The following is a 226,470-nucleotide window of genomic DNA, read 5'->3' as shown; positions in this document are numbered from 1 at the left end:
AGCAGGGGCGCCACATGGGCCCGCGTCGCCCAATCGACGAAACGATGGTTGCTCGCACGAGGGATGATGACGTCGACGCGGATGCCGCGGGTCGCCGCGAGGGCGAGGGTGGTGGACAGGATCTCGCTCGGCAGAAAATAGGGTGTCACCAGCCGGATGCTGTGCTGAGCGCAGCTGATCGCCGACATCACCGCGAACTCGATCTTCTCGATATCGGCATCCGGGCCGGAGGTGACGACGCGCGCCTCGATCTCGCCCGCCGCACCCAGCGGGGGAAACCAGTGCGAACCGTCGAGCTCCTCCCCCATCACGAAGGCCCAGTCGCTGGCGAAGGCCTGGGAGAGCTGTTCGACCACCGGACCTTCGATGCGAAAGTGACTGTCGCGCACGGGGTCGGGCGGCGACGTCGCCACGAGGTTCTCGTCGGCGATGTTGATGCCGCCCGTGAAGGCGATGCGCCCATCGACGATGAGGATCTTCTTGTGGGTGCGCAGGTTCAGGAACGGCATGCGCCAGGGCAGGGCGGAATGCATGAACAGGCCGACCGGCACCCCCGCCCGGCGCAGGCGCCGCGCCATGGCAGGAAAGAAGTAGCCGCTGCCGATCCCGTCGATGAGCACCCGCACTTCGACGCCCCGTTGCCGGGCGGCCAGCATGGCCTCGAAAAAGCGGCCACCGGTGATGTCGTTGCGGAAGATGTAGCTCGACAGGGCGACGCTCCGTTGCGCGCCCTCGATCGCCGCCAGCATCGCCGGATAAGCCTCGTCGCCGTTGCGCAGGGCCTCGAACGCGTTGCCGCCGAGGAGGGGTAGCTGGGTGATCTGCCGGACGGCGCGGTCGAGGGGCCGGAGTTCGTCCGGCACGGTGGCGTCGGGAAGGGCCGGGGCGTTCGCCCGCTGCGACGGCCTTACCCGCAACTGGCGCGCCCGGCGCGAGACCCGGTTCACGCCGAAGATCGCGTAGAGGGCCGTCCCGAAGATCGGCGACAGCCATGCGAGCCCGATCCAGCCGATGGCGGTTCCGATCTCGCGCTTGCGCAACAGGGCATGGACCGTGACGAGAAGCGCCAGAACGATGCCGAGGAGGGCCAGCACCTCGGCCCGGATCGACCCGGTCGCCTGCAGCCATCGGTGGAGGAGGTCTTCCAAGGATCACCCCAGCCTGAAAACGGGATCGCGCAACGCGGACCTCTTTAGCCCCGCGCCCGCGGAAAAACCTAGCCTCTGCCCGGCGCGGCGGCAGGCTCCGGAGGAAGCGCCTCCGCACGCGAACGCGGTGGCCGCAGGGTCTCGGCGAGCAACTCCACCTGCGTCACGAGACGGACGAGAGAATCGGGGCGGGGCAGATCCGGATGGGAGGGCAGGGCGCTGCCCTCCTGGGCGAGACGGGCGAGGGTCTCGGTGATCCAGGCGATCCAGGCGCAGCCGACAGGCCCATCGGTGCTGGGGTCGGCGGCATAGCGCAGGGCGGACAGGCGCGCGCCGATCCGGCGCAGGGTCGCATCGGCGACCATCGCGGTCTGGACCTGCGGGTGGCGCCCGGCGCGGGGCTGCTGGAGGGCGCGAGAGAGGGCGGCTTCCAGGGTGTTGAGGGCGAGGCCGCTGGCCCGCGCCGCGGCTTCGGCGGCTCCGCTCCGTTCGGCTTCCGCCCGGTTCGAGAGCACGGTGCGCGCAAAATCGGCATGCGCCTTCACCGCCTTTCGTAGTTCCAGGCGGACCTGATCCGGCTCCCAGACCGGCCATAGAAGCAGGCTGCTCACCACGGCGATGAGGCCGCCGAGTAGGGTGAAGAGCGCGCGCATGCCCGCCACTTCCCAGGAGGCATGGCCTGGCTCCATCACCTCCACGAGCAGCACCACCAGGGGCGTCAGGCAGGCGATGAAGAAGGCATAGCTCACCTGCCGGGCGGCGAAACCGATGATGCTCAAGGGGAAGATCAGGGCCGAGAGCGCCAGGGTCGTCGTGGCGAGGCTGGCGAGGAGGGCGCCGAACAGCCCGCCGAGCACCGTGCCGCCGATCCGCTCCAGCGCCCGCTGCCAGGTAGCGGCGTAGAAGGGCTGCATCGTCAGCACCACCGTGATGGTGAGCCAATGCGTGAACGGCCCCGGCCAGAGCAGGGTGAGGCCGAGGACAGGCGCGGTGACGACGCTGGCGCGGATCGCGTGCCGCAGGTTCGGCGAGGCGAGGGTGAAGTTCGCCTTCAACGGGCCGAGCAGCCGTTGGCGCAAGGGCAAGCTGGCGCTCCCCAATAATGTGCCGCCGGGGCGATACCCTTCCGGCGTCGAGAGCTTGGCCCCGATGCGGACGCGGTCGAGGATGCGCTCGGCCAGCGCCTTGAGAGCCGGGTCGGATGCGAATCCGCGCCCCGCCCGCGCGATCGAGCGCTCGATGCGCGGCAGGTCGAGGACGGTGTCGTCGCGGATCGCCCGCGCGACCACGAGGAGGAGCGGTCTCAGGCGACGCAACAGACGCCGCGTCCGGACCTGCCGATTGGGATTGCGGTCGGCTTCGATCCGGTCGGACAGGGCGATGAGGGCGGCGAAGATCTGCTCCGCGGTCTCCAGCCGGATCAGGGCCTGGGCGGTGCGGTCGGAAACCCTCTCGCGGCTGCGGGCGATGTCGACGATGAGGCTGCGGGCGAGTTCGATCGCTTCCCGCGCGCCGCGGCGATGGGCGCGCGCATGGTCGTCGAACCCGGTCGCATCGGCTTCCTCGGCGGCAGCGAGGTCTTCGAGATCGCCGCTGAGCAGAGCGAGCCTGCGCCAGACCTCGGCCACGGCCCGCTGGGTCGGGCGATAGGGGTTGAGCCGCCATAGGGCGAGGGCCAGCACCGTCGCCCACAGGCCGCCGGCCAGCACCATCGCACCGGCGATGACGGCCTCGCTGCCATTGAGCGGACGGTCGAGAGCGAAGGCCAGGACGAGGACGAGGACATTGCCGGCGGTCTGCTCCTGCACGCCCCAGACACGGGCATAGGTGCAGCAGAAGATGACGAGGGTGGCGAGCGGCACGACCACGGCCGGGCCATGGGGCTGGAGCAGACCGAACAGGCTCCAGATCAGGCTGCCGAGCACCGAGAACACGGCCAGCACCATCAGGCGGGAGCGCACCGGACCGCCGATATCGGCAAAGCAGGTGAGGTTGGCCGCCAGCGCCATGATGAGGAGCGGCGACCACGCCACGAATTCGTGGAGAAGGATGACGGTGCCGAAGGCGCAGGCCGCCCGTATTCCCTCGATGATGCTGAGCCCGCGCGGGTCGAGGGCGACGGGCAGGCGGGCCAGGTTCGATCCCGGCGCGGACAGGGAGCCCCGGCCCATCAGGAAGTCCGCCACGCGCCCGCGCCTGAGGCCGCCGGACCTTGGGGCACCCGTCTTGGCCATGGGTTTCGGGGAGAGAGGCAACTGGGGCGCTCCGCCGGGCGGCCTGCCCGAAGACGGGCGGTTTAGAGCCGATCGCGGCGGCGCAAAACCCTCGATGGCCGCCTCGCCACCCGGGCCGGCATCCAGCGCATGCCGACCCGGCGGGCTTTCACATGAATCGTATACATTTTTCTCCCGGTGAGCTGGAAGGAGTCCAGTCTGGCCGGTGCTTTGCATGGGGGGACCGGAGACCGGCAAACTTGCCGGACGTGGATCCTCGAGGAAAAGCACAACACGATGAGAGCCTTGGCAAAACGTCTTCGCGTTGGACTCGTGGCCGCGGCGCTGGCCAGCGGCGGCATGATGCCGGCGGCTTGGGCTCAGGGAACGCTGCGGATCGGCATGACCGCATCGGACATTCCGCTCACCACGGGTCAGGCCGACAATGGCGGCGAAGGCATGCGCTTCACCGGCTACACGGTCTACGACGCCCTCATCAATTGGGACCTGTCGAGCGCCACCAAGCCCTCGGAACTCGTCCCGGGCCTCGCCTCGTCCTGGGCGGTGGACGCCACCGACAAGACCAAGTGGATCTTCACATTGCGGCCCGGCGTGACCTTTCACGACGGCTCGCCCTTCACCGCGGAATCGGTGGTGTGGAATCTCGACAAGCTCTTGAAGAACGACGCACCGCAATTCGACCCGCGCCAATCGGCGCAAGGGCGCTCGCGCATCCCCGGCGTCGCCAGCTACCGCGTCGTCGATCCGATGACGGTGGAGATCACCACCAAGGCGCCGGACGCGACGCTGCCCTACCAGATCGCCTGGATCATGATGTCCTCGCCGGCGCAGTGGGAGAAGCTGGGCAAGAGCTGGGACGCCTTCGCCAAGACCCCGTCGGGGACCGGCCCGTGGAAGCTGACCCTGTTCGCCCCGCGCGAACGCGCTGAGATGGCACCCAACGCCGAGTATTGGGACAAGGCGCGGGTTCCCAAGCTCGACAAGCTGGTCCTGGTGCCCCTACCGGAGGCGAATGCCCGCGTGGCGGCCCTGCGCTCGGGTCAGGTCGACTGGATCGAGGCCCCGCCGCCGGACGCTGTCGCCTCGCTCAAGGGGGCAGGGTTCAGCATCGTCACCAATGCCTATCCGCATAACTGGACCTGGCACCTGTCGCGGGCCGAGGGCTCGCCGTGGAACGACATCCGCGTGCGCAAGGCCGCCAACCTCGCCGTGGACCGCGAGGGCATGAAGGAGATGCTCAACGGGCTGATGATCCCGGCCGAGGGATTCATGCCGCCGGGCTCCGCCTGGTTCGGCTCCCCGACCTTCAAGCCGACCTACGATCCCGACGCGGCCAAGAAGCTCCTGGCCGAGGCCGGCTACGGCCCGAACAAGCCCATCGTCACCAAGATCCTGATCGCGCCCTCGGGCTCGGGCCAGATGCAACCCCTGCCGATGAACGAGCTGATCCAGCAGAACCTCGCCGATATCGGAATTAAAGTGAATTTCGAAGTCGTCGAGTGGAACGCGCTCATCAACCTGTGGCGGGCCGGCTCGAAGGCCGACGTGTCGCGCGGCGCCACGGGAATGAACTTCTCCTACTTCATCCAGGACCCTTTCACCGGCTTCATCCGCCATCTCCAATGTAATCTCGCCGCCCCCAACGGCACGAACTGGGGCCATTACTGCGACCCCGAGATGGACAAGCTGTTCGACCAGATCCGGACGACCTTCGATCCCGTCGAGCAGATCAAGGTGCTGCAGAAGGTCCACGAGAAATACGTCAACGAGGCGCTGTTCCTCATGGTCGCCCACGACACCAACCCGCGCGCCATGAGCTCGAAGGTGAAGGGCTTCGTCCAGGCCCAGAATTGGTACCAGGACTTCTCGCCCATCACCGTGGGGAAGTGATGACGAGGGCCGCCATGCACACCAACCCTCCCCCCAAGAATCTCAGGCTTGCCCGAGATTCGTCCTTGGCTGGCCAAGTCGGGCAGGCCCGACGTGGTGCGGGGGAGGGTGCCTGCGGAGCAGGCGGGAGAGGGGGCGACCTCTCCGGATACGGCGCTCCCCTCTCCCGACCCTCGCTGACGCGAGGGGCACCCTCCCCCGCAGAGAGGGGAGGGAGACGAGGGACCGCGCCATGCTGAGCTTCATCCTCCGCCGCCTCCTCACCGTCACCCCGGTGGCGCTCGGGGTCAGCATCGTCTGCTTCTCGCTGGTACATCTGGCGGACGGCGATCCCCTCAGCTCCATCCTGCCGGTGGACGCCACCCAGGAGACGATCGACGCCATGCGGATCGCCTACGGCTACGACAAGCCGCTGCCGGTCCAGTACGCCCTGTGGCTGTGGAAGGTGCTCCACGGCGATCTCGGCACGTCCATCGCCACCGGCAGGCCGGTCTTGAGCGAGGTCGGTCGCGCGGTCGTCAACAGCCTGATCCTCGCCTCCGTGGCGACCCTGATCGGCTTCACCTTCGGCTGCCTGTTCGGTTTCGTCGCCGGCTATTTCCGCGATTCCGTCCTCGACCGGGCGGCCTCCGCCATCTCGGTCTTCGGTGTGAGCGTGCCGCATTACTGGCTCGGCATGGTCCTGGTGATCGTGTTCTCGGCTCAGCTCGGCTGGCTGCCCTCCACCGGCGCCGGCCCCGACGGATCGGGCAACTGGAAGCCGGATCTCGAGCACCTGCGCTACATCATCCTGCCCGCCATCACGATGTCGGTGATCCCGATGGGCGTCATCGCCCGCACCGTCCGGGCGCTGGTGGGCGACATCCTCTCCCAGGATTTCGTCGGGGCGCTTAGGGCAAAGGGCCTCTCCGAGTTCGGCGTGTTCAAGCATGTGGTGAAGAACGCCGCTCCCACCGCTCTCGCGATCATGGGGCTGCAGCTCGGCTACCTGCTCGGCGGCTCGATCCTGATCGAGACGGTGTTCGCCTGGCCCGGCACCGGCTTCCTCCTCAACGCCGCGATCTTCCAGCGCGACCTGCCGCTGCTGCAGGGCGCCATCCTCGTCCTGGCGATGTTCTTCGTCGCCCTCAACCTCATCGTCGACGTCGTGCAGACGGCGCTCGACCCGCGCATCGAGAGGGGCTGATGGCACTCGGAACCAGTCCGGCCGTATCGGCCATCGACATCGCCGGCGGGGCGCCCCCGCTCACCTCGACGCCGGAAGCCTTCGTCGCCTCGCGCGGCTTCTGGGGCAACGTGCTGGCCAAGCTCCTGCGCGATCCCGTGGCGATGACAGCGGCCTTCGTCATCGTCGCCATCGTCGCCATCGCGTTGCTGTCACCCTGGATCACGCCCATGGATCCGTATCGCGGCTCGATGGTGCGGCGGCTGAAACCCGTCGGCGACGCCACATACATTCTCGGCTCGGACGAGCTCGGGCGCGACATGCTGAGCCGCCTGATGCTGGGTGGGCGCCTCTCTCTGTTCATCGGCGTCACGCCGGTGATCCTCGCCTTCCTCCTCGGTTCCAGCATCGGCATCCTCGCCGGCTATGTCGGCGGCTGGCTCAATACCGTGCTCATGCGCACCGTCGACGTGTTCTTCGCCTTCCCCTCGGTGCTTCTGGCCATCGCGCTCTCGGGTGCGTTGGGAGCGGGCGTGTTCAATTCCATCGTCTCGCTGACCTGCGTGTTCACACCCCAGATCGCCCGCGTGGCCGAGAGCGTGACGACGCAGATCCGCTCACGCGATTACGTCGATGCCGCCCGCCTATCCGGCGCCTCGACTCTGACGATCCTGCGCGCGCAGGTGCTCGGCAACGTACTCGGACCGATCTTCGTCTACTCCACCAGCCTCATCAGCGTATCGATGATCCTGGCCTCGGGCCTCTCCTTCCTCGGCCTCGGCGTGAAGCCGCCGGAGCCCGAATGGGGCCTGATGCTCAACACCCTGCGCACGGCGATCTACGTGAACCCAATGGTCGCGGCGCTGCCCGGCCTCGCGATCTTCATCGTCTCGATCTCGTTCAACCTGTTCTCGGACGGCCTGCGTTCGGCAATGGAAGTGAAGTCATGAGCACGCCCATCGCATCGAGCCGGCTCTCCTCCCGCGACCGGGGCGGCCCGGGCCAGCCGCTCCTCACCGTCGAGGGACTGGTGAAGCATTTCCCGGTCAAGAAGGGGATCGGCGGCAAGAAGGCCGTCGTGCGCGCCGTGGACGGCGTCGATTTCGATATCAAGAAGGGCGAGACCCTGGGGGTCGTCGGCGAATCCGGCTGCGGCAAGTCCAGCACCGCCCGCCTCATCATGGGCCTGACCCAGCACGACAAGGGCGAGATGCTGTTCGATGGCGAGCGTATCGGCAGCCGGGCCCTGCCCCTGCGCGAGTTCCGCGCCCAGGCCCAGATGGTGTTCCAGGACAGCTACTCCTCGCTCAACCCGCGCATGACCATCGAGGGGTCCATCGCCTTCGGGCCACGGGTCCACGGCGTGCCCAAGCGCCAGGCCATCGAGCGGGCGCGCAGCCTGCTCGCCCGCGTCGGCCTGGAGCCGGCGCGTTTCGCCGCCCGCTATCCGCACGAGCTCTCCGGCGGCCAGCGCCAGCGCGTGAACATCGCCCGCGCCCTGGCACTGGAGCCGCGATTGGTGGTCCTCGACGAGGCGGTCTCGGCCCTCGACAAGTCGGTGGAGGCGCAGGTTCTGAACCTGCTGATGGACCTCAAGCAGGAATTCGACCTCACCTACCTGTTCATCAGCCACGACCTCAACGTCGTCCGCTTCATCTGCGACCGGGTGGCGGTGATGTATCTCGGACAGGTGGTGGAGATCGGCCCGGCCGATACCGTGCTGGCCGACCCCGCCCATCCCTATACCAAGGCGCTCCTGTCCTCGATGCCCTCGATGGACCCCGACAACCGCACCACCGTGGCGCCGCTGGCCGGAGACCCGCCCAATCCCATCGACCCGCCGCCGGGATGCCGCTTCAACCCGCGCTGCAGTCTCGTGGAGAATGTCTGCCGGAGCCATGTTCCGCCCCTCGCCCCGGTCGACCCCGTCCACCGCGTCGCCTGCCTCGCCCGCCAGCCGGGATCCGGCCATTCGGCGGCGCCCGCCCTGTCGGTGGCCGCATGAGCACGGTCCTTCGCCACCAAGGCACGCCCCGATTCGCGCCGAACCCGAGATGCGACCGATGACCCGAGCGGTTGGCAAGGAACCCGCCGTCGAAATCCAGGGCCTGAAGGTCACCTTCGGCGGCAAGGTCCGCGCGGTCGATGGGGTCGATCTCACCCTCGGCCGAGGCCAGGCCATCGCCCTCATCGGCGAGTCGGGATCGGGCAAGAGCGTGACCCTGCGCGCGATCATGCGCCTCAACCCCGAGCGCAAGACGGCGATCGAAGGCCGCATCCTCGTCGCCGGCCGCGACGTGATGGCCATGGGCAAGCGCGACCTGACGGCATTGCGCGGCCGCGAAGTCGCGATGATCTTCCAAGAGCCGCTGCTGGCCCTCGATCCGGTCTATACGGTGGGCCGCCAGATCATGGAGGCGATCCGCCAGCACGAGGGAATCGGCGCGTCCGAAGCACGGGCTCGCGCGCTTCAACAGTTCGAACGGGTGCGCATCCCGAGCCCGGAGCGGCGACTCGACGCCTATCCGCACGAGATGTCGGGGGGCATGCGCCAGCGCGCGATGATCGCTCTTGCCCTCGCCTGCAACCCGAAGGTCCTCCTCGCCGACGAACCGACCACGGCCCTCGACGCCACGGTGCAGATCCAGATCCTGCTTCTCCTGCGCGACCTGCAGGCGGAACTCGGGCTCGCTACTCTCTTCGTCACCCATGATCTCGGTGCCGCCGTCGAGGTCGCCGACCGGATCGCGGTCATGTATGCCGGCCGCATCGTGGAGGAGGGCTCGGCCCGGCAGGTGGTGCTGAACCCGCATCATCCCTACACGATCGGCCTGCTACGCAGTCGCGCCGACGGGGCGCTCGCCAAGGGCTCGCGGCTCCAGACCATCCCGGGAAGCCCGCCCGACCTCGCCAACCGCCAGCCGGGCTGCCCCTTCGCACCGCGCTGCTTCCTTGCAGAGGAACGCTGCCGCGTGGGCGACCCACCGGTGGTCGAGGCCGGACCGGGGCATCGCGCCGCCTGCTGGAAGAGCGACGAGGCGGCGCACGGCTTCCAGGCTCAACAGGCGGAGTTGGCGGACGCGTAGCCCCCTCCCACGACCTCGCCCTGAAGTGCCGAAGCGAAGCACGGACGTTTTTCGAGGCCCCTTCGCGCGGCACCTTGGACTGAGGTTGAAGGTTGAAGAACCGCCCCCATTCCGCAGCGACTGAACCGAGACAACGGATAGGCATATGAGCACGACCCACAATCTCCGCGTCGACGGCGCGCGCCTGTGGTCCACGATCATGGAGACCGCCCGGTTCGGCGCCACCCCCGCCGGCGGAATCAACCGGCTGACCCTATCGCAGGAGGATGGCCAGGTCCGGGACTGGTTCCGGGATGCCTGCGAGGCGGCGGGCCTCGAAGTGGGTGTCGACGCGCTGGGTACGCAATTCGCCCTGCGGCGCGGACGCGACATGACGCGCCTGCCCGTCGCCTGCGGCTCGCATCTCGACACACAGCCCACGGGGGGCAAGTTCGACGGCATCCTCGGCACCCTGGCAGGCTTGGAGGTCATGCGCGCCCTCAACGATGCCGGCATCGAGACCGAGGCGCCCCTGCTCCTGGTCAACTGGACCAACGAGGAGGGCTCGCGCTACGCGCCCGCCATGATGGCGTCCGCCGCCTATGCGGGCGAGTTCACGGTGGAGGACATCCATTCCCGTCGCGATGCCGCCGGCATCGAGGTGAGGCAGGCGCTGGAGGCCATCGGCTATCGCGGAGACGAGCCGGTGGGCGAGCGCAGGATTGGCGCTTTCGTAGAACTGCATATCGAGCAGGGTCCGATCCTGGAGGCCGAGGAGACCACCATCGGCGTGGTCGAGGGCGGGCAGGGGATCGCCTGGTTCGACGGCGTGGTGACGGGTTTCGAGAGCCATGCCGGCACGACGCCGATGCTGCGCCGGCGCGACGCCCTCAACGGCTTCGCCGAGATCGCACTGGCCGTCGAGCGGATCGCCCATGCCCACGGTCCCACGGCGGTGGCGACGATCGGCGAGGCGGCGATCGGCGCGCCATCGCGCAACGTCATCCCCGGCCGCATCCGCTTCACCCTCGATGTGCGCGACCCGAAAGCCGAAACCCTCGACGCGGTCGAAAGCGAATTGCGAACGGAACTCGACGCCATCGCCGGTCGGCGCAAGCTCACCATCGAGCTGACCCGGATCTGGCGCAAGGAGCCGGTGCCGTTCGATGCCAGAGTGGTGGGCGCCGTCGAGGCGGCGACCAAGGGATTGGGCTTCAGCCATCGCCGCATGGTCTCGGGCGCCGGCCACGATGCCTGCAACATCGCCGCACTTGCTCCAACCGCCATGATCTTCGTGCCCTGCCGCGACGGGATCAGCCACAACGAAGCGGAATCGGCGACCCAGGGCGATTGCACCGCTGGCGCCGATGTTCTGCTCCAGACTCTTCTCACCCTGGCCAATTCACCGGTTCGGGCTGGCTGAATCGGATTCGTCCGGGCTGGTCGGCGAGGTTCGGCCGCGACGCCACACATGTCCGCTGGAACGCACGCTCCGGCCTATCCGGCGTCGAGCTCAGTGAATCGACCATCTCCCTCTCTCGCAGCGACAGGCATGCAATATGATGCTTTGCGCTGCCGAGGTGCGGGGCGGGGCCGGTTGTGGCCTCGCATACAGCCCCTTCATGGCGCAGCCGGAAGACCGCGGCGAAGTGAGGGAGATGCATGACAGAGACAATCTATGTGAATGCGACGAGTCCCCACAAAAGCAACTACAGGAAAATCCCTTTATCCCCTCTTCATTGGGTTGTGTTGCGCGCAAAAAACACGCAACGACATATTCTCCAAGCATATCCTGGAACAAATTCATTCCTGTAAGGCGGCATATTGGCCGAGGAGAAAGTAGCATGTCGCCACGGTCGCCGATGGATCCATCCGGACGGTCGGATGGCGCATCGCGCCGTGTCCCGTCTCGCCGCCTGCTGAAGCTCATGGACAACGCCACGGATATTGCTTTCTGGTCGGCCGATCTCGAAGAACTCGGCATTCATGGTTCGATCGGGCTTCACCGCGTTCTCGGCCTGCCCCCCTCCGTCGCCCTGAGCTTCGGCGTCGTCGAGGCCATGATGCATCCCGATGACCGGGCCGCGCATACGGACATGCTGACCGTTCTCCGCAATGGCCGGCCTCTCAAGCGTGAGTTCCGCATCATCCGGCCGGACCAGACACTGCGTTGGATTGCCAGCCATGCGGAGGTTGTGCATGGCCCCGGCAATCGCCCGAGCCAAGCCATCGGCGTCGTCGAGGATGTGACCGACCAGTACGACGCGAAACATTCCGCCGAACAAGGATACGATCGCTTCAAGGCCCTGCTCTCGGCTACCGCCGCCGTGGTCTGGATCGTCAGCCCCGACGGCAAGTCGATCGACATGCCGCTATGGGAAGAGCTCACCGGACAGCGACACGAGCAGTTCCAGGGGCTTGGCTGGCTCGACGTGCTTCATTCCAACGACAGGGAGCGTACGAACTTCGCCTGGCGCACGGCCCTCAGCCACGACACGGCCTATAACACCGACTATCGGATCCTTTGCGTCGACGGGATCTATCGCTGGTTCAACGCCCGTGGCGTGCCGATCATGAACCGAGACGGCTCAGTGAAGGAATGGGTCGGCGTGTGCCTGAGCGTCCCAGGACAGAGCCGATTCCAGGCAGCTTCGTCGACAACGGAAGTACGCGGCCCCGCAAGCGATATCGGTCGCAGCGGCGGGGAGATCACGTCCGCACAGGTTCGGGCCGCCCGCGGGATGACCGGCCTGTCGAAGGACGAATTGGCGCGACGCGCGAGCGTTTCGGTTTCGACCATTGTGCGGATCGAAGACCCCGACGCCACGATCCGGCCGCGACGCGACACGATCCAGGCGGTGCGTCAGGTTCTCGAACAGGCCGGCGTCGTCTTCACCTTCGATCCAGGGCACAAACCCGGCGTGCGTGAGGCGTAAGGCTGGGCCTCGTCGAGTCTGATCTGTGTGTCAGTTCCACCGACATGGCGTCGAGACTGCATTGCTCAGGCACTCGCGTCGCTGGGGGCGGGCTGGCTGAATCGTTGCTTCAGCCGCTTGCCGAGTTCCCCCCTGCGCGCATTCGAGGCGAGACGGATCGCGCGATCGAGCTCGGCAGGGGAGGCCTCGTTGATCTGATCCGCCAATGCCATCATGCGCTCGTCATCGGCAAAGGCGAGTTCGCAGCGATAGAGCAGCATCAGCACGCGTCCGTTCCGTGGGTCGATATGAAGCGCCCGTGACAGGACCTGAGATGCCTCGCTGGCGGCACCGTAGCGGAACAGCCGATCACCGGCTTCCATCATCAGGCCGAGATCCCCACCCGACACATGAGCGACGGCACGCCACGCGGCCAGGATGGATTCCTCGTCCCCCGTCGATTCGAGCGCCTTGGCAGCCAGCCGTCGAACCCTGCCCTGATTGTTCGTCATCAGCACGGAGATGTAAGAGCTGAGCCGATCCTCGTTCTTCTCTTCCTCGGCGAGACGGCCGAGAGTCTTCCAAGGCTCCTCCAACTCCGCATCCGTCTGGCACGCGCGTAGGATCAGGTCGCCACCGCGCTCGCGGTCCCCCTTGATGAGGGCGATTTCGCCGAAGAGCCATATGCCTGTGGCGCTGTCCGCGTCCCGCCGGAACTCAGCCTCGGCGATCTCGGCCATGGCAGCGACATCCTGCAGTTTCATGGCGCGCCGGATCCGCACCGGAAGCGCTTCCTCGACCTGCGCTTCCAGTAGGGTAGGCGCGCCATTCTCGTCGATCAGCTTCGCCTCCAAACGGCGCGCCCGCTGGGCGAGGCGGATCGCCCGTTCGATCTCTTCCGGGCAGACCGTCATCATGAGAACCACCAGATCGGCCAAACGCTCGTTGTCGGAGAACAGCAGTTCGCTGCGGTAGAGCATCACCAAGATGCGTCCATTGGTCGGATCGGCCGCAAAGGCTGCCTCGAAGATCCGTGCCGCATCCTCCCCCGCTCCCGCGCGGAGTAGGCGGTCTCCGGCCTCGATCTGGATGTTCACATCACCCTGAGCCGCCACCGCGACCTGACGCCATGCTTCGACGGCCGCTTCGTCGGTGCCGGTCTGCTCGATAATCTTGGCGGCTATCCGCTTGATCCGGCCTTTACCGTTGGTCATCATCACGCTGGCCAGGAGCTTGAGCCGCTCCTCGTCCTGTTCGTCTTCGGCGATTCGCGCCAACGCCTTCCACGGCTCCTCGAAAGAGGGGTTGGCCTGACAGGCACGTAGGATCAAGTCGATGCCACGTCGACGCTCTCCGCGCGACAGGGCGAGTTCCCCATACAGCCAGATCGCCGTTGTACTGTCCGGATCACCCTCCATCTCGGACGCGGCGATGGAGGCCACCATCGGCCAATCCTCAAGCTTCAGAGCGCGACGGATCCGTGCCAGCAAAGTCTCTGCGGCATCGACGTCGGGCTTATTGAGGTCGACTAGCCTCATGTATTCGTGGATGGCCCGCTGAGCGTTAGAGTAGAGGACGATCTTGTCGCTCTGCACCACGCCGACGATGTCGCAGAATTCTCGCACCAGCTTGACGTTCGACGAGATGACGATGAAGCCGCTCGCGGCCGAGCGCTGCTTAACAACGCTGGCGAAACGGTCGGTGAACTCGGCCGTCTGCGGAATAATGTCCCCGTCGACGAAATACGTCTCGTAGGGCAGCCCATAAGACAGGGCATACCGGAAGGAGAGGGCGATGTCGGGAGGCACCTGCTTGTAGGGCACGTCCATGAAAGCGTCGATATTGGCCACGAACGCGACGAACTTGATAAGGCTCGTCGGCTCGATCCGGTGCATCTTGGCGGCGAATACGCAGTTCCGCCTCAACGTGTGTTGCACCACGATTCCCGCCATACGGCCGACGGGGCTCGAAATCTCCGCCTCGCGTCGGACTTTGCCGATGGCGGGCGCCCGCACCCCCATGATGAGGTCGCTGAAAGCACGGCGCTCGATCTTTGAAGCGCAGAGAATCCCGACACGACGGTTCGTTGGGATGACCCCGGTGAGGCCGCACAGAACCGCGTGCGACCGCGACTGAAGCGACCTGAGCCAGACGTTCTCCAAGATCAGCATGAAACATCTCGTACGGAGAGCGATAGGCACCGTTTCACCGCACGTGTCGCCGGTCGCGCGCTCAATCCCGATCTCCCAACCCGAAATCTAAAACCGCGTCACGCGAGGAAGCAACATCCTGCCTTCATCCAGCATGCGTCGACAGAGACCGAGCCGAATTTCCCCGCCTGACCTTCCTTGGCGAACCAAACCCCAATCCCGGCCCTGACGTCGATCCGGCGTGTTTGTCACGATCGACGGTCCTGCTGCAACGACATGGCCGGAATGAGGTCCATCGATTGTCGGCTCATGTCCAACAATCACGTGATCCGCTCGTTTTCCCGTCGCTATCGGCCCTGTCATATTCCCCGGGAACGGTCGCCGACGGGATGCGCCAGGGCCGAGAGGCCCGTACCGCTCATCCCTCCATCGAGAAAATCGAGAAAGGCCGGCGTATCCACGGTCCAGCTGTCCATGGCGCCGAGATGCGGCTCCAACCAGCCTCGATAGTGGTGTCCCATCACGAGGCTGAGCCGGGCGAAGTTCAGACGCAGGAAGTAGGTGCCGTCCTGCACCGGCACCATCTCTGTAATCTGCGCTCCCGGTTGCGCGAAGAGGATATGCGCCAAGCCCGCACCATGGGGAGCGACGATCCGCGTCGCCGACGATACGGTGAAAACCTGCTGCCACAGCGGCATGGTTCCGAGGGTGATGCCCGCGTATCCTCGCTTCGCGATCTGCGCCTCGAGTTCGGCCTCGTTCCTCATGACGCGCCGGCCCGAGTCGCGGCGAGAAATGTAGATCGCGTCGCAAGCACTCACCATCTCCCGAGCGGCGATGGCCCTGGCGGCCTGCTTCACCCGTTCGATGACCGGCGCCACCTGGTCCCAATAGGTGAAGCCCTGCATGCCGCTGCGGGCGATCAGCAATCGCTTCACGAAGACCGCTTCCCCCACACCGACCACCGCGTGGGAGAGGCCGGCCAATTGCAGCGTCTCCCTCTCGAAGGAAGGGGCCTGGTCGCTGAGGAGGATTGCCGCCACCGGCGCCCCGTCCTCGAGCATCCAGGAGAAGAGCGGAAGGCGGTCCACCAGCCAATGATAGATGCCGCGTGTGGCCTTGATGGCGAAGAAACCCGTCGTGATACGGGGGGCGTCCTCGCGTGACAGGCGAGGGATGGGAGCCCCCTTCGAGACGACGACGCTGCCGTCTTCCTTCCAGATCTGGCCGTTCCGGTCCACGAACACATCCCGGTGTTCGATGATTTCGGGCGGCTTCGCCCGGGCGGCCTTTTGTCGGAAACTCTCGATATCGGCCGCGATCCGCACCGCGTGTCGCGGCGGGGTGCGCTCGCTCGACACGATCTCGACGGTGCCCTGAACCTGTCGCCCGGACCCGGAGAACGGAAAACGAATCGCGGTCGACATCGCCATTGCGGCGCTGGCCGTGGCACCGGGAGCAGGGGGGCTGGCCTTCGCCATGGCCGCCTTGATCTCGGACCGCAGGGCCGGATCCTTTGTATGGGGGAGAAACGATTTCGCCTGCTGCGCAAATCGCGGCTCGGCCATCACCGATGCGTCGGCCATGAAGACCGCCCAGGCGGACGACGCCTCGCCGATCAGCAGGAACCTCTGGCTCACCGCATAACGGTCTCGCTTCGGCCATTCCGCACGAAGGGACTCCTTCTCGGCCCAACGAAGCGCCTCCACGTCCCGCATCTCACCGGCGGCGCGAATGAACATGCCCATCATCGCGGGGCTGTTCTTGAGCCGGTTCGCCTTACGCGCCCAGGTCAGGATCGTCGTCCAATCGCCGCGTTCGAAAGCCGCCTCGAAATCCCGGTACTTGAACCCACGTCCTCCGAGGACGGTCCAACGCCAGACGCGTCTCAGCAGATGACGACCGCTTTCCATGACGGGCCGAAACATAGCGATCGATCACATCCTTTGTCGTTGAACTACGGCACCGCCTCTTCAGGTTGAAGAAGGAAAAGACCGGGGTCTCGCGGGAGGGGATCGCCGGACAGACGCTCCCATGTCAATCCAGTTCGTCCAAAGCGACGGATCGGCCATCCACAGCTGGCCTACAAACGAGCTGCTGCCCTGCACCAGGACACCTTCGCATCTGCAAAGGCGTGTGATAGTGCCACTATGCTGATTAACTTAGGAGCTTTACGCATGATTGCACGTTCCAAACTTCCTATTTTCCTTGCCATCGCCGCCCTGGCCGTCCCCGTCGCTCTCGCCACTCCGGCCTCCGCCAAGGGCAACAAGATCATCTCGATGATCGACACCGACAATGACGACACGATCGACCTGAAGGAAGTCCAGGCTGTTGCAAGTGCCAAGTTCGACGCCCTCGAAGGCGATAAGGACGGCACCCTGGACGCCAAGGAACTGAAGGGCCGCGGCGGCAAGAAGGTGATCGCCGAAGCCGATCCGGACAATGACGGCACCCTCGACAAGAAAGAATATCTCGCTCTCGTCGAGTCCCGCTTCAAGGCGGCCGATCCGGACAACGACGGCACCCTCGATGCCGCTGAACTGAAGACCCCGGCCGGCAAGGCCTTGGTGAAGCTGCTCAAGTAAGCAGGCGGCTCACCCTCGCGACGAGCCGCTAGCCAAGTCTTACGGCTTCGATAGAACGACCAGACCCTATGCACCGGCTCGAACCGGCGCATGGGGTTTTTGTCTTGCCGTTCCGGAACCACAGACAGCTTGAAACATCTGCCGCCGGAACGATCGCGTCAGGCCTTCGACCCGGTGCCACGAACCGACCCGAACGGGTCGAGCACCTATGCTACCGGCGAATCACTCGGCGTCTTCGAGCCTATCGCGGCCGACTCACGTTGCCGGAATTCCCCGAATCGAAAGAGACAGAGTGCTAAAAAGCCCAACCCTCGTCCGCTGAACGCGCAGAAATGCACGAATTCCTGTGCGCTGCAGCACCTTGGTGCACAGAGACTTGTTTAAGGGCGAAAGATCCCTAGATACAACGACATCATGACAACGTCGTATCGTGACTTTCCAGAAGTCACGGGGCGGATCGGAAGGAACTGGAGCACGAATCGTGTTCCGGAACCGAAGAAACGTTCGCGCGGCGGATTTCAATCCGGTCCCATCGGGCGTGCGCCCGCCAGAGACGCAGAACCCTGCGAGTACGTTTTACATGAATCAGCTCGTTCGCCTGTCACAGATCGGCGATGCAGACGCCATTGCCGAGCCATCGGCTGAACTGCGTGTCCCCTTCGCGCAGTCGGGTGCCTTCGTGTGTAAGTTCATCATCGGCGAGCCTAACGATCGCGCAGTGTGCTGTGGAGCGCCTGCGCCGGATGGCAAAAGCTGGTGTGCCTTCCACCGTCGCATCGTGTTCGAGCCAGCCCGCCCCGGGCGGCTTCGCTAACGCGCCACTCATTCCGCGTAGATCTCAGGCCTCGCTGGCATTCCCGGCGGGGCTTTTTGCGTGAGCGTCACCGGACGCGCCCATACGCAGCGAAAGTCTCAGCGACCTAGTTTGGTCAGGGATCAATCCTCGGGATCGTCCTGATCCTCTGGCTCGCGGAGGGTCTCCAGGGGCCGTCCGCGAAGAGTACGAAGATCGCTGCCACGGACGACGAGATATCCCGCTTCCCGTGCCTGGCGCAGACGGGCCGCCCGGTAATCCGTCACTTCGTCCTCCCTGCGGTGATAGGCAGGAGCCTCGTCCGGGACATAGCCGTAGCGATAGGCTGGCGCCTCCTCCCGTGACGGCTGAAAGGCCCGGACGGTCCAGGCGCGGTCTCCTGTGGATCGGTGGGTGGGAGCCCGGACGGCCGTGCGTCGGATCGGCGGGCGGTCGGCGGGAGCGATGCGGCGCGCGACCTTGGGTGCGGATGCCTTCCTGCTCACCTGCCGATGAGCCACCGCGTCGCGACGGCTGCCGGCAACCTGTCTCGCGCGAGTCGGCGCGTTCCCCTTACGAACCTCCTGTGGCTTACCCTCCTCGCGGGCGGCGACAGGCGAGGGAGTGGCCTTACGATCGGGCGGGTCGGTCCATGCTCGCCCGGCGGGAGGGGGCGAAGCATCCTGAGCGAGAGCGGGATCGACCGGGGACATGGCCCAGATCGCCAACAGGCCGAGCGCCGCAACGATCGTCGAAACCCGATGGATCCGCACTGGCATCGACGTTCTCCAGGCTGGTGCCGAGAGATCGGACGCATATCGGCGATCCACCTCTGCACGCGCCGCCCGGCAATCGGAGGCGGACAGCGGCGAGAGCTTAACGAAAGCTTACGATGGCGTCCACGATGCTATGTTAACCGACCGCCGATGGGGACATCGACCTATGCAGGGCAGGGCAGCGGCGTCACTGCTCGCTACCTGTCGCGTGGCCATGGTCGGCCCTACGCTGTGCAAACGGAGCATGGCCGCCCGCACCATGCCCACCGCGACCGGTTGCCGTCCGGGGTCTGCCGACACACATGGCTAACGACTCGAAAGCGAAGGCGTCGCCGCTCCAGCGATCGTCCTCGGCTACGGTCGGCCGGGATTTTCCCTGTATCGCTCCACAATCACCCCGGCGTGGAGAGGAGAAACGCCATGAGACGATTCCTGTCGGTCCTCGCCCTGCTGGGCAGCGTCGCGCCAGTCCTCGCACAGGCCCCGGCCCCCGCCACGCAGAATGCCGCGCCGCAGACCTATGAGAGCAAGGTCGTCAACGGGAAGGGTGAACCGATCGGCACGGCCACGATCCGCGACGGAGCGAGCGCGCTGGTGCTACGCTTGGCGATTCAGCCCGGCGGGCTGCCTCCCGGCTGGCACGGCATCCACTTCCACGCCGTGGCGGATTGCTCGGACATGGAGAAATTCGAGAAGTCGAAGGCCCATGTGAACCACGACCAGAGCAAGCACGGCCTGCTCAATCCGGAAGGACCGGATGAGGGTGACCTGCCGAACGTCTATGCCAATGCCGATGGCTCGGTGAATGCCGAGGTCTCGAGCGAGACGCCACTTACGGGCGAAGGCGGCCTCAAGGATGCCGACGGCTCGGCATTGATCATCCACGCCAATGAGGACGACCATACGAGCCAGCCCATCGGTGGCGCCGGCGCCCGCATCGCCTGTTCGGTGATCAAGTAACCCGCCATCGCATCCCCGGCCCGATGCCGGGAGGGGATGCGAGCGCAGAGGGCGACATCACGATCGCCGCGACCGCGGGGCCGTGATGTCTGCCCCGGTTCAGTAACGGTCGGTCAGCGTTGGGCCTTGCCGATGCTGACGAGCTTGGCGCCGGCCCGTGCCTTCTGCTCGGGCAGGGTGGCCTGAACGGTGCGGACGATGCTGTCGGCGTCGAGGCCGGCCTCGGCATACATGGTGTCGGGGCTGTTGTGGTCCTGGTAGGTGTCCGGCAGCGTCAGCGTCCGTACCCGTACCCGGCCCGCATCGAGCGCGCCCTTCTCCGACAGGAGATGCAGCACCATAGCCCCGAAACCGCCGACCGAGCCCTCTTCCAGGGTGATCAGAACCTCGTGGCTCGCCGCCAGATCCAGGATCATCGCCTCGTCGAGCGGCTTGGCGAAGCGTGCATCCGCCACCGTCACGGCGATCCCCGCCGTCTCTAGCTGGTCGGCCGCCTTCAGCGCCTCCGACAGGCGCGTGCCGAGGCTCAGCAGCGCCACCCGCGCGCCCTCGGGACGCCGCACGATCCGGCCCTTGCCGATCGGCAGCGGCACGCCGCGCTCGGGCAGGTCGACACCGACCCCCTCGCCGCGCGGGTAGCGCAGCGCGATGGGGCCGCTGTCATGGGCATGCTGGGTCGCCACCATGTGGACCAGCTCGGCCTCGTCGGAGGCCGCCATCACCGTCATGTTCGGCAGGCAGCAGAGATAGGCGAGATCGAACGCGCCCGCATGGGTCGCCCCGTCCGCACCCACCAGACCCGCCCGGTCGAGGCAGAACCGCACGGGCAGGTTCTGCAAAGCCACATCGTGCACGACCTGATCGTAGGCCCGCTGCAGGAAGGTCGAGTAGATCGCCACGAACGGCTTGTAGCCCTCCGTCGCCAGACCGCCCGCGAACGTCACCGCATGCTGCTCGGCGATGCCCACATCGAAGGTCCGGTCCGGATGCGCCTTGCCGAACAGGTCGATCCCGGTGCCGCCCGGCATCGCCGCGGTGATCGCCACCACCTTGTCGTCGGCATCCGCCGCCTTGATCAGGCTCTCGCCGAAGACCCGCGTATAGGCCGGCGCGTTCGGCTTGGCCTTGGCCTGGACACCCGACAGGACGTCGAACTTCACCACCCCGTGGTAGCGGTCGGCGCTGGCCTCGGCCGGGGCGTAGCCCTTGCCCTTCTGGGTCACGACATGGAGCAGGATCGGGCCCTGGTCCGAATCGCGCACGTTCTTCAGGATCGGCAGGAGATGGTCGAGGTTGTGCCCATCGACCGGGCCGACATAGTGGAAGCCCATCTCCTCGAACATCGTGCCGCCGCCCACCACCAGCGAGCGGGCGTATTCCTCCGCCGCCGCGGCGCGCTGGTAGATCGCCTTCGGCAGCAGCTTGCCGAGTTGCTTGGCCGTCTCGCGCAGGCCGCGATAGGTCCCGCCCGAGGCCAGCCTGGCGAAATAGGCCGACATCGCCCCCACCGGCGGGGCGATCGACATGTCGTTGTCGTTCAGGATCACGATCAGCCGCGAGTGCAGCGCGCCGGCATTGTTCATCGCCTCGTAGGCCATGCCCGCCGACATCGAACCGTCGCCGATCACCGCCACCATGTTGCGGCGCTTCGGAGCGGGCTGCCCCTTGGCCTTGGCGGTCGACTCGTCGAGATCGCGGCCCACCGCCATGCCGAGCGCCGCCGAGATCGAGGTCGAGGAATGCGCCGCCCCGAACGGGTCGTAGACACTCTCCGACCGCTTGGTGAAGCCCGACAGCCCGCCCGGCTGGCGCAGCGTCCGAATCCGGTCCCGCCGCCCCGTCAGGATCTTGTGCGGATAGGCCTGGTGCCCGACATCCCACACGATCCGGTCGTCGGGCGTGTCGAACACATGATGCAACGCCACCGTCAGCTCGACCACGCCGAGCCCCGACCCGAGGTGACCGCCCGTCACCGACACCGCGTCGATCATCTCCAGACGCACAGCGTCCGCCACCGCCTGAAGCTGGCTCTCGGGAAGCGCGCGAAGAGCAGACGTCTCGTCAAGCCCGTCGAGGATCGAGGTTTCTATCCGTGACACCGAAGCAACCTCACGCCCGGAGGGAAGATATGCGCGCAAACTCTTGCGGCAGATGAATATTTTCGAAACAGCCACAGATCATCACGATCTCCAGGGCTCAGCCGACATCGAGGGGAGCGACCCCCACCGCGCGCCCATCGGGCCCCAGCGTGATCGTCTGGATCCGCGCCTCGGCCTTCCGCAGCAGGCCTTCGCAATGCCGCTTCAGGGCCTCGCCGCGCTCGTAGATTGTAACCGACTCGTCCAGGGGCACATCGCCCTTCTCGAGCCGACGTACGATCTCCTCGAGCTGTTCGAGCGCCTTCTCGAACGGCAGATCGAGCCCCTCACCGGACGCATTCGAATCGGTTGTCGCCGCCACGGCGGATCGCGCTGCGGTCATCCCAAGCTACCCCTCATTGTGCCGGTCTAAGCCTGCGCCCGCCCGCCCGACAAGCCCAAGGGGGCGTCAGCTGCTCTATCGGCGTGCAGTTCGTCAAGGGTGGCGTCGTTTCGGCCACACTCGATTCGGCACAATTCTAAGCTGGGCCGAGGCCTGTTCTTCACCCCAACGTGAGAACGAACGGGGTTCCCTCGAACGCATCCGCGCCCCGCCCGATCCCGGCGATGGCGGCCGACATCCGTCCCTCGCGCGCCAGTAGCCGGTCGGCGATGTCCACGAACAGGGCGTTGGGCGTCGCCGACGGTGATGCGGCGCGCAGAGCAAGGGCAATCTCGGCCTCGTCCCGTTCCGGGGACAGAGCGCAGGCGGCGATATAGGCCGCTGCCGTGGAGCGGCTGATCCCGGCATAGCAATGGATCAGCAGCGGACGCTCCCGATCCCATGAAGCGGCGAAATCGAGGATTCGACGCACATGAACCTCGCCCGGAAGAACATGCCCGTCGAGGGGAGCGACGATGTCACTGACTTCGACCACGCAGTGGCGCCCGTCGGCGATGCTGTCGGGCCGGTCGATCGCGGTGCCGACCTTCATCAGGGTCATCAGATGGTTCGCCCCGATGCGCTCGAGGGTCTGGGGCAGTTGCGACAGAGGGCAGACGTGAATGTCCGGCATCAGAAACCGTGGCTAAGAGACTGAAAACGAGCGAGGAACCGGGATTGCGCCTCGGCGATGGGCCACGGCTCGATCAAGGCCAGCGCCTCCGGCCCCGTCTCGTCGGGGCGGCCGAAGATGGTACCGGCTTCCTCCTCGGAAAAGCCGGCAAGGCGTGTGGCCTCGAGATAGGCCGCGACCGCATCGGCACGCTTGACGAGGCGAACCTCTTCCTCCGTGGGTTCCGCCAAGCCGAAGCGCCGGCGGATCGCCGCCATCAGGCGCAACTCCACGCTCTTGTAGGACGGGCCGATCGCCGCCTTGAACGGCGAGATGATGTCACCGATCACGTATTCCGGGGCGTCGTGCAGCAGGAGTTCGAGACGCTGCATCCGGCTCCGGCCGGGCGCCAGATCCGCCCCGAGAGCCTCGACCAGCAAGGCGTGCTGGGCCACGGAAAACGCGTGCGGTCCGGCGGTCTGGCCGTTCCAGCGGGCAACGCGGGCGAGACCGTGGGCGATGTCGGCGATCTCGATATCCTGCGGCGAGGGGTCGAGGAGATCGAGGCGCCGGCCCGATAACATCCGCTGCCAGGCGCGGGGGGCGGTGCTCACCGATCCACCCCCATGGCGGCGCAGGGAGCCTGTCGATGGCAGCCCACCAGATGGTCGTTCACCATGCCCACCGCCTGCATGAAGGCATGAACGATGGTGGGGCCGCAGAAGCTGAACCCTTCTTTCTTGAGGGCGCGGGAGATGGCACGCGAGACCTCCGTCTCGGTGGCGATGCCGGCCCTGTCCGTCGCCCGGCCCTGGATCGGCCTGCCCTCGACGAAGTCCCACAGGAAGCGCGAGAAGCCGGGGCCGCGCTCCTCGATGGCGAGAAAGGCGCGGGCGCCCGCGATGGTCCCGACGATCTTAGCGCGGTTCCGGATGATCCCGGTATCCTGCATCAGCCGCTCGACATCGGCCTGCGTGAACCGCGCGATGGCCTCCGGCTCGAACCCGGCGAAGGCCCGGCGGAATCCCTCGCGCCGCCGCAGGATGGTGATCCAGGACAGTCCGGCCTGGAACCCGTCGAGGATCAGTTTTTCGTACAGCGCCCGGCCGTCACGCTCGGGCACGCCCCATTCGGTGTCGTGATAAGCGACGTAGACCGGGTCGAGCCCGGCCCACCAGCAGCGCGGGCAGCCGTCGGGATGATGGATCAGGCCTGTGGAATCGTCTGACATGGGATAGAGCGTAATCGGAACGGATCAAGAACACCAGGAGGCCCGGTCCTCGTCAGAAGCGATCAGGTGCGCATCCCCCCCGCACGCGGGGAGAGGGCCGCGACGACCCCGTCGTCGGCGCGGCGAGGCGGCAGCCGACGGTGAGGGGGCTCGGCCCAAGGAGCCTCTTCCGAAATCGCCCCCTCACCGTCGCTCCGGCTTCGCCTCCACTCACCGAAGGCACGACGGGATGCGTTCGGTCCTCTCTCCGCAAGCGGGGAGAGGTGCGATCACCGAGTGTCATTGTCGCCCCCGATCACCCGGCCGGCGTCACCTCCGGGAAGGCGAAGGTGGCGAAGGAGGGTTTCTCGACACCGAGGATCGTCGCGCCGGCGCGCACCGGCTCGCCGGCGGCGACCGCATCGGCGAGGCGGTCGAGGCGGAGCATGGCGAGGCCGCGCGCGCCCGACACGCTCCCGATCGTGCCGAGCCCCCGCGCTCCCGCAGTCACCTCCGCGCCGGAGGTCACGGCCTCCCCGTCGCGGGAGATCACCGGAACGATGCGGGTGCGGGCCGTGCCGCGATGCTGCATGCGTGACACGACTTCCTGGCCGACATAGCAACCCTTCTTGAAATCGACACCGCCGAGTTGGTCCATCAGCGCCTCGTGCGGGAAGGCATCGCCATAGGTGAAGTCGCGTCCGCCCTCGGGGATGCCGAGGGCGATACGGTGGGCGTGGTAATCCGCCTCCGTGGCATCGGCCGAGAACGCACCCTCGGCAAAGACGAGGCGCTCGCCCAACGCAGGGAGGCGCCCGTCGCGGAGGCGCTCGGTCCCGGCGGCGGTTTCGGCCCCGTCCCAGGCGGCGGCGAGCCCCAGGGTCGGGTCGACGGCGATCGTCACCTTGGCGCGCAGGCGGTAAAGCGTGAGGCGCTTGGCCAGGGCCGGGGCCTGCTCGGCCGGGCAATCCAGGCGGAAGCCGTCGCCGGAACGCCAGATCAGGAAATCGAACAGGATCTTGCCCTGCGGGGTCAGCAGCCCGCCGAGCCGCGCCTCACCCGGTTCGAGGGTCTCGATATTGCAGGTCACCACGCCCTGGAGGAAGCTCATAGCATCCTCGCCCGCGATGGCGATGACGGCGCGGTCCGGCAGCAGGGCAATCGGCATGACAACTCCTCGACATTCTCCCGCGAAGTCCTCGGCGCGCCAACGTGAAGCTGCGCCGCGAGCCCATCCGCGAGGTACGACGTTGCGCGCCGCACGAGGCTGACATAAGCCGCCGCCACCCGCGTCTCAACGCCGTTCAGGAGCGACCCCGATGGACCAGCCCTTCGATCTCCTCCTCACCGGCGGCACGATCGTCAATCACGACGGCGAGCACGCTGCCGATCTCGGCATCAGGAACGGGCGCGTTGCCGCCATCGGCGACCTGTCCCGGGCCGAGGGCGAGCGCCAGGATTGCACCGGCCTGCACCTGCTGCCGGGTGTCATCGACACCCAGGTCCATTTCCGCGAACCCGGCCTCGACCACAAGGAAGATCTCGAATCGGGCTCCCGCGCGGCGGTGATGGGCGGCGTGACCGCCGTGTTCGAGATGCCCAACACCAACCCGCTGACCACCAGCGCCGAGACCCTCGCCGACAAGGTGGCGCGCGGGCACCACCGCATGCATTGCGACTTCGCCTTCTGGGTCGGCGGGACCCACGAGAACGCCCATGAGGTCGCCACCCTCGAGCGCCTGCCGGGCGCGGCGGGGATCAAGGTCTTCGTCGGCTCCTCCACCGGCGCGCTCCTGGTCGAGGACGATGCCGGCGTCGCGGAGATCCTGAAGCGCACCCGGCGCCGGGCCGCGTTCCATGCCGAGGACGAACCCATGCTGCGCGAGCGCAAGGGCCTGCGGGTGCCGGGAGATCCGTCCTCCCACCCGGTCTGGCGCTCGCCCGAGGCCGCGCTGAAGGCGACGCAGCGTCTGGTGCGGATCGCGCGGGAGACGGGTGCCCGCATCCACATCCTGCACATCTCCACGGCGGAGGAGATGGTGTATCTCGCCGACCATAAGGACGTGGCCAGCGTCGAGGTGACGCCGCACCATCTCACCCTCGACGGGACCGAGGCCTATGCCCGTCTCGGCACCCTGGTGCAGATGAACCCGCCGGTGCGTGACGCTGCTCACCGCGACGGGATCTGGCGCGGGCTGGCGCAGGGCGTCGCCGACATCCTCGGCTCGGACCACGCGCCGCACCTGCTGGAGGAGAAGGCCAAGCCCTATCCGGATTCTCCTTCCGGCATGACCGGCGTCCAGACGCTGGTCCCGATCATGCTCGACCATGTCGCCAACGGACGGCTGTCCCTCGCCCGCTTCGTCGACATGACCAGCGCCGGTCCGAAGCGCCTGTTCGGCATCAGCCGCAAGGGCCGGCTCTCGGCGGGCTACGATGCCGACGTGACGGTGGTGGACCTCAAGCGCCGCGAGACCATCCGCAACCCATGGATCGCGTCCAAATGTGGCTGGACCCCTTATGACGGCGTCACCGTCACCGGCTGGCCGGTGGGCACGATCGTGCGGGGAAAGCGGGTGATGTGGCAGGGCGAGCTCGTCGGGCCTTCGAGCGGCGAAGCAGTGGTGTTCGACGAGGCCCTGCCGACGAGGTGAGGCCCACTCTTCGAGGCCGATCCGGCCCATAAACGCATCGAGCCGCCCGGACATGCCCGAGCGGCTCGTTTTTCCATCATAGGCTCGTCGTCAATGGGCCGGGTGCGGCCCGGTAGCGTGTCTCAATGCTGCGGGGCGGTGGTGAAGGCGCCGCCGCGGATGCGCTCGGGAAAGCCCTCGGCATAGCGCGCCGTGGCATCCTCGCCATAGGTCATCACCAGTTCCTGGAACGCGGCGAACAGGGCCGCCTGCGCCATGCAATCACCGTCGAGACCGTCGAGACAGCCTTCCGCGAACGCTTCCGAGACGTAGCCGAGGGCTACGCGCTTGTCGTCGAGATCGGCCTCGAAGGGCGCGGGGGCGGTGTCGATCTGCATGGCGATAACATCGGTTGCGCCGAAGAATGGCTCGGCGGATGACCGAAACATAGGCTGAGCTTCGCGCGTCGGGAAGCCAAGAATTGCGAAGCGGTTAACGCCGGCGGTCGAATACGACGAATTTCCTTCAGCCTTGCGCCCTGTATCCCAAGCGCAACATCTCCGCCTCATCCCCCGAAACGGCTGGCCAGGGCGTGCGAAAGCCGTTCCCCTTCAGCGACATAGCGGGACGCAGCCTCGGTCGCCGAAGGCGTGCAGGCCCGGTAGGTGAGGGAGTAACCGCGATACCCTCGGTTATACGCCCCGGCGAGGCGGTCCCGCCGGCCGGGCGTCACTCCCTCGGCCTCCATTAACGCCTTCATCCGTGTCGGCCATTCGGCGGCGTCCGGTGCCGCGCACAGGCTGCGCAGGAAGGAGAGGGAGCCGATGATCTCGGAGAGCCGCATCAGGTCCCGGTCGTAGGGAGCGGGCGGCGGCTCGGCGGGGGCAGGGGGCTCCTTGTCCTTCTCGGGGGCCTTCTGCGCGGGTCGCCCTGGGTTGGCGCGCTGCTGAGCCGAAGCGAGATCGGGCATGCCCACCGCGAGGGCGGCGAACAGCAGCACAGGCGACAGGCATCGCCTCACCCACGACACAGCCACGCCCCGTCCTCCGTCGCCCCGAACCTCGTCCGTCAGGCTTACACCGTTTCCCGGCCAAGACGAGGCGCGCGTCGGCCTCATCGTGATTCCGCTTGGCCGCCGAAGCCTGCGACCTGCGCAAAGGCCTCGTCCACCGTGTCCCGCAATCCCGGCGTGGTGGCGAGATCCGCGAGCTCCTCGGGAAGAGCCCAGCGCACGCCGAGAGCTTCGGGACCGGGAGCCGGCTCGCCGCTTGCCCAGAGGGCGGCATGGGGATGGACGACGTAATGATGGCGCACGCGTCCGTCCTCGCCCTTCAGGATGATTTCCGTCGGGGTCAGGGAGCGAACGACCACGGCCGAGACTCCGACCTCCTCGTTCAGTTCGCGCAGAGCGGCCTGCGCCAGGGTCTCACCGGGCTCCACTAGCCCGCCGGGAAGCGTCCAGACTCCGCGAAGGGGCTCGTTGGCCCTGGCGGCCAGCAAGACCCGTCCGTCGCGGATGACGGCGATGGACGCGCCGACAAAGGGACGTGTCGGGAAAAGTCGCCCCTCTGAGCCGTCCTCGCTCGCTGTATCGCTCATGAAGCTCGCCGATTCACGGTTGCGGAGAGATGAGCGCGACCCGGCCGTCGGCGAGGCCGACGAGCAGGCGCGTGCGGGTGCCTTGGCCGATGGCGGCGACGCCAAAGGCGGCAAGGCCGGGCAGGGGAACGCGCTTCACCTCTCGGATGCCGTCCTTCAATAACAGGATCGCCAGGGCGCTCCGATCCGCCACCGGCACAGCGAGTTCCGCGACGCCATCCCCATCGGCATCGACAAGGGCCGACAGATCGGCCCCGCCCTCGCCTGGGGATAGGGTGGTGTAGCCTGGTGCCTCTCCGATCAGGCGAAGGGCTCCACCCTCAAAGGCCCAAAGCTGGAGGATGCCGGCCCCATCCGGAGCCGCCACGGCGACGATACGGGGCTGTCCGGCTTTCGACACGTCGCCGATCGCCGCGAGGGTCAGCGCCTGCCCGCCCGCTCCCGGCTCCTGGACGGGACTTCGGGCAAGGACGGTCCAGGCCTTGTCGGCTTCCGCCGGGGGCTTGTTCGCGTCGGTTGTCGTCTTGCCCACGACGGCCAAAGCCGATCCGCCGCTTTGCGCCGTCACCGCGACGACGACCGGCCGACCATCGACGAGGGCGGCAATCGGTCGGCGCAGGGCGAAGGCCGCCCCGGCCCCGGCGGCGACGGCGGTGGTCACGATGGGCACGGGCTTCGGGTCGGCGCTCATTCCCACCGGCTGGCGCTCGCGGATGGTGAGCGTGGCCGCGCGTTCGGGCTCGCTGGCATTGGGACGGACGGAATCGGACAGGTAGGCACTGACCGCACCGAGGGTCGCGCGCCGGGTGCCGGGAATGGCGCCGCGCGGCGTCTCGGAAGCGATGAGGCCGTCGATGGCCTCGACACCGAGCAGGGTTGTGGCGATCTTGCCGTCGGCGAGGGTCAGCGCCGCACCGCCCTCGTCGCCCCACAGGACGGCCAGCGGCACATCCTCCACCACCTCGCCCTTCAATCCCTTGGGACGGGCAAGCGGAAGGAGGCCGGAGGTCGCCACCGCAAGGGACACCTCGCTGCCGGGGCCGCGCATGGCACGCGCCCTGAACGGCAGGTCGAGGATCGTCACCACCGGGTCGGCTCGGACCGGCTGCGGGCTCAGGGACGAAGCGACGAGAAGGGAAACCGCGAGGAGCGCCGAGCGCGCACCTCGTTCAGACATGCTGGCCGCCGTTGATGTGCAACTCGGCGCCGTTCACGTAGGACGAGGCCTCCGTGCAAAGGAAGTAGATCGCCTTGGCCACCTCGTCGGGCGTGCCGAGGCGCCGCTGCGGGATGCCGGCCACGATCTTGTCGGTGCCGGGCGACAGGATCGCCGTGTCAATCTCGCCGGGCGAGATCGCGTTCACCCGCACACCGAGGGGCCCGAAATCGCTGGCCATCTCACGGGTCAGGCCGGCGAGCGCCGCCTTCGACGTGCCGTAGGCCGCACCGGCGAACGGATGGACGCGCGAGCCCGCGATCGAGGTGACGTTGACGATGGAACCCTTGGCGCGGGTGAGTTCCTGGCAGAGGCCGCGCGCCAGGAGCAGAGGGGCGAAGACGTTGACCTGGAAGACCTTGCGCCAGTCGCCGAATTCCGTGGCGATGGCGCCGAGGCGCTCGCCATTGGCGCCCTTGGGCGAGATGCCGGCATTGTTGACCAGCGCATGAAGCAGGCCGCCCTCATCCGCCAAGCGTCCGGCCACTTCGGCGACGCCGCGCATCGTATCTTCCGGGTCGGAGAGATCGACCTGGAGGTGATCCTCCGGCCCCATCTCCCACGGACAATTCTCCGGGAAGGCGTGACGCGAACAGGTGATCACCCGCCATCCGGCCGCGGAAAAGCGCTTGACCGTGGCGTGGCCGATTCCGCGGCTTGCGCCCGTCAGCAGCATGACGCGGCGGCGTTCATTGCTCGATATGGCCAAGGCCGTTCCTCAGGATTCGGAGGCGGTGGACAGCCGAGATCATCCCGCCGTGCCATGCCAAGGTCTAAGCCGCGGCGGCCGGGAAATCCAGGGTCGATCCCGCGTCGCAGCAAGACTGGAATCGCTCCAGAAAACTCTTGCCGCGAGGGAGCCTGTCTGGCGGCGGAACTCCAGCCCTCAGGGATAGAGCCTTGCCCCATTCCAGCCGCTGCCGTCCCTAGTGAAGCGGACGCGGTCATGGAGGCGGTAGGGGCCGTCCTGCCAGAACTCGATCGAGACCGGGGCGATGCGGAACCCGGTCCAGTTCTCCGGGCGCGGGACCGGCTGGTCCTCGTAGCGGGCCGACAGGGCGGCAACCTCCGCTTCCAGAGTAGCACGGTCCGTGAGGGGGCGTGACTGGCGGCTGGCATGGGCGCCAAGTCGGCTCTCGCGGCGGCGGCTCGCGAAATAGGCATCCGCCTCTTCGAGCGACACATGGCTCACTGGGCCCCGCGCGCGCACTTGGCGGCGCAGACTCTTCCAATGCAGGACCAGGGCGGCCTGCGGGTTCTGCGCCAGCTCCTCGCCCTTGGCCGAGTCGACATTGGTATAGAAGACGAAGCCGCGCTCATCGACGCCCTTCAGCAGCACCATCCGTACGTCCGGCAGCCCGTCGGAGCCGGCCGTGGCGAGGGCCATGGCGTTCGGATCCTCGGGCTCCGCGCGTTCGGCCTCGCCCATCCAAGTGGCGAACAATGCCCAGGGGTCTGTGGACAGTGTGAAGTCTCCAGCGGCCCCGAGGGGGGACGAGGCGGGTGAGACAATGCCGGACGGGGCCGGCTCATCGATCCTTAACCGATCCAAGGCGTAATCCTGTGAGTGAGATCCGGGTCGGGGGCACCGACGTGGGACACGATTTGTCGTCGTTCAAGTCACGTCGTGAGAACAGGTGTAATGCGTCGGAGCGAGAGTAAAGCCCTACCCGCCGTCACCCGTGACGGCGCCGCACCCTGCTTCGCCCGCGTCAGATGCACCGCCATGCTGATGTCGGGGAGCGTGGCGGTGGCCTTGTCGCTCGCCGGCTGCGGCATTCCAATCCTCACTTTCCAAAGTGAGAGCAAGGCGGAACCGGAAGTGACTGTCCCGGAGCCCCTGGTCACGGGAAGCATCGACAAGCGCCCGAAGAGCTTCGGCAACGAGATGAGCGACGAGGATTGGCGCCGGGCCCATGCGGCTCTGGCGGTGGCCCTCGATCCACAGGGCAACGGCCGTCCGGTGAAATGGGACAACCCGGATTCGTCCCTGCGTGGATCGATCAGCCCGACGGGACTTCCCTATGTGGCCAACGAGCTGATCTGCCGCGACTTCCTCGCCTCGGTCATCGCCCCTGTCCGCAGCCGCTTCGTTCGCGGCACCGGGTGCAAGCCTTCGGGGGGAGAGTGGGAATTGACCCGCGTCCGCATGGCGAAAGCGAAAGGGTAGGGGCAAGATCGTCCGCCGCCAGGGATCGTCCGGCGGACCCATGGGTTGACGCCTGGATCGAACCGTCGAATCCTGTCGAACGACCGTTGCAAAGAAGCAACAGCCATTCCACATAGCGGAAGATTTCGACAGGGAGCGGGCATGAGCCCGGCCCCGTGCGGCACCGAGACCGATAACAGACGATGCGCAATCCCTACGACGTGCTGGGTGTGGCCAAGGGCGCCAGCGAGGCCGACATCAAGAAGGCCTATCGCAAGCTCGCCAAGGCCTACCACCCCGACACCAACAAGAACGATGCCAAGGCCAAGGACCGTTTCTCGGAGGCAAACAGCGCCTACGAAATCCTCGGCGACGCGACCAAGCGCGCCCAGTTCGATCGTGGCGAGATCGACTCCGACGGCAGGCCTCGTGCGCCATCCGGCTTCGATGGGTTCGGCGGCTTCGGTGGTGGCCCGGGCGGCGCCCGCTCCGCGGGCTTCGACTTCGAGAGCGCCGCGCGCAGCCGGGCCGGTGGCGGCGGGATCGGCGAGGATATCTTCTCGCACCTGTTCGGCGACACGTTCCGGGGCGGTGCCGGTGGCGGTCCGGGCGCGAGGGGACCGATGAAGGGCGAGGATCTCGCCGCCGAACTCTCCGTGACCCTCGAACAGGTGGCGAGCGAGGAGAAGCTGCGGATCTCGCTGGGCTCACGCGACGTGGACGTGGTGATCCCCAAAGGCGTCGTGGACGGGCAGACCATCCGCCTGCGCGGGCTCGGCAACCCGGGTGGCCCACGCTCCTCGCCGGGCGACGCCCTCCTGACCATCCGCATCCTGCCGCATCCGCGCTTCACCGTGGAAGGGGCGGATCTGCGCACCTCCGTCGACCTCGCCCTCGAGGATGCGATCCTCGGCGGCCCGATCCGCGTGCCCACCCTCACCGGCGCGGTCGAGATGCGTGTTCCGGCCATGACGAGTTCGGGCCGGACCTTCCGCCTGAAGGGCAAAGGTCTGCCGAAGAAGGATGGCACCCGCGGCGATCTGTTCGCCACCACGGCGATCTCGCTGCCCGCGAGCGAGGACGAGAACCTCATCGCCTATGCCAATGCGCGTCGAGCGGCCCGCACCGGCACTGGACAGGCGTAGGCCCGGACTTCCGTCACCGGCGCACCTCCGCTAAGGATGCCTCGGCGCGAGCGCTTCCCCCCAGGTCCGGACGGGTCCGCTTCGGCGCGCGACGGCCTCTCGCTCAGGTGACCCATGGCGGATACGAACCCGGTACACGATCACGTCGGCGGCCTGCTCGCCGGGAAATGCGGTCTGGTGCTCGGTGTCGCCAACAACCGGTCCATCGCCTGGGGCATCGCCAAGAGCGCCCATGCGCATGGCGCCAAGCTCGCCTTCAGCTACCAGGGTGATGCGCTGAAGAAGCGGGTCGAGCCGCTGGCGCGCGAGCTCGATGCCCATGTGGTGGGGCATTGCGACGTCACCGACGGCGCTTCCATCGACGCCGTCTTCGCGGAGGCCGGTCGCGTCTTCCCGCAGGGGATCGACTTCGTCGTCCATTGCATCGCCTTCTCCGACAAGGACGAGCTGACCGGCCGCTATGTCGAGACCTCGGAGGCGAACTTCACCAAGTCGCTGATGATCTCGTGCTACTCGTTCACCGCGGTGGCCCAGCGGGCCGAGAAGCTGATGCCCAATGGTGGCTCGCTCCTGACCCTGACCTATTACGGCGCCGAGAAGTGGATGCCGCATTACAACGTCATGGGCGTCGCCAAGGCGGCGCTGGAAGCCTCCGTGCGCTATCTCGCGGCCGATCTCGGCCCCTCGAAGATCCGCGTCAACGCCATTTCGGCGGGGCCGATCAAGACGCTCGCCGCCTCCGGCATCGGCGACTTCCGCTACATCCTCAAGTGGAACGAGTACAATGCGCCCCTGCGGCGCACGGTGACGATCGAGGAGGTCGGCGAGACCGCGTCCTATCTCATCTCCGACATGTCGCGCGGCATGACGGGCGAGATCCTCCATGTGGATGCCGGCTACCACGTCGTCGGCATGAAGAACCCGGACGCCCCGGATCTGAGGCTCGACAGCAAGGAGTGAGGCGGACCGCGAGCGCTTCGCGCCGTCCGCCCCGGGCGAGTAGGGCGGAACACCGACCCGGTCCGGGGCCGCTTTCCGCCGAGGCCCCGTCATCGTGAAGACTCGCCCTGACTTCGATGACGCGGCCTCCGCCGGGATCATCACCGCCCAACAGGCACGCGCGCTCGCCGCCTTCTACGCCGCGCAGCCGGGCCGCGGCGCGGCCTTCGATCTCACCCATGTGCTCTGGTATGCCGGCGCCCTGGTGGTCATCGGGGCGATGGGCCTGTTCTCGACCCTCGCCTTCGGGCTGATCGGCGGACCGGCCCTCACCGCCACCGCCCTGATCTACGCCGCCGCCTTCGTCGCCGCCGGGCGGCACCTTCGCATCGCGCACGACCCGCCAGTCCCCGGCGGTCTTCTCATCGCCTGCGCCGTCGCCATGACGCCGCTCGCCGTCTACGGCCTGCAGGAGAGCTGGGGCTGGGGCGAGCAGGGCCGGCCGGGCGCCTATCGCGACGTCTTCGCCTGGATCAAGGGCGGCTGGGTGCCCATGGAAGCGGCGACGCTCCTGACCTCGGCCATCGCCCTGCGCGCCACGCGCTTCGGTTTCATCACGGTGATCGCGGCGGTGGCCCTATGGTTCCTGTCCATGGATATCGGCCTCTGGGCCACGGGGCCGGATCTCGACTGGGAAACCCGCCGGACGATCTCGCTCTGGTTCGGCCTCGGCCTCATCGCCTTCGCCTGGGCGGTGGACCTGTGCCAGAAGCGAACGGATTACGCGTTCTGGCTCCATGTTGCAGGCATCCTCACCTTTTGGGGCGCGGTGACGTGGCAATTCTCCGACAGCGAGGTGGCGAAGGCACTCTACGCCCTGATGAACGTCGCACTCATCGGCCTCGCCATTTTCCTCTCGCGGCGGATTTACGCGGTGTTCGGCGCCATCGGCGTGGCGCTCTATCTCGGCGATCTGGCGAGCCGGGTGTTCAAGGACTCGCTGCTCTTCCCCTTCGCGTTGTCGCTCATCGGTCTAGGCCTGATCGGCCTCGGTATCCTCTACCAGCGCCATGCCGACAGGATCGGCGGGGCGATGATACGGACGCTGCCGGGATCTCTCCGGCGCTGGCGGCCCGACCACGGCGACAGGGCATGACCAGCTGCGCTTGAGAGCCCCCGTCACGCGTCGTCGGCTTCCGCGAACTCTCCCGACAGCTTGAGCCCTTCGATCCAGGTCGCCCCCTCCCGCTTGACCACCCGGCGGGGCGACACGCCGCTCTGCTCCCTGAGAGCGTCGGCCAGCCGCTCCGAATGGGTCACCAGCCAGACCTGTGTGCGACGCGACGCGGTCACGATCATCCGTGCCAGGGGCTCGAGCAGGTCCGGGTGGAGGCTCGTCTCCGGTTCGTTCAGGGCGATGAAGGGCGGGAGCCGGTAGGCGAGGAGGGCCCCGGCGAGGGCGAGGTAGCGAAGCGTCCCGTCCGACAGTTCGGCGGCCTCGAACACGCGCTTGGGGTAGTCGGGAAAGACCATCCCGAAGCTCGCCTCGCGGCCGGGCGACGGGATGACGAGGCGCGCGCCGGGGAAGGCATCGGCCACCGCCCCGTCGAGATCGACACTGTCCTCGCGGATGTGCCGGAGGGTGGCGAAGACGGCGGCGAGGTCGGATCCGTCCGACGACAGGGTCGGCGTGGTGACGGCGAGGCAGGGCCGGCGCAGGGTCGAGGCCGCGTCGGTGCGGAAATCGTGGTGGAAGCGCCAATCCAGCAGCGCATGCCGGACGAGATGCAGTTCGGGAAACGCGACTGCGTCCTGAAGTGCCGCGAGCGCGGTTTCGGTGGCGAGGAGACTCGAGCCGAGCGAGCGCTTACGGCCGTCATCGCCGCGCACGAAGCCGGAAGGTCCGTCACGCTCGAGCATGACCGCCGGCCGCCGGCCCGACAGGACGGTGAGCCGCTCCCGCTTGATCTGCGGTTCGAGCCGGAAGGCGGCTCCCCTGGAGCCGTCCTCCGACTGGGGCACCAGACCGACCTCGATCTCGTATCCGTAGGCGACGGACGCCGCCTCGTCGCCGAGCTCGACGGACCATCCCACCCGCACCGGTCCCTTGCCGCTGCGTGGTCCGGCCCAGACGACCGAGTCCATCCCGCCTTCCGCCGCGAGATCACGCACCAGCGTGCCGGCGGCGGCGGCCTGCAGGCGTTCGAGCGCCCGGTAGAGGTTGGTCTTGCCGACACCGTTGCCACCGATGAACACGGAGAGAGCATCCACCGGGAAGCCGATACGCCTGAGGGACCGATACCCGGTGGAGGAGATGTTACGGACGGTGAGCATGGGGCCGCCTTCGCCGAAGATGCGGGGCCAGTCGAAGCGCATGCGGCCATCGCGGGCAAGCGCTCGAGAGGGTCAGGCGGTGCTTGCATCTCCCTGCAGCCGGGGTTTCCAATCTTCCACCTGCCCCTTGTCGAGGCGTCGTGCGGCAAGGGTTCGCCAGGACGTCGACAGGGACGGCAGGGCGGCGATCTCAGCCAGCGCCGCCCGATCGAGCCGGTCGACATAGAAGACCCGGAGCAGCCGCGACAGCGGCCAGTCCGGGTGCGCCCGTTCCACCAGTGCGAGATCGTCTCCCGCCCCGACCGTGCCAGTCTCGATGATGCGGTAATACCAGCCGGTCCGCCCGGTCTTCTGCACGCGCACGGCCATGTCGGTCACGCCAAACCGGGCGTTCAGCTTCCAGCACGGCTGACGGGCCTGGCTCACCTGGAGCAGGGCGGTACCGGCGCGCCAAAGGTCACCGATGCAGATGTCGGCCTCGGTGAGCCCGTGGGTCGAGAGATTTTCGCCGAAAGCACCCGGCCGCTCGAGCAGGGCTGGCGCTCCGGGAAGGTCGGCTCGCCAGGCCGGAGCGTGATCGAGCGGATAGTGATGGACGGCCTTCTCCGGCCCACCATGGTTACGACGATCCGCCTGCTCATCGCCGTCCAGCCCCTCGAACCCGATCCGCACAGGGCCGGCCGAGGCCGACTTATCGATGCCACTGGGCTTCCCAGTCGAAGCCAGAGGCGCGACCCGCCCCACCAGCACGGCCTCGATCGTCACACGCATAGTCGGCCCCCACCGAAGTCACCTACGACAAACCATGAGACAACTTGTTGTCTCATGAGGCCTTCGTTGTCCCGCGGTCTTCGATTTGTCAACGGCGCATCGCGTTGCCGACCCGGTGAAAGCCGGTTATGTGGGGGCATGTCGGTCGCACAACGCATCCGGGCGCTTCGACGCCGCAGCCATCTCACCCTCGATGCCCTCGCCGCCCGCGTCGGGGTCCACAAGGGCCACCTGTCGCGCATCGAGCGCGGTCAGAAGGCTCCATCCCTGGCCACGTTGGAGGCCATCGCGATGGGGCTCGGGGCGAGCATGTCCGAACTGTTCGGGGAGAAGGCCGCCGCAGACGACGTGATCGTCGCGCGCGCCGGGGCCAGGATCACGACCCGTGACGCCGGTTATGCGGTTCACGCTCTGCTGCCGGCCGAGGCGGGACGGGCCGCCGCTCTGTACATGGTCGAACCGGGCGAGACGTTCCTCACCGAGGATCGTCCTACCCATGGCGGCCAGGAGATCGCTTATGTCCTGGCAGGGGAGGTCGAACTTGTCGTGGCGGACCGCAGCGTCGCCCTCGGTATCGGCGACTGCGCCACCTACGATGGCGGCCTGCCGCACCGTCTCCGCCGCCTCGGCAGCGCACCGGCATCGGTGCTGGTGATCATTACCGGATGAGGCGACGCAGCGGCATCGTCCCCCTCAATCCGGCACCGTCAGCTCGGCGATGCCCGGCTGAGCGTCCGGATAGCGCGGGTCCATCGCCTCCAGGGTGTTGGCGATGGTGCGGGCGACGAGGAGGTTGCGGTACCATTTGCGGTTGGCCGGCACCACGTGCCAGGGCGCGTGCGGGGTGGAGCAACGGCTCAGGGCATCGGTGAAGGCGCTCTGATAGGCATCCCAGGATTGGCGCTCGACGAGGTCGGCCGCATCGAATTTCCAATGCTTCTCGGGGTCGGCGATCCGCGCCTCCAGGCGCTCCTTCTGCTCGTCCTTCGAGATGTGCAGGAAGAACTTCAGCACGGTGACGCCCGACAGGGTCAGCATCCGCTCGAAATCGTTGATGAGGTCGTAACGCGGCCGCCATACGTCCTCCGGCTCCAGGGATTTCACCCGCACCACGAGCACGTCTTCGTAATGGCTGCGGTTGAACACGCCGATCATGCCGCGTCCCGGCACCTTGGCGTGGTAGCGCCAGAGAAAGTCGTGGTCGCGCTCCTCCGCGCTCGGGACCTTGAACGACCACACCCGGCACCCTTGCGGGTTCACCCCCTCGAAGACCGAGCGGATGGTGCCGTCCTTGCCACCGGTATCGATAGCTTGAAGCACCACGAGGAGGCTGCGCCGATGCTCGGCATAGAGCCGCTCCTGCAGTGCCTGGATGCGGCCATGCTCGACGAGGAGCGCCTGCTTGGACGCCTCCTTGTCGAGCCCGCCATCGGCATCGGCGTCGATCGCGGCCAGATCCAATGCTTCGCCCGGCTGAACCGTGACGATGCCCGCCGCGGCGCAGGAGGCGATGGAGGCCGTGTCGATCGGGCTCGCGCGGTCGGGATACCGCATCGCCGAACGAGCCCAGGCCGCGGAGGAGGGCGGCTTGTCCGATTCGGGCCGGCGGGCCGGCGGCTTGGGTTTATGTCGACCCATGTCGTCCGATTGGCCCGAATGCCGCTTGCCGCGCTTCTTCGACATGATCACAACTCACCTTATACGATATTCAATCGATGCAGCGGGCACCGCATGGGCGAGCCGCCTCTCCGGGAAGGCGACCCGCCGATGCCCGTAACGCGTGGAGCAACCTTGAGCGCGACAACGATCCGCGGCCTTGGCCGTTCCGGGGCAGCGCGGCACGCCGCCATGGCCGGCCGGCGCGCATGACGGTGTATTTCATCCGGCACGGCCAGACCGACTGGAACGCGGCCGGCCGACTCCAGGGCCAGCGCGACGTGCCCCTCAATGCCACGGGCCTGGGCCAGGCGGAAAGCGTGGCCGAGCGCCTGAAAGCCGTAGCGGGCGACAGCCTCAGCGAGGCCCGGTTCGTCGCGAGCCCGCTCCAGCGCACACGGCAGACGATGGAAGTCCTCCGGGCCCGCCTCGACCTCGCACCGCAGGACTACGCCGTCGATGCTCGGCTGAAGGAAATCAACTTCGGCACCTGGGAAGGCTCGACCTGGGCCGAGATCCGTCGGCGTGACAGCGGCAGCGCCCTGGCGCGGGACCGCGACCGTTGGGGCTACCGCCCGCCCGGCGAGCATGGCGAAAGCTACGCCATGCTGGTGGAACGGGTGAGACCGGCGATCGCCGAGTTGCAGCCGCCGGCGGTCATCGTCGCTCATGGCGGCGTCGCCCGCGCGATCCTGGTGATCCTGGGCTATGCCAGCATCCGCGAAGCACCCCGGATGGCGATCCGCCAGGGCAGTGTCCTCGTCCTGGACCGGGCCCGCTGGCACTGGGCCTGACGTGCTTTCTCCGTGAAGACCAGTTCTAGGCGGCTCGGCAAACGTGCTAGAGGGCGCGACCACATCGGGGCGCCGCGTTTTCGGCACGATCCGGGCGCCTAACCCGGTCAAAAGGACGGCCTCGCAGCGGCGGGGCCGGCAGCGGAGCATCGGATGAGCAGTCTCGCCGAGACGACCCGGCCTCGGGCGGAGTCGTTTGTGGACAAGGCCGAATGGGGCGAGACCGGGTCGCATAGCGGCGGCGGAGCGCCGGAGCGGAAGGCCGTGCTGCGCGGGAAGAGCCGCCCGGACCTCATCCGGGACGAGGTTCTGGGAGAGATCTTTTCCGACAGCGCCCGCCTGCGCCCGGACCATCCCGCCATCATCGACGGCGCGAGCCGGGACGCGGCCGGCCGTCATCCCGCCTTTTCCTATGCCGAGGTCGAGGCTCGCGCGGGCGCCATCGCCCGTGGCCTCGCGCATCGCGGAATCGGCCCCGGCGACGTCGTCGGACTCTGGATGGCGCGGGGACCCGACCTGCTGATCAGCCAGATCGGGATCACGATGTCGGGAGCGGCCTGGCTGCCCTTCGACGCCGAGGCACCGGCCGATCGCGTCGCCGTCTGCCTCGACGATGCGGAGGCGAAGCTGCTCCTGGTCTCGCCCGCCCTCGCGCCCCAGGCGCCGGCGGCCAAGCCGGCCCTGACCCCGGAGGCGCTTCTCGCCGAAGTGCCGGCGGATGCGCCCCGTCCCGACCCGCGCGGCGCCGGCCTGACCCCCGCGCATCCCGCCTACCTGATCTACACGTCCGGCTCGACCGGGGTGCCGAAAGGCATCGTCATCAGCCACGCCAACATCTGCCACTTCCTGCGCTCGGGGAACGCGCTCTATGGGATGCGGCCCGACGATGTGGTGTTCCAGGGCGCCTCGGTGGCGTTCGATCTCTCCATGGAGGAGATCTGGGTTCCCTATCTGGTCGGCGCGACGCTGTTCGTCGCCAGCCCGGCCATGATGGGCGATGTCGAGGCGCTGCCCGACATCCTGACGCAGAACCGCGTCACCGTGCTCGACACGGTGCCGACGCTGCTCGCCATGCTGTCACAGACGCTGCCGAGCGTCCGCCTCGTGCTGCTGGGCGGCGAGGCCTTGCCGGAGCCCCTGGTCGCCCGCTGGGCCACGGAATCGCGAAAGCTGTTCAACACCTACGGTCCGACCGAGGCCACGGTGGTCGCCACTGCCGCCGAGATGCGGCCGGGCGAGCCCGTCACGATCGGCGGGCCGATCCCGAACTATTCCGTCTATGTGGCCGGCGAGAGCCTGGACCTGCTCGGCCCCGGCCAGCAGGGCGAACTTCTCATCGGCGGCCCCGGCGTGGCGGCGGGCTATCTCCAGCGGCCCGAGCTGACGGCGGAGAAATTCGTCGCCAACCCGTTCCCCTCCGACGGGACCGACCCGGTGCTCTACCGGTCGGGCGACGCGGTCTCCCTCGATGCGCAGGGGCGGATCGTCTTCCACGGCCGCATCGACGACCAGGTCAAGATCCGCGGATTCCGGGTGGAGCTCGGCGAGATCGAATCCCGCATCCAGGCGCAGGCCGGCATCAACCAGGCGGCGGTGGTCCTGCGCCAGGACGATGGCGTCGACCGCCTCGTCGCCTTCCTGATCCCCGAGCGGGGAACGGAATTCGACAAGGCCGCCCTGCGCCACACCCTCGCCGAACAAATGCCGCCCTACATGGTGCCGGGGCATTTCGAGGTGGTGGAGGTGCTGCCGCGCCTGACCTCGGGCAAGGTCGATCGCAAGGCTTTGCGCATCGCGACCCTCACCGTCGCCGACCTGTCCGGCGAGCAGGAGTTGCCCGACAACGAGACCGAGGCGGCGATGCTGGCCGCCGCCAAGCAGGTTTTCGGCAACCAGCCGATCCCGTTCGAGGCCGATTTCTTCGCCGATCTCGGCGGCCACTCGCTACTCGCGGCCCGGTTCGTCGGCGCCGTGCGCGAGGCGCCCGCCCTCGCGGCCATCACCCTGCAGGACGTCTATACCCGGCGCACCCTCCGGGCCATGTCGGAGGCGCTGATCGAGCGCACCGGCGGCGTCGGCACCCAGATGGCCGTACGCGACCTCGGATTCGTGGCGCCGCCGCTCCTGCGCCGCATCCTCTGCGGGACCGCGCAGGCCATCGCCCTGCCATTCGTCATCGCGCTCGCCACGTCGCAATGGCTCGGAATCTTCGTCACCTACCTGCTGCTCACAGGCGGCTCGCTCGGCTTCTTCGGCGAGATCGCTGTGCTGCTGCTGGTTTATATCGGCATCAACGCCGTCACCGCCTGCATCGCGATCAGCGCCAAATGGCTGATCCTCGGGCGGACCAAGCCCGGCCGCTACCCGCTCTGGGGCGTCTATTATTACCGCTGGTGGCTGACGCAGCGGCTGACCCCGCTCGTCCACGTGAAATGGCTCCAGGGTTCGCCCGCCATCGCCATCTACCTGCGACTCCTCGGCGCGAAGATCGGTGCCGATGCCCTCATCTCCGATATCGAGGTCGGCGCGCCCGACCTGCTCAGCGTCGGGGAAGGGGCCTCCCTCGGCGGCCGCCTCGTCATCGCCAATGCCGAAGTGGTGGGCGACGAACTCATCATCGGCACCGTCAGCATCGGCGCCGATGTGGCCATCGGCACGTCCTGCGTCATCGGCCCGGACACGACGATCGGCGATTTTGCCGAGATCGCCGATCTCACCACGATCCCCACCGGCACGGTGGTGGAACGCGCCGAGCAATGGGACGGCTCACCCGGCCGCAAGGTCGGCATGGCCGACCCCTCCGTCCTGCCCGAAGCCGCCCGGGCCTCGCCCCGCCGACGCGCAGGCTTCCTCGCCGTCTACGCCTTCCTGCTCGCCGCCATCCCGGCCGTCGGGCTGCTGCCGATCTTCCCCGCGTTCTACATCTTCGACCAGCTCAGCGATTCACTCAGCGACATCACCGATATCGACTACCACTGGTATCTGCCGCTGCTGACCTGGCCCACCGCCATGCTGATGACGGCGGGCACGGTGCTCCTCATCGCCGGCATCCGCTGGCTGGTGCTGCCGCGGGTCTCGTCCGGCACCTACTCGGTGCATAGCGGATTCTACCTGCGCAAATGGGCCGTGGCGCTCGCCGCCGAGGTGACGCTGGAGACACTCTCCTCACTCTTCGCCACCGTCTACATGCGGGCCTGGTACCGGCTGATGGGCGCGCGGATGGGGCAGGGGGCGGAGATCTCCACCAACCTCGCCGGACGCTACGATCTGGCGGATGTCGGCGCGCGCAACTTCATCGCCGACGAGGTCGTGTTCGGTGAGGAGGAAATCCGCCGAGGCTGGATGCACATGCATCCCGTGAGCACCGGGGCCCGCGTCTTCGTCGGTAACGACGCGGTGGTGCCACCGGGCGCCGTGATCCCCGACGACATGCTGGTGGGCATCAAGTCGAAGCCGCCCGCCAACGACCTGATGGCGCCGGGGGATACCTGGTTCGGCTCGCCGCCCATCAAACTCCCCTCGCGCCAGAAGGTCGATCTCGGCTCCAACGCGCAGACCTACGAGCCCGGCATCGGGCCGAAGCTCCGGCGCGGCATCTTCGAGGCCTTCTCCACCTCGTTCTCGCCGATGCTGTTCATCACCCTCGCGATCTCGGCCATCGACTTCTACTTCTACCCCGCCATCCTGGCCCAGGACTGGACCGGCCTCGCCGTCAGCTTCGTCGTCGTCAGCGTCGCCATCGCCTTCATCCAGTCCTTCACGGTGATCGGGGTGAAATGGCTGCTCATGGGGGCCTACCAGCCCGGCATGCAGCCGATGTGGTCATGGTGGGCCATGCGCACCGAGGCGGTGGCCGTGCTGTACTGGGGCTTGGCCGGCAAGGTTCTGCTGGAGCACCTGGTCGGCACGCCGTTCCTGCCCTGGATGCTGCGCCTGTTCGGCGCGAAGATCGGCTCTGGCGTCTGCATGCTCACCACCGACATCACCGAGTTCGACTGCGTCACCATCGGCGACTATTCGGTGATCAACCGGACCTCGGCCCTGCAGACGCATCTCTACGAGGACCGGATCATGAAGGTCGGCCGCGTGGTGGTGGGCAAGGGCGTATCGGTAGGGGCCTTCTCGACGGTCCTCTACGACACCAAGGTCGGCGATTATGCCCGCCTGCGCCCGCTCACCATCGTGATGAAGGGCGAATCGATCCCGGGCCATTCGGAATGGGAAGGCGCGCCGGCAGTGCCGGTGATTCACGCAAAGACGTGAAAGCCGGCGGCTGACGTACAAACGGCGACGCTCCCGTCAGGAGCGTCGCCGTTTGTTGACCTAGCCGATGGCCGGTTCCGCTGCGTTAGGGCCATTTCTTCCCAAGGCACTGCGCGACCTTGGCGGTTCCATTTCCGACCCGGCTGACACAATCACGGAGTTGAGCTTCCATAACGCCAAACCGCTTCGTCCAGTAGCGGACTTCCCAAGCCTCGGTCAGACTGATCTTGCTCGGATCCTCGGGTCCACGGCGTTCAAGGTCATCGTTCATGGTGCTTCCTCAGGTTGTACACTGAGGAGGCATTCAAATTTTATCCAACTTCAAGTGGCAATTCGATCAGCCTACCTGCTCTTTCGGTCCGAGGCGCTTGTCGAGATAGGTGTCGACCGTCTGGGTCAGCTCGTCGACCTTGCCGTCGAAGAAGTGGTTGGCGCCCTCGACCACCTGATGCTCGATGATGACGCCCTTCTGCACCTTCACCTTCTCGATGACCGGCATCACCTCGCGGGCCGGAGCCACGCGGTCCTCGGAGCCGTGCACGAACAGGCCGGAGGACGGGCAGGGGGCCAGGAAGGTGAAGTCGTAGCGGTTGGCCATGGCCGCGATCGAGATGAAGCCCTCGATTTCGGGGCGGCGCATGAGAAGCTGCATGCCGATCCACGAGCCGAACGAGACGCCGGCGATCCAGCAGGCCCGCGCCTCGGGATTGACCGACTGCACCCAGTCGAGCGCCGAGGCCGCATCGGACAATTCACCCGTGCCATGGTCGAAGTTGCCCTGGCTGCGGCCGACGCCGCGGAAATTGAAGCGGAGCGCCGCGAAGCCGCGATTGGCGAAGGTATAGAAAAGATTGTACACGATCTGATTGTTCATCGTCCCCCCAAACTGGGGATGCGGATGCAGCACGATCGCGATCGGCGCGCCCTTCTTCTTGGGTGCCTGGTAGCGCCCCTCGAGACGGCCGGCGGGTCCGGTGAAGATGACTTCGGGCATGGTCTTTCCAAAACTCCTGGCGCCGCTCGCTGAAAGCAACCCATCCTGTCGGCCAACGCGCCTTGACTCGGAGCGCCGCACTCTTAAAAACGCTCTTAGAATAATTCTAGGTGATTAGAATAATTCTAAACTGACTCGTTTCCAGAGGCTTGGGATCGGTCGCCCCTCGAGGCTCGGCGCTTGGCGAAGACGTGTGGTGCCGGGGCCTTAGCATGATGACGGGGGGCAAAAGCAAGGAAATGTGGGTTCGGGCCTTGACCAACGCATGACTATTTCGCGCGCCTATCTCGATCACAACGCGACATCTCCGGTTCGTCCGGAGGTGGCGGTAGCGGTCGCGCGCGCGCTGGAACTGCCCGGCAACCCCTCGTCGATCCATCACGAGGGCCGTGCCGCCAAGGCTGCGTTGGAGGCCGCGCGCGACCAGGTCGCCGCCCTGATCGGCGCTGGCCAGGGCCGCGTCATCTTCACCAGCGGCGGCACCGAGGCGGCGAATGCAGTCCTGTCGGGCGCTCTGATCAGGACCGGAGCCGCGGCGCCGACACGTCTCCTAATGAGCGCCACCGAGCATGCCTGCGTCGGGGCGGGACACCGCTTCGCGCCCGGATCGGTGGAGATCGTACCGGTTCACCCCTCCGGCCTGATCGACTTGGCCGCACTGAAGCAGGCCCTGGAGCGAGCGCGCGACGAATCGGTGCTGGTCTCCGTCCATGCGGCCAACAATGAGACCGGCTTGGTCCAGCCCCTCGCCGAGATCGTCGCCCTGGCCAAAGCGCATGGCCGTGCCCTCGTCCATAGCGACGCAGTGCAGGCGGTGGGGAAGATCCCTCTCGATTTTGCGGGGCTCGGCCTCGATGCCCTCACCCTGTCCGGGCACAAATTCGCCGCGCCGAAGGGCACCGGCGCGATCGTGCTCGCCGAAGGCGTCGCGCTGGATCGGGCTTTCATCCGGGGCGGCGGCCAGGAATCGCGGCAGCGCTGCGGAACCGAGAACCTGCCGGGTCTCGTCGGCCTCGGCGAAGCGGCGCGAATCGCTCGTGTGCATCTGGCCGGCATCGATGCCGGCCTCCGGGACGGGACGGAAGCCGCCCTTCGTCGCATCGCCCCGGATGCCGTCGTCTTCGGGAGCGGTGCGCCAAGGCTCCCCAATACCCTGTGCTTCGCCGTGCCGGGACTCGATGCGGCAACGGCGCTGATGGCGCTGGATCTCGCCGGAATCGCCCTCTCGTCCGGGTCGGCTTGCTCGTCGGGCAAGGTCGCCCGCTCGACGGTCCTGGCCGCCATGGGCGTGAGCCCCGCGCTGGCTGCGGGGGCGCTCCGCGTCAGTTTCGGCTGGAACAGCGCGGAAAGCGACCGCTCACGCTTCCTCACGGCCTTCGAACGGCTGGTGGGGACCCTATATCAACGGCGAGGGCAGGCGGCCTGAAGCGCCGCCCATCCCAAGCCATCCTCTCGCGAAAACCCCCGGCCCTTGACGCCGGTGTAGGTCAGGAGACGTGCAATGCCTGCAGTGCAGGAAACCATCGACCGGGTCCGCTCGATCGACCTCGACCAGTACAAGTACGGGTTCGAGACCACGATCGAGATGGAGAAGTCCGCCAAGGGCATCTCCGAGGACGTGATCCGCTTCATCTCGGCCAAGAAGGACGAGCCCGAATGGATGCTGGCCTGGCGCCTCGACGCCTACAAGCGCTGGCAGACCATGCAGGAGCCCGACTGGGCGCGAGTCTCCTATGACAAGGTCGATTACAAGGACATCTACTACTACGCGGCGCCCAAGCGCCCGGCGGCGATGTCTCTCGACGAGATCGACCCCGAAATCCTGAAGACCTACGAGAAGCTCGGCATTCCCCTGCGCGAGGTCGAGGTGCTGGAGGGCATCGCCCCCGAGCGCCGGGTCGCCGTCGACGCGGTGTTCGACTCGGTCTCGGTGGCCACCACCTTCAAGGCCGAATTGTCGAAGGCCGGCGTGATCTTCATGCCGATCTCGGAAGCCATCCGCGAATACCCGGACCTCGTGCGGAAGTATCTCGGCTCGGTCGTGCCCGTGACCGACAACTTCTTCGCGACCCTGAACTCCGCCGTGTTCTCCGACGGCTCGTTCGTCTACATCCCGCCGGGCGTGCGCTGCCCGATGGAGCTCTCGACCTATTTCCGCATCAACGAGCGCGACACAGGCCAGTTCGAGCGCACGCTGATCATCGCCGACAAGGGCTCATACGTCTCGTATCTCGAGGGCTGCACCGCCCCGAAGCGCGACGACAATCAGCTTCACGCCGCCGTGGTCGAACTCGTCGCTCTCGATGACGCCGAGATCAAGTACTCGACGGTCCAGAACTGGTATCCGGGCGACAACGAGGGCAAGGGCGGCATCTACAACTTCGTCACCAAGCGTGGCGATTGCCGGGGTGCCAATTCGAAGATCTCGTGGACCCAGGTCGAGACCGGCTCGGCGATCACCTGGAAGTACCCGTCCTGCATCCTGCGTGGCGACAATTCCCGTGGCGAGTTCTACTCGATCGCGGTGTCGAACGGCATGCAGCAGGTCGATTCCGGCACCAAGATGATCCATCTCGGCAAGAACACGACGAGCCGGATCATCTCGAAGGGTATCTCGGCGGGCCGTTCGCAGAACACCTATCGGGGCCTCGTCTCGGCGCACCGGAAGGCGACGGGCGCACGCAACTTCACCAATTGCGACTCGCTCCTCATCGGCGACCAATGTGGCGCGCACACCGTGCCGTATATCGAGTCGAAGAACTCTTCCGCGCAGTTCGAGCACGAGGCCACCACCTCGAAGATCTCGGAAGACCAGATGTTCTACTGCCAGCAGCGCGGCCTCTCCAACGAGGAGGCGACCGCGCTCATCGTCAACGGCTTCGTCCGCGACGTGCTGCAGCAGCTGCCGATGGAGTTCGCCGTGGAGGCCCAGAAGCTGATCTCGATCAGCCTCGAAGGCTCGGTGGGGTAGGGCGGTTTTTCCCTTCTCCCCTCTGCGGGAGAAGGTGGCCCGCGAAGCGGGCCGGATGAGGGGTGCGCGCGACCCGGAGGGGTCGCCCCCTCTTGCGGGACTTCGTACCGATCAGCCCGCTCCGTAGGCACGCTCCTCTCCACGGATGGGGAAGGGTCGCTCCGCGTTTCAAGTTTTAGAACGGACTTTGCTGCAATGATCGAAATCAAGAACCTGACCGTCGCCATCGAGGACAAGCAGATCCTCAACGGTCTCAACCTCACCGTGAAGGACGGCGAAGTCGCCGCCATCATGGGCCCCAACGGCTCGGGCAAGTCGACCCTGTCCTACGTCATCGCCGGCAAGGAGGATTATGAGGTCCTCGACGGCGAGATCCTGCTCGACGGCGTGAACATCCTCGAGATGAGCCCCGACGAGCGCGCCGCCTCCGGTGTGTTCCTGGCCTTCCAGTACCCGCTGGAAATCCCGGGCGTCGGCACCATGACCTTCCTCAAGGCGACGCTGAACGCCCAGCGCCGGGCGCGCGGCGAGGGCGAACTCTCCACCCCCGACTTCATCCGCAAGGTGAATGCTGCTGCCGAGAAGCTCGAAATCAACAAGGAGATGCTCAAGCGCGCCCTCAACGTCGGCTTCTCCGGCGGCGAGAAGAAGCGCATGGAGATCCTGCAGATGGCCCTGCTAGAGCCGAAATTCTGCGTGCTCGACGAGACCGATTCCGGCCTCGACATCGACGCCCTTCGCATCGTCTCCGGCGGCGTGAACGCGCTGCGCGCACAAGGCCGCTCGTTCCTCGTCATCACCCACTACCAGCGCCTGCTCGACTACATCGTGCCGGACGTGGTCCACGTGATGTCGCAGGGCCAGATCGTGAAGTCGGGCGACAAGGACCTCGCCAAGGCGCTCGAGGCTTCCGGCTACGCCGAGTACCGCACGGGCGAGGCCGCCTGATCATGGCCGACATCACCCCGCTCCGCACGGCGGCCGAGACCGCCCTGTCGAAACTCTTCGAAGCCACGAAGATGAAATACCCAACGGGCGTGTCCATCACCCGCGAGGAGGCCTTCCGCTATTTTGAGGCGGTGGGCCTGCCGACCCGCCGGGTCGAGGCGTTCAAATACACCGATCTGCGCTCGGCGTTTCGCGATGCCGCTCACCCGGCCGAGATGCCCTCATCCGACACCGCCAAGGCGGCGGTCGAAGAGGCGAAGGGCTTTGCCGGGATCGAGGCCGTGCGCCTCACCTTCGTGAACGGCCACCTGATCGCCGACCAGTCGGATCTCGGCCGCATCCCGGCCGGCATCACCGTGACTCCGCTCAACGAGGCGCTGACCGTCGGGAACGCGCTTCTGGAGAAACTGACGCCCGTTCGTCAGGCCTCCGAGAACCCGATCTACCAACTCAACACCGCCTTTCTGGCGGATGGCGCGCTGATCAGCGTGGAGGCCGGCGCCAAGGTCGAGACGCCGCTGCACCTGCGCTTCATCGGCACCGGCACGGAAGCCTACTCGACCGCCACCCGCGTGCTCGTGACGCTGGGCGAGGGCGCGGAAGCGCTCGTGCTGGAGAGCCATGAGGGGCCGGACGGTATCTCCTACCAGCCCAACGATGCCATGGACGTGGTGGTGGCCGATAACGCCACCTTCCGGCATGCGCGCCTGAACGCGGAGGGCCGCGACGCCGTGGCCTTGTCGACGCTATCCGTGAAGCTCGGGGCCGAGGCCGCGGTGGAAACCGTGAACGTCGTGGTGGGCGCGGTGCTCTCCCGGCATCAGGTCTACCTGAACTTCGCCGGGGCCGATGCCCGCGCGGTGGTGAACGGCGCGGCCATGCTCAACGGCAAGCAACTCGCGGACACCACCTTCCTGGCCGACCATGCCGCCACCGGCGGCGTCAGCCGCGAGCTGTTCAAGACCGTGGTGGATGGCGAGGCCACGGGCGTGTTCCAAGGCAAGATCATCGTCCAGCAGGCGGCCCAGCAGACCGACGGCAAGATGATGTCGGCCTGTCTCATCCTGTCCGACGAGGGCCAGATGATGAACAAGCCCGAGCTCGAGATCTTCGCCGACGACGTCGCCTGCGGTCACGGTGCCACCTGCGGCGCGCTCGATGAAGATCTGCTGTTCTACCTGATGCAGCGCGGACTGCCGAAGGCCCAGGCCGAGAGCCTGCTGGTCCAGGCCTTCCTGGGAGCCGCCATCGAGTCGGTCAGCCACGAGGGCGCGCGAGAGGCTCTGGTCGGAACCGTCGAGGCGTGGCTCGCGGCGCGCGGCTGATCGCATTCCGACAGGCCCCTTCCCCTCGCACCGGGGGGAAGGGTTGCGCGCGCCGGACACCCAACAGGTATCGCCATGAACGCACCCGTTCTGAATACTCCCTACGACGTCGAGGCGATCCGGGCCGAATTCCCGATTCTGGCCCAAAAAGTCTATGGCCGGCCGCTGGTCTATCTCGACAACGCGGCCTCGTCGCAGAAGCCGCGCGCAGTCATCGACGCCATGGTGAATTGCATGGAGACCGGCTACGCCAACGTCCATCGCGGCCTGCATTTCATGGCGAATGCGGCGACCGAAGGGTTCGAAGGCGCGCGCGAGACCACGCGGCAATTCCTCAACGCCGACTCCACCGACGAGATCATCTTCACCCGCAACGCCACGGAAGCCTACAACCTCGTGGCCTCGTCCATGGGGCTGCTCGGCCAGATCGGGGAGGGGGACGAGATCATCCTCTCGATCATGGAGCACCATTCCAACATCGTGCCCTGGCACTTTCTGCGCGAACGGCGCGGTGCGGTGATCAAATGGGCGCCGGTGGACGACGAGGGCAACTTCCTCGTCGAGGAATACGAGAAGCTGTTCACGCCCCGCACCAGGATGGTGGCGATCACCCAGATGTCGAACGTGCTCGGCACGGTGACGCCGGCAGCCGAAATCGTCCGCATCGCCCACGCGCACGGGGTGCCGGTCCTCCTAGACGGGGCGCAGAGCGCGGTCCACCAGCCCATCGACGTGAAGGCGCTTGATTGCGACTTCTTCGTCTTCACCGGTCACAAGGTCTACGGACCCACCGGTATCGGCGTGCTCTACGGCAAGAAGGAATGGCTGGAGCGCCTGCCCCCCTATCAGGGTGGCGGCGAGATGATCCGCACGGTGAGCCAGGACGCGATCACCTATAACGATCCGCCGCATCGCTTCGAGGCCGGAACGCCGGCGATCATCGAGGCGGTGGGCCTCGGCGCGGCGCTGGAATTCATGATGGGGGTCGGGCGCGACCGGATCGCGGCGCACGAAGCGTCCCTCCTCGCCTATGCCCAGGAGCGCCTCGGCGCGATGAACTCACTGCGGATGATCGGCACTGCCAAGGGCAAGGGCGGCGTCATCGCCTTCGAGATGAAGGGGGCCCATGCCCACGACATCGCCACGGTGATCGACCGCTACGGCGTCGCCATCCGGGCCGGCACCCATTGCGCCATGCCGTTGCTGACGCGATTCGGCGCGACCTCCACCTGTCGCGCGTCGTTCGGGCTGTATAATACCCGTGACGAAGTGGATGCGCTTGCCGAGGCCTTGGCCAAGGCCGAGATGATGTTCACCTGAGACGAGATCCGGCGGCGAAGCCGCCGCGAGTGCGATTGCGCGCCGCCGCGCCTGCGGCGGTCGTCGCGAGTCGGAGACGATCCGCGGCACTCACCATGAGGACGACACCATGAGCGACGCAGCCATCACCGGAGGGGCCAATACCCCCGCCATCGCCAGCGCCTCGGCGATCCCGCCGGAGGAACTCGACCGCCTGACCGACGATATCGTCGCCGCGTTGAAGAGCGTCTACGATCCCGAGATCCCGGCTGACATCTACGAGCTCGGCCTGATCTACAAAGTCGACATCGCCGATGACCGCACGGTCGCCATCGACATGACCCTGACGGCCCCCGGCTGTCCGGTGGCCGGCGAGATGCCGGGCTGGGTCGAGACGGCGGTCGCCGCCGTGCCGGGTATTCAGTCCTGCAGCGTCACGATGATGTTCGATCCGCCGTGGGACCAGAGCCGGATGTCCGACGAGGCCCGCGTCGCCCTCGATATGTGGTAGCGCGGTTCAGAGGGGCGGTTCTTCGGCGGCGAGATCCCGGCGCCGCGGGAAGCTCAGCCCGTCATAGATGTCTGCCAGTGCCAATGCGGCACCGATCACCGGGAGGGCGATGACGGCCTCCAGACCTTCGAAGGTCTCTATCTCCCAGGCGTCCCTCTCACGCGCTAAGAGCAAAGCCTGCGGCTTCAGGGGCTCGACGAGGAGGATGTAGGCGAGGGTCGGATGCCGCTTGTATTCTTCCACCTTGCGGGTCTGATCGATGGAGGTGGTTGAGGGCGAAGCCGCCTCGACCACGAGCTTCGGCTCCCGCACCTCGTAGGTATCGGGCACCAGCGTCGCGCACTCGACCATCACATCTGGACGACGCAACCCTTGATGCCGGTGCGGACGGCAATATCGGCTGTCATCGGACGGCATGGCTTGCCGCGGAGCTGATTGCCGAAGCTGACGATGATGTTCACCGTCGCCCGGTCGTGCTGCATGCTCGCCCCCGTCATCATCCGGTGCCGCGGCACCGGGTGGCCGTCGACGAGTTCGTAGAGTTCGTCCTGACCGCTTTGCCAATCGAAGAACTCTTCCGGGGTCATGGTCCTCCGCCCCGCGTCCGCCATCGCTCCCTCCGCCTCGCAGTGCGAACGATATCATACCCATGCAGGCCTTGCTGCGTCCCACGGCAGTGGACCGCAGCCTTCGCCATCCTTATCTTAACGGCGTACTGCCATCCTCAACCGCCCGGGCCTTGAACCCGGCTGCCGGAGAGATCTCATGCTCAAGAATTTCAAGGTCCTGTCGCTGACGGATGCGGCGGCGGACCGGATCAAGGCCATCATCGCGGATGCGGACAAGCCGATCGCGGGCCTCCGCGTCGGCGTCAAGAACGGCGGCTGCGCCGGCATGTCCTACACGATGGAATATGCGGAAGGGCGCAACCCCGGCGAGGACATGGTGGAGGATCGTGGGGTGACGGTCTTCGTCGACCCGAAGGCGGTCCTGTTCCTCCTCGGCACCGAGATGGACTTCAAGACGACCAAGCTGTCGTCCCAGTTCGTGTTCAACAACCCGAACCAGACCTCGTCCTGCGGCTGCGGCGAATCCGTCGCGATCACGCCGGCCAATCCCGAAGTGCTGCGCGCCTCGGCCTGAGGCCGAGCTCGCCGGGACGCGAGGGTCCGGCCGGCATAACCGGCTCGGCCTTCATGCGACGGCGGTGAGCACGTCCAAGGCGACGCGGGAATCGTCCACGGTCCGGTTGCGGCCTTCGCGCTTGGCCATGAACATGCATTGGTCGGCGCGTTCGAGGAGCGACACGGCGGTGTCCCCCGGTCGCGAGGTCGCAACTCCGAGGGAGATCGTCACCTTGCCGAGGGACTCTCCCGTGGTCCGCTTCACCAGTTCACGCCCCATCACGCTGGCACGGACCTTCTCTCCGATGGCGACGGCCGCGTTCCGGTCGGTTTCGGGCAGGAGAATCCCGAACTCCTCGCCGCCGAAACGCGCGAGGGTGACACGAGCCTTCAGGTGCTCGCGCATGACGATGGCGACGAGGCGCAGCACTTGATCGCCCGTGAGGTGGCCATAGACGTCGTTGAAGCGCTTGAAGAAATCGACGTCGATGACGATCAGGCTACAGGGAACCGCTTGGTTCGCCGCGGCCTCGACCATCTTGCGCAGACTCTCCTCGAAATGCTTGCGGTTAGACAGCCCGGTGAGGGGATCGGTGAGGCTCTCCAGCCGCGTCGCCTCCAGCGTCTCGCGCAGGGTCTCGATCTCGCTGCGACTCTCGCGCATGCGGGCTTCGAGCGTACGGTTATTGGCGGTGATCTCCCGGGTCGTCGCCACGAGCGTCGTAACGATCTCACGGACGCGGGCGCGGTTCTGGTCCGAGACGTCGAGATCGCGCGATAACGCCTGAAGTGACGCGCCATACTGCGCGGTCGATCCGAGGGAGAGGTCCATCACCTCCATGATGCCCTCGATTTCGGCCAGCATGTTCGCGTTCATCCGCTCGGTGGCGGCGACAAGACGGCGACTGTCGACATACGTCTCGTAGAGGGAATCCACATCGGAATCGGAGAGGCTGCCATTCTCCGTGGTCAGCCTCTTGATCGCGTCGTTCATCAGCGGCTGGGTGCCGGACACGTAGGCATACCAGACGGAATAGGCCTGGGGGGTCGCCGAGGAGCCGTAATCCCGCATCAGCACGTTGGCGCGGTCGGACAGTGCGAAGGTTCGCTCCCTGTCACCGTAGCTTCCGTGGCTCATCAACCCGCCTGCTTCCCGAACCGGCATTCAGGATGCTGAATGGCGAGATGTTCCCGTTACCCCACTGATGGTGGAGATGCAGTTAAAAGGGCAGGGAACAATTTGTGGCTCGGCGCGTTAGGTCGACTTTTTGATCACGGCCGGGCGCAGGAGGAAGGCTGGCACATGCTCGCCAAGACCGAGCGGCGTATCGCCATCGTCATCGTCTCTGCGACGGGGTGACGGACGGCGTTCGTCGCGGCCGCGGTCCGACGAGCCTCGGCGGAAATCTTGACCGCGTGGATCAGGGTTGCGAGCCTCTTGCGGCGGACGAGAAGGCTCGCGCCGGCGCGGAGCCTGGACGATTGCCTCGGGCGTGGGGGACTCGGCCACAGCATCGACCTGTGCGGGCTCGGAACGCCGCGAGGGCTGGCGCTCGCGTGATGAGCGCCGGCCTTCCGACTTGCCGCCTTCCGACTTACCATTCTCGGACTTGCCGCTTTCGGACTTGCCGTTTTCTGACTTGCTTGCCTCGGATCTTCCGCCCTCACCACCGCGTGAGCGCCGAGCGGAATCCCCGCTGCGTCCGCGATGACGTGTGCGGGTCTCTTCCTCGACCACCACCGGCGAGGGCTCGGCCAGGGTGCCGAGATCGCCCTCAGCCCAGGGGATCGGCTGACCGATCAGGCTCTCGATCGCGGTCACCGACCGTTCGTCGGAGCGGGTGACCAGGGTGAAGGCATGCCCGGCGCGACCGGCACGGCCCGTACGCCCGATCCGGTGCACGTAGTCTTCCGGGTGATGCGGCACGTCGAAATTGAAGACGTGGCTCACCGCGGGAATGTCGAGGCCGCGAGCCGCGACGTCGCTCGCAACCAGCAGCGGAACTTCACCGGAGCGGAATCCATCGAGGGCGACCGTGCGCGCGCGCTGATCCATATCGCCGTGAAGGGCCGCGACGTTGAAACCGTGGCTCGCCAGCGACTTCTGCAGCAGCGCCACGTCGCGCTTGCGGTTGCAGAAGATGATGCCGTTGTTGAGTTCGGCCTCACCGCGGATGAGACGGCGCAGGAGATCGCGCTTCTCGTGCCCCTCCGACCCTGCGGCGACCAATTTCTGCACGATCGTCGTCGCGGTGGAGGCGGGGCGCGCCACTTCGATCCGCTGCGGGTTATGCAGGAACACGTCAGCCAGCCGCTCGATCTCGGGCGGCATCGTAGCGGAGAAGAACAGGGTCTGGCGCGTGAACGGCACCATCTTCACGATGCGCTCGATATCGGGAATGAAGCCCATGTCGAGCATCCGGTCCGCCTCGTCGATGACGAGGAGCTCGACCCCGGTGAGCAGCAGCTTGCCGCGCTCGAAGTGGTCGAGCAGGCGGCCCGGTGTCGCGATCAGAACGTCGGCGCCGCGCATCAGCTTGGCATCCTGCTCGGCGAAGGAGACGCCCCCGATGATCAAGGCCACGTTGAGTTTGTGGTTGACGCCGTAGCGGTCGAAATTCTCGACCACCTGGGCCGCGAGTTCGCGGGTCGGCTCAAGGATCAGCGTGCGCGGCATGCGCGCCCGTGCCCGTCCATTCTCGAGCAGGGTGAGCATCGGCAGGGTGAAGGCGGCGGTCTTGCCCGTCCCTGTCTGGGCGATACCAAGGACGTCACGGCGCGCCAGAACGTGCGGGATGGCTTGAGCCTGGATTGGTGTCGGGTCCGTGTAGCCCGCGGCCGTGACGGCCTGGAGGACCTTGTCGCTCAATCCGAGGTCGGCAAAAGACATATGCTGATGTGAACCGTTGCGCGCAGGAACTCGTAACGATCCGCGCGGAGAAGATCGTCGTGGGCTAGGCTCCACGGTCCGTTCGAAAAGGGTCGTTCGAATACAGGACCAGCCGCGCACACGCGTTGCGGGACACTTAGAGCCTTGAGGTGTCTTGTCAATCGACCACGGGCAAAGCACCGTCGTTTATCCGGTGCATACGGCGTCCTGCGAACGAGAAGCCGAAGAGTCGGGGGTACTGTCAAGCTGGCACACGCCCTGCTTGAGCGAGCGCCGGTAGGACATGGGCTTCGGCCCTCACACGAAGGGGGACGAACTCATGTCACATAGCGCCTCGATCACCGAGCCGGCCGCGTCCGGAGGTGCCGTTCCCAATTCCCATGCGGATGTGGTGATCAAACCCGGCTACGACGACCGCCTCACCAACGAGGATCTGGCCCCGCTCAGGAAACAGAGCTGGGGTACCTACAACTTTTTCGCTTTCTGGATGTCGGACGTCCACAGCGTCGGCGGCTACATCACGGCGGGCAGCCTGTTCTCCCTCGGCCTCGTGAGCTGGCAGGTGCTGGTCTCGCTGCTCGTCGGCATCCTCATCGTGCAATTCTTCTGCAACCTCGTGGCCAAGCCAAGCCAGGTCACGGGCACGCCCTATCCGGTGATCTGCCGGGCCTCCTTCGGCGTGAAGGGCGCCAACATCCCCGCCATCATCCGGGGCCTCATCGCGGTCGCCTGGTACGGCATCCAGACCTACCTCGCCTCCAGCGCCTTCATGATCGTCGCCTTGCGCTTCTATCCAGAGCTGAAACCCTATGCCGACGTGACCCAGTTCGGCTTCGCCGGCCTGTCGAGCCTCGGCTGGGCGGCCTTCATGGCCCTTTGGGTGATCCAGGCCCTCGTGTTCTGGCGCGGCATGGAGGCGATCCGCAAATTCATCGATTGGGCCGGCCCCGCCGTCTACGTCGTGATGATCGCCCTGGCGGTCTACCTCGTGGCCAAGGCCGGCGTCGCGAATGTCGGCCTCACCCTCGGCGAGGTGAAGTACCGGGGCTGGGACGCCCTGCCGGTGATGCTCAATGCGGTCGCCCTGGTCGTCTCGTACTTCTCCGGGCCGATGCTGAATTTCGGTGACTTCTCACGCTACGGGAAGTCATTTCCCGCGGTGAAGGCCGGTAATTTCTGGGGCCTGCCGGTGAACTTCATCGGTTTCTCGCTGCTCACCGTCATCACCACCTCTTCGACCTTGCCGGTCTTCGGCCACCTCATCATCGATCCGGTGGAGACGGTGAGTAAGATCGACAACACCTACGCGGTGGTGCTCGGCGCCTTCACCTTCATGACGGCGACGATCGGCATCAACATCGTGGCGAACTTCGTCTCCCCGGCCTTCGATTTCTCGAACGTGGCTCCGCAGCATATCAGCTGGCGCATGGGCGGGATGATCGCGGCCGTGGCCTCGATCTTCATCACTCCGTGGAACCTCTACAACAACCCGGCCGTGATCCATTACACGCTCGACATCCTCGGCGCGTTCATCGGTCCGCTCTTCGGCATCCTGATCGCCGACTTCTTCATCGTGCGGAAGCAGCATGTCGTGGTGGACGACCTCTACACGATGAGCCCGACCGGAACTTACTGGTACGATGGCGGATACAATCGCGCCGCGATCTACAGCGTCATTCCCTCCGCCCTGGTGCCGGTGCTCTGCGCCGTCATTCCGGCCCTGGGAAGCGTGGCGAATTTCAGCTGGTTCATCGGCGTGGCCCTGGGCTTCTCGATCTATGTCGTCCTGATGCGTAAGAGGGCCGCCGCGGCCAAGGCCTGACCGGAGACCGATTCCCTTTGCGCATCCTGCTGATCAACCCCAACACGACCGAATCCGTCACCGACCTGGTCGCCGCGCATGCGCGGCGAGTGGCGGGCGACGCCGTCGAGATCGTGGCGGTCACCGGGCGCTTCGGTGCCCGCTACATCACCAGCCGGGCCGCGTCGGCGATCGCGGCCCATGCCGCCCTCGACGCGCTGGCCGAGCACGCCGAGGGTTGCGACGCGGTCTACCTCGCCTGTTTCGGAGATCCGGGGCTCGGAGGCCTGCGCGAGATATCCCCGCTGCCGGTGGTCGGCATGGCCGAGGCCTCGTGCCTCGCCGCCACGGCGCGGGGAGGGCGCTTCGCCATCGTCACCGGGGGCGCCCTGTGGGGACCGATGCTGGAGGAGTTCGTGGCGGGCATCGGCCTCTCCGACAAGCTCGCCGCCATCCGCACCATCGCCCCCACGGGAGACCGCATCGCACGGGCCCCCGAGGCGGCCCTGGCGGATTTGGCCGCCGCCTGCACCACCTGCGCCATCCGCGACGGGGCGGATGTGGTGATCCTCGGCGGAGCGGCGCTGGCCGGCCTCGCCGAACGCATCCAGCCGCATGTGCCGGTGCCCGTCCTATGCTCGGTGGAAGTAGGGACCCGTGCGGTCCTCGCCGCCGCGATCTGCGGCTTGCCGCCGGGCCAGCCGGCGCCGTCCATCGAGAGCATCGGCCTGTCGCCGGCCCTGGCCGAGCGGCTGGCACAGGAGTGACAGAGCTCCGCACCCGCTGATTCCACGTGCCTGACGGCACTTGCGGACAGGCGCAGGATCAGCTTACTTTGCGATACAAAGTTGATCCGGGAGCATCGGATGTCCGATCTCGATAGAGCCCTCGCCGATATCGTGGCGATCCGCACGCAACTCGCCCGCGGCGACGCCTTCTGCGGGTTCGGACCCTCCGCCATCGCGGCCACGGGCGTCCTCGCCCTCGGCACCACCCTGGCGCAGCATGTCTGGCTCGGCGACCCGACCGGTCAGCCGCTACTGTTCCTAGGCGGCTGGATCGTCACCGCCCTGGCCTCCGCCGGCCTGATCGGCGCCGAGATGCGAGCCCGTTCGCGTCGCGACCATGCGGGGCTCACCGACACGGCGATCGTGAACGCGCTGGAGCAGTTCCTGCCCGCCGGCGCGGCGGGCGCCTGCCTCGCCCTGGTCCTGGTACAGGTTTCGCCGGAATCCCTGTGGATGCTGCCGGGGCTGTGGCAGATGCTGGTGAGCCTCGGGCTCTTCGCCTCGGTGCGGTCCCTTCCGAAAGGCATCGCGCTGCCCGGCGCCTGGTACATGGTGGCGGGCCTCGCCGTGCTCATGCTGGCGAGCGCCGACCGCGTCCTCTCACCCTGGACCATGGGACTGCCTTTCGCCGTCGGCCAGTTTCTGATGGCCATGATCCTCTACCGCGCCCGGGAGGACAGTGATGCGTGATGCTCCCTTCGCGTATGACGGCCTCGACCGGGTCATTCACGAGAAGGCCCGGCTCGGCCTCCTCACCTCGCTGATGGCGGCTCCGAAGGGGCTGGCCTTCGGCGACCTTAAGCAACTCTGCGGCCTCACCGACGGTAATCTCAACCGTCACCTCCAAGTGTTGCAGGAGGCTGGCTTCGTCGAGATCAGGAAAGGGCAGGGCAAGAGCCATGGTGGCACCCGACCTCTGACGACCTGCCATCTGACGCCGACCGGCCGGACTCGCTTCCTCGATTACCTCGCCGTCCTCGAACAGGTGGTGCGGGACGCCGCCAAGGCCGCCGAGATGGCGGCCGAGAGCGCGGGCCTCCCCCTCGTCGCGCGTCCGGCCTGACGCCTGGGCTCCGTCTTTTTTTGCCAAGGAACTCTGCGATGCAAAGCGAACAGACGCCCGGACTGCATGTTGGCATCATCATGGATGGCAACGGACGCTGGGCCTCGGGGCGCGGACTGCCCCGCGCGCTCGGTCACAAGGAAGGCGTCGAGGCGATCCGCCGGGTCGTGGAGGCGGCGCCGAAACAAGCCATCGGCACCCTCACCCTTTATGCCTTCTCTTGCGACAACTGGAGACGTCCGGAGGCGGAGGTCTCCGCCCTGATGGGGCTGCTCCGGCTCTACCTGCGCAACGAGATCGCCCGTTTGGTCGAAAGCGGCGTACGTCTCAGCGTGATCGGCCGGCGAGACCGCTTGCCCGAGGGACTCGCCGTCGCCATCGGCCGAGCCGAGGCCGTAACACTCGAGGGGAAAGCCCTGCATCTGCGGATCGCCGTCGATTACTCCGCCCGCGATGCCATTCTCGCCGCCGCGCTCGCCAGCGCCAGCAATCCCGGGATGACCCGCACCACCTTCTCGACCCTGGTGACGGGCGATGCCTGTGTCCCCGAGGTCGATCTCGTGATCCGCACCAGCGGCGAGCAGCGGCTTTCCGATTTCCTGCTCTGGGAGAGCGCCTACGCCGAACTTCACTTCACCCGCCGCCATTGGCCTGATTTCGATGCCGGAGACCTCGAAGAAGCTCTCGCCGCCTACCGCAATCGCGACCGCCGCTTCGGAGGGCTGGCTACCGGGTCCGTGGCGGCCTGAAAAGCTGAGCCGACGATTGGCGAGGCAGGAGGCTGAAGGGTCGGGTCAAAGACTACCCTCTCACCCTTCGGCAGGCTGTTTTCCTTGCGATATGATGGTTCGGTCGGCTTGAGCCAGGCATAGCTTCGTCGGCGAGCAGACGGCTCCCTCGACCTTTAGGGCTGCGCTGCCCTCAGACGAAAAAGAGGAAGGCTCCGAAGCTCGCGAGGAAGCCCGCAAGAGACACCGCCGAGAGAGCAAGAAATTTGGAGGATGCCGTCGATCCGTCGTCGGCTCCGTCCTCGATGGGCGAGAAGGCACGACCCGCAGCCTGCGACGCGCGGATGAGATCGTCGTGGCGCACCATTCTCAAGGCTGCAGACGGCGCCATGTCGCTCTCCGACCGATCGGTTCTATGTGCGGAAACGCACAAACCAGAGATTGGTTCCCGACCCGACCCGTCATCGCCCCGCCATGTCCGGCTCCTAGGAATCCGTCACCTAAGTCACAGGACGAGTTCCACCATGACCGAGCCGCTGCGCACCCGCTCGCAGGCCGCCGAAGACGGCGAGGATGCAGGCACGAATACGAGCGGCAACGCCACGTTCGGCGATGTGGTCGCCGCGCGGTTCGACCGGCGCGACCTCCTGCGCGGTCTCCTCGGGGTCGGCGCCATCGCGGCGGTGGTGACGCCCCGCGCGCTCGCCGCCGCCCCGGCTGCGGCGGCGCAGGGACGGGCGACGCCGTTCCCGTTCAAGGAAATCGAAGCGGGTTCGGACACCCACCATCACGTTGCCGAGGGGCACGATGCCGACATCCTGATCCGCTGGGGCGATCCGGTCCTGCCTGGCGCGCCTGCTTTCGATCCGCGGAACCAGTCGGCGGAGGCCCAGGCCCGGCAGTTCGGCTACAACAACGACTTCGTCGGTTATTTCCCGATGCCCGGCGCCGCCGATCCGGCGGCGCACGGACTTCTCGTGGTCAATCACGAATACACCAACGAGGAGTTGATGTTCCCCGGCCTCGGCCGCCAGGATATCAAGACCGTCGCGTTCAAGGGCATGAACCGCGAGCTCGTCGATATCGAGATGGCCGCCCATGGCGGATCGGTGATCGAGGTGAAGCGAACGGACGGCAAATGGGCCGTGGTGCCGAACTCGCCTCACGCCCGGCGCATCACCGCGGAGACGGTGATGACTTTGTCCGGTCCCGCCGCAGGCTCCGACCGGCTGAAGACGACGGCCGATCCTGTGGGCCGTACGGTGAAGGGGATGATCAACAACTGCGCCGGCGGAACCACCCCCTGGGGGACGTGGCTCACCTGCGAGGAGAACATCAACTACTACTTCTCAGGCACACTCGCCGAGGGCTCGGGGGAGGCGGCCAATCACAAGCGCTTGGGCCTACCCGGCAACGCCTATGCCTGGGGCCGCTTCCATGAGCGGTTCGACCTGTCCAAAGAGCCGAACGAGCCGAACCGCTTCGGCTGGGTCGTGGAGATCGACCCGTTCGATCCCGCCTCCGTCCCGACGAAGCGCACCGCCATGGGCCGGTTCAAGCACGAAGGCGCCGCCGGCATCGTCTCGAAGAGCGGCCGCTACGTGGTCTACCAGGGCGACGATGAGCGTTTCGACTACGTCTACAAGTTCGTGACGGACGCGGCCGTAAATCTCGCCGACCGGCGGGCCAACCGCGATATCCTGGATTCCGGCACGCTCCACGTCGCCCGGTTCGATGCCGACGGACGCGGCGCCTGGATGCCGCTGGTCTTCGGACAAGGCCCCCTGACGACGGAGAACGGGTTCCGCTCCCAGGCCGACGTGGTCATCGAGGCACGGCGTGCCGCCGACCTCCTCGGCGCCACCAAGATGGATCGCCCGGAAGACGTCGAGGCCAATCCGAAGACCGGCAAGGTCTATGTCATGCTCACCAACAACGTGAAACGCAAACCCGACGAGGTGAACGCCGCCAATCCGAGGCCCGACAACCGCTTCGGCCACATCGTGGAGCTGACCCCCGACGAGGGCGACCATGCGGCACCGGGCTTCGCCTGGGAGATCCTCGTCAAATGCGGCGATCCCTCCATCGCTACGGTCGGCGCCACCTTCTCCTCCGCGACGACGAAGGACGGCTGGTTCGGCATGCCGGACAATTGCTCGGTCGACGGACAGGGTCGGCTCTGGGTCGCCACCGACGGGAACTCGCCATCGAAGACGGGCCGGAACGACGGAATCTGGGCCATGGAGACGGACGGGCAGGGACGGGGCACCGGCAAGCACTTCTTCCGGGTGCCCAACGGCGCGGAGATGTGCGGCCCCTACTTCACACCGGACGACACCACGTTCTTCGTCGCCGTCCAGCATCCCGGCGAGGCCGACGAGGAGGATCCGAAGGCCGCCCCCGCCACGTTCGAGGCACCCTCGACCCGGTGGCCGGATTTCGACGATGCGATGCCGCCCCGCCCGGCCATCGTCGCCATCACGAAGCGCGGGGGCGGCCGGGTCGGAAGCTGACCGCTCGGCCTTTCCAGCTGGACACTGGATCCCCCTCCGTCGCCGCTGAATGGCGGCCCTGTCGAACCGGCGTCGTGGAACTCGCCCCCATTGCGCCGCAACTCCTTCAGAGTGCCAGCAGGGGTACGGATAGCGCCCCGGGAAAGGGCAGGGCGTAGCGACCGCGACGGTCCCTCCGAAATCCCGACGACACAGCGTTAAGGGAATCGGCGCAAGCTGTGCAGGAACACGGGGAGAGACCTCCCGCGCCCTCATGGCGGCGCTTCACGTTTCCGTTTCGTTCCTGTATGGTTGGCACATGACTCAGCGCGAGACCTCACGCCAGGCCGTTGCGGCCCCCGCCGTCGGCCGGCCGAGCGATCTGTTCGCAGGCGGCCAGGCGCCGGTTCGCGGTGCCAAGGCTTCCTCCGCCGCCCGGGCGCCCCTCGACAAGGCGCCCATCGAAACAGCCGAGGCCGGCTACGACGCCTCGTCGATCGAAGTGCTGGAGGGGCTGGAGCCCGTCCGGCGCCGGCCGGGCATGTATATCGGCGGCACCGACGAACGCGCCCTGCACCATCTCTTCGCCGAGGTGATCGACAATTCCATGGACGAGGCTGTGGCCGGCCATGCCAGCTACATCGAGGTGGAACTGGAGGCGACGGGCCACCTCGTCATCACCGATAACGGACGCGGTATCCCGGTGGACCCGCATCCGAAATTCCCCGGCAAATCCGCCCTCGAAGTCATCATGACGACGCTGCACGCCGGCGGAAAATTCGACTCGAAGGTCTACGAGACCTCGGGCGGCCTTCATGGCGTCGGCATCTCCGTGGTCAATGCCCTCTCGGACAGCCTCGAGGTCGAGGTCGCCCGCAGCCAGACCCTGTACCGCCAGACGTTCTCGCGCGGCCACGTGCAGGGGCCTCTGGTGGAGGTCGGCCGGGTGCAGAACCGTCGCGGCACCCGGGTGCGCTTCCATCCCGATGCCGAGATCTTCGGAGCTCTGAAATTCGATCCGCGCCGGCTGTTCAAGATGGCCCGGTCAAAGGCCTACCTGTTCGGCGGCGTCGAAATCCGCTGGCGTTGCGCGCCGTCCCGGATCGAGGGGATGGACGACGTCCCGGCAGAGACCGTGCACCGCTTCCCCGGCGGCCTGCGCGATTATCTCGCCCGCGATCTCGAGGGCAAGGAACTCGTCACCGATGCGGTTTTCGCCGGCAAGGTGACGAAGCCCGGTGGCCATGGCTCCCTCGAATGGGCCGTCGCCTGGATGGTGGTGGAGGACGGGGTCTCGCACTCCTATTGCAACACCATCCCCACCGCCGAGGGTGGCACGCATGAAAGCGGCCTGCGCGTCGCCCTGCTGCGGGCCCTACGCGAACATGCCGAACGCGTCGGCCAGGCTAAGCGCATGACCTCCGTCACAACGGATGACGTCATGGCGACCTGCGCCTCGATGCTCTCCGTCTTCATCCGCGAGCCGGAATTCCAGGGCCAGACCAAGGACAAGCTCGCCACCGTGGAAGCCTCGAGGATTGTCGAGACGGCGATCCGCGACGCGTTCGACCATTGGCTCGCCGCCTCCCCGGCACAGGCCAACAAACTTCTCGACTGGGTGATCGACCGGGCCGAGGAGCGCCTGCGCCGACGCCAGGAGAAAGAGGTCGCGCGCAAATCCGCGACCCGCAAGCTACGTCTGCCGGGCAAGCTCGCCGATTGCTCCAAGGCCGGTACGGCCGGCTCGGAAATCTTCATCGTCGAGGGCGATTCCGCCGGCGGCTCGGCAAAGCAGGCGCGCGACCGCGCCAGCCAGGCGATCCTGCCCCTGCGCGGCAAGATCCTCAACGTGGCCTCGGCCAGTCGCGACAAGATGGGCGCCAACCAGCTCATCTCCGACCTGACCCAGGCGCTCGGTTGCGGCACGGGCAACAGTTACAAGGGCGAGGATCTTCGCTACGAGAAGGTCATCATCATGACCGACGCCGATGTCGACGGCGCCCATATCGCATCCCTGCTGATCACCTTCTTCTATCGCCAGATGCCCAAGCTCATCGACAAGGGTCATCTCTACCTCGCGATCCCGCCGCTCTACCGCCTCCAGCACGGCGCGAAGACGGCCTATGCCCGTGACGATGCCGATAAGGAGCGGGTCATCAAGACCACGTTCAAGGGTGCCAAGGTCGAGATCAGCCGCTTCAAGGGGCTCGGCGAGATGATGCCGGCGCAGTTGAAGGAGACGACCATGGACCCGAAGAAGCGCACCCTTCTGCGCGTCGCGGTCCTCGACGAGGCGCGCGTCTCCACGGGCGACGCCGTGGAGCGGCTGATGGGCAACAAGCCCGAAGCCCGCTTCGCCTTCATCTCCGAACGCGCCGCCTTCGCCGACGAGGCCGTGCTCGACATCTGATGCCGAGTGCGGGTTGAGGCGGGCTGATCGAGGTCTGGCATGAGACAGGGGAAGCACCGCTTCCCCGTCACTGTGCGACGAACCCATACCAACGCAAAAAACCCGGCCGCGAGGCCGGGTTTTTCGTTTGGACGATCCTGAGCCGCGCAGCCCTCGAGAAGGACTGCGCGGAGATCATGGACGATCCTAGTAGGTGCCGAACTTGTAGTTCAGGCCGGCGCGGACGACGGCGAACTCGTCGTCGCGACGACCGCTGCTGATCGACTGCACGACAGCGTTGTTGGCGGCGGTGTTGATGATGAAGGCGCCCTGGTTGCGGGTGCCGCGATCGAGGTTCACGTACAGGCCTTCGACCTTCAGCGTCACAGCGGAAGCGCGGAAGAAGTTGAAGAACGAGTCGGTGGGGAGAGCGTATTCGATACCACCGCCGACGGCGTAGCCGGTGCGGAAGTCGTCGTTGCCCTGGAAGCCGCCGAAGCTACGGTCGGTGCTGCCAGCGCCGTAAGCGAAGCCGCCGGTGCCGTACACGAGGGTGCGGTCGAAAGCGTAGCCGAGGCGACCGCGGACGGTACCGAAGAAGTCGAGGCTGGAGAGGCCACGCGGGTCGTTGATGGCGAAGCCGGGAGCGGCAACGACGCCCGAGTCACGACGCTTGGCGCCGAAATCGAGGTACTGGGCGTCGGCTTCGATACCGACGACCACGCCCGAACCCGGGGTGAACTGGTAGTTGTAACCGATCTGCGCGCCGCCGGAGAAGCCGTCCTGGCTGTCCTTGCTGAAAGTGGCGACCTGCGGGGTGCCAGCGGCGGTGAAGCGGCTCGCCACCGGGAAGGAGTTGGGGCCTTCCTTGCCGGCGTCGAAAGCGTAACCGGCGTTGATACCGGCGTAGAAGCCCGTCCACGTGAAGACCGGGACCGGAACGAAGACCGGCGGAGCGGCGCGACGGGGAAGGTCGGCGGCCGAAGCGACAGCAGTCAGGCCGGCGAGAACGGTCGTAGCGAGAAGCAGTCTTTTCATTGTGTGTCTGGTCCTGATGGGCATTAAGCCTGAGCGCTTGTAGGCTTGGTCGGGCGTGAGGTCTGTCGCATTCCTGCAACAACATCCATCGAATACAGCAGCAGCCGTCAACGAAGGGTAAAGGTTAGACTCAGGTGAGGAATTGGGAATCGGCCACGTGTTCTGGCGCACCTGAGGGTATTTCTCCTTCAGAGCGACCGATGATCCAGATCCACCGGTGCGACATCCGCTCCGCACCTTCTACAACCATTTGTTAATCAGAATAATTCTGCATCATTCAGATCAGCAACAATGATCACTGTGATGTTCGCGAGAACGGTGTCCGGCTTTCAAGGGGACGACGCCGCTCCTGCATGGGAGCGGGGCCTGGCAAGTAAATGCAGGATTGGGAGTCGCGCAGGTGCGGCGGTCGCGAGGCTCGCGCCGTGGAACCCGGTTTTCGGGTCGCTGCGACGCCTAGGCGGCATGTCGCGAACGGAGCGATCGTACCGATCCGGCGTCTCGTCTCCGACGAAACGAACCTTGCGAGCCATGATCTGAGCGATCCGGGCTTCCCGGCCAGCGCCGTGGCCTATGCGTCCAGAGCCCCGGAGAATGAGGGCGGGGCGATCAACGGTCGATCAGCAGGATCGCACCGGGCTAACGGATACGTGATGACTCCGCCGACGGCGCAGAGCGCCGCCGGCAAGGGACTCGCCCGGTTTCTCAGGCGGCCGTAACCCAGAGTTCACCCTTGCCGAGGGTGGCGAGATCGCCGGAATAGCGCTTGAGCGCACCCGCCGCGAGGTCGGCATGGGCGGGGCTGAGGGCGCGCAGGGATCGGGCGAGCAGGCGCAAGAACACGAGATCGTGCGTTCCCGTCTCGACGAAACTCGGGCTCAGGGCACCGTGTCCGCCTGCGAGGATCGTCCCACGCCGCATGCCGTAGCCCGGATGGTCACCCACCGAGAGGGCCGCGATCGTGCCTGCGATCATCCGCGATCCGGCATGAGCCCCGGCGGATCCGACCAGGATCAGCCCGCGCCGCATGCGGTCGCCGAGATAATCGCCGGCCGAGCCTCGGATCACCAGCGTGGCGCCGTCGAGCCCGGCCTTGGCGGCATAGACTGCGCCGCCCGCATGATCGCCGGCATCCCCTTCGATGGTGATCGTGCCGCCCTTGGCACCCGATCCAGCATAGGGGCCGGCCGATCCCGTGACCGTCACCGATCCCGATGCCATGCCTGCGCCGAGGCGCTGGCCGACATCGCCGACGACCCGGATCGAACCGCCGCTGAGCGAGGCACCAATGCTGTCGAAGCGGGATGACCCGCCCTCGATGGTCAGGCTGTCGGAGCCGTCGAGGCTGATCGTGAAGACGTCGCCCAGCGTCAGGCCGCGTCGGCTGGTGCCGATGTGGAGTTTCCCCGCCTCGGCCTCGGAGAGGCCGCTCAGCGAGAGCGGATTCACATGGAGAAAATCGAGCCGCTCCGGCGGCTCCTGGCGCAGGGTGAGGGTGCTCATGCCGCTCCAGCCTCGCTCGCCGGCTCCTTCGAGAGCAGGTCCTTCAGGTGATAATGGTGGCGGCCGAGATTGCCGCCGTAATTGCCCGCCGTCACTGCGACGAGCCCGTGCGCGGCACCCGCCTCGGTGGAGGCGTGGAGCGCCGCGCGCATGGATTCGGCCACTGAGCGGGATGTGAGCCCGTCGATGACGATCTCCAGCACCACACCGACCTCTGCCGCGAGTTCGGAGCCGGCCCGGCCCTTGAGGGTCGGGCAATAGGCGTCGTTGGTGGAGGCCATCATGCCCTTGGTGCGCGCGCCGACCTTCGAACCGGAGCGGACGATGCCGCCTGGGAAGGGCAGGATCACATCCGCCACCGAGCGAGCGGCATCCACGGCGATCTCCGCGACCTTGAGAGTCTCGGCATGGTTGCGCCCGAGGAACAGCAGGTTGCCGCCACCCACCGCGCCGTCCACCGCGCGGACGAAATCCTCACAGAGGAATTCGCCATCCATCACCGGCACACGCCAGTAGCGCCGCGCCTTGCCGGAGACGGGGTCGGTCAGACGCTTGGCCACCGCGAACCCGTCACCGAAATACCGGATCGCGCCGCCGAGCTTGATCTTGTGAGGCCCGTCGACGCCCGCATAGCAGGCAGTGCCGGGGCATGTGAGGATGCACTGGCCGACGCGCTTGAGGAGTTGGTCCTTGAGGCCGTTCGGCTCGAAGCCGAACAGCAGCACGCGCACGCCGGGGCGGCCGTCCGGAGTCTCCTCCGGCGAGAGCTCGCAATCGATCCCGGCCTCGGCGCCGCAGCCGATCACCGACGTAGCGAACCCGGTCATGGTCACGGCGGCGATCATCGCCCATTTGGCGGTGTCGTTGGTGATGATCAGCGCCGTACCGGCGACGTCGAACGCCTCGGCGAAGGTGTCGATCACCGGAATGCCGTTGAGGGTGAGGTCAGCCATGGTCAGTCACCCATCCTCACGCGACGCATCGTCTTCGAGCCCTGCAGGATCTTCATGCGCGACATGCCACGTCCTCGAACACGTCGCCCGCGGGGAAGGCCGCGTCCGGCACGGTGAAGCTGTCGAGGCCGGTGCCGAAGCGAGCGTCGAGATAGGCGTCGGCGCGCGTCACCATCGCCTTGTCGGATTCGACGACGAGCTCCAACGTCCGGCCCGAACGCCAGTTCACGATCTCGCCATCCTCGACGATGACCTCGCCGTCCTTCAGGACGAGTCGGGCACGGGCGAACATCGCGGTCCGGTTCTTGTCGTCCCGGTAGATTGCGACATCGGCGCGGGCGCCCTCACGGAGATGGCCGCGATCGGCGAGGCCGAGGAGCTTGGCCGGGCCGGACCGCGTCAGCTGCGCGATCTCGGAGAAGGAATATTCCCGCTCGATCCCGCACAGGCCGGACCGCTCGGCGATGACCTTGTGCAGGCCGGCGATCTCACGGTCGCGCTCCTCTTTGTCCATCAGCAGATGGATGATCCGCGGATATTCGGTGAAGGGGCCGCCATTGGGATGGTCGGTGGTGAGGATGGTGCGCTCCGGATCGCCCGATAGCAGCATCAATTCGAGGCCGATCGCCCATTGCAGGGAGCTGACCGGGCCGCGCGGCTTGTACAGGAACGGCACGATGCCGCCGCCTTCCGCGTCGCCCGCCGTAATGATCCACTTCTTCGGGTTCGCGCCCTTGCGGCCGGCGAACTGGCGGATCACGTCCAGCGAGATCGTCACGGTCTGGCCGAAGGCGACCTGACCCACGTCGAACGTGGCGTTGGGGTGCCGCTCCATCGCCTCCGTGATTCGCTCGGCCGCAGAGCGGAAGCCGCCGGTGGCCGGGTTGGCAGGATCGGCCGCGCCATAGGCATAGAATTGCGCATGGGCGAAGTGGATGCGTCGGCCCTCCGCCGCGTCCATCGTCGCCACGAACGAATCGTCGGCGCCGGGAATGCCGAGATTGTTGGCATGGACGTGGAGCGGGTGCGGGACACCGATCTCCTCCACCGCGTCGAGGAGGGCGTTCATGATCTTGCGGGTGGTGAGCCCGTAGACCGGGATCTCCTCGTCGAGGCTGAGATTGAGCATCCCGTCCTTGAAGGCCGATGCGCCTCCCGCATTGATGCACTTGACGCCGAGGCCCCGCGAGGTCGCCACCGAGAGGGCGACGAGGTCCCGCACCGCCGCCTTGCCCTCGCGCTGGCGCAGCAATTCGAGGAGCTGGTCGTCGTTGCCCATCACCGTAAGGGCGCCGCGGTCGAGCAGCGGGATGTCGGCGAGTTCGAGCTGCGTCGCGAGCGCGTTGGTCGGCGGCATCGCCGGCTCGACGGCGACGGTGTAGCCCATCCGCGCGTAATTCGCGCCGATCCAGGCGGCGGAGCCGCCGGCATGAGCGAAGGGATGGCCTTCTGGCGCGGCCTCGCTGGCATAGAGATCGGGCAGCAGCAGGCGGCTCATCACCACGTTGCCGCCGGCGATATGCGAATGCACCTCGACGCCGCCCGCCATCACGACGCAGCCGGAAGCATCGATGGTCCGGTCGGGCTTGCGCTCGGATGCGGCGACGACATGGCCGTCCTCGATCCAGACATCACCGATACCGTCGCGGCCGGCGGTAGGATCGACGACCCGGCCGCCCTGGATCAGGATCAGCATGAGACGCCCTTCTTCTGCGTGAGGCGATCTTGGATGGCAGCGAGCACGCCGGCCGCCGTGAGGTCGGCCGGTTGGCCGACGGGGGGCGAATAGGTGATCGCCGCGCGACGCTCGTTCCACAGGGCGCCGCCGGCGGTCTCGCCGGGCACGCCCACCGCGATGACGATGTCGGCGACGTCGCCCGTGGCCTCGGGGCTGCCCTCGCCGACAATGGCGATGGTCGGCAGGCTGCCGAGCCAGTCCGGGCGTGGGGCAGGGATGGCGGCGAGCCACAGGGCGGCATCGACTTCACCGGCGGCCACCTGGCGCGCGCTATCAAACCGCCAGGGATCATGCTCGGGCAGGTCGCGTCCGAAACCGACCCGCGGCGGCTGGCCGGTGGTCCAGGAGGCGAGCTGGGTCACGGCACGCCCCTGGAACCCGTCGGAGATGGAGAGCGCGAAGAAACGCGTGAGGTCGTTGAGGTCGCGAACCAGACCCTGCAGCATCTCCACGCCGAGCTCACCGAGCTCGGCCGCATCGTAGAGAACGACGCCGTATTGCGCGGTCGTGAGACGACGGGCGAGGTCTGCAAAGGCCGCTTCGCCGGAGAGGTTGCCCTTCACGTAAGCGCGCAGATGCGCCACCGAGACGGCGAGCCCGCCGGTATCGGCGGGATAGGCCACGTGCCGCGTGGCTCCGTTGCCGGGACCGCCGAGGGAGAGCAGCGTCCGCTCGGAGCCGGCGGCGCGGCCGCGCACCGGCGCGGAGGAGGCGATCTCCTGCACGATCGGGCGGTCCCACGGTCGAAGGCCGACAACCAGCACGGCATCGGCCCGGCCGATCGCCTCGGCCGGCGTCGTGTTGAGGTTACCGAACTGACTGAGAGGACCGAGCTCCGCATAGAGTCCGTCGCCACCGGCGGGATCGACGGAGGCGCCGATCAGTCCGGCCAGATGATAGGCCGCCCTCACCGCGCTCGTATCCGCACTCAACCCCGTGACGATCGGAGTCTTCGCTGTGGCGAGGAGCGTCGCGGCGGCCTCCACCGCCGCGCTCACGTCCACCGCACCACCCTTTACCCAGGCAGCCATGCCTTCACCTTGGAGAACGAGGGCCCGGCACGCGCTGTGTTCAGCGTCGCGCACGGCGGGACTGCGCCAGTCCATTCCTAGTGGGCCGGCACGTTTGCATCGCGGAGACGTCGCAAGCAACCCCCCACGCTCGCCGCTTCGGGGCAATCGCATGGAGGCAATGGGGTTCGAGATGGCGGGCGGTGCTTGCGAGCGGTCGGCCCTCCGTGGGAGAAGCCGGCAACCGGGCCGTCGTCTCGAGCGCGGTTTTGCTCCCGCCACCGACCGACGGGACGAGGATGCGGCTGACACGCGCCAGGACGGGAGCGTGTCACGATAAAGGAGCTCGCCGTGGACCGGATCGCCGACGAACGGCCTCTCAGCCAGGAAGCGGCGACACGCGGCGCAGTCCGGGTGCATGCACCCGCGCGCCTGCATTTCGGGTTTCTCGATCTTCATGGCGGCCTCGGCCGGCGCTTCGGGAGCATCGGCCTCGCGGTCGACGCCCCCTCCATCGATCTCACCGCGAGGCCGGCGGCGGCGCTCCGGGTGGACGGGTTCGAGGCCGGGCGCGCCAGGGGCTATGCCGAGGCGGCGGCGCGCCATCTCGGCATCGCAGGGCACGCCGCCTTGCAGGTGGACCAGGCGATCCCCGCCCATGCCGGTTTCGGCTCGGGCACGCAGCTCGCGCTGAGTGTCGCCGCGGCGCTGGCCGCCCTCGACGGCCGTCCCTTTTCACCCGATGCCTTCGCCGATGCCCTCGACCGTGGCAACCGGTCCGGCGTGGGCCTCGCCGCCTTCACCCAAGGCGGGCTGATCGTCGACGGGGGCCGAGACGCCAGCAATGGCCCGCCGCCCCTGATCGCGCGTCTCGCCTATCCTGAAGCGTGGCGGGTGCTGCTCATCCTCGACGAGGGCATGACGGGAGTGCATGGCACCCGTGAGGTCGAGGCCTTCCGAGACCTGCCGCGCTTCCCGGAGGCGCAGGCGGCCGAGATCTGCCGCATCGTACTGATGCAGGTGCTGCCCTCCGTCGCCACGGCGGAGCCCGAAGGATTCGGGGCCGGCATCACCACCATCCAGCGGTTGATCGGCGACCACTTCGCGCCGCATCAGGGAGGGCGCTATGCGAGCCCCGCCGTGGCGGAGGCCCTTGCGGCGATCGCCGCCAGAGGGGTGGCCGGCTACGGCCAGAGTTCATGGGGGCCGACCGGCTTCGCCCTCCTGGCGTCGGAGGCCGAGGCCCAGGCGCTCAAGGCCGACCTCGAACGTCCCGGTTCCCTGCGCTTCGTGATCGCGCGCGGACGCAACAGCGGCGCCTCGGTCACGCGACTTTAAGGGAACCTGGCGCATGAGCGACGCTTGACCATGCCGGCCCAGGCCGGTTCTGGATGTAGACGTGAAAGAAACCATGCGAGAGGCGACCCCGCGAGGGAGTCGGACACTTGCGGAGGAGACAGACGATGGCCCGTTCGATTCTGCATATGCTGACGCCCCTCAAGCATATGAGCCCGTTCGACGTGAACATGGCTGTGGATGCTGGCTTCGAGACGATCGCGACCTATACGGACGTAACCCTGCCGGACGTGACCTCCCTGGTGCAGGATTCGATCTTCTCCCGCTCGCCCCAGGACGGTACGCGCACCAGCATCTTCATCGGCGGTAAGAATGCCGAGGATGCCCTCGACATGATGGACCGGGCGAAGAAAGCCCTGGTACCGCCCTTCGCCAATCACATCGTGGCCGATCCGGCCGGGTCCTTCACCACCGGTGCCGCCATGGTCGCCGAGGTGACCCGCGCCCTCAAAGCGAAGTTCGGCACCGACCTGAAGGGCAAGCGCATCGTCATCTTCGGCGGAGCCGGCGTCGTGGCTTATGTGGCGGCGGTGATCGGCGCGCTGGAAGGCGCCAAGACCGTCCTCGTCGGGCATGATGGCGAGGAGCGTGTCAGCAAGATCGCCTTCACGATGAAATGGCGCTTCGGCATCGATGTCGGCGCCGTCGACGGCTCCACCGGCGATGCGCGCCGCGCCGCCATCGCCGAGGCCGACGTGATCCTCTCGGCCGGCCCGGCCGGCGTCCCGATCCTGTCGGCGACAGATCTCGAATCGGCGCCGAAGCTCCTCGTCGCCTCCGACGTGAACGCAGTACCGCCCGCCGGCATCGCTGGAATCGACGTGAACGCCAAGGACGTGGCGCTGCCCACGGGCAAGGGTATCGGCATCGGCGCGCTCGCGGTCGGCAACGTCAAGTATCAGACCCAGTCGCGCCTGTTCCGCCAGATTCTCGCTGCCGACGAGCCCCTCTGCCTCGATTTCCGCGACGCCTACAAGGTCGCCGTCGAGGTGGCCGGCTGACGGGCACTCATCTGCTCGCTCGATCCTACCCATGACCTCATCCTGAGGTGTCCGCGAAAGCGGGCCTCGAAGGAGGTCTCCAGCTCCCACCGAGCAAACTGGAAGCCTCCTTCGAGGCCTTCGCTTCGCTCGTCGCCTCAGGATGAGGCAGGGTGGTGGGAGCGGCGTAGGAGTGATCCGAAGCGATCGCCGCAATGGCAGCATCATCCGAACGGCGTCCGTCCCAGGGTGACGCACTTCTCATCGCCGCCCAGTCCGGGCGCGCTCTGGCGCAGGCCGCGCGCAGGGCGGGCCTGCGCCCCTATGTCCTCGACCTTTTCGGCGATGCCGACACCCGCGCCCTCGCCGAAGGCTATCGCCCCGCCGAGGGCCGTTTCGGCGAAGGGCTGACGGGGGAGGGCGTTCTGGCCGAGCTCGATGCCCTGGCCGCCAAGACGGACAAGCCACCGATCGGACTGGTTCTCGGCAGCGGCTTCGAGACCGCCCCGGACCTGATGGAGGAACTGGGCCGGAGCCACAGGCTGCTGGGGGCTACGCCCCGCTCGGTCCGGGCCCTGAAGGATCCGTTCGCCTTCGCCGCCCTCTGCGCGCGGCACGCGATTCCCCATCCCGAAGTGACACGGGACCTTCTGGCTGACCGATCGGGCTGGCTGGTCAAGCGTGCCGGCGGGTCCGGCGGCAGCCATATCCGCCCCGCGGGCATGGGCCGGGCCCCACCCGGCGCCTACTTCCAGAGACGCGTCGATGGAACAGCCCATGCGGTCGCCTTCCTGGCCGACGGGCGCGAGGTGGCGATCCTGGCGGTGAGCGAGCAATGGAGCGCGCCGTCTCCCTTACGCCCCTTCCGCTATGCCGGTGCGCTGGAACGGGCGGCCCACGAGCCGCCTTTCCTGGCCGCCCCCGCCCTCGACGCGATCACGGCGGCGATTGGTAGCCTCGTCGCCGCGACGGGGCTTCGCGGCCTCGCCAGCGCCGACCTCCTCGTCTCCGAGGCGGGATGGTGGCTCACCGAGATCAACCCGCGCCCCGGAGCCACGCTGGACATCCTGGACCGACGCGACACGCCACTGCTGACCGCGCATATCGACGCGAGCCTCGGCGTTTTGCCGCGAATCGAACCAGCACCGGTGGATGCGGCGGCCACGGAAATCTGGTACGCGGCAGCCGGCTACGCGCCGATGCCGCCCCTCGACTGGCCGGATTTCGTTCGCGACCGCCCACAATCCGGCGCCCCCGTGGCACGCGATGCACCGTTATGCACCGTGTTCGCCCAAGGTCCGGACTCGGCCGCCACCCGAGACCTATTGCGTGTCCGGGCCGCCACTATGCGGACCCTGCTCGCCCCGACGGAGGAAGCCCGATGACCACCCATCCCCCCGCCACGCTCCGGACTACGCCGAGCCTGAACGCCCTGTCCGCTCCCCTCGTGGAGAAGCTGGTAGCGGACGCCGAGGCCCTGCGCCTTGCCGTCACCACCGAGAACGGCGCGCGCATGGTCGATGCCGGCGCCACCGTGCGCGGCTCCATCGAGGCCGGACGGCGCATCGCCGAGATCTGCCTCGGCGGCCTCGGCACCGTCTCGATCGTTCCCACAGGACCGATCGCGTCCTGGCCCTATTCCGTCGTGGTGCATTCCGCCGATCCAGTTCTGGCCTGCCTCGGCAGCCAGTATGCCGGCTGGTCGCTTGCCGACGAGACCGGGGATTCCGGTTTCTTCGCCCTGGGTTCCGGCCCCGGCCGTGCCGTCTCGGTGGTGGAAGACCTCTACAACGAGCTCGGCTACCGTGACACGGCCAGCCGAACCGCCCTGGTGCTCGAAGCCGCCGGCGGACCGCCCGCCTCCGTCATCGCCAAGGTTGCCGAGGCCTGCGGCCTGTCGGCCGAGGCCCTGACCTTCATCTACGCACCGACCCAGTCGCTGGCCGGCTCGACACAGGTCGTCGCCCGCGTCCTCGAAGTCGCCCTGCACAAGGCCCATACCGTGGGCTTCGACCTGCACAAGATCGTCGACGGCATCGGCTCGGCCCCGCTCTCGCCGCAGCATCCCGACTTCATCCAGGCCATGGGCCGCACCAACGACGCCATCATCTATGGCGGCCGGGTGCAGCTCTTCGTCGAGGCCGACGAGGCGGATGCCAAGCAACTCGCTGAGCAGCTTCCCTCCACCACCTCCGCCGATCATGGGGCGCCCTTCGCCGAGATCTTCGGCCGGGTGAACGGCGATTTCTACAAGATCGACGGCGCGCTCTTCAGCCCGGCCGAGGTCATCGTCACCTCGGTGACCACCGGCAAGAGCTTCCGCGGTGGCCGGCTGATGCCGGAACTGGTGGAAGCCTCCTTCAGCTGAGGCCCATCACGCAACCCTCCCCCCTCCGCGGGGGAGGGTGGTCGCGGAGCGACCGGGAGAGGGGAAGCCCTGTCCGGAACCGGCGCTCCCCTCTCCCGACCCGCTTCGCGGGCCACCCTCTCCCGCAAGGGGGAGAGGGATCGACGTCGAGGTTGCGAACAACATGCGCATCGGACTCGCGGCCGATAACGGCAACTGGCACAAGGCCCGATTGAGGGCCGCCCTGGAACATCTCGGCGCCGAGCCGGTGCTGTTTTCGCTCGCCGACGTGGCGGTGGTCACCGGCGCGGGCGAACCGCTGCGGGTGCCGGGGTTCGCGGACGGCCTGCCCGACGGCGTCCTCCTGCGCACCATCGCCGGGGGTACCTTCGAGGCCACCACCATGCGGCTCGGCGTGCTCCACGCCCTCGTCGCATCCGGGGTCACGGTCTGGAATTCCCCCGGTGCCATCGAGCGCTCGGTGGACAAGGCCATGACGAGCCTCCTCGTCGCCAGGGCGGGCCTGCCCACTCCCGACACGTTCGTCTTCTCCAGCCGTGAGGCCGCCGCCGCCTGCGTCGCCCGCGAGGCGGGACCGGGCCGGCCACTGGTGCTCAAGCCGCTCTTCGGCTCACAGGGCGAGGGTTTGCAGCTGATCGAACGGCCGGAAGACCTGCCCGCCGAGGAGGCCGTGTCGCGGGTCTATTATCTCCAGCGCTACATCGCGCGGAACGACGGCCTCTGGCGCGATTACCGCGTCTTCGTCTGCGAGGGCCGGGCCATCGCCGCCATGATCCGCGAAGGCGACGGCTGGATCACCAACGTCCATCGCGGGGGCCGGCCATTGCCCTGGGCGATGCCGGAGAAGGCTGCCGAGCTCGCCGAGCGGGCCGCCGCCGCCATCGGCGTCGACTATACCGGCATCGACCTCGTGGAAGACGGGGAGGGCGGATACCTCGTCCTCGAAGTGAATTCCATGCCGGCCTGGTCGGGCCTGCAGCAGGTCACCGAGGTCGACGTCGCGGCCGCCGTGGCCCGGGGCTTCCTCAACGCCGTACGGGCAGCGAGGCCCCCGCGGCTCCTCGCGGCATCGGGATGAGTGGGCTTTCGCCGGAGGCGATCGCCACGGCCTACCGGGCGTGCTGCTTGGCCGAGCTCGATGCCCTGAAACCCGGAAACGTCCACGTCTTCGGCGACGGCCACCGCATGGCGGTGGCCGATTTCGTCACGAGCGCCGAAATTTCCGCTCCCCATCTCGCGGAACCCGGCGCGCGGATCGGCCGGCGCGTCCACACCGCCATGGGGGCGACCCTCGGCGCGGTGGGCCAGAACACCAATCTCGGCATCCTGCTCCTCTGCGCGCCCCTGGCGCTCGCCGCCGAACGCGGCGGCCCTCTGCGCGAGGCGTTGAGCCACGTTCTCGTTACCCTCGACGCTGCCGATGCGACCGACGTCTTCGCGGCGATTCGCGCCGCCAATCCGGGCGGCCTCGGCCGAGTCGAACGGCACGACGTGACCGAATCGGTAGCGCCCGCCAGCCTCGTCGCTGCCATGGCAGAGGCGGCCCCGCGTGACCGGATCGCCCGCGCCTACGTCACCGATTTCGCCGACATCTTCGGCATCGGCCTGCCCGCATTGGCGGCGGCGCGCGCCAAGGGTCTCACGCCCCCCTGGAGCACGACCGCGGTCTTCCTCGGCTACCTCGCGGCCGTCCCCGACAGCCATGTGGCGCGCAAGCACGGGACAGGCCGCGCCGACGCCCTGCGCGCCGAGGCAGCGGAGCTTCTCTCTCTCGATCTCGCCACGCACCCCGTCACCGAGCTCCTGGCACGGGACCGCTCGTGGAAGGGCCAGAACCTCAATCCGGGCACCAGCGCGGACATGACGGTGGCCACCCTCTTCGCCGACCGATTGCTGGCGGCCGGGATGGAACAGCCGTGACACCGGCCACTCGGTGCCGGCGGGGTGCGCCATAATTCATGAAACGGCGCGTTCAACCCCCCGTTAGACAAAGATTTTGCTCGAATCCGCCCCCCCTGCAGGGTTGTTCCGGCAGAGACCCCAGAGTAGGGTCCGCGCCGCGATCCGGGCAAACCGGTCCGGTCCTCATGGGACTGGACGCCGTGAACAAGGATGGCTTTCGGCCGCGCCAAACTACGGGGCGGTCATGCTTTTTCAAGACTCCTGGGAGAAACCCCACATGGCGAAGATCAACAAAGTTCTGGTCGGCGAGGCTCTCGTCGGCGATGGCAACGAGGTCGCCCACATCGATCTCATCATCGGACCGCGCGGTTCGCCGGCCGAGACGGCTTTCTGCAACGGCCTCGTGAACAACAAGCACGGCTTCACCAGCCTGCTCGCGGTCATCGCGCCGAACCTGCCCTGCAAGCCGAACACCCTGATGTTCAACAAGGTCACCATCAACGACGCCCGTCAGGCCGTCCAGATGTTCGGCCCCGCCCAGTACGGCGTTGCCAAGGCCGTGCAGGACGCCGTTGCCGAAGGCATCATCCCCGCTGACGAAGCCGACGACCTGTTCATCCTGGTCGGCGTGTTCATTCACTGGGAAGCTGCCGACGACGCCAAGATCCAGAAGTACAACTACGACGCCGTGAAGCTGTCGATCCAGCGCGCCGTCAAGGGCGAGCCCACCGCTGCCTACGCCACCGAGCAGCGCAACTCCGCTTCGCACCCCTTCGCGTCGAACGCTTAGATCGGGGACAGTCCTGGGCAGAGCGCGCCTCCGCCCGCACCGCGGGGCCTGCTCCAGCGACTGGCTTCCATCTTCCTCGGACGATGAAACATGAAACGAGGCGGCTCCGGCCGCCTCGTTTTTTATGGGCTCGACACTCTTGGATCGCCCCTCTACCGCCGCAGCGTCCCGTCGTGGATCGCGGTGGCCACCAAGGCGCCCGTGACGCCGATCTCCTCCAGCGCGGCGACATCCCCCGGTCCGCGCACGCCGCCCGCCGCGTAGAGCCGCGTCGCGGGGCTGGTCCTGCGGATCTCGGACAAACGGTCGAGATCCGGCCCGGTCCCCGCGCCGACCCGGCTCAGGGTCATCACGATGACCTCGGAAGGCCAGTGCGCCGGCTCGTCATGGAGTTCCGCCGGCCCCATCCTCTCGGCCCCCCGGCTATCGAGGGAGAAGACCGCGCGGTCTCCCAGCGCTCGCACCAAGCCGGCATCGTGCTGGCTCTCGCTGCCGATCACCGGGCGGCCCACCCCCTCCGCCAGGAACGCATCGACGCCGGCGGCCCCTGAGAATCCCGCATCGACCCAAAGCTGTACGCCCGGACAGGCGAGAGCGACCTGCGTGAGACTGCCGAGATCCGGAGGCCTGCCATCGATGATCGCATCGAGATCGGCGACATAGAGGATGCGCGCGGCAATCGCGTCCGCGAGACTCCGCGCGACCTCCCCGGGCGACGATCCCTTTGCCAAGGGCGTCACGATCGGGGCATAGGAGTCGCGATCCCCGGCCCTGGCCCGCACCACCTCTCCGTGGCGCAGGTCGATCACCGGAACGATCCGAAACCCGTCCTTCATCGCGTTCCTCCCTGTACGGACTTGCCCGTGACATCTGCCGCATCCACGCACAACCCGGTGATCGGCTGGGATCTCGGAGGGGTCCATGTCAAGGCGGCCCTGGTTCGGGGCGGCCGGGTCGAGGCGGTGGTGCAGGCGCCCTGCCGTCTCTGGCGCGGCCTTCCCGCCCTCGACGAGACGTTTTCGCAGCTGCCGGATTGGGCGCGCGGCGAGGCCGAACACGTCGTCACCATGACGGGCGAACTCACCGACTGCTTCTCCGACCGCACCGATGGCGTGGCGCAGCTCTCCGCCTGGGCGAGCGCGAATCTCGCCGGTTCGGTGCGGATTTATGGTGGCCGGGCCGGGCTCCTCGCGCCCGGTGAGGCGACGGGCGCCGCCATCGACGTGGCCTCGGCGAACTGGCACGCCACGGCGGCCCTGGCTGGCCGCCACGCGGCGAACGCGCTCCTCGTCGATATCGGCTCCACCACGGCCGACCTGATCCCCATCGTGGACGGCCACCCCGCCGCCACCGGTTACAGCGACGCCGAGCGCCTGGAGACGGGCGAGCTGGTCTATTCCGGCGTGGTGCGCACGCCCGTCCTCGCCTTCACCGCCTCCGCGCCGTTCAAGGGCCGACGCACGGGCCTGATGGCCGAGACCTTCGCCACCACGGCCGACGTCTACCGTCTCACCGGCGATCTGCCCGAGGGGGCCGACCAGCAGCACAGCGCCGACATGAAGGGCAAATCGATCCCAGAGACCGAGATCCGCCTCGCCCGTATGATCGGCCGCGACCATGCGGAGGGAGGCTCAGCGGATTGGCGCGCTCTCGCGGCGCATTTCGCCGAATGTCAGCTCCGTCCCCTCCACGATGCGGCGGCGATCCTGCTCTCGCGCCCCGACATCGCGGCGGATGCACCTCTGATCGTCTGCGGGGCGGGGCGATTCCTGGCAGAGCGGCTGGCCCGGCGCCTGGGACGCCCGGCAGTGGCGCTCACCGACCTCATCGCGCCGTCGCTCGCGGAGGAGGGCGCCGACTGGGCCTCCACCTGCGGCCCGGCCGTGGCGGTGGCCCTGCTGGCCGCCGAAACCATCCAACACTGAACCGAACGGGAGACCCGCATGAGCGCCACGCACAAACTCGCCCGTATCCTCGCCACGCGCTCCGGCGCGGGAATCGAGCTCGCCCTCGCCACCGAGAGTGGCCAGACCCTCAAGGTGCTGGCGAGCCAGGACCAGATCGACATGCTGGTGGACGAGTTGGAGGACATCCTCAATTCGCCGGCTGAGCCCGGAGACGACGAGCCGCCGGCGGCGGCGTGAAGCGCCGCTCCCCTCAGTAGGCGTCGCGCTCCTCGCGCTCCTCGTCCCCTAGCAGCCCCCGGATCTGGTCGAGGCAGCCCTGGAGGATGTAGGCGGCCGCCAGCATATCGACGACCTCGCCGCGCTTGGCCCGAGAGGCATCCGCCGCGATCAAGGCCCGCGTCACTGCCGCCGTGGACAGGCGCTCGTCGCAGAAGAGCACCGGCAGGTCGAGCAGGGGCTTCATGTTGCGCACGAAGGAGCGCGTGGCCTGAACGCGCGGCCCTTCGCTACCGTCCATGTTGAGGGGCAGCCCCATGACGAGGCCGCCGACCTGGTGAGCCTCGCACAGGAGGCGCAGGCGCGCGACGTCGGGGGTGAACTTCACCCGGCGGATGGTCTCGAGCGGCGAGGCGATCTGCCGGCCCACATCCGAGAGGGCGAGCCCGATCGTCTTGGTTCCGAGATCGATCCCGATGAGGCGTCGGCCGCCTGCGGACGCCGCGACGAACGCCCGGACCTCGTCTTCCGTCACGAGACCTGACCCAGGAAGGTGGAGGGCAGGGGCTCCGCGCCCATGCCGAGCATGCCGCGCACGGCGGGGCCCTGAACCCGTCGCATGAGGTCGGGAAGGTCGCTCCCCCCGAACCGCACCGATTCGAGATCGGCACCCATCACCCAGATCTCGTATTCCCGGCGCCCGGCCTTGTCGGCGCCAACGGCCACGTCCCAGAACAGGAACTCGCCCGCTTCGGTCTCACCGAAGAAACAGGCGCGCTCGACCACGCTCGGATCGTCCCCCTCGATATCGAAACGATGGCCCTCCCGCATCTCGATCACGGAGGCGATGCTGTGCGCGATCAGTTCCGAGCGGGTGACGAGGTCCGCGCTCTCGGTGGAACTCGGAATCGCGATGCGGATGGAACCGCAGGCGAGCCCTGCGCCGCATTCGAGGCAGAAGCTGCGGTAGCTTTCCGGCAGCGGGAAACCGAGTTCGGCCTCGGCACGGTCGAGATCGGCCGGATCGGCTTTCGGCCCGGCAGTGAATTCGGTGAACACCGTCTGCCACATGATGTCTGTCCTCGACGCGCTAGACCCTACTCCGGAGGGAATAGCCGCGTGGGACGCAAATGCGCCAGACGTCCACGAAGGATTCCTCGACGTGACGCCGCTGGGTTCGCTCGATCCCGCTCCCCGGCTCGACGCCATGCCTTGCCCGGGCCGCGACCGGGAACCCAGCGCGTCCTCTCATGCGCCCCGAGGCGAGATCGCGATGGTCAGCCACAGATTCCATCCCGCCGGGCGGTTCTCCGCTTCGAACTCGCGGTAGAATTTGAGGTTGAGGTACCCTTGGGCGTCGCCCACCGGAAACAGGTAGCCGGCCTGGGGTCCCGCCGCGAAGACCCTGCCCTTGAACGGGCCAAATGTAGCGCCGCGTCCGCGATCGCCGGTCACCTGCTGATAGACGTAGCCGACCAGCCCGAGCTGGTATTGGTCGCCGATGAACTTCGACGCCGAGAAGTCGATATGTGCGTCGATACCGTTCTGATACTGTGTCTTGGTATTCTCGAAATTATACGTCATGCCGGCGACGGCCGAGAGTTCGTAGCCCAAGTCCTTATCGTAATAGGTGTAGCCGAAACCGGCGTCCTGGCCCCAATGCCCGATGCCGAAATTGGCCAGGCGTGATGAGTTGTAGGTGCCGGACGGGACGTTCGTGAGGGTATAGACGAGGTAGTTGTGATTTCCGGCGCTCCAGCGCATCGAAGCGGCTGGCGTCAGGTCCATGATTCCAACCCGGGAGTCGTTCCTCACATCGGTGATGGCGACGGCCATCCCGCCGAATGCGCCGAACAGGCTGAGGGACAATTGCCCGTCGAGCACCGGCGTTGGGAGGGAATAGGTGATCCCCGCATAGGCGAGGTCAGCCCTCTCGGAGACGTTCTGAACCCTTGCGGTCGAGTGGTAGTAGGTCAGGCTCGTCGACCATCCCGGCATGCCCGGCACCGCCGCCATGCTGGCGAAGGAGCCGGCCAGATACAGGTTCGCTCCCCCTTCGTCCGCCCGTGCCGGAGCGGTGAGGAAGGTCGCCGTGATGGAGGCAAGCAACGCAGCCAGCACGTGCATGGTCCTGATTCTGGTCGCTGACTTTGCCACGGCGCTCACTTTCTGGTTGTCCCGAAGCGAAAGAGTCGCCGGACGCACATCTCGGTCGGTCGGTTGTGGCGTCACGATGTGGGCAGCGAGACCGTGGGCAGAGTGGCCGTGGGCGGTTCGACCTGAAGGACCGTGCGATTGAACCTGAGAAGGTAGAGAAAATAGACGCCGCCCGTGACGAGCAGCCCCACCACGATCAAGTCGGGGACCAAAGCTGCATCGGGCGTGACCAGCACGAACAGCGCGCCCATCAGCCAGACGAGGGCGATGACGGCGACGGGTACCTCGAAAGCGCCCAGGTCGAAGGCGCCGACCCGTCGGTCGAGCTTCTTTCGCACGGCCAGATAGAGAATGACCGTGACGCCGTAGCTGAGGATCGGCAGGATCGTGGACGCCGTGATCAATTGCAGAAGCGCCTCGCCCGGAAGCGCAAGCATGAGAAGTATGCCCCCGACGAGGACCAGGATCGTCGCCGGAATCGGCGTCTGCGTCCGCGGGTGGACCTGGCTCATCAGACGCGACGCGGGAAAGCGGCCGTCCCGCGACATCGCGTAGACCAGCCGTGCCGCGGTCGCCATCACGACCATTCCGCAGGCGAAGAAGGCGAATGTCACCGCGGCCATCATGATCGTCTTCATCATGGGGCCGAACTGGTCGTGGAGAATCTCGGCCACCGGCGAGTCGCTCAGGGTGATCCGCTGGACATCCGGAATGGCGACGGTGAGCGCGATCAGGAAAAGCAGCCCCAGCACACCCGCGGCGACGACGGATCCAACGATGGCGCGAGGAACGCTGCGAAACGGGTCCTTGGCCTCCTCGGCGACATTGGCCGCGGCGTCGAAGCCCACGAGGGTGGAGAGGCCCATCAGCATGGCGAGCATCAGGCCCCCGCCGACCTTGAAATAATCGGGGTCGGCGGCGGCCGTCCCGCGGGAGGTCAAGTTGGCGAAGGAGCCCATCCCGTTCATTGCGATCGCGATCGGCAGAAGGATCACGAGCAGGATGACGATCATCACCTCGATGCCGACGGCGGTCCCGTTGATCAGGCCGACGAGGCGCGTGGACACGATGGTCAGCACGGCCTGGACCAGCAGGATCGCCAAGGTGATCCACCGGGCCGTCTGCTCGTCGGGCGCCATGCCGAGCAAGGGCATGAGCGCCTGACTGGCGAGTGCGTTGTCCACCGCCACCACGCCGATGCCGAGGTAACAGAAGCTCAAGAGACCGAACCACCAGCCGATTGCCGGATTGGCGAGGCGCGACGCCCATTGATAGGACGAGCCCGTCAGGGGAATGCGGGCCGCGAACTGTGCGATGACGAGGGCGACGAAGGTCTGCCCGATCGCCACGATCGCCCAGAGCCAGATCCCGACCGGGCCTGCACTGCGAAGGACGTCGTCGAAGGTGCCGAATATCCCGACGGCTACCGAAATGAAGGCAAAGGAAACGGCGAAGACTTGAAACGAACCCAAAGTTCGCTTCAGTTCCTGGCGGTAGCCCCCAAGCTCTGCGGAGGTTTCTTCCCCACGCAGCCCATGCGGAAACTGTTCCATGATCACCTGCCGCCCCTCGCAGCGATGATTTGCCCCCACCGCATGCTTGGGCGTTAAGCGAAAAAGCGTCCCTCAACAATTGAGAAATTGGCGCGGTCACAGTGTTGGTGAGTGCCTCGCAGCCCACAGCTTTGATAGAAACGACAAACACGGCATTCGATCTCTGAATATTCAGACACATCGAATCTCAGAACGGCAGCTTTTCCCGATTAAATCGCCACCGCACAAAGACCATCCATGACTTACAGGACGGAGTCTGAGCTCTATCTGGCAGCACAGGTCGTCTGGTTCTCACCAGAAGAGTTATATCCGACCGGATATGGTCTGGCCCGATACGACTCCCGGTTGTTGTCGTGACGCGTCTTGTTTCGACGAGCCGGTTTCCGCGTCGTGGGAATGCGCTCTTGTTGGCAGAAGCTGGGAAGCTGTGCCGACCGTCCCATGAGACGGAGCGTCAAGACAATCCGATGGGCCGCGTATCGCCCGGCCTCGGCGACGGCATTGCTGGAGCGAACATGCAGTTGCTTGCCGCCTCGCTCATCCGACGATTCGTGTCGAGCCGGCACCCTCGTTCGAACCCGTTTGGATTGAATGTGCCGGGCGGCTCAAGCGGGGACGCCGTTGGCGTGAGGAATATGTGCTGACAGCAGCAGCGCGCGACTTCCTCCCCGTCTTGATGATGGGAGCCTGGGCGCAGCGGAACCGCGGCGTCGACCTCGCTCGCTTCGTCGACGATACGACGGGCCTGGAGATCGAGCCCATTGCCGTCGATGCGCCCAGTCACGAAGCCGATCGATCTCCACGGTAAGGTTGGGCGGCACGCGGACGGCATCCGCAAGGCCATAGGTATAGCGCTCCTGCTACGGCCCCCGCCTATTGGCTCAGGGATGTCGAGCGCCGCTTGGTATTCGCAACACCAATGGGTGTTCGTTTAACGATTTCCAATGATGATCCCTACACGGCTGCCTATGGATTCTTGAGTGGCAGCGTTCGGAGATCATCGTGTCTTTCCAAAATCTTTCCATCCGCACGAAGCTGGTTGCGGCCTTCTTGATCCTGACCCTCCTTACCGTCGGGCTGGGCGTGCTTGGCCTGCTCGGGACACAACGCATGCGCGAGCAGGCGCTCAAGATCGAGACCAACTGGCTGCCGAGCGTACGTATTCTCGGTGAGATCGATACGCTCACAGCGCGGACGAGCGCGCTCGTTCTCCGGCACACGCAGGCCACCGACCCGGCACTGGTCGCCAGTATCGAGAAGGATATGGAGCGTTTCGGCAAGAAGCTCGACGAGAAGAAGGCCGCCTACGAACCGATGATCGCCTCACCGGAGGAGAAGACCCTTTACGAAACGTTCACCCGTGAAGCCGGGAACTTCGAGGCGGTGCGCCGGTCCATTCTCGATCTCTCGCGCGCCGGTCAGAAGGCACAGGCCTACGACCTCTATGAGCAGAAAGGCATCATTCCGCGCCGCGCGGCCTCGGCGGCTCTCGATAAGCTGGTCGCGATGAATAACGAAGGGGCCAGCGCCGCTGAGACGGACAGCAAGGCCGTGTTCGAGACGACGCGTGCCTGGGGGATCGGTGCCATCGCGCTCAGCCTCGTCATCTCCGCGCTCTCGGCGGCATTGATCGTTCGCGGGGTCACGCGCGGCATCGGATCGGTGGTTCAGCCGATGCAGGCCCTCGCGGCCGGCGACCTCTCGGTGACGATCCCGCATCAGGGCGCCCGGACCGAGATCGGCACCATCGCCGACGCGGTGCAGGTGTTCAAGGACGGGTTGATCAGGATGCGGGCCCTCGAGGAGGAGACGGTCCTGGCGCGGGCCGGGGCGGAGGCACAGCGCAAGGCGGCCATGAAGGCCATGGCCGACCGTTTCGAGGACGCGGTCGGAGGCATCATCTCCATGGTCACGAGTTCGGCCACCGAGCTCCAGGCAACCGCGCAGAGCATGGCCGGCACCGCGACCCAGACCGCCAACCAGACCACGAGCGTCGCGGCGGCGGCGGAAGAGGCCGCCTCCAACGTCAACACCGTCGCGGCGGCGGCCGAGGAACTCGGCTCGTCCGTTCTCGAGATCGGGCGCCAAGTGAGCACCTCCGCCACGATGGCGCAGAGTGCCGTTCAGGAAGCGGCCGAGACCGCCGAACTGGTCCAGCAGCTGAACACGGCGGTGTCCCGCATCGGCGACGTCGTGACGATGATCACCTCGATCGCCGGCCAGACCAACCTGCTGGCGCTCAACGCCACCATCGAAGCGGCGCGAGCCGGCGAGGCGGGGCGAGGGTTCGCGGTCGTGGCGGCCGAGGTCAAGGAACTCGCCAACCAGACGGCGCGGGCCACGCAGGAGATCGGGGAGCACATCAACCAGATCCAGGGCTCCACTGACCGTGCCGTGTCGGCGATCGGCAGCATCGCCTCGCGCATCCAGGACATTAGCGGCGTCGCGACGACGATTGCGGCCGCGGTCGAGGAACAGGGAGCGGCGACCCAGGAGATCGTGCGCAACGTGGCCCAGGCCGCGATGGGCACGAGCGAGGTGACGAGCAACATCTCAGGCGTGGCGGGAGCAGCCGAAGAGACAGGAGCGGCCGCAAGCCAGGTTCTCGGCGCCGCTTCGGATCTGTCGCGTCAATCCGAACACCTGAACGCCGAGGTCGACAGGTTCCTGGCCACCGTGCGCGCGGCCTGAAGCAACCGATCACGAGGGTGGGGCGACGTTCCGGAGCCCCACCCGGAGAGCGGGGTACCCAGGCGGACTTCAAGTCCACCTCTGCATCAGGTGGCCATCCGAACTGCCGGACGAAGAGGAGGCATCGCCTCGACCAGCACCACCTGCGCTGCGGTTTGTAACCGCACTGGCCCCGAACCGCATCGTCGTTCCGCCGACAGGCCACCGCAAGATGAACCGGCAACGGGTGGTAACCCGCTTTGGCAATTGCAACGCGTTCATGCCCTCCGTAGTTAAGGATTTCTTAACGATACGGAGACACCATGCGTCGGCTCGGCCGAATATCCCTATGCCTCGACATGGTGCGACCGGCGCCCACGGGTCCGCGAACCGGACCTGCCGACGGCGAGGGCCGGTTGTCGTTCCGGCACAAACTCATGCTCGCCTTGGCTCTCGAAATTCTGGTCCTTGGCTTCCGGCAGTCGGAAATCGTCCGGCAGGACAAAGGTATCGTCGTCGAGACTCCCTCTCATCCAGGCAATGCCATCGTCTGAGTTGGGGCTTCCGCCCGCCCCCGGCGTTGCGGCGCCGCGAAGCCCGGTGCTATAGCCCGGCCTCTGACGCGCGTTCCGGCGCAGGTCCCGAGGTCCGAAGGCAGCATGTCGGTCGACGCAACCACAGTGAGGCGCATCGCGCATCTGGCGCGTATCGCGGTGAGTGACGACGAGGTCGCGCCGCTGCAGGGCGAACTCAACGCCATTCTCGCCTTCGTCGAGCAACTCTCCGAAGTCGATGTGAGCGGCGTGGAGCCGATGACCTCGGTCACCCCGATGGCGATGAAGAAGCGGACCGACGTGGTCACCGATGGCGGTCACGCTCGAGACATCGTCTTCAACGCTCCCGAGACCGAGGACCATTATTTCCTCGTCCCGAAGGTGGTCGAGTAGCTCCGTCGATTTCGTGATTCTTGCCCGCTGAGAGGGACCGCGCGGCGCCGGAAACGGGCGACGGGGTCCGGCGAGCTTTGGAGGACAGGCCCCATGACCCAGATCAACGAACTCACCCTGGCCGAGGCCCGTGACGGGCTAAAGGCCAAGGACTTCTCCGCCACGGATCTCGCCAAGGCGCATCTGGCCGCCATGGAGAAAGCGCGGGGCCTCAACGCCTATCTGCTGGAGACGCCGGAACGCGCCCTGCAGATGGCGGAGGTCTCAGACGCCAAGATCGCCTCCGGCGAGGCACGGCCCCTCGAAGGCCTGCCGCTCGGCGTCAAGGACCTATTCTGCACCCACGGGGTCGCCACCACGGCCGGCTCCAAGATCCTCGAAGGGTTCCAGCCGCATTACGAATCCGCTGTGACCCATAATCTGTGGCGCGACGGCGCGGTGATGCTGGGCAAGCTCAACCTCGACGAATTCGCCATGGGCTCGTCGAACGAGACTTCGGCCTATGGCGACGTGGTCTCGCCCTGGCGCCGGAGCGGCTCCGAGGCCAAGCTGGTTCCGGGCGGCTCGTCCGGCGGTTCGGCGGCGGCGGTGGCGGCCCATCTCTGTCTCGGAGCCACCGCCACCGATACCGGCGGCTCGATCCGTCAGCCCGCCGCCTTCACCGGCACAGTGGGCATCAAGCCGACCTATGGCCGCTGCTCGCGCTGGGGCACCGTCGCCTACGCTTCGTCGCTCGACCAGGCCGGCCCCATCGCCCGCACGGTGCGCGATTGCGCGATCCTGCTCGGCTCCATGTCCGGGCCGGATGCCCGCGACACCACCTGCGCCGACCTGCCCGTTCCCGATTTCGAAGCGGCGGTGGCGCGGGGCGTGAAGGGCCTCACCATCGGCATTCCGAAGGAATACCGGGTGGACGGCATGTCCGCCGAGATCCAGGCCCTCTGGGACCAGGGCGCCGCGATACTGAAGGATGCGGGCGCCACGATCCGTGAGATTTCGCTGCCGCATACCCGCTACGCGCTCCCGGCCTATTACATCGTCGCCCCGGCCGAGGCCTCCTCGAATCTCGCCCGTTATGACGGCGTTCGCTACGGCCTGCGCGTGCCCGGCAAGGACATCGCCGGGATGTACGAGAACACCCGTGCGGCGGGCTTCGGCCGCGAGGTGAAGCGGCGCATCATGATCGGCACCTACGTGCTCTCGGCGGGCTATTACGATGCCTATTACGTCCGCGCGCAGAAGATCCGCACCCTTATCAAACGCGATTTCGAAGAGGCCTACGCCTCCGGGATCGACGCGATCCTCACCCCCGCCACCCCGTCCGCCGCCTTCGGCATCGGCGAGAAGGGCTCTGGCGACCCCGTCGAGATGTACCTCCAGGACGTCTTCACCATCACGGTGAACATGGCGGGCCTGCCCGGCATCTCGGTGCCGGCCGGCCTCGACGCGCAGGGGCTGCCGCTGGGCCTCCAGCTCATCGGCCGTCCCTTCGACGAGGAGACGCTGTTCGCCGCCGCCCAGGTGATCGAAACGGCGGCCGGACGGACCAAGCTGCCCGCCGCGTGGTGGGCATGAAAGCGCGACCATGACCGTTCCGGTCTATCCTTTCGACGTCTGGATCTGGGCCGCGTTCGATCCCGTCCTGATCGCCATTGCGCTGGTCATGGGCTGGAAGTCGGATCAGTTCGTGAAGGTCATCCTGGTCTCGCTGATGGCTTTCGCCATCTCGGTGCTGGTGTCCTGGGCCGTTACCGCCATCGGCATTCCCTGGCCGGCGCCGGTGAGCCACGACGGGCCGACCTTCTTCCCCATCCGCTGGATGGCGGGCTTCCTGTGGGGCACCCTGGGCTTCCTCGCCCACCAGCTCTACCGCCTGCGCGCTTGACCGCGCCGGCCGGTCCTTCCACCTTTCCGGCGCGGTTTCGCGCCGCGCAACACTGAATCCGGGCCATCATGACCGCTGCCGTGAACCCCAAGAAGCTCATCAAGGGCGGCCTGCACGACTGGGAGGTCGTGATCGGCATGGAGATCCATGCCCAGGTCACGAGCCGCTCCAAACTGTTCTCCGGCGCTTCCACCGAGTTCGGCGGTGAGCCGAACGACCACGTTTCCCTGGTGGACGCGGCGATGCCCGGCATGCTGCCCGTCATCAACGAGGAATGCGTGGCGCAGGCCGTGCGCACCGGCCTCGGCCTGAAGGCGCAGATCAACCATCGCTCGGTGTTCGACCGGAAGAACTACTTCTACCCGGACCTGCCACAGGGCTACCAGATCAGCCAGTTCAAGGACCCCATCGTCGGCGAGGGCGAGGTGCTGGTGGACTTGCCCGAGGGCGAGACCATCACGGTGGGCATCGAGCGCCTGCATCTCGAGCAGGATGCCGGCAAGTCCCTGCACGACCAGAACCCGACCCAGAGCTTCGTCGACCTCAACCGCTCGGGCGTCGCCCTGATGGAGATCGTCTCGCGGCCGGATCTCCGCTCGTCGGAGGAGGCGCGCGCCTACGTGACCAAGCTGCGCACCATCCTGCGCTATCTCGGCACCTGTGACGGCGACATGGAGAAGGGCTCCCTCCGGGCCGACGTGAACGTCTCGGTGCGCAAGCCCGGCGACCCGCTCGGCACCCGTTGCGAGATCAAGAACGTCAACTCGATCCGCTTCATCGGGCAGGCCATCGAAGTAGAGGCCCGTCGCCAGATCGCGATCATCGAGGATGGCGGCACGATCAGCCAGGAAACCCGCCTGTTCGATCCGGGCAAGGGCGAGACCCGCTCCATGCGCTCGAAGGAAGAGGCGCACGATTACCGCTACTTCCCCGACCCGGACCTGCTGCCGCTGGAATTCGACCAGGCCTATGTCGACGCGCTGGCCGAGGGACTGCCGGAACTGCCGGACGCCAAGAAGGCCCGCTTCATCGAATCCTACGGCCTCTCGCCCTACGATGCCGGCGTGCTCATCGCCGAGCGGTCTTCGGCCGATTATTTCGAGGCGGTGGCCAAGGGTCGGGACGGCAAGGCCGCGGCGAACTGGGTGATCAACGAGCTGTTCGGGCGCCTCAACAAGGAAGGCCACAGCATCGAGACGAGCCCGGTCTCGGCCGATCAGCTCGGTGCCATCGTCGATCTCATCGGCGAGGGCGTGATCTCGGGCAAGATCGCCAAGGACCTGTTCGAGATCGTCTGGTCCGAGGGTGGCGACCCGCGTCAGGTCGTCGAAGCGCGCGGCATGAAGCAGGTGACGGATACCGGCGCCATCGAGGCGGCGGTGGACGAGATCATCGCCAAGAACCCCGACAAGGTTCAGCAGGCCAAGGAAAAGCCGACCCTGCTCGGCTGGTTCGTGGGCCAGACCATGAAAGCCACCGGCGGCAAGGCCAACCCGGCGGCCGTGAACGCATTGCTGAAGGCGAAGCTCGGAATCGAATAAGGCTGGGCCGATCCTAGACGCGGACCGGCTTCGTCCCCAGGAGGGACATGGCGGCGGCCGCGCCCTACGCCGACCTCCGGCATGTGGGCGCCAGCGCCATTCCGGGGTGTCTCACGAAAGGCTACCTCGATCTCGTCGTGCGGGTGGATGCGGCGGAGTTTGACCGCGCCGAGGCTGCCCTCGCGGCCTCGTTCCGGATGATGAAGCCCGGCTCGATCCGAACGGACGATTCGCAGCCTTCGCGGACGAGACACGCGTGCTGCCGCTGGGCATCCAACGCACCGTCGAGAATGGCCGCTATTGGCGCAGTCCAACGCGCTCAAGATGGGGTGCGACGAGCTTTCCATGGCGGCGTATCACGCCGAAGAAGGCGGCCTTCATCGACGCGGCGCTGACCGCCTGGGCGCGACGAGGGTGATCGTATCGAAGAGAGCGATCGCCTAACGCGCTCGGTCATCGTGAGACCGTGCAGCCGAGCCGCGGCTCACGGCTTCTGTGAGCGGCTTCCGGCACGACGCTCAGATCTGCGAACGCCCTTCATGGAAGGAGAGGGACCTGCGCCAGCCGAAAGCGATGCTTTCATGGGTTATCCCGCTCGCGCGGATCGCGCAGCGGGTGGGCCCCGAAACCAGACGATCCCCATCGTGATCCGCCACGAGCCATGGCCGATCCTGCAAGGACATAGGCGGCGGAAGCGGTCGAGTTGGGGCATTCTGCGTATTCGAAGTCGTGCCGTGTCGGCCGCTTCTGCACCCCGGAGACCGCCTCCGTCCCGTAATTCGTGTTTGTGCTGCTCAACGTCCGGACCGAATTAAACCCGGATGATCGTCACAGCATCCTGCTGGGGTGGAGTCATTCCCGTCTCCTGCGGCTAAGTTGGTCGCGATCGACAAACGATCAGCGCCTCCTCGTTGCTTGAGATGTGCTTTGCTTCGAAGCACATGATCAAGGTGCGACTGGATTTGACCCGCGTCAAGTCCCTATCTCCACTTTCTCGAACCTGTATTCATTCCCATCTGGACGGTTCGGGAAAAGCTATGGACCTTCAGGCGCTTGGCGCTTCGCGGCCGCCGCGCAGGCCCGCCTCAGGCGACGTTTCGCAGGGCGCCGCTCCCGGTCGAGGGGGAAAGGCTCGGCGCCTTGCCCGTCGCCGCCTCGTAATCGGCGGCCAGATCCGCAGCGCCGCGCAGACGCCCCGGCTCGTCGCGGTAGCTGCCCGTTCCGGCCACGGGTGCCCCCTGCCATTGCCTCTCGATCGCCAGACGCTCGGGCGTGCCGGCGAAGGCGGCGATGAAAGCATCCGCCGCCATGAGCAGGCGGCAGGCGCTCGGATGGTCGGCGACGGCGGCGGTGTAGTACCAGGGTGAGGGTGCGATGTTGCCGGGCACGATCTCGATGCGGCCGCGCCACGGGCTGTCGGCGCCGGTGCAGGCCCAGTGCATGATCGGCGCGTCCACGGCGAAGGCATCCACCACGCCCTCGGCCAGAGCGTCGTGGATGCGGCCCTGGTCGGTGATCGGCACGAGGCTGCCGAGGGTCGCTACCCGCCTTCCCTTCGCCTGGAGGTTCTCGGCCCAGCGCAGTCCGGCGGCCTCCAGCGTGGCATAGGCGCTCGGATCGTTGATGACGCCGAGCGTCCGCCCTTCGAGGTCGGACAGGCTGCGGATGCGCGTGTCGCCGGTGCGGCGGGCCAGCACGTAATGGAGATGGGTATAGGCCTGCGAATAGGCGATGGCGCCGAATCCCGGGCTCGGCGGCAGGGCCGACCAGACGATGTCGGCGGGTGCCTCGGCGGCGGTCCGGCCCGCATCGAGCAGTTCCGTGCACTGGTCCCAGGGGCATTCGACGAAGACCGGCGCGACGCCGAGGGACCGCGCGAAGGCCGTGGCATAGGCGATGTCGAGGCCGAGCAGGGCGCCGCCGGCGGACCTGCGGAAGGACAACCCCTTGAAATCGGGCTCCACGGCGATCCGCAGGGTACCGCGTGCCCGGATGTCGTCGAGGAGATCGAAGTTCTTCGGACGGCGAGCGAGACCGTGCCGGGCCATGTCCGGCGCTGGCAGTCCCGAGGCGGCCGCCTGCAGCGTGGCATCGGCGAGGGCCAGGGCGCGAAACGTCTTGGCCTCGGTCCGGTCGATACTGCTCTGCATGGCGCCGAGAGCCTCGCCGATGGAGGCGTTGCTGGCGCTGATCGCGGACAGTTCGACGCCCACACCGCCGAGCAGGGTCTCGATCCGGTCGGCGGTGGACCGAACGGCGCCGGCGAGTCCGTCCAGGGCATGGTCCGTCGAAACCCGCAGGGCAGAGAGATCGGCGCGGACATCGGAGAAATCGATGATGCCGGCCGCGTTGCGTGCACTCTCCCGGGTCTGGTCGGCCAGGGCGCGGACCTCGGCGGCAACGACGGCGAAACCGCGCCCATGCTCGCCGGCCCTCGCCGCCTCGATCGTCGCGTTCAACGACAGCATCCGGATCGTCGCGCCGATCCCATCGATGGCGGCGACGATCCGGCTCGCCTCGGCGGCCTTGGTGTCGATGCGCGCGCCGATGCGGGCGATCTCGGCGTTGATCGCGCGCATGGCCTGCCCGACCGCATCCACGAGCTCGCCGCGGAGGCGCTCGGCCGTCCCCGCCGCCGTATCGCGCCCAACGCTGCCGAGCGTGGCTGCCAGGGAACGGTCGACGCCTGTCGATTGGCGACGGATCTCGCGGGTGAAGCTGGCGGCCTGTTCATTGGCGCGGGCGGCGTGGCGCATGAGTGTCGCCATGCCGGCCACCGCGTCGGTGACGCCCACGTCTTCGGGCGCCGCGGTCGGGTCGTTCTCAAAGGCGTCGATGGATTTCAGCACGTGACCCGACCCAGCCGAGAAGATGCCGGAAGAATCGCTCATGGCCCTTAAGCGCTGTTGAAACCTCTTCGCGATCCGTGCTCAACTTCGCGCCAATACTGAAGAAGTTTTCACCTCTTCATCGCCGGGGCATGCTGCCCCGAGGCATTCGGCGAAGCGCGACGTCTTCCCGGCCAGGGCTTCAGCGGGCCGCCGCCCCCGGAACACGCTCCTGCCCGGAGGAGGCGGAGGGTCCCGTAAAGCGGTCGCGCAGGGTCTTCCAGAACGTGCCGCCATGGGCACCGGGCTCGCCCACGGAGACGGTGGCGTTCATGCCGGCCACCAGGGTGACGCCCTCGGCAACCCTCTCGATGCGGATGCGCACGGGGACGCGCTGGGCGAGGCGCACCCAGGTATAGACCGGGTCGACATTGGGCAGGCCCTGCGTGCTCGGCGAGGCATTGGCGTTGCTGATGCCAAGCGTGATGCTCTCCACCCGGCCGTCGATGAGAGCCGAGTAGCCGAGGAGTTCGGCCCTCGCCACGTCACCCACACGGATATGGGCCAGCTTCGTCTCCTCGAAATAGCCGTCGATCCAGAATGAATCGGTGTCGATCACCGCGACGTTGACGGTGCCGGCGGTGGCATAGTCGCCCGCGCGCAGGAGGAGGTTGGTGACACGCCCGTTCACCGGCGAGCGTACTTCCGTGCGTCCACGATTGACCCGGGCCTGATGCAGCTGCGCCTTCGCGGAAGCCAGCGCTGCTTCCGCGATCTTGGCGGTGCCCGCATATTGCTGCTTCTCCTCCACTGAGGTGGAAAGGGTGGTCAGGGCCTCGCGCCGGGCGGCCTGGGTCCGCTTCACCTGAAGATCGGCCTCGCGGTTCTCCAGCTCGGCCTGGGCGGTGGCGATGGAAATGTCGAAATCCACCGGATCGATGACGTAGAGCACGTCGCCCTTGGCGACGTTCTGGTTGTCGGACACGCGCAACTCGACGATCTGGCCGGAGACCTGGGGCGCTACGCTGGCCACCTGCACGCGGACGCGCCCGTCGCGGGTCCAGGGCGCGGCGACGTAGAATTGCCAGACCAGGGCGGCGGCCAGGCAGGCGCAGGCCAGGATCACAACGGTCGCCAGAAGCCGCACCACGCGCCAACGCCGGCGCCGGGCGAGGGACGGCGCGCGCTCGCGGGACGGGCGAGCATCGGAGAGATCGTCGTCGGCCATTGTCAGGCAAGATCCATGTCGGCGGTACACATTACTCAGAAGAGAACGATGAGAAGCGCGAGGATGCAGACGAAGATCCCCGCCTCGGCCAGCGGCGGGTTGGCGACGTAGCGGCTGAAGCGGATGCGGCTGAAGCCGAACCGCAGGAGCACCATGATGGCCAGTGCCGCCACCACATAGGCGACGAAGGGCGAGATCAGGACGCCGCCGAGATCGATGTCATGCCGCATGGGGCGCCTCCATCAGGCCGGTCGCAGGATGCCGAGGCGGCGCAGGAGGCGATGCTGGCTCTCCATGATGCCGCCCGCCGTCACCAGGTCGCTGACGAGGCGGGCGATGTCGAGCCGCGTCGGACCGCCCACGGATCGGCCGTGCCGGAGGAACGCACGAACGGACCGGGCGAGCGTGGCCGCGTCCGCCGCCTCCAGTCCCTCCCGCGCCTGCCTCGCGGCATCGTTCAGAGAAGGCTCGTCGGGGAGGCGGCACAGCTGGGCATGGGCGCGGGCGGCGGCCGATTCGAGGCGGGCCAGGTCGAAGGCACGGTCCAGGCTCGCCGCGCGGACGGCGCCGCTGCCCGAACTCCATTGCGAGAATTGCAGCAGCCGATCGCTGTTGAGGCTGGTGCGGGTGGTGGCGTCGCCGCCATCGCCAGCCAGCGCGTCCAGCACCGAATCCCGAGCCGAATCGAGGGCGAAGGCGCGGCGCTGGGCGGGCGAGATCGGCAGTACGATCCGCACCGCGACGAAGAGGATACAAGCCGCCATGGTCACCAGGAACGCGTTCGCGAGGAAGCCCTGCACGTCGTAGGTCTGCGGGTTGGACGGCGACAGGAGGACCATGAAGAACACGAGCAGGATGAAGCCGATTCCGAATGTCGGCGGGTTCAGGCTGAGAAAACACGCCACGAAGATCACCGGCGCGATGGCGATGGCGAGCAGTGGGAAGCCCTGCTCGCCCCCCAGCACGCCGAAGAGCACGATTCCGGCGCAGAGCGCCGCGACAGGCATGCCGATGAGGACGCCGCGGGCGAAGGCCTTCGAATCCGGCGCGATGGCCGAGAGCGAACAGGTCGCCGCCACCTGTACCAGGGCGAAGGAGGTGGCGGGCCAGCCGGCGGCGATGAGGAGGAGGGCGGTGGCGCCAAAGGCGATCCCCACCCGTGCCGCCCCACGAAGGGCCACTGGCAGGTCGCGATGCGTCGGCAGGGCGACGTCGCGCTTCGGTCGGCAGCCGGTGGAGAGGGCGTTCAATCCATCCTCGGCAAAGGAGGAGGCGCGCGCGAAATCGAGGCCGCGCTGCAGCGCCAGGATCTCCAGGGGCGCGCTCGTCTCACTCTGGATCGCCTCATCCACCAGGGCACCGAGACGATGCGAAGCCGCGTCGGCATCGGGCTTCCCGTCGTCGGTCAGGCCTAGGCAGATCCGGCGGGCCTCGGCGACAGCCTCACTCTCGCGGTCCAGCAAGGCGGCGGCGGCCGTGAAGGCACGGCTCGCCGCCGCCATGGCGTAGAGCGCGGCGATGGTGCTGCGCGCCCCGGCGGCCCGGCGGGCGCCGTCGTCGAGTTCGCCGCCGATGGCGCTCGCATCGGCGCGCATCACCGCGATCTGCCGGATCAGGGCCGCCGCGCGCTCCGAGCCTGTATCCGCCCGGGACAGGGTCTCGCGGGCGAAAGCCTGGGTGGCCGACAGGGCCTCCGAGAGCGGCTTGCGCAGGGTGCGCCACGTGCTGGGCGAGGCCAGCGCGTCGTTGATGAAGGTGATGGCGACGATGCCGATGGTGATCGCCGCGACGCGGTCGATGGCGGCCTCGAAGACCGCCTGCGGCGTGTCGATATGGGCGACGGCGACGATGGCGACGGTGAAGCCCGCGAGCATGGCGCCATAGGCCCGCGTGTCCTGCAGGAAGTGGGCGACGAAGACGCAGAGGCCGAGCCAGGTCGCCACTGAGACCAGGAGGAGAACCCTGTCCTGTCCGAACGCACCGATCAGCAGAATCGATATCGCGCCCCCCGCCAGGGTGCCGAGAAAGCGGTACAGCGCCTTGGACAGGGCTTGGCCGCGTTTGGGCTGGGCCAGGATCGCCACACAGACGGCGGCCGACGAGGCGCCGGAGAGCTGAAGCCAGAACCCGGCGTAGAGGGCCAGCACCATGGCGAGCCAGATCCGCAAGGCGAAAGCCCAGGCGGAGGGCGCGGGAAAGATGCGCTCGACGAACGAGAGCACGCGGTCGGCCGGGGAGGGGCGTGTTTCGGCGGACAGCCCGCTCATCGGCAGGCTCCGCTCACAGGGAAAGCCCCGTTCACAGGGAAGGCTCGCCCGCCGCCGCATCCGCGGCCTTGCCAGCGACCCGCATCTGCCAGAGGCAGAGGAGGGGCGTCACCACCAGCTCCATGATCAGCGCCCCCAGCATGACCGCCGAAGGCAAGCCGGTAAGATAGAGACCGAGCAGCCTCGCCAGACCGCCGAGCGTGACGACGAGGGTCAGGAAGCGGAACAGGCGCGATTTCGCCTCGATGGCCGGGACGCAGCTCCAGAACAGGATGCCGATGCCCATCAGCAGACCTGACAGATAGCGGAAATGGCTGTCGGCGGAGATCTGGGCCAGGCTGTTGCCGCCAACTCCTCCAAGCCCGAACAGGATTCCGAAGAGGCCGGACGCCACCGGTATGATCGCGGCCACCGCCACAACTCGTTGCAGCGCCTCGCGCTCCCGCATGCGTCCGTTCCCCGTTCAGGCCCGGCTGATCCCGCGCCCGCGAGCCGGCTCCCAGCCGAACTAGATCAGGCCTTGATCTCCTTCAAGCGCTTGACGCATTTACTATAATATTGCGGCCATTTCGGTCCTTGCGCGGCCTTGTCGGCGACCGAAAGGGCGCGCCATTCGGCACCGCACTTCTTCTGCCGCTCCCTGGCAGCGTTCTGCCCCATGCTCAATTCCTTCGCGGCGGCATCCGGGGAAGCGGCCACAGGGGCCTGGGCGGACGCGGCCGTGGCGAAGCCCAGAACCATGGACACCGCGATCACCATGGCTGGAAAACAACAAACCCGCATGATTGCAACCCCAGATCGTTACCCTGCACTCACGAAACGGAGGCAGAGCCGACCTCATCACAGCCAGAAGTCGGGGGGAGAGCAAGTCTCTTCGTCGCGCCGCCCCATGCCGTCCACCGTTGGATGTCGGCGTGAAAGCTGCAACCATCCGCTTTCTCGTCCGGTTTGAATCGGCGATATGACGCGACCCTGACAGGAGCGGGACGTTTCCCATGGCCGCCGCCACCCAGAACCCCATCGACGTCCATACCTGGGGCACGCCCAACGGTTGGAAGATTCCCATCATGCTGGAGGAGTGCGGCCTGCCCTATCGGGTGGTGCCGGTGAATATCGGCAAGGGCGACCAGCTGGCCCCGGACTTTTTGGCGATCTCGCCCAACAACAAGATTCCGGCCATCGTCGATCCGGACGGACCCGGCGGGAAGCCGATCTCGATCTTCGAATCGGGGGCGATTCTCCAATATCTCGGTCGCAAGACCGGGTGCCTTTACCCGGCCGACGAACGCGCCAGAGCGGCGGTGGACGAATGGCTGTTCTGGCAGGTCGGCGGCTTCGGGCCGATGCTTGGCCAGACGCATCATTTCCGGATCTACGCGCAGGAGAAGATCCCCTACGCCATCGAGCGGTTCACCACAGAATCGCATCGGCTCTACGGCGTGCTGGATCGCCGACTTGCGGATCGCGACTACGTGGCCGGCGAATATTCCATCGCCGACATCGCGATCCTCACCTGGGCCAAGCATCACGAGAAGCAGGATATCGACCTGTCGAGCCTGCCGAATGTCCGGCGCTGGCTCGATCTGGTTCTGGCGAGACCCGCCGTGAAGCGAGGCTTCGCGGCGATCTGATCCGCTACTTCTTGGCTTCGGCCTGAGCGGCGGCCGGCTTGGCGGCCGCCTTCGTAGCGGGCTTCGGCGCGGCCTCGGAAGCCGGAGCGACAGCGGCCTGCTGGTTCACGTCCGGCACGCGGGTCCAGGTCTCGGAGCCGCACAGGACCTTGAGAAGGCATCCGGACACGCTCAGCTCGGAGCCGGATTCACGCTCCAGGCTGACCTGATAGATCTTGCCCTCGTCGATATTATAGATGTCGCCCGAAAATTTCTCCTCGTCGGGGGCGAGCCCCTCGATGAGCTGCAGGCCAATCACAGGACGCGAGCGCTTCTTCGGGTCGGGGTTCTTGGCGTCGGTGCGCGGCGCACCCGTCTCGGTGGTCGGCGTCTTTAGCCACACGACCTTACCGCAGATGTTCGCGCTGTTCGGGCCGCAATGATCGATGCGGATCTTGGCGCGGCCATCCTTCGTGAGCCAGGTGCCGGACGGGTCCTTCGACGGGGCCGCAACGGCGGCGACGAGTCCGGACAGCAGAAAGGCGGAGGTCAGGGCAACGCGCATGGCTTTTGGTCTCCTGGAGCCTGTGAAGGGCCGCGGCGCATCGGCGGGAGCGTCGCGAAGGGTCGTGAGCCTGGGGTCGAGAGCTTGGTCGTGGCCGTGCCGGGCGTCGAGAACGGTACGGGCCGGCGTCTTCTGGTGCGAGAAGACACCAGCAATCGGGCGAATTTCCGGCACTGTTGCGCCGAAGCCATGACCAAGGGAATTCCGCTGTGGATGCGCCGTCTTCGTCCTCCGGGTTGAGAGGATGGGGCGTGCCCGCTATAAGCCGGCCACCGAAGCCGTTTTCGGCTGAGCGAACATAACCGGACTGAACATGGCCACCGAGCGCACTTTTTCCATCCTGAAGCCCGACGCGACCAAGCGGAACCTCACCGGCGCCGTGAATGCCGTGATCGAGAAGGCGGGCCTGCGCATCGTCGGCCAGCGTCGCATCCAGATGACCCAGGCCCAGGCCGAAAAGTTCTACGAGATTCACAAGGAGCGCCCGTTCTTCGGTGAACTCGTCTCCTTCATGACCTCGGGCCCCGTGGTCGTGCAGGTGCTCGAGGGCGAGAACGCCGTCGCCGCCTACCGCACCGTGATGGGCGCCACCAACCCGGCCAATGCCGACGAGGGCACCATCCGCAAGACCTTCTCCGAGTCGGTCGGCGAGAACACCGTGCACGGCTCTGACAGCGCCGAGAACGCGAAGATCGAGATCGCGCAGTTCTTCCAGGATTCCGACATCGTCGGCTGAGCCCGACCGGCTTTCGCGCCGCCAACGGGTTCGTGATCGCATCGTCGTCCGGTGAACCGGGAGCGTGGCGCGGAACGATGCCGGGTGTGGCGCGAACGCCCTTGCGCGCGAGTCCTGCCGGGCGTGAAAGGAATTCCCTCATCGAATCCCTTTCACGGACCCCACATTCCATGCGCTCCATCGCTTCGCGCACCGGCCGGATCCTGCTCGCCGCCGGCCTCGTGTCCCTGCTCGCCGCCTGCAATGCGAACAAGGGTGCGCCCACGGCCTCCCTCGAAGGCTATACGCCCGACCCCGCGTTGAAGACGGCCTCCGCCAGCAACCTCACCGGACGCGTGCGCCACGCCTGCACGGTGACGCAGTCCCGCCTGCAGAGCGTCCCCGAAGCGTCGCTCGCCCGCCCATGCGGCTGCTACGCCAAGCAGACCCTGGCGAGCCTCAACCCGGCCGAGCTCGAATCCTACCGCACCACCGGCTATTTCAACGATTCCGCCCGCGCCAAGGCTCTCTCGGCACTCGACAGCTGCCAGCTACCGCGCCCGGCGTAAGCCGTCATCATCGCCGATCTCGATGTTTCGGGATCGGCGGCTCGGGCCTCAACCTTGCGCGGACAGGCTGAGCAAGGCCCCCTCGGCCGGCCTGATGTCGCCAGCGAACACCACGCGGCCGCTCTCCAGCCTGGCCCGTCCGCCGGCGATCAGCGCCAGGGCACGCGGGTAGAGGAGGTGTTCCTGCACGAGAATGCGCGCGGCGAGACTGTCGGCATCGTCGCCCGGCAGGACTGGGACGGCGGCCTGGGCCACGATCGGCCCGGCATCGAGTTCCGGCACCACGTAATGCACCGTGCAGCCATGCAAGCAGACGCCGGCCGCCAAGGCCTGCTCGTGGGTATGGACGCCGCGAAATAGCGGCAGCAGCGAAGGATGGATGTTGATCATCCGCCCGGCCCAAGCCTCGACGAAGCCCGCGGAGAGGATCCGCATGAAGCCGGCCAGCACGACGAGTTCGATCCTGGCCGCTTCGAGTTCCGCGTTCAGGGCGGCATCGAAGCTCGCCCGGTCGGAATAGGCACGGTGATCGAGCGCCTTCGTGGCGATCCCGACACTCGCCGCATGAGCGAGACCACCGGCGTCCGGCCGGTTGGAGGCGACGAGAACGATCTCGGCCGGATAGTCCGGCGCCCGAGCGGCCTCGATCAGCGAGACCATGTTCGAGCCGCGTCCCGAGATGAGGATCGCGACCCGCATCTTGGGCCGGGGAGCCATCACAGGGCGAGCTTACCCTGGAAAGTCACCGGCTCGGGTCCGCGCTCGGTGATGAGCCCGAGGCGGATCGGCGAGGCCCCGGCAGTGTCGAGCGCACGGGTCACCGCCGACACACTCTCCGGCGAGACCACCGCCACCATGCCGATACCGCAATTGAAGGTGCGCAGCATTTCGGATTCCGCGACCCCGCCGACCTTCGAGATCCATCCGAAGACGGGCGGCGGAATGATCGCGTCGAGGTCGATGCTGATGCCGACTCCATCGGGCAGGACGCGGGGCAGGTTGTCGGGAAAGCCGCCGCCGGTGATGTGGGCGAGGGCCTTGATCCCGTCGGTGGCCCTCAGTGCGGCCAGCAGCGGCTTCACGTAGATCCGGGTCGGCTCCAGCAGGGCGTCGCCGAGCGAGCGCGACGGCTCGAACGGGGCCGGGTCATCGTAGGAGAGGCCGCTTGCCTCGACGATCCGGCGGACCAGCGAGAAGCCGTTGGAATGTACACCGGAGGACGGCAGGCCGAGAACGACGTCGCCGGGCGCAATGCCGGGACGCGGCAGCAGCTTGCCACGCTCGGCGGCGCCGACACTGAAGCCGGCCAGATCGTAATCCGAGCCGTCGTAGAGGCCGGGCATCTCGGCGGTCTCGCCGCCGATGAGGGCGCAGCCCGCGATGCGGCAGCCCGCCGCGATCCCGCGGACGATATCGGTGCCGACACCCGGCACCAGTTTGCCGGTGGCGTAATAATCGAGGAAGAACAGCGGCTCGGCGCCCTGGACGATGATGTCGTTCACGCACATCGCCACGAGATCGACGCCGATCGTGTCGTGGCGGCCGGTCTCGATGGCGATCTTGACCTTGGTGCCGACACCGTCATTGGCCGCCACCAGGATCGGGTCGGAGAAGCCGGCGGCCTTCAGGTCGAACAACCCGCCGAACCCGCCGATCTCGGCATCCGCCCCGGGCCGGCGGGTGGAGCGCACCAGCGGCTTGATCGTCTCGACCATGGCGTTGCCTGCATCGATATCGACGCCCGCATCCGCGTAGGTCATTCCGTTCCGGCTTTCGCCGTTCTTGCTCTCGGCCGTCATCGGCGCCCCGTCTCGCAATCCACGTCCTGCATGGCCGGCATCGGGATGTCGGCCAAAGTCATTCCGCTCCTCTAGCCGCTTGCACCAATCTCGGCGAGTCGTGATCGGGAAATTAGCGATTCGCAACAGATCCGGCCCTCCAGGGAGAATGCCATGCGGGATACGACCGGCCACCGCCATGCCTTGACCGTAGGCGCTGCCGTTCCCACTCTCCGCAACGGCGGACACGACGAGGGGGGACGGCCGATGCGCGGCAGGGCGGTGATCGGACTGGCGGGCCTCGGCATCGTCGCGCTGCTGCTCTACCTGCTTTCGGGGGTGATGCTGCCCTTCGTGGCAGGGCTGGCCCTCGCGTATCTTCTCGACCCCATGGCCGACAGGCTCCAGCGCCTGGGGCTTGGGCGGCTCTCCGCCTCGCTCCTGATCCTCGCCATGTTCGTCGTCGGGCTCGTGGTGATCCTGCTGATCGTGGTGCCCCTGGCCGCCAATCAGATCTCGGCGCTTGTGACGACGTTCCCCGGCATGGTGTCACGGCTGCAGGGTATCATCGTCGAGCGGGTCGGGCCGATCCTGACGCGGGTCGGCGGGGCGGACGTTCTCAACGACCTGCAATCGTCCGTCGGAACCCTGGTGGGGCAGGGCGGCACGTGGTTCCTGGCTTTCCTGAAGTCGCTGTGGTCGGGCAGCCAGGCGCTGGTCTCCATCGCCTCGCTCCTCGTCGTCACCCCCGTCGTGGCCTTCTACCTCCTCGTCGACTGGGACCGGATGGTCGCCACCGTCGACGGCTGGACCCCTCCGCGCCACCGCACCACCGTGCGGCGTCTGGCCGGCGAGATCGACCGGGCGATCATCGGCTTCGTCCGCGGGCAGACCCTGGTCTGCCTGATCCTAGGGACGTTCTATGCCGTCGGCCTATTCTTCGTCGGGGTGAATTTCGGCGTGCTGATCGGGATGATCGCGGGTTTCCTCACCTTCATCCCCTATGTCGGCACCCTCGTCGGCTTCCTTCTCTCGGTGGGCGTCGCCCTGGTCCAGTTCTGGCCGACATCGGATTGGCTCCATATCGGGCTGACCGTCGCCGTGTTCGTGGTCGGCCAGTTCTTCGAAGGCAACGTCATCTCGCCCAAGCTCGTCGGTGACTCGGTCGGCCTGCACCCGGTCTGGCTGATGTTCGCGCTCCTGGCCTTCGGCTCCCTCTTCGGGTTCCTCGGCCTCCTTCTCGCCGTGCCGGTGGCCGCCTCCATCGGCGTCATCGTGCGGTTCGCGATCTCGCGTTATCTTCAAAGTCCACTCTATTATGCGGAAGAACCGATCCTGATTCAGAAGCGCGAGGGATGAAGACACCGATGCGCGTGGCCGCGCCTCCGAAGCAACTCGCCTTCGACCTCCCCCTCGACCCGCGCTACGGTCGCGAGGATTTCCTGGTGGGGCCGGCGAACGAGGCCGCCTATGGGCTGATCGAGGCCTGGCCGCGCTGGCCCGATACGGTCTGTCTCATCACCGGCCCGTCGGGCAGCGGCAAGAGCCATCTGGCCTCGATCTGGGCGACGCGTTCCCACGCCTGGACCGTCCCCGCCTCGGGCGTCACCGCCGATTCAGTCACCCATCTCGTCTCGAACGGTGCCCTGGTCATCGAAGATCTCGACCGGCCCGAGGGGCGCGACGAGGCGGCCCTGTTCCACCTCCTCAACCTCGCCCGGGAGAACGGCAGCCCCGTCCTCATCACGGCGGCGGCGCCTGTTGAGGCGTTAGGGCTTGTCACAGCCGATCTGCGCTCGCGCCTCAGGCTGGCGCCGGGCGCCACGATTCTGCCCCCCGACGATGCGCTGATGCGAGCGGTGCTGGTAAAGCTTTTCGTGGACCGCCAGCTCGTCGTCGATCTCAGCGTCGTCGAGGCCATCGCCTTGCGGATCGACCGTTCCCTTGCCAGGGCAAGGGCAGTAGTGGCCGAACTCGACCGCGACGCCCTGCGCCGGGGTCGACGCATCACGAGGCCGCTGGCCATGTCGGTCCTGGCCGATCTGGGAGTACCGGACGACGAGGCCGGCGACGACGAGACCGAAGAGGACGGTCCGCCGACCTGATGAAAGGTCCGGCCCGATTGTCATCGAAATGTCAGACGCGGCGACCCTATCGTATGTTACGAAGCAGATCGTTTTATCAGAGTTGAGGAGAAGACCCGTTGCCGGAAGTCGAGTCGGACGCGATCGCCAAGGGTACGGATGCCGAGGAGCAGGAAGCGGCTCTGGCCGCCGAGGACTCGCACGGCGAGAACGGCCCCGGCGAGGACGACCTGGATTCCCGGACGCCGAACGCGGCGCCAGCGAAGGGGCCTGCGCCCCGACGCCGGCCCGCGGGCGCCGGCACCGTCCGGGTTCCCACCGCGCATGCACGGGTGACGAAGCCCGCCTCGACGGCCTCGAAGTCCCGGCCCGGAGCAACGGCGCAGGATTCCGCATCGGCGGACGACGCGGAGACCGATTCCATCCTGGTCGAGACGGTCATCGCCGACACGGTGCCCGAACGGGCCGCCGCCGAGCCCCCGGCGCGGGAGAGCGTTCTGGCGGCCGGTAGGGCCCTTCGCGAGTCGCCGGAGCGTTTCGTGAACCGGGAATTGTCGTGGCTGCAATTCAACCGCCGAGTGCTGGAGGAAGCCTCCAACACCAGCCATCCGCTGCTGGAACAGCTGCGCTTCCTCTCGATCTCGGCCAACAACCTCGACGAGTTTTTCATGGTTCGCGTGGCGGGCCTGCACGATCAGGTCCGCGCCGGGCTGATCCAGCCGTCGCAGGATGGGCTGAGCCCGGCCGAACAGCTTGCCCGCATCGGTTCGGAAGTCTCGCGGCTGGCCCTCGACCAGCAACGGCGCTGGCGTGAATTGCGTGACGATCTGCATGGAGTCGGTATCGACTTGGTAGAGCCCGGTGACCTGACCCCGGAGCACAAGGCCTGGCTGGAGGAGTACTTCCTCAGTCACGTCTTCCCGGTCCTGACGCCGCTCGCCATCGATCCGGCCCATCCCTTCCCGTTCCTGTCCAACCTCGGCTCCAGCATCGCACTGATGATGGTCCGCCCGCGCGACGGGCGGACGCTGCGCGCCCTCATCCGTCTGCCCTCGGTCCTCGGCCGCTTCGTGCGCCTGCCCGACATGGCCGGGGACACCACCGCGCGCTTCATCGCCATCGAGCAGCTGATCGTGCTGTTCACGGGCCGCCTGTTCCCCGGATATTTCGTGAAGGGGCAGGGGGCGTTCCGCGTCATCCGCGATTCCGACCTCGAGATCGAGGAAGAGGCGGAGGACCTCGTCCTGCATTTCGAGACCGCATTGAAACAGCGCCGGCGCGGCGTCGTCATCCGGCTCGAGGTCGAGGCCGGGATGCCTGAGGACCTTCGGGCCTTCGTCGCCGACGAACTCGAGATCGGCTACGACGCCATCTTCGTGGTGGAGGGCATGCTTGCCCTCAATGAGCTGGCGCAGATCGTCGGAATCGACCGGCCGGACCTGAAGTTCAAATCCTACAACCCACGCTTCCCCGAGCGCATCCGCGAGAGCGGCGGCGATGTCTTCGCCGCCATCCGGCAGAAGGACTTCATCGTCCACCACCCCTACGAATCGTTCGATTCGGTGGTTCAGTTCCTGGCCCAGGCGGCCCGTGACCCGAACGTGGTGGCGATCAAGCAGACCCTCTACCGCACCTCGTCGAACTCACCGATCGTGGCTGCACTGGCCGAGGCCGCGGAACTCGGTAAATCCGTCACCGCCCTGGTGGAGTTGAAAGCGCGGTTCGACGAGGAAGCCAATATTCGCTGGGCCCGTGACCTGGAGAAGGCCGGCGCGCAGGTGGTGTTCGGCTTCATCGAACTGAAGACCCATGCCAAGCTGTCGATGGTGGTGCGCCGCGAGGGCGACAAGCTCGTCACCTACTGCCATGTCGGCACGGGCAACTACCATCCGATCACCGCGCGGGTTTACACGGACCAGTCGTTCTTCACCGCCGATCCGGCGGTGGCGCGGGACGTCTCGCGCATCTTCAACTACATCACCGGCTATGCCGAGCCCGCCGAACTCGAGCGGATGTCGGTCTCGCCGCTGACGTTGAAGCCACGCCTGATCGAGAGCATCGCGGCCGAGGTGGCGCATGCCAAGGCCGGGCGTCCGGCCGCGATCTGGATCAAGTGCAATTCCCTCGTCGACGCGCAGATCATCGACGCGCTCTACGACGCCTCACAGGCGGGTGTGCAGATCGACTGCGTGGTGCGCGGAATCTGCTGCCTGAGGCCCGGCATTCCCGGCCTCTCGGAGACGATCCGGGTCAAGTCCATCGTCGGGCGCTTCCTCGAACACGGTCGGATCTACGCCTTCGGCAACGGATTCGGCCTGCCCCATCCCAAGGCCACGGTCTCGATCTCGTCCGCCGACCTGATGAGCCGTAACCTCGACCGCCGGGTCGAGGCGCTCCTGCCCATCACCAACCAGACTGTGCACCAGCAGGTGCTGGACCAGATCATGCTCGCCAACCTTCTCGACAACCAGCAGAGCTGGCGTGTACTGGCGTCTGGTGCGAGTGAACGGGTCCAGCCTGCGGAGGGTGAGGAGCCGTTCAACGCGCACAAATACTTCATGACGAACCCGAGCCTGTCCGGTCGGGGCAAGTCCTCGAAGAAGTCGAGTCCGCGGGCGCTGAGCCGCAGGGCCCAACGTTCGTGAGCGGACGATTCCAGCAGGAGCTGGTCATGGGACTTCCTCGTGACGGCAGGTCGGGTCTAGGCTTCACGACTCAAGGAGATCCCGGCGTGCAGGACCGCGTGGAACCGGTGGCGATCATCGACATCGGCTCGAATTCCGTGCGGCTCGTGGCCTATGACGGTCTGAACCGCGCGCCGACGCCGCTCTACAACGAGAAAGTCCTGTGTGGGCTGGGCCGCAACGTGTTCAGCACGGGCCGGCTCAACGAGGAGGCGGTCCGGCGCGCGCTCAGCGCGCTCGCGCGCTTCCGCATCCTCTGCGAGACGATGAAGGTCGGCCGTGTCTTCGTGCTGGCCACGGCCGCCGCGCGCGACGCGCAGAACGGCCCGGAATTCCTCGCCGCGGCGGAGGCCGCCTGCGGCCACAGGATCGAACTCCTGTCCGGTCGGCGGGAGGCCGAGCTCTCGGCCCTCGGCGTGATTTCCGGGTTCCACACGCCGGACGGGGTCGTCGGCGATCTCGGCGGCGGCTCCCTCGAACTCGTGGACGTACGCGGCGCCACAGTAGGGCAGGGCGTGACCATGCCGCTGGGCGGCCTCGCCCTTCAGGACCTGTCCGGCGGGTCGGTGAAGAAGGCCCTCAAGATCGCCCGCGAGAACCTCGCCAAGGCGGCCCCCCAGTTGGAAACCCTGCGCGGTCGCAGCTTCTACGCGGTCGGCGGCACATGGCGGGCGCTGGCCCGCCTGCACCAGGCAGCGCGGGGCTACCCGCTCCACGTCATGCACGGCTACAGCATCGAGCCGTCGGACGAGCTGAGCTTCCTCGAAGTGGTCGAACGCACCGACGCCGCCCTGCTGCAGGACGTGGAAGCGGTCTCCGAGGCGCGCAGGCCCCTTCTCGCCTACGGTGCCGTGGTGCTGGAGGAGATCATCCGCGTCGGCCGTCCGCGTGAACTCGCCATCTCGGCGAGCGGCGTCCGCGAGGGCCTGCTCTACGAGCAGCTCGACCGCGACACGCGCCTGACCGACCCGCTTCTCGCGGCGGCGGCGGAACTCAACCGGCTCCGCGCCCGCTCGCCAGGCCATGGCGCCGATCTCATCACCTGGACCGACCGCTTCGTCGCCACCCTCGACGGACCGGAAACCGCCGACGAGCGCCGCCTGCGCCACGCCGCCTGTCTCCTGTCGGATATCGGCTGGCGCGCGCATCCCGATTACCGGGGCGAGCAGAGCATCAACATCATCACCCATGCCGCCTTCGTGGGCATCGACCATCCGGGCCGGGCCTATCTCGCGCTGGCAGTGTATTTCCGTCACGAGGGCGTCGCTGCCGAGAAGGCGAGCCCGATGCTGCGCAGCCTCGCCGGACCACGCCTGTTCGAGCGCGCCCGGCTCCTCGGCGCGCTCCTGCGCATCGCCTTCCCGGTCTCGGCGGGGATGGAGGGAGCCCTGGCGCGCCTGCCCCTCCTCTTGGACGATCGACGGGTGACCCTGACCCTGCCGGCGGACCTGGCCGCGCTTCCCGGAGACCGCCTCCTCAACCGCGTCCGCGGTCTCGGTCGGATTCTGGGGATGGAGGGGCGGATCGCCTGTCCCTGACGTTTTGAAAACAAGCGCCGCGGGGCGGACCTCTCGACACGAGGGGTTCTCAGGACAACGGCCGTGAACGGCGCGGGCTCACGTCCGAGACTTGTCACCGGACGAGGCGAGTAGTCCCCTTATAGACGTTGTTGCTGCAATTCGCGTTCGGATTCGAGGCGCGATACTTCGAGTCGTTGTCGAGTTCGAGGCGGGACACGATGATACGAATGCAATTGGCCTCCCATACGACGTCGTTCTCGAACTCGACCTGACTGCTGGGGGCATAGATCGTCCCTTCGGCCGAGGCACCGAACTTCGAGTAGATGTCGTGATCGTGGGTGTTTCTTTTATCCGACCAGAGAACGATCCCCGCGTAAGGTCCCGTCGTCGGGGCCTTCAGCTCGAAGCTCGTCTTGCTGTGGAAGAAGATATCGCTCCCCAGCCCATCCATATAGATGATTACGTCATTGCCTTTGATCGAAGCCCCGTTCTTCAGCGTGAGCGGTCCCTTGATGACATAGACTCCTGGTGATAAAGTCACGGATGCATCGTCGATCGTTAAGCCTTTGCAGAAAGCAAAGCTTGGTTCGATCGTTTTCGCTACCGTATCTTTATTGATCAACTTGGCACCCCCGCAAGTCTCGTTGACCGGAGGAGCCAGCGACGCATAAGGATCTGCGACCGGTACGGCTCCCGACATGGGAGCGGGTCGTACAGTTGCCGTGCTGTGCATGCCGACCCCGCCGACGACGCGGATGCTGCTGACGTTGACGTAAGACGAGCTTCCGATCTCCAACGCGGAATGATGCTTCGAGTTGACCTGCACGCCACAATCCGGCGCATCGATCTGTGCTCCGGGATCGATGTCGAAAGCATTGGAATGATCCGGATGGAGGATCAGGATGCACATCGGATTGGCGAGTGCGATCGCGCTCGCGGAGATTTCCCAGAAATCAGAGCCGAAGAGCTTCGCGAACGAGGTCTTGAAGCTGTTTCCCTTGGCCGTCGTTCGCGATGCCGTGACGCGTACGGCGTTGGCGTTCTCGTCGACGGTGAAGGCGCCGTTTTCCCACTTTCCGAACTCCAGATCGGCATTGGTGACGAGTTGATCGACGGTCGGCCGGTTCTGCCGCGCATAGAGCTGCGCCGTCGCCAGGGCCGCGCTCCGGTCCGCCGCCCCGATGTAGCTGGCCGTGGCGAGAGCCGCGGCCTCGGCGCTGGTCATGAGAGTATTCTTCTCGAGGACCGCCGCTCCGAAATCGATGACGAGCCCCCCGACCCCCACCATCACCGGTAGGACGAAGGCAAAGATCAGGGCGACGTTTCCGCCGCGGCCTGCCGAAAAGGCGCGGATATGGGAGGGGCGGAGTTTCATCATTCCGCCAGACTGCGCATGACGGCCCGCGACGTGACGCCGGCCGAAAAACCGCCGAACGGTGTGATCTTGGCCATTTCAGCCTTAGTGATCTCAATGGTGACGACGACATCCCGGTCGGCTTCGTCCCCTTTGGTGGCGGGATCGATATTGGCCGTTGCGACGACGCCGGGATCGTCCAGAGAATGAGATTCAGCGAACTGCTTTGCCTCCGCAGCGGTCATGTATCCCACCGCCACGCCACGTGCGGCCTCCCGCGCATAGGTCGAGATTGTGGTGTGGGTCCGTATAAAGATTGCGACGGTAAAGAACGCCCCCAGCATCAGAAGCAGAACGGGTGCGATCAAGGCGAATTCGACCGCCGATACACCTTGGCGATCCATGATGAGGGATCGAGTTTGCCGAAAAAATCCGCCAACTCCGCCGGTCCATACCATGCTAAGATACGCTCTGCTATCGAGTATCAAACTCATCCAGCATAAACACAGAATTGTTAATTGATTTATCTTGATTAAGAGATACTTTGTAGGCAAAAGCAGAATCTATGACGTAGTCAGCCGCCGTGGTGGGAGCCGAAATTCCGCTATGCCGATGCGGTCAGGCGATCGCGTCGCAAGGGAGCCGGCGCCGAACGGGCCTGTCAGGGGAGCCCTGTCGGGACACAGGCTGGCCGAACGGCCTAGTCACCCCCCCGGAGAGGTCCAATACGGGCAGCCTCCGTCATTGCCGTCGTCTTCACGAGGCGAGGACCGGAAATTCCGGCCGCTGCCTCGGTGTCTTCACGCCGGCCTGTCCGCGAAGATCGACTTCTTGACGATGGCGTGGACGCCCCAATTGCCGTCCACCACCTGGGTGATGCCAAAATCGACGGCGATGGACATGAGCGAGATCGCCTCGTCCTCGGTGAGCCCCTTCGCCTGCATCAGGAAGGATCGCATCTTACGGAAGGCGTCGCGCATGGCGAGGTCGATGGAGGATTTGGCGAAGATCTCACTCTGCGCCTCAGGGCCGAGATCGGCGAGGTAGTTCGGGTAACTGAAGCCGGACAGCACCCAATCCTCTGATGTCTCGATCATCGGGAAATCGAGGGATTCGAGCGCGGTACCGGCTAGGTCGGCCTTCTTGTGCAGGATGAACTGGAACGTGCCGGTGAGCGAGCATTCGATGGCTGTGCCGCAAAGCTCGGAATCGCCCTGGCTCGCATGCGGGTCGCCCACCGAGAACAGGGCGCCCGGCACTGCCACCGGGTAATACATCGTCGCGCCCTTGCCGATGCGCCAATTGTCGATATTGCCGCCGGTGTAGCTCGGTGGAATCGAGTTCACCATGTCGGCTTCCTTGGGCGCGAGGCCCATCGTGCCGAAATGCGGGCGGATCGGCACGCGCACGCCCTTGAGCACGTCGAAGTTGCGCTGTGTCTTGGTGTGGTCGACGGGGATGCCGGGATAATCGATGGTCGGATGCGCCACGCCGAACGGATCGGTGACGCCGGGCCAGCGAAAATTGTAGACCGCCTTCGCCCAATCGCGCGCGCCGTTAGCGTCGACCTCGTAGATGGTGACGACCTCGCGCGACCGGTCCCCGGTGATCATGTCCTTGTAATGGTAGCCCCACCAGGCGGCGGCGTTGCTGCCGAAGCTGCGCCCTTTGAAGGCGGGGTTGGCGCAGGGGCGCGGCGCCACGTCGAGGATGCGGACCTCCAGCACATCGCCGGGCTCGGCGCCTCGGATCGCCACCGGGCCAGTGCAGATATGCACGCCGAGCCCTCCGCCCGGTCCGAGCGGGCCGGTCTCCGGTCCGGCGCCCCGGCGGGCCACGCCCTTCTTCTCCTTGGTCCAGAGGAATACGCTCTCGGCACCGGGATCTCCCGTCACCATGCGCTCGGCATCGTCGTTGGCGTGGTGGGTCAGGGTCTCGATCGTGACGTAGTCGCCGGAGGCGATCTCGACCTGGGGCTTCAGCAGCTTCGAGAAATAGCCCCAATGCACCGTCTCGGCCGTCGCCGGCAGATGGTAATGCGCCGTCTGTTTGATGCCCTTGGCACTGGCTTGCGCCAGGGCGGGGCCGACGAGAGACAAACCTCCTGCGGCCAGTGCCGCGGCACCGCCAGTCGCGACGAATCCGCTCTTGAGAAAGGCACGCCGCTCGGGCGCGAGATCGCCGAGGAACCGCTGCCGATGTTCGGCAAAATGCGCGCAGTTGGGATCGTCACCGAGGCACATGGACTTCTCCGATGGGAAGGCTCGTCCTGAGTCCTGTATGCAATCCGTCGGCCAAGGAGTTTCCTCCGGATTGGGCGGCTGCTTCGGCGCCATGGGCCCGGCCATCGCCTACGGCGAGCGACACGCCTGATCCTCTCCCCAAGCGACAGGGACACGACAAAAAGGCCCCCGGACCATTCGATCCGGGAGCCTTTGCGATGACGATGCCGGGAGGTTCGAGACGACCGGCCAGGGCGTCCTATTCCGAGAGCGGGGTCACTCCCGGCTCGGCCGCGGCCGCCCTCGATTCCACGGAGGTCGCTTGCGCTTCCACCACCGCTGCAGCCGTGACGTTGACGATGCCCCTCGCCGTCACGGAGGGCGACAGGATGTGAGCGGGCTTCGCCGGTCCGATCAGGAGCGGCCCCACCGGGAGAGCGTCGGCGAGGACCTTCGAGAACTGAAAAGCGATGTTGGCTGCATCGAGATTGGGGAAGATCAGCACGTTGGCCGCCCCCTTGAGGGGTGAACCCGGCAGCACCCGATCACGGATCAGGTCGGACAGGGCACTATCGGCCTGCATCTCGCCATCCACCTGAAGTTCGGGCTTGCGAGCCTGGATCAGGCCCAGCGCGGTGCGCATCTTGATGGCCGAGCGAGAATCGGACTGGCCGAAATCCGAATGACTCAGAAGAGCGATCTTCGGCGTCATGCCGAACCGCGAGACATGCCCGGCGCAGGCCACCGCCACATCGGCGATCTCCTCGGCGGTCGGATCCGGACGGACATGGGTATCGGCCAGGAAGAACGCGCCCTTCTTCGTGATGACGAGGCTCATGGCGGCGAAGTCGAGCACGCCCGGCGCGAGACCGATCACGTCGCGGATCACCCGCAGACGTGTCTCGAACCGGCCCTCCAGGCCGCAGATCAGCGCATCCGCCTCGCCCCGGCGCACGGCGACCGCGCCGATCACCGTGGAATTCGTCCGCACCAGGGTGCGGGCGGCGTCCGGGGTGATGCCGCGCCGGCCCGCCGCCTCGAGATAGGTGGCGACATAGTCCCGGTAGCGCGGATCGTCCTCGGGATCGATCAGGTCGAAATCGGTGCCCTGCTTGATCGAGAGCCCGAAGCGCTTGATCCGTGTCTCGATGACACGCGGGCGGCCGACCAGAATGGGCCGGGCCACCTGATCCTCGACGATGGCCTGGGCGGCGCGGAGCACACGCTCGTCCTCGCCTTCGGCGTAGATGACGCGCTTGGGCGCTTCCTTGGCCTTGGAGAAGATCGGCTTCATGATGAAGCCCGAGCGGTGGACGAACCGGTCGAGGCTGTCGGCATAGGCCTGGATGTTCTCGAGCGGACGGCCGGCGACGCCGGAATCCATCGCGGCCTTGGCCACGGCCGGCGCGATCCGCAGGATCAGGCGCGGATCGAACGGGCTCGGGATCAGCGAATGCCGGCCGAAGGGCCGGGCCTCGCCGCCATAGGCGCGGGCGACCACGTCGGACGGCGTCTCGCGGGCGAGCGCCGCGATGGCCTTCACGGCGGCCTGCTTCATTTCCTCGTTGATCGAGGTGGCGCCGACATCGAGGGCGCCCCGGAAGATGTAGGGGAAGCAGAGGACGTTGTTGACCTGATTGGGGAAATCAGAACGCCCGGTGCAGATCATCGCGTCGGGGCGCTTCTCCTGCGCAAGGTCCGGCATGATCTCGGGGTAGGGGTTGGCCAGCGCCATGATCAGCGGCTTCTCGGCCATCTTCTCCAGGTATTCCGGCTTCAGCACGCCACCGGCCGAGAGACCGATGAACACGTCGGCACCCGGAATGACCTCGGCCAGGGTCCGGGCCTCGGTCTCCTGTGCGTAGACGTCCTTCCAGCGATCCATCAACTCGGTGCGGCCCTTGTAGACCACGCCCTTGATGTCGGTGACCGTGATGTTCTCGACACGGGCCCCGAGCGACACGAGCAAGTTCAGGCAGGCCAAAGCCGCCGCACCCGCGCCCGAGGTCACGATCCGGACCTCCGGAAGCTGCTTGCCGGCGAGTTCGAGGGCGTTGAGCACACCCGCCGCGACGATGATCGCCGTGCCGTGCTGGTCGTCGTGGAAGACGGGGATGTTCATCCGCGCCCGACACTGCTCCTCGACCTCGAAACACTCGGGAGCCTTGATGTCCTCGAGGTTGATGCCGCCGAAGGTCGGCTCGAGGGAGCAGACCACGTCCACGAGCTTCGACACGTCGGTCTGGTCGACCTCGATATCGAACACGTCGATATCGGCGAACTTCTTGAACAGGACGGCCTTGCCCTCCATCACCGGCTTCGAGGCCAGCGGGCCGATATTGCCGAGGCCGAGCACGGCGGTCCCGTTGGTCAGCACGGCGACCAGGTTCTGGCGGATGGTGAGGTTGGCCGCCTCCTGCGGATCCTCGTAGATCGCCATGCAGGCGGCGGCGACGCCGGGCGAGTAGGCCAGCGCCAGATCTCGCTGGTTGCCCAGCGGCTTCGTCGCCTGGATCTCGAGCTTTCCGGGCCGGGGTAGACGATGGTAGACGAGGGCTCCGGACTTGAGATCGTCAGACATATTGTCGCCCATGAGCCTCACTCCCTCACTGACGGGCCTTTTCGGCTCCGCCGGACTCTCCCGCCGGACGTCGGGATGCGTTGGTTGACGTCCCTGTTGCACCGCCTGCGGAGTGGGCGCAACCCGCACAACCAAACCCGAATCCACCTTGAGAAATTGGTGAAAACTTACGGTTTCTCCATCGGGGAATACTCCTACGGCCGTCCCAAAGTGCGGTTCCCGGAAGCTGGGCGGCACCTTACGATCGGGCGGTATTGTTCCATCGCCGACAAGGTCGAGATCCTTCTCGGGGGCGGGCATCGCCTCGACTGGGCGACCACCTATCCTTTCGCGGCCATGGCGGGGCTGTGGCCGGGGGTGGACGCGTCGGTCGATGACCAGGCATCACGCGGCGACGTGACGATCGGCAGCGACGTCTGGCTCGGCTCCGGTTGCCTGATCCTGTCGGGCGTCACCATCGGACATGGAGCGGTGATCGGGGCCCATGCCGTCGTCTCCCGCGACGTGCCGCCTTATGCGGTGGTCGTCGGCAATCCTGGCCGGGTGGTGCGCTCCCGCTTCGATCCGGGTCTGGTGGCGGGCCTGTTGGAGACGGCTTGGTGGGAGCTCGATCCCGCAGCGATCCGCCCGCTCGTACCGCTGCTCCAGAGCGATCGCGTCGCCGAGTTGATTGCGGCCGCGCGCGCGGCGCGGGCGGCCGGCGTTGCGGGCGCCGCCTGAATCCCTTACCCGGACTGTTTCATACCCACACTGACGATCGATCGACTTCAAGGCACAGACGATGTCCGACACGCCTCCCGACCGCCTCGCGGTGAACCCCAACAGCCCGTTCTACAACGAGGCCATCCTCGAACGCGGCATCGGCATCCGTTTCAAGGGCGTCGAGAAGACCAATGTCGAGGAATACTGCGTCAGCGAGGGCTGGGTCCGCCTGTCGGCCGGCAAGACCCTGGATCGGGCCGGCAACCCGATGACGGTGAAGCTGAAGGGCCCGGTGGAGCCCTATTTCCGGGACGACGCAGCGGAAGGCTGAAGGCGGTCAACCCGACGCCGTGTCCAATGGGAACGGCGCCGGCTCCCTGATCGCGGGACCTTCACAGCGATCCGGCGGGCCTTAGCCCTCCCGCTTCCGGCATTCTCCCGCGTAATTCCGCAGGGCCTCCGTCACCAGAGCGTCGACCTGATTTTCTGTCTTCGGCTGGCGGATGACGAGACTCGTCACCGAATCCGGGTGGTTCGCCCGCTGCTTCGGGGTTCGCGCATGGTTCGAGACGCGCAGGGCGAAGACGCTGCCCTCCGGCTTGAGATAGACGCTGTCGCCGCGCGTGTTGCGGGCGACAATCAGGAAGCCATGTGACGCGACGCCGGCCACGGCGCGGGCCAGGGCGTCCGTTGGATTGAGCAGGGTCATGCCAGCCCTTCCTGCGCGAGAGCCGTGCGGCCACGAATGGCGGCGAGGGCGCCCGCGGCCGAACCGGCATAGCGTTCGAGCAATTGCCGGCGGAAGCTCAAGGAGGCCAAAGCCGCCTTCGGGGCGTTCACGGCAAGCATCCGGGAGCTCGGATCGGGCAGACCATATTTGCGTGAAACGTAGGCCCGTGACCAGGCCTGGTGCCAGCGGGTGCGGAAGACCCGGCCCGGCTCAGGCGCGGACGAACGCCCACGCCCATGCAGGGCGACCGCCCCGTGAACATGGACCAGGGAGCGACCGGCATCGGCGACCCGGCGGCACAAGTCGTCATCTTCGTAGAACAGGAAGATGTTCGGGTCGAACCCACCCAGGTCGAGGAACAGGTCGCGCCGGATCATCAGGCAGGCGCCCGACAGGAAGGGCGCACAGGCATCGCCCTCGGGCAAGGCGCGGTTGCCCGGCGGATTGGTCAGATAGGGCGCGAGCAGCGAGCGCGGCTGGTAGAAGAAGCGCCCGTCCGGCTCCATCAGGCGCGGCGCCAGCAGCCCCGCATCGGGATACGCGGCGGCGGCCCGCAGCAGGGCATCGACCGCTCCTGCCTGAACCACGATGTCCGGGTTGAGAATGAGCACGCGCTCGGCGCGCTCGGCGGCCCGGATCCCGATGGTATTGGCCCGACCGTAGCCCTCGTTGCGGAGGTTGCGGACCACTTTTGCGCCGGCCGCCTCGGCGACGCTCGCCGAGGCATCACGGCTCGCATTGTCGACCACGACGGCAGGCACATGCTCCGCCGCCAGGGCCGCGAGGCACGACGGAAGCGCATGGGCGCTGTCATGGGCAACGACGATGGCGACGAGGGAAGGCATCGTGGCCGGCCGGGCGAAGGTTTCTCAGCCCTGCTTCTCCGGCAGGTTGAGACGGATGTGGAGCTCGCGCAGCTGCTTCGGAGTCGCCTCGGCAGGGGCCCCCATCATCAGATCCTCGGCGCGCTGGTTCATCGGGAACAGCACCACTTCGCGGAGGTTCTGCTCGCCGCAGAGCAGCATGACGATGCGGTCGATTCCCGGTGCGATGCCGCCGTGCGGCGGGGCGCCGAGTTTCAGGGCATTGAGCATGCCGCCGAACTTCTCCTCCAGCACCTCCTGGCCGTAACCGGCCAGACCGAAGGCCTTCTCCATCACCTCGGGGCGGTGGTTACGGATCGCGCCGGAGGACAGCTCCGTGCCGTTGCAGACGATGTCGTACTGGAACGCCTTGATGCCGAGGATCTTCTCGGACTCGCTCGGATCGAGGGCGAGGAACTCCTCGCGGTCGAAATTCGGCATCGAGAACGGGTTGTGGGAGAAGTCGATCCGCTTCTCGTCCTCGTTCCACTCGTACATCGGGAAGTCGGTGATCCAGCAGAACGCGTACTGATCCTTGTCGGAGAGGTTCAGCTCGTCCGCGATGCGGATGCGGGCCTTACCGGCCAGAGCCGCGGCCTTCGCCTCGGTGCCGGCGGAGAAGAACACGGCGTCGCCGGCCTTCGTGCCGGTCTTTTCGCGGATGAGGGCCTGGATCTCCGAAGGGATGAACTTGGCGATCGGGCCCTTGCCGGTGACCGTCCCGTTGTCGTCCTCGAAGATGATGTAGCCGAGGCCCGGCGCGCCCTCGGCGCGGGCGAAGTCGTTGAGCTTGTCGAAGAACGAGCGCGACTGCGTCGCCGCCCCCGTCGCCGGGATGGCGCGAACGACCCCGCCGGACTTGATCACGCCCTTGAAGGCTTTGAACTCGACCTCGTCGCGGGCGAACTCGTCCGTCACGTCGGCGATGATCAGCGGATTGCGAAGATCGGGCTTGTCGACGCCGTATTTCAGCATCGCCTCGGCATAGGGGATGCGCGGGAAGGTCTCGGTGACCCGCTTGCCTTCGGCGAATTCCTTGAAGACGTCGCGCAGGACCGGCTCCACCGACTGGAACACGTCCTCCTGGGTGACGAAGCTCATCTCGATGTCGAGCTGATAGAACTCGCCCGGCGAGCGGTCGGCGCGGGCATCCTCGTCGCGAAAACACGGCGCGATCTGGAAGTAGCGGTCGAAGCCGGCGATCATCGTCAGCTGCTTGAACTGCTGGGGGGCCTGCGGCAGCGCGTAGAACTTGCCAGGGTGCACGCGGGACGGCACCAGATAGTCACGCGCGCCTTCCGGGCTGGAGGCGGTGAGGATCGGCGTCTGGAACTCGAAGAAGCCGCCCTCGCGCATGCGGCGGCGGAGCGAATCGATGATCGCGCCGCGCTTCATGATGTTGGCGTGCAGCTTGTCACGGCGCAGATCGAGGAAGCGGTACTTGAGCCGCGTCTCCTCCGGGTAGTCCTGGTCGCCGAAGACCGGCACCGGCAATTCGCCGGCGGGGCCGAGAACCTCGATGTCGTCGATATAGACCTCCACCGTTCCGGTGGGCAGGTCGGCATTCTCGGTTCCCGCAGGGCGCGTGCGCACGCGGCCGTCGATGCGGATCACCCATTCCGAGCGGGCGAGGTTGGCTGTCTTGAACGCCTTCGAATCGGAGTCGACCACGCATTGGGTGCGACCGTAATGGTCGCGCAGATCGATGAAGAGCACGCCGCCATGATCGCGGATGCGATGGCACCAGCCGGAAAGGCGAACGGTCTCGCCGACGTCGGACGGGCGGAGCGCCCCGCAGGTATGGGTACGATAACGGTGCATGACGGGCTCTTCAGATTGAGCGGCGCACCATTCACGCGAGGGCGGGCAAGTCAAGGCGAAGGCGATCCTACGCCACGCGGCGGAGCCCGTAGGCGGGAGCGGGGACGAGCCCGGAACGGGCATCGTCGAGGCTCTGGAAACGAGGGCAGGACCTTTCGGAAACGAGGGTGAATCCCCATATCAGGTCCATGAATGCAAACGCATTTTTCGATATTCTGAACGAGGCTGCCGCCGCTCCTGCCGAACGCCGGAAGACTGCCGAACAGGGCGAACACAAGCCCGGCGCGTGGCAGGTTCTGCCGCTCGAAGGTCGCTACGAGATCGTCTACGAGGATTCCCGTGGCCTCTGGAGCACGCGGAGCCTGAGCGCGCGAGAGTTGAGGCTCGGACCCGGCCGGACGCTGCTGGGCGGTATCGACCGCGCACGCGGCGGCTATCGCGGCTTTCGGGTGGACCGCATCCGGCGCCTGTCCGAGGAAGGCGGCCCCCGGATGAATGCCGGCATCCTCGACTGGCTTCTCGCCCGTGCCGAGGCCCAGAGGCGCGAGCGTGCCGAACTGGTGCGCAGCCTCGCTCGCCGGAACCGGTCCCGCAAGCGCGCCGCCTGACGAGGGAAGTGCAGCACGGGATGTCGGGGATAGGCGCGCGCGGCGCGAGATACGATCTCGCCTCACGCGTCAACCTCCGATATAGCCGGCTCTCATGGACCTCATAGCTACCACGCCGGCCCTCGCCGAGGCTTGCAGCCGTTTCGCCGGACAGCCGTTCGTTACCGTCGACACGGAGTTCATGCGGGAAACGACCTACTACCCCAAGCTCTGCCTCATCCAGATGGCCGGGCCGGACGGGTCGGGCGTGCTCGTCGACCCGTTGTCTCCCGATATCGACCTCGCGCCATTCTTCGCGCTGATGGCCGACGAGAGCGTGGTCAAGGTGTTCCACTCGGCACGCCAGGATCTCGAGATCATCTGGCTGCTCGGCGGGCTGCTGCCGCAGCCGTTCTTCGATACACAGGTCGCCGCCATGGTCTGCGGCTACGGCGACTCGGTCTCCTACGAGCAGCTGGTCAACGACGTCGCCAAGGCCAAGATCGACAAGTCGTCCCGCTTCACCGACTGGTCGCGCCGTCCGCTCTCGGACGCCCAGTCGAGCTATGCCCTCTCCGACGTGACCCATCTGGTGACGATCTACGAGGTGCTGGCCGGCAAGCTTCTCTCCACCGATCGCGGCGAGTGGCTCGACGAGGAGATGAGCGTCCTGACCTCGCCAGAAACCTACAAGGCCGACCCGGCCCAGGCCTGGCGCCGGCTCTCCGGCCGCATGCGCAAACCGCGCGAAATCGCGGTTCTGGCCGAGGTGGCGGCCTGGCGCGAACGCGAGGCCCAGACCCGCAATGTGCCGCGCGGGCGAATCCTCAAGGACGAGGCGGTGATCGACATCGCCACCTCCGCGCCTCGCAGCGTCGAGGCCCTGGGACGCCTCCGCTCGATCCCGGCGGGTTTCGAACGCTCGCGCACCGGAGCCGACATCCTGGCCGCCGTGGAGCGCGGCTTTCAGCGTGATCTCTCCGAGATCGCCTTGCCCGAGCGCAGCCGGGGCCGGGGCGGCAACGGCGCGGTGGTCGAATTGCTGAAGGTGCTGCTCAAGGCGGTCTGCGAGGCCGAGGACGTGGCACCCAAGATCGTCGCCACGATGGATGACCTCGAAGCCATCGCGGAAGACGACGAAGCCGACATCGCAGTGCTGCAGGGTTGGCGCCGGACGCTGTTCGGCGAGAAGGCGCTTGCCCTCAAGGCAGGCCGCCTGGCCCTCTCGGCCCAGGGTGGGCGGATCGTGGTGCGCGCGCTGGATTGATCCAGGCCACGCGTCCCCCCCGCCTGGGGAAGGGGAGCCGCATGCGCGGCTCGCCCGTCCTCAATTCGCCTTCGCGCTGACGTCCAACCTGTCGAGCACGGCACCCGGCGTCGGGGCCGCACTGAATTCGAGCATGCCAATGCCGCCGGCATTCTTCGCCTTGGCGCTGAGCAGGAACGTGCCCGGCCGGGTCACGAACTGGCCCAGAGCCGCGCCGATGGCCTTGGCGCCGGCGGAATTGCCGAGGATCGCCGGAACGCCGAACGTGGTCGCGGTCACGTATTCCTGGGTCAGTTCCTCCGGCTTGAGGCTCAGGCTCTTCGACTGAGAGGCGATGAAGCGCTCGAACAGGCCGCTATTCTCGATCCGCAGGTCGAGGGTCTTGGCAGTCGCCCCCAGCATGGCGAAGGTCGAGACGCTCGGATCCGGGTCGAACACCGCCGGGCCGATACCGCCCAGGATGCCGTTGACCTTCACGCTGCCCATGTCCTTGCCCGACACCGACACCTCGCTGAAGGAGAGTTCCTTGGCGGCCTCGTTCCAGGCCGTGTCGGCGACGACGTTCAGGTCGAGGTCGCGATAGCCGTAAGCGCCGAGGGAGCCGAGCCCCGGAATTCCGGCCACCGCCGTAGCGGGCAGGGTGAGTCCCGAGAGGGTGGCCCGGCCGGTGGTCGGCAGGCCGTCGCGCAGCGGCCCGAAGGCGAAGGCACCGTCACGCAATCCGATCTGCGTGGGAGCCGCCGCGACGGGCGGGAGCGCGGGAGCAGCAGCGGGCTTGCCTGCAGAATTACCGGGGGGCTTCGGTGCGGCGGGTGCCCCGTCCGGCGGCAGGTCGAGGCGCAGGTCCTTCACTGCCAGGGTGCCGAGCACCGGCGTCATCTGCCGCAGATCCGCCTCGGTCGGCTCTCCGGCCTGAGCCGAGAGCTTCCGCATGGCCGCCACGGTCGGAGCGAAGGAGAAGCCCGTGAAGGACAGGCGCGAGAGCTTGCCGCTGGCTTCGCCCGCCGTGAAGCCGATATCCTCGAAGGTCAGGTTTCCGGAGGTGAAGGCCATGCGTCCCATGGTCATCGCCATGGGTTCACCGTCATGGGTCTGATTGACCGTGAGCCCGCTGGCCTGGAACGAGCCGACGGAGAACCCGTCCATCAGGTCGGCCACGGTTCCGAGGATCCGCGCCTTGTCGGCGGAGGCAGGCTGGGTCGGGTCCACACGGGACATCGCCTCCAGCGCGCCCGTCCATGTCGCGGGAATCTGTCGGCCACTGACGTCGCTACCCTCAAGACGGGCGATCTTCACCAGTGTGCCCTCGGCCTCCATCACAATGTCGGCGGCCGAGAAATTGCCGTAGATCCGGAGCATCGGGCTCTTGGCGTCGCCTGCCTCGCCGTAAAGCCGCGCCATCGCGGCGAGATCGACGTCCTTCATGTCGATGCGGCCGTAACTGGCGCTGTGTCTCGCCTCACCCCCATCCTCCGCAGCCGTCACCCCAGCGGCACTCGCCTGGGCGATACGGCCGCCACGGACATCCTTGGCCGTCACGTCGCGATAGGTCGCGGTCTGGGCCTTGGTACCGATCCGGGTCTCGGAACGAAGCTCCGGGATCACGATGCTGGCAGCATCGAACTTGGCCAGACGCGCGGCCAGAGGCTCGGGGCCGGATTTCAGGAGAGCGAGCAGATCGTCCTTCGTCAGACGCGTACCGCTGACGATGACCTGCGGTGCGGTGAGGGTCGTACCACCGAACGTCATCGTCACGTTCTGGAGCGTGACGTCCTGCACGGCGGACGCCGCCTCCTGAGCCGTGGCCGGCAATGGGCCCATCGGGCCACCTCCGCCAAGGGCAAGGAGGGCACAGACCGGAAGGCCGGCCGCCCGCATGAGGAAGGGACGGCCTTGTGGGACGTTCATGAGCAGATCCGGGGCGCTGCGGAAAAGGCGCTTCGTGCAACGGTGCCGCGCCGAACCGCATCCGTGCCGCAGTTTCCGCGGCGAGGCAATCGCGCTGCCACACGCCGCGATGTCACGGAAAGACGATGGCTCAGAGCGAGAACGACGTACCGCAGCCGCAGGAGGCCGTGACCTGAGGGTTCTCGATCTTGAAGGACTGGCCGATCAGGTCGTTGGCGAAATCGATGGTCGAACCGCTCATGTATTCGAGGGACACGGGGTCGACGAGGACGGTCGCGCCATCCCGTTCGATCACCATGTCGTCATCGGCGCGGGAGCGCTCGATGTCGAAGGCATAGGAGAAGCCCGAGCAGCCGCCACCATTGACGCTGATCCGCAGGGACGCACCGGGAGGCTCGGTCCCCATGATCTCGTTGATGCGCTTGGCCGCGCGGGGGGTCAGGGTGATGTCGGCCATCGTGATGCTCTTGGGTTCTCGTCGATTGCCAGAAGCGCTAGCCCACACAAGATATGCGCCGTAGAGACGCGCTGCAACGCGGTAGGAGCCTGGCGCGAAATGACGGGTTCGGGAGGTGACGTGCGGCACAGGGGCGAACGCTGGCGGGCGCGCTACGCCACCGATCCGGCAGCCACGCGTGGGCGGCTGATCCCGGAGGCGGTCTCGCCCACCCGCAGCGACTTCCAGCGCGACCGCGACCGGATCATCCATTCGGCCGCCTTCCGGCGCCTGAAGCACAAGACCCAGGTCTTCGTCCATCACGAGGGCGACCATTACCGGACCCGCCTGACCCATACGCTCGAAGTCAGCCAGATCGCACGGGCACTCGCCCGTGCCCTCGGCTTCGACGAGGATCTCGCGGAGGCGCTGGCGCTGTCCCACGACCTCGGCCACACCTGTTTCGGGCATACCGGCGAGGACGCCCTCGATGCACTGACGAAAGGCCATGGCGGGTTCGACCACAACGCCCAGGCGCTGCGCATCGTGACCCGGCTCGAGCGGCGCTATGCCGGATTCGACGGGCTCAATCTCGCCTGGGAGACCCTGGAGGGCCTCGTCAAGCATAACGGCCCCCTCCTCACGAAGGAGGGCGTCCCGACCCCGCGCTGGGCAGGACGGGGCATTCCCGCCGCGATCCTCGAATACGACGCCGTTCACGATCTCGAACTCGGCCGCTTCGCCGGGCCGGAAGCGCAGGCGGCGGCGCTGGCCGACGACATCGCTTATGACAGCCACGACCTCGATGACGGCCTGCGCGCCGGTCTGTTCGAGCTCTCCGACCTGGAAGAGGTGCCGTTCCTCGCCAGGCTGATGGAGGAGATCGACGCCCTGCATCCGGGGCTGGAACCCTCGCGAAAGATCCACGAACTGGCGCGTCGCGTCATTACCCGCTTCGTCGAGGACGTGATCGCGGAGAGTACGCGCCGGATCGAAGTCCTGGCGCCGATGTCGGTAGAGGACATCCGTGGAGCATCGGCACCGGTCGTCGCCTTCTCACCGGCACTGGCGGAGGCGGACACGACGATCAAGCGCTTCCTCTACGCGCGGATGTACCGCCACCCGAGCGTGCTGGCGGTGCGGGCGCAGGCCGACATCATCGTCGCGGATCTGTTCGGCGCCTTCACGGCGAACCCGGCGGCCATGCCCGAGGAATGGCGGGTCGGGCTCGATGGCGCAGGGGAGGGGCGCATCGCCCGCCGGGTCGCCGACTACATTGCCGGCATGACCGACACTTACGCCGTGCTCGCCCACAAGCGCCTGTTCGCGACGACGCCGGACCTGCACTGGAGCCCGGAGAGCCGGGGCCTGCCGCTGGCGGAAGGATAGCGGCCGAGATTTCGGGACGATTCATGCGCATCTGCTTCATCGGCGACAGTTTCGTGAACGGGGTCGGTGACGACACCTGTCTCGGATGGACGGGCCGTCTCTGTGCCGAGGCCCGCCGCGCCGGCTGGGACGTCACGCATTACAATCTGGGAATTCGCCGCGACACCAGCCTCGACATCCACCGCCACTGGAGAAGCGAGGCCGAAGCCCGGCTGCCCGAGGGGCTGGACGGCCGGCTTGTCTTTTCGTTCGGCGCAAACGACTGCACGCTCGTCGATGGCCGAATCCGCGTCCCTCATGACCGCTCCCTCGACACGGCGGAGAAGATTCTCGGAGACGCCGCCGGTTGGCGAAGAACCCTGATGATCGGTCCGCTTCCCGTCTGCGACGATCCAGCGACGGATGCGCGAATTCTGGCTCTGTCGCGGGACATCACTCCTCTTTGCGCCCGACTCGATGTCCCGTTCCTGCCGGTCTTCGGCATGGCGACAGAATCCGACGCATGGACCAGCGAGGCTGCAGCGGGGGACGGAACGCACCCCAATGCCAAAGGCTACGCGGCTCTGGCCAGCGTCGTCGCCGGCTGGGAAGCTTGGCGCGCCTGGTTCTGAGTGTCCTTCACGAAACCTCCGATGTGCCGTGTTGAGCTGAGCGAGATCCGGCCAAGACCGGAGTTTGGCGACGCCTCGTGAAGCGCCGGGTCGATGAGGAGCCAGGAAGTGCGATGGGCGGCCTCCCGTGACACCTGCCTCCCGTGACACCTGCCTCCCGTGACACCTGCCCCCCGCGTTGGTATGCCGCCGCATTGAGGCGCAAGCCGTCGTGACGATGCGGCATGGCGCGAGCGGAATAGATATCCCATGAACATCTTCGCCACCTTCGAGGCGCGCGTGCGCGAAGCGCTCGAGAGCCTGACCCGGTCCGGGACGCTGCCCGAGGGGCTCGATCTCTCCCGCGTGGTGGTCGAGCCGCCGCGCGACGCCAGTCACGGCGACCTCGCCACCAATGCCGCCCTGGTTCTCGCCAAGGAGGCCCGGACCAATCCGAAGGCGCTCGGCGAAGCGCTGGCCACGGAGCTCCGGCAGGATCCCCGCGTGGTCGAGGCGAGCGTGGCCGGACCGGGCTTCATCAACCTGCGCCTGACGCCCGAGACCTATCACGAGGTCGTGCGTGCCGCGCTCGGCGAGGGCACCGAGTATGGCCGCGCTCGGATGGGCGGCGGCAAGGTCAACATCGAATACGTCTCGGCCAACCCCACCGGACCGATGCATGTGGGCCATGGTCGCGGGGCGGTGTTCGGCGACGCGCTGGCGAACCTGCTCGTGGCGGCCGGCCGCGACGTGACGCGCGAGTACTACATCAACGATGCCGGCGCGCAGGTCGACGTGCTCGCCCGGTCCGCGTTCCTGCGCTACCGCGAGGCCCTGGGCGAAGAGGTCGGCCCCGTGCCCGAAGGCCTCTATCCCGGCGACTATCTCGTGCCGGTGGGCAAGGCGCTCGCCGAGAAGCACGGACGCGCGCTCCTCGACGCGCCGGAATCCGACTGGCTGCCGCAGGTGCGGGCGGATGCCATCGCCGCGATGATGGACCTGATCCGGGGCGATCTCGCCCGGCTCGGCATCCACCATGACGTGTTCTTCTCCGAGGCCACGCTGAAGGAGGCGGTGCCCGTCCTCCTGGCGGAACTCCGCGCAAAAGGTCTCGTCTACGAGGGCCGGCTTCCGCCGCCGAAGGGCCAGCTTCCCGAGGATTGGGAGGACCGGGAGCAGACCCTGTTCCGCACGGTGGAGTTCGGCGACGACGTCGACCGGCCGCTGCTGAAATCGGACGGCTCGTTCACTTATTTCGCCTCGGACATCGCCTATCACCGCGACAAGATCCGGCGCGGGGCCACGGACCTGATCGACGTCCTCGGGGCCGATCACGGCGGCTACGTCAAGCGCATGCAGGCGGCGGTGAAGGCGGTGAGCGACGGCCACGCCACTCTCGACGTCAAGCTGTGCCAGCTCGTGCGTCTCCTGCGGGCCGGCGAGCCGGTGAAGATGTCGAAGCGCGCGGGCGAGTTCATCACCCTCGCCGAGGTGGTCGACGAAGTCGGCCGCGACGCGATCCGTTTCATGATGCTCTACCGCAAGAACGACGCGACCCTGGATTTCGACCTCGCCAAGGTGGTGGAGCAATCCAAGGACAACCCGGTCTTCTACGTCCAGTACGCCCATGCCCGCTGCGCCTCGGTGTTCCGGCAGGCAGGCGAGGCCATGCCGGACGAGGATTTTTCCGTCGCCGGCCTAGCCGACGCGGACCTGACGCTCCTTGCCGATTCCGCGGAAATCGAGATCATGCGGTTGATCGCCCAGTACCCCCGGGTGATCGAAGCGGCGGCTACAGCGCACGAGCCACATCGTGTGGCATTCTACCTCTACGAGCTCGCAAGTTCCCTGCATGGTTTCTGGAACAAAGGCAAAGACCTGCCGCAATTACGGTTTATTAATCCAAACGACCGAAACTCGACACGGGCAAGACTGGCCCTCGTGGAGGCTTTGAGGGGCGTCGTCGCCTCCGGCCTCACGGTCTTGGGTGTCACCGCGCCGGATGAAATGCGGTGAGGTGATCTCGGCGTGAAGAGGAATGCTGCCATGACGACGAACGCTTCGCGAGCGCCTGTCGATTTCGACGCCTTCGCGCGTGACTTGCAGCCCACGACGCCGCCCCAGTCGCAGGCCCAGCCTGCGGCCAAGCCCGATCCGTTGGCCGAACTCGCCCGCATCGTCGGCCAGGACGATCCTTTCCGCGCGTTGCTGGAAGCGCGTGATTCCCGTGCCACCGCCGAGCCGCGAGCCCAGGGAGGACGCAGGGAACCGAGCTTCCACGACGAGGCGCCGGCGGCTCCCGCAGGCTACGCCGCCGCGCCTTCGGGCTACGCACAGCATGCCCAGCATCAGGTCGAGCCCGAGCCGCAGGCCGCACACTCGGCACATCCGGCCGACGCGTTCGATCAGTATCTCGCCTCCGTCGACCACAGTGCCTATGCCGCCGGTCCTCAGGATCCGCACGGGTCCGAGGCTTACGCGCCAGAGCAGGACGACCGCCTCAATCGCGCGGCCGAGCGGCCCCGCCAGCGCAGCCGCCTCGTTTCCGTGGGCGCCGGCCTCGGCGTGCTGGTGGTCTGCGTCACCGGTGCGCTCACCTGGCGCAGCATGAATTCGAGCCACAGCGACGGCACCGTGCCGACGATCCTCGCCGACAAGGCTCCGCTGAAGATCGCACCGCAGAAAGCGGACGGCGTCGAGATCCCCGACCAGAACAAGCGGATCTACGACCGCAACGCCAAGGACGACCAGATCCACATCGTCAACCGCGAGGAGCAGCCGGTCGACGTGGCGCAGGCCGCCCGCTCGGCCCAGCGCGCCGGGGAGGGCGGAGCCACGCCGTCCACCGGACAGCAGGGCGGCAATACCGGTCCCCTCACCGAAACCCTCGGCGAGCCTCGCCGGGTGCGGACCGTGTCGGTGAAGCCGGATACGCCTCCGCCGCCGCCTCAGCGCGAAGCGCCCGTCGCCCAATCGGTGATCCCCACCATGACCCTTCCGGGTGACGGCGGTGGCTCGACCAATGCCTCGATGCATTCACGCGTCGGCAAGCTGCCGGCGGCGCCCGCTCCCACCGAGGAAGCTTCGGCCCCCGAGCCGACCGCTCCCGCCTCTCGCGCGAAGGCCCCGCAGCGGGTAGCCGCCGTCGCCCCCGACGCGACCTCCGCCCTGCCGACGCCTGCGCCTGCCGCCTCGGCCTCCACCGCACCCGTGAGCGGTTACTCGGTCCAGCTCGGCGTACGCACCAGCGAAGCCGAAGCGCAGGCCGCGTTCAAGCAGATGCAGAGCAAGTTCAGCCAGCTCTCCGGCAAGCCCGCCCTGATCCGTCAGGCCGAGGTCAGCGGCAAGACGATCTACCGCGTCCGCGTCGGGCCCCTGGCCAAGGCCGAGGCGACCACCCTCTGCACCGAGTTGCAGGGCGCCGGCGGCCAGTGTTTCGTCGCCAAGAACTGAGCCTCGGGAACTGAGGGTCACGGCGGCGCTCAGGCGAGTGCCGCGAAGACGGCGAGAGACAGTGCCGGCTTGTCGCGGGTCCGTGACGCCTCGTTCGAGTACCGCCAGCGCGGGCGGAGCCGCCATCGTGAAGTGCAGGGACGGATGCCCCTCGGACAGTCCGTCCATCATCAAGCCGAGCAGCACATCCCATGACAACTCGCGCCCTGATCCTCGGCTGTGCCGGCCGGACTCTCTCGGACGAGGAGGCCGCGTTCTTTCGCGACGCGCAGCCCTGGGGCTTCATCCTGTTCAAGCGTAATATCGGCTCGCCGGACGAGGTGAGGGCGCTGACCGATGCGCTGCGCGCTACGACGGGCCGGGCCGACACGCCGATTCTGATCGACCAGGAAGGCGGACGGGTGCAGCGCATGGGACCGCCGCACTGGCCGTCTTATCCGGCCGGCGCCCGTTTCGGCCGCCTCAATGGATCGGGCACCGCCATGGCGCGCCTTGGCGCTCGGCTCATGGCGCATGATCTCGCCGCGGTGGGAATCAACGTCGATTGCGCGCCCGTCCTCGACGTGCCGGTGGCGGGAGCCCACGACATCATCGGCGATCGCGCCTACGGCACCGATCCGCACATTGTCATCGCGCTCGGACGGGCAGTGGCCGAAGGGTTGATGGAAGGCGGCGTCCTTCCGGTGATCAAGCACATTCCCGGTCACGGTCGCGCCGCCTGCGATAGCCACAAGGACCTGCCCGTGGTCGAGGCCGAGGGCGTCAGCCTGGCCTCGCACGATTTCGTGCCCTTCCGCGCCCTGGCCGACCTGCCGATGGCGATGAGCGCCCATGTGGTCTACGCAGCCCTCGATCCGCATCACCCCGCGACCCAGTCCAGCGTCGTCATCGGCCAGGTGATCCGTGGCCTCATCGGCTTCGACGGCCTGCTCATGACGGACGACCTTTCGATGAAGGCCCTCGACGGCAGCTTTCGCGAGAAGGCCGAGAAGGCCTTCGCCGCCGGTATCGATGTCGCCCTCCATTGCAACGGCGAGCGGCACGAGATGCAGGCCGTCCTGGAAGGTACGCCGATCCTGTCCGGCGAGGCTTTGCGCCGGGCCGAGGCCGCCCTGGCCCGGCTCGCGCCGCGCGTGGAGTTCGATGTCGCCGAGGCCCGTTCGCGTTTCGAGGCTGGTCTTTCCGCCCACGCGTGAGGCCCGGACTGCCCCAGCGTTTCGGGCGAGTGCCGCTATGACGCGCTGCACAATTGTCTCAGATGCCTCAAATGCCTCAGCGCGAGACCGTGCGGTTCTTGTGTTCGCTCCCCGCCATCCTTAGGTTCCCGACAATCCGTCGTGAGAGGGCGTCGCTGGGCTGGCGACAGCATGGGCGCAGGAGTTTGCCATGGGCAGCATGAGTATCTGGCACTGGATCATCGTCGCGGGCATCGTGATGCTGCTGTTCGGGCGCGGCAAGATCTCGGACCTGATGGGCGACGTCGCCAAGGGCATCAAGGCCTTCAAGAAGGGCATGGCCGAGGACGAGACCCCGACCGGACAGGCCCCGGCCGTTCCGCCGCCGAGCGCGGGCGAGCCCGTGCGTACGCTGCCTCCCCAGGGCGAGCCGGCCACGGCGAGCCATGTCACGGCCGACCGCAAGGTCGTCTGAAGCAAACCCTACGGACAGGCATCGGCCTTGCGCAAACTATGCTAGGCCGCCGGCCGTGACGAGGCAAAGGCCATCGGCCGCGGGACGAGCGACGCCATGTTCGACATGAGTTGGGGTGAGGTGATGCTGATCGGCGGTGTCGCCCTCATCGTCATCGGACCCAAGGATCTGCCCAAGGCCCTGCGCACGGTCGGTCAGGTCACGGGCAAGATGCGCCGCATGGCCGGCGAATTCCATGCCCAGTTCAACGAGGCGATCCGCGAGGCGGAATTCGACGAGGTCCGCCGCGAGGTCGACGGCATCAAGCGCTCCGCGAGCACGATGGGGCCGAGCTTCAACCCGGTCCAGACGATACGCGACGAGATTCGCGGTGCGGTTGACGGCCGGTCCCAGTCGAGCACCCAGCCCCTCGCCAACGTGGCCGCCAAGCTCGCCGAGAACGATCCGCCTCCCGAACCCGAAGCGCCGTCACCCGAGATAGCCTCGCCGGAGCCGCCACCGCCCGTGCACGCCTTGCCGGACCTTCCGCCGCGTACGACCGCGCCCGAGACATCCTCCACCAAACCTACCGAGACCGGCGCAAGCACATGATCGATTCGGTCGACGAATCCGAGGTCGAGGCTTCGCGCGCGCCGCTCCTCGATCATCTGATCGAATTGCGCTCGCGGCTGATCAAGTCGCTGGCCGCGTTCATCGTGATGTTCTTCGCGTGTTTCTTCGTCTCGCGGCACATCTACAACATCCTGCTCTACCCCTACGTCTCCGTAGTGGGGGCGGAGAAGGCGCAGCTCATCGCGACGCACTTCCTCGAGCAGGTTTTCACCAACATCAAGCTCAGCGTGTTTGGCGCGGCCTTCCTCGCCTTCCCGGTCATCGCGACGCAGATCTACGCCTTCGTCGCGCCGGGCCTCTATCGCAACGAGCGCCAGGCCTTCCTGCCCTATCTCGTTGCGACGCCGATCTTCTTCGTTCTTGGCGCGCTGGTGGTGTTCTTCCTGGCGATGCCGCTTCTCATCCAGTTCTCGGTGAGCCTGCAGCAGGTCGGCCAGCCGGGTGAAGCGACGATTTCGCTTCTGCCGAAGGTGGACGAGTATCTCTCGCTCATCATGACGCTGATCTTCGCCTTCGGATTGGCGTTCCAGCTACCCGTAATCCTCACCCTGCTCGGCCAGATCGGCGTCATCGACACGGTCTTCCTGCGCGAGAAGCGGCGCTACGCCATCGTCCTCGTCTTCGTGGCGGCGGCGATCCTGACGCCGCCCGACGTGATCTCGCAGCTCTCCCTCGCCTTGCCGATGCTCCTCCTCTACGAGGCCTCGATCTTCTCGGTCGCCCGCGTCGAGCGCCGCCGCAAGGCGAAGCGGGTCGCTGAAGGTCTCGAGCCTTAGGCGCCACAAAAGCCCCATCCACCACCTCATCCTGAGGCGGCGCGTAAGCGGCCTCAGGATGAAGTGGTATCGGGGATGCTCCGTCGACTCATGCCCGGCCTTGTCGGGGTCGCCCCGATGCTGCAAAGCGTCGGCGACTCATAGCGAACCGAGCCGCCCATGCACGACATCCGCGCCATCCGCGAGAATCCGCAAGCGTTCGACGAAGCCCTGCGCCGTCGCGGCCTCGACGCGCTCTCGGCCGAGCTGATCGGCCTCGATGACGCCCGCAAAGCCGCGACCTCGGCGGCCCAGGCCAACCAGGAGCGGCGCAATGCTCTGGCCAAGGAGATCGGCGGCGCGAAGAAGGCGAAGGACGAGGCGCGCGCCGCCGAACTCATGGCGGAGGTGGCACGGCTGAAGGAGGAGGGGCCCACCCTCGAGGCCGCGCAGGCGGAAGCCGGCAGGATTCTCGACGACCGACTCGCGGCGATCCCGAACCGTCCGAACCCGGATGTGCCCGAGGGCGCCGACGAGCACGGCAATGTCGAGCACCGCGCCTTCTCCGGAAGCGGTACCAAGCTCGCCACCGGCCGCCAGCATTTCGAACTCGGCGAAGCCTTCGGACTGATGGATTTCGAGGCGGCTTCGCGCATGTCCGGCGCCCGTTTCGTGGTGCTGAAGGGGCAGCTGGCCCGGCTCGAACGCGCGCTCGGCCAGTTCATGCTCGATCTCCACACCGGCGAGCACGGCTACACCGAGGTGGCCCCACCGATACTCGTGCGCGACGAGGCGATGTTCGGCACGGCGCAGTTGCCGAAGTTCCGCGACGACCAGTTCCGGGCCGGTGAGGAACACTGGCTCATCCCCACGGCCGAAGTGCCCCTCACCAACCTCGTGCGCGAGAGCATCCTCTCCGAGGACGAGCTGCCGCTTCGCTTCACCGCGCTCACCCCCTGCTTCCGCGCCGAGGCAGGTTCGGCCGGGCGCGACACGCGCGGCATGCTGCGCCAGCACCAGTTCAACAAGGTCGAGCTCGTCTCGATCACCACGCCCGATCAATCGGCGGCGGAGCACGAGCGCATGCTCGGCTCGGCGGAGGCCGTGCTGAAGAAGCTCGACCTGACCTACCGGGTCATGACGCTCTGCACGGGCGATATGGGCTTCGCCTCCCAGAAGACCTACGACATCGAGGTCTGGATGCCGGGGCAGGAGACCTATCGCGAGATCTCGTCCTGCTCGGTCTGCGGCGACTTCCAGGCACGGCGGATGAACGCGCGCTATCGGCCGAAGGAAGGCAAGGGCGCACAATTCGTGCATACCCTCAACGGGTCCGGCGTCGCCGTGGGCCGCGCCCTCATCGCCGTGATGGAAAATTATCAGAACCCGGACGGCAGCGTCACCATCCCGTCGGTTCTCAAGCCCTACATGGGCGGCATCGAGAAGATCGAAGGGCTGAAGAGCTGATGCGCATCCTGGTCACCAACGACGACGGCATCCACGCGCCGGGCCTCGAAACCCTGGAGGGCATCGCCCGGACCCTGTCCGACGACGTCTGGGTCGTGGCGCCCGAGAGCGACCAGTCCGGCGTCTCGCACTCGCTGTCGCTCAACGATCCCCTGCGCCTGCGCCAGGTCTCCGAGAAGCGCTTCGCCGTAAAGGGCACGCCCTCGGATTGCGTCATCATGGGCGTGCGCCACATCCTCAAGGACCACGGGCCGGATCTCGTCCTGTCCGGGGTCAATCGCGGCCAGAACGTCGCCGAGGACGTGACCTATTCGGGCACCATCGCGGCGGCCATGGAAGGCACGATCCTCAACGTGCGCTCCATCGCCCTGAGCCAGGCCTACGGCGCCGGTGGGCGTGGGGCGATCAAATGGGGTTGCGCTGCCCATCACGGGCCGGGCGTGGTCAAGAAGATCCTCGAAATCGGGATCGAGCCCGGCATCGTCGTCAACGTCAACTTCCCCGATTGCGAACCCGAGGAGGTGGTCGGCACCTCCGTCGCAGCGCAGGGTATGCGCAATCAGGCGCTGCTCGCCATCGATGCCCGGCAGGACGGTCGCGGCAACCCGTATTTCTGGCTCGCATTCGCCAAGGCGCAGTTCGAGCCGGGCCATGGCACCGACCTCAAGGCCATTGCGGAGAACCGCATCTCCGTGACCCCGCTGCGCCTGGATCTCACCGACGAACCGAGCCTGACCCGCTTCGCACAAGCCTTTGCCGAGTGAGGAATCCCGGTCTTCGCACGGCGCAAGCGCTATCGCGCTCCAGCGCCCCTGTGCGGGACCGCGGACGATCCAAGCCACGGAACGATCGAACACGGCCATGAGGCACAGCTCGTGACGATGGAAGGCTCGGTCGAGGATGCCGCCTTCGTCATGGCCCTGCGCGGTCTTGGCGTGCGCGACACCGACACGTTGCGCGCCATGGAGCGCGTGCCCCGCGCCCGATTCGCGCCTGAAGGGCACCGGGATCTGGCCCGGCGCGACATCGCCCTGCCGCTGCCCTGCGGCCAGACCATGTCGGCGCCCACCGTCGTCGCCGCCATGCTGACAGCGTTGAAGGTGAAGCCCGGCACCCGCATTCTCGAGATCGGCACCGGCTCCGGTTACGTCACCGCTCTGCTGATCCGTCTCGGCGCCGCCGCGATCCTGAGCGTCGAGCGCTATGCGACGCTGGCCGAGGACGCCGTCTCCGCCCTCGACCCGGAGGACAGGGTGATCGCCCGTATCGAGACGGGTGACGGCCTCGATCCCGCATCGGCCGGGGAGGGCGGCTTCGACCGTATCCTCGTCAACGGGACCCTGCCAGCCTTCCCCGAGCATCTCGCGGCCGCCCTGCTGCCCGGCGGCCGTCTCGTCGGCGCCCTCGGCTACGGGACCGGTAGCCGGCTGGCCTTCATCGACCGGGATCGGGACGGTCGCATCAGCGAAGGGTTCGGCAGCGGATTAAGGCTGGCGCCCCTGACAGACGGCAGGGCGTTCATTCTTTGACGAAAGACCTCGCTTCGCCAAAGCGAGGAACAGGGTCTTCGAGGGGAGACGCCAAACCTTTGATCGGACACGATCTTATCGCGCCCCAAGGCCATTCGAACCTGAACCGGCCATGGAACTCCGGCCCTCGGAAAGTTCCTTCGGTGTCGAAAACGTGGTGAACGGGAACGGTTGTTTAACCTGAATCCCGTTTGAATGACGTCATCAAGTTGCGTCAGGCAAACAGGTGCGTCGATGCGGGTTCGCGGGACTGGTCTAGGGTTGAGGACGCTGTCGCGTTTCGCGCTCATCGGTGTGATCGGCGGCAGTGCTGCCGGATGCTCCACCGATGCGTCGCGGTTGGGCGACCCCTTCGGGAACCCCTTCGCCTCCAACATTTCAAGTGAGCCCAGCGCCACGGGCAGCTTGCCCGAGGAGGGCGAGATGCCTGCCGCCCCGGCGGTGCGCACCTCCAAGATCCAGTCGCAGTCACTCGGCGCGCCGATGTCGCCGCGTCCGCTGGCGGCGACGCCTCCCATGGCCACGGGCCGTGTCGCTTCCACCGCGCCGAACTCCGGGATGGTGTCCGGCATGAACCCCTCGGGCATGAATCCCGCGGGCATGAATCCGGATGCCGGCCGCGGCATGGTCGCGACCCCGCGCACCGTGCCTGCCGCGCCCCCGGCCCGTCTTCCGCTCAATGCCGGCGCCAAGGCGGCGGAAGCGAAGGCTGCCGAGGCAAAGGCCGCCGAAGCCAAGGCTCGTGCGGAGGCTGCCCGTGCGGAGGCCGCTCGCCAGGACAGCGTCCGTCAGGAAGCGGCCCGCAAGGAAGCCGCCGCCAAGGCGGTAGCCGAAGCCAGGACCGCCACGGAAGCCAGGAAGATCGCCGAGGCGAACAAGGTGTCCGAGGCCAAGCGGGCCGTGGAGACCAAGAAACTCGCCGACGCCAAGCTCGCGGCCGATGCCAAGCATGCGGCCGAAGCCAAGAAGCTCGCCGATGCGAAGAAGCTCGCGGAGACCAAGAAGCTCGCCGAGGTGAAGAAGCCCGTCGAGGTGGCCAAGGCCGAGACACCGAAGGTCGATCCCACCAAGGCGAAGGCCGAGGCCGCCCGCAAGGCTGCGGAAGCCGAAGCCAAGCTCGCCAAGGCGGAAGCCGCCAAGGATGCGGCCAAGAAGGTCGCCGAAGCCAAGGCCGCCGAGAAGGCCAAGGCCGCGCCCGTCAAGGTCGCTTCCCTGACGCCCGTGCCCGAGAAGGCCGAGCCCGCCAGCACCGGCTCCGTCGCACCTGCGGCTCCCGCCGCCGAGCCCGACCAGTCTTTCCGCTGGCCTGCCAAAGGCCGGGTGATCTCGGGCTATGGCACGAGCGGCAACGAAGGCATCAACATCTCGGTGCCCGAGGGTACGGCCGTGAAGGCCGCCGAGGACGGCACGGTCGCCTATGCCGGCTCAGACGTGAAGGGCTACGGCAAGCTGGTGCTGGTTCGCCACACGAACGGCTACGTCTCGGCCTACGCCCATAACGGTGAACTCGACGTTCGCCCCGGCGAGAAGGTCAAGCGCGGCCAGACCATTGCCAAGTCCGGCGCCTCGGGCAACGTGACCTCGCCCCAGCTGCACTTCGAGATCCGCAAGGGCGCGACCCCGGTCGACCCGATGCCGCACCTCGCCAGCAACTGAGCGCATTCAAGACCCAAAGAGAAACGGCGGCTCGCAGGAGCCGCCGTTTTCGTTTGTAGATCCGTTTGATACCCCGTCCATCCATCCCGAGGCACACACTTCAACTCGGTCTGGGCGAGCCTCACTCCAGCCGCTGGCCCAACCGCCCCGCCAGATCCTGGATGAACTGGAACGCCGTGCGACCCGAGCGGGAGCCGCGGGTAGTGGCCCATTCCAGCGCCTCGGCCCGCACCGTATCCAGGTCGGCCTTCAGTCCGTACCGCTCGACATAGGCACGGATCATGGCGAGGTACTCGTCCTGGCTGCACTTGTGGAAGCCGAGCCAGAGGCCGAACCGGTCGGAGAGGGAAACCTTTTCCTCCACCGCCTCGCCGGGATTGATGGCCGTGGAGCGCTCGTTCTCCACCATGTCGCGGGCGAGCAGGTGCCGCCGGTTCGAGGTCGCGTAGAACAGCACATTCTCCGGCCGGCCCTCGATTCCGCCGTCGAGAGCGGTCTTCAGGGACTTGTACGAGGTGTCGTCGCCGTCGAAGGACAAGTCGTCACAGAACACGATCCAGCGGTGCCGGTCCGCCCGCAGGGTCGCCATCAGGTCGGGAAGGGTCTCGATATCCTCGCGGTGGATCTCCACCAGTTTCATCGGCAGTTCGCCCTCCGCCCGCTCGGCGTTGATGCGGGCATGGGCCGCCTTCACCAGCGACGACTTACCCATGCCGCGTGCCCCCCAGAGCAAGGCGTTGTTGGCGGGCAGCCCCTTGGCGAAGCGCGCGGTGTTGTCGACGAGGATGTCACGAGCCCGGTCGATGCCGGTGAGGAGATCGATCTCCACCCTGTTCACCCGCGGCACCGGGATGAGGCGGCACTCGGCGCCCCAGAGGAAAGCGTCGGCGGAATTCATGTCGATGACGGGTTTCGCGGCCGGGGCGGAACGCTCCAGCGCGGCGGCGATCCGCTCGAGGACGGGCAGGATCGCCTCGATCATCTCCCGGTCTGCAGGTTGGGTCGCGGTCATGGCGTCTCGAAGCTCCTGGAATACGCGCTTGAGCGCGTCATTACGGACATCGGGCACGAAAATCACGGGTGCGGCATCGGGCGCCTGCGATCCGCACCTTGCCGGCTGCAGACGCGCCGTTGCTTTCACCTAGTGCATGGCTATAGTCCGCGCGCTTTTAGACCGGTCCAGACGCGCCGAGATCGGCCCGTGCGCGACGATGTGAGGACCGGTTCAGCTAAGGAGTCACCCGCTTGATTACCCCCGCCTTCGCGCAAGGGGCCACCTCGGCCGCTGGCGGAGCGGACATCGCCTTGCAGGTGGTGCCGTTCGTCCTCATCTTCGTCATCATGTACTTCCTGATCCTCCGCCCGCAGCAGCGCCGCGTGAAGGAGCATCAGGCCCTCGTGAAGAACGTGCGCCGCGACGACACCATCGTCACCACCGGCGGCCTCGTCGGGCGCGTCACCAAGGTGGCCGACGAAGCGTCCGAGATCGAGGTCGAGATCGCCCCGAACGTGCGGGTGAAGATCGTCCGGACGATGATTTCGGAAGTGCGCGTCAAGGGCGGGCCGGTCAAAGCGGCGTGAGCCGAATGCCGTGAAACGTGGTGCGGAACCGATGATCCGCGCCCCGGCACACGGCTTGTGACTCCGCTTGAAGGGGCCGATGCAAGCATCGGCACCATAAGAAGAAACGGGACTGGCGGATGCTGCGCTTTTCGAGAACCAAGATCGTCGCGACGCTGGCCGTCATCCTGATCGGCCTGAGTCTCGCCGTGCCGAGCTTCTTCTCGGCCGAGCAGCGCAAGGGATTCATGGCCGCGCTGCCGGGCTGGTTCCCGAGCTGGATCGTACCCCAGCGGGCCATCGTGCTGGGTCTCGACCTCCAGGGCGGTTCGCAGATCCTCCTCGAGATCGACCAGACCGATCTGATCCGCTCGCAGACGACGGGCCTGCGTGACGACGTTCGTCGCACCCTGCGTGAAGCCAACGTCACCCCCGAAGGCGGCATCCAGGTGATCCCGCGCGGCGTCCAGGTCCGCATCTCCGATCCGGCTAACCGCGCCAAGGCTTTGCCCAAGCTGCGCGAACTGTCCCAGCCGATCTCCAACGCCATGGTGGCGCAGGCCGGCGGCCAGACCCTCGACGTGGCGGAGCGGCCGGACGGCACGATCCAGCTCACGCTCACCGATGCCGGCCTCACCGACCGTACCCGCCGGGCCGTGACCCAGGCCATCGAGGTCATTCGCCGCCGCATCGATTTCGGCGGCACCAAGGAACCCTCGATCCAGCAGCAGGGCGCCGACCGCGTCCTCGTCCAGGTTCCCGGCTTGCAGGACCCGCAGCAGCTCGAGGATCAGCTCGGCAAGACCGCCAAGCTCGAATTCCGCATGCTCGCCGATTCGCCCTCCGGCGACGTGGACATGCTGACCAACAAGGACGAAGGCGGCGGCAAGGTACCGGTCGAGCGTCGGGTCATGGCCGATGGCGGCGATCTCACCGACGCGCAGCCGGCCTTCGACCAGCAGAGCCACGAGCCTATGGTGAGCTTCAAGTTCAACCTGAAGGGCGCCCAGCGCTTCGGCCAGGCGACCTCGGAGAATGTCGGCCGCCGCATGGCCATCGTCCTCGACAACGAGGTGGTGTCGGCACCGCGCATCAACACGCCGATCACCGGCGGTTCGGGCCAGATCACCGGTAACTTCACCGTCAAGCAGGCCAACGACCTCTCGATCCTGCTGCGCGCCGGTGCGCTTCCCGCCAAGCTCACCGTCGTCGAGCGCCGCGTGGTCGGCCCCGGCCTCGGCAACGATTCCATTGAGGCCGGCAAGAAGGCGACCCTGGTCGCGGGCGCCCTCGTCATCATTTTCATGTTCGCCACCTACGGGGTGTTCGGCTTCTTCGCCAACATCGCGCTCCTCGTCCATGTGGGTCTCATCCTCGGCCTGATGTCGGTGCTGGAGGCGACCATGACCCTGCCGGGCATCGCCGGCATCGTGCTCACCATCGGCACGGCGGTGGATTCCAACGTGCTGATCTACGAGCGCGTGCGCGAAGAGGTGAGGGCGGGGCGCTCCATCGTCTCGGCCCTGCAGGCCGGCTTCGACAAGGCCTTCGCCACCATCATCGATTCGAACTCGACCATGGCCATCGCCGCCGTGATCCTGTTCTTCCTCGGCTCCGGTCCGGTGAAGGGCTTCGCCGTGGTGTTCATCCTCGGCATCCTCACCACCGTCATCACGGCGGTGACGCTGACCCGCATGATGATCGCCCTGTGGTACAACTACGCCCGACCCAAGGCTTTGCCGTTCTGAAGTCCGTCCGAGCATTCACAGTTTGCGAGAGGAGCCCGATCCGGTTTTCGAGTGATCCGTCCATCCGAAACACAATCCCGTCATCCCGGGGCCGCGAAGCGGAGCCCGGGATCCAGACACGCGGGATTGCCAGGCTAGTCTCCACCTGAGTGTCTGGATTCCGGGCTCGCCCTGCGGGCGCCCCGGAATGACGGACGTGCGGTGGAACCGGACGGGTTCTCTTCGACGACCAGATCGACCTCATTGCCGAAAGACCGAGACCGATCATGCGCCTGCTCCGCCTCTGGCCCGATGAGTCGCACGTCGACTTCATGCGCTTCCGGCGCTTCACCTTCCCGCTCTCGGCCTTGCTGTCGGTCGGGACGGTGATCCTATTCCTGACGGTCGGCCTGAATTTCGGCATCGACTTCAAGGGCGGCACCCTGGTGGAGCTCCAGGCCAAGTCCGGTACCGCCGATGTCGGAACCGTGCGCCATACCGCCAACGGTTTCGGCTTCGGTGAGACCGAGGTGCAGGAGCTCGGCGGCCAGGGCCAGATCCTGGTTCGCTTCCCGCTCCAGCCCGGCGAGCAGGGCCAGACGGCCGTGATGCAGAAGGCGCATGGCGCTTTCGACGCGGAGTACGAGTTCCGCCGCACCGAGACGGTGGGTCCGCGCGTGTCGGGCGAGCTCGTCCAGTCGGGCACGCTCGGCGTCGTGCTCTCGGTGCTCGCCGTGCTGTTCTACCTCTGGTTCCGCTTCGAGCGGGAACTGGCGCTCGGAGCCATCGTCGGCACCCTGCACGACATCGTGCTCACCATCGGCATCTTCGTCATCAGCCGGATCGAGTTCAACATGACCTCGATCGCCGCCATCCTCACCATCGTGGGCTACTCGCTCAACGAGACGGTGGTGGTGTTCGACCGGACCCGCGAGTTGATGCGACGCTACAAGACCATCCCCACGGTGGAACTCCTCAACCTGTCGATCAATTCCACCATGTCACGCACGGTGATGACGGCCACCTCCGCCTTTCTCTCTCTGCTGGCCCTCGTCCTGTTCGGCGGCGAGGCGATCCAGGGCTTCGCGGTGGTGATGCTGGCGGGCGTGGTCATCTGCACCTACTCGGCGATCTTCGTCTCGACGCCAGTCCTGATTTATCTCGGCCTGATGCTGTCGGGCGTGAAATCCCAGAACCGCCCCACCGGCGGTCGCGTGCCCCAGGCGGCGGAGTAACGATGGCGGACGGCAGCCTGCACGACGGTTTCGTTCCAGGGCGCCATCTCATCGACGCCTACGGCAATGGCGGCTTCCGCTTTGCCGACATGTCGCATCGTGGCTCGATCCTGGTGACGCCGAGCGGCATCAGGGCCTGGGACGTCACGCAGGCGAAAGAGATCGACCGGGACGCCCTGCGTCCCGTCGTTGCCGAGGCGGGGGCGGTGGAGCTCCTCCTCATCGGCATCGGCCTCGACATCGCCCCCTTTCCCGATACGCTGCGGCGATGGCTCAAGGATAACGGCATTGGCCTCGATGTGATGCAGACGGGAGCGGCCGCGCGGACATACAACATCCTGATGGCGGAGAACCGCAAGGTCGCCACTGCCCTGATCGCGGTCGCGTGACGAAGACCGAGACCAGCCCCGGAACGGCCGACCCTCTCGCATTCGCGTTCGAGCATTGCGAGGCACTGGTCCGGGAGGGCGATCCCGACCGCTATTTCGCGACGTTGTTCGCCCCCGTGGCGTACCGGCCGCATCTCTTCGCGCTCGCCGCCTTCAGCCTCACCATTGCTCGCGTGCGCGACGCCGTCACCAATCCGGTGGCGGGCGAGATCCGCCTGCAATGGTGGCGCGATGCACTCCAGGGAGAGGCGAGGGGGGATGTGAAGGCCAACCCCGTCGCCGCCGCCCTCGACGATGCCATCGTCAAGCGCCGGCTCGGGCGCCAGCCCTTCGTCGATCTGATCGATGCCCGCGTCTTCGATCTCTATGACGACCCGATGCCCCGGATAAACGATCTCGAAGGCTATTGCGGCGAGACCGCCTCCTCGCTCATCCGCCTTGGCGGGCTCGTCCTGTGCGATGGCGCCGAGCCGGGCGGAGCTGCCGCGGCGGGGCATGCGGGCGTTGCCTATGGCGTCGCCGGCCTCTTGCGGGCCCTCCCCTGGCACGCCCGCAACGGACAGGTCTATCTACCGGCCGACATCTTGAAGGACCATGGCGTCACCCGCGAGGACATCGTCACGGGACGGGGAGGCCCCGGCCTTCTCGGCGCGACGGCCGACCTTCGGGCTCTGGCGCGCCGACATCTCGAGGCTTTCGAGACAGCGCGCACGACCATCGCGCCCGCCGCCTTGCCGGCCTTCCTGCCCACTGCATTGGTCGAACCCAGCCTCGCGATGATGGAGCGGCCGGGCTACGACCCGCTTAACACCGTCATCGCGCTGCCGCGCTGGCGTCGCTTGTGGCGGCTGTGGCGGGGATCGCGGCGGGGTTGAACCCAGGGCTCCCGAAGAACGCTGGGTATTCTTCCTCGTAGAATCGGGACGCGGCGAACATCGTCCCGATCATTCCGGGGGTACTGCAGGCTCATCCAAAAGCAGAGAGCCGCTCCAGAACCGTGCAATCCAGAGCTCTGCCAGAGTCCGATGTCTAACAACCTGGAGTTCTGCATCCCGGGCTCCGCTGAGCGGCCCCGGGATGCAGAAGAGGCGGTTGATCGAGTTTGACCTCAGCGAGCCTTCTTGGTCAGCTTCTCGGCGATCTCGAACATCTCCTCCGGAGCATAATCCGGTGTGAAGGCCGAGGGGACGCCGGTGAGCTGGTGGATCTTGCCGCCCTCGGGCATGCCCTCGACGACGCTGAGTTCGCCCGGCGGGTCGCCCGGCAGAGCCATCTCGCCATTGCCCCAGATGCCGGCCATCTCGGTGTAGTCACCCGGGCTGAACGTGTAGAGCCGGCGGTGCGAACCCTCCTGCAGGTACTTCTGACACTCGGGGATCTTGTCGAGGTTGATATTCGGTGTCGGCAGGAACTTCTCAATCTCCACGCCGGTGATCTTCTTCAGCGCCAAGGCGTAGGCATGGGCGTGAACGGAACCGCGCACCAGCAGGTAGCCGCAGACCTCACGGCCCGTCGGGTCGGTCAGGGTCTCGTAGACGCGCAGCTTGTGCAGGCGAGCGCCGCATTCCAGATGGAAATTGTGGAGCAGGTCGACGACGACGTTGCCGGTCGTCGTAATGAAGTCGTTGTTCCAGGATGCGCCGTTGCTGTTGACCGGCGTTACGCCGCCGCCATTCGACAGGAACGCGGCCGCGAGCCGGATATCCTTCATGTCCTCGAACGGCGCCTTGGAGATGTCGCCACCATCCTTCTCGTCGCCGTCATTATCGGGGCCGTTATTGAGCATCGCAACGCCGTTGCTTACGAGCTCCACATGGCCCAATTCCTCGGCGGTGATGGCCGCCACCAAGCTATAGAATGGCTTCAGCTTAGATTTGCTGCGGAAATTGAAACTCTGGAACATGTAGTTCCCAAGAGTCGACATCTCACCATATTTGCCGCCTAGCAGTTCCTGCAGGGCAGCGGCGGCGTTCGGATCTTTCCTTTTGGGTGCGGGAAGCTCGGCTTGTAGCTTGTCGACGCGCATAAACATAGGTTGATCTCCGTATCGCCGGTATGGAGGATACCAACGGGAACGGTCTCCCCACCCTCATGTTCCGAGGCTGCGACAGGTCGCACGGCCGCTTCGCTTACGTTTTGGAACGGCTCCGCTTGCGTTTCGAAAGAGACGTCCTACCGTTTCCGAGCGTCTTCGGTCTTGGCGGACAGAAAGCGAAGCACGCGCGCAACATGATCTGAATACAAGATTCTTCGCGTTGAGCCCGCTCCACTGCTCTGCTAGCTACGATGTCAAGGGCCCGACGAGAGATCGGGCTCACCGAGGAGCGCGACGCCCGTGAATACGTGGAACCAGGTCTACGATCCCTTTGGGAGCCCATGGCTCTCGACGCTTGCCGCATCCCTACCGGTCATCGCCCTGCTCGGCATGATCGCCAGCGGCAAAGTGAAGGCCCATATCGCGGCCGTTCTGTCCCTGGTCCTGGCCTTCTGCGTCGCCGTCTTCCTCTTCGGCATGCCGGCGGATCTGGCCACCCGCGCTTCCGCCTATGGCGTGGCGCTCGGGCTGTTCCCGATCGGCTGGATCATCCTCAACGTCATCTTCCTCTACCGTCTCACGGTGGAGAAGGGCTGGTTCGCCACGCTGCAGCAATCGGTGGCCGGCATCACCACCGACCGGCGGCTTCAGCTCCTCCTCGTCGCCTTCGCCTTCGGCGCGTTCTTCGAGGGAGCCGGCGGCTTCGGCACCCCGGTGGCCGTCACCGGCGCGATCCTGATCGGCCTCGGCTTCTCGCCGCTCGCCGCCTCGGGCCTGTCGCTCATCGCCAACACCGCGCCCGTGGCTTATGGCGCCCTCGGCGCCCCGATCCAGGGCCTCGCCTCGGTGACCGGCTATGATCCCTACATCCTCGGCGCCATGATCGGCCGCCAGCTGCCGTTCTTCTCGGTGCTGGTGCCGTTCTGGCTGATCTGGGTGTTCGCGGGCTTCCGCGGCATGGTCCAGATCTGGCCCGCTATCCTCGTCTGCGGCGGCTCGTTCGCGCTGGCCCAGTTCGGCATTTCGAACTACGTCAACCCGTGGATCGTCGATATCGGTGCCGCCCTCGTCTCCATGGGCGCCCTGGTCCTGTTCCTGAAGTTCTGGCGCCCGGCCACGATCTGGACCTCGCCGGCACTGCGCGGCAACGATCCCTCCATCGGCTTCGTCACCGCCGAGGGTGGCGCCAAAGTGGCCCCCACGGGCTCCGGTGCCCGCACCGCCTCCTCCTCCGAGATCCTGATGGCCTGGGTGCCGTGGATCATCCTCTCGGTGATCGTCGCGATCTGGGGCACGGGCTGGTTCAAGGCCATCGTCAACCCGATCTTCACCTGGCGCTACGAAGTGCCGGGCCTGCACAACGTCATCATGAAGGTACCGCCGGTCGTGGCGACCGCCCATCCGGAAGCCGCCGTCTTCGCCTTCACCTACATGTCCTATACCGGCACCGGCGTGCTGTTCGCCGCCATCCTGTCGGGCCTGCTCATGCGGTTCTCGCCGTGGCGTCTGGTGACGGCCTACATCGAGACCATCTGGGTGCTGCGCTACTCGCTCATCACCATCTCGGCGATGCTGGCCCTGGGCGTCCTCACCCGCTACGCCGGCGTGGACGCGACCCTGGGCCTGGCTTTCGCCGGAACCGGCATCCTCTACCCGTTCTTCGGCACCCTGCTGGGCTGGCTCGGCGTGGCGCTGACGGGATCGGACACGGCCTCGAACGTGCTGTTCGGCGGCCTGCAGAAGATCACCTCGGAGCAGCTCGGTCTGTCGGGCATCCTCATGGCTTCGGCGAACTCGTCGGGCGGCGTCATGGGCAAGATGATCGATGCCCAGTCCATCGTCGTCGCCTCCACCGCCACCGGCTATTTCGGCCAGGAGGGCAAGATCCTGCGCTTCGTGTTCTGGCACTCGATCGTGCTGGCCTGCCTCGTCGGCGGCCTCGTGATGCTACAGGCCTACGTCTATCCGTTCACCGCGATGGTCATCCATCCGTAGGACCGGCGAGAGACCGATCTCGACAGAACCCGTCCCGGCCATGCCAGGGCGGGTTTCTTTTTTGTCGCGATCCCCTGCCGAAGGCGTTCTCCGGCATCGTCGCGTCTTGCTCTCTGCGAGTCGTGGCCCCACGTCGAATCCATGTTCTTTCGCACGCTCGCCTCGCGCTACTCCCTGTCGAACCTGCCCGCGCAGGCGACGGAGCGCCTGCGGATCGCACCGCTGGTCCAGGCGGATGCAGAGGCGGTCCGCGCGCTGACCGACGACCCGGCCATCACCGGAGTGGTGGATTTCCTCCCAACTCCCTTCACTCTCGACCACGCCCGCCGCCTCATCGGCAGCGGCAAGCCGGTGAAGGATTGCTTTCTCGGGGCCAAGGCCGATGGCGCTCTCGTGGCGGTGATCGGCGTCCATCTGCGCGGAGAACACGCGGTCGAAATCGGATATTGGGTCGGCGGCGCCGCCCGCGGCCGAGGCTACGGCAGCGAAGCAGTCGCCGGCGTCGTCGCGATTCTGCGCAAGCGCTTTCCCCACCGCTTCATCGTCGCCGAATGCCGGCCTGAGAACGCAGCCTCTCGCGGGCTGCTGCTCAAGACCGGCTTTCGCGATACCGGCGACGAGGGGCATCGGCCGGGCCGACGGATCTTCTCGCTGGATCCGGTCTGAACGGGTCGGACGGCCTACGAGCCTCAGCGGCTCCGACAATCCTTACCGTACCAGTACCCCGTCCGGGCATCGAAGCCGCCGCCGGAAGCGGCATTGCAGACCGATAAGGTTTTGTCGCCGACGCGCTGCTGGCTGAGAGCCTTGTAAAGATCCGCGCGGGCTTCGCGCTCGCGGTTCTGCGCGGCGAGATCGGCCTGAATCTGGAGATTCCGCTCGGCCCGCATGCGCTGGCGGTCCCGGTCGATGTTCATCATGCAGGTCGCGAATCCTTCGGAATCAGGGGCGAACCCGTAACCGGAGCACTGACCGAGATCGAGCTTCCGCTGCTCCTCCGCAGACACGCATCCGGCAAGGCCGATCGCACAGGCGGCGATCAGGAGCGCACTCCGACCGAACGATCCCGAACGAGACACGGTGCCGGGAATCCGGCCAAACTCCGCCTGGGCGACCAGTGCTGGATGCGTGGCAAGGTGAGGCGAGGATTCGAAAGACATGACACCGGAACGAAAGGAGGGATCGATTAGGTATCGATAGCTCCCCTCAGACTAATTTTTGGTTCTTCGTCATTATGGATGGATCCTTAAATCGATCCCGTTCCCCTACGTGTATTCTCGCAATATGCCTGGATTTGGCAGCTTGGATAAGAATGAATTTGTCGGTCGTCGAAACGAATCGCTTACCACAAAGGCCCTGCAAGTTTGCCTAAGAACCATCCCGAGCCCCGGATCATGGCCTATTCTGCTGCGATCCGCCCGGTGTCATGTCCCATCCAGGCGGCCAGATCGGCCCGCGCCCGGTCGGTATAGGCGCGCTTCTTCGCCACCGCCTTTTCCGGCCCCTTCAAGCGCTTGCCGCCCTCTCCCTTCGGAGAATGAGCGAGCGGCGGAAACAGGCCGAAATTGACGTTCATCGGCTGGAACGAGCGCGGCGCGCCGGCATCCTCGGTGGCGATGTGGCCGCCGGTGATATGGCCGATGAGGGCACCCAGCGCCGTCGTGGCAGGCAGCGGCTCCAGCGTGTCACCGCGGGCCTCGGCCACGGCGAAGCGCCCGGCCATGAGGCCGATGGCGGCGCTCTCGACATACCCCTCGCAACCGGTGATCTGGCCGGCGAAGCGCAAGCTCGGGCGTGCCTTCAGGCGGAGCGTCGCGTCGAGGAGACGGGGCGAGTCGAGATAGGTGTTGCGGTGCAGCCCACCGAGACGCGCGAATTCCGCGTTCTCAAGGCCGGGAATCGTGCGGAACACCCGGACCTGCTCGGAATAGGTCAGCTTCGTCTGGAAGCCGACCATGTTGTAGAGCGTGCCCAACGCGTTGTCCTGACGAAGCTGGACGATGGCGCAAGCCTTCACGGTGGGGTCGTGCGGGTTGGTGAGGCCGACGGGCTTCATCGGGCCGTGACGCAGCGTCTCGGGGCCGCGCTCGGCCATGACCTCGATCGGCAGGCAGCCATCGAAATAGGGGGTGGTCGCCTCCCATTCCTTGAAACCGATCTTGTCGCCCTCGATCAACGCCTGGATGAAGGCGTCGTACTGTTCGCGATTCATCGGGCAGTTGATGTAATCCGCCCCCGTGCCGCCGGGGCCGACCTTGTCGTAACGCGACTGGAACCACGCCTTGTCCATGTCGATGGAGTCGCGGTGGACGATGGGCGCGATGGCATCGAAAAAGGCGAGGGCCTCGGCGCCGGTGAGCGCGCGGATGGCCTGCGCCAGGGCTGGCGAAGTGAGGGGGCCGGTGGCGATGATGGTCCGGCCCCATTCCTCCGGCGGCAGGCCCTCGATCTCCTCGCGTTCGATCGTGACGAGGGGATGTGCCTCCAGGGCGGCGGTGACGGCAGCGGCGAACCCGTCGCGGTCCACGGCCAGCGCCCCCCCGGCCGGGACCTGGTTGGCATCGGCCGCGCGCAGGATCAGCGACCTGAGCGTCCGCATTTCCTGGTGCAACAGGCCGACGGCGTTGCCGTTGGCATCGTCCGAGCGGAACGAATTCGAGCAGACCAGCTCGGCGAGATCCCGGCTCTTATGCGCCTCCGTGCCGCGCACAGGCCGCATCTCGTGGAGAACGACAGGATGACCGCTCTCGGCGATCTGCCAGGCGGCCTCCGACCCGGCGAGGCCGCCGCCGACGATATGGATGGGGGAAGTGTCTGCTCGGTCCGTCATGGTCACGGGATAGACCCGGGACCCGCCCCGATCAATGCAGCTGCGGCGAGACGAGAAAGCGTTCGCGGTCGCTCGACGTCACGGTCAGCTTGATCGGGCGTCCCTCCCGCTCGATCGTGAGAGGAACCCGCACCCCGGCCTCGCCCAGCGCCCAGATCTGGCGGAAGAACCCGGCGAGATCCTCCACCGGCTCGCCCGCGACAGCGGCGAGCACGTCGCCCACGCGCAGGTCCGCGCTCTCGGCGGGCCCGTCATCGGCCAAGCCCATCACCACCACCGCGCCGTCATTGTCGCTGGCATAGAGGCCGAGCCAGGGCCGGGTCGGCCGGTCCGCCCGCCCGCGTGTGGTCAGGTCCTCGAGGATCGGTGGCAGGAGGTCGATGGGAACGACGAGGTTGATCGCCTTCGGACCCTCGGTCCCGCCCTGCTGGAGCTGCAGGGAGCCGATGCCGAGGAGGTCGCCCGCCGGGCCGATCAAAGCCGTACCGCCCCAATGCGGGTGAGACGGCGCGGTGAACAGGGCCTCGTCGAGGACGTATTCCCAGTAGCCGGCGAATTCCTGCCGGGCGATCAGCTTGGCGGCGACGCTGCGCGTGCGTCCCCCAGCCCCGGCCACCACGGCCTTGTCTCCGATCTTCAGGCTCTCCGAGCGCCCGATGGGAAGCGGCGGCAGCCGCAGATCGCCCAATGCCTGGACGAGGCCGAACCCGGTCACGGCATCGAAGCCGACCACGTGGCCCGGGACCGAGCGCCCGTCATGGGTGGTCATCCAGACGCTCTCCGCCTCGGTGACGAGGTAGCCGATGGTGAGGACGAGGCCGTCCTCGCGGATCACCACGCCGTTCCCGGCGCGTTCCGTCCCCAGGGTTTCCGCCGTGAACGCCTCGGGCGGGATGCGCGTGGAGAGCGACACCATGGCCGAAAGGGCCCTGTCGAGATCGTACGCGTAATCGCCGGCCTTGGGCTGCACGGCGGAGGGAATCTTCCAGTCTCCGTGCGACGTCATCAATCCCGTATCCCTGTCCTGCGCCTCGGACCCATGAGCTCTGGCGGATCCGCAGAGCGTGGGGGTCATCGGTTCCATCCGGGAGATAGGTCGCCGGCTCGCCGTCGAACACCCTGCGCAGGTCGGGAGCGTGACAGAGGTGCGCCGATCCACATCGATCGCCCGCAACACAGTAGCCTAGGCCCGTGCGCTCGATTAAGACTTGGGTTAACGTTCACGCCAGATGGAACGGCTGCGCCATGTCCTGTCGAGTCTTGTCTTGTCGAGAGGACGCCTGACCCTTGCGTGACGATGCGGCACTGGCGCGCCTGATCTCGGCGGTCGCATCCGGCAACGAGCAGGCTTTGCGCGCGCTCTACGATCTGACCGCCCCGAAACTTTTCGGCATCGTGCTCCGTATCCAGCGAGATCGCGGCATGGCGGAAGACGTGCTCCAGGATGTCTTCCTGCGGATATGGCAAAGTGCCGGCTCGTTCTCTCCGGAGGCGGGTCGCCCCTTGCCCTGGCTCTGCGCCATCGCCCGTAACCGGGCGATCGACGGGGTCCGCCGCAAGGGAGAGGTCCAGGGGCCGGTGACCGAGGACGGGGAGGATTGGGTGGAACGGCTCGCCGATCCCCACGACAGCGAGGAGGCGATTCTCGGGCGCGATGCCCTGCGCGCCTGCCTGTCCCGCCTGGAGGCGACGCAGCGCGACTGCATCGTACTCGCCTATTGCGAGGGGCATTCCCGGGAAGAACTGGCAGAACGGTTCGCGCGTCCCGTCAACACCATCAAGACGTGGCTGCATCGCGGGCTAGCGGCCCTGCGGGGCTGCCTGGAGGGGCCGGCATGACCGAAGACCCCACCGAGCGCGATCTTCGCGCCGCCGAATACGTCATCGGCACGCTCGATGCCACCGAGCGCGCCGCCATGGACCTGGAGCTCGCCGTCGACCCCGCCGCTCGCGCCGCCGTGCGGGAGTGGGAGCGTCGCCTGGCCCCTCTCGCCGCCGTCATTCCCGAGATCGAACCGGGCGAGGGCGTATGGCCGGCAATCCTGCGCGCGCTGCCCAACCGGGCCTCCCCGTCTCCGGCGGCGAACGACAACCGCGTGGCCGCCCTATCGCGCAAGCTCGGCCTGTGGCGGGCCGCAGCGGCGGGCGCAGGGGCGCTGGCTGCCGGGCTCGCCCTGTTCATCGCATTCGGCCCCCGCCCCGGCGGGGAGGGCGAGACACGCTACGTCGCCGTGGTCTCCAGCGGCGGCGAGGCTCCGGCCCTCATCGTCAGCATCGATACGGTGGCGGGAACCGCACGAGTGCGCCCGGTCGGCGCCGAGGCGCCGGCGGGAAGCAGCCTCGAATTGTGGTATGTGGGAGCCGACAAGACGCCGAAATCCCTCGGGCTGATCGGCAAGGACGCGGCACGCGTGGCCCTGCCCGCCGGGTCCGATGCTGCGCGGCGGGGCGAGGGTGTCTTCGCCGTCTCGGTGGAGCCACCGAACGGATCTGCCACCGGCCTCCCGACCGGCCCCGTCGTCTATACTGGCAAGCTCATCCGCGATTGAGGGCGGCCCGGATCGGGGCCCGCCACGATGGAGCCCTCCCATGCCGCGCTTTGCCGCGAACCTGACGCTGCTCTTCACAGAGCATGCCTTCCTCGACCGGTTCGAGGCCGCGTCCCGTGCCGGGTTCACGGCGGTGGAATTCCTGTTCCCCTACGAGCATTCGCCGGACGACATCGCCGGGCGTCTCGCCGCGAATGGCCTGGACCTCGTCCTGTTCAACATGCCGCCGGGGGATTGGGCAACCGGCGACCGAGGGCTCGCCGCCTTGCCGGAACGGTTCGACGAGATGCAGGCCGGGGTCGAGACAGCGCTCGCCTACGCGCTCGCCGCGGGCTGCCCCCGCCTGCACCTGATGGCGGGCATGGCCAACCGGCAGGATGACCACGCCATGGAAGCGTATCGCCGGTCCGTGCGATATGCAGCCGAACGCCTTGCCCGGCATGGCATCGACCTCCTGATCGAGCCGATCAACCGCCGCTCCATGCCCGGCTACTTCCTCGACGATGTCGACGCCGCCGCCGAACTCGTCGCGGCGTTGCGCGCGGAGGGGTTCGGCAACCTCAAGCTCCAGTTCGACATCTTCCATTCCCAGATCCTGCATGGCGACGTCACCACGCGTCTGGCCCGCCTCCTGCCGCTGATTGGCCATGTCCAGGTCGCGAGCGTACCGGCGCGCCACGAGCCCGGTACGGGGGAGGTGAACGACGCCTTCGTCTTCACCGAACTCGACCGGCTCGGATATTCGGGCTCGGTCGGGTGCGAGTACAATCCGCGTGGCCGAACCGAGGATGGGCTCGGCTGGCTGAGCACCCGTGCGGGCGGACGAGCCCGGATTTAGCGCCGTGAGGTCGGTTCCCCCTCGGAGCCGATAAAGCATACCGCTTCCACCTGGCATGGTTGACCACGGAGGAGTGGGACCATCAATTGTTTATGACGCGGCATCGTGGTTAGGGACTGCCCCGGCCGGCTCGAACGGCCAAGCTTCGAGAAGCTTTTCCCCAGGGGCAGATCAATCGATGGCCGACCTCTTCAAACCCGTTGCCCTGACGGGGAATGCCGTCGTGGACAGCCTCATCCTCGGCGGCGCCTGGAACGCCGCGACCCTGACCTACGGGTTCAAGGCGCAGGACATCGATGCGAACGGGATCGACGATTTCTCCGAGGGCGACTGGAAGGCGTTCTACAGGGAGATCTACGACACCGTCAGCAGCGTCGCGAATGTCGATTTCGTCGAAGGCAGCGTGGCGCGGGCTCAATTGATCCAGCGGCTCGATGTCGGCGGAGGCGGCGAATCCGGTACGCCCGCCCCGGGCGTCACCTCGCTGGAAACCGCGGTGGGCATCGACCCGACGAGCGTGAAAGGGGCCGCCGACGTGGTCCGCCTCGGCACCTATTCCGAAACCTGGATCCACGAGATCGGCCACAGCCTTGGCCTCGGCCACCCCCATGACGGTGAGAACGGCAAGCTGCCGGGCGTCGTCGAGCCCGGCGATTTCGGCACCGGCAACCTCAACTCCCAGATCTATACGGTGATGGGCTACACCTTCCCGTTCTGGGGCGAGGACAACCCGTTCACGCCCGAGCGCGACGAGAACACCGCGCTCAATGCCCAGCCGGGCTCCTTCGGGGCCATCGACATCGCAGCCCTGCAGCATCTCTACGGAGCCCGCGCCCACAACGCCGGCAACGACGTCTATCGCTTCAGCGACGATGTCGATGCCAATCGCGGCTACACCACGATCTGGGATACGGGCGGCTCCGATACGATCGTCTATGAGGGGTCGAGCGCGGCCAAGATCGACCTGCGCGCGGCGACCCTGAAAGCCGAGATCGGCGGGGGCGGCTGGCTCTCGACGTCGGAAACCCTGACCGGCGGCGTGACCATCGCCAATGGCGTCTCCATCGAGAAGGCGAAGGGCGGGGCAGGCGACGACATCCTCATCGGCAATGACGGCGCCAACCGACTCGACGGCGGACGGGGGGCCGACCGCATGAGCGGTGGGCTCGGAAACGACACCTATGTCACGGACGGCCGCGACACGATCGAGGAGGCGGCCAGGAGCGGTACGGATCAGGTGCTGAGTTCGGCCAGCCACCGCCTCGGCACGAATCTCGAAGCTCTGAGGCTCATCGGCTCGAAGGCCGTCGATGGCATCGGCAACGCCGTCGCCAATACGATCACCGGCAACGGCGCCGGCAACATGCTGACGGGCGGAGCCGGAAACGACGTTTTCACCGGCGGGGAGGGGGCGGATACCTTCCTGTTCCGCACGCGGCCCGGAACCGGCAACATCGATCACATCCGCGATTTCTCCGTCGCCGAGGATGTCGTCGCGCTCTCGAGCAAGGTCTTCGCGGCCCTTCGCGCCGGCCCCCTCGCGGAGAAAGCTTTCAAGGACCTCTCGTCGGGACCGGCCGATGCGGATGACCGCGTTCTCTACGACGCCACGACCGGCACCCTCTCCTACGATGCCGACGGGAGCGGAGCCGGCACCGCCCACACCTTCGCCGTCATCGATACGAAAGTGCATTTGACCTTCGCGGATATGCTCGTCGTCTAGAGTTCCCGCCGTCGACAAGGCGACTGGTCCGGCGTCGAGAGGGCAAGCGGTGCCGCCCCTGAGCGATAGTGTCCAGGGGCGATGCGGAAGCCTCACTTCCTGGCGGGATCGGTCCGCTTCAGGATCGCCTCCATCTGCGCGATCTCGGTCTCCTGAGTCTTGACGATGGATTCGGCCAGCGACCGGACCTCCGGATCCTTCGAGTATTGGAGGGCGACCTTGGCCATGGCCAATGCGCCCTTGTGGTGCGGGATCATGCCGGCGGCGAAGTCGCGGTCGACGTCGCCGGAATAGCGGATCTCCATGTCGCCGTGCATGCGCATGCTCGCCTCCTTGAAGGCGCGGGTCGCCGGGGTGTCGGCGGCCTTGCCCTTCGCGGCGGGCTTCGACCCGTGGTCATGGCTGTGCGAATGGGTGGTGCCGTCCTCGTGGCGGTGCTCTTCGGCCGCGAGGACCGGGGAGGCGAGGGGCAGAGCCAGGATCGCGGCCAGGATCGCGGGGAGGACTGTCTTCGTCATGGGGTTTCCCTGTCGTCAAAAGGTTGCGGGCGGGGAGGGCATGGTCCCCGCCACCGGGGAGGGGGCTTCATCGCCGGGCGCTTCGCGAAGTCGGGCGAAGGCGGGGCCGCCGAAGCGCAGCATCAGGACCGGCGTCAGCACGGCGTCGAGGAGCGTCGCGCTGATGAGGCCACCGAAGATCGTCACGGCCACGGGGTGCAGGATCTCCTTGCCCGGCGCGGTGCCGTCGAGGAGGAGAGGCACCAGGGCGATGCCTGCGGCGAGCGCCGTCATCAGCACCGGCACGAGGCGCTCGTTGCTCGCCCGCAGCACCAGAGCCGGGCCGAAGGGCAGCCCTTCGTTCAACCCGAGATTCAGCACGTGGCTGATCTTCAGGATGCCGTTGCGGGCGACGATGCCGGTGAGCGTCACGAAGCCGATCATCGAGGCCACCGAAAGCGGCAGCCCGGCGATGGTGAGGGCGACGACGCTGCCGATGAGGGCGAGCGGCACGTTGCCCATGACGATGAGAGCCAGCACGCCGGAGCGGTAACGGCTCGCCAGCAGGGCGAAGACCAGGGCGAAGGAGACGAGGCCGAGGAGGCCGATGCGGCGGGTCGCCTCCCCTTGCGCCTCGAACGCGCCTTCGAGGCGCGCGCTGATCCCCTCCGGCAGCGTCGTCCGGGCCAGGGCCTGCGCGATGTCGGCGGCGACCTTCGAGCCGTCCGAGCCCGGCACGGTGTTGGCCTGGACCACGATGCGGCGGCGGCCGTTCTCGCGCTGGATCTGGTTGGGACCGTCGCGCTCGGCGATGTCGGCCAGGGCGTGGGCGGGCACCCAGCCCGACGGCGTCTCGATGAGGAGGTCGCGCAGGGCGGCCATGGAGCGGCCGCTCTCGGGCAGGCGCAGGACCACGTCGAAGCGGCGCAGTCCCTCGACCAGGGTGGAGACCACGCGTCCGTTGGCGAGGTTCCCCACCGTCTCCACCACCGTGGCGGGGGAGACGCCGTAGAGCGCCGCCTTCGCCGGATCGACCCGCACCTCGATCTGGGGAACGCGCACCTGCCGCTCGACCTGGAGGTCTGCGACGCCCGGAATGCCGGACAGGGTTTCACGCAGGGATTCGGCAGTGCGGCGCAACGCGTCGAGATCCTCGCCGAACAGCTTGAGGGCGATCTCGGCCCGGACGCCGGAGAGCATGTGGTCGAGCCGGTGCGAGATCGGCTGGCCGACATTCACCGTGACCGGAAGGACGGAAAGCCGCCCCCGGATCTCGGCGGTGATGGCGTCGCGCTCGCGTCCGCCGGGCTTCAGGCGGATCTCCAGATCGGTGGAATGGACCCCTTCGGCATGCTCGTCGAGCTCGGCGCGGCCCGTCCGACGCCCGACCTTGTCGACCTCGGGGATCTCCATCAGCAGGCGCTCGGCGATGGCGCCGACGCGGGCGGATTCGGCGAGCGAGATGCCGGGGGTGAAGGTGGTGGTGACCGTGAACGAGCCTTCGTTGAAGGTCGGCAGGAAGGCGCGGGGCAACCGGCCCGCGCCGTAGCCGGCGGCGATCACCGCCAGGACCGCGCAGACCATGGCAAGGCGCTGATGGGCGAAGGCCGTTTCCACCAGTCGCCCATTGGCCCGCTTGAGGCCGCGGATCAGCCGGTTCTCGGGATGGTCGAGGCTCTTCAGGCCAGGGAGCAGCCAGGAGGAGAGGACGGGCGTCAGGGTCAGCGAGACCACGAGGCTCGACAGGATGGCGATGATGTAGGCTTGGCCGAGCGGCGCGAAGAGCCGGCCTTCGATCCCCGACAGGGCGAAGAGCGGCACGAAGACGAGGCAGATGATGATCGTCGCGTAGACGATGCCGGAGCGCACCTCGTTCGAGGCGTCGACGATCACCGAGAAGGTGCTGCGAGGCGAGCCCTCCGCCCGGTTGTCGCGCAGGCGCCGCAGGATGTTCTCCACATCGACGACGGCATCGTCCACCAGCTCTCCAATGGCGATGGCGAGGCCGCCGAGCGTCATCGTGTTGATGGACAGGCCCAGCAGAGAGAACACCGTGGCGGTGGCGAGGATCGAGACGGGAATGGCGGCGAGCGAGATCAGCGTGGTCCGCACGTTCATCAGGAAAGCGAACAGCACCACGGCCACAACGGCCACGGCCTCGATCAGCACCGTGATCACGTTGCGAAGCGATGTCTCGATGAAATCCGCCTGCCGGAACAAGACGTTGCCGGCCTCGATTCCGTGCGGCAGGGAGGGGCCGATCTCCTTGAGCGCCGCCTCGACCTCGCGGGTCAGGCGCACGGTGTCGATCCCCGGCTGCTTCTCGATGGAGACCACCACGGCGGGATTGCCCATGAAGCCGCCGTCGCCGCGCTTGGGCCGCGCTCCGAAGGCGATCTCGGCGACCTGCCGCAGGTAGACCGGACCGCCCGGCGTCGTGACGACGAGATTGCGAAGGTCGTCGAGATCGGTGGTGCGGCCGAGCGCGCGGATCAGGACCTCACGGCCGCCGGCCTCGGAATAGCCGCCGCCGGCATTGCCGCCGTAATTCTGGAGAGCGCGGGCGAGGGCCTCGTCGGTGACGCCGAGCGCCCGCATGGCGGCGGGATTGGGGGCGACCCGGAACTGGCGCACCTCGCCGCCGATGGGGATCACCTGCGCCACGCCCGGGATCGAGAGCAGGCGCGGGCGCAAGGTGAAGTCGGCGGTCTCGCGCACCTGCATCGGGGTCGCGGTCTTCGAGGTGACGGCGACCAGCAGGATGCCGCCCATGATCGAGGAGACCGGCCCCATCTGCGGAATCACGTTCGGCGGCAGCTCCGAACGCGCGAGCGCCAGCCTCTCGTTGACGAACTGCCGGTCCCGGAACAGGTCGGTGTCCCACTCGAACTCCACCGTGACGATGGACAGGCCGATGCCCGAGACCGAGCGCACCCGGCTGACACCGGGCAGGCCATTCATGCGGGTCTCGATCGGGTAGGTCACCCGCTGCTCGACTTCCGTGGGCGCGAGCCCCTCGGCTTCGGTCAGGATCGTGACCGTGGGCCGGTTGAGGTCGGGGAGTACGTCGACGGGCAGGCGCGCGAGGGAGAGCGCGCCGGTGAGGACCAGGGCGAAGGCGAGGGCCAGCACGAGCAGGCGGTTGCGCAGGGATTGCGCGACGATGAGGCCGAACATGGGGCTGTCTCCTCAGCGGATCTGGTCGAGGAGTTCGGCGCCCTGGACGACGACGCGCCGTCCCGGCTCCAGACCGTCGGCGATGAGGGTGCGGTCGGCATCGAGGGAATCGGTGCGGACGGTGCGCGCCACGAAGCGCTCGGCGCCGACATGCTCGTAGACGACGCTGCCGCCCTCCGCCCGCAGGATGCCGGAGCGGGGCACGGCGAGGCCGGTCCGCTCCCCCGTCAGGGGGGCGTGGACGGTCACGAACTGGCCGAGCCGAAGGCCGGTCGTGTCGTCTTCCACCGCGAACTGCACGGGAACGGCCTGATTGCGATCGGCGAGGCCGGCGCCGCGATAGGCCAGCGCCATGCTGCGCCCGTCCCCGAGCCGGGCCGTCGCCGCCCCCTCAGGGGACAGGGCCTCGAAGCTCAGCGCCTCGATCCAAAGTTTCTTCGGATCGAGGATGCGGAAGACGACGGTGCCGGGAGCCGCCATGGCACCGGCAGTGGCGCTGGCCTCGGCGATGACTCCGTCCACGGGTGCGACCAGTGCCTCGGGCGAGCCACGGACCGCATCGAGGGCGGCGCGGCGGTCCTTCAGCCCGTCGCGCTCGGAGCGGGCATCGTCGAGCTGGGTCTGCGCCACGGCGCCGGTCCCCGCCAGACGCTCGAACCGGACCACGCGCCGGTCGAGGATCGCGATCTGCTGGTCGAGTTCGCCCTGGCGCTGGCGCATGTCGGAGACGTCCACGGCCTGGACGGGAGGGGTGACGGTGGCGAGCACCTCGCCGCGCGTCACACGGGTTCCGAGGCGAGGAAATCCGCTTGCCGGAGGGGCCAGACGGCCTCCGACGGAGGATTGCACCACGCCGCTGGCATTGGGATCGGCGATGACCCGGCCGGGCAGGGCCACGGTGCGGGCCACGTTCTCCGTCGCCGTCAGGGCGGTGCGCAGGACGAGGAGCCGCTGCAGGGATTTGGGTACGAAGATCGACCCGTCGCCTAAGCGCTTGGCCCGGTCGGCGCCGCCGGAGGGCGGGCTCGCCATCATCCCCCCCTCGGCCGGCGCGGCATCGTGGCCTTCATGGGCGAGGGCGGCGCTGCCCAGCACGATCGTCGCCGTGACCGCCAGGACGACGACGATGGGAATCGTGCGCCGACGCCGGATCAGGACGACGGCCCCGAGGCCGAGGAGGAAGCCCCCGGCGGCGGTGACGGAGGGCGGCTGGTGCGTCAGGCGCTCGACCAGGGTGGCGGCGGTCGCCGTCTCGGACGCCGCAGCCGCGGCTTTGGGGGCGGGCAGGTCGAGATCGAGGGAAAGGATGTCGGTGCCGCCCTCCGCCGTCACCGCGACGAGGAGGTCGTGGTGCTCGGATTCCTCCAGCCAGGGCGCCGGGAGCCGGTAGGTGCCGTCGGCCTGGAGCTCGGCCTTCCTGCGCCCGTCCGGCGTCGAGAGGGCGAGGGTGGCGTCGATGACCGGCGCGTTGGTCTCGAACGCGTCGAGATAGAAGACGAGATCGTGCCCCTGCACGGTGGCGACGAGTTCGTAGCGCTCCGACTTCGCCTCGGCTCGCGGTGCCGCCGCTGCGACGGGCAGGGCAGGGGCCTCGTCTCCGTGGGAATGGCCCTCATGGGACAGGACCGCGCCGGTCAGGGCCGCCCAGGCGATGGCGCACACTGCGACACGGCGCAGGGCAGCCGGAAAAACGATGGACATGATGCGAGAAACCTTGGCGCCGTTGAAGCAGGAGACGGCGATCCACGCGAGGCCGGAAGGCAGCCGCGCGGGAACGCCGTCGTTACGTCAGGCGAAGGATCTCGGGGGTTCGGACGGGGAATCCGGGGCGGCATCCGTCCGTGCGGAGGCGGCACCCACGGGAACGGGTCCGGTCAGTCCGGCGGAGGATGCGACGTCGCCCTCGGTGGGAGCGAGGCCGAGGGCGCAACAGGGAGCGCCACAGCCGCCGGCGCAGCAGGGACCGGCGCAGCCAAGATGAGGCTCGGCCCGCAGGACCGAGACCACGGCACGCATGCGGCTATCGGACGTGATCCCCTGGACCGCTTTCGTCTCGCGGGCGTTCTGAACTTGGACGCGCTCGACCTGGACCCGCTCGACCTGGGCCCCGGTTCCGTGCCCATGCCCGGTATGGGCGCTCGCGGGCGACGACATGGCGAAGCCGGCGATCGCGAGGATCACCGTCATCAGCCAGAGCGCGAGGCTCCGGTCCAGATTGCGCCGGATGGGTTTCATGTCGGCGCAGAGCGTAGCATAGGGCATGCGCCCGCGACAGGGCCGATCGCAACTCGGAAGGCTAGACGCGTGAGACAGATCCTCGTGATCGGCATCGGCACCGGCAATCCGGAGCATGTCACGATCCAGGCGATCCGGGCCTTGAACACGGTGGATGTGGTCTTCGTCCTCGACAAGGGAGGAGATAAGGCCGACCTCGTCGCCCTGCGCCGGGAGATCTGCGAGCGCTACATCGAGGAGCGGCCCTACCGCATCGTTGAGGCGCAGGACCCGGAGCGGGACCGGAATCCGGCCGATTACGGCGTGGCCGTGGAGGATTGGCACAGCGCCCGCGCCGCCCTGTACGAAGCGATGATCGAGCGGGAACTGCAAGAAGACGAGACCGGGGCCTTCCTGGTCTGGGGTGACCCGTCGCTCTACGACAGCACCCTACGGATCATCGACCGGATCGTGGCGCGGGGCCGCCTCGCCTTCGAGTACCGGGTGATCCCCGGCATCACCAGCGTCCAAGCCCTGGCGGCCAGTCACCGCATCGCCCTCAACCGCATCGGCGCGCCGGTGCAGATCACCACGGGACGCCAGATCGCTGGCGGCCTCTCCGAGGAGGCCGACACCACCGTGGTAATGCTCGACGGCGACCCGACCTTCGCCCATCTCGACCCGGAGCTGACGATCTATTGGGGCGCCTATCTCGGGAGCGACGACGAGATCACCCTCTCGGGCCGCCTCGGCGACGTCGCCGCCGAGATCCGGCGCATCCGGGCGGAGGCGAGGGCACGCCACGGCTGGATCATGGACATCTACCTGCTACGGAAGCCGGCGGATTAGGCCAGGATCACGTCTCTCGACGCCAACCTCGCCCTCAATGATCGCGGCGTCGCTCGCCCCTCTCGATGTGACCGGCCAGCGTGAAGCCGATTTCTCGCATCAAGGCATCGAGGAGTGCCGTCAGCTTCGGCCGGTGGAGGCCGGTTGCAAGGTCTTGCAGGGCGATGGCGTGTTCCGCCATGCGGTTGGCCGCCGCCTGGGCCTGCATGTCGGGCTGATGAGGGAGGGCGCCATCCTCGGTGTGATCGATGACGATGCCGAGCCCCCTTGCGCACTCGCCAGACCCGTCCCGCTCAACCCGTCCGCGCAGGCCGAGCCGGCGCTCGCCTCGAACCGTCCTGAAGACGATCTCGAACAGACCGCCCCCCTCGGTGGCGGCATGTAGGGCATTCTCCACGCGAGACCGGTCCTCATCGTGGATCGCCGTCAGGAAGGCGTCGAGACTCACGACCTCCGTCTCCGGAGCGAAGCCGAGAATCTCCGCGAGCAACCCGGAGACGGCGATGCGGCCAGCCCAGACGTCGTGGGACCAGACGCCAACGATTCCCGATGCGTCGAGCGCATCCCGAAGGCTATCCGAGTCGTCGGGGAAAAAGCTGGTGCGCGCAGGCATGGATCTCCTGGGCCGCCGGGGCCGGGCCGCTGACAGCGAAACGGTGACCGCGGAGTATCCCGAAGCCAGGTCGGACCTCCATTGGGTCATTACCTGAGGTTGATAAATGCTTCGACATACGGCGACTGAGACCGCATCATACCCCTAAAACCGCATCACTGAAAGCTTTTAACACGTTATGCGTGCATTAAAGGCAACCTGAGATTGCCACCAAGTGCATGTTCGCCGGGGGACGGGGAGATCGATCGTGGCCCACGATCCTCAGCCAACGGAACCCTCCGAGCCCCGGCGTCGATCTTAACCACTGATTAACCATGACCCGCCAAAAACCGGGATCAGGGCATCCTGGTGTCACGGGACGACGGCTTCGAGCGCGTCCGGTGTCGATCCGAGGCCGGGAATTCGATCGGCCTCCGGGCCGATATTCGCCCCGGCACGGCAGGAATGCGACATCTCAAGCCGCGAGAAGGGCTCCCGTATGAAAGCCATCACCTTCGTCACCCAGAAGGGAGGCAGTGGAAAGAGCACCCTGTGCATCTCACTGGCGGTGGCGGCGCAGGAGCGCGGCCTGTCGGTCTGCATCCTGGAAATGGACCGCCAGGCGACGATCAGCGACTGGCTCGACCACCGCACGGCGGATGGCCCGGAAGTGGCACAGATCGACGCGACGCAGATCGAAGCCGTCATGACCCAGCTGCGTGAATCCTCCTACGATTACGTCTTCATCGATACGCCGGGCGTCGATTCCACCGGCACGCTCTCGGCGATCCGCGCGGCCGATCTCTGCATCATCCCCTGCCGCCCCACCCCGGCGGACCTGCGCGCGTTCAAGCCGACCCTGGCCGCCATCTACCGCCTGGAGAAGAAGTTCGCCTTCGTGCTGAACCAGACCCCGCCGCGCTCCTACCGGATCCGCGACGCAGCCGATGGCCTCGCCGTGCTGGGCATCCTGCCGGACGTGAACATCGTCGCGCGGACCGATCACCAGGACGCGATCGGCGTCGGTCAGGGCGTCACCGAATTCAACCCCAAGGGCCAGGCCGCCGGCGAAGTCCGCAAGCTCTGGACGTGGATCGAGAAGCGGATGCAGGTCGTCAAACATGCCAAAGCCGCCTAGGCCGAGCCTCGCCTCCATCGTCGCGGGAGCCGCCTCCCCAGGGAGGAGCGCCGATATCGTCCAGCTCGATACGGGCCACACGCCCGTCCGCAAGGCGCCTGGCACCCTGAAGGAGCGTGCCAGGCAGATGTCGGTCTATCTGGAGCCGCCGGTCTACGACCAGCTGCGCGACCTCGCCCATACCGAGCGCACGAAGATGCATGCGCTCATGCTGGAAGCCCTCGATCTGCTGTTCAAACAGCGCGGGACCATGCCGATCGAGCGGCTGAACGAGACGAGCCACCGCTGATACCCGGCTCCTGTCGATGCCTGGCATCGACAGGATAAAATCATTTCTTGCCAAATACTTATTTACATACCCTCAACTGACGCATCCGCATTTGGCGGCACCGACCTCCTGACCTTCCGGGCGGAATTTCGAGACGATGTCCACAACCGCGAGAACGTGATTCTCTTCACTCTGACAGGGTTTTGTAGCGCGCTCTTCACTTGATGAATGAGCGGATAAGGCCGGCCCCGCCCTCGACCCGCAGCGTTCAGCTTTCCTTTACGTCAACCCGACAATTGTCTGTGCAATCGAAGCCCGCTCTTTCCGGGCGGCCTTCGACGGCCGGACCGGATCGCTCTTCCGTTCCCCGAGCCCTGTATGGCGTTTCGAGAGCGTAGAGTGCTGGGCGGTTCGGTATGGCGCGTTCGACGAAGGCCGGATCGGCTCCAACGGCGGGCGTACCGCTGCTGCGCCTCCTCGCCGTGTCCGTGGTGGCATTGACCACCGCCAATTGCGCGCAGAACACCCAGAAGCTCGCTGGCCCGGCCGGGTCCTCCGGATCGTCCTACGATCCGAAATACGGTGTGAAGGCCAGTCCTCGCCTCTATAACGAGGGCGACACGATCCCCAAGGGCGGCGGCCGCCGCTTCTCGGGAAAGCCCTACGTGGTGGCGGGCCGCACCTACGTGCCCCGCGACGATGCCAAGGGCTATGTCCGCGAGGGCCTGGCCTCCTGGTACGGCAGCGCGTTCCACGGCCGAATGACCGCCAACGGCGAGGTATTCGACCGTCACTCCATCGCAGCCGCCCACCCGACGCTGCCGCTGCCGAGCTACGTCCGGGTCACCAACCTCGCCAACCGCCATTCGATGATCGTGCGCGTCAACGATCGCGGCCCTTATCACGCCAACCGGCTCATGGACGTGTCGGAGGAGGTGGCCCAGGCCCTGGAATTCCACCGCAGCGGCACCGCCAAGGTCCGGGTGGAGTATGTGGGGAAGGCCTCCACTGCCGGCAGCGACGACCGCAAGCTGATGGCGACCTTGCGCACCGATGGCGCGCCTGCCCGCGTCGGCGGCGCTTCACCGGTGATGATGGCCGATCTCGGCCCCGATGCCGAAACGGAGCGTCTGTCGCGCGCGCAGCGTCCCGCCATGGCCTTCAAGCCGGCCCCTGACGAGGACGATACAGCTCCCGCGCCGCGTCCTGCCCGGCCCGCGCCGGTCCTGGTGGCAGGCGGCTCCAGCGTCGCCGTACCGGCGGCCCTGCAGCCCACCGCGTCCCGGTCGCATGCGTTCCGGCCGACCATGCCGGATCGCCCGGCACCGGCCCTGCAGATGGCTCATGCCGCGCCGAAGGCGAAGGGATCGCCGCCCCACGCCGTGGCAGCGATGCGCCTCGCTTCGAGCGCTGGCCCAGCCCAGAACCTTGCCCAAGCCCCTGCCCAGGCATCGAAGCACGGCGCCACGACGACCAAGGACGCGAAGACGCTCCAGGCCAAGCTGGAATCCTCCGCTCCGAAGACGAAACTCGCCCACGTGCCGGTCCCGGCGGCACCGCAGAGGATGGCGGCCGCCCCTGCTCCCTCGCGCGGCCCGGTGGTGAAGACGGCGAGCACCGCGACCCCGGCACGCTCCGCGACAGGCCATGCCGCGGTGGCGAACCTGCGTCCGGCTGCGCCGCCCTCGAGCCCGCTGGGAACGGCCAAGGCCAGCGTCGCCAAGCTGTCCGTGCCTCCGGCCGGTTCGCAGCCCGTCGGCGCACAGGCCGGACGCGGCAAGTCGTCCGCCCCGGCGGTCGCCACCGCCGCAGCGAAGCCGGCCCAGCCACGCCGCTCGCGCATCGCCGAGGTCAACTGACCGTCGAACGACCGGGACCGGCGGCATCGTCTCGTCCACCGTGTCGCGACATCATCGGCAAAGTTGCGTTCGATTTCGCGGGCGATCCGCTATACCATCTCGCAAGGGCGAGAACGGACCGGGCTTATCAGCCAAGCCTCGGGGCCGACGGGCATGAGGCGAACGATGCGTGCGACGACGAACCGGACGAATCTGGCCGCCGGCTTTCGGGCCGGACTGGCCGGCTTGAGCCTGTCGGCGATCGGCTGGTTCGCAGCCCTTCCCGCCCTTGCCCAGAGTTTCCAGACAGCCGCTCCCCACGCCATCCTGATCGATGCGGATTCGGGCTCCGTGTTGTTCGAAAAAGCGGCCGACGAGCTGTTCTCGCCGGCCAGCATGGCCAAGCTGATGACCACGGAGATCGTTTTCAACGAGATCCGGCAGGGCCGGCTCAGCATGGAGAGCGAATTCCAGATCACCGAGGACGCCTGGCGCCGGGGCGGTGCCGGGGGAGGCGGCTCCTCGATGTTCGCCCAGCTCAACAGCCGCATCAAGCTGTCCGATCTGCTGCGCGGCCTGATCGTGCAATCGGGCAACGACGCGGCCATCGCCATCGGCGAGGGCATCGCCGGCTCGGAGGAGAATTTCGGTCGGATGATGACCGCGCGGGCCAAGGAAATCGGCCTGACGCGCTCCACCTTCCGCAACGCCACCGGCTATTCCGCGCCCGACCAGAAGGTCACCGCACGCGATCTCGCCAAGCTGGCGATCCACCTCATCGACACCTATCCCGATCTCTACAAGATCTTCGCCGAGCGCGAGTTCACCTGGAACAAGATCAAGCAGCAGAACCGCAATCCGCTGCTGACCCTCGATATCGGGGCCGACGGGCTCAAGACCGGATATCTCGAGGAATCGGGCTACGGCCTCACGGGCTCGGCGGTCCAGAACGGCCAGCGCCTCATCATGGTGGTCAGCGGCCTCAAGACGGCGCGCGACCGCGCCGCCGAGTCGCGCAAGCTGGTGGAATGGGGATTCCGCGCCTTCGAGCCGCGCCAGATCTTCGCCAGCGGTGAGACCGTGGCCGATGCCTCCGTCTTCGGCGGGGCGCAGGGTAGCGTCCCGCTGGTGGCCAAGAAGCCGGTCCGGGTGCTCCTGCCCCGTGGCAACGGCGACCGCATCAGTGCCCGCGTCGTCTATCAGGGTCCGCTGACCGCGCCGGTGGAACAGGGCAAGGAGGTGGGCCGCCTGCGCATCACCCGCGGCGACACCCAGGCCCTCGACCTGCCGGTCTATGCCGGAGAAGACGTGCCAGCCGGCACGATCCCGCAGCGCGCCCTCGACGGAGCCTGGGAGTTCGGGACCGGCCTGTTCCGGCGCGCCTTCGACAAGGCCGGTGCCAGTGACAAGGCCGGCGCGACCGATAAGGCCGGCGCCAAATCGTGACCGGCCGAAACCGCGGGCGGGGAGGGGTCTTCATCACCTTCGAGGGCGGGGAGGGGGCCGGGAAATCGACCCAGATCGCCCGGCTCGCGACGCGCCTGCGTGGTGCGTCCTCCGTCCCGGTGGTGACGACACGCGAGCCCGGCGGCTCCGCCAAGGCCGAGGCGATCCGTGAGGCGTTGCTGGCCGGAACGGTGAAGCGGCACGGCCCCTTCGCCGAGGCGCTGCTGTTCTCCGCCGCCCGGATCGACCATCTCGACACGCTGATCCGCCCGGCCCTCGCCCGCGGCGAGACCGTGCTGTGCGACCGCTTCTCGGATTCGACCCGTGCCTATCAGGGGGCGGCTGGCGGCCTCGACCCTGCCCTGCTCTCGGCCCTGGAGCGGGTCGTCGTCGGGGATATGACGCCCGACCTCACCCTGATCCTCGACCTCGATCCCGTCATCGGCCTCGCCAGGGCGAAGGCCCGCGCCGGGGAGGGGGAGGCGGCCGACCGGTTCGAGGCGGAGGCCCTCGCCTTCCACACCCGCCTGCGGCAGGCGTTCCTCGCCATCGCCGCAACGGAGCCGGAGCGCTGCGTCGTCATCGATGCCGGCATCCCCCCGGATGCGGTGGAAGAGGCGATCGCAGCCGCCCTCGCGGCCCGCCTGCCCAGCCTTTTCTCCAGCCCGGAGGCCGCCGACGATGCGGCCTGAACGCGCTCCCGAGGATGTCGAACCCGGCGACCTCGCCGACATCCCCCGCCCACGCGAGCAGGCAGGCCTCGTCGGCCATGCGGAGGCGGAAGCCGCCTTCATCGAAGGCATCGGCTCGGGACGCCTGCACCATGCCTGGCTCATCGGCGGCCCGCGCGGTATCGGCAAGGCGACCCTGGCGTATCGGGTGGCGCGCTGGCTCATCGCCAACCCGCGCCCCGGCCGCATCCCGGATACCCTCGCGGTCGATCCCTCGCATCCGGCGGCGCGGCAGGTGGCGGCCCTGTCGCATCCCAACCTCGTGGCCCTGCGCCGGACGCGGCCGCACAATGCCAAGACGCTCGCGACAAAGATCTCGGTCGATGCCGCGCGCCATGCCCTCGACCTGTTCGGCTCGACGGCGGGCAATGACGGCTACCGCATGTGCATCGTCGACAGCGCCGAGGATCTCAACGCCAACAGCGCGAACGCCCTGCTCAAGATGGTGGAGGAGCCGCCGCCCCGCTGCCTGTTCCTGATCGTCAGTCACGCGCCGGGCCGGCTGCTGCCGACGATCCGCTCACGCTGCCGTGCCCTCAACCTGCGGCCCCTGGGGGAGGGGGAGGTGGCCGAGGTTCTGGGAAGCTTCCCTCCCCCTTTCGTCCGGCCCGACCCGGAGGTCCTGGCCCGTGCCGCCGCCCTCTCCGAGGGCTCGGTGGCGCAGGGCTTCGCCATGCTCGATCCGGCGACATCCAACCTCGTCGGCGAGATGGAGACCCTGCTGTCGCGCCTCGACCATCCCGACTGGCGCCGCATCCTGGCGCTGGCCGACAAGCTTTCGGGGCGGGACGCGGACGAGCATTTCGCCGCGAGCCTCGAGGCGGTGTTCCGCTTCGTCTCCGCCGAACTCGACCGCCGCCGCCACGAGCCGCCGGCTCGCCTTGCGGCCCTGGTGGAGGTGTGTGACAAGATCGCCCGCGCCGCCCGGGAGGCCGCGACCTACAATCTCGACCGCCGGCCGCTGATCCTCTCGCTGTTCGGCGACCTCGCGGGCGCCGTACGCTGAAGGGACGTGAGCCGGTTCGGCCCGTGCTCCCGGAGCCGTCCCGTGAACCCATGAACCCTGTATCCGGGGATACCGCTACGCGATGGCCAACGATCCAGGCCCCACCCTTTCCGATGCCAAGGCCCTTTCCGGTGCGAAAACCTTCGGCATCAGCACGGCGATCTCCTATCCCAACGGCGCGCCGCATATCGGCCACGCCTACGAGGTGATCGCCACGGACGCGATCGCGCGCTTCAAGCGCCTCGACGGCTACGATGTGCTGTTCTCCACGGGCACCGACGAGCACGGGCTCAAGATCCAGCAGACCGCCTTTAAGGCCGGGATCAGCCCGAAGGCCCTGGTCGACGACATGGCCGCGCGCTTCAAGGCCATGGCCGAGGCGCTGAACTGCAGCCACGACCGCTTCATCCGCACTACTGAGCCGGACCATTATGCCGCCGCCCAGGAACTCTGGCGGCGCATGGAGGCCAATGGCGACATCTACCTGTCGAAATACGCCGGCTGGTACTCGGTGCGCGACGAGGCCTATTACAACGAGGACGAGACCGAGACCGCCCCCGACGGGACACGCCGCGCGCGGGAGACCGGCACGGCCGTGACCTGGATGGAGGAGGAGAACTTCCTCTTCCGTCTCTCCGCCTACCAGGATCGGCTGCTGGCTCTGTACGAGGCCCAGCCCGACTTCATCGGCCCCGAGACACGGCGCAACGAAGTGGCGAGCTTCGTCCGCTCCGGCCTCAAGGACCTCTCCGTCAGCCGCACCACCTTCGACTGGGGCGTGCCGGTGCCGGGGCACCCGGATCATGTGATGTACGTGTGGGTCGATGCCCTCACCAACTATCTCACGGTGACGGGCTTCCCCGACGAGGCTGACGCCCGCAAAAAGTTCTGGCCGATGGACCTGCACGTCATCGGCAAGGACATCGTGCGCTTCCACGCGGTCTACTGGCCGGCCTTCCTGATGTCGGCGGGCCTGCCGCTGCCGAAGCGCGTCTTCGGCCACGGCTTCCTGCTCTCCAAGGGCGAGAAGATGTCGAAGTCGCTCGGCAACGTGGTCGATCCGATGGACCTCATCGCGACCTACGGGGTCGATGCGTTGCGCCAGTTCGTCCTGCGCGAAGTCCCCTTCGGCGGCGATGGCAATTACAGCCACGAGGCCATCATCACCCGCTACACGGCAGACCTCTCGAACGGTCTCGGCAACCTCGCCCAGCGCTCTCTCTCCATGATCGCGAAGAATTGCGGTGGCCTCGTCCCCGAGCACGGCGACTTGACGGAGGACGACCGGGCACTCCTGGCGCTGGCGGACGCCCTGCCGGGCTCCGTGCGGGTGGCGATGGACAAGCTAGCCCTCCACATGGCGCTCGCCGACATCTGGGCCGTGGTGACGGCCTCCGACCGCTATTTCGACGCGCAGAAACCCTGGGTCCTGCGCAAGACCGACCCTTCCCGCATGGCCGCCTCCCTCTACGTGGTGGCCGAGACCTTACGGGCCATCGGCATTCTGGTGCAGCCCTTCATGCCGGATTCGGGCGCGAAGCTCCTCGACCTCCTGGCCGTGCCCGCCGACAGGCGGCAGCTCGCCGATATCGGGGAGGGGGGTCGGCTGGTGCCGGGCACGGCGCTCCCAGCGCCGAGCGGGCTGTTCCCGCGCTTCGTAGAGCCGGAGGCTCCCGCCGTCTGAGGCGGGGTCCGCAGCGTCACCGAGAATCCCGAGTTTTGTCCATGCTGGTCGACAGCCACTGCCATCTCGACTTCCCGAACTTCGTCGAGGATCTTCCCGGCGTGATCGCCCGCGCCGAGGCGGCGGGCGTGACGGGGATGCTCACCATCTCGACGCGAATCGCCAAGGCGCGGGTCTACGAGGCCCTGTCCGAGGCTCATCCGCAGATCTGGCACACCGTAGGGACCCATCCGAATGGGGCAGGGGACGAGCCCGACGTGCCCACGGAAGAGATCGTCGCCCTCACCCATCATCCGCGCTGCGTCGGGATCGGCGAGGCGGGGCTCGACTACCATTACGAGGACGCCGCACCCGAAGCAGTGCAGGAGCGGGTGTTCCGCCGGCATATCGCGGCCTCCCGCGAGACCGGCCTCCCCCTCGTCATCCATGCCCGCGATGCCGACGAGCACATGGAATCGGTGCTCGTCGACGAGATGAAGCGCGGGACCTTCAAGGCGGTGCTGCACTGCTTCTCCTCGGGCCGACGCCTGGCCGAGGTCGGGGTCGAACTCGGCTTGTTCGTCTCCTTCTCGGGCATCGTCACCTTTCGGCGCTCGCACGAGCTCCGCGACATCGCCCTCGCCGTGCCCCGCGACCGCATCCTGGTGGAGACGGACGCGCCGTTCCTGGCGCCCGAGCCGCACCGTGGGCGCAGCAACGAGCCGGCCTATACCGCCGACACCGCCCGCTCCCTGGCCAAGACCCTCGACATGGAGTTCGAGGCCTTCGCGAGCCTGACGACGGCCAATTTCCACCGCCTGTTCGACAAGGCGCCCCCATCCGGCGGCCGGGCGGCATGACAGAGGCCCGCGCGCTCCGCTACCAACGGACCGGGAGGTGCGGATGGGTTCTCTGACGTTGACGATCCTCGGCTGCGGCTCGTCCGGCGGCGTTCCCCGTGTGGGTTACGGCTGGGGCGCTTGCGATCCGTCCGATTCGAGGAACCGGCGGCGGCGCTGCTCGATCCTGGTGGAGCGGCGAGGGCAGGCGGTGTCCACGACCCTTCTGGTCGATACCTCGCCGGATTTGCGGGAGCAGCTTCTGGCGGCGCGGGTCCAGAGCCTCGACGCGGTGCTGTTCACCCATGCCCATGCGGACCATACCCACGGGATCGACGACGTCCGGCCGCTGGTGATCCACATGCACCGGCGCATCCCGGTCTATGCCGATGCCGAGACCCGCGCCCTGCTGACGATGCGCTTCGGTTATTGCTTCGAGACGCCGCCCGGCAGCGCCTATCCGCCGATCCTCGACATGAACGATCTCGTGGCGGGCGAGCCGGTGACGATTCCGGGTGAGGGCGGTGCGATCGAGGCCGTGGCCTTCGGTATGGAGCATGGCACCGAGAGCGCCCATGGCTTTCGCTTCGGCCCGGCGGCTTACGCGCCAGATGTCAGCCTGATGCCGGAAGCGGCCAAGGCGCAACTCCGCGGCCTCGATCTCCTCATCATCGATGCCCTGCGCGACACCCCTCACCCGACCCATTACTCGGTCTCGGATGCGCTCGCGCTGATCGAGGAGGTGCGCCCACGCCGCGCGATTCTCACCAACCTCCACACCGATCTCGACTACGCCACTCTCGCGGCCAAGCTGCCGCCGGGCGTGGTTCCGGCCTATGACGGATTGTCGGTGAGCGTGGACCTCTAGACGCGCAGGCAGAGTGCCGGGGAGGGCGCGCGTCAGTTACGCATGGGGTCGGCCGGGATCAGGCCGGCATTGACCAGGATCTGTGCCGTGGCCGCCTTGGCGAGGCGGTCATAGCCCGCATCGGTCATGTGCAGCCCGTCGGGGCCGATCATCTGCGCCGGGCTGAGCAGGCCGCTGGCGGCCCAGGTCCGCATCAGGGCGTGACGGCGGATCACCGGCACGTCGAGCTCGGCCGCGAGGCTGTGCAACGCGTCGCCGTAGCGCTCGGCACCGTTGGTCGTCGTCAGGCGGCGGCACCATTGCTGGTCCATGAGGATGACGTCGGAGCCGGCGGCGCGCATCGCCGTGATGCCCTGACGGGTCAATTCGGTGAAACGCTCCACCGTGACGCCGGTCATCGGGTCGTTGCTGCCGGTCTGCCAGATCACGAGGTCGGGCCGCTCGGCCAGAACGTCCCGGTCGAGGCGGCGGGCCATGGCCTCGGCGTCGTCACCACCCTTGCCGCGGTTGAGGACCGTGACGATGGGGTGCTTGGCGCCAGCGACGTCGAGACGTCCCTGCAGGTCCTCCTGCAATTGGGCGGGGTAGGCGGTGGCGGGGGAGGAGGCCCCCGACCCTTCCGTGGACGACGAGCCAAAGGCGACGATGCGGATGTCGGATCCCGCCTTCACCAGGGCGGCCACGTGGGAGAGCTTGGCCAGCGCCCGGGCGGGAATGGCCGGCTTCGATACCACGGGCTCCGCCCATGCCGGAGCGCCGAGGCCCAAAGCCACGAGGGCCAGGCCGAGGAACGGGGCGGCGCAGGGTTTGAGGAGGGTCAGCATCGGATCCGCTTCGAGAACGATCGGGGCGGGCGGTCGCGAAGACCGGTCCCACTCCGCCACGGGTTAGACACGCGGTTTGAGATAGGATTGTGACGATTGCCCCTGAAACTGGCGGATCGCTTAAGGAAGCTGGTGAGCAAGGCGTAAAGCCGCCATCTCTCAGCGACACTTCATGGAATGGTGAATCCCAGCTTCGTGTCAAGTTGGTCCTGTAAGCCCCCCTCACCCCGATCTCCCGGGCTTCATGTTCCATAATATATCTTATGCGAATGGCAGATATGGGTTCTGAAAGGGCCTGATTCGCCATCCAGGTTCGCCGTGCCGGACGGTACCGACGGACGGCTCGCACTGGATCTCCCTAGGATGCCCGCGCCGTGTCCGGCGCCCTGCCCTCGCCGGTGGTGAACAGGCCGTAGCGCAGGGCCAGGGTCGGCAGGATCAGGAGGTTCAGGACCGTCGAGGTCACGAGACCGCCGAGGATGACGATGGCCATCGGCCCCTCGATCTCGCGGCCGGGCTCGCCGGCTCCCAGCGCCAGGGGCAGCAGGCCGAGGCCGGTGACGAGGGAGGTCATCAGGATCGGCACCAGCCGGTCGGCGGCCCCCTCCACCGCCGTGTCGCGGTCCCACGCCCGGCCGTCGATGGCGACGAGATGCTCGTAATGCGAGATCATCATGATGGTGTTGCGGAGCGAGATGCCGAACAGCGTCACGAAGCCGACGATGGAGCCGAGCGACAGCACAGCCCCGGTGGCGAAGACCGCCAGTACCCCGCCGACGAAGGCGAAGGGCAGGTTGACCAGGACCAGCATGAGGTTGCGCGCGCTGCCCGTGACCATGGCCAGCAGCAGCACGATGCCGAGGCCCGCGAGCCCGGAGAACAGCAGCAGATCGCGTTTGGCCCGCGCCTGGGCCTCGGCCGAGCCTGAGAAACTCACATAGACGCCGCTCGGCAGGGCCACTTCCTTGGCGATCTTGCGCCGCGCCGCCTCGACGAAGGAGGCGACGTCGCGCCCCGTGACGTTGGCGGTGATGGCCTGGACGCGCTGGGCGCCCTGATGCTGGACCTGGTAGCGTCCCGAGGTCTCGTAGATGTCCGCCACCTGGGCGAGGCGGATGAAGCGGCCGTTCGAGGAGCGCAAGGGGAGGTCGCCCAAAGCGGTGAGACGTCCCCTCGCCCCGGAATCGAGGATGACGAGGACGTTGAAGACCGCGTTGCCCTCATAGGTCTGGCCGACCACGTCGCCCTGATAGGCGGTGCGCACCACCTCCATCACCTCGACGGCCGAGAGCCCCCAATGGCGCAGGTCGTTGGGCCGGAGCCCGACGTTGATCTGCGGCAGCCCGGCCGGGGAAGCCTGCTGGATATCGGTGGCGCCGCGCACCTCGGCGAGTTCGCGGGCGATATCGCGGGCGGCGGCCTCGATCCGGGCGAGGTCGTTGCCGAAGACGTTGATGACGACCGGCGCGGTGTAGCCTGAAACCGTCTCCTCGATGCGCTCGGTGAGGAAGGTCTTGAGCGAGAAGGCGGCGCCGGGAAACCCCGCCATCAGGGTGCGGATATCGGCCTCGGCCCTGCCCTGCCCCGCGCCGTCGAGCCCCGGTTCGAGGTCGATATGGATCTCGCTGTAATGGGTGCCGGCGGTGTCCTGCCCCGCCTCGGCGCGGCCGATCTGAGAAGCCACGGCGCGGATGCCGGGGATCTTCCGCAGTTCGGTGGTGATGCGACCGCCGAGGCGCATGGATTCCCCCAGCGACGTGCCGGGCGCCGCCGCCATGTGCAGGATCAGGTGGCCCTCCTTCAGGTCGGGCAGGAAGGTACTGCCGAAGAACGGCGTCGCGGCGGCGCCCGCCAGGGTCACCAGGATACCGCAGGCGATGACGATGCGCGGTGCGCGGTTGATCCCCTGGAGGAGGCGGGTGTAGCCGCCGCGCGACCAGCGCATCACCGGCGGGTCGCGCATGTCCGTCTCGCGCCGCCCGGTGAGGAGCATCATCGACAGGGCGGGGGTGACGGTGAGCGCCACGGCGAGCGAAGCCACCACCGCGAGGATGTAGGCGAGGGCGAGGGGGGCGAACAGCTTGCCGGCGATGCCGGACAGGACCAGCACCGGCAGGAACACCAGCAGCACCGCGAAGGTGGCGTAGGCGACCGCCGTGCGGACTTCGAGGATGGCGTCGATGACCACCCTCCCCTCCGGGACGGGCGAAGCGAGGCGCCGGTTCTCGCGCAGGCGGCGCACCACGTTCTCGACGCCGATCACCGCGTCGTCCACCACCTCGCCGATGGCGATGGCGAGGCCGCCCAACGTCATGGTGTTGAGGCTTTCGCCCATGGCCTGGAGCGCCACCACGGCGGCGATGAGGGAGAGCGGGATCGCCACCGACGAGATCACGCAGGTGCGCCAATCGTACAGGAAGGCGAACAGCACGACGACGACGAGGATGCCGCCGAGCCCGAGCGCCTGGAGCACGTTGGCATTGGCGATGGTGATGAAGTTCGCCGGCCGGAACAGATCCGGCCGCAAAGCCACGCCTTCCCGGTCGAGGGCCGGGCGCAGGTCTTCGAGAGCGGCCTCCACTCGGGCGGTGACCTCGCGGGTATTGGCGCCGTATTGCGCGCCGACCATGAGGAGCACGCCGCGCTTGCCGTCCACCAGGGCGGCGCTGATCGGCGGCTCGCCGGCGGCGACCACGGTGGCGACGTCGCCGAGGGTCACGCTGGCGCCGCCCTCGTTGATGAGCACCGTGCGGGACAGCTCCTCCGGGGTGAGCGACTGCCCCTCGGTCTGGAGGGTGACGCGCTGGTTGATCGTGTCGACGAAGCCCGCCCCGCGCACGCCGGTGGCCTTGCGGGCGGCGGCGAGCACGTCGTTCATGCCGATATTGTAGCGGATGAGGTCGGCCGGCCGGATCTGGACCTGGAGCGAGCGCACGGCGCCGCCATAGACCGAGACCTGGCTGACGCCCGGCACGGCCAGGAGCCGGAGGCGCACGGTCCAGTCGGCGATGGTGCGCAGGTCGAGATCGGAGCGCCGCTCCGAGGTCAGGCCGACGAGGAGCACGGTGCTGGTGGCCGAGGTGAGAGCGGTCATCGCCGGCGGCAGCACGCCCTGGGGCAGGCGGCCCGCGAGCGCCGTCAGGCGCTCGGTGACGAGCTGGCGGACGCGGTAGACGTCGCTGCCGGTACCGAAGGTGACGGTGATGACCGACAGGCCCTGGATCGAGCTCGACCGCAGGGATTCGATCCCCGGCAAGCCGTTCACCGCCACCTCGATCGGTTGGGTGACCAGCACCTCCACCTGTTCGGGATTGAGGCCGGGCGCCTCGGTCTGGACGACCACGGAGGGCGGGGCGAATTCCGGGAACACGTCGTATTTCGCGTCCCCCAGCACGTAGATGCCGTAGCCGGCGAGCGCGAGGCTGAGCGCCAGGACGATGCCGCGAAAGCGCACCGCGAAGGCGACGAGAGCCGCCTGGGGGCCACTCGGGGAAGCGTTCGGAACGTCGCTCACGTCAATCGTCGTCCACGCCGCCGGAGACGGAGAGCAGGCTCTTCATCTCCTCGGACAGGAGCGCCTGCGCGCCCGTCAGCACGATCTCGGTCTCACCGGGCAGATCCTCCACCACATAGGCATCGGCCGACATGGGCGGGTCGGCCTTGAGGGCGTGGCGGGCGAAGGCGTCGGGCGCCACCGCGCGGTAGATCCAGGTTCCGCCCTGCCAATGCACCACCGCATCCTCGGGCACGCTGATGCCGGTGACGCTCCGGTCGGAGGCGAGGAAGGCGAGCATGCTCATGCCGGGCAGGAAGCCGCTATCGCCCGGCACGGTGTAGAAGTAGCTGAGGCCCTGGATGCGCTGGTCGGTGCGGGTGGCCGGCGAGACGTAGCGCAGCGCGATCCGCGCGCTCTGCGGCGGCACCTCGGCGAAGGCGGCGGCGGGTTGGCCCTTGATGCTCTCGCCCGGCGGCAGGGTCACCTGAACCAGGAAGTCGACGCGCTCGATCAGCCGGGTGATGGCCGGCGAGCGCTCGACGATGGCCCGTCCGATCACCGGCCCCCATTCCTGCTGCGCCGTGGCGGCGAGGGTGCGAACCTGCGATTCCGCCGCCGCCAGGGCGGCCTGGTCGGTCTGGAACGTGCCCTCGGTGGTCTCGACCTGGACGGTGGTGGCGTAGGGGCCGAGATTCTTGGCGCGCTGGAAGGCGTTGCGCGAGACCTCGACCCGGGCCTGTGCGGTCTGGAGCTGCGCCCTGGCGCTGGCGTAGGAATTCGTCAGGTCGGTGACCCTGGCGACGTCGAGGACGCTGCCATAGGCCTGGAGTTCCTCGCGGTGGGGAGCGTACGGGCGCACCTGCGTGGCGATGCCGAGGCGTTCCCGCTCCTCCGGCTTGAGCCGGACCACGGTGCGCCCGTCCTCGATGGCGGTGCGCTGAGCCGGAAGATGACGCGGGGCAGGGGGACCGGGGGCGACCCGCTCCCGCAGTTCGGCGATGAGGGCCGTGCCGGCTTCGCTCACCGCGAAGGCGGCGATTCCGGCCACGATTCCCGCGAAGAGGAGACCACGCACCCACGACACCAGAACCGCCCTCCCCGGCCTCGCGATCGATACGCCGCGTTGTCCCTCGTGAACGGATACAGCGTCGCCCCGCAACCCGATACGGGCGATGCCGGATTTTCCCGTCCTGCCTCACCTCCTGCCTCGCACCGTTGCGTCGGCCCGCGCGCGGTTTCGCGATTCCCGCGGCCGTGAGATGGTGGAGGCGGCCGGAGAGCGTCGTGACCCACATCATCCCGCTGCCCTACAGGCCGCCCTACGACTGGCCCGCGATCCTCGCCTATCTCGGCGGCCGGGCCATTCCGGGTGTCGAGGTGGTGACGGCGGACGCCTATGCCCGGACCGTCTTCATCGGCGGGCTCCCCGGCACGATCTCCGTCATGCGGGGCGGGGACGATGCCCTCGTCGCGACGGTGGATCATCCCGATCCGGCGATTCTGCCGGACGTTCTGGCACGGCTGAGGCCGATGTTCGATCTCGATGCCGACCCGGCCCTCATCGCGGCCGCGCTCTCGCGCCACCCCGACCTCGCCCCCCTCGTGGCCGAACGGCCGGGCCTGCGGGTTCCGGGCGCCTGGGACGGGTTCGAGATCGCGGTACGCGCCATTCTCGGACAGCAGGTCTCGGTCAATGCGGCGACCCGGCTCGCCGGCAAGCTGGTTGCCGCCTTCGGTGACGCGATGGCGCCGGAATACGCCGGAACGGGGCTGACCCACCTGTTCCCGACGCCGGATCGCCTGCTCGATGCAGACGTGGCCGCGACCCTCGGCATGCCGGGGGCACGCGGCAGAGCGATCAGCGCCCTTGCGGCGGAGGCCCATGCAAATCCCGCTCTGTTCGCACGGGGACGTGGGCTCGATCCGGCGGTGGCCGCCCTGAGGGCGTTGAGCGGGATCGGCGAGTGGACGGCACAGTACATCGCCCTCAGGGCCTTGCGCGAACCGGATGCGCTGCCGGCGAGCGACCTCGCCCTGCTCCGATCCCTCGATATCGGGGCGGGGCGTCCGACACCGGCGCAATTGCTCATCCGGGCCGAAGCCTGGCGGCCCTGGCGGGCCTACGCCGCATTGCATCTCTGGACGAGCGACGCCGCGCGGATCGCCGCCGCCCTGCCTGTCCCCAAACCCGCCGCCAAGCGCCGCCCTCCCCGGCCCGTCTCCGGGTAGGATCCGTGATGTCAGCCCTGCTTCCGGCGGCCTTGCTCAGCCCGTCATGGCCGGGACAGAAGGGGATGGCGGTACCGCCAGCGAAGAAACATCTCCGAGCAAAGCCCCCGAAGGGATCATGACCTCTCCGTCCGCCTCCCCCGGCCCGGCCGTCGAGACCCGTGGCGCCGGGGCCGCCTACCCGCTCCTCCTGTTCACGACCCTGCTGTGGGGCGGCAACGTGGTCGCGGGCAAATGGGCCGTGGGGGAAGTCTCGCCTCAGGTGCTCACCTGCCTACGCTGGGCCTTCGCCTGCCTCGCGCTGGCCTGGCCGGCCTGGCGCGGGATCGTGGCCGAGCGCCACCTGGTCGCACGCCACTGGCGCTACGTCCTCCTGATGGGGGCCTGCGGCTACACCGCCTATGCGAGCCTGTTCTACGCCGCCGGCATCTACACCACCGGCGTCAACGTCGCGCTGTTCCAGGGAGCGATTCCGGTCCTCGTCATCCTGCTGAACTACGTCGTGCACCGCGTCGCCGTGACCGGAGCGCAGATCCTCGGCGTCGTCATCACCCTCGGCGGCGCGGGCGTCGCGGCGACCCACGGCGACTGGCACATCCTGTCGACGCTCTCCTTCAACATCGGCGACATGCTGATGCTCGGCGCCTGCCTTCTCTATGCCGGCTACACCGTCGCCCTCGCCGACCGCCCCAAGATGTCCGGCCTGACCTTCTTCTCGGCGATGGCGCTGGCGGCCCTCGTGACCTCCCTGCCCGCCCTCGTCCTCGAACAGGCTGCCGGAACCCTGATCTGGCCGACACCGAAGGGGTGGGCCATCGTCGCTTTCGTGGCCCTAGGCCCGTCCCTGATCGCCCAGCTCTCGTTCATGCGGGGCGTCGAACTGATCGGCCCGAACCGCGCGGGGGTGTTCGTGAACCTCGTGCCGATCTTCGGCTCGGGCCTCGCCATCCTCGTCGTCGGCGAAGCGTTCCAATGGTACCAGGCCGCGGCCTTAGCCCTCGTGCTTGGCGGCATCGTCATCGCCGAGCGCTTCGGCCGCCGCGAACGCCCGGGCGGCGGGTGAGGCGAGACGTCCGGTTCAGCCGGCGGCCGCGCGCTCGAGGGAGGCGATGTCGAGCTTGACCATGTCCTGCATGGCGGAGAAGACCCGGCGCGCCACGGCCGGATCGGGGTCGGCCAGCAGCCGAGGGAGAATCGTGGGTACGATCTGCCAGGGCACTCCCCACTTGTCCCTGAGCCAGCCGCACATGATCTCGGCCCCGCCATCCGCCGTGAGCGCCGCCCATAACCGGTCGACTTCGTCCTGGTCGGCGCAGGCCACCGAGATCGAAGCGGCAGTGCCGTAATCGGCCGTGGCGCCTCCGTTCAGGGCCTGAAAGCTCTGTCCGCCGAGGGTGAAGGCCACCAGCAGCGCATCGCCCGCTTCCCCGCCCGGCCAGGGTCCAGGCGAGCGCTGGACATGGTCGATCCGCGAATCGGGGACGAGGGAGACGTAGAGGCCGACCGCCGCCTCGATGTCCCCCCCGAACCACAGGCAGGTGCTGACCTTGGGCATCGTCGACTCCTCTCGCGAGGTTGAGCTCGCGCGAGACTATCGAATGTCCGGCCTCGAGCCCATCAGATGATGAGCCCCCGCCGCAGGGCGATGGCGACGGCCTGGGTGCGGTTGGCGGTGCCGAGCTTGGCGCGGGCGGAACGCAGGTGGAAATCGACGCCATGGGCGGAGATCCCCATGACCTCGCCGATCTCCCAATCGGTCTTGCCTTCGGCCGCCCATTGCAGGGCCTCGCGCTCGCGCGGGGCGAGGCGCGCGGAGGCCGCCGGGCTCTGCCCGTTCAGCAGTAGCAGGTGGCCGAACGCGTAGGTGGCGATCAGTTGGAGCATGCCGCGATCCGCCGGATCGATGGCGAGTCGCTCGCCCGAGACGCTGAACCCGGCGGTCTCGCCGTCGAAGGTCATCAGCGGGATCGTCAGGCCGTCGCGCAGATGGAAATCCGCAGCCTCGTCCATCACCCTGCGCGCCAGGGGATCGTCGGCATGCTCATCGGTGGCGTCGCTCCAGGCGAAGGGCGCGGTTGAGTAGCCGAGGCGCTGCACCGTGGGGTCGTGGAAGGCATAGCCGCGCGTCAGGTAGCGCCGGCCCCATTCCATTGGGAAGGTGTTGAGCAGGACGTGGCCGCGCTGCTGGCGGACGGACGTGCCCCGTACCGGCACCGTGGCCGCCATGATATGCGCGACGCCGAGATCCGCCAGTTCCGCCGCCAGAACCCGGGCGACGTCCTCGCCGCTCGCCGTCCGGTCGAGGGAACGGAGGAAGCCGAGGGTCTGATCGAGGGATTTGCGCGTCACCCGCGTTCTCGCCGGAGAATCCGACCACCATTCATGGTCGAGAAACATGTGGGCAACAGAACTCTAGATTGTCAACGACTCCGTTCGGCCGGAACCGGCCTTACGCGGGCAAGTCATGGGACGGTGTTATCCGAACAGGTCGACCGTCCTGAAACCGTTCGCTTCCAGTCGTTCGGCCAGGACGCGGCGGTGGCATCGCTCCGGGTCGCGCTCGAAGCAGAGGAGGCAGGTCGGCGCCCGCGAGGCGACCTCGCACAGGGCGGCGAGGGCGAGCCCGCCATCGGCGGTGTCGAGCACCTCTTCGCAGTAGATCCGGCGCATCAGCGCGGCATCATGGGCCCTCGCAGCCTCTCTCCCGGCCTTCGGCGTGCCGAGTTCCCGCGCATGCGCATAGGTGAGGCCCGCCTCTTCCAGGCTCGTCTTCAGCGCGTTCTTCGAGAAGCCCCGCTTGCGCGAATTGGCCACCGCGCGAACGTCGGCCAGCGTCGCGATGCCGGCATCCTTCAAAGTCGCCACGAAACGCTCGGAATCCAGCCCTTCGTAACCGATGGTGAACAAAACCTTGTCCAGACTCCCCTCCCCTCGAAATGCCTGATCGGCTCGGGACTTAGCATCCGCGACCGGCCTGCGGCGAAAGCGCCTGAATCCACCCTATGTGGTTCGCCCGCAACGAGTTCCGGAATTCCGCCGCATTGCCGTCAAAGCTCTGTTAACCGCACGGGGCCATCCCTTACCCATGATTGTAGCGCGTGAGAACGGTGGACCGGGCATCAATGTCGCTTGAGAACGGGATCGCCCCGACAGACTTGGCCGTGATGCCACGCAACGCCGCGATGCGCTGGGCCAAACGCTCGCTGACCGCCGCCCTGCTCGCGACGCTCGCGGCCTGCGCCGGCAACCAGAGCGACTTCTATCCCACAAAGGGTGACGTGAAGCCCCATCCGGGGGTCGCCCGTGCCAAGCAGCACCCGATCCAGGGCATCGACATCTCGAAATGGCAGGGGCCGATCGACTGGGCCTCGGTGCGCGGAGCCGGCACGCAGTTCGCCTTCATCAAGGCGACGGAGGGCGGCGACCACGTGGACGAACGCTTCCGCGCCAATTGGGAGGGAGCCGCCAAGGCCGGCGTGCCGCGCGGAGCCTACCATTTCGTGTTCTGGTGCCGCTCGGCCCAGGATCAGGTGGAGTGGTTCAAGAAGAACGTCCCCAACGATCCCACCGCCCTGCCCCCCGTCCTCGACGTGGAATGGAACGGCCATTCGCAGCTCTGCCCGAAGAAGCTGCCGAAGGCCCAGGCGCTGGCGATGATGCGCTACATGCTCGACGAGATGGAGCGCTACACCGGCAAGCGGCCGATCATCTATACCGACATCACCTTCCATAAGGACGTGCTCGAGGACGAGTTGCTCGACTATCCGCACTGGGTCCGCTCCACGGCGGCCGAGCCCGAGCAGCGCTTCGCCAAGCGGAAGTGGATGCTGTGGCAGTTCACCTCCACGGGCCGGGTTCCCGGCGTGCGCGGTGACGTGGACCGGAACGCTTTCTACGGCACCACCGCGGAATGGGCCTCCTTCCTGGCTACGGATTGCGATCCGCGCGAACACAACCGACTCTCCGGGCAGGGTCTCTGCAACGGGAAGTAGGCGAAGAACCGGGAAGTCGGGGGACGTGCCACTGAGCGCCGCCTAGGGAGCGGCGCTCATCACGCTGGTGAGGACGGTGCCGTAATGGCAGGCCGTGGCGGCGAGGACGAAGGCGTGCCAGATCGCGTTCTGGAACGGCAGGCTGCGCCAGACGTGGAAGATGACCCCGGCCGAGTAGAGTACGCCGCCGATCGCCAGAAGCCAGAGCGCCTCGGGGTTTAGTGCGCCGATCACCGATTCGTAGGTGGCGACGCCGCTCCATCCGAGGAGCAGGTAGAGGCCGATGGCGGCCCGGTCGAAACGGCCGGGCATGAGAAGCTTCAGGGCGATGCCGATTCCCGCCAGCACCCAGATGAAGGCGAGCAGCATCCAGGCCGTCGATCCGCGCCCGACCAGGGCGACGAGAGGCGTGTAGGTGCCCGCGATCATCAGGTAGATGAGGGCGTGGTCGGCTCGGCGCAGGATCCACTTGCGGCGCCCTACGGGCCACATGTTGTAGGTGGCCGACACACCGAGCATCGACACCAGGGCGGCGGCATAGACCGCGACGGCCGCTCGCTCGGTCCAATCCAGCGGGGCCATCGCCGCCAGGATGACGATGGCGATCGAGCCCGCCACACCGAACGCGATGCCGGCGATATGCACGGCGGCATCTGCCATCAGCTCCCGGCGGGTGTAGTTCCAGGTCAGTCCAATGGGTCTACCGTCCTCAGCCAGGAACATCGCTGACTCCGAACTTTCCTAACCTAAGCTTAAGCGCCGAAGGGCCGGACTCGTTCCCTGTTCGAACTGCGTAGGCGGCGAGCATCGTGAACCGCCGCCTACCTGATTCCTGCATATTTTCCCAGTGGGAGGATTCCTAGAAGGAGAAGGTCGTGAAGCGGCTCGCGAGGACGACGGCCCAGGCCGCTCCGAGAAGTCCCGTGAGGCCGACGACGACCTTCCGGGTCCGCGCGTGACGCGTCCCCTCCACGTCGGCACCTTCGCGTACCGTCTGGTCGCGCTCAACGAGTACCTGCTCTTCCGACACGAGGCGTTGGTCGTGCATGCTGGACGGCCTTTCGGTTGTGGCGTGACGCTGCCGGGCTCCGCTCTCACGGCGCCATCGACACATCGGCTAACGGCACAAACCCAAGCTTAGTTTCGCTGCAACGCAACAAAAAGGGCCGAGGGGGACGCTCGCCGATGGTGGCTGGCAGGGTGCAAGCATCCGGCCAATCCGCCTCTCCCTATCCTGCATCGCGGTGAAACGGTCTGTGCGATGCAGCAGCCTTCGCTCAGTAAACGTCCGGAAACAGGGTCGGGTCAGGTCCCCATCGTTCGCGGGCGAGAGGCCGGCGCACCGAGCCGTCCGGCCTCCGCTACGACGCGTTCCGCGCGGTCCTAAGCGCCTCGGCCCGTCATGCCCTCGAAGCCGAAGGCGGTGGTCGCGCCGGCGGGAGATGCCAAGGTGCGCCGGGTTGCGCCGCGGCTCAGCCGTGCATGCACCGTCGCCATCATCAGGACCGCCATGGCGAAGACCTGATGGGCGAGGCCCGCCCAGAGCGGCACCGCCAGCAGGAGAGTGACGATGCCCAGTCCCGCCTGTGCCGCGGTCAGACCCGCGATGCCGATGGCGCGGCGGGCCGTGCCACTCCCGGGAAGCCGCCTGCTTGCATCGACGGCATGGAACAGCGCTGCCGCCAGAAGGAGATAGGCCATCAGGCGGTGGTTGAACTGAACCAGGGTGACGTTGTCGACGAAGTTCTCGATCCACGGGCTGACGGCGAACAGTTCGGAGGCATTCGGCACCAGAACGCCGTCCATGTCGGGCCAGGTATTGTGCACGAGCCCGGCCTTCGACCCGGCGACGAGACCGCCGAGGCCGATCTGGACCAGGACGAGGACCGGCAGCAGGGCCGCAATGATCCTCAGGCGACCCGGTGCCGGCTCCGACGGGCCGGACCGCAACCCGGCCGCCAGCCAGACGAGGCCGGCCAGGATCAGGCTCGCGGTGGTCAGGTGCAGGGCGAGCTTCAGGGGTGCCACCGCCGTCATTCCCGGCTGGAGACCGGAGGCGACCATGATCCAGCCGATGGCGCCCTGAAGACCGCCGAGGGCGCCGAGGGCGAGGAGCCCGTATCCGAGGCGCCGGTCGACGAGGCCGCGCCACCAGAACACCAGGAGCGGGAGGAAGAAGGCGAGCCCGAGGATGCGCCCGAGCAGGCGGTGGCCCCATTCCCAGGCATAGATGACCTTGAAGTCCGACAACCCCATGCCCTGGTTGAGGATACGGTATTGTGGCGTGTCCTTGTACTTGTCGAACTCGGCCGCCCAGGCCTGTTCGGAGACCGGGGGGACCACGCCCGTCACCGGCCGCCATTCGGTGATCGACAAGCCCGATCCGGTCAGGCGGGTGGCGCCGCCGACGGCGACCATGGCCACGACGAGGATCGCCAGGGTGTAGAGCCAGACGCGGACCGGGTTCGTGGAACGGACCGGTGCGGTCGAGGTAGTTTCGCGTGTAGGCATCGCGGTAGGGGCTCGCGTGGTGTCGGGATCGGCGCGGGTGTCCCGTGCCTGCGCCCCTGCGTTACGCATGCGCGGCCACGGGGGCAACGGCGCCGAGGGCCGCAGAGGGCTTGGGCCGCAGAAGGCTTGGGCCGCAGAAGGCTTGGATGCGGCGCGAGCGGCAATTGCCTTGCCGGGGCGGTCGGCCTAACCCCGGCGGACCGATTGCACAACAGTCGATGGACGTCACCGCCGGACTTCCCTGCCGGGGAGAAGGCCCATGCCAGGAGAGCGCCCATGCGCCGCCGCACCCGCACGCTGCTCGGCACGATCGGCATGCTCGCCTTCGTGGCGCTCTATGCGCCCCTCGCCATGGCGCTGGCCGACAGCCGCATCTCGCAGACGCCTCCGGCCGTGCAGGCCATCCTCTACGCCTTCCTCGGCATCGCCTGGATCTTCCCCCTGATGCCGCTGATCCGCTGGATGGAGCGAAAGGATGTCGATGGCGGGCGCTGAACCCTAAGCAGGTTTAGCAAAAGTGGTCACCGGTTTTGCGTCCTGAAACCTGTGACATTTCAATGACTTAAGCGAGATGAAGCGTTGGCTTGCCAACGCGAGCCCGCTGAGGATTTCCCCCGACGCCGGGATTTCGCCGCACTCGGCAGCCACAGGCTTGGGCAAGCTTCGACGTTTCGTCAGATCCAGGCCAAGATCCTCCGCCCCATGAACCGATTCCTCGCGTCTTTCCTGCTCGTAGGCTTCGGCTGCGCCGCTCTTCCGGCTCTCGGCACGCCAGCCTCGGCACAGAATGCGCCCCGCTCGATGGCGGAATGCGAGCGCCTCAAGAACGACCTCGCCTACAATCAGTGCCTCGCGATGTTCGGGCCGGCCGCCAAGAATGTCGGCGGCGGGGGCGGGGGCAGCGACGGTGGATCGGCCTCCTCGTCCGTCGCGACGGCGCTCGCCGCCGTCCCGCCGGTCAGCACCGAATCGCTCCCCATGGCCGACGAGCCGGCGCAGGAGACCCGAAAGGGCCAGCGCGGCAGGCGCGGACGCTACACCCGCCAGGGCCGCCAGAGCGCCAGCTTCACCGTCGGTGGAAGCGAGAGCCGCTCGTCCTATCGCCGCCGCCGCCGGCATTGACCGGCCCCGCGCGGGACCGACCCGACCGGGCTCAGTCGATCGGTCTTAGAGCGCCTAACAGAACCGTTTGATCTGGTTGAGAGTGATGAGGCTGGTCGCGAGGCTGGTGAAGGCCTCGTAGATGTCTGCACGTCGCTCGTAGCGGACGGGCAAGCGGCGGAAGCGGTTGAACCACGCGTGGGTACGCTCGACGACCCAACGATGCCGACCGAGTTTCTCGCTGCTTTCGATACCCTTCCGCGCGATGCGCGGGACGATGCCCCGCGCCCGGCACTCATGGCGGCGGGGTCGGGCATCGTAGGCCTTGTCGGCGTGCAGCTTGTCCGGACGGCGTCGCGGTCGCCCTCGTCGACCACTCCGCAGAGGCGGAATGGCATCGAGGGTGGCCGCCATCATGACGGTGTCGTGTCTGTTGGCCCCGCTCAGGCAGAAGCCGAGCGGCGTGCCGCGCGCGTCGGTGACGAGGTGGCGCTTCGTGCCCGGCTTCCCCCGGTCCGTCGGGTTCGGGCCGGTGGCAGGCCCCCTTTTTTAGCCGGGACAGACGCGCTGTCCAGGCAAGCCCGGTTCCAGTCGATCTCACCCGCTGCGTGCAGGCGCTCCAGCAGCACGTGATGCAGGCGGCTCCATACGCCCGCCGCTTGCCAGTCCCGCAGCCGCCGCCAGCAACTCATGCCGGAGCCGCAGCCCATCTCGGCCGGTAGCATCTCCCACGGCAGACCCGAGCGCAGCACGAACAGGATGCCCGTCAGGGCGGCCCGGTTCTCGATCGGACGACGCCCGCCCTTCGGACGGGGCCGAGGTGGCGGGAGGAGCGGAGCGATCTCATCCCAGAGATCATCGGGGAGAAGCGGTCTGGCCATGCCAAACCAACGCTGAACTTCCAGCTTCGTGCCGTTCTGTTAGACGCTCTTACTCGACATTGAGCCGCCGCCCGCGATTCCAGGCGAGGAACGGGACACCCGACAGTAGCGCGGAGAGCGCCGCCCTCGACTGATGCAGCCCGTTCACCGAGACCCTCGGCAGGGCGTGGAGATGGTCGGCATGGCCGGGGAAGAGATGGCCGGGGCGGGTCGTCACGGCCGTGTCGAAACCGGTCTCGCGGGCGATTGCGAATTCCCGCATCCCGGCCGAGGTCGGATCCCCCACCGGATAGGACAGGTGCCTGACCGGCCGGCCGATCTCACGCTCGATCCGTGCCCTGCCCTCCCCGATCTCCCGGCGGACCCGCGCCTCGCCGTGCTTCGCCAGCATCGGATGGGTGATGGTATGGGCCCCGATAGTCAGAAGCGGATCGGATGCGAGGCCGCGCAGCTCCTCCCAGGGCAGGCAGAGTTCCTCCGCCATACGCCCGACCCCGATGCCGGCCTCGTCGCAGAGAACGGCAATGGTGGACAGGAGGCGCTCCTCCGATCCTGCGCGCAGGCGGCGGTAGAGCGCGGCGAAGGCCGCCATCTTCTCCTCCGCCGTGGCGGCGGGCAGATCGAGGGCCGGCGCCTCGTCGGCAGGAACCCGCACCCGGTCGAGACGGCCGATCGCCCGTTCGAGTTCGATCCACCACAGGCGCCCCCTCCCCTCGGCGAAGTCACTCGTGACGAAGAGCGTCCAGGGGACGCGATGCCGTCTCAGGAGGGGAACGGCGTACCGGGCGTTGTCGCGATAGCCGTCGTCGAAGGTCAGGACGACGAAGGGCCTGTCCCCGGCGGGCCGGACGAGCCTCTCGGCCACGGAATCGAGGCCGATCACGTCGAACCCCTGCGAGACCAGCGTGCCCAGCACCGCGTCGAGGAAATCCGGCGTGATCGAGAGCAGGCCGTTGGGGGCATAGGCCCCCGCGGAGGCCGGGTCGACATGGTGGAAGGTGAGGATCAGACCGTGCCCTTGCGCGACGCGCTTCAGCCAACGGTCGGCCCCGGAAGCCACGATGGCGCGAAACCCCGCATCGAACAGGCGGTGACGAAACTCGGCCGAGGGCATGGACGTCACCGGAGCGGAGGCGTGGCGGGGATGACTTTTCGATCCTGAACCCGCAAGGTTTCGTTACCCACATCGCACAATGATGGCTTGCCGTTTCCCATCGTCACCAGCGCTTAAGAAGCCGGAGCGCTAGGTGCCGATGATGGGGAGGCGGTGATGAGGGTCCTTGTTCACGATCTCACCGGAGTCGGCATGATGCAGGAGCGCGTCCGCGGGCGGCTTGTTCCGGAGGTGTTTCGCGATCTGGCGAGCGTCGAGGCTCTGTGGCGGAGCGTCGAGAGCGATCCCGCCGCGCTATCGACTCCCTATCAGCGATTCGACTGGGTCTCGGCCTTCGTCTCGGCGAAGCTCGGCTGCACCCCGGAGGAACAGGACGCCTCCCTACGGGTCATCGTGCTACGCGATCCCGGCGGACGGCCCCGCGTGATCCTGCCGCTCCAGGTCGCGCGCGAACGCGGGGTCCGCGTGGCGCGGGTGATCGGCTGCAAGCACGCGAACTATCACATGCCGATGTTCGCCTCCCGCGAGGCCGCGTCCATGCGCGCCGAGGATCTCGTCGAGCTCCTGCGCCGGGTCGGGCGCGAGGCCGGTATCGACGTCTATCTCCTCGGGCATCAGCCGCGCTTCTGGGACGGCGCGGCCAATCCCTTAAGCCTCCACGCCGCGCCGGCCGTCAGTGACGCCTATGGCCTGATCCTCGGCCCCGACGCCGAGACCACCGCCAAGCGCGTCTTCAGCGCCGACGCGCGCAAGAAGATGCGCTCGAAGGAGAAGAAGCTGATCGAGGCCTTCGGCCCGGTGGAGTACCGCGTTGCCTCGAACGCCGAGGAGGTGAGGACGTACCTCTCCGCCTTTTTCACCCAGAAGGCCTCGCGGTTCGCCGCCATGAACATCGCCGACCCCTATGCCGACGAGGGGATACGTCGCTTCATCGCCACCGGCGCCTGCCGGCAGGACGATCCGAACGAGGTGCGGGGCGCGGCGATCGAGGTCGCCGCCCTGGTTGCGTGCAACACCGGGCAGGTCTTCGCGACCTTCGCCGGTGCGGTGAGCGAGACGCGCTACAGCGGCATGATGACCTCCTTCGACCAGACACCCACGGTGGGGCGGTCGAGTCCCGGTGACATCCTGCTGCACCACCTCATCCGCGATCAGACCGAACGGGGCCGCCGCAGCTTCGATCTCGGAGTCGGGGAGGCCCGCTACAAGGCCAATATCTGCGACGAGACGATCCAGCTCGGTGAAGTGACCATCGCCGTCACCCTGCGCGGCCATCTCTTCGCCATTCCGGCCATGGCCGCCACCCGGCTCAAGCGCCGGATCAAGCGCAGCCAGCGCCTGGCGCGTCTGGCGAAGGCGGTTCGGAAGGCGCTCCACCGCCCGGCTCGCCACGGCAGCGCCGCCGGCGAGGCGAATCCTTAAGGGCATCGCCCAGGAACCCGCCCACGGCACCGGCGCTGGTCATCCGGGCCGAACCTGTGGCCGCGCGGCAGCAGCCCATCCGCAAGATGTCGGTCTTACGCCGCCGAAAGCCTGAGGCCGCTTCCCGGCTTCCCCCCGGCGGCACCCTCGCTCTCGGTCTGCTCACCGGCGACGAGGATCGTGCCGGCCCCCGCCCGTTCGGCCAGGCCGTGGAGCGAGACGAGTTCGGGATCTTCGGGGGACTTGTCGGACGCGATGACGATGGCGTTCATCCGGCCCGCCATAGCCTCCAGCAGGTCTTGGGCCTCCTGCGACAGGGCCTCGCCGAGGCGATAGACGACCCAGTCGTAGCTCTGGGCCAGGGCGTCCAGGGCGATGGCCAGCGCTTCCGGCTCGTCCGTGAGAATGTTGCAATCGACGAAACCGCGCGGGATGGCGTGGAGCCTGCGCACCGAGGCCACCGATCGGATCACGTCGAGGAAGGCAGCCTCACCCGCAACGAGGTCGGTGAGGCCGGCATCGTCCGACGGTGAGGCCGGGCCGTTGACGTCCACGATCAGAACGCGCCCGCCCGCCGCCAGGGCCTCCGCCAGGATCGCGGCGAGTTGCCGGTCGGCGGCCGTGTCGGTCTCCGCGACCAGGATGCTTCCGCCGTTGCGGCCGATCCGCTCGCGCAGGAGATGGATGAGGGCCTGGAGATCGTAGCTGGAAACGGGCGACCGGCCCGCCTCTCCGGCTGTTTCCTCACGCACCGGAATCGGCGCCGGTTCCGCGGCGGATGCGGTGGCGGCGGTGATGGGCACGGCAACGCGGGCGGTCAGCGGCGCTTCATAGAGGGAGGCGGCGGGACCGCTCCGCGACAGGGCCACGGAGGCTTCCGGGAAGGTGAAGGGAGTGGGCTCGGTGGCCCGATCGTCCGGTCCGGTCCGGCGGCGGGTGTCGTCGGGATCGCGGAGAAGATGGCGCGCCACCACCCCGCCCATGGAGAGCAGCATCGTCATCACGATGGCGAGCGCCACGATGGGCAGCTTCTTCGGGAAGGACGGGACCTGTGGCACCACGGCGCGGGAGACCACGCGGGCATCGGCGGGCGCCGCGCTCTCGGCGTCCCGGGCCAAGGCCTCGCGATAGCGCGAGAGATAGGATTCGAGCTGGTCGCGCTGCGCCTTCGCCTCGCGCTCGAGGGCGCGAAGCTGGACCTCGCTGGAATTGCCCTTGGAGACGACTTCGCGCTGCGCGTCGACGGCGGCGTTCAGGCTGTCGACCCGGGCTTCGGCGATGCGGGCGTCGTTCTCCATCGTCCGCACCACCCGGTCGGCGGTGGCCTTGATCTGTGCGTCGAGGTCGCCGATCTGCGCCGTCAGCTCCTTGATGCGGGGATGGGCCGGCATCAGCGTCCGCGATTCGAGGGCGAGCTGCCCGCGCAGGGTGATGCGCTGCTCCACCGTGCGCCGGATGACCTCGTTGTTGGCCACGTCCGGGATTTCGAAGGCGCGGCCGTCCTTGATCATTTCGCGGATGAGCTTGGCCCGGCTCGTGAGGTCGGCCTTGACCGTGCGGGCCTGGGACAGCTGGGTCGACAATTCGCTGAGCTGCTGGGTGCCCAGGGGTTGGCTGGTGGTGCCACCGCCGCCGCTGATCAGGCCGTTGCGGGCTCGGAAGGTCTCGACCTTCGCCTCGGCCTCGGAAACGCGGGTGCGCAGGGTGTCGATGTTGCCGCCGAGCCAGGTCGAGGCGTAGCGGGCGGTGTCCACCTTCGCCGATTCTAGGGAGGCGATGTAGAGTTCTGCGATGGTGTTGGCGGCCTTGGCCGCGAGTTCCGGATCGCGCGAGCGGAACTCGACCGTCAGGATGCGGGACTTGCCGGCCGGGTAGACCAGGAGCCGGTCGAAATAGGTCTCCAGCACCCGGTCCTCGGGCGCCCGCTCCATCGGGTTCTTGGTGAGCCCGATCATCATCAGGACGCGCTGGACCGGACCGATGCCGTCGACCTCGGGATCGAATTCGGCATTGCCCACGAGCTTCAGGCGGCGGATCGCCTCCCGGGCGATATCGCGGGACATCACCACCTGGACCTGGCTCGCCACCGCCTGTTCGTCGATGGCCAGGGGCTGTTCGCCGCGTTCCTGGGCGGTGCGGGCGAAGCTCGCGTCGCGGCTCTCCAGCAGGATCTTGGCCTCGCCGGTGTAGCGGGGCGGAACGACCTGCACGAAAACGATGGCCCCGATCCCCGCCGCCACGGTGGGAAGGACGATCCAGCGCCAGGACCGCGCCAGGACTCCGAACAGCTGGGACAGGCCGAGCCCCTCGTCCCGCTGGGGGATCGGCTCGATCGTGGAAACGGGCTGCTGCGAGCGAGGCATGAGAGGATCTTTACGCAAAGCAGGACGCCGCATCGGGCGCCTCCCGGAAGACTAGAACTCGTTAAGATTGATCGTCGGTTAAGATCGGCCACAACGCATCGCATTCCCTCCGCGATATCAGTTTTTGTTAACCATATGATCCTACAAATAGAGGCAGAAACTTGCTCTTAGCGGCTTGGATGATGAACCGGCGCTCCCTTCTCCTCGCTCTCACCTCCACTCTGGCACTGGGCGGATGCCTGCGTCCCGACTTCCGGACCGCGCAGCTCGACGCCACCGCGACCGGATCGATCGGCGGGCGCTATACGCTCGCCACCGGCGACCGGCTGCGCGTCATCGTCTTCGGCCAGGACAACCTGTCCAACATCTATGCGATCGACGGATCCGGCGGCATCGCCATGCCGCTCATCGGTCTCGTGAAGGTGGGAGGGCAATCGACGGCCCAGGCCGCACGGACCATCGAGGCCAAGCTCGCGGCGGGCTTCGTGCGCGAGCCGCATGTCACCGTGGAGGTGGATGCCTATCGTCCGTTCTACATCCTCGGCGAGGTCACGACCTCGGGGCAATATCCCTACGTCAACGGCATGGCCGTCGAGACGGCGGTGGCGATCGCGGCGGGCTTCGGACCGCGGGCGGCCCGCGACTACGCCGTCCTCACCCGCGAGGGGCCGAACGGCCTCGTCTCGGGCATCGTCCCGATGACCTATCTGGTGAGGCCCGGCGACACGATCGTCATCAAGGAGCGCTTCTTCTGAGGACGTCTCGTCTTCGATACGTCATCGATCGATATCGGCCCGGATCCATCCGATCCGGGCCTTCGTATGTCCACGCCAGGTCAGATGAGATCGAGATAACTCATGCTCGCAGCGCTGGCGGCATTGCTGATCGGTGTTCCTATCGCCCCGGCGGGCTTCTCCACACCTGGGCCAGCCCAGGGCTTCGGCGACGGTGCGTTAGGGGCTGCCTAACCGAACGAGAGGTTTCAGGGCGTTCGCCGGCCCGAATCGCTGCCCAGGCGGATGGCCCTTAACGATCGCACCATCTCTGGGGACCAGTGTCCGTCGACATCGTACCGCCATTCGGCTGGAATGGTCGTCGCGTGGAGCTTGTCCGTCGTGAGTGCGTCCGCCTCCGTTCTGTCCGTCAGCCCCGCCAGCAGCGCGGGCGAGACCGTCCATCGCATCCTGCACGTGTTCCGTGCGCCGGTGGGAGGGCTGTTCCGCCACGTCTGCGACCTGATCAGGATCCAATCCGCCGCCGGGCACGAGATCGGGCTCGTCTGCGATGCGTCCACCGGCGGCGAGCGAGCGGTCCAGGCGCTGAACGAGCTCCTGCCCCATCTCGCGCTCGGCATCGTCCGGGTTCCCATGCGGCGCAACCCGCATCTTTCGGACATCGTGGTGGTCGGGGCGGTCGCGAGGCGGGCCGCGGAGATCCGCGCCACGATCCTGCACGGACACGGCGCCAAGGGTGGCGCCTATGCGCGCATCGCCCGCCTGCCAGCGGGCGTAGCCTCGCCGATCAGGGCCTATACCCCCCATGGCGGCAGCTACAATTACAAGCCCGGCACGCTGCGCCACCGCCTGTACATGGGGGTCGAGCGCCTGCTCGCGACGCGGACCGACGTGTTCCTGTTCGAGAGCGAATATGTCGCCGGTCGGCATGGCCGCTTCGTGGGGAGCAGACCCCATACCGTGCGGATCGTCCATAACGGCATCGACGAGGTGGAGTTCGCACCGGTCCTGCACCGGGCGGACGCCTACGACCTCCTCTATATCGGCGAGTTGCGCGAGGCGAAGGGCATCCCGGTCCTGCTCGACACCCTGGTGGCGCTCCGCGCCGAGGGGCGCCCCACCCGCCTGCTGATGGTCGGTTCCGGCCCGGATGAAGACCAGCTCGTGGAGCGGGCCCGGAAGCTCGGCCTATCGGGCGCGGTGGCGTTCGAGCCGCCCCAGCCGATCCGGATCGCCCTGACAAAGGGACGGATCATGGTAGTCCCGTCGCTCGCCGAATCCCTGCCCTACGTGGTGCTGGAAGCCGCCGCCGCGCAGCAGCCCCTCGTCTCCACCAATGTCGGCGGCATCCCGGAAATCTTCGGAACGGCGGCAACGGATCTCGTCAGACCCGGAGATCCCGTTGCCCTCAAGAACGCCATTGTCCGCCTGCTCGACGAAGACACCGCCGAGGGCGCCGCCCGAGCCCGAGCTCTCAGTGACTCGGTGCGGGCCCGCTTCTCCATGCGGCGGATGGGGGCGGATGTCCTGTCGGGCTACGCCGCCGCCCTGCAGCGTCGAGATAAATCGATGCACGAAGCATCGCTGCCTGTGATGAAGGAACCGCTACAGTGACGCTGACTTGCTCTTCGCCATGCTTTGGCGGCCAGAACCTCGTTAAACGTTCCGTGATGTCGGTCTGGCATCCTCTTCCATCGCATCGGCGGAAAGCTTGAACGAGAGCAAACGATGAGCGCCTTCGACGTTCGCGACCTTCTGAAGGCGGCGGGGCAACCCAGCCAGCCCAAAGCGGGAGATGCGTCCCAGTATGGCCCTGCCCCGTCGACCATTCCCCCCGCCGAAATCGGGGCGCCGCGCGATCATGGCGGCGTGCTGTCTCCCGTCGTGCTCTCGGGCAGCGTTCGGCTGGCGGATCTGCTCCTCATCGCCCTCTTCGGCTTTGCCGTGCATCGCGTTCAGATCGGCGGCACGGTCGGCCTGGGGTGGAGCTATTCCACGGCGATCCTGGCCGTGGCCGTGCTGGCGGTCGCGTCGTTCCAGATCTTCGGCAGTTACCGGATCGCCGCCTTCCGGACCTTCTTCAAACCGGCCCTGCGCCTGACCGCCGCCTGGTCGCTGACCTTCCTCGTCGTCGCCACGGCGATGGTCTTCGCCAAGGTCGCGGACCATTATTCCCGGATCTGGCTCGCCACGTTCTACGGCCTGGGGCTCGTCCTGCTCCTCGCAGGACGCTTCGCCCTCCTCCGCTTCGTCACGGCGCGCATGCTGCGCGGGCAGTTCGACAGGCGCACGGCCATCGTCGGTGGCGGCCCGCTGGCGGAAGAGCTCATCCGCTCCCTCGAGGCGGAAACCGAATCCGGCATCCGCATCGTCGGCGTCTTCGACGATCGGGGGGACAACCGGTCCTCCTCGGTCGTCGCCGGCTACCCGAAGCTCGGCACGGTGAGCGACCTCGTGGATTACGCGCGCTCGACCCGCCTCGACCTCGTGATCTTCACGCTTCCGATCGCGGCCGAGGATCGGCTGCTCCAGATGTTGGCCAAGCTCTGGGTGCTGCCCATCGACATCCGCCTCTCCGCCAAGGCGACGAAGCTCAAGCTGCGCCCGAGGGCCTATTCCTATCTTGGCTCCGTCCCGGTCCTCGACGTGTTCGATAAGCCGATGGCCGATTGGGACATCGTCACCAAGGCCATCTTCGATCGCGTCGTCGGCGCAGCCATGCTGGTCGTGCTGGCGCCGGTCATGCTCGGTCTGGCGATCGCCGTCCGCGTCACCTCGCCGGGTCCGATCCTGTTCCGGCAGAAGCGTCTCGGCTTCAACAACGAGACGATCGAAGTCTACAAGTTCAGGTCGATGTATGCCGACCAGTCCGATTTCACCGCGTCGAAGCAGGTGACGCGCGGCGACCCTCGGGTCACGCCCCTCGGCCGCTTCATCCGCAGGACGTCGCTGGACGAGCTGCCGCAGCTGTTCAACGTCCTGAAGGGGGAACTGTCCCTGGTCGGGCCGCGCCCCCATGCGGTTCAGGCCACGACCAGCACCACCCTCTACGACCAGGTGGTCGATGGGTATTTCGCCCGCCACAAGGTCAAGCCCGGCATCACCGGCTGGGCCCAGATCAACGGCTGGCGCGGCGAGACCGACACGGACGAGAAGATCCAGCGCCGCGTCGACCACGATCTCTACTACATCGAGAATTGGTCCATCCTGTTCGACGTGCAGATCATGCTGGCGACGCCTCTGTCCCTCGTCACCACCAAGAACGCCTATTGAACCCAGCCTCACCGCCCCTGACACATAGGTCAGGGGCAGTGAGGTCCGATGTGGGACCCAACCACGAAAGAGGCCGCCCCTCGCATCGCGAAGGGCGGCCTCTTTCCGTTCTTGCGCCGAAAGCCGGCGCGATGGGGTCTTCCGCTACGGCAGCGAGCCTGCCGCCTTCTTGGCCTCGGTCATCGTGTTCTCGCAGCCCTTGGCATCGCCGGCCGCTTCCTGCTTGCGCGCCTGCTCGATCAGGTGACGGGCGTGGTCGATGCTCTTGGCATTGGGAGTGGTCGAGGCGTCGGTGGGCTTTCCGCCGGGAGGCGCGTCGAGGCCCATCGACGGGTTGGTGGCGACCTTGCCGTCGGCCGAGGCGGTGCCGGTGACCGACACGGCGCCGGAACTGTTGAGGCGACGCTCGATCGTGGCGATCTGGTCGGAACAGGCCGAGGCGAAGGCCGGACCCGCAATGGCGGTGAAGACGAGCGCGGGCGCGAGGATGCGGATCAGCGGCGAGGCCGTAGTCGGCGAATGCGCCTTGGTCGAAGACGTCCTGGTCTCGCTGGGGGCCTTGGTCATGCGATGCTTTCCGATGATGTCGAACATGGCACGCCAACGCTCGAATCACCCCGCATGTTGCTGCGACATCGTCGAGCCGGGGCCGATCATCCCCTGGCGGGACACTCCGCCGCACATGGTGACCGAACGTGGCGACCGAATGTGGCGACCGACAAAAAAGGCCACCGCTCCGTCTCCGGAGCGGTGGCCCAACGTAGGGGCTCGAGGGCGCCTACCAGAAGATGCGCATTCCGCCATAGGCCGCGATCGGCGCGCCGGGTGCCAGGCTTCGGTTGGAGCTGGCATTGGGCAGGGCCAGGATCGGAACCTCGCCGACCGGCGAGAAGGTGCCGAAGGTCGCGTAATTCGCGTTCAGCGCGTTCTCGACATAGCCGTAGACCTCCAGATTCTCGCTCACCCGGTAGCTCGTGTTGAACCCGATGACCGCGTAGTTGCCGGTGGTCTTGTTGAGGTTCGATTCGTCGCCGACGAGGAACTTGCCGGTGGCGACGCGGGCGAGCACGCCGACCTTCCATTCAGGCGTGACCATGTACTGGACACCGATCTTGACCTGATGCGGCGCGACGCCGGGAAGCTTGTCGCCGCGTCTCACGAAGATCTGGTTGGCTTCCGAATTGTCCGGCTGGGCCGGGTTCGGGGTGGCGAACGGGTTGCCGCCGGAGGCCAGAGTCAGCGGCGACTGGAAGGTCGCGTCGACGAAGGCGTAATCGACGAAGGCGTTCCAGACCGGGGTGGTGATGGCGAGACTCGCCTCGACGCCCTGGCGGCGGGTGGAACCGACATTCTGGAAATAGGCGCGGCCGATGGTGATGTCGGACGGCACGAAGGTGATGTCATCCTCGTTGCGGGCGCGGAAGACGCCGGCCTTCCAGCTCAGCACCCCGAGCTCGATCGGCGAGGGCAGCTTGCCGCGGAAACCCGCCTCGACCGTGCGCGAGATGACCTGCTTCAGGGGCGGATCGCCGACGAAGAAGTTGGTGAGCGAGCACGGGGCGAGAGGATCGGCGCAGGAGAGCTCGGCCGGGGTGGGCGCGCGGTTCGCCTCGACATACCCGCCATAGACGGTGAGGAAGTCGGGCACGATCTTGTAGCTCGCGCCGATGCCAGGGTTGAACCGCTGGAAGTAGTGGTTGCCGTTCAGCGCCGTGCCGAGCTGATCTTCCAGCACGATCTTGGCCATGTTGAAGCGGCCCTGCAGCGTCAGGGTCAGGCGGTCGGTCAGGTCGGTGTTGTTCGACAGGAAGATGCCGCCGTAATCGTTGCTCGACTTCACGCTCACCGGGGTGATCGAGTTGTCGTCGCTGCGCACGACAACGCCGGGCCCGTAGAAGCCGCGGTCGAAGGTCAGGCCGCCAACGGCATTGTCGGCGGTGAAGGCCGTGCGGCCGCCATCGTACGAACCGCCGAGGACGAAGCGGTTGGGCAGGCCGAACAGCGTCTCACGCACGGTGGTCTGGACCGAAACACCGAAATTCTCGGTGTTGGTCCGGGTCGAGTTGAGGAAGGCGTAGGGGCCGCCCTCGTCGAACCGCTCGGCGAAGGCCGGAAGCCGGGCGAAGTTCGCCGTCCGGATGCTGCTCGCCTGGACGCGGCGGTTCAACCGGTCGCGCAGGAAGAACTGCTCCTCGTTGGCGCCTTCCGAGCAGAGGAAGCGCTCGTTCTCCTCGCAGCGCTCCACCTCGGCGGCGTCGCCATTGGCGGTGTTCTGCTCGAACCGGCCGTAATAGGCGTTGCCGGAGAGGGTGACCGTGGGCGAGATATCGTAGTTGCCCGAGATCCCGATCCGCCCGAAGGCGTTCAGCGTCTTGTCGGGATAGGTGAAGACCTCGTTGCGCCGGAAATCGAGCAGGTCGACCGGCAGGGTTCCGTTGCCGGTCAGGCTGTTGACTGCTCCCATGAAGTTGAGGTGGAACTCACCCTTCTCCGCCTGCACGCCGAGATCGCCGTAGAACTGGCGCAGGCGCGAGGGCGAGTGCTTGCGCCATCCGTTCTCGGACAGCGCGGTGCCGGCGATGTAGAGGCCGACATTGTCCGAGCGCTGTCCGTGCTGGAACGAGCCGCCGAAGCGCCCGAACGAGCCGCCCGAGAGGTTCAGTTCGGTACCCTGATAGGTGAAGCCGTTCTTGAGCTGCACGCTCAGGGCGCCGCCGAGGGCGTTGAGGCCGTAGGCCGGGTTCGAGCCTTCGAGCTCGATGCGGTCGACGGCGATGTCGGGGATGAGGTCCCACTGCACGGTGTCGCCGAACGAGGTGTTGAAGCGGTTGCCGTTCACGTAGACGGCAACGCCCTGCGGGCTTCCGCCCAGCGGCGAGGCTTCGAAGCCGCGATAGGTGATGGTCGGCTGGAAGGGATTGCCCTGGGCGTTGTTGATGCTGATCGAGCCGATCCGCTCGTCGAGGGCGCGCAGCACACTCGGAGTGCCGACCCGGTTCACGTCAGCAGACGTCAGGACGCTGGTATTCTGAGGAAGCTTGTCACGCTCCTGGCCGAGCAGGACGCCCTGGGCGCTGCGCACGCTCGCCGATGGAGTGGTGGCGACGACATCGAGCTCCTGCAGCGTCACGGCCTGCTGGCCGCCGACGATCGTGCCCTGCGCGTAGGCAACGCCCGGCAGCAGCGCTACCGAAACGAGGAGGCTGCTCCGCAGCGTCCGCTTCTTCATGTCCCAAGACCCTTCGGTTTCCACAGCGTGGCCGGTTTTCCCGGCTCGTTGATCAATGTTGCGGAGCGTATCGGGCTTGGACAATCCGGTGACGAGAGGTTTCACCGATTCTCATAAGGGTCTTACGGAGATGGTGTCTTCGCGTGACCTCTGCGCAACATAATTCACCTGAGAATTCAGAGGCTTCGGGACCAATAGGAACGACAAACGGGATCATTCGGCAATCTACGGTGCCGGAATGTTTTCGATGAATTCTTGGATTGAGCAGGCCCCTCGAACGTGGCGGTCTCACGTCATGCCGGACGAATCGAACGCGGTGAGCGGGACCCGCCCGGCCGCATGGATCGAAGACCGGGCCTGCGTGAGCGTGGCCCATGGGTCGGGCTCACGGAGAACTTCGTAGGAGACATGAAAAAGGCCCGCCGGATTCGGCGGGCCTGACGAGGATGCGGGTTTGCGAGAGTCGAGACCGCCGGGTCAGAGGCGCGCCTGGATCTTGCGGGCGACCTCGCCGAGACGCTGCTCCAGCAGGGTCGGCACTTCGCAGACATAGTTGAGGGATTGGCTGCGCTCCTGGAAGATGCGCCGGTCCCAGGCGAATTTCGTCTCCAGTTCCGAGGCCTCCTTGGGCATCTCGCGGGCGTCGTTGGCGCTCGGGCCGTCCTTCACCGCGCTGATCTGGTCGGCCTCCTGGCGGATGCGCTCGGCCATGCGCCGCTGTCCCTGGGCATAGCGCGCGATGCCGCCGATGACCCGGCTGCGCTCGTTGTTGACGACCTCGAACACCCCGGCGAAGACCCGCGTCAGGCGCTTGGCCTTCTCGTCCCCGGCCTTGGCGACGAACTCGTCGAGCAGCGGATCGACCTCGCTCAGGTCGGTGCGGCGCGAGGCGATCTTCTGGGCGAGCGAGGCCGCCTCGTAATCGTCGCCCCACGGGCCGGCGGCCTCCAGATCCGGCCCCGTCCAGACGGTGCCGGGGCTCAGGGTCGAGACCTTGCGCTGGACGCAGGGCCAGTCCGGATCGGCTTTGGGCTGGGCGAGCGCCGCCGATGCGGAGAGGAGGCCGGCACCGGTGAGCGCCAACAGAAGTGTCCGCGAAAAAATCATGAATTGTCTCCGGCCGGTCCGCCGCGCCGGGCCATGATGCCGCGACCTGGATCGTAGGCGATGACGGCGAGGGTGAAGAAGGCGATGGTCGTGCCCAGGACGACGGCGCAGGCCACGGGTTCGAACTGCCCGTAGAGGGCGAAGCGCACGAGCTGGACGGCATGGGTGAAGGGATTGGCCATGCAGATCAGGTAGAGCGTCTCGCTCGACTCGCGGATGCGCCAGAGCGGGTAGAGGGCCGATGAAGCAAAGAACATCGGGAAGATCACGAAGTTCATCACGCTGGCGAAATTCTCGAGCTGCTTGACCATCGAGGACAGAAGCAGGCCGATGGCGCCGAGCATCAACCCCGAAGCGATGAAGGCCGGCAGCGCCGCCACATAGCCGATGAGGGGGATGTCGAGCTCCCAGAACCAGGCGATGGCGAGGAAGGCGTAGGCCTGGACCACCGAGACGGTGACGCCGGCGATCAGCTTGGCCAGCAGCAGCAGCCAGCGCGGATACGGGCTCGTCAGCAGCACCTTCATCGAGCCGACCTCGCGGTCGTAGACCATCGAGAGCGAGGATTGCATGCCGTTGAAGAGCTGGATCATCACGGCCAGCCCCGGCACCACGTAGACCTCGTAGAGGACGTAGGTCTGGTAGGGCGGCTCGATCGAGACGCCGAGCGTGTTGCGGAAGCCCGCCGCGAAGATGAACAGCCAGACCAGCGGCCGCACGAGCGCGGAGAAGAACCGCTCCTTCTGGTTGAAGAACCGCAGCAACTCGCGACGGACGATGCCGCCCAAGCAAATCAGGTAGCCGACCGCGTCGAGGCGGCCGAGATGGGGCACCGGTTTTTCGGTGACGTTCGCAGCCGTCGAAACGGTGGTGGCGACGGTCTTCGTCATGCGGCCTGCCTCGGCGGTTCGGCGACGAGGCGCCGGAAGGCGGCTTCCAAAGTCTCGTCGCCTTCAGCGATGGACGCGGCCGTCCCCCGCGCGACGATGCGGCCCTTGTGAAGAACGACCGCGTCGTCGGCGGCGTCGATCTCCTCGAAGATATGGGTCGCCCAGAGGACCGAAAGCCCCTCCTCCCGCACCAGGGCACGGACGATGGCGACGATGTCGGCCCGCGATTCGAGATCGAGCCCCACGGTGGGCTCGTCGAGGAGGAGGAGTTTCGGCTCATGCACTAGGGAGCGGGCGATTTCGATGCGTCGCGACTGGCCGCCGGAGAGGGTGCGCACCTTGTCGTCGCGCCGGTCGCTCAGGCCCACGCGAGCGAGCAGCGCAGCGATGCGGGCCTTCGCGGCCCGGCGCGCGATGCCATGCAGGCTGGCATGGTAGAGGAGGTTCTGTTCGACGGTGAGGTCGGTATCGAGGGTCCGGGCCTGGAACACCACGCCGAGGCGGGCGAGCGCCCGGGACGGCTCGCGGTCGAGGCCGTGGCCAAAGATCGAGACCCGCCCATCCTGGTTGGCGTAGAGCCGGGTGATCACCGAGAACAGGGTGGTCTTGCCGGCGCCGTTGGGGCCGAGCAGGGCCATGAACCGGCCCCGCTCCACCCGGATCGAGACGTCGGACAGGGCCGCGCGCGCGCCGAAGCGATGGCTCACGCCGGCCACGTCGAGGGCCGCACTCTCCCCTGCCCCGTCGCTCACGGCTTCATCGCCCGCTTGGCGTCACCGACGGCATCGAGGCATTCGTCGAACTCGCCCTCGCCCTGCTCGCGCTCGGCCACGCGGAGCGCCTTCTTGAGCTTCGGCGCGGCGGTCTCGGACGGCCCCTTGGCGAGGGCGTCCTTGATCATGGCGATGCCCTCGGCACAGGCGGCCTTGTCGTCGGCGAGCGCCGGGCCGGCGGCGAGGACGAGGGCGAAGGTTGGAATGAGGAGACGCATGCGGAGGCCCTGCCTTACTTGACGATGAATTTGCCGGTCATGCCCTTGGATTCGAGCCCATGGATCGACCAGGGATATTCGCCCGGCTTGATCGTCACGAACTCGATGGCGATCTCGCCCGGATCGTCGAATTCGAGGTGGTCCGGCGGGCCGCTGCCGTGAATCTCGAGATGCTGGATCACGATCTGGTTGAACCAGATGTTGCGGAAGAACTCGGTGGCATAGAACTTATATTCCTGCCGGCCCTTGGCGACGATGCGCAAGCGATAGGCCTTGCCGGATTCGAGTTCGATCTCCCGGTTCTCGACCACGAAATCGTTGCCCTCCTCGTTGCCGAGGACCAGATCCGGCAGGGTGGAGCGCTTCTTCGTGAGATCGAGGGCCGAGGCCGGCCCGGTGGCGAGCAGGGCCGCCAGGGCGAGGGTGATCGTCCGCATCGTCCTCGTCATGTGATCATCCTCCCATTGGCCGCCTTGAGGCGGTCCGTCCTTCGGCATATCCGCGCGTCCCTCCTCCCCCTTGTGGGGAGGGAAAGTGCACCTCAATTCGGCGATACCGTCACCCCCCAGGGCAGCAATCCCACCGGGATGCTCTTGATCACCTTGTCCGCCTCCACATCCACCACTGAGACGTCGTTGGAGGAGCCGTTGGTGGAGAACAGAAACTTCTGGTCCGGGGTGAAGGCGAGCTGCCAGACCCGCTGTCCCACGGGCAGGTACTTCTGAACCTCGTAGGTCTTGGCGTCGATCACCGCGATGCGGTTGGCGGGCCCCAGGGCCGCGAAGGCCTTGGTGCCGTCCTTGGTGATGCGGATGCCCACGGGCTGGATCGCCTCGTCGTTCACGCCCGGGATCTTGAAGGTGATCTTCTTGATGACCCGCCGCGCGGCGACGTCGATGATGCTGATCGTGCCGCCGACCTCGGCCGAGACCCAGAGGAATTTCCCGTCCGAGGTGAATTCGGCGAAGCGCGGCCGCGCATCCACCAGCACGTTGTCGATCACCTGGAACGTGGTGGTGTCGATGAAATGCGCCATGTTGGTGGTCTCGGAGGTGTTCACCAGGATCTTGCCGTCCGGCGACAGACCCATTCCCTCCGGCTCCACACCGACGGGCACCTCGGCCAGGACCTTGTTCTTCTCGATGTCGATGACCGTGACCTGGCTGTCATCCTCGTTGGCGACGTAGAGCGGGTTGCCGCCGGGGCCGAGGATGAACTGCTCCGGATCGGGTCCGGAGCGGAGCGAGCGCACCACCTTGCCGGTGGCGGTGTCGAGCACGTCGATGCGGTCGTCGTCGCTGGCGCAGACGAACAGCTCCTTGCCGTCCTTGCTCGTCGTCACCCCGCGCGGGCGCCGACCGACCTTCCAGGTTCCGGTCACGGCCATCGTCGCCGTGTCGATGACGCTGACGGTGTTGCCCTTCTCGTTGGTCACGTAGACCGTGTAGGCCTGCGCGGTGGCGGTCAGAGCCATCGTCGCACCGACGAGGGCGGCCACACACACGCCTGCCTTGAAGCCGAGGCTCATTCCGTCTTCTCCCTGGGCATCGCTTCTTTGCGCGATTGACAGTGATTATAGTGCAGTTTGTCCTGACGGGGAGCGCATGCCTGCACGCGGAACGCAAGCGCGTTGCCGCAGGACGGGCGCGAAAATTCGCAGATCCCCGAACATTCGCGGACCGTCAGAATTGACACGCCGTCTCGGGAAGGTCGACACCGAGGGTATCGAGTGGCGTGCGCTGATGGGTGAACCCCTGTTCGGGCGCCACGGTCACCATGGCCTTGGGCTGCACCACGATGATCGGCTGGCGCAGCTGATGGTCCCAGGGACGGTAGGTCAGCGAGACGCCCTTGTAGGCGGGCAGGCTGAAGGCCGGGTCGGCGAAGTAGGGTGCGAGCACGGCCGGATCGGCGGTCTTCTTCTGCGTCGCCGCCTCCCCCACCGAGCGCACGGCCGCCCAGACCTGGTAATCGAGGGGCCGCATCAGCCGGCCGGCGAGACGCCGGAAGCGGTTCTGCGCCTGCGCCGCCCCCCAGGTCTCCAGGGTCGGGTGCCAGGTGGCCGCGATGAGCCCCTGCGTTCCCGCGACCGGCCGGGGGTCCACCGTGCGGAAAGGGACGTAGTCGCCCCAATCATTGGCCTCGTCGGCGACGATGGCGAGGTCGTAATCGACGCCTCGGGTGAAGACCATCGCCTCGGAGCGGGTCGGCGTGTCGCCCCGCGCCTTGGCGAGAGGGCCGAAGGTCCAGGGCTTCTCGGCGGTGATCTTCAGGGAGAACTTCTTGGCCGAGGCCCGGAACGCGTCGGCATAGAGCTTGTCGTTGTCGTTGGGGCCGACAATTAGGAACATCTTGCGCCAGCGCATCAGCGTGAAGAATTGCGCCAGCGCGTCGGTCTGCATCGCCCGGCTGGGGATCACGTGGAAGACGTTTTTGCGGCACTCGGCGCCGCGCAGGCGGTCGTCGGGCGCGGCGGTGTTGAACACGGTCACGCCCTCCCCTTTGACCGCGTCGGCCACGGCCAGAACCTCGTCGGCCGGCAGCGCCAGGACGAGATAACGGATCCCCTTGCCCACGAGATCGCGGGCGGCGTCGACGGCACTCTTGCCTTCCGTGAGGGCGACCTCGTCGAGGGCGTAGGTCTGCTTGGTGAAGCGGCCGGTCGTATTGTTGTCCTTCACCGCCATGCGGGCGCCGGCGACGCCCTCATCCTCCGGCGCGGCCTCGGCATCGTAGGAGGACGGCGCGATCTCGGGCCGGTAGATCAGGCCGATATGGGTGTCACCCGGAGCGGCCTCCGCCGCCTGCGCGGAGGCCGCCGGTTCCTGCGCCACCGCGAGGGACGCCGTGCCGCCGAGGCCGAGCGTGAGGACGAGGGCGGCGGATCGGGAGAGGAGCGATGCGTTCATACGGTCGGCACGCTAACAACATTGCGCGGATACGCTCAATCGCAGAAGCATAAGGAAACCCTAAGGCGCGGCGGAGCGTCGCTTGCGCGCCGGTGAGCGCGAATACACGCGAGATCGCTCGGAGCGGGCGAGCCGATTTGCACGATTTGTCAAATCCGGTCACTGCTCGACTTTCAAGGCACGGGCGCGGTGTCCGCCGCAGGCCGCATCGATCGTGACACAGGTTCGCCATGTCCCCATTCGTCAGGTCTCGTCGCGCCAAGCCCATGGTTTCATTACCACTCCCCAGCCTCGGACACGCGGTGGCGCGGGCCTCCGTGCTCGCGATCCTGGCCGGATCGGTCCTGGTAGGACCGGCCCTCGCCGCCCCCGACAAGGCGGCGATCTTCGGGATCGAGCTCAACGATCCGGGTGTGGTCGGCGGCCGCAAGGCCCGGCCCGACGAGGCTAGACGCCTCGCCCTGGTCACGGAGGAGCTCCGCAAGGCGCTCACCGCCGGCAATGCGGTGGAGGTCGTGGACGTGGCGCCCCAGGCCGCCGAGATCGCCAAGCAGGCTCCCCTCTTCAAATGCGAGGGCTGCGCCGCCACCATCGCCAAGAGCCTCGGGGCCGATCTTGCCGTCAACGGTTTCGTGGAGAAGGGCTCCAACCAGATCTTCAATCTCTACGTCGTCATCTCGGACGCCGCTTCCGGCAAGGTCGTGCGGGCTGGACAGGTGGTGATCCGGGCCGATACCGACGACACATGGGCCCATGCCATGCGATGGGTGGTCAAGAACCGTCTCCTGGCCGAACCCTTGCCCAACCGATCCTGAGTCTCCCGTTGCCCCATCATTCCGTGTCGAAGCCGATGTCATCCGATCTGCGCGCGCGTCCCCGCCTCCTCGTCAGCGTCCGCGACGCCGACGAGGCCGTGATGGCGGCACGGGCGGGCGCCGACCTCGTCGATGCCAAGGACCCCGTCCGGGGCGCGCTCGGGGCGCTCCCCGTCGAGACGGTCCGGGCGATCGTCGCGTCCATCGCGGACGAGGCCGTCAGCAGCGCGGTGGCCGGCGAGCCGCAGGACGCCGCTTCCCTGCCCGGATCGGTCGCGGCGATGGCCGGGACCGGCATCGGCTACGTCAAGGTCGCCGTGCGGGCCGATTTCGACGACGACGCCCTCGCCGCCGCGGCGCGGGCCGCCCCCGGCCGCCTGATCGCGGTTCTCTTCGCCGGAGCACCGATGCCGGACGACCTCGTCGGCCGCCTCGCCGGGGCGGGCTTTGCCGGGGTGATGATCGACACCGCCGCCAAAGACGGCCGGCGCCTCGGCGACCTCCTGCCCGCCCCTCGCCTCTCGGCCTTCACCGCCGACGCCCGCCTCCATGGCCTGCTCTCCGGTCTCGCGGGATCGCTGACGATCGCCGACATCGCCGTCCTCGCCGCGCACCGGCCGGATTATCTCGGCTTTCGCGGCGGCCTCTGCTTCGGCAGCGACCGGACGCGCGGCCTCGACCCGGAGCGCGTGGCCCTGGCCGTGCAGACTCTTCGCGGGCTCGACCGGCGGAACGCGGCGTGACGGGCGCGCCTCCCACCATCGTGAAGCTCGGCGGCAGCCTCGTCTCGGACGCGGCGCGGCTCGGACTGCTTCTCGGCGTCCTGGCGGATGGCGGCGAGGGCCGCTGCATCGTCGTGCCGGGCGGCGGTCCGTTCGCCGATGCGGTGCGTCAGGCCCAGGGGCAACTGGGCTTCTCGGACGCCCTCGCCCACCGCCTCGCCCTCGATGCCATGGGCCGGATGGCGGAGGTGCTTTCGGAGGGCGAGCCGCGCCTCGCCATCGTGGGCAGCGTGATGGAAGCCCGCTCGGCCGAGGCGTCCGTCATCTGGGACCCCGTCGCGCTGAAAGACGGACACCCTTCCATCCCCGAGACCTGGGACGTCACGTCGGACAGCCTCGCCCTCTGGCTCGCCACCGAACTCGAGGCGCCCCGCTGCATCCTGGTGAAATCCATCGATCGCCCGGCAGGCGCCAGCCTGTCCGACCTCGTCCGGATGGGCGTGGTCGATGCGGCCTTTCCCGCCTTCGCCGCGTCCTACGCTGGCGAGATCGTGATCCAGGGTCCGGGCGCCGATATCGTAAGGGCCGCTGCGTGAGCGCGCCCGAACATCTCGTCTTCATCACCGGCCGGATGGCGAAGGCGCGTCTGGAGAAGGTCGCCGCGACCCTGCCGGCCGAGCGCTTCACCTGGAGCATCGCCGATGCCGGTGTGAAGGTCGCCGCGCTGATGACCGAGGAGATCATCCGCCGCCGCGTGACGATCCCCGACGGTGCCACGCGCATCGTCCTGCCGGGCCGCTGCCGCGCCAATCCGGAGACGCTGTCCGCCCATTTCGGCCTGCCGGTGGAGCGCGGGCCGGACGAGGTGGTCGACCTTCCGGCCTATCTCGGCCTCGCGGGACGCAACGTCGATCTCTCGCGCCACGATCTGCGCATCTTCTCCGAGATCGTCGATGCCTCGAAGATGAATCCCGAGCAGATCCTGGCCAAGGGCCTCGACCTGGCGCGACGCGGCGCCGACGTGATCGATCTCGGCGGCCTGCCCGACACCGAGTTCCCGCATCTCGAAGAATGCGTGCGCCTGCTGAAGGGGGCGGGGCTGAAGGTCAGCGTCGATTCGTTCTCCCTCGACGAGTTGACCCGCGGGGCGAAAGCCGGGGCCGACTTTCTCCTGAGCCTCAACGAGGAGACTCTGGACCTCGCCTTCGAGACCGATGCGGTGCCGATCCTGGTGCCGATGCGGCCCGACGACCTGCCCTCCCTCGACCGCGCCATCGAGCGCATGGAGAAGGCCGGCCGGCCCTACATGGCCGACCCGATCCTGGAGCCGATCCATTTCGGCTTCGTCGAATCGATCACGCGTTACCACGAGACGCGCAAGCGCTGGCCCGGCATCGAGATGATGATGGGCACCGGCAACCTCACCGAACTCACCGAGGCCGACAGTCTCGGCGTTACCGCCCTCCTCGTCGGCATGTGCTCGGAACTGTCGATCCGCAACGTCCTGATCGTCCAGGTCTCCAACCACACCCGGCGCACGGTGGAGGAGCACGACGCCGCCCGCCGGGTGATGTTCGCCGCAAAGGCCGATTCCGCCCTGCCCAAGGGCTACGGACGCCAATTGCTGGCCGTGCACGACAAGCGCCCCTTCGTGCAGACCCCGGAGGAGATCGCCGCCCAGGCGGCGGAGGTGCGCGACCCGAACTACCGCATCGCGGTGGCCGAGGACGGCATCCACGCCTTCAACCGCGACGTCCACACGATCGGCACCGATGCGATGGCGTTCTTTCCCGATCTCGATGTCGCCGCCGACGGGGCCCACGCCTTCTATCTCGGCGGCGAGCTGACCAAGGCCGAGACGGCCTGGCGCCTCGGCAAGCGCTACGTCCAGGACGAGCCCCTGCGCTGGGGCGTCGCCGCCGACGAGGAGGTCGAGGACACCACTGCCTTCAAGAAGGCCGGGCATACCAAGCATTCCGGCCCCGGCGGCGTGGAGCGCGGCACCCGCGATGCCGTGCCCCCGGAAGCGGGTGCGGCCAGGCCGGAGACGATCGAGCCAGCCCCGAACGAGCCCCGCCGGTCGCGGGCCGGCGATGCGCTCTCGGACGAGGGCGGCCGCATCGTCTGCGGAAAATTCGTCCCGAACGACCGGACTGACCAGAGCGGCGAGTCCTGATCCGATGCCGTTGATCCTCGAGACCATCGTCACCACCACCTCGCCCTCCGGCGACCTGCATCTCGTGCCCTTCGGCCTCATCCGCGAGGGCGAGGATTGGGTGCTGGCACCGTTCCGGCCCTCCCCCACTATCCTCAACCTCGAGGCCAACCCGGTCTTCGCCGCGTCGAGCCCGAGCGACGTGCGGGTGATCGCCGGGGCGGTCACCGGGCGGCGCGACTGGGCCACCCTGCCCTGCGACCGCATCCCGGGCCGGCGCCTCGCCGAGAGCTTCGGCCATGCCGAGTTCGAGGTGATCTCTGTGGAGGACGATGCGACGCGCCCGCGCTATCGTGCCCGCATGGTACACAGCGCCAGCCATATGCCGTTCTTCGGCTACAACCGGGCTCAAGGCGCGGTGCTGGAGGCGGCGATCCTGTCGACGCGCCTGCACATGCTGGAGCCGGACAAGATCCTGACGGAGATGCGCTACCACGCCATCGCGATATCCAAGACAGCCGGGCCCGCCGAGCGCGAGGCCTGGGACTGGATCGAGGACAAGGTCGCCGCTGCCCTCGGGCGCGACGAGCCGGTTCTCGCACGAGCCCCCCAAGCACCCTAGAAGGTGCGTTCCCGAGGAGACAGGGTTGATGAGATTCAAGACGCTGGCCGCCGTGGCGGCGCTCGCCACGGTATCCTACGCGGCGCAGGCCCATGGCCCGACCCGCCAGAAGGTCTCGCAGACCATCGAGATCAACGCCCCGGCCGACAAGGTCTGGGCCGTGCTCGGCAACTTCCAGGATGGCAGCTGGATTCCCGTGGTCGAGAAGACCGAGGGCAAGGGCGGCAACGAGGTCAAGGCCACCCGCGTCCTGACCCTCAAGGGCGGCGCCACGGTCGAGGAAGAGCTCGCCAAATACGACGCCGAGAAGAAGACCTACATGTACCGGATCACCAAGGTGGACGTGAAGACGCTGCCGGTGAACGACTATTCCTCGACCATCGAGGTCGAGGGCGACGGCGCCAAGTCCAAGGTGACGTGGCGCGGCGCGTTCTACCGTGGCTACATGAACAACGATCCGCCGCCGGACCTGAACGACGAGGCTTCCAAAGCGGCCGTCCTCGGCCTCTACAAGGCCGGCCTGGATAACGTGAAGGCCAAGGCCGAGAAGGGCTCTTGATCGAAGGACGTCCCCAGGCTCGGCGACGGTGCGCATCGCCTCTCCCCGCGCGCGGGGAGAGGATCGCGGGCACCTCGTCGTGTCCGCGATGAGCGCAGGCGAAGCCGAAGCGACGGTGAGGGGGCCATTCCGGATGAGACGCTATCGGCCCCGCCCCCTCACCCTCGGCTGCCGCCTCGCCGCGCCGACGACGGGGTCGTCGCGGCCCTCTCCCCGCATGCGGGGAGAGGGGATTGCCGGGATGGCTCGTGCAGGTGCTCTCGCCCTGGCGTTGATCGCGTCCCCCGCCCTCGCCGACGAGGCCCTGGTCACGGCGCAGGGGGCCAACATCCTCGCCGTGGTCGATCTCGACACGCAGGTCGTCACCGCCCAGATCCCGGTGGACGGGGCGCCGGCCGGCATCGCCCTGTCGCCCGATCGCAAGACCGCCTACGTCACCCGCCCCGAGGGCCACGGCCTCGCCATCGTCGATCTCGACGCCCGCGCGGTGACGGGCACGCTCGCCCTGCCCGGCGGCCCGCTCGGCGTCGCCGTCAATCCGAAATCCGGCGTGGTCTACGTGGCCGACTGGTATGGTAGCCGCATCTTCGTGGTCTCGGCCGACGGCTCCAAGATCGAGACGGAGATCCAGGTGGGCGCCTCGCCCTCGGGCATCGCGGTGACGCCGGACGGCGCCACGATCCTGGTGGCTAACCGCGAGGGCAATTCCGTCTCCGTGGTCGATGCGGCCACCGCCACCGAGACGGTGAAGATCCCGGTGGGCGAGCACCCGTTCGGCATCACCCTCGATGAGACCGGCACCCGCGCCTACACCGCCAACGTCATGTCGAACGACGTCTCCGTCATCGATGTGGCCGGACGGCGGGAATTCGGCCGGGTCACCACCGGCGAGCGGCCCTATGTGGTGGCCCTCACCGCCACGCGCGGCTTCGTCACCGACCAGTATTCGAACACCGTCACGGTGTTCAACCTGAAGACCCTCACCAACGTGGCTGCCATCGAGGTGGGCGACCACCCGGAAGGCATCGCCGCCTCCCGCGACGGCAGCCGCCTCTACGTGACCAACTGGGGCTCCAACACCCTCGGCGTCATCGACGCGACGACGCTCAAGGTGATCAAAGACATCCCGGTGCCGGACGGCCCGCGCTCGTTTGGGGACTTTTTGCGGTAGGGCGCGCATCCGCGCGGTGGCGCTAGGGCATTCCCACACCTGCTTTTTCCAGGCAGACCGCGTCCCTCTCCCCCTTGTGGGGAGAGGTTAGGAGTGGGGGTGGCTCCGCCAGCCTCCGAAGGATCAGGGTCGCCCAACCACCCCCACCTCCAACTCCTCCCCACAAGCTCGATGGATCTCGGGCAGGCCCGCGATCCGCTGGGGAGGAGGGCAGGACAGTGCATCCCGCGCGATGGGCGAACCAGTAGGCAGGCGGCAAGAGAGACGGACACTCGCCCTCCCTATGACACCAGCGACACGGCTCCGCTGCCATGCCGTTCGATCCGGCCGTCGAGTTCGAGTTCCAGCAGCGTCGTCTGGACGATGCGCACGCTGAGACCCGCCACGCGGGCGAGGTCGTCGGTGCCGATTGGGGTCGGGCTGAGATAGGCGATGAGGCGGGCCCGGTCGTCGGCGGGTTCCGCCTCCTCGGGCTCCTCCTCTGCCTCGGGGGCCGGGCTGCCGATTCCGTCGAGCTCGTCCCAGAAGATCGGCGCGTCGGCGAGGTCGGGCCGGTCGAGGGCCAGTTGCCCGGCCCCCTGTTCGAAATCCCCGCGCCCGATCAGCGGCGCGATGGCGGAAGTGACGTGCTCCACCTCCGAGACCAGGGTCGCGCCCTGGCGGATGAGGTCGTTGGTGCCCTCGGCGCGCGGGTCGAGGGGCGAGCCGGGCACGGCGAAGACCTCCCTGCCCTGTTCGAGGGCGAAGCGCGCGGTGATGAGCGAGCCCGAGCGCCGCGCGGCCTCCACCACCACGGTACCGTAGGCGAGGCCGGAGATGATGCGGTTGCGCCGGGGAAAGTCCCGGCCGCGGGGCTCCCAGCCCATGGGCATCTCGGCCAACACCGCGCCGCCGGAATCGAGAATGCTTTCCACCAGGGCCTCGTGGTTGGCTGGATAGATCCGGTCATGGCCGCCGGCGAGCACCGCCACCGTCCCGGAGGCCAGGGACGCCTTGTGGGCGCGGGCATCGATGCCGCGCGCCAGCCCCGAGACCACGACGAGGCCGGCCTCGCCGAGGCCCCGCGCCAGACGCTCGGTGAAGCCGAGGCCGGCGGCCGAGGCGTTGCGGGAGCCGACGATGGCGATGGCGGGTCGAGAGAGGATCGCCGCCTGCCCCCGGATCGCGATCAGGGGCGGCGCCGAATCGGCGGCCTGGAGCAATTTCGGGTAATCGTCCTCGCCCATGGCCACGAGGCGGGCCCCGATCCTGGCCGCCGCCTCCAATTCGGCTTCCGCCTGCGCCCGCGTCACCGGCACGACGCGCTTGGCCCCGCGCTTCGCGAGGTCCGGCAGGGCTTCCAGCGCCGCGCCGGCTCCGCCGAACCGGTTGATCAGGGTGCGGAAGGTGCGCGGGCCGACGCCCTCGGTGCGGATCAGCCGGAGCCAGTCGAGGCGCTGGGCGGGGTTGAGTTGCATGCCCATGCCCCGGACCTCCCTCGACGGAAGGTCAGCCCTTCTGCCCGATCCGCCCCTCGGAGCCGTCGAGCAGTCGGCGGATGTTGGGAGCGTGCTTCCACCATAGCAGGATCGCGAGCATGAGGAAGAGCAGCGCAACCGCAGGCTGTCCCGCCACCCACAGGACGATGGGTGTCGCGGCTGAGGCGGCAAGCGCGGCGAGCGACGAGTATTTTAACGTAAAGGCGAGGCCGAGCCAGATCGCCGCGAAGGCGGCGAGCCCGATGGGGCTGAAGGCGAGGAGCACGCCGAGGAAGGTGGCGACGCCCTTGCCGCCCTTGAACCCGAGCCAGACCGGGAAGAGGTGGCCGAGGAAGGCGCCGAGCCCGGCCGCCAAGGCCGCACCTTCGCCGAATTGTTTCGCCGCCAGCACGGCGAGGGTACCCTTCAGCGCATCGCCGAGCAGAGTCGCGGCGGCGAGCCCCTTGCGGCCGGTTCGCAGCACGTTGGTGGCACCGATATTCCCCGAGCCGATGGCGCGGACGTCGCCGAGGCCGGCAAAACGCGTGACGATCAGCCCGAACGGGATCGAGCCGGCGAGGTAACCGCCGGCGAGGCTCGCGAGCAGGAGAGGCCAGCCGGCATCGAGCAGGGGGTTCACGCCGCCGCCTCCGTACCCTGCGCGGCCCGGTAGACGATGCGCCCGCCGACCATGGTCAGGATCGCAGCACCTTGCAGCCGCGCCTCGTCGAAGGGCGAGTTCTTGGAGCGCGACTTCAGGGTCCGCTTGTCGAGCACGTAGGGCAGGTCGGGATCGATCAGCACGAGATCGGCCGGCGCACCGACGGCGAGACGCCCGGCCTCGCGCCGCAGGATCGCCGCCGGGGTGACGGTGAGGGCCTCCAGCAGGCGAGACAGCGCCACGTCGCCGGTATGGACGAGGCGGAGCGCCGCGCCGAGCAGGGTCTCGATGCCGAGCGCCCCATCGGCGGCCTCGGCGAAGGGCAGGCGCTTGGTCTCGACATCCTGCGGGTTGTGGTCTGAGACGATGACGTCGATCACGCCCTCGTTCAGGGCCTCCACCAAAGCGAGGCGGTCGGTCTCGTGCCGCAGCGGCGGCGAGAGCCGGCAGAAGGTGCGGTAATGGCCGATATCGCCCTCGTTGAGGACGAGGTTGTTCACCGAGGCGCCGCAGGTGACGGGCAGGCCGTCGTGCTTGGCCCGCCGCACGATCTCCACCGAATCGGCACAGGAGATCATGGCGGCGTGGTAGCGGCCCCCGGTAAGGCGCACGAGGCGGATGTCGCGCTCCAGCATCACCGTCTCGGCCTCCCGCGGGATGCCGACGAGGCCGAGCCGCGAGGCCATCTCGCCCTCGTTCATCACGCCCTCGCCGACGAGGTCGGGCTCCTCCACGTGCTGCATCAGCAGGGCGTCGAAATCACGGGCATAGGTGAGCGCGCGGCGCATCACCTGGGCGTTGCGAACGGCCTTGAGGCCGTCGGTGAAGGCGACGGCACCGGCCTCCTGCAGCAGGCCGAACTCGGTCATCTCCTGGCCGGCCAGCCCCTTGGTGATGGCGGCGGCTGGCAGGACGGTGACGCAGGCCGTGTCGCGGGCGCGGCGCAGGACGAAGTCGACGATAGCCGGCCCGTCGATGACCGGGTTGGTGTCCGGCATGCAGACGAGGGTGGTGACCCCGCCGGCCGCCGCCGCCGCGCTGGCGCTGGCCAGGGTCTCGCGGTGCTCGGCGCCCGGCTCGCCGACGAAGGCGCGGAGATCCATGAGGCCAGGGCTCAGGACATGGCCGCCGCAATCGACGATCTCGGCGCCCTCGGGGGCAGCGGGTGCCGCGCCCCAGGCGATATCGGCGATGCGGCCGTCCTGGACGAGGACATGGCCCGGCCCCTCGCGGCTCGTAGCCGGATCGAGGAGGCTGGCATGGGTGAGGAGGACGTGTCCGGTCATGACCATCAGGCGTTCGGCAGATGCGTCGCGAGGGCTTCGAGGACCGCCATGCGGACGGCGACCCCCATCTCCACCTGCTCGCGGATCAGGGATTGCGCCCCGTCGGCGATCTCGGACGAGATCTCGACGCCGCGGTTCATGGGTCCCGGATGCATCACCAGGGCGTCGGGCGCGGCCAGCGCCAGCTTCTCGGCATCGAGGCCGAAATAGCGGAAATACTCCTTCACCGAGGGCACGAAGGAGCCGTTCATGCGCTCGCGCTGGAGCCGCAGCATCATCACGATGTCGCAGCCCTCGAGGCCCTTGCGCATGTCGGTGAAGACCTCGACGCCGAAGCGCTCGATCCCGGTGGGGAGCAGCGTCGAGGGGCCGATGACCCGCACCCGGGCGCCCATGGCCTGGAGCAGGATGATGTTGGAGCGGGCGACGCGGCTGTGCAGGACGTCGCCGCAGATCGCCACCCTCAAGCCCTCGATCCGCCCTTTGTTGCGGCGGATGGTGAGCGCGTCGAGGAGGGCCTGGGTCGGGTGCTCGTGGGCGCCGTCGCCGGCATTGACCACCGAACAATCCACCTTGCGGGCCAGGAGATGCACGGCCCCGGCGGAGTGGTGGCGCACGACGATGATGTCGGGCCGCATGGCGTTGAGGGTGGCAGCCGTATCGATGAGGGTCTCGCCCTTCTTCACCGAGGAAGAGGCCACCGACATGTTCATCACATCGGCGCCGAGACGCTTGCCCGCGAGCTCGAACGAACTCTGGGTGCGGGTCGAGGGCTCGAAGAACAGGTTGATCTGGGTGCGGCCACGCAGGGTGGTGCGCTTCTTCTCCACCTGGCGGGAGAGGGCCACGGCATCCTCCGCCCGGTCGAGGAGGGCCTCGATATCGGGGCGCGACAGCCCCTCGATGCCGAGAAGGTGCCGATGGGGGAAGGAGGCGGGTGCGACGGTCATTCTGAGACCATGGCTATAGGGAGGCGGAAGGGGAGCGGCAAGGAGCCCGGCAAGAAGTCCGGGACGTGTAACCTTTCCCCCCCTGGCTCGTAGTCTCGCCGAGCATGCGCGCACCCGGTCATTCGGGATGGGCGCGAGACATGTTCGAGGCCGGAGTCCGCCCCTTGGCAGCCAGCACGACGAGACGGCCCGACGAGCGGATCGAGACGATCCAACGCCGCTGGGTCTTCCGCCACCCCGCGGTGATCCGGGCCGCGCACTGGATCAACCTCGTCTGCCTCGCCGTGCTGCTGATGAGCGGGCTGCAGATCTTCAACGCCCATCCGGCTTTGTACTGGGGCTCGGCCTCGACCTTCGACGCGCCGCTCCTCGCCATCACGAACGACGAGACGGCGGAGGGCGCGGCGCGGGGGATCGTCAGGATCGGCGATCACGCAATCGACACGACCGGCTGGCTCGGCCTCTCCACCGTGCAGGGACAGGCCACGGGCCGGGCCTTCCCCGCCTGGATCACCCTGCCGGCGCAGCAGGACCTCGCCACCGGGCGCCGCTGGCACTTCCTGTTCGCCTGGGCTTTCGTGATCAACGGGCTGATCTATCTCATCTACGGCCTCGAGAGCGGCCAGTTGCGCCGCCGGATCGTGCCTCAGAGAGACCAGTTGCGGAATTTCGGCGGCTCGGTCCGCGAGCACCTCACCCTGACCTTCCCGAAAGGCGACGAGGCCCGGCGCTACAACACGCTGCAGAAACTGAGCTATTTCGTCGTCATCGTCCTCCTCCTGCCGCTGATGCTGCTCACGGGCCTCGCCATGTCGCCGGGTTTCAACGCCGTGCTGCCCCTGCCCGCCCTGTTCGGCGGCCGGCAATCGGCACGGACCGTCCATTTCATCGTCACGAACCTGCTGGTGCTCTTCACCCTCGTCCATGTGGCGCTGGTGCTGGTCTCGGGGGCCTGGAACAACCTGCGCGGCATGGTCACCGGCTGGTTCGTGATCGAGACGACCAAGACCTCCGATCCGGGCAAGACTTCCTACCCGGGCAAGACCTCCGATTCGAGGAAGGGCCGATGACGCGCGCTCCCAACCGTCGCGGCTTCCTCAACGGCGCGGCCGGCCTGCTGGGTTCCGCCTTCCTCGGCGGCTGCGACCGCATCGCCGGCACCGGTTGGGGACGGCGCACGCTGAAGCTCGGGGAGGATGCCAACCTGTTCGTGCAGCGTCTCCTGCTGACGCCGACCTCCCTCGCCCACGAGTTCTACGAAGGTGACATCTCGCCCTGGTTCAAGCCGAACGGGACGATCGACCCTCCGGACGACGACTACAAGACCCTGGCCAAGGCCGGGTTCGCGACCTTCGGGCTGAAAATCGACGGCCTCGTCGAACAACCGCAGGACCTGTCCCTCGCCGACTTGCGCGCCCTGCCCTCGCGGACCCAGATCACCCGGCACGATTGCGTCGAGGGATGGAGCGCCATCGGCAAGTGGACGGGCGTCCCGCTCGGCGAAGTCCTGACCCGGGCGAGGCTGAAGCCGAATGCGCGCTACGTCGTGTTCCATTGCGCAGACACGATGGAGATGGCCGGTGGCGGTCTCGAGGGTGGGGACGTGGCGGAGATAGAGGCCGGCGATGGCGGTCCGAACGGTCGTCCGATCCGGTACTACGAGAGCATCGACCTCACCGACGCCTTTCACCCACAGACGATCCTGGCCTACGACATGAACGGCAAGGCCCTGCCCGTCTCGAACGGCGCGCCCCTGCGCCTGCGGGTCGAGCGCCAGCTCGGCTACAAACACGCCAAATACGTCATGCGGATCGAGGTCGTGGACAGCCTGTCCGGGATCGGAGACGGCCAGGGCGGTTATTGGGAGGATCGCGGCTACGAATGGTATGCGGGGATCTGACAGGTACCGGATCTTGCAAAGGCCCGGGCTCCTTCCGATTTGACAACCCCGCGCCCTTGACCCACTTGTCCCCCGCCAAGCGCCGGGCCGGCCATGGTGCCAGGCCATGTTTTACGTCTTGCACACAATTTGTGAGTCCCGACGGGTGTGAACCCCGCCGGCTGCGAGCCCCGGCGGCAGCTCGGGCGCTGACGAGAGGCTGATCCGCACATGAAAGTCGTCGTCGTCGAGTCGCCGGCCAAGGCCAAGACGATCAACAAATATCTCGGCCGCGACTACGAGGTGCTCGCCTCGTTCGGCCATATCCGCGACCTTCCGGCGAAAGACGGCTCCGTCGACCCGGAGGCGGATTTCCGCATGCTGTGGGAGCTCGACGACCGCGGTTCGAAGCGCGTTTCGGAGATCGTCAGGGCGCTGAAAGGTGCCGACGGCCTGATCCTCGCCACCGATCCGGATCGCGAGGGCGAGGCCATCTCATGGCACGTCGTCGAGGCTCTGAACGCCCGCAAGGCGATCAAGGGCATGCCGATCGAGCGCGTGACCTTCAACGCCATCACCAAGGCGGCGGTGGACACCGCCATGCGCAACCCGCGCCAGATCGACCAGGCCTTGGTCGACGCCTATCTGGCGCGCCGGGCGCTGGATTATCTCGTCGGCTTCAACCTCTCGCCGGTCCTCTGGCGCAAGCTGCCGGGTGCCCGCTCAGCCGGCCGCGTCCAGTCCGTGGCCCTGCGCCTCGTCTGCGAGCGCGAGCGTGAAATCGAGACGTTCAAGCCCCGCGAATACTGGTCTCTGGTCGCGACCCTGGTGACCCAGGAGGGTGCGGTGTTCGAGGCGCGTCTCGTCGGTGCCGACGGCAAGCGCATCCAGCGTCTCGACGTCGGCAACGGCGAGGACGCCGCCGCGTTCAAGCGCGACCTCGAACTCGCCACGTTCGAGGTCGGCAGCGTGGAGGCGAAGCCCGCCAAGCGCCACCCCGCCCCGCCCTTCACCACCTCGACACTCCAGCAGGAGGCCTCGCGCAAGCTCGGCCTCGCTCCCGCCCAGACCATGCGCGCCGCGCAGAAGCTTTACGAGGGTGTCGAGATCGGCGGCGAGACGGTGGGTCTCATCACCTACATGCGGACCGACGGCGTCGACATGGCGCCGGAGGCCATCGCCGATGCCCGTCGCGTCATCGGCAAGGAATACGGCGAGCGCTACCTCCCCACCGCGCCGCGCCGCTACAGCGCCAAGGCGAAGAACGCCCAGGAGGCCCACGAGGCCGTACGTCCCACCGACATGAGCCGGCTACCGAAGTCGGTAGCCCGCTACGTGGATGCCGAACAGGCCAAGCTCTACGAGTTGATCTGGACCCGCACGGTGGCCAGCCAGATGGAATCGGCCGAGCTCGAACGCACCACGGTGGACATCGTAGCCTCCGTCGGCCCGCGCAGGATCGAGCTGCGGGCCACCGGTCAGGTGGTGAAGTTCGACGGCTTCCTGACCCTCTACCAGGAGGGCAAGGACGACGAGGAGGACGAGGACGGCAAGCGCCTGCCGCCGATGAAGGCGGGCGACGCGCTGAAGCGCGAGCGCATCGTCTCGACTCAGCACTTCACCGAGCCGCCGCCGCGCTATTCCGAGGCCAGCCTCGTCAAGCGCATGGAGGAACTCGGCATCGGCCGGCCCTCGACCTACGCCGCCGTGCTGCAGACCCTGCGCGACCGCGAATACGTGAAGATCGAGAAGAAGCGCTTGGTCGCCGAGGACAAGGGCCGCCTCGTCACCGGCTTCCTCGAGAGCTTCTTCAAGCGCTATGTCGAGTACGATTTCACCGCCGACCTCGAGACCCAGCTCGACCGGGTCTCGAATGCCGAGATCGACTGGCGTGAAGTGCTACGAGACTTCTGGCGGGATTTCTCGGCCGCGATCTCCGGAACCAAGGAGCTCCGCGTCACCGAGGTGCTGGACGCGCTGAACGATCTCCTCGGGGCGCATATCTTCCCCGAAAAGGCGGACGGCTCGAACCCGCGCACCTGCCCGACCTGCGGCTCAGGCCAGCTGTCGCTCAAGCTCGGCAAGTTCGGCGCCTTCGTCGGCTGTTCGAACTACCCGGAGTGCAAGTACACCCGCCAGCTCGCCGCCTCCGGCGTCGAGGGCGAGGGCGATGGCTCGTCCGAGAACGGCGGTCAGCCGGGCACCCGCGTGCTTGGCAACGATCCCGTCAGCGGCCTGCCGGTAACTTTGCGCGATGGCCGCTTCGGCCCCTTCGTACAGCTCGGCGAGGCGTCGACGGAGAAGGGCGCGGAGAAGCCGAAGCGCTCCTCTCTGCCCAAGGGGCTCAGCCCCTCCGCGGTGGATCTGGAGAAGGCCCTGCGCCTGCTCTCCCTCCCCCGCGAAGTCGCCAAGCACCCCGAGACCGGTGAGCCGATCCTGGCCAATCTCGGGCGGTTCGGACCTTACGTCCAGCACGGAAAAATGTACGCCAATCTCGGCCGCGACGACGACGTGCTGGAGATCGGCGCCAACCGCGCCATCGATCTCATCGTTGCCAAAGAGCAGGGTGGCGGTCGTCGGGGTCCCGCCTCCGATCCCGGCCGCTCCCTCGGGGCGCATCCCGAGACGGGCAAGGCCATCGTGGTGAAATCGGGCAAGTACGGCCCCTACGTTACCGACGGCACCACCAACGCGACCCTGCCCAAGACCATGGCCGCCGAGGACATCGCCCTGCCCCAGGCGCTCGAACTGATCGCCGCCCGCGAAGCGGCGGGCGGCAGCAAGAAGAAGGCTCCGGCCCGCAAGACCGCGACCAAGACGGCAGCCAAGACCACGACCAAGGCGGGGACGGCGAAGGCTCCCGCCAAGAAGGCGGCGACCAAGGCGACGGCGGCCAAGGAACCGGCCGGGACGGCCGCGAAAAGCACGGCGACGGTAGCAAAGACGAGTGCTGCCAAAACCACCACGGCGAAGAAGCCGGCCACGCGCAAGAAGGCCTGATCCATCGGCTCGCCTCTCCTCTCCGGGGGCGAGACCGACGCAACGACGGTGCGCATCCCCCCTCTCTCTCTCCGCACTCGGCGAGAGGGGGGATGCTCCCGACGGTCCTGTCGTCCGCGACAACCCTACGCGTGCGAACGCCCTCATCCGCTCTTGCGTCCGCCCGCCGGTCTGGCGGACCATTGCCGGATTGTCATTCGCGGCTCGAGGCTTTCGCCCCATGCTGATCCTGCTCTCCATCTGCCTCGCGGCACAGCCCTCCCAGTGCAAGGAGGACAGGATCTCCCTGTCCTACGAGGCGACGAACCCGTTCATCTGCCTGCGCACCGCTCAGAGCGCGCTCGCCACCTGGCAGGAGAGCCACCCCGAATGGCACGTGACGCGGTGGCGCTGCGCAGCGCGGGAGAGCCTGCCAAAAGACCTGTGACCCGGTCCCATCCGTGATGGGTCTGGACGCCCTGGCGGATTGCGCTATCGCTCACCCTCCGGGGAACGGCGAGACACGGGCGGCCATAAGCGATGCGCTCTCTGAAGGTGAGGTTCGCGCTGCTGCTCGGGGGCGCAGCGCTTCTGGTCGTCCTGGCGGCATTGGGGGTGCTGGGCTCCATCGGCGCCGCCGAACGCACCATTGATCGGACGCTCGCGGCACAGGGCCGGCTCGAATTGCTGGTGGAACTGTCCGGGCGAATGACCCAGTACGGGCTCGCGGCCCTGGAGGCGGTGAGCAATCCCGATGCACAGCCGGAAGGGCTCGCCATCGCCCGGGCCAATGTCGACCGGGCATTGGTGGCCGTCGACGAGGCTCTCGGCAAGAGCATCGCCGTCAGCGACGATCCCCTCGACCGGATGCAATATGCGGCGCGCACGCGTCCCCTCGCTCAGCTCCGTTCTGCCCGGGCCATCCTCGACCGGCAGGTCTCCCAGGTCCTGCGCCAGTCGGAAGAAGAGCAGCGGCGCAACACCATTCGCGGCGCGCTGAACGGATTCGGGGCCATGACCGGCCAGCCGCTCTCGTTTCTCATCGAGGTCGAGCGCCGCTCGATGATCGCGGGTTCGGACGAGGCGCGCCACCTGTCCTCGACCCTGCGGATCGCGTCGCTTGCCGCCGTCGTCCTGGCGCTGGCCCTCGTCTTCGTCCTGTACCGGGCGGTGACCCGGCCGACCCTGGCACGGATCGAAGCGGTGCGGCGGGCGGCGGGCGCCGTCGGGCGCGGCGAGCTCGATACGCGGCTGTCGGTGGCGACGCGGGACGAGCTCGGCCTGCTGGTGGCGAACTTCAACCGCATGGCCGCACGCCTCGCCCGGCGCGAGGGGCGGCTCGCCGCCGACCGCGCTGCCCTCGAGGATACGGTGGAGGCGAGGACCACCGACCTGCGGGCGGCCAACGAGCGTCTGGAGGCGGTGGACCGTTCGCGCCGGCGCTTCTTCGCCGATGTGAGCCATGAGCTGCGCACGCCGCTCACGGTCATCCTCGGCGAATGCGACATCGCCGCCCGCTCGGCCGGCAGGCCGGGGGTCGATTACGCGCCGGTCTTCGCCACCATCCGCAAGCGGGCACTCCGCCTGCAGCGCCGCGTCGAGGATCTCCTGCGGGTCGCACGCTCCGAATCCGGCCAGATCGAGCTCGACCGGCGCGCCACCAGCGCCGTGGCCATCCTCACCGATGCGGTGGACAGCGCGGCCTCTGAGGCGGCGCGCCGACGGGTGACCCTGACCCTCGAACCGGGCCGCCGCGACGTCACGCTCCTGGCGGACAGGGAATGGCTGCGACAGGTGGTGGAGAGCCTCATCGACAACGCCCTGCGGCACGCGACGGGCCTGACGCGCGTGGTCGTGGGACTCACCGTCGACGAGGCGCGTTCCGCCACGATCACGGTGACGGATGACGGCGTGGGCTTCCCGGCGGCGGGTGCGGATCTGTTCGAGCGCTTCCGGCGGGAGGGCCATTCCGGGGAATCGGGCTTTGGCATCGGCTTGGCACTGGCGCGCTGGGTGACGGAGCGCCATGATGGGGCGATCAGCCTCGGTGCGGGCGAGGATGGGAAGGGCGCGCGCGTGACGCTCGTCCTGCCCATCCTCGACCTCGATCCCGGGGACGGACAGGAAACGAAGCGGAAGGACAGCGCCGCATGACGCGAGTGCTCATCGTCGAGGACGACAGCGACATCAGGGCCATGCTGGCGCGGGGCCTGGAGGCCGAAGGGTTCTCCGTGGGCGTAGCCGGTTGCGTGGACGACGCCCTCACCTCCGCCCGTGACGAGGCGCCCGGCGCCGTCGTCCTCGACATCACCCTGCCAGACGGGTCCGGGCACGATGTCTGCCGCTCCCTGCGCGAAGGCGGCTATCCCGGCCCGATCCTGTTCCTCTCGGCGCGCGACGAGGTCCGTGACCGGGCGGAAGGATTGGCGCTCGGGGCCGACGACTACATCGTCAAGCCCTTCGTCTTCGACGAACTCCTCGCCCGGCTGCAGACGCATCTCCTGCGCCGCAAGGAATCGGACCAGCCGCGCACCATCGTCACCGCAGGCAAGCTCGTCCTCGATCTCAACATTCGTCAGGTCTCCCTCGGGGATGCGACGGCGCGCCTTACGCCGCGCGAGGCGGAGCTCCTCGCTCTCCTCATGGACAAGGCCAACCAGCCGGTGTCGCGCGGCGACATCTTCGACAAATTATGGGCGGGCCAGGGCGGCCTGTCGCTGAATGTCGTCGATGTCTACGTGGGTTACCTACGTACCAAGCTGTCCGATTTCGTGCGGTTCGGCGGGCCGGTCATCGTTACCGTGCGGGGCCGGGGCTTCATGCTCGACCTGCGGGGCCAGGATTTCCGCCACTGAGCACGATGCGCTTTCTCGGCCTGTTCCGGGACGATCCGGCAATTTATCGCTTGAAGAGTCCGGCGGAATTGTCGATATAGCTCCCGCGACAGAAATGACTGCGCCGTCAGTGTCTTAGGATCTTCTTAAGCGAGATCTGGACGCTGCTGACGTTCAAGAAACCATCTAGGAGAAACACCATGACCTGGGCTGCCCCCGTCGTTTCCGAGATCTGTGTCGGCATGGAAGTCACCAGCTACGAGTCGGCTGAGATCGACACCTTCAACTAAGACATCATGTCGTGCTTGAGGATCGAGGCAGCGCCGGTTCAGCCATGCATGTCGTGATCCTCGGCTCGGCCGCGGGCGGCGGCCTTCCCCAGTGGAATTGCCGCTGCCCCATCTGCTCGCTCGCCCGCGAGGATTCCTCGAAGGTGCGCCCTCGAACCCAGTCGAGCATCGCCGTGTCGCCCGATGGCGAGCGCTGGCTCCTGGTGAACGCCTCGCCGGACATCCGGCAGCAACTCTTCGACAATCCGGCCATGCATCCGCGCGAAGGCCTGCGCCATTCGCCGATCCATGCCGTGCTTCTGACGAATGGCGATGTCGACCACGTGGCGGGGCTGCTCACCCTGCGCGAAGGCCAGCCCTATACGCTCTACGCCACCTCCGGCATCCTCGATTCGGTCAACGCCAACCGGGTCTTCGACGTGATGGCCGCCGACGTGGTGTCGCGCGAGAAGATTGCCCTCGACCATGCCTTCGAGCCGGTTCCCGGCCTGACCGTCACACTGTTCTCGGTGCCGGGAAAGGTGCCGCTCTGGCTCGAGGACGAGACCATGGAGATCGGCGCAGAGACCGAGACCACCGTAGGTGCGATGATCGAGTCCGGTGGGCGTCGCCTCGCCTATATTCCCGGCTGCGCCCGCGTCACGGACGGGCTGAAGCGACGCATATCGGGTGTCGACGCGCTTCTGTTCGACGGGACCGTGCTGCTCGACGACGACATGATCCGCGCCGGGGTCGGCGTGAAGACCGGATGGCGCATGGGCCACGTGCCGATGACGGGACAGGGCGGATCGATCGCCGCGCTCGCCGATGTGGAAATCGGTCGCCGGGTCTTCGTTCACATCAACAACACCAATCCGGTGCTGGTGGAAGAATCGGACGAACGCCGATCGGTGGAGGCGGAAGGCTGGACCGTCGCCCATGACGGGCTGACCCTGGCGCTCTAGATCGGCGCCCGGCTGGCATTTTAATGCCGCCACCTTATATTGTGTCCAATGGGATTGTGCGGTCCATGTCCGTGGCCTTCACGGAAATCGGCGCCATCTATAAGAAAAGTTCTCCTCGCCGCCCTTCGTCGAAACGCCGAGCTACGCCATGACCGCGCCTTTCCCCACGCCCAAGACCGACGAGTCCCAGCGCCTGCTCAGCCCCGAAGAACTCGAAGCGGCGCTTCGAGACATCGGCGCGAGGCGTTATCACAACCTGCATCCGTTCCACCGCCTGCTTCACGACGGCAAGCTGAACAAGGACCAGGTCCGGGCCTGGGCCCTCAACCGCTACTATTACCAGGCCATGATCCCGGTGAAGGACGCCGCCGTGCTCGCCCGCATGGAGGATGCGAGCCTGCGCCGCGTCTGGCGCCAGCGCATCGTCGATCATGATGGCGACGCACCCGGCGATGGCGGCATCGAGCGCTGGCTCAAGCTGGCCGAGGGCGTCGGCTTCCGTCGCGACTACGTGGAATCGACGCAAGGAATCCTGTCGGCGACGCGCTTCTCGGTGGATGCCTACGTGCATTTCGTGAAGGAGCGCTCGCTGCTGGAGGCCATCGCCTCGTCGCTCACCGAGATGTTCTCGCCGACGATCATCTCCGAGCGCGTGGCCGGGATGCTGAAGAACTACGATTTCATCACCAAGGACACGCTGGCCTATTTCGACAAGCGCCTGACCCAGGCCCCCCGCGATGCGGAATTCGCCATCGACTACGTCAAGCAGCACGCCACGACGCCCGAACTGCAGCGTCAGGCCATGGCCGCGCTGACCTTCAAGTGCAACGTGCTCTGGACGCAGCTCGACGCGCTCTACTTCTCCTATGTGGCTCCGGGCATGACCCCGCCGGATGCCTGGACGCCCGGCACCGGCCTCGTGCCCGAGGTGGCGCAGGCGGCCGGCACCGGCACGGTCCGGTCGGGCGACGTGCCTCGTCTGCCTCGCGGCGTCCGCCTGCGCCACGATGAGGTCCGCGGCCAGCACGTACTGCTGGCCCCCGAGCGCACCTTCGACCTCGACGCCAATGCCGTGGCGGTCCTGTCCCTCGTGGATGGGCAGCGCAGCGTGCGAGACATTGCGGTGAAGCTCGCCGAGACCTTCACCGCCGACCCGGACGTGATCGAGGTCGACGTCCTGGCCATGCTCAACGACCTCGCCACGAAACGGGTTCTGGAGCGATGAACGCCATCACGCCGAATACCCCTTCCCTGCCGGCTCCGGTCGGGCTCCTCGCGGAGCTGACCCATCGCTGTCCCCTGCGCTGTCCCTATTGCTCGAACCCGCTCGAACTCGACCGGCGCTCGGGCGAGCTCGACACGGCGACATGGCAGCGCGTGCTGACGGAGGCGGCGGCTCTCGGCGTGCTGCATGTCCACCTCTCCGGCGGCGAGCCCACGGCCCGCAGCGACATCGTCGAGATCACCCAGACCTGCGCCAAGCTGGGCCTGTATTCCAATCTCATCACGTCGGGCGTCGGCGGTGCCCTGGCCAAGCTCGACGCCCTCTACGACGCGGGCCTCGACCATGTGCAGCTGTCGGTGCAAGGCGTCGACGCGGCCAACGCGGAGAAAATCGGCGGCCTGAAGAACGCTCAGCCGCAGAAATTCGCCTTTGCCGAACGCGTGACGCAGCTCGGCCTTCCGCTGACGCTGAATTCCGTGATCCACCGTGGCAACATCCACGAGGTCGAGGGCTTCATCGACCTGGCCGTCAAGCTCGGCGCCAAGCGCCTGGAGGTCGCCCACACCCAGTATTACGGCTGGGCCTATGTGAACCGCGCCGCTCTGATGCCGGACAAGGCCCAGGTCGATCAGTCGATCCGTATCGTCGAGGCGGCGCGCGAGCGGCTGAAGGGCCAGCTCGTCATCGATCTGGTCGTGCCCGATTATTACGCGAAGTACCCCAAGGCCTGCGCCGGCGGCTGGGGCCGCAAGCTGATGAACGTCACGCCCGCTGGCAAGGTGCTCCCCTGCCACGCCGCCGAGACCATCAAGCATCTCGAATTCTGGTACGTGTCCGACCATTCGCTCGCCGATATCTGGGCGAATTCCCCGGCCTTCACCGCCTATCGCGGGACGGATTGGATGAAGGAGCCGTGCCGCTCCTGTGACCGGCGTGAGAAGGATTGGGGCGGCTGCCGCTGTCAGGCGCTGGCTCTGGCCGGCGATGCCGCCGCCACCGACCCAGCCTGCTCGCTCTCCCCCCTCCATTCGAAGGTGCGGGAACTCGCCAAGGAAGAGGCGGCCGAGACACCGCCCGACTATGTCTACCGGACGATCGGCAGCAACGTGGACCGTGTTGCGCCGCCGCCCCTGAAAGAGGATGCTCCCCTGTGAAGCCCGTTCTCGTCGCGTTCGCTCTTTCGTTTGCCGGCCTGCCCGCCCTGGCGCAGGGCACGCCCCCGGCCGAAGCGCCCGCTGTCACCAAGGCCAACACCGCCACCCCGCCCAACGCCTCGGACCTGCTCTTCGAAGAGCCGCAGATGAAGAACGTGCCGCCGGGCTCGACCCTCACCTACGCCTATCTCCGGCGCAGCGGCATCTCCAAGGGTCCGTTCGGCCCGACCATGGACGACCAGATCAAGCTCACCATCGAGCCCGGTGCGGCGCCGGAAAACCGGACGATCCGCGTACAGATGTTTTCGGGCGCGAACCGCTTCCCCGCCGGCCCGTTCAACGACATGCCCGGCAACCCGGTGATGACCCTTTTTCTGGAACATCACCTCATCGACCTCGCCAAGGTGCTCTCGGCCAACCCACGCTACATCAAGAACGGGATCCGCAAGGCCCTGCGCGACAGCGCGACGGTGACCGCGACGACGGCCACCGTGAAGGGACAGACAGTTGATGCCTGGCGCGTTGAGGTGCAGCCCTTCATCGACGACAAGATGAAGGACCGCATGCGCGGCCTCGAGAACCTGAAATACACCTTCGTGACGTCGTCTGCCGTACCCGGCGAGCTGCTCTCCATCGAAGCGCAGTCGAAGTCCAAGGATGGCGGCGAGCTTCTCCAGGAGAACCTGACTTATGATCCGAATGCTGGCTAAAGGCGGTCTTATCGCTCTCGCGCTCGGCGTCGCCGCCGCACCGGCCCAGGCCGTGGAGAGCGAGAACGACTACCCCACCGAGGCACGGGCCGATTACGTGTTCGGCTGCATGGCGGCCAACGGACAATCGCGGGAAGCGCTCTCTCGCTGCTCCTGCTCCATCGACGCCCTCGCGTCGATCCTGACCTATGACAAATACGT

Annotated in this window: 208 protein-coding genes and 1 pseudogene (2 of these 209 only partly in view); 119 read left to right on the top strand and 90 right to left on the bottom strand. The window is 67.4% G+C overall.

Going from position 1 to position 226,470, the window contains the following annotated elements; genetic code table 11:
* Both cls and ACYQR9_RS18195 read right to left on the bottom strand, forming a co-directional pair.
* On the bottom strand, positions 1-1,148 hold the 5' portion of the coding sequence (gene cls, locus ACYQR9_RS18200) for a cardiolipin synthase (RefSeq protein ID WP_207411958.1). Its footprint begins 289 nt before the window's first position; 1,148 of the gene's 1,437 nt are visible here — the first part of the coding sequence; it begins with the start codon at positions 1,146-1,148; the stop codon falls past the left edge of the window.
* A gap of 68 nt (positions 1,149-1,216) precedes the next feature.
* Positions 1,217-3,382 carry an FUSC family protein gene (locus tag ACYQR9_RS18195; protein WP_419952599.1) on the bottom strand — a complete coding sequence of 722 codons (2,166 nt, stop codon included), beginning with the start codon at positions 3,380-3,382 and terminating at the stop codon, positions 1,217-1,219.
* Between the two features lie 276 nt (positions 3,383-3,658).
* Here ACYQR9_RS18195 and ACYQR9_RS18190 point away from each other — a divergent pair, with 276 nt between their 5' ends.
* The 7 genes from ACYQR9_RS18190 (at position 3,659) to ACYQR9_RS18160 (ending at position 12,438) form a co-directional block, all read left to right on the top strand.
* On the top strand, positions 3,659-5,272 hold the full coding sequence (locus ACYQR9_RS18190) for an ABC transporter substrate-binding protein (protein WP_461227609.1): 1,614 nt from the start codon (positions 3,659-3,661) through the stop codon (positions 5,270-5,272).
* A 232-nt stretch (positions 5,273-5,504) separates the two neighbouring features.
* Complete coding sequence (locus ACYQR9_RS18185; RefSeq protein ID WP_018043405.1) at positions 5,505-6,458, top strand: ABC transporter permease; 954 nt, start codon at positions 5,505-5,507, stop codon at positions 6,456-6,458.
* A complete protein-coding gene (locus ACYQR9_RS18180; RefSeq protein ID WP_207411961.1) occupies positions 6,458-7,387 on the top strand; it encodes an ABC transporter permease in 930 nt (309 codons plus the stop codon). Before ACYQR9_RS18185 ends, ACYQR9_RS18180 begins: the two co-directional genes overlap by 1 nt.
* Positions 7,384-8,442, top strand: coding sequence for an ABC transporter ATP-binding protein (locus tag ACYQR9_RS18175; RefSeq protein WP_207411962.1), 1,059 nt, complete (start codon positions 7,384-7,386; stop codon positions 8,440-8,442). The genes ACYQR9_RS18180 and ACYQR9_RS18175 overlap by 4 nt, the downstream gene beginning before the upstream one ends.
* 58 nt (positions 8,443-8,500) lie before the next feature.
* Entirely contained in the window at positions 8,501-9,523 is a 1,023-nt protein-coding gene (locus tag ACYQR9_RS18170; protein ID WP_461227608.1) for an ABC transporter ATP-binding protein, read from the top strand.
* A gap of 145 nt (positions 9,524-9,668) precedes the next feature.
* Positions 9,669-10,925: a Zn-dependent hydrolase gene (locus ACYQR9_RS18165; RefSeq protein ID WP_207411964.1), complete on the top strand. Its 1,257-nt coding sequence runs from the start codon at positions 9,669-9,671 to the stop codon at positions 10,923-10,925.
* A gap of 199 nt (positions 10,926-11,124) precedes the next feature.
* The gene (locus ACYQR9_RS18160) at positions 11,125-12,438 is read left to right on the top strand and encodes a PAS domain-containing protein (RefSeq protein ID WP_246747906.1); all 1,314 of its coding nucleotides are present in this window, start codon (positions 11,125-11,127) and stop codon (positions 12,436-12,438) included.
* 65 nt (positions 12,439-12,503) lie between these two features.
* Here the strand turns inward: ACYQR9_RS18160 and ACYQR9_RS18155 are convergent, their stop codons facing one another.
* Positions 12,504-14,588 (bottom strand): hypothetical protein, encoded by a 2,085-nt coding sequence (locus ACYQR9_RS18155; protein WP_461227607.1) that lies wholly within the window; start codon positions 14,586-14,588, stop codon positions 12,504-12,506.
* A 338-nt stretch (positions 14,589-14,926) separates the two neighbouring features.
* A complete protein-coding gene (locus tag ACYQR9_RS18150; RefSeq protein ID WP_461227606.1) occupies positions 14,927-16,495 on the bottom strand; it encodes a glycosyltransferase family 61 protein in 1,569 nt (522 codons plus the stop codon).
* 249 nt (positions 16,496-16,744) lie between these two features.
* Between ACYQR9_RS18150 and ACYQR9_RS18145 the strand changes: the two genes are divergently transcribed.
* Together ACYQR9_RS18145 and ACYQR9_RS18140 are read left to right on the top strand one after the other, a co-directional pair.
* Positions 16,745-17,155, top strand: coding sequence for an EF-hand domain-containing protein (locus ACYQR9_RS18145; RefSeq protein WP_461227605.1), 411 nt, complete (start codon positions 16,745-16,747; stop codon positions 17,153-17,155).
* A 580-nt stretch (positions 17,156-17,735) separates the two neighbouring features.
* Complete coding sequence (locus ACYQR9_RS18140) at positions 17,736-17,969, top strand: GcrA family cell cycle regulator (RefSeq protein WP_018043414.1); 234 nt, start codon at positions 17,736-17,738, stop codon at positions 17,967-17,969.
* A gap of 122 nt (positions 17,970-18,091) precedes the next feature.
* Here ACYQR9_RS18140 and ACYQR9_RS18135 read toward each other — a convergent pair whose 3' ends face one another.
* The gene (locus tag ACYQR9_RS18135) at positions 18,092-18,727 is read right to left on the bottom strand and encodes a hypothetical protein (RefSeq protein WP_461227604.1); all 636 of its coding nucleotides are present in this window, start codon (positions 18,725-18,727) and stop codon (positions 18,092-18,094) included.
* Positions 18,728-19,144: 417 nt separating this feature from the next.
* Here ACYQR9_RS18135 and ACYQR9_RS18130 point away from each other — a divergent pair, with 417 nt between their 5' ends.
* Positions 19,145-19,684, top strand: coding sequence for a superoxide dismutase family protein (locus ACYQR9_RS18130; RefSeq protein ID WP_056427325.1), 540 nt, complete (start codon positions 19,145-19,147; stop codon positions 19,682-19,684).
* 113 nt (positions 19,685-19,797) lie between these two features.
* On the opposite strand, the gene dxs is transcribed toward ACYQR9_RS18130, so the two are convergent.
* From dxs to ygfZ, 6 genes are all read right to left on the bottom strand, one after another.
* A complete protein-coding gene (gene dxs, locus ACYQR9_RS18125) occupies positions 19,798-21,783 on the bottom strand; it encodes a 1-deoxy-D-xylulose-5-phosphate synthase (protein ID WP_461227603.1) in 1,986 nt (661 codons plus the stop codon).
* A 97-nt stretch (positions 21,784-21,880) separates the two neighbouring features.
* Positions 21,881-22,165: an exodeoxyribonuclease VII small subunit gene (locus ACYQR9_RS18120; protein WP_461227602.1), complete on the bottom strand. Its 285-nt coding sequence runs from the start codon at positions 22,163-22,165 to the stop codon at positions 21,881-21,883.
* A gap of 160 nt (positions 22,166-22,325) precedes the next feature.
* Positions 22,326-22,838 carry a tyrosine phosphatase family protein gene (locus tag ACYQR9_RS18115; RefSeq protein WP_419952591.1) on the bottom strand — a complete coding sequence of 171 codons (513 nt, stop codon included), beginning with the start codon at positions 22,836-22,838 and terminating at the stop codon, positions 22,326-22,328.
* A complete protein-coding gene (locus ACYQR9_RS18110; protein WP_461229837.1) occupies positions 22,838-23,401 on the bottom strand; it encodes an HD domain-containing protein in 564 nt (187 codons plus the stop codon). Before ACYQR9_RS18110 ends, ACYQR9_RS18115 begins: the two co-directional genes overlap by 1 nt.
* Positions 23,402-23,427: 26 nt before the next feature.
* Positions 23,428-24,048: a DNA-3-methyladenine glycosylase I gene (locus ACYQR9_RS18105; RefSeq protein WP_461227601.1), complete on the bottom strand. Its 621-nt coding sequence runs from the start codon at positions 24,046-24,048 to the stop codon at positions 23,428-23,430.
* Between the two features lie 295 nt (positions 24,049-24,343).
* Positions 24,344-25,195, bottom strand: a complete 852-nt coding sequence (gene ygfZ / locus ACYQR9_RS18100) for a CAF17-like 4Fe-4S cluster assembly/insertion protein YgfZ (protein ID WP_461227600.1) — start codon at positions 25,193-25,195, stop codon at positions 24,344-24,346.
* A gap of 151 nt (positions 25,196-25,346) precedes the next feature.
* On the opposite strand from ygfZ, the gene ACYQR9_RS18095 reads away from it, so the two are divergent.
* A complete protein-coding gene (locus ACYQR9_RS18095) occupies positions 25,347-26,681 on the top strand; it encodes a dihydroorotase (RefSeq protein WP_461227599.1) in 1,335 nt (444 codons plus the stop codon).
* 122 nt (positions 26,682-26,803) lie between these two features.
* On the opposite strand, the gene ACYQR9_RS18090 is transcribed toward ACYQR9_RS18095, so the two are convergent.
* The 6 genes from ACYQR9_RS18090 to pdxH form a co-directional block, all read right to left on the bottom strand.
* A complete protein-coding gene (locus ACYQR9_RS18090; RefSeq protein ID WP_056424475.1) occupies positions 26,804-27,058 on the bottom strand; it encodes a hypothetical protein in 255 nt (84 codons plus the stop codon).
* Positions 27,059-27,225: 167 nt separating this feature from the next.
* The gene (locus ACYQR9_RS18085; RefSeq protein ID WP_311275289.1) at positions 27,226-27,630 is read right to left on the bottom strand and encodes a TIGR02301 family protein; all 405 of its coding nucleotides are present in this window, start codon (positions 27,628-27,630) and stop codon (positions 27,226-27,228) included.
* Positions 27,631-27,773: 143 nt separating this feature from the next.
* Positions 27,774-28,259, bottom strand: a complete 486-nt coding sequence (locus ACYQR9_RS18080) for an NUDIX hydrolase (protein ID WP_461227598.1) — start codon at positions 28,257-28,259, stop codon at positions 27,774-27,776.
* Positions 28,260-28,272: 13 nt separating this feature from the next.
* Positions 28,273-29,436, bottom strand: coding sequence for a hypothetical protein (locus ACYQR9_RS18075; RefSeq protein ID WP_461227597.1), 1,164 nt, complete (start codon positions 29,434-29,436; stop codon positions 28,273-28,275).
* Positions 29,429-30,151, bottom strand: coding sequence for an SDR family NAD(P)-dependent oxidoreductase (locus ACYQR9_RS18070; RefSeq protein WP_056423904.1), 723 nt, complete (start codon positions 30,149-30,151; stop codon positions 29,429-29,431). The genes ACYQR9_RS18075 and ACYQR9_RS18070 overlap by 8 nt, the downstream gene beginning before the upstream one ends.
* A 210-nt stretch (positions 30,152-30,361) precedes the next feature.
* The gene (gene pdxH, locus ACYQR9_RS18065) at positions 30,362-31,027 is read right to left on the bottom strand and encodes a pyridoxamine 5'-phosphate oxidase (RefSeq protein ID WP_461227596.1); all 666 of its coding nucleotides are present in this window, start codon (positions 31,025-31,027) and stop codon (positions 30,362-30,364) included.
* Positions 31,028-31,201: 174 nt separating this feature from the next.
* Here pdxH and ACYQR9_RS18060 point away from each other — a divergent pair, with 174 nt between their 5' ends.
* From ACYQR9_RS18060 to ACYQR9_RS18045, 4 genes are all read left to right on the top strand, one after another.
* Positions 31,202-31,645, top strand: coding sequence for an RT0821/Lpp0805 family surface protein (locus ACYQR9_RS18060; protein ID WP_207412068.1), 444 nt, complete (start codon positions 31,202-31,204; stop codon positions 31,643-31,645).
* Positions 31,646-31,827: 182 nt separating this feature from the next.
* Positions 31,828-32,769, top strand: coding sequence for a DnaJ C-terminal domain-containing protein (locus ACYQR9_RS18055; protein WP_056423910.1), 942 nt, complete (start codon positions 31,828-31,830; stop codon positions 32,767-32,769).
* 114 nt (positions 32,770-32,883) lie between these two features.
* Positions 32,884-33,729 carry an enoyl-ACP reductase FabI gene (gene fabI, locus ACYQR9_RS18050; protein WP_018043432.1) on the top strand — a complete coding sequence of 282 codons (846 nt, stop codon included), beginning with the start codon at positions 32,884-32,886 and terminating at the stop codon, positions 33,727-33,729.
* Positions 33,730-33,823: 94 nt separating this feature from the next.
* A complete protein-coding gene (locus tag ACYQR9_RS18045) occupies positions 33,824-34,864 on the top strand; it encodes a hypothetical protein (protein ID WP_461227595.1) in 1,041 nt (346 codons plus the stop codon).
* Between the two features lie 23 nt (positions 34,865-34,887).
* Here ACYQR9_RS18045 and ACYQR9_RS18040 read toward each other — a convergent pair whose 3' ends face one another.
* Positions 34,888-36,042, bottom strand: coding sequence for an AAA family ATPase (locus tag ACYQR9_RS18040; RefSeq protein WP_461229836.1), 1,155 nt, complete (start codon positions 36,040-36,042; stop codon positions 34,888-34,890).
* A gap of 72 nt (positions 36,043-36,114) precedes the next feature.
* Positions 36,115-36,813 (bottom strand): MOSC domain-containing protein, encoded by a 699-nt coding sequence (locus ACYQR9_RS18035; protein WP_461227594.1) that lies wholly within the window; start codon positions 36,811-36,813, stop codon positions 36,115-36,117.
* A 138-nt stretch (positions 36,814-36,951) separates the two neighbouring features.
* Between ACYQR9_RS18035 and ACYQR9_RS18030 the strand changes: the two genes are divergently transcribed.
* A complete protein-coding gene (locus tag ACYQR9_RS18030) occupies positions 36,952-37,482 on the top strand; it encodes a helix-turn-helix domain-containing protein (protein WP_461227593.1) in 531 nt (176 codons plus the stop codon).
* A 24-nt stretch (positions 37,483-37,506) separates the two neighbouring features.
* Here ACYQR9_RS18030 and ACYQR9_RS18025 read toward each other — a convergent pair whose 3' ends face one another.
* On the bottom strand, positions 37,507-38,496 hold the full coding sequence (locus ACYQR9_RS18025) for a polyphosphate kinase 2 family protein (RefSeq protein WP_461227592.1): 990 nt from the start codon (positions 38,494-38,496) through the stop codon (positions 37,507-37,509).
* Positions 38,497-38,678: 182 nt separating this feature from the next.
* Here ACYQR9_RS18025 and ACYQR9_RS18020 point away from each other — a divergent pair, with 182 nt between their 5' ends.
* Together ACYQR9_RS18020 and ACYQR9_RS18015 are read left to right on the top strand one after the other, a co-directional pair.
* The gene (locus ACYQR9_RS18020; RefSeq protein WP_461227591.1) at positions 38,679-39,263 is read left to right on the top strand and encodes a histidine phosphatase family protein; all 585 of its coding nucleotides are present in this window, start codon (positions 38,679-38,681) and stop codon (positions 39,261-39,263) included.
* Between the two features lie 153 nt (positions 39,264-39,416).
* The gene (locus ACYQR9_RS18015; protein ID WP_461227590.1) at positions 39,417-43,526 is read left to right on the top strand and encodes a Pls/PosA family non-ribosomal peptide synthetase; all 4,110 of its coding nucleotides are present in this window, start codon (positions 39,417-39,419) and stop codon (positions 43,524-43,526) included.
* Positions 43,527-43,611: 85 nt separating this feature from the next.
* On the opposite strand, the gene ACYQR9_RS18010 is transcribed toward ACYQR9_RS18015, so the two are convergent.
* The gene (locus ACYQR9_RS18010) at positions 43,612-43,797 is read right to left on the bottom strand and encodes a DUF3606 domain-containing protein (protein WP_461227589.1); all 186 of its coding nucleotides are present in this window, start codon (positions 43,795-43,797) and stop codon (positions 43,612-43,614) included.
* A gap of 66 nt (positions 43,798-43,863) precedes the next feature.
* Positions 43,864-44,520, bottom strand: coding sequence for an alpha/beta hydrolase (locus ACYQR9_RS18005; RefSeq protein ID WP_056423924.1), 657 nt, complete (start codon positions 44,518-44,520; stop codon positions 43,864-43,866).
* A 265-nt stretch (positions 44,521-44,785) separates the two neighbouring features.
* Here ACYQR9_RS18005 and ACYQR9_RS18000 point away from each other — a divergent pair, with 265 nt between their 5' ends.
* From ACYQR9_RS18000 to ACYQR9_RS17975, 6 genes are all read left to right on the top strand, one after another.
* The gene (locus ACYQR9_RS18000; protein WP_461227588.1) at positions 44,786-45,946 is read left to right on the top strand and encodes a cysteine desulfurase family protein; all 1,161 of its coding nucleotides are present in this window, start codon (positions 44,786-44,788) and stop codon (positions 45,944-45,946) included.
* A gap of 75 nt (positions 45,947-46,021) precedes the next feature.
* A complete protein-coding gene (gene sufB, locus ACYQR9_RS17995) occupies positions 46,022-47,491 on the top strand; it encodes a Fe-S cluster assembly protein SufB (protein WP_056423928.1) in 1,470 nt (489 codons plus the stop codon).
* Between the two features lie 195 nt (positions 47,492-47,686).
* Positions 47,687-48,439: a Fe-S cluster assembly ATPase SufC gene (gene sufC / locus ACYQR9_RS17990; protein WP_207412047.1), complete on the top strand. Its 753-nt coding sequence runs from the start codon at positions 47,687-47,689 to the stop codon at positions 48,437-48,439.
* Positions 48,440-48,441: 2 nt separating this feature from the next.
* Complete coding sequence (sufD, locus tag ACYQR9_RS17985; RefSeq protein ID WP_461227587.1) at positions 48,442-49,764, top strand: Fe-S cluster assembly protein SufD; 1,323 nt, start codon at positions 48,442-48,444, stop codon at positions 49,762-49,764.
* A 75-nt stretch (positions 49,765-49,839) separates the two neighbouring features.
* Positions 49,840-51,084 (top strand): cysteine desulfurase, encoded by a 1,245-nt coding sequence (locus tag ACYQR9_RS17980; RefSeq protein ID WP_461223287.1) that lies wholly within the window; start codon positions 49,840-49,842, stop codon positions 51,082-51,084.
* 109 nt (positions 51,085-51,193) lie between these two features.
* Positions 51,194-51,574, top strand: coding sequence for an SUF system Fe-S cluster assembly protein (locus ACYQR9_RS17975; protein ID WP_461227586.1), 381 nt, complete (start codon positions 51,194-51,196; stop codon positions 51,572-51,574).
* Between the two features lie 6 nt (positions 51,575-51,580).
* Here the strand turns inward: ACYQR9_RS17975 and ACYQR9_RS17970 are convergent, their stop codons facing one another.
* Both ACYQR9_RS17970 and ACYQR9_RS17965 read right to left on the bottom strand, forming a co-directional pair.
* Complete coding sequence (locus ACYQR9_RS17970; protein ID WP_461227585.1) at positions 51,581-51,991, bottom strand: Uma2 family endonuclease; 411 nt, start codon at positions 51,989-51,991, stop codon at positions 51,581-51,583.
* Positions 51,925-52,185 carry a Uma2 family endonuclease gene (locus ACYQR9_RS17965; RefSeq protein ID WP_461227584.1) on the bottom strand — a complete coding sequence of 87 codons (261 nt, stop codon included), beginning with the start codon at positions 52,183-52,185 and terminating at the stop codon, positions 51,925-51,927. The genes ACYQR9_RS17970 and ACYQR9_RS17965 overlap by 67 nt, the downstream gene beginning before the upstream one ends.
* A 154-nt stretch (positions 52,186-52,339) precedes the next feature.
* On the opposite strand from ACYQR9_RS17965, the gene ACYQR9_RS17960 reads away from it, so the two are divergent.
* Positions 52,340-52,717, top strand: coding sequence for a HesB/IscA family protein (locus ACYQR9_RS17960; RefSeq protein WP_056423941.1), 378 nt, complete (start codon positions 52,340-52,342; stop codon positions 52,715-52,717).
* Positions 52,718-52,768: 51 nt separating this feature from the next.
* Here the strand turns inward: ACYQR9_RS17960 and ACYQR9_RS17955 are convergent, their stop codons facing one another.
* Both ACYQR9_RS17955 and ACYQR9_RS17950 read right to left on the bottom strand, forming a co-directional pair.
* Entirely contained in the window at positions 52,769-53,836 is a 1,068-nt protein-coding gene (locus tag ACYQR9_RS17955; protein ID WP_461227583.1) for a GGDEF domain-containing protein, read from the bottom strand.
* Between the two features lie 117 nt (positions 53,837-53,953).
* Entirely contained in the window at positions 53,954-55,588 is a 1,635-nt protein-coding gene (locus ACYQR9_RS17950) for a DEAD/DEAH box helicase (RefSeq protein WP_461227582.1), read from the bottom strand.
* Positions 55,589-55,907: 319 nt separating this feature from the next.
* On the opposite strand from ACYQR9_RS17950, the gene ACYQR9_RS17945 reads away from it, so the two are divergent.
* The 5 genes from ACYQR9_RS17945 to ACYQR9_RS17925 all read left to right on the top strand — a co-directional run bounded on the left by ACYQR9_RS17945 (position 55,908) and on the right by ACYQR9_RS17925 (position 59,989).
* A complete protein-coding gene (locus tag ACYQR9_RS17945) occupies positions 55,908-57,410 on the top strand; it encodes an NCS1 family nucleobase:cation symporter-1 (protein ID WP_461227581.1) in 1,503 nt (500 codons plus the stop codon).
* Positions 57,411-57,427: 17 nt separating this feature from the next.
* Positions 57,428-58,156 (top strand): aspartate/glutamate racemase family protein, encoded by a 729-nt coding sequence (locus tag ACYQR9_RS17940; RefSeq protein WP_461227580.1) that lies wholly within the window; start codon positions 57,428-57,430, stop codon positions 58,154-58,156.
* Positions 58,157-58,255: 99 nt separating this feature from the next.
* Positions 58,256-58,867 carry a hypothetical protein gene (locus tag ACYQR9_RS17935; protein WP_461227579.1) on the top strand — a complete coding sequence of 204 codons (612 nt, stop codon included), beginning with the start codon at positions 58,256-58,258 and terminating at the stop codon, positions 58,865-58,867.
* The gene (locus ACYQR9_RS17930; protein ID WP_056423950.1) at positions 58,860-59,240 is read left to right on the top strand and encodes a transcriptional regulator; all 381 of its coding nucleotides are present in this window, start codon (positions 58,860-58,862) and stop codon (positions 59,238-59,240) included. The genes ACYQR9_RS17935 and ACYQR9_RS17930 overlap by 8 nt, the downstream gene beginning before the upstream one ends.
* Positions 59,241-59,278: 38 nt before the next feature.
* On the top strand, positions 59,279-59,989 hold the full coding sequence (locus ACYQR9_RS17925; protein WP_461227578.1) for a di-trans,poly-cis-decaprenylcistransferase: 711 nt from the start codon (positions 59,279-59,281) through the stop codon (positions 59,987-59,989).
* Between the two features lie 172 nt (positions 59,990-60,161).
* Here ACYQR9_RS17925 and ACYQR9_RS17920 read toward each other — a convergent pair whose 3' ends face one another.
* Positions 60,162-60,359 carry a hypothetical protein gene (locus tag ACYQR9_RS17920; protein ID WP_056423954.1) on the bottom strand — a complete coding sequence of 66 codons (198 nt, stop codon included), beginning with the start codon at positions 60,357-60,359 and terminating at the stop codon, positions 60,162-60,164.
* 133 nt (positions 60,360-60,492) lie between these two features.
* On the opposite strand from ACYQR9_RS17920, the gene ACYQR9_RS17915 reads away from it, so the two are divergent.
* Positions 60,493-62,481: a PhoX family protein gene (locus tag ACYQR9_RS17915; protein WP_461227577.1), complete on the top strand. Its 1,989-nt coding sequence runs from the start codon at positions 60,493-60,495 to the stop codon at positions 62,479-62,481.
* Between the two features lie 298 nt (positions 62,482-62,779).
* Positions 62,780-64,870, top strand: a complete 2,091-nt coding sequence (parE, locus tag ACYQR9_RS17910) for a DNA topoisomerase IV subunit B (RefSeq protein WP_461229835.1) — start codon at positions 62,780-62,782, stop codon at positions 64,868-64,870.
* 186 nt (positions 64,871-65,056) lie between these two features.
* Here the strand turns inward: parE and ACYQR9_RS17905 are convergent, their stop codons facing one another.
* From ACYQR9_RS17905 to ACYQR9_RS17885, 5 genes are all read right to left on the bottom strand, one after another.
* On the bottom strand, positions 65,057-65,887 hold the full coding sequence (locus ACYQR9_RS17905) for an outer membrane protein (RefSeq protein ID WP_056423958.1): 831 nt from the start codon (positions 65,885-65,887) through the stop codon (positions 65,057-65,059).
* Between the two features lie 705 nt (positions 65,888-66,592).
* On the bottom strand, positions 66,593-67,390 hold the full coding sequence (locus tag ACYQR9_RS17900; RefSeq protein WP_461227576.1) for a formylmethanofuran dehydrogenase subunit C: 798 nt from the start codon (positions 67,388-67,390) through the stop codon (positions 66,593-66,595).
* Positions 67,387-68,343, bottom strand: a complete 957-nt coding sequence (fhcD, locus tag ACYQR9_RS17895) for a formylmethanofuran--tetrahydromethanopterin N-formyltransferase (protein WP_419952569.1) — start codon at positions 68,341-68,343, stop codon at positions 67,387-67,389. Before fhcD ends, ACYQR9_RS17900 begins: the two co-directional genes overlap by 4 nt.
* Before the next feature lie 52 nt (positions 68,344-68,395).
* Positions 68,396-70,039: a formylmethanofuran dehydrogenase subunit A gene (locus tag ACYQR9_RS17890; RefSeq protein ID WP_461227575.1), complete on the bottom strand. Its 1,644-nt coding sequence runs from the start codon at positions 70,037-70,039 to the stop codon at positions 68,396-68,398.
* Complete coding sequence (locus ACYQR9_RS17885) at positions 70,033-71,112, bottom strand: molybdopterin-binding domain-containing protein (RefSeq protein WP_056423967.1); 1,080 nt, start codon at positions 71,110-71,112, stop codon at positions 70,033-70,035. The genes ACYQR9_RS17890 and ACYQR9_RS17885 overlap by 7 nt, the downstream gene beginning before the upstream one ends.
* A 330-nt stretch (positions 71,113-71,442) precedes the next feature.
* Between ACYQR9_RS17885 and ACYQR9_RS17880 the strand changes: the two genes are divergently transcribed.
* From ACYQR9_RS17880 to fae, 7 genes are all read left to right on the top strand, one after another.
* Positions 71,443-72,429, top strand: coding sequence for a beta-ribofuranosylaminobenzene 5'-phosphate synthase family protein (locus tag ACYQR9_RS17880; protein ID WP_207412036.1), 987 nt, complete (start codon positions 71,443-71,445; stop codon positions 72,427-72,429).
* 125 nt (positions 72,430-72,554) lie between these two features.
* Complete coding sequence (locus ACYQR9_RS17875) at positions 72,555-73,448, top strand: NAD(P)-dependent methylenetetrahydromethanopterin dehydrogenase (protein WP_207412035.1); 894 nt, start codon at positions 72,555-72,557, stop codon at positions 73,446-73,448.
* Between the two features lie 194 nt (positions 73,449-73,642).
* Complete coding sequence (locus ACYQR9_RS17870; protein WP_461227574.1) at positions 73,643-74,812, top strand: ATP-grasp domain-containing protein; 1,170 nt, start codon at positions 73,643-73,645, stop codon at positions 74,810-74,812.
* Positions 74,809-75,795 (top strand): methenyltetrahydromethanopterin cyclohydrolase, encoded by a 987-nt coding sequence (gene mch, locus ACYQR9_RS17865; protein ID WP_056423976.1) that lies wholly within the window; start codon positions 74,809-74,811, stop codon positions 75,793-75,795. The genes ACYQR9_RS17870 and mch overlap by 4 nt, the downstream gene beginning before the upstream one ends.
* A gap of 163 nt (positions 75,796-75,958) precedes the next feature.
* Positions 75,959-76,873: an ATP-grasp domain-containing protein gene (locus tag ACYQR9_RS17860; RefSeq protein ID WP_461227573.1), complete on the top strand. Its 915-nt coding sequence runs from the start codon at positions 75,959-75,961 to the stop codon at positions 76,871-76,873.
* The gene (locus ACYQR9_RS17855) at positions 76,870-77,715 is read left to right on the top strand and encodes a triphosphoribosyl-dephospho-CoA synthase (RefSeq protein ID WP_461227572.1); all 846 of its coding nucleotides are present in this window, start codon (positions 76,870-76,872) and stop codon (positions 77,713-77,715) included. Before ACYQR9_RS17860 ends, ACYQR9_RS17855 begins: the two co-directional genes overlap by 4 nt.
* A gap of 259 nt (positions 77,716-77,974) precedes the next feature.
* Positions 77,975-78,487 carry a formaldehyde-activating enzyme gene (gene fae, locus ACYQR9_RS17850; RefSeq protein ID WP_018043473.1) on the top strand — a complete coding sequence of 171 codons (513 nt, stop codon included), beginning with the start codon at positions 77,975-77,977 and terminating at the stop codon, positions 78,485-78,487.
* A gap of 152 nt (positions 78,488-78,639) precedes the next feature.
* Here fae and ACYQR9_RS17845 read toward each other — a convergent pair whose 3' ends face one another.
* On the bottom strand, positions 78,640-79,323 hold the full coding sequence (locus ACYQR9_RS17845; RefSeq protein WP_461227571.1) for a HisA/HisF-related TIM barrel protein: 684 nt from the start codon (positions 79,321-79,323) through the stop codon (positions 78,640-78,642).
* A gap of 27 nt (positions 79,324-79,350) precedes the next feature.
* Here ACYQR9_RS17845 and ACYQR9_RS17840 point away from each other — a divergent pair, with 27 nt between their 5' ends.
* Both ACYQR9_RS17840 and ACYQR9_RS17835 read left to right on the top strand, forming a co-directional pair.
* Positions 79,351-80,412 carry a hydantoinase/oxoprolinase family protein gene (locus ACYQR9_RS17840; RefSeq protein WP_207412030.1) on the top strand — a complete coding sequence of 354 codons (1,062 nt, stop codon included), beginning with the start codon at positions 79,351-79,353 and terminating at the stop codon, positions 80,410-80,412.
* Positions 80,413-80,430: 18 nt separating this feature from the next.
* On the top strand, positions 80,431-80,631 hold the full coding sequence (locus tag ACYQR9_RS17835; protein WP_056423983.1) for a hypothetical protein: 201 nt from the start codon (positions 80,431-80,433) through the stop codon (positions 80,629-80,631).
* A 13-nt stretch (positions 80,632-80,644) separates the two neighbouring features.
* On the opposite strand, the gene ruvX is transcribed toward ACYQR9_RS17835, so the two are convergent.
* The 4 genes from ruvX to ACYQR9_RS17815 form a co-directional block, all read right to left on the bottom strand.
* Positions 80,645-81,145 (bottom strand): Holliday junction resolvase RuvX, encoded by a 501-nt coding sequence (gene ruvX, locus ACYQR9_RS17830; RefSeq protein WP_018043477.1) that lies wholly within the window; start codon positions 81,143-81,145, stop codon positions 80,645-80,647.
* A complete protein-coding gene (locus tag ACYQR9_RS17825; RefSeq protein ID WP_461227570.1) occupies positions 81,142-81,681 on the bottom strand; it encodes an SMI1/KNR4 family protein in 540 nt (179 codons plus the stop codon). Before ACYQR9_RS17825 ends, ruvX begins: the two co-directional genes overlap by 4 nt.
* Positions 81,682-81,858: 177 nt before the next feature.
* The gene (locus ACYQR9_RS17820; protein ID WP_419952561.1) at positions 81,859-82,737 is read right to left on the bottom strand and encodes a SphA family protein; all 879 of its coding nucleotides are present in this window, start codon (positions 82,735-82,737) and stop codon (positions 81,859-81,861) included.
* 101 nt (positions 82,738-82,838) lie between these two features.
* Entirely contained in the window at positions 82,839-84,239 is a 1,401-nt protein-coding gene (locus tag ACYQR9_RS17815; RefSeq protein WP_461227569.1) for an APC family permease, read from the bottom strand.
* Between the two features lie 682 nt (positions 84,240-84,921).
* Here ACYQR9_RS17815 and ACYQR9_RS17810 point away from each other — a divergent pair.
* The 6 genes and pseudogenes from ACYQR9_RS17810 to gatB form a co-directional block, all read left to right on the top strand.
* Positions 84,922-85,128, top strand: a pseudogene (locus tag ACYQR9_RS17810) (hypothetical protein); the annotation flags it as partial.
* Positions 85,129-85,322: 194 nt separating this feature from the next.
* Positions 85,323-87,011: an MCP four helix bundle domain-containing protein gene (locus ACYQR9_RS17805; RefSeq protein ID WP_207412026.1), complete on the top strand. Its 1,689-nt coding sequence runs from the start codon at positions 85,323-85,325 to the stop codon at positions 87,009-87,011.
* 638 nt (positions 87,012-87,649) lie between these two features.
* A complete protein-coding gene (gatC, locus tag ACYQR9_RS17800; RefSeq protein ID WP_056424141.1) occupies positions 87,650-87,937 on the top strand; it encodes an Asp-tRNA(Asn)/Glu-tRNA(Gln) amidotransferase subunit GatC in 288 nt (95 codons plus the stop codon).
* Between the two features lie 93 nt (positions 87,938-88,030).
* Positions 88,031-89,512, top strand: a complete 1,482-nt coding sequence (gene gatA, locus ACYQR9_RS17795) for an Asp-tRNA(Asn)/Glu-tRNA(Gln) amidotransferase subunit GatA (RefSeq protein ID WP_461227568.1) — start codon at positions 88,031-88,033, stop codon at positions 89,510-89,512.
* A 10-nt stretch (positions 89,513-89,522) separates the two neighbouring features.
* Positions 89,523-89,822: a hypothetical protein gene (locus ACYQR9_RS17790; protein WP_461223311.1), complete on the top strand. Its 300-nt coding sequence runs from the start codon at positions 89,523-89,525 to the stop codon at positions 89,820-89,822.
* Between the two features lie 68 nt (positions 89,823-89,890).
* Positions 89,891-91,363, top strand: a complete 1,473-nt coding sequence (gene gatB / locus ACYQR9_RS17785; protein ID WP_056424146.1) for an Asp-tRNA(Asn)/Glu-tRNA(Gln) amidotransferase subunit GatB — start codon at positions 89,891-89,893, stop codon at positions 91,361-91,363.
* 1,085 nt (positions 91,364-92,448) lie between these two features.
* Here the strand turns inward: gatB and ACYQR9_RS17780 are convergent.
* The 6 genes from ACYQR9_RS17780 to ACYQR9_RS17755 form a co-directional block, all read right to left on the bottom strand.
* Positions 92,449-94,254, bottom strand: coding sequence for a methyl-accepting chemotaxis protein (locus ACYQR9_RS17780; protein WP_461227567.1), 1,806 nt, complete (start codon positions 94,252-94,254; stop codon positions 92,449-92,451).
* Positions 94,255-94,393: 139 nt separating this feature from the next.
* Complete coding sequence (locus ACYQR9_RS17775; RefSeq protein ID WP_461227566.1) at positions 94,394-95,419, bottom strand: efflux RND transporter periplasmic adaptor subunit; 1,026 nt, start codon at positions 95,417-95,419, stop codon at positions 94,394-94,396.
* 35 nt (positions 95,420-95,454) lie between these two features.
* Positions 95,455-95,649, bottom strand: a complete 195-nt coding sequence (locus ACYQR9_RS17770; RefSeq protein ID WP_056424155.1) for a DUF1656 domain-containing protein — start codon at positions 95,647-95,649, stop codon at positions 95,455-95,457.
* Positions 95,650-95,661: 12 nt separating this feature from the next.
* A complete protein-coding gene (locus ACYQR9_RS17765; RefSeq protein WP_461227565.1) occupies positions 95,662-97,686 on the bottom strand; it encodes an FUSC family protein in 2,025 nt (674 codons plus the stop codon).
* A 31-nt stretch (positions 97,687-97,717) separates the two neighbouring features.
* Entirely contained in the window at positions 97,718-98,134 is a 417-nt protein-coding gene (locus tag ACYQR9_RS17760; protein WP_461227564.1) for a DUF4345 domain-containing protein, read from the bottom strand.
* Positions 98,135-98,199: 65 nt separating this feature from the next.
* Positions 98,200-98,427, bottom strand: a complete 228-nt coding sequence (locus tag ACYQR9_RS17755; RefSeq protein ID WP_461229834.1) for a hypothetical protein — start codon at positions 98,425-98,427, stop codon at positions 98,200-98,202.
* 254 nt (positions 98,428-98,681) lie between these two features.
* Here ACYQR9_RS17755 and ACYQR9_RS17750 point away from each other — a divergent pair, with 254 nt between their 5' ends.
* Positions 98,682-99,317 (top strand): glutathione S-transferase N-terminal domain-containing protein, encoded by a 636-nt coding sequence (locus tag ACYQR9_RS17750; protein WP_207412020.1) that lies wholly within the window; start codon positions 98,682-98,684, stop codon positions 99,315-99,317.
* Positions 99,318-99,321: 4 nt separating this feature from the next.
* Here the strand turns inward: ACYQR9_RS17750 and ACYQR9_RS17745 are convergent, their stop codons facing one another.
* Positions 99,322-99,861 (bottom strand): DUF2147 domain-containing protein, encoded by a 540-nt coding sequence (locus ACYQR9_RS17745; protein ID WP_056424163.1) that lies wholly within the window; start codon positions 99,859-99,861, stop codon positions 99,322-99,324.
* Between the two features lie 313 nt (positions 99,862-100,174).
* On the opposite strand from ACYQR9_RS17745, the gene ndk reads away from it, so the two are divergent.
* Together ndk and ACYQR9_RS17735 are read left to right on the top strand one after the other, a co-directional pair.
* Entirely contained in the window at positions 100,175-100,597 is a 423-nt protein-coding gene (gene ndk, locus ACYQR9_RS17740) for a nucleoside-diphosphate kinase (protein ID WP_018043493.1), read from the top strand.
* Between the two features lie 170 nt (positions 100,598-100,767).
* Entirely contained in the window at positions 100,768-101,145 is a 378-nt protein-coding gene (locus tag ACYQR9_RS17735; RefSeq protein WP_461227563.1) for a hypothetical protein, read from the top strand.
* A 48-nt stretch (positions 101,146-101,193) separates the two neighbouring features.
* On the opposite strand, the gene purN is transcribed toward ACYQR9_RS17735, so the two are convergent.
* Together purN and purM are read right to left on the bottom strand one after the other, a co-directional pair.
* Entirely contained in the window at positions 101,194-101,862 is a 669-nt protein-coding gene (gene purN, locus ACYQR9_RS17730; protein WP_461227562.1) for a phosphoribosylglycinamide formyltransferase, read from the bottom strand.
* A complete protein-coding gene (purM, locus tag ACYQR9_RS17725; RefSeq protein ID WP_207412016.1) occupies positions 101,862-102,944 on the bottom strand; it encodes a phosphoribosylformylglycinamidine cyclo-ligase in 1,083 nt (360 codons plus the stop codon). The genes purN and purM overlap by 1 nt, the downstream gene beginning before the upstream one ends.
* A gap of 246 nt (positions 102,945-103,190) precedes the next feature.
* Here purM and ACYQR9_RS17720 point away from each other — a divergent pair, with 246 nt between their 5' ends.
* From ACYQR9_RS17720 to ppx, 4 genes are all read left to right on the top strand, one after another.
* Positions 103,191-104,282 (top strand): AI-2E family transporter, encoded by a 1,092-nt coding sequence (locus ACYQR9_RS17720; RefSeq protein WP_207412065.1) that lies wholly within the window; start codon positions 103,191-103,193, stop codon positions 104,280-104,282.
* A gap of 8 nt (positions 104,283-104,290) precedes the next feature.
* Positions 104,291-105,028, top strand: coding sequence for a P-loop NTPase family protein (locus tag ACYQR9_RS17715; protein ID WP_207412064.1), 738 nt, complete (start codon positions 104,291-104,293; stop codon positions 105,026-105,028).
* 98 nt (positions 105,029-105,126) lie between these two features.
* A complete protein-coding gene (locus tag ACYQR9_RS17710) occupies positions 105,127-107,652 on the top strand; it encodes an RNA degradosome polyphosphate kinase (RefSeq protein ID WP_461227561.1) in 2,526 nt (841 codons plus the stop codon).
* Between the two features lie 26 nt (positions 107,653-107,678).
* Entirely contained in the window at positions 107,679-109,229 is a 1,551-nt protein-coding gene (gene ppx, locus ACYQR9_RS17705; RefSeq protein ID WP_210348393.1) for an exopolyphosphatase, read from the top strand.
* Between the two features lie 94 nt (positions 109,230-109,323).
* On the opposite strand, the gene ACYQR9_RS17700 is transcribed toward ppx, so the two are convergent.
* From ACYQR9_RS17700 to ACYQR9_RS17685, 4 genes are all read right to left on the bottom strand, one after another.
* Positions 109,324-110,586 (bottom strand): pilus assembly protein TadG-related protein, encoded by a 1,263-nt coding sequence (locus tag ACYQR9_RS17700; protein ID WP_461229833.1) that lies wholly within the window; start codon positions 110,584-110,586, stop codon positions 109,324-109,326.
* The gene (locus tag ACYQR9_RS17695; protein ID WP_207412012.1) at positions 110,586-110,969 is read right to left on the bottom strand and encodes a TadE/TadG family type IV pilus assembly protein; all 384 of its coding nucleotides are present in this window, start codon (positions 110,967-110,969) and stop codon (positions 110,586-110,588) included. The genes ACYQR9_RS17700 and ACYQR9_RS17695 overlap by 1 nt, the downstream gene beginning before the upstream one ends.
* A 396-nt stretch (positions 110,970-111,365) precedes the next feature.
* Positions 111,366-112,808 carry an acetamidase/formamidase family protein gene (locus ACYQR9_RS17690; protein ID WP_461227560.1) on the bottom strand — a complete coding sequence of 481 codons (1,443 nt, stop codon included), beginning with the start codon at positions 112,806-112,808 and terminating at the stop codon, positions 111,366-111,368.
* Between the two features lie 238 nt (positions 112,809-113,046).
* Positions 113,047-115,380 (bottom strand): NADP-dependent malic enzyme, encoded by a 2,334-nt coding sequence (locus tag ACYQR9_RS17685; protein WP_281435339.1) that lies wholly within the window; start codon positions 115,378-115,380, stop codon positions 113,047-113,049.
* Positions 115,381-115,464: 84 nt separating this feature from the next.
* Here ACYQR9_RS17685 and ACYQR9_RS17680 point away from each other — a divergent pair, with 84 nt between their 5' ends.
* Together ACYQR9_RS17680 and ACYQR9_RS17675 are read left to right on the top strand one after the other, a co-directional pair.
* Positions 115,465-116,088, top strand: a complete 624-nt coding sequence (locus ACYQR9_RS17680) for a CatB-related O-acetyltransferase (RefSeq protein WP_461229832.1) — start codon at positions 115,465-115,467, stop codon at positions 116,086-116,088.
* 61 nt (positions 116,089-116,149) lie between these two features.
* Positions 116,150-116,401 (top strand): DUF3297 family protein, encoded by a 252-nt coding sequence (locus ACYQR9_RS17675; RefSeq protein WP_056424187.1) that lies wholly within the window; start codon positions 116,150-116,152, stop codon positions 116,399-116,401.
* Positions 116,402-116,482: 81 nt separating this feature from the next.
* Here ACYQR9_RS17675 and ACYQR9_RS17670 read toward each other — a convergent pair whose 3' ends face one another.
* From ACYQR9_RS17670 to aspS, 3 genes are read right to left on the bottom strand one after another with little or no spacing between them, the layout of a single operon-like run.
* Positions 116,483-116,779, bottom strand: a complete 297-nt coding sequence (locus tag ACYQR9_RS17670) for a hypothetical protein (protein ID WP_461227559.1) — start codon at positions 116,777-116,779, stop codon at positions 116,483-116,485.
* Complete coding sequence (locus tag ACYQR9_RS17665; protein ID WP_461227558.1) at positions 116,776-117,645, bottom strand: glycosyltransferase family 2 protein; 870 nt, start codon at positions 117,643-117,645, stop codon at positions 116,776-116,778. The genes ACYQR9_RS17670 and ACYQR9_RS17665 overlap by 4 nt, the downstream gene beginning before the upstream one ends.
* A 24-nt stretch (positions 117,646-117,669) precedes the next feature.
* Positions 117,670-119,484, bottom strand: coding sequence for an aspartate--tRNA ligase (aspS, locus tag ACYQR9_RS17660; RefSeq protein ID WP_461227557.1), 1,815 nt, complete (start codon positions 119,482-119,484; stop codon positions 117,670-117,672).
* Between the two features lie 188 nt (positions 119,485-119,672).
* Here aspS and ACYQR9_RS17655 point away from each other — a divergent pair, with 188 nt between their 5' ends.
* Both ACYQR9_RS17655 and rnd read left to right on the top strand, forming a co-directional pair.
* Positions 119,673-120,092: a hypothetical protein gene (locus ACYQR9_RS17655; protein WP_056424195.1), complete on the top strand. Its 420-nt coding sequence runs from the start codon at positions 119,673-119,675 to the stop codon at positions 120,090-120,092.
* 94 nt (positions 120,093-120,186) lie between these two features.
* Positions 120,187-121,338 (top strand): ribonuclease D, encoded by a 1,152-nt coding sequence (gene rnd / locus ACYQR9_RS17650; protein ID WP_056424197.1) that lies wholly within the window; start codon positions 120,187-120,189, stop codon positions 121,336-121,338.
* 60 nt (positions 121,339-121,398) lie between these two features.
* Here rnd and ACYQR9_RS17645 read toward each other — a convergent pair whose 3' ends face one another.
* The gene (locus ACYQR9_RS17645) at positions 121,399-123,246 is read right to left on the bottom strand and encodes a hypothetical protein (protein ID WP_461227556.1); all 1,848 of its coding nucleotides are present in this window, start codon (positions 123,244-123,246) and stop codon (positions 121,399-121,401) included.
* A gap of 130 nt (positions 123,247-123,376) precedes the next feature.
* Positions 123,377-123,703, bottom strand: coding sequence for a HesB/IscA family protein (locus ACYQR9_RS17640; RefSeq protein ID WP_056424199.1), 327 nt, complete (start codon positions 123,701-123,703; stop codon positions 123,377-123,379).
* A 99-nt stretch (positions 123,704-123,802) separates the two neighbouring features.
* On the opposite strand from ACYQR9_RS17640, the gene ACYQR9_RS17635 reads away from it, so the two are divergent.
* The 12 genes from ACYQR9_RS17635 (at position 123,803) to ACYQR9_RS17580 (ending at position 136,783) form a co-directional block, all read left to right on the top strand.
* Positions 123,803-125,071 carry a deoxyguanosinetriphosphate triphosphohydrolase gene (locus tag ACYQR9_RS17635; protein ID WP_461227555.1) on the top strand — a complete coding sequence of 423 codons (1,269 nt, stop codon included), beginning with the start codon at positions 123,803-123,805 and terminating at the stop codon, positions 125,069-125,071.
* A 23-nt stretch (positions 125,072-125,094) separates the two neighbouring features.
* Positions 125,095-125,682, top strand: a complete 588-nt coding sequence (locus ACYQR9_RS17630; protein WP_461227554.1) for a GDSL-type esterase/lipase family protein — start codon at positions 125,095-125,097, stop codon at positions 125,680-125,682.
* Positions 125,683-125,931: 249 nt separating this feature from the next.
* Entirely contained in the window at positions 125,932-127,677 is a 1,746-nt protein-coding gene (argS, locus tag ACYQR9_RS17625; RefSeq protein WP_461227553.1) for an arginine--tRNA ligase, read from the top strand.
* Positions 127,678-127,707: 30 nt separating this feature from the next.
* Positions 127,708-129,114: an SPOR domain-containing protein gene (locus tag ACYQR9_RS17620; RefSeq protein WP_461227552.1), complete on the top strand. Its 1,407-nt coding sequence runs from the start codon at positions 127,708-127,710 to the stop codon at positions 129,112-129,114.
* Positions 129,115-129,305: 191 nt separating this feature from the next.
* Positions 129,306-130,310 (top strand): beta-N-acetylhexosaminidase, encoded by a 1,005-nt coding sequence (gene nagZ, locus ACYQR9_RS17615; protein ID WP_056424209.1) that lies wholly within the window; start codon positions 129,306-129,308, stop codon positions 130,308-130,310.
* 190 nt (positions 130,311-130,500) lie between these two features.
* Positions 130,501-130,764, top strand: coding sequence for a twin-arginine translocase TatA/TatE family subunit (locus ACYQR9_RS17610; protein ID WP_056424210.1), 264 nt, complete (start codon positions 130,501-130,503; stop codon positions 130,762-130,764).
* A gap of 96 nt (positions 130,765-130,860) precedes the next feature.
* Positions 130,861-131,355, top strand: a complete 495-nt coding sequence (tatB, locus tag ACYQR9_RS17605) for a Sec-independent protein translocase protein TatB (RefSeq protein WP_461227551.1) — start codon at positions 130,861-130,863, stop codon at positions 131,353-131,355.
* Positions 131,352-132,152: a twin-arginine translocase subunit TatC gene (tatC, locus tag ACYQR9_RS17600; RefSeq protein WP_056424215.1), complete on the top strand. Its 801-nt coding sequence runs from the start codon at positions 131,352-131,354 to the stop codon at positions 132,150-132,152. Before tatB ends, tatC begins: the two co-directional genes overlap by 4 nt.
* A 159-nt stretch (positions 132,153-132,311) precedes the next feature.
* Positions 132,312-133,598, top strand: a complete 1,287-nt coding sequence (gene serS / locus ACYQR9_RS17595) for a serine--tRNA ligase (protein ID WP_461227550.1) — start codon at positions 132,312-132,314, stop codon at positions 133,596-133,598.
* Complete coding sequence (surE, locus tag ACYQR9_RS17590; protein WP_056424219.1) at positions 133,598-134,362, top strand: 5'/3'-nucleotidase SurE; 765 nt, start codon at positions 133,598-133,600, stop codon at positions 134,360-134,362. The genes serS and surE overlap by 1 nt, the downstream gene beginning before the upstream one ends.
* 117 nt (positions 134,363-134,479) lie before the next feature.
* A complete protein-coding gene (locus tag ACYQR9_RS17585) occupies positions 134,480-135,127 on the top strand; it encodes a protein-L-isoaspartate O-methyltransferase family protein (RefSeq protein WP_461229831.1) in 648 nt (215 codons plus the stop codon).
* 234 nt (positions 135,128-135,361) lie between these two features.
* On the top strand, positions 135,362-136,783 hold the full coding sequence (locus tag ACYQR9_RS17580) for a murein hydrolase activator EnvC family protein (protein WP_461227549.1): 1,422 nt from the start codon (positions 135,362-135,364) through the stop codon (positions 136,781-136,783).
* Between the two features lie 121 nt (positions 136,784-136,904).
* Here the strand turns inward: ACYQR9_RS17580 and ACYQR9_RS17575 are convergent, their stop codons facing one another.
* Positions 136,905-137,795, bottom strand: coding sequence for an ATP-binding protein (locus tag ACYQR9_RS17575; RefSeq protein WP_461227548.1), 891 nt, complete (start codon positions 137,793-137,795; stop codon positions 136,905-136,907).
* A gap of 233 nt (positions 137,796-138,028) precedes the next feature.
* On the opposite strand from ACYQR9_RS17575, the gene yajC reads away from it, so the two are divergent.
* The 5 genes from yajC to ACYQR9_RS17550 all read left to right on the top strand — a co-directional run bounded on the left by yajC (position 138,029) and on the right by ACYQR9_RS17550 (position 142,569).
* Positions 138,029-138,364, top strand: a complete 336-nt coding sequence (yajC, locus tag ACYQR9_RS17570) for a preprotein translocase subunit YajC (protein ID WP_056424225.1) — start codon at positions 138,029-138,031, stop codon at positions 138,362-138,364.
* Between the two features lie 119 nt (positions 138,365-138,483).
* Positions 138,484-140,091 (top strand): protein translocase subunit SecD, encoded by a 1,608-nt coding sequence (secD, locus tag ACYQR9_RS17565; RefSeq protein WP_056424227.1) that lies wholly within the window; start codon positions 138,484-138,486, stop codon positions 140,089-140,091.
* Between the two features lie 266 nt (positions 140,092-140,357).
* Entirely contained in the window at positions 140,358-141,305 is a 948-nt protein-coding gene (gene secF / locus ACYQR9_RS17560) for a protein translocase subunit SecF (protein WP_056424229.1), read from the top strand.
* A gap of 2 nt (positions 141,306-141,307) precedes the next feature.
* The gene (locus ACYQR9_RS17555) at positions 141,308-141,694 is read left to right on the top strand and encodes an Mth938-like domain-containing protein (RefSeq protein ID WP_461227547.1); all 387 of its coding nucleotides are present in this window, start codon (positions 141,308-141,310) and stop codon (positions 141,692-141,694) included.
* Positions 141,691-142,569, top strand: a complete 879-nt coding sequence (locus tag ACYQR9_RS17550; RefSeq protein WP_207411995.1) for a squalene/phytoene synthase family protein — start codon at positions 141,691-141,693, stop codon at positions 142,567-142,569. The genes ACYQR9_RS17555 and ACYQR9_RS17550 overlap by 4 nt, the downstream gene beginning before the upstream one ends.
* Positions 142,570-142,802: 233 nt before the next feature.
* On the opposite strand, the gene ACYQR9_RS17545 is transcribed toward ACYQR9_RS17550, so the two are convergent.
* Complete coding sequence (locus ACYQR9_RS17545) at positions 142,803-143,726, bottom strand: manganese catalase family protein (RefSeq protein ID WP_056424235.1); 924 nt, start codon at positions 143,724-143,726, stop codon at positions 142,803-142,805.
* 303 nt (positions 143,727-144,029) lie between these two features.
* Here ACYQR9_RS17545 and ACYQR9_RS17540 point away from each other — a divergent pair, with 303 nt between their 5' ends.
* Together ACYQR9_RS17540 and ACYQR9_RS17535 are read left to right on the top strand one after the other, a co-directional pair.
* A complete protein-coding gene (locus ACYQR9_RS17540; RefSeq protein ID WP_207411994.1) occupies positions 144,030-145,724 on the top strand; it encodes a lactate permease LctP family transporter in 1,695 nt (564 codons plus the stop codon).
* Between the two features lie 141 nt (positions 145,725-145,865).
* Positions 145,866-146,390 (top strand): GNAT family N-acetyltransferase, encoded by a 525-nt coding sequence (locus ACYQR9_RS17535; protein WP_461227546.1) that lies wholly within the window; start codon positions 145,866-145,868, stop codon positions 146,388-146,390.
* 23 nt (positions 146,391-146,413) lie between these two features.
* On the opposite strand, the gene ACYQR9_RS17530 is transcribed toward ACYQR9_RS17535, so the two are convergent.
* The 3 genes from ACYQR9_RS17530 to ACYQR9_RS17520 form a co-directional block, all read right to left on the bottom strand.
* Positions 146,414-146,644 carry a hypothetical protein gene (locus ACYQR9_RS17530; protein WP_246747912.1) on the bottom strand — a complete coding sequence of 77 codons (231 nt, stop codon included), beginning with the start codon at positions 146,642-146,644 and terminating at the stop codon, positions 146,414-146,416.
* Positions 146,645-147,123: 479 nt separating this feature from the next.
* Positions 147,124-148,554, bottom strand: a complete 1,431-nt coding sequence (trmFO, locus tag ACYQR9_RS17525; protein ID WP_461227545.1) for a methylenetetrahydrofolate--tRNA-(uracil(54)-C(5))-methyltransferase (FADH(2)-oxidizing) TrmFO — start codon at positions 148,552-148,554, stop codon at positions 147,124-147,126.
* Between the two features lie 31 nt (positions 148,555-148,585).
* Positions 148,586-149,560 (bottom strand): S1C family serine protease, encoded by a 975-nt coding sequence (locus ACYQR9_RS17520; RefSeq protein ID WP_207411991.1) that lies wholly within the window; start codon positions 149,558-149,560, stop codon positions 148,586-148,588.
* 281 nt (positions 149,561-149,841) lie between these two features.
* On the opposite strand from ACYQR9_RS17520, the gene ACYQR9_RS17515 reads away from it, so the two are divergent.
* The 4 genes from ACYQR9_RS17515 (at position 149,842) to ACYQR9_RS17500 (ending at position 153,664) form a co-directional block, all read left to right on the top strand.
* Positions 149,842-150,393, top strand: a complete 552-nt coding sequence (locus ACYQR9_RS17515) for a sigma-70 family RNA polymerase sigma factor (RefSeq protein ID WP_207411990.1) — start codon at positions 149,842-149,844, stop codon at positions 150,391-150,393.
* Positions 150,390-151,103: an anti-sigma factor gene (locus ACYQR9_RS17510; RefSeq protein WP_461227544.1), complete on the top strand. Its 714-nt coding sequence runs from the start codon at positions 150,390-150,392 to the stop codon at positions 151,101-151,103. The genes ACYQR9_RS17515 and ACYQR9_RS17510 overlap by 4 nt, the downstream gene beginning before the upstream one ends.
* A gap of 40 nt (positions 151,104-151,143) precedes the next feature.
* Positions 151,144-151,941, top strand: a complete 798-nt coding sequence (gene otnI, locus ACYQR9_RS17505; RefSeq protein WP_461227543.1) for a 2-oxo-tetronate isomerase — start codon at positions 151,144-151,146, stop codon at positions 151,939-151,941.
* 178 nt (positions 151,942-152,119) lie between these two features.
* Positions 152,120-153,664, top strand: coding sequence for a M10 family metallopeptidase C-terminal domain-containing protein (locus tag ACYQR9_RS17500; RefSeq protein WP_461227542.1), 1,545 nt, complete (start codon positions 152,120-152,122; stop codon positions 153,662-153,664).
* Positions 153,665-153,756: 92 nt separating this feature from the next.
* Here ACYQR9_RS17500 and copM read toward each other — a convergent pair whose 3' ends face one another.
* The 4 genes from copM to ACYQR9_RS17480 form a co-directional block, all read right to left on the bottom strand.
* A complete protein-coding gene (gene copM / locus ACYQR9_RS17495) occupies positions 153,757-154,182 on the bottom strand; it encodes a CopM family metallochaperone (protein ID WP_461227541.1) in 426 nt (141 codons plus the stop codon).
* A 15-nt stretch (positions 154,183-154,197) separates the two neighbouring features.
* Complete coding sequence (locus ACYQR9_RS17490; protein WP_461227540.1) at positions 154,198-157,338, bottom strand: efflux RND transporter permease subunit; 3,141 nt, start codon at positions 157,336-157,338, stop codon at positions 154,198-154,200.
* Between the two features lie 12 nt (positions 157,339-157,350).
* Positions 157,351-159,039, bottom strand: coding sequence for an efflux RND transporter periplasmic adaptor subunit (locus ACYQR9_RS17485; RefSeq protein WP_461227539.1), 1,689 nt, complete (start codon positions 159,037-159,039; stop codon positions 157,351-157,353).
* A gap of 87 nt (positions 159,040-159,126) precedes the next feature.
* Positions 159,127-159,600, bottom strand: coding sequence for a hypothetical protein (locus ACYQR9_RS17480; protein WP_461227538.1), 474 nt, complete (start codon positions 159,598-159,600; stop codon positions 159,127-159,129).
* 42 nt (positions 159,601-159,642) lie between these two features.
* On the opposite strand from ACYQR9_RS17480, the gene cobF reads away from it, so the two are divergent.
* Entirely contained in the window at positions 159,643-160,401 is a 759-nt protein-coding gene (gene cobF, locus ACYQR9_RS17475) for a precorrin-6A synthase (deacetylating) (protein WP_461227537.1), read from the top strand.
* A 34-nt stretch (positions 160,402-160,435) separates the two neighbouring features.
* On the opposite strand, the gene ACYQR9_RS17470 is transcribed toward cobF, so the two are convergent.
* On the bottom strand, positions 160,436-161,014 hold the full coding sequence (locus ACYQR9_RS17470) for a PAS domain-containing protein (protein WP_461227536.1): 579 nt from the start codon (positions 161,012-161,014) through the stop codon (positions 160,436-160,438).
* Between the two features lie 478 nt (positions 161,015-161,492).
* Between ACYQR9_RS17470 and ACYQR9_RS17465 the strand changes: the two genes are divergently transcribed.
* From ACYQR9_RS17465 to ACYQR9_RS17425, 9 genes are all read left to right on the top strand, one after another.
* Positions 161,493-162,131: a ParA family protein gene (locus ACYQR9_RS17465; protein WP_056424260.1), complete on the top strand. Its 639-nt coding sequence runs from the start codon at positions 161,493-161,495 to the stop codon at positions 162,129-162,131.
* Positions 162,115-162,420, top strand: coding sequence for a ribbon-helix-helix domain-containing protein (locus tag ACYQR9_RS17460; RefSeq protein WP_056424261.1), 306 nt, complete (start codon positions 162,115-162,117; stop codon positions 162,418-162,420). Before ACYQR9_RS17465 ends, ACYQR9_RS17460 begins: the two co-directional genes overlap by 17 nt.
* A 395-nt stretch (positions 162,421-162,815) precedes the next feature.
* On the top strand, positions 162,816-164,258 hold the full coding sequence (locus tag ACYQR9_RS17455) for a septal ring lytic transglycosylase RlpA family protein (protein ID WP_461227535.1): 1,443 nt from the start codon (positions 162,816-162,818) through the stop codon (positions 164,256-164,258).
* A gap of 165 nt (positions 164,259-164,423) precedes the next feature.
* Positions 164,424-165,683 (top strand): D-alanyl-D-alanine carboxypeptidase family protein, encoded by a 1,260-nt coding sequence (locus ACYQR9_RS17450; RefSeq protein WP_461227534.1) that lies wholly within the window; start codon positions 164,424-164,426, stop codon positions 165,681-165,683.
* Positions 165,680-166,375, top strand: a complete 696-nt coding sequence (gene tmk / locus ACYQR9_RS17445) for a dTMP kinase (RefSeq protein ID WP_461227533.1) — start codon at positions 165,680-165,682, stop codon at positions 166,373-166,375. Before ACYQR9_RS17450 ends, tmk begins: the two co-directional genes overlap by 4 nt.
* Positions 166,365-167,420, top strand: a complete 1,056-nt coding sequence (locus ACYQR9_RS17440; RefSeq protein WP_461227532.1) for a DNA polymerase III subunit delta' — start codon at positions 166,365-166,367, stop codon at positions 167,418-167,420. Before tmk ends, ACYQR9_RS17440 begins: the two co-directional genes overlap by 11 nt.
* Before the next feature lie 82 nt (positions 167,421-167,502).
* Entirely contained in the window at positions 167,503-169,104 is a 1,602-nt protein-coding gene (metG, locus tag ACYQR9_RS17435) for a methionine--tRNA ligase (protein WP_461227531.1), read from the top strand.
* A 41-nt stretch (positions 169,105-169,145) separates the two neighbouring features.
* Complete coding sequence (locus tag ACYQR9_RS17430) at positions 169,146-169,943, top strand: TatD family hydrolase (RefSeq protein WP_461227530.1); 798 nt, start codon at positions 169,146-169,148, stop codon at positions 169,941-169,943.
* Positions 169,944-169,986: 43 nt separating this feature from the next.
* The gene (locus ACYQR9_RS17425; RefSeq protein WP_461227529.1) at positions 169,987-170,790 is read left to right on the top strand and encodes an MBL fold metallo-hydrolase; all 804 of its coding nucleotides are present in this window, start codon (positions 169,987-169,989) and stop codon (positions 170,788-170,790) included.
* Between the two features lie 32 nt (positions 170,791-170,822).
* Here ACYQR9_RS17425 and ACYQR9_RS17420 read toward each other — a convergent pair whose 3' ends face one another.
* From ACYQR9_RS17420 to ACYQR9_RS17410, 3 genes are all read right to left on the bottom strand, one after another.
* Entirely contained in the window at positions 170,823-171,614 is a 792-nt protein-coding gene (locus ACYQR9_RS17420; RefSeq protein ID WP_056424280.1) for an SGNH/GDSL hydrolase family protein, read from the bottom strand.
* A 358-nt stretch (positions 171,615-171,972) separates the two neighbouring features.
* A complete protein-coding gene (locus ACYQR9_RS17415) occupies positions 171,973-175,128 on the bottom strand; it encodes an efflux RND transporter permease subunit (RefSeq protein ID WP_461227528.1) in 3,156 nt (1,051 codons plus the stop codon).
* A gap of 1 nt (position 175,129) precedes the next feature.
* Positions 175,130-176,185, bottom strand: a complete 1,056-nt coding sequence (locus ACYQR9_RS17410; protein ID WP_056424287.1) for an efflux RND transporter periplasmic adaptor subunit — start codon at positions 176,183-176,185, stop codon at positions 175,130-175,132.
* Between the two features lie 209 nt (positions 176,186-176,394).
* On the opposite strand from ACYQR9_RS17410, the gene ACYQR9_RS17405 reads away from it, so the two are divergent.
* Positions 176,395-177,339, top strand: a complete 945-nt coding sequence (locus tag ACYQR9_RS17405) for a DNA-3-methyladenine glycosylase family protein (protein WP_461227527.1) — start codon at positions 176,395-176,397, stop codon at positions 177,337-177,339.
* A gap of 118 nt (positions 177,340-177,457) precedes the next feature.
* Positions 177,458-178,402 carry a DMT family transporter gene (locus ACYQR9_RS17400; protein WP_461227526.1) on the top strand — a complete coding sequence of 315 codons (945 nt, stop codon included), beginning with the start codon at positions 177,458-177,460 and terminating at the stop codon, positions 178,400-178,402.
* Between the two features lie 15 nt (positions 178,403-178,417).
* Here the strand turns inward: ACYQR9_RS17400 and ACYQR9_RS17395 are convergent, their stop codons facing one another.
* From ACYQR9_RS17395 to ACYQR9_RS17385, 3 genes are all read right to left on the bottom strand, one after another.
* Positions 178,418-178,894 (bottom strand): VOC family protein, encoded by a 477-nt coding sequence (locus tag ACYQR9_RS17395; protein ID WP_461227525.1) that lies wholly within the window; start codon positions 178,892-178,894, stop codon positions 178,418-178,420.
* 62 nt (positions 178,895-178,956) lie between these two features.
* Positions 178,957-179,688, bottom strand: coding sequence for an autoinducer binding domain-containing protein (locus ACYQR9_RS17390; protein WP_461227524.1), 732 nt, complete (start codon positions 179,686-179,688; stop codon positions 178,957-178,959).
* Between the two features lie 126 nt (positions 179,689-179,814).
* Positions 179,815-180,258, bottom strand: a complete 444-nt coding sequence (locus ACYQR9_RS17385; RefSeq protein ID WP_461229830.1) for a DUF488 domain-containing protein — start codon at positions 180,256-180,258, stop codon at positions 179,815-179,817.
* Positions 180,259-180,503: 245 nt separating this feature from the next.
* Between ACYQR9_RS17385 and ACYQR9_RS17380 the strand changes: the two genes are divergently transcribed.
* Positions 180,504-181,331, top strand: coding sequence for a glycoside hydrolase family 25 protein (locus tag ACYQR9_RS17380; RefSeq protein WP_405030603.1), 828 nt, complete (start codon positions 180,504-180,506; stop codon positions 181,329-181,331).
* Positions 181,332-181,373: 42 nt separating this feature from the next.
* Here the strand turns inward: ACYQR9_RS17380 and trhA are convergent, their stop codons facing one another.
* The 3 genes from trhA to ACYQR9_RS17365 all read right to left on the bottom strand — a co-directional run bounded on the left by trhA (position 181,374) and on the right by ACYQR9_RS17365 (position 183,842).
* Positions 181,374-182,054, bottom strand: a complete 681-nt coding sequence (gene trhA / locus ACYQR9_RS17375; protein WP_207413097.1) for a PAQR family membrane homeostasis protein TrhA — start codon at positions 182,052-182,054, stop codon at positions 181,374-181,376.
* 136 nt (positions 182,055-182,190) lie between these two features.
* Positions 182,191-182,379 (bottom strand): hypothetical protein, encoded by a 189-nt coding sequence (locus ACYQR9_RS17370; RefSeq protein ID WP_056424310.1) that lies wholly within the window; start codon positions 182,377-182,379, stop codon positions 182,191-182,193.
* A gap of 335 nt (positions 182,380-182,714) precedes the next feature.
* Positions 182,715-183,842 (bottom strand): COX15/CtaA family protein, encoded by a 1,128-nt coding sequence (locus ACYQR9_RS17365; protein ID WP_056424313.1) that lies wholly within the window; start codon positions 183,840-183,842, stop codon positions 182,715-182,717.
* A 276-nt stretch (positions 183,843-184,118) separates the two neighbouring features.
* On the opposite strand from ACYQR9_RS17365, the gene ACYQR9_RS17360 reads away from it, so the two are divergent.
* Both ACYQR9_RS17360 and ACYQR9_RS17355 read left to right on the top strand, forming a co-directional pair.
* Positions 184,119-184,337, top strand: coding sequence for a DUF2842 domain-containing protein (locus ACYQR9_RS17360; RefSeq protein WP_207413099.1), 219 nt, complete (start codon positions 184,119-184,121; stop codon positions 184,335-184,337).
* A 207-nt stretch (positions 184,338-184,544) separates the two neighbouring features.
* The gene (locus ACYQR9_RS17355) at positions 184,545-184,964 is read left to right on the top strand and encodes a hypothetical protein (RefSeq protein ID WP_207413100.1); all 420 of its coding nucleotides are present in this window, start codon (positions 184,545-184,547) and stop codon (positions 184,962-184,964) included.
* Positions 184,965-185,018: 54 nt separating this feature from the next.
* Here ACYQR9_RS17355 and ACYQR9_RS17350 read toward each other — a convergent pair.
* Positions 185,019-185,824, bottom strand: a protein-coding gene (locus tag ACYQR9_RS17350; protein ID WP_461226995.1) for an IS5 family transposase whose coding sequence is annotated in 2 segments (ribosomal slippage) — positions 185,019-185,494 and positions 185,494-185,824 — 807 coding nt in all. Because the reading frame shifts where the segments join, the coding sequence is not laid out codon by codon here.
* A gap of 49 nt (positions 185,825-185,873) precedes the next feature.
* On the bottom strand, positions 185,874-186,938 hold the full coding sequence (locus ACYQR9_RS17345; protein WP_461227523.1) for a polysaccharide deacetylase family protein: 1,065 nt from the start codon (positions 186,936-186,938) through the stop codon (positions 185,874-185,876).
* 156 nt (positions 186,939-187,094) lie between these two features.
* On the opposite strand from ACYQR9_RS17345, the gene ACYQR9_RS17340 reads away from it, so the two are divergent.
* Positions 187,095-188,360 (top strand): GNAT family N-acetyltransferase, encoded by a 1,266-nt coding sequence (locus tag ACYQR9_RS17340; protein ID WP_461227522.1) that lies wholly within the window; start codon positions 187,095-187,097, stop codon positions 188,358-188,360.
* Between the two features lie 95 nt (positions 188,361-188,455).
* Here the strand turns inward: ACYQR9_RS17340 and ACYQR9_RS17335 are convergent, their stop codons facing one another.
* Positions 188,456-190,723: a GumC family protein gene (locus tag ACYQR9_RS17335; RefSeq protein WP_461227521.1), complete on the bottom strand. Its 2,268-nt coding sequence runs from the start codon at positions 190,721-190,723 to the stop codon at positions 188,456-188,458.
* A gap of 182 nt (positions 190,724-190,905) precedes the next feature.
* Between ACYQR9_RS17335 and ACYQR9_RS17330 the strand changes: the two genes are divergently transcribed.
* From ACYQR9_RS17330 to ACYQR9_RS17320, 3 genes are all read left to right on the top strand, one after another.
* Positions 190,906-191,478 (top strand): polysaccharide biosynthesis/export family protein, encoded by a 573-nt coding sequence (locus ACYQR9_RS17330; protein WP_056424329.1) that lies wholly within the window; start codon positions 190,906-190,908, stop codon positions 191,476-191,478.
* Between the two features lie 333 nt (positions 191,479-191,811).
* A complete protein-coding gene (locus ACYQR9_RS17325) occupies positions 191,812-193,071 on the top strand; it encodes a glycosyltransferase family 4 protein (RefSeq protein ID WP_461227520.1) in 1,260 nt (419 codons plus the stop codon).
* Positions 193,072-193,185: 114 nt separating this feature from the next.
* Positions 193,186-194,730, top strand: coding sequence for an undecaprenyl-phosphate glucose phosphotransferase (locus ACYQR9_RS17320; RefSeq protein ID WP_207413104.1), 1,545 nt, complete (start codon positions 193,186-193,188; stop codon positions 194,728-194,730).
* A 144-nt stretch (positions 194,731-194,874) separates the two neighbouring features.
* On the opposite strand, the gene ACYQR9_RS17315 is transcribed toward ACYQR9_RS17320, so the two are convergent.
* The 9 genes from ACYQR9_RS17315 to ACYQR9_RS17275 form a co-directional block, all read right to left on the bottom strand.
* A complete protein-coding gene (locus tag ACYQR9_RS17315; RefSeq protein ID WP_244478121.1) occupies positions 194,875-195,297 on the bottom strand; it encodes a hypothetical protein in 423 nt (140 codons plus the stop codon).
* Positions 195,298-195,508: 211 nt separating this feature from the next.
* The gene (locus ACYQR9_RS17310; RefSeq protein ID WP_207413105.1) at positions 195,509-197,959 is read right to left on the bottom strand and encodes a TonB-dependent receptor; all 2,451 of its coding nucleotides are present in this window, start codon (positions 197,957-197,959) and stop codon (positions 195,509-195,511) included.
* Positions 197,960-198,436: 477 nt separating this feature from the next.
* Entirely contained in the window at positions 198,437-199,066 is a 630-nt protein-coding gene (locus ACYQR9_RS17305; protein WP_461227519.1) for a hypothetical protein, read from the bottom strand.
* On the bottom strand, positions 199,063-199,956 hold the full coding sequence (locus tag ACYQR9_RS17300) for an ABC transporter permease (RefSeq protein WP_461227518.1): 894 nt from the start codon (positions 199,954-199,956) through the stop codon (positions 199,063-199,065). The genes ACYQR9_RS17305 and ACYQR9_RS17300 overlap by 4 nt, the downstream gene beginning before the upstream one ends.
* Entirely contained in the window at positions 199,953-200,708 is a 756-nt protein-coding gene (locus ACYQR9_RS17295; protein WP_056424352.1) for an ABC transporter ATP-binding protein, read from the bottom strand. Before ACYQR9_RS17295 ends, ACYQR9_RS17300 begins: the two co-directional genes overlap by 4 nt.
* Entirely contained in the window at positions 200,705-200,947 is a 243-nt protein-coding gene (locus ACYQR9_RS17290; RefSeq protein ID WP_461227517.1) for a hypothetical protein, read from the bottom strand. Before ACYQR9_RS17290 ends, ACYQR9_RS17295 begins: the two co-directional genes overlap by 4 nt.
* Positions 200,948-200,961: 14 nt before the next feature.
* A complete protein-coding gene (locus ACYQR9_RS17285) occupies positions 200,962-201,396 on the bottom strand; it encodes a cupredoxin domain-containing protein (protein ID WP_207413108.1) in 435 nt (144 codons plus the stop codon).
* A 92-nt stretch (positions 201,397-201,488) separates the two neighbouring features.
* Positions 201,489-202,475: a YVTN family beta-propeller repeat protein gene (locus tag ACYQR9_RS17280; protein WP_207413109.1), complete on the bottom strand. Its 987-nt coding sequence runs from the start codon at positions 202,473-202,475 to the stop codon at positions 201,489-201,491.
* Between the two features lie 154 nt (positions 202,476-202,629).
* A complete protein-coding gene (locus ACYQR9_RS17275; RefSeq protein ID WP_461227516.1) occupies positions 202,630-203,856 on the bottom strand; it encodes an ABC transporter substrate-binding protein in 1,227 nt (408 codons plus the stop codon).
* Between the two features lie 266 nt (positions 203,857-204,122).
* On the opposite strand from ACYQR9_RS17275, the gene ACYQR9_RS17270 reads away from it, so the two are divergent.
* The 7 genes from ACYQR9_RS17270 (at position 204,123) to ACYQR9_RS17240 (ending at position 209,900) form a co-directional block, all read left to right on the top strand.
* A complete protein-coding gene (locus tag ACYQR9_RS17270; RefSeq protein ID WP_461227515.1) occupies positions 204,123-204,671 on the top strand; it encodes a DUF3280 domain-containing protein in 549 nt (182 codons plus the stop codon).
* A gap of 35 nt (positions 204,672-204,706) precedes the next feature.
* Entirely contained in the window at positions 204,707-205,414 is a 708-nt protein-coding gene (locus ACYQR9_RS17265) for a (5-formylfuran-3-yl)methyl phosphate synthase (protein ID WP_461227514.1), read from the top strand.
* Entirely contained in the window at positions 205,411-205,989 is a 579-nt protein-coding gene (locus ACYQR9_RS17260; RefSeq protein ID WP_461227513.1) for an amino acid kinase family protein, read from the top strand. The genes ACYQR9_RS17265 and ACYQR9_RS17260 overlap by 4 nt, the downstream gene beginning before the upstream one ends.
* Positions 205,986-207,569 carry a DUF6513 domain-containing protein gene (locus ACYQR9_RS17255; protein ID WP_461227512.1) on the top strand — a complete coding sequence of 528 codons (1,584 nt, stop codon included), beginning with the start codon at positions 205,986-205,988 and terminating at the stop codon, positions 207,567-207,569. The genes ACYQR9_RS17260 and ACYQR9_RS17255 overlap by 4 nt, the downstream gene beginning before the upstream one ends.
* Positions 207,570-207,573: 4 nt before the next feature.
* Positions 207,574-208,170 carry a DUF447 domain-containing protein gene (locus ACYQR9_RS17250; RefSeq protein ID WP_056454114.1) on the top strand — a complete coding sequence of 199 codons (597 nt, stop codon included), beginning with the start codon at positions 207,574-207,576 and terminating at the stop codon, positions 208,168-208,170.
* A 28-nt stretch (positions 208,171-208,198) separates the two neighbouring features.
* The gene (locus ACYQR9_RS17245; RefSeq protein ID WP_056424374.1) at positions 208,199-208,729 is read left to right on the top strand and encodes an SRPBCC family protein; all 531 of its coding nucleotides are present in this window, start codon (positions 208,199-208,201) and stop codon (positions 208,727-208,729) included.
* Between the two features lie 241 nt (positions 208,730-208,970).
* Positions 208,971-209,900 carry a beta-propeller fold lactonase family protein gene (locus tag ACYQR9_RS17240; RefSeq protein WP_461227511.1) on the top strand — a complete coding sequence of 310 codons (930 nt, stop codon included), beginning with the start codon at positions 208,971-208,973 and terminating at the stop codon, positions 209,898-209,900.
* A gap of 281 nt (positions 209,901-210,181) precedes the next feature.
* Here ACYQR9_RS17240 and dprA read toward each other — a convergent pair whose 3' ends face one another.
* The 4 genes from dprA to ACYQR9_RS17220 are packed head-to-tail and all read right to left on the bottom strand — an operon-like array spanning position 210,182 to position 214,254.
* Complete coding sequence (dprA, locus tag ACYQR9_RS17235) at positions 210,182-211,357, bottom strand: DNA-processing protein DprA (RefSeq protein WP_461229829.1); 1,176 nt, start codon at positions 211,355-211,357, stop codon at positions 210,182-210,184.
* A 31-nt stretch (positions 211,358-211,388) separates the two neighbouring features.
* Positions 211,389-211,997: a glycerol-3-phosphate 1-O-acyltransferase PlsY gene (plsY, locus tag ACYQR9_RS17230; protein WP_311275155.1), complete on the bottom strand. Its 609-nt coding sequence runs from the start codon at positions 211,995-211,997 to the stop codon at positions 211,389-211,391.
* Positions 211,994-213,310 carry a dihydroorotase gene (locus ACYQR9_RS17225; protein ID WP_461227510.1) on the bottom strand — a complete coding sequence of 439 codons (1,317 nt, stop codon included), beginning with the start codon at positions 213,308-213,310 and terminating at the stop codon, positions 211,994-211,996. The genes plsY and ACYQR9_RS17225 overlap by 4 nt, the downstream gene beginning before the upstream one ends.
* Positions 213,310-214,254 carry an aspartate carbamoyltransferase catalytic subunit gene (locus ACYQR9_RS17220; protein WP_461227509.1) on the bottom strand — a complete coding sequence of 315 codons (945 nt, stop codon included), beginning with the start codon at positions 214,252-214,254 and terminating at the stop codon, positions 213,310-213,312. Before ACYQR9_RS17220 ends, ACYQR9_RS17225 begins: the two co-directional genes overlap by 1 nt.
* Before the next feature lie 164 nt (positions 214,255-214,418).
* On the opposite strand from ACYQR9_RS17220, the gene ACYQR9_RS17215 reads away from it, so the two are divergent.
* The 12 genes from ACYQR9_RS17215 to ACYQR9_RS17160 form a co-directional block, all read left to right on the top strand.
* Entirely contained in the window at positions 214,419-215,324 is a 906-nt protein-coding gene (locus tag ACYQR9_RS17215; RefSeq protein ID WP_461227508.1) for a cytochrome b/b6 domain-containing protein, read from the top strand.
* Positions 215,321-216,154 (top strand): molybdopterin-binding protein, encoded by an 834-nt coding sequence (locus ACYQR9_RS17210; RefSeq protein ID WP_461227507.1) that lies wholly within the window; start codon positions 215,321-215,323, stop codon positions 216,152-216,154. The genes ACYQR9_RS17215 and ACYQR9_RS17210 overlap by 4 nt, the downstream gene beginning before the upstream one ends.
* A 210-nt stretch (positions 216,155-216,364) precedes the next feature.
* Positions 216,365-219,133 (top strand): type I DNA topoisomerase, encoded by a 2,769-nt coding sequence (topA, locus tag ACYQR9_RS17205; RefSeq protein WP_207413122.1) that lies wholly within the window; start codon positions 216,365-216,367, stop codon positions 219,131-219,133.
* 220 nt (positions 219,134-219,353) lie between these two features.
* Positions 219,354-219,560, top strand: a complete 207-nt coding sequence (locus tag ACYQR9_RS17200) for a hypothetical protein (RefSeq protein WP_056424393.1) — start codon at positions 219,354-219,356, stop codon at positions 219,558-219,560.
* A gap of 92 nt (positions 219,561-219,652) precedes the next feature.
* Positions 219,653-221,266 (top strand): sensor histidine kinase, encoded by a 1,614-nt coding sequence (locus tag ACYQR9_RS17195; RefSeq protein ID WP_461227506.1) that lies wholly within the window; start codon positions 219,653-219,655, stop codon positions 221,264-221,266.
* Positions 221,263-221,967, top strand: coding sequence for a response regulator transcription factor (locus tag ACYQR9_RS17190; RefSeq protein ID WP_056424399.1), 705 nt, complete (start codon positions 221,263-221,265; stop codon positions 221,965-221,967). Before ACYQR9_RS17195 ends, ACYQR9_RS17190 begins: the two co-directional genes overlap by 4 nt.
* Before the next feature lie 179 nt (positions 221,968-222,146).
* Positions 222,147-222,236, top strand: coding sequence for a pyrroloquinoline quinone precursor peptide PqqA (pqqA, locus tag ACYQR9_RS17185; RefSeq protein ID WP_018043604.1), 90 nt, complete (start codon positions 222,147-222,149; stop codon positions 222,234-222,236).
* Positions 222,237-222,280: 44 nt separating this feature from the next.
* Positions 222,281-223,180: a pyrroloquinoline quinone biosynthesis protein PqqB gene (gene pqqB, locus ACYQR9_RS17180; protein ID WP_056424402.1), complete on the top strand. Its 900-nt coding sequence runs from the start codon at positions 222,281-222,283 to the stop codon at positions 223,178-223,180.
* Positions 223,181-223,328: 148 nt separating this feature from the next.
* Positions 223,329-224,405, top strand: coding sequence for a pyrroloquinoline-quinone synthase PqqC (gene pqqC, locus ACYQR9_RS17175; protein ID WP_311275149.1), 1,077 nt, complete (start codon positions 223,329-223,331; stop codon positions 224,403-224,405).
* Positions 224,402-225,559, top strand: a complete 1,158-nt coding sequence (pqqE, locus tag ACYQR9_RS17170; RefSeq protein WP_461223414.1) for a pyrroloquinoline quinone biosynthesis protein PqqE — start codon at positions 224,402-224,404, stop codon at positions 225,557-225,559. Before pqqC ends, pqqE begins: the two co-directional genes overlap by 4 nt.
* Positions 225,556-226,269: a hypothetical protein gene (locus ACYQR9_RS17165; RefSeq protein ID WP_461227505.1), complete on the top strand. Its 714-nt coding sequence runs from the start codon at positions 225,556-225,558 to the stop codon at positions 226,267-226,269. The genes pqqE and ACYQR9_RS17165 overlap by 4 nt, the downstream gene beginning before the upstream one ends.
* Positions 226,250-226,470 carry the 5' portion of a hypothetical protein gene (locus ACYQR9_RS17160; RefSeq protein WP_056424410.1) on the top strand. The gene runs 148 nt beyond the window's last position, so 221 of the gene's 369 nt are visible here — the first part of the coding sequence; it begins with the start codon at positions 226,250-226,252; the stop codon falls past the right edge of the window. The genes ACYQR9_RS17165 and ACYQR9_RS17160 overlap by 20 nt, the downstream gene beginning before the upstream one ends.

The organism is Methylobacterium sp. CM6241 (genome assembly GCF_054817845.1).
The sequence above is the reverse complement of the archived record's forward strand: the minus strand, read 5'-3'. Positions and strand labels throughout refer to the sequence as shown.

Excerpts from the sequence above, each read along its gene's own strand:
- ACYQR9_RS18195 (WP_419952599.1), bottom strand. The coding sequence starts at position 3,382 with ATGGCCAAGACGGGTGCCCCAAGGTCCGGCGGCCTCAGGCGCGGGCGC.
- ACYQR9_RS18190 (WP_461227609.1), top strand. The coding sequence starts at position 3,659 with ATGAGAGCCTTGGCAAAACGTCTTCGCGTTGGACTCGTGGCCGCGGCG.
- ACYQR9_RS18185 (WP_018043405.1), top strand. The coding sequence starts at position 5,505 with ATGCTGAGCTTCATCCTCCGCCGCCTCCTCACCGTCACCCCGGTGGCG.
- ACYQR9_RS18180 (WP_207411961.1), top strand. The coding sequence starts at position 6,458 with ATGGCACTCGGAACCAGTCCGGCCGTATCGGCCATCGACATCGCCGGC.
- ACYQR9_RS18175 (WP_207411962.1), top strand. The coding sequence starts at position 7,384 with ATGAGCACGCCCATCGCATCGAGCCGGCTCTCCTCCCGCGACCGGGGC.
- ACYQR9_RS18170 (WP_461227608.1), top strand. The coding sequence starts at position 8,501 with ATGACCCGAGCGGTTGGCAAGGAACCCGCCGTCGAAATCCAGGGCCTG.
- ACYQR9_RS18165 (WP_207411964.1), top strand. The coding sequence starts at position 9,669 with ATGAGCACGACCCACAATCTCCGCGTCGACGGCGCGCGCCTGTGGTCC.
- ACYQR9_RS18160 (WP_246747906.1), top strand. The coding sequence starts at position 11,125 with ATGGCGCAGCCGGAAGACCGCGGCGAAGTGAGGGAGATGCATGACAGA.
- ACYQR9_RS18155 (WP_461227607.1), bottom strand. The coding sequence starts at position 14,588 with ATGCTGATCTTGGAGAACGTCTGGCTCAGGTCGCTTCAGTCGCGGTCG.
- ACYQR9_RS18150 (WP_461227606.1), bottom strand. The coding sequence starts at position 16,495 with ATGTTTCGGCCCGTCATGGAAAGCGGTCGTCATCTGCTGAGACGCGTC.
- ACYQR9_RS18145 (WP_461227605.1), top strand. The coding sequence starts at position 16,745 with ATGATTGCACGTTCCAAACTTCCTATTTTCCTTGCCATCGCCGCCCTG.
- ACYQR9_RS18140 (WP_018043414.1), top strand. The coding sequence starts at position 17,736 with ATGAATCAGCTCGTTCGCCTGTCACAGATCGGCGATGCAGACGCCATT.
- ACYQR9_RS18135 (WP_461227604.1), bottom strand. The coding sequence starts at position 18,727 with ATGCCAGTGCGGATCCATCGGGTTTCGACGATCGTTGCGGCGCTCGGC.
- ACYQR9_RS18130 (WP_056427325.1), top strand. The coding sequence starts at position 19,145 with ATGAGACGATTCCTGTCGGTCCTCGCCCTGCTGGGCAGCGTCGCGCCA.
- ACYQR9_RS18120 (WP_461227602.1), bottom strand. The coding sequence starts at position 22,165 with ATGACCGCAGCGCGATCCGCCGTGGCGGCGACAACCGATTCGAATGCG.
- ACYQR9_RS18115 (WP_419952591.1), bottom strand. The coding sequence starts at position 22,838 with ATGCCGGACATTCACGTCTGCCCTCTGTCGCAACTGCCCCAGACCCTC.
- ACYQR9_RS18110 (WP_461229837.1), bottom strand. The coding sequence starts at position 23,401 with ATGTTATCGGGCCGGCGCCTCGATCTCCTCGACCCCTCGCCGCAGGAT.
- ACYQR9_RS18105 (WP_461227601.1), bottom strand. The coding sequence starts at position 24,048 with ATGTCAGACGATTCCACAGGCCTGATCCATCATCCCGACGGCTGCCCG.
- ygfZ (WP_461227600.1), bottom strand. The coding sequence starts at position 25,195 with ATGCCGATTGCCCTGCTGCCGGACCGCGCCGTCATCGCCATCGCGGGC.
- ACYQR9_RS18095 (WP_461227599.1), top strand. The coding sequence starts at position 25,347 with ATGGACCAGCCCTTCGATCTCCTCCTCACCGGCGGCACGATCGTCAAT.
- ACYQR9_RS18090 (WP_056424475.1), bottom strand. The coding sequence starts at position 27,058 with ATGCAGATCGACACCGCCCCCGCGCCCTTCGAGGCCGATCTCGACGAC.
- ACYQR9_RS18085 (WP_311275289.1), bottom strand. The coding sequence starts at position 27,630 with ATGCCCGATCTCGCTTCGGCTCAGCAGCGCGCCAACCCAGGGCGACCC.
- ACYQR9_RS18080 (WP_461227598.1), bottom strand. The coding sequence starts at position 28,259 with ATGAGCGATACAGCGAGCGAGGACGGCTCAGAGGGGCGACTTTTCCCG.
- ACYQR9_RS18075 (WP_461227597.1), bottom strand. The coding sequence starts at position 29,436 with ATGTCTGAACGAGGTGCGCGCTCGGCGCTCCTCGCGGTTTCCCTTCTC.
- ACYQR9_RS18070 (WP_056423904.1), bottom strand. The coding sequence starts at position 30,151 with ATGCTGCTGACGGGCGCAAGCCGCGGAATCGGCCACGCCACGGTCAAG.
- ACYQR9_RS18060 (WP_207412068.1), top strand. The coding sequence starts at position 31,202 with ATGCTGATGTCGGGGAGCGTGGCGGTGGCCTTGTCGCTCGCCGGCTGC.
- ACYQR9_RS18055 (WP_056423910.1), top strand. The coding sequence starts at position 31,828 with ATGCGCAATCCCTACGACGTGCTGGGTGTGGCCAAGGGCGCCAGCGAG.
- fabI (WP_018043432.1), top strand. The coding sequence starts at position 32,884 with ATGGCGGATACGAACCCGGTACACGATCACGTCGGCGGCCTGCTCGCC.
- ACYQR9_RS18040 (WP_461229836.1), bottom strand. The coding sequence starts at position 36,042 with ATGCTCACCGTCCGTAACATCTCCTCCACCGGGTATCGGTCCCTCAGG.
- ACYQR9_RS18035 (WP_461227594.1), bottom strand. The coding sequence starts at position 36,813 with ATGCGTGTGACGATCGAGGCCGTGCTGGTGGGGCGGGTCGCGCCTCTG.
- ACYQR9_RS18030 (WP_461227593.1), top strand. The coding sequence starts at position 36,952 with ATGTCGGTCGCACAACGCATCCGGGCGCTTCGACGCCGCAGCCATCTC.
- ACYQR9_RS18025 (WP_461227592.1), bottom strand. The coding sequence starts at position 38,496 with ATGTCGAAGAAGCGCGGCAAGCGGCATTCGGGCCAATCGGACGACATG.
- ACYQR9_RS18020 (WP_461227591.1), top strand. The coding sequence starts at position 38,679 with ATGACGGTGTATTTCATCCGGCACGGCCAGACCGACTGGAACGCGGCC.
- ACYQR9_RS18015 (WP_461227590.1), top strand. The coding sequence starts at position 39,417 with ATGAGCAGTCTCGCCGAGACGACCCGGCCTCGGGCGGAGTCGTTTGTG.
- ACYQR9_RS18010 (WP_461227589.1), bottom strand. The coding sequence starts at position 43,797 with ATGAACGATGACCTTGAACGCCGTGGACCCGAGGATCCGAGCAAGATC.
- ACYQR9_RS18005 (WP_056423924.1), bottom strand. The coding sequence starts at position 44,520 with ATGCCCGAAGTCATCTTCACCGGACCCGCCGGCCGTCTCGAGGGGCGC.
- ACYQR9_RS18000 (WP_461227588.1), top strand. The coding sequence starts at position 44,786 with ATGACTATTTCGCGCGCCTATCTCGATCACAACGCGACATCTCCGGTT.
- sufB (WP_056423928.1), top strand. The coding sequence starts at position 46,022 with ATGCCTGCAGTGCAGGAAACCATCGACCGGGTCCGCTCGATCGACCTC.
- sufC (WP_207412047.1), top strand. The coding sequence starts at position 47,687 with ATGATCGAAATCAAGAACCTGACCGTCGCCATCGAGGACAAGCAGATC.
- sufD (WP_461227587.1), top strand. The coding sequence starts at position 48,442 with ATGGCCGACATCACCCCGCTCCGCACGGCGGCCGAGACCGCCCTGTCG.
- ACYQR9_RS17980 (WP_461223287.1), top strand. The coding sequence starts at position 49,840 with ATGAACGCACCCGTTCTGAATACTCCCTACGACGTCGAGGCGATCCGG.
- ACYQR9_RS17975 (WP_461227586.1), top strand. The coding sequence starts at position 51,194 with ATGAGCGACGCAGCCATCACCGGAGGGGCCAATACCCCCGCCATCGCC.
- ACYQR9_RS17970 (WP_461227585.1), bottom strand. The coding sequence starts at position 51,991 with ATGCCGTCCGATGACAGCCGATATTGCCGTCCGCACCGGCATCAAGGG.
- ACYQR9_RS17965 (WP_461227584.1), bottom strand. The coding sequence starts at position 52,185 with ATGGCGGACGCGGGGCGGAGGACCATGACCCCGGAAGAGTTCTTCGAT.
- ACYQR9_RS17960 (WP_056423941.1), top strand. The coding sequence starts at position 52,340 with ATGCTCAAGAATTTCAAGGTCCTGTCGCTGACGGATGCGGCGGCGGAC.
- ACYQR9_RS17955 (WP_461227583.1), bottom strand. The coding sequence starts at position 53,836 with ATGAGCCACGGAAGCTACGGTGACAGGGAGCGAACCTTCGCACTGTCC.
- ACYQR9_RS17950 (WP_461227582.1), bottom strand. The coding sequence starts at position 55,588 with ATGTCTTTTGCCGACCTCGGATTGAGCGACAAGGTCCTCCAGGCCGTC.
- ACYQR9_RS17945 (WP_461227581.1), top strand. The coding sequence starts at position 55,908 with ATGTCACATAGCGCCTCGATCACCGAGCCGGCCGCGTCCGGAGGTGCC.
- ACYQR9_RS17935 (WP_461227579.1), top strand. The coding sequence starts at position 58,256 with ATGTCCGATCTCGATAGAGCCCTCGCCGATATCGTGGCGATCCGCACG.
- ACYQR9_RS17930 (WP_056423950.1), top strand. The coding sequence starts at position 58,860 with ATGCGTGATGCTCCCTTCGCGTATGACGGCCTCGACCGGGTCATTCAC.
- ACYQR9_RS17925 (WP_461227578.1), top strand. The coding sequence starts at position 59,279 with ATGCAAAGCGAACAGACGCCCGGACTGCATGTTGGCATCATCATGGAT.
- ACYQR9_RS17920 (WP_056423954.1), bottom strand. The coding sequence starts at position 60,359 with ATGGCGCCGTCTGCAGCCTTGAGAATGGTGCGCCACGACGATCTCATC.
- ACYQR9_RS17915 (WP_461227577.1), top strand. The coding sequence starts at position 60,493 with ATGACCGAGCCGCTGCGCACCCGCTCGCAGGCCGCCGAAGACGGCGAG.
- parE (WP_461229835.1), top strand. The coding sequence starts at position 62,780 with ATGACTCAGCGCGAGACCTCACGCCAGGCCGTTGCGGCCCCCGCCGTC.
- ACYQR9_RS17905 (WP_056423958.1), bottom strand. The coding sequence starts at position 65,887 with ATGAAAAGACTGCTTCTCGCTACGACCGTTCTCGCCGGCCTGACTGCT.
- ACYQR9_RS17900 (WP_461227576.1), bottom strand. The coding sequence starts at position 67,390 with ATGAGCACCCTCACCCTGCGCCAGGAGCCGCCGGAGCGGCTCGATTTT.
- fhcD (WP_419952569.1), bottom strand. The coding sequence starts at position 68,343 with ATGGCTGACCTCACCCTCAACGGCATTCCGGTGATCGACACCTTCGCC.
- ACYQR9_RS17890 (WP_461227575.1), bottom strand. The coding sequence starts at position 70,039 with ATGCTGATCCTGATCCAGGGCGGCCGGGTCGTCGATCCTACCGCCGGC.
- ACYQR9_RS17885 (WP_056423967.1), bottom strand. The coding sequence starts at position 71,112 with ATGGCTGCCTGGGTAAAGGGTGGTGCGGTGGACGTGAGCGCGGCGGTG.
- ACYQR9_RS17875 (WP_207412035.1), top strand. The coding sequence starts at position 72,555 with ATGGCCCGTTCGATTCTGCATATGCTGACGCCCCTCAAGCATATGAGC.
- ACYQR9_RS17870 (WP_461227574.1), top strand. The coding sequence starts at position 73,643 with ATGGCAGCATCATCCGAACGGCGTCCGTCCCAGGGTGACGCACTTCTC.
- mch (WP_056423976.1), top strand. The coding sequence starts at position 74,809 with ATGACCACCCATCCCCCCGCCACGCTCCGGACTACGCCGAGCCTGAAC.
- ACYQR9_RS17860 (WP_461227573.1), top strand. The coding sequence starts at position 75,959 with ATGCGCATCGGACTCGCGGCCGATAACGGCAACTGGCACAAGGCCCGA.
- ACYQR9_RS17855 (WP_461227572.1), top strand. The coding sequence starts at position 76,870 with ATGAGTGGGCTTTCGCCGGAGGCGATCGCCACGGCCTACCGGGCGTGC.
- fae (WP_018043473.1), top strand. The coding sequence starts at position 77,975 with ATGGCGAAGATCAACAAAGTTCTGGTCGGCGAGGCTCTCGTCGGCGAT.
- ACYQR9_RS17845 (WP_461227571.1), bottom strand. The coding sequence starts at position 79,323 with ATGAAGGACGGGTTTCGGATCGTTCCGGTGATCGACCTGCGCCACGGA.
- ACYQR9_RS17835 (WP_056423983.1), top strand. The coding sequence starts at position 80,431 with ATGAGCGCCACGCACAAACTCGCCCGTATCCTCGCCACGCGCTCCGGC.
- ACYQR9_RS17825 (WP_461227570.1), bottom strand. The coding sequence starts at position 81,681 with ATGTGGCAGACGGTGTTCACCGAATTCACTGCCGGGCCGAAAGCCGAT.
- ACYQR9_RS17820 (WP_419952561.1), bottom strand. The coding sequence starts at position 82,737 with ATGCACGTGCTGGCTGCGTTGCTTGCCTCCATCACGGCGACCTTCCTC.
- gatC (WP_056424141.1), top strand. The coding sequence starts at position 87,650 with ATGTCGGTCGACGCAACCACAGTGAGGCGCATCGCGCATCTGGCGCGT.
- gatA (WP_461227568.1), top strand. The coding sequence starts at position 88,031 with ATGACCCAGATCAACGAACTCACCCTGGCCGAGGCCCGTGACGGGCTA.
- ACYQR9_RS17790 (WP_461223311.1), top strand. The coding sequence starts at position 89,523 with ATGACCGTTCCGGTCTATCCTTTCGACGTCTGGATCTGGGCCGCGTTC.
- gatB (WP_056424146.1), top strand. The coding sequence starts at position 89,891 with ATGACCGCTGCCGTGAACCCCAAGAAGCTCATCAAGGGCGGCCTGCAC.
- ACYQR9_RS17780 (WP_461227567.1), bottom strand. The coding sequence starts at position 94,254 with ATGAGCGATTCTTCCGGCATCTTCTCGGCTGGGTCGGGTCACGTGCTG.
- ACYQR9_RS17775 (WP_461227566.1), bottom strand. The coding sequence starts at position 95,419 with ATGGCCGACGACGATCTCTCCGATGCTCGCCCGTCCCGCGAGCGCGCG.
- ACYQR9_RS17770 (WP_056424155.1), bottom strand. The coding sequence starts at position 95,649 with ATGCGGCATGACATCGATCTCGGCGGCGTCCTGATCTCGCCCTTCGTC.
- ACYQR9_RS17765 (WP_461227565.1), bottom strand. The coding sequence starts at position 97,686 with ATGAGCGGGCTGTCCGCCGAAACACGCCCCTCCCCGGCCGACCGCGTG.
- ACYQR9_RS17760 (WP_461227564.1), bottom strand. The coding sequence starts at position 98,134 with ATGCGGGAGCGCGAGGCGCTGCAACGAGTTGTGGCGGTGGCCGCGATC.
- ACYQR9_RS17755 (WP_461229834.1), bottom strand. The coding sequence starts at position 98,427 with ATGGTTCTGGGCTTCGCCACGGCCGCGTCCGCCCAGGCCCCTGTGGCC.
- ACYQR9_RS17750 (WP_207412020.1), top strand. The coding sequence starts at position 98,682 with ATGGCCGCCGCCACCCAGAACCCCATCGACGTCCATACCTGGGGCACG.
- ACYQR9_RS17745 (WP_056424163.1), bottom strand. The coding sequence starts at position 99,861 with ATGCGCGTTGCCCTGACCTCCGCCTTTCTGCTGTCCGGACTCGTCGCC.
- ndk (WP_018043493.1), top strand. The coding sequence starts at position 100,175 with ATGGCCACCGAGCGCACTTTTTCCATCCTGAAGCCCGACGCGACCAAG.
- ACYQR9_RS17735 (WP_461227563.1), top strand. The coding sequence starts at position 100,768 with ATGCGCTCCATCGCTTCGCGCACCGGCCGGATCCTGCTCGCCGCCGGC.
- purN (WP_461227562.1), bottom strand. The coding sequence starts at position 101,862 with ATGGCTCCCCGGCCCAAGATGCGGGTCGCGATCCTCATCTCGGGACGC.
- purM (WP_207412016.1), bottom strand. The coding sequence starts at position 102,944 with ATGACGGCCGAGAGCAAGAACGGCGAAAGCCGGAACGGAATGACCTAC.
- ACYQR9_RS17720 (WP_207412065.1), top strand. The coding sequence starts at position 103,191 with ATGCGCGGCAGGGCGGTGATCGGACTGGCGGGCCTCGGCATCGTCGCG.
- ACYQR9_RS17715 (WP_207412064.1), top strand. The coding sequence starts at position 104,291 with ATGCGCGTGGCCGCGCCTCCGAAGCAACTCGCCTTCGACCTCCCCCTC.
- ppx (WP_210348393.1), top strand. The coding sequence starts at position 107,679 with ATGGGACTTCCTCGTGACGGCAGGTCGGGTCTAGGCTTCACGACTCAA.
- ACYQR9_RS17700 (WP_461229833.1), bottom strand. The coding sequence starts at position 110,586 with ATGAAACTCCGCCCCTCCCATATCCGCGCCTTTTCGGCAGGCCGCGGC.
- ACYQR9_RS17695 (WP_207412012.1), bottom strand. The coding sequence starts at position 110,969 with ATGGATCGCCAAGGTGTATCGGCGGTCGAATTCGCCTTGATCGCACCC.
- ACYQR9_RS17690 (WP_461227560.1), bottom strand. The coding sequence starts at position 112,808 with ATGTGCCTCGGTGACGATCCCAACTGCGCGCATTTTGCCGAACATCGG.
- ACYQR9_RS17685 (WP_281435339.1), bottom strand. The coding sequence starts at position 115,380 with ATGGGCGACAATATGTCTGACGATCTCAAGTCCGGAGCCCTCGTCTAC.
- ACYQR9_RS17675 (WP_056424187.1), top strand. The coding sequence starts at position 116,150 with ATGTCCGACACGCCTCCCGACCGCCTCGCGGTGAACCCCAACAGCCCG.
- ACYQR9_RS17670 (WP_461227559.1), bottom strand. The coding sequence starts at position 116,779 with ATGACCCTGCTCAATCCAACGGACGCCCTGGCCCGCGCCGTGGCCGGC.
- ACYQR9_RS17665 (WP_461227558.1), bottom strand. The coding sequence starts at position 117,645 with ATGCCTTCCCTCGTCGCCATCGTCGTTGCCCATGACAGCGCCCATGCG.
- aspS (WP_461227557.1), bottom strand. The coding sequence starts at position 119,484 with ATGCACCGTTATCGTACCCATACCTGCGGGGCGCTCCGCCCGTCCGAC.
- ACYQR9_RS17655 (WP_056424195.1), top strand. The coding sequence starts at position 119,673 with ATGAATGCAAACGCATTTTTCGATATTCTGAACGAGGCTGCCGCCGCT.
- rnd (WP_056424197.1), top strand. The coding sequence starts at position 120,187 with ATGGACCTCATAGCTACCACGCCGGCCCTCGCCGAGGCTTGCAGCCGT.
- ACYQR9_RS17645 (WP_461227556.1), bottom strand. The coding sequence starts at position 123,246 with ATGAACGTCCCACAAGGCCGTCCCTTCCTCATGCGGGCGGCCGGCCTT.
- ACYQR9_RS17640 (WP_056424199.1), bottom strand. The coding sequence starts at position 123,703 with ATGGCCGACATCACCCTGACCCCCCGCGCGGCCAAGCGCATCAACGAG.
- ACYQR9_RS17635 (WP_461227555.1), top strand. The coding sequence starts at position 123,803 with ATGACGGGTTCGGGAGGTGACGTGCGGCACAGGGGCGAACGCTGGCGG.
- ACYQR9_RS17630 (WP_461227554.1), top strand. The coding sequence starts at position 125,095 with ATGCGCATCTGCTTCATCGGCGACAGTTTCGTGAACGGGGTCGGTGAC.
- argS (WP_461227553.1), top strand. The coding sequence starts at position 125,932 with ATGAACATCTTCGCCACCTTCGAGGCGCGCGTGCGCGAAGCGCTCGAG.
- ACYQR9_RS17620 (WP_461227552.1), top strand. The coding sequence starts at position 127,708 with ATGACGACGAACGCTTCGCGAGCGCCTGTCGATTTCGACGCCTTCGCG.
- nagZ (WP_056424209.1), top strand. The coding sequence starts at position 129,306 with ATGACAACTCGCGCCCTGATCCTCGGCTGTGCCGGCCGGACTCTCTCG.
- ACYQR9_RS17610 (WP_056424210.1), top strand. The coding sequence starts at position 130,501 with ATGGGCAGCATGAGTATCTGGCACTGGATCATCGTCGCGGGCATCGTG.
- tatB (WP_461227551.1), top strand. The coding sequence starts at position 130,861 with ATGTTCGACATGAGTTGGGGTGAGGTGATGCTGATCGGCGGTGTCGCC.
- tatC (WP_056424215.1), top strand. The coding sequence starts at position 131,352 with ATGATCGATTCGGTCGACGAATCCGAGGTCGAGGCTTCGCGCGCGCCG.
- serS (WP_461227550.1), top strand. The coding sequence starts at position 132,312 with ATGCACGACATCCGCGCCATCCGCGAGAATCCGCAAGCGTTCGACGAA.
- surE (WP_056424219.1), top strand. The coding sequence starts at position 133,598 with ATGCGCATCCTGGTCACCAACGACGACGGCATCCACGCGCCGGGCCTC.
- ACYQR9_RS17585 (WP_461229831.1), top strand. The coding sequence starts at position 134,480 with ATGGAAGGCTCGGTCGAGGATGCCGCCTTCGTCATGGCCCTGCGCGGT.
- ACYQR9_RS17580 (WP_461227549.1), top strand. The coding sequence starts at position 135,362 with ATGCGGGTTCGCGGGACTGGTCTAGGGTTGAGGACGCTGTCGCGTTTC.
- ACYQR9_RS17575 (WP_461227548.1), bottom strand. The coding sequence starts at position 137,795 with ATGACCGCGACCCAACCTGCAGACCGGGAGATGATCGAGGCGATCCTG.
- secD (WP_056424227.1), top strand. The coding sequence starts at position 138,484 with ATGCTGCGCTTTTCGAGAACCAAGATCGTCGCGACGCTGGCCGTCATC.
- secF (WP_056424229.1), top strand. The coding sequence starts at position 140,358 with ATGCGCCTGCTCCGCCTCTGGCCCGATGAGTCGCACGTCGACTTCATG.
- ACYQR9_RS17555 (WP_461227547.1), top strand. The coding sequence starts at position 141,308 with ATGGCGGACGGCAGCCTGCACGACGGTTTCGTTCCAGGGCGCCATCTC.
- ACYQR9_RS17545 (WP_056424235.1), bottom strand. The coding sequence starts at position 143,726 with ATGTTTATGCGCGTCGACAAGCTACAAGCCGAGCTTCCCGCACCCAAA.
- ACYQR9_RS17535 (WP_461227546.1), top strand. The coding sequence starts at position 145,866 with ATGTTCTTTCGCACGCTCGCCTCGCGCTACTCCCTGTCGAACCTGCCC.
- ACYQR9_RS17530 (WP_246747912.1), bottom strand. The coding sequence starts at position 146,644 with ATGATGAACATCGACCGGGACCGCCAGCGCATGCGGGCCGAGCGGAAT.
- trmFO (WP_461227545.1), bottom strand. The coding sequence starts at position 148,554 with ATGACGGACCGAGCAGACACTTCCCCCATCCATATCGTCGGCGGCGGC.
- ACYQR9_RS17520 (WP_207411991.1), bottom strand. The coding sequence starts at position 149,560 with ATGACGTCGCACGGAGACTGGAAGATTCCCTCCGCCGTGCAGCCCAAG.
- ACYQR9_RS17510 (WP_461227544.1), top strand. The coding sequence starts at position 150,390 with ATGACCGAAGACCCCACCGAGCGCGATCTTCGCGCCGCCGAATACGTC.
- otnI (WP_461227543.1), top strand. The coding sequence starts at position 151,144 with ATGCCGCGCTTTGCCGCGAACCTGACGCTGCTCTTCACAGAGCATGCC.
- ACYQR9_RS17500 (WP_461227542.1), top strand. The coding sequence starts at position 152,120 with ATGGCCGACCTCTTCAAACCCGTTGCCCTGACGGGGAATGCCGTCGTG.
- copM (WP_461227541.1), bottom strand. The coding sequence starts at position 154,182 with ATGACGAAGACAGTCCTCCCCGCGATCCTGGCCGCGATCCTGGCTCTG.
- ACYQR9_RS17490 (WP_461227540.1), bottom strand. The coding sequence starts at position 157,338 with ATGTTCGGCCTCATCGTCGCGCAATCCCTGCGCAACCGCCTGCTCGTG.
- ACYQR9_RS17485 (WP_461227539.1), bottom strand. The coding sequence starts at position 159,039 with ATGTCCATCGTTTTTCCGGCTGCCCTGCGCCGTGTCGCAGTGTGCGCC.
- ACYQR9_RS17480 (WP_461227538.1), bottom strand. The coding sequence starts at position 159,600 with ATGCCCTATGCTACGCTCTGCGCCGACATGAAACCCATCCGGCGCAAT.
- ACYQR9_RS17470 (WP_461227536.1), bottom strand. The coding sequence starts at position 161,014 with ATGCCTGCGCGCACCAGCTTTTTCCCCGACGACTCGGATAGCCTTCGG.
- ACYQR9_RS17465 (WP_056424260.1), top strand. The coding sequence starts at position 161,493 with ATGAAAGCCATCACCTTCGTCACCCAGAAGGGAGGCAGTGGAAAGAGC.
- ACYQR9_RS17460 (WP_056424261.1), top strand. The coding sequence starts at position 162,115 with ATGCCAAAGCCGCCTAGGCCGAGCCTCGCCTCCATCGTCGCGGGAGCC.
- ACYQR9_RS17455 (WP_461227535.1), top strand. The coding sequence starts at position 162,816 with ATGGCGCGTTCGACGAAGGCCGGATCGGCTCCAACGGCGGGCGTACCG.
- ACYQR9_RS17450 (WP_461227534.1), top strand. The coding sequence starts at position 164,424 with ATGCGTGCGACGACGAACCGGACGAATCTGGCCGCCGGCTTTCGGGCC.
- ACYQR9_RS17440 (WP_461227532.1), top strand. The coding sequence starts at position 166,365 with ATGCGGCCTGAACGCGCTCCCGAGGATGTCGAACCCGGCGACCTCGCC.
- metG (WP_461227531.1), top strand. The coding sequence starts at position 167,503 with ATGGCCAACGATCCAGGCCCCACCCTTTCCGATGCCAAGGCCCTTTCC.
- ACYQR9_RS17430 (WP_461227530.1), top strand. The coding sequence starts at position 169,146 with ATGCTGGTCGACAGCCACTGCCATCTCGACTTCCCGAACTTCGTCGAG.
- ACYQR9_RS17425 (WP_461227529.1), top strand. The coding sequence starts at position 169,987 with ATGGGTTCTCTGACGTTGACGATCCTCGGCTGCGGCTCGTCCGGCGGC.
- ACYQR9_RS17420 (WP_056424280.1), bottom strand. The coding sequence starts at position 171,614 with ATGCTGACCCTCCTCAAACCCTGCGCCGCCCCGTTCCTCGGCCTGGCC.
- ACYQR9_RS17400 (WP_461227526.1), top strand. The coding sequence starts at position 177,458 with ATGACCTCTCCGTCCGCCTCCCCCGGCCCGGCCGTCGAGACCCGTGGC.
- ACYQR9_RS17395 (WP_461227525.1), bottom strand. The coding sequence starts at position 178,894 with ATGCCCAAGGTCAGCACCTGCCTGTGGTTCGGGGGGGACATCGAGGCG.
- ACYQR9_RS17380 (WP_405030603.1), top strand. The coding sequence starts at position 180,504 with ATGCCACGCAACGCCGCGATGCGCTGGGCCAAACGCTCGCTGACCGCC.
- trhA (WP_207413097.1), bottom strand. The coding sequence starts at position 182,054 with ATGTTCCTGGCTGAGGACGGTAGACCCATTGGACTGACCTGGAACTAC.
- ACYQR9_RS17370 (WP_056424310.1), bottom strand. The coding sequence starts at position 182,379 with ATGCACGACCAACGCCTCGTGTCGGAAGAGCAGGTACTCGTTGAGCGC.
- ACYQR9_RS17365 (WP_056424313.1), bottom strand. The coding sequence starts at position 183,842 with ATGCCTACACGCGAAACTACCTCGACCGCACCGGTCCGTTCCACGAAC.
- ACYQR9_RS17360 (WP_207413099.1), top strand. The coding sequence starts at position 184,119 with ATGCGCCGCCGCACCCGCACGCTGCTCGGCACGATCGGCATGCTCGCC.
- ACYQR9_RS17355 (WP_207413100.1), top strand. The coding sequence starts at position 184,545 with ATGAACCGATTCCTCGCGTCTTTCCTGCTCGTAGGCTTCGGCTGCGCC.
- ACYQR9_RS17345 (WP_461227523.1), bottom strand. The coding sequence starts at position 186,938 with ATGCCCTCGGCCGAGTTTCGTCACCGCCTGTTCGATGCGGGGTTTCGC.
- ACYQR9_RS17340 (WP_461227522.1), top strand. The coding sequence starts at position 187,095 with ATGAGGGTCCTTGTTCACGATCTCACCGGAGTCGGCATGATGCAGGAG.
- ACYQR9_RS17335 (WP_461227521.1), bottom strand. The coding sequence starts at position 190,723 with ATGCCTCGCTCGCAGCAGCCCGTTTCCACGATCGAGCCGATCCCCCAG.
- ACYQR9_RS17330 (WP_056424329.1), top strand. The coding sequence starts at position 190,906 with ATGAACCGGCGCTCCCTTCTCCTCGCTCTCACCTCCACTCTGGCACTG.
- ACYQR9_RS17325 (WP_461227520.1), top strand. The coding sequence starts at position 191,812 with ATGGTCGTCGCGTGGAGCTTGTCCGTCGTGAGTGCGTCCGCCTCCGTT.
- ACYQR9_RS17320 (WP_207413104.1), top strand. The coding sequence starts at position 193,186 with ATGAGCGCCTTCGACGTTCGCGACCTTCTGAAGGCGGCGGGGCAACCC.
- ACYQR9_RS17315 (WP_244478121.1), bottom strand. The coding sequence starts at position 195,297 with ATGACCAAGGCCCCCAGCGAGACCAGGACGTCTTCGACCAAGGCGCAT.
- ACYQR9_RS17310 (WP_207413105.1), bottom strand. The coding sequence starts at position 197,959 with ATGAAGAAGCGGACGCTGCGGAGCAGCCTCCTCGTTTCGGTAGCGCTG.
- ACYQR9_RS17305 (WP_461227519.1), bottom strand. The coding sequence starts at position 199,066 with ATGATTTTTTCGCGGACACTTCTGTTGGCGCTCACCGGTGCCGGCCTC.
- ACYQR9_RS17300 (WP_461227518.1), bottom strand. The coding sequence starts at position 199,956 with ATGACGAAGACCGTCGCCACCACCGTTTCGACGGCTGCGAACGTCACC.
- ACYQR9_RS17290 (WP_461227517.1), bottom strand. The coding sequence starts at position 200,947 with ATGCGTCTCCTCATTCCAACCTTCGCCCTCGTCCTCGCCGCCGGCCCG.
- ACYQR9_RS17285 (WP_207413108.1), bottom strand. The coding sequence starts at position 201,396 with ATGACGAGGACGATGCGGACGATCACCCTCGCCCTGGCGGCCCTGCTC.
- ACYQR9_RS17280 (WP_207413109.1), bottom strand. The coding sequence starts at position 202,475 with ATGAGCCTCGGCTTCAAGGCAGGCGTGTGTGTGGCCGCCCTCGTCGGT.
- ACYQR9_RS17275 (WP_461227516.1), bottom strand. The coding sequence starts at position 203,856 with ATGAACGCATCGCTCCTCTCCCGATCCGCCGCCCTCGTCCTCACGCTC.
- ACYQR9_RS17270 (WP_461227515.1), top strand. The coding sequence starts at position 204,123 with ATGGTTTCATTACCACTCCCCAGCCTCGGACACGCGGTGGCGCGGGCC.
- ACYQR9_RS17265 (WP_461227514.1), top strand. The coding sequence starts at position 204,707 with ATGTCATCCGATCTGCGCGCGCGTCCCCGCCTCCTCGTCAGCGTCCGC.
- ACYQR9_RS17250 (WP_056454114.1), top strand. The coding sequence starts at position 207,574 with ATGCCGTTGATCCTCGAGACCATCGTCACCACCACCTCGCCCTCCGGC.
- ACYQR9_RS17245 (WP_056424374.1), top strand. The coding sequence starts at position 208,199 with ATGAGATTCAAGACGCTGGCCGCCGTGGCGGCGCTCGCCACGGTATCC.
- ACYQR9_RS17240 (WP_461227511.1), top strand. The coding sequence starts at position 208,971 with ATGGCTCGTGCAGGTGCTCTCGCCCTGGCGTTGATCGCGTCCCCCGCC.
- dprA (WP_461229829.1), bottom strand. The coding sequence starts at position 211,357 with ATGCAACTCAACCCCGCCCAGCGCCTCGACTGGCTCCGGCTGATCCGC.
- ACYQR9_RS17225 (WP_461227510.1), bottom strand. The coding sequence starts at position 213,310 with ATGGTCATGACCGGACACGTCCTCCTCACCCATGCCAGCCTCCTCGAT.
- ACYQR9_RS17220 (WP_461227509.1), bottom strand. The coding sequence starts at position 214,254 with ATGACCGTCGCACCCGCCTCCTTCCCCCATCGGCACCTTCTCGGCATC.
- ACYQR9_RS17210 (WP_461227507.1), top strand. The coding sequence starts at position 215,321 with ATGACGCGCGCTCCCAACCGTCGCGGCTTCCTCAACGGCGCGGCCGGC.
- topA (WP_207413122.1), top strand. The coding sequence starts at position 216,365 with ATGAAAGTCGTCGTCGTCGAGTCGCCGGCCAAGGCCAAGACGATCAAC.
- ACYQR9_RS17200 (WP_056424393.1), top strand. The coding sequence starts at position 219,354 with ATGCTGATCCTGCTCTCCATCTGCCTCGCGGCACAGCCCTCCCAGTGC.
- ACYQR9_RS17195 (WP_461227506.1), top strand. The coding sequence starts at position 219,653 with ATGCGCTCTCTGAAGGTGAGGTTCGCGCTGCTGCTCGGGGGCGCAGCG.
- ACYQR9_RS17190 (WP_056424399.1), top strand. The coding sequence starts at position 221,263 with ATGACGCGAGTGCTCATCGTCGAGGACGACAGCGACATCAGGGCCATG.
- pqqA (WP_018043604.1), top strand. The coding sequence starts at position 222,147 with ATGACCTGGGCTGCCCCCGTCGTTTCCGAGATCTGTGTCGGCATGGAA.
- pqqB (WP_056424402.1), top strand. The coding sequence starts at position 222,281 with ATGCATGTCGTGATCCTCGGCTCGGCCGCGGGCGGCGGCCTTCCCCAG.
- pqqC (WP_311275149.1), top strand. The coding sequence starts at position 223,329 with ATGACCGCGCCTTTCCCCACGCCCAAGACCGACGAGTCCCAGCGCCTG.
- pqqE (WP_461223414.1), top strand. The coding sequence starts at position 224,402 with ATGAACGCCATCACGCCGAATACCCCTTCCCTGCCGGCTCCGGTCGGG.